Annotated in this window: 173 protein-coding genes, 1 tRNA gene, 5 pseudogenes and 1 riboswitch (1 of these 180 only partly in view); of the genes and pseudogenes, 136 read left to right on the top strand and 43 right to left on the bottom strand. The window is 46.7% G+C overall.

Annotation, left to right across the window (positions count from 1 at the left end):
- The 4 genes from C7E00_RS05230 to C7E00_RS05250 form a co-directional block, all read left to right on the top strand.
- Positions 1-1,127, top strand: partial view of a flavocytochrome c gene (locus C7E00_RS05230; protein ID WP_105303288.1) — the 3' portion only. The gene continues 1,087 nt to the left of window position 1, outside the view; the window shows 1,127 of its 2,214 coding nt (coding positions 1,088-2,214); its start codon lies beyond the left edge, outside the window; it ends in the stop codon at positions 1,125-1,127.
- A gap of 113 nt (positions 1,128-1,240) precedes the next feature.
- Complete coding sequence (locus C7E00_RS05235; RefSeq protein WP_105303289.1) at positions 1,241-1,942, top strand: L,D-transpeptidase family protein; 702 nt, start codon at positions 1,241-1,243, stop codon at positions 1,940-1,942.
- A gap of 348 nt (positions 1,943-2,290) precedes the next feature.
- Positions 2,291-3,970 (top strand): hypothetical protein, encoded by a 1,680-nt coding sequence (locus C7E00_RS05245; RefSeq protein WP_105303291.1) that lies wholly within the window; start codon positions 2,291-2,293, stop codon positions 3,968-3,970.
- A 236-nt stretch (positions 3,971-4,206) separates the two neighbouring features.
- Positions 4,207-4,297, top strand: a tRNA-Ser gene (locus tag C7E00_RS05250).
- Positions 4,298-4,542: 245 nt separating this feature from the next.
- Here C7E00_RS05250 and C7E00_RS05260 read toward each other — a convergent pair.
- Positions 4,543-5,896 (bottom strand): annotated as a pseudogene (locus C7E00_RS05260) (transposase zinc-binding domain-containing protein).
- 171 nt (positions 5,897-6,067) lie between these two features.
- Here C7E00_RS05260 and C7E00_RS05265 point away from each other — a divergent pair.
- The 5 genes from C7E00_RS05265 to C7E00_RS05285 all read left to right on the top strand — a co-directional run bounded on the left by C7E00_RS05265 (position 6,068) and on the right by C7E00_RS05285 (position 11,251).
- Positions 6,068-6,910, top strand: coding sequence for a MurR/RpiR family transcriptional regulator (locus tag C7E00_RS05265; RefSeq protein WP_167836474.1), 843 nt, complete (start codon positions 6,068-6,070; stop codon positions 6,908-6,910).
- A 241-nt stretch (positions 6,911-7,151) separates the two neighbouring features.
- A complete protein-coding gene (locus tag C7E00_RS05270) occupies positions 7,152-8,078 on the top strand; it encodes a hydroxyacid dehydrogenase (RefSeq protein ID WP_105303295.1) in 927 nt (308 codons plus the stop codon).
- Positions 8,079-8,098: 20 nt separating this feature from the next.
- Positions 8,099-9,091, top strand: a complete 993-nt coding sequence (locus C7E00_RS05275) for a beta/alpha barrel domain-containing protein (RefSeq protein ID WP_105303296.1) — start codon at positions 8,099-8,101, stop codon at positions 9,089-9,091.
- Positions 9,092-9,102: 11 nt separating this feature from the next.
- The gene (locus tag C7E00_RS05280) at positions 9,103-9,930 is read left to right on the top strand and encodes an MBL fold metallo-hydrolase (protein WP_105303297.1); all 828 of its coding nucleotides are present in this window, start codon (positions 9,103-9,105) and stop codon (positions 9,928-9,930) included.
- A 22-nt stretch (positions 9,931-9,952) separates the two neighbouring features.
- Positions 9,953-11,251: an SLC13 family permease gene (locus C7E00_RS05285; RefSeq protein ID WP_105303298.1), complete on the top strand. Its 1,299-nt coding sequence runs from the start codon at positions 9,953-9,955 to the stop codon at positions 11,249-11,251.
- Between the two features lie 135 nt (positions 11,252-11,386).
- Here the strand turns inward: C7E00_RS05285 and C7E00_RS05290 are convergent, their stop codons facing one another.
- Positions 11,387-12,010, bottom strand: coding sequence for a tetratricopeptide repeat protein (locus C7E00_RS05290; protein WP_105303299.1), 624 nt, complete (start codon positions 12,008-12,010; stop codon positions 11,387-11,389).
- A 144-nt stretch (positions 12,011-12,154) separates the two neighbouring features.
- On the opposite strand from C7E00_RS05290, the gene C7E00_RS05295 reads away from it, so the two are divergent.
- The 5 genes from C7E00_RS05295 (at position 12,155) to C7E00_RS05315 (ending at position 17,193) form a co-directional block, all read left to right on the top strand.
- Positions 12,155-12,721, top strand: a complete 567-nt coding sequence (locus tag C7E00_RS05295; protein ID WP_105303300.1) for a TetR/AcrR family transcriptional regulator — start codon at positions 12,155-12,157, stop codon at positions 12,719-12,721.
- Positions 12,718-14,013, top strand: a complete 1,296-nt coding sequence (locus C7E00_RS05300; RefSeq protein ID WP_105303301.1) for an SGNH/GDSL hydrolase family protein — start codon at positions 12,718-12,720, stop codon at positions 14,011-14,013. The genes C7E00_RS05295 and C7E00_RS05300 overlap by 4 nt, the downstream gene beginning before the upstream one ends.
- Positions 14,014-14,144: 131 nt before the next feature.
- A complete protein-coding gene (locus C7E00_RS05305; protein WP_105303302.1) occupies positions 14,145-15,569 on the top strand; it encodes an NAD(P)/FAD-dependent oxidoreductase in 1,425 nt (474 codons plus the stop codon).
- Positions 15,569-16,825, top strand: coding sequence for an NAD(P)/FAD-dependent oxidoreductase (locus tag C7E00_RS05310; protein WP_105303303.1), 1,257 nt, complete (start codon positions 15,569-15,571; stop codon positions 16,823-16,825). The genes C7E00_RS05305 and C7E00_RS05310 overlap by 1 nt, the downstream gene beginning before the upstream one ends.
- Positions 16,825-17,193, top strand: coding sequence for a DUF1667 domain-containing protein (locus C7E00_RS05315; protein ID WP_105303304.1), 369 nt, complete (start codon positions 16,825-16,827; stop codon positions 17,191-17,193). The genes C7E00_RS05310 and C7E00_RS05315 overlap by 1 nt, the downstream gene beginning before the upstream one ends.
- Positions 17,194-17,244: 51 nt before the next feature.
- Here the strand turns inward: C7E00_RS05315 and C7E00_RS05320 are convergent, their stop codons facing one another.
- Positions 17,245-18,555, bottom strand: coding sequence for a trypsin-like peptidase domain-containing protein (locus C7E00_RS05320; RefSeq protein WP_105303305.1), 1,311 nt, complete (start codon positions 18,553-18,555; stop codon positions 17,245-17,247).
- 148 nt (positions 18,556-18,703) lie between these two features.
- Between C7E00_RS05320 and C7E00_RS05325 the strand changes: the two genes are divergently transcribed.
- Positions 18,704-19,441, top strand: coding sequence for a TVP38/TMEM64 family protein (locus C7E00_RS05325; protein ID WP_105303306.1), 738 nt, complete (start codon positions 18,704-18,706; stop codon positions 19,439-19,441).
- A complete protein-coding gene (locus C7E00_RS05330; protein WP_105303307.1) occupies positions 19,438-20,292 on the top strand; it encodes a patatin-like phospholipase family protein in 855 nt (284 codons plus the stop codon). The genes C7E00_RS05325 and C7E00_RS05330 overlap by 4 nt, the downstream gene beginning before the upstream one ends.
- Positions 20,293-20,707: 415 nt before the next feature.
- Here C7E00_RS05330 and C7E00_RS05335 read toward each other — a convergent pair whose 3' ends face one another.
- From C7E00_RS05335 to C7E00_RS05345, 3 genes are read right to left on the bottom strand one after another with little or no spacing between them, the layout of a single operon-like run.
- Positions 20,708-21,751: a glycoside hydrolase family 5 protein gene (locus tag C7E00_RS05335; RefSeq protein ID WP_167836475.1), complete on the bottom strand. Its 1,044-nt coding sequence runs from the start codon at positions 21,749-21,751 to the stop codon at positions 20,708-20,710.
- A 43-nt stretch (positions 21,752-21,794) separates the two neighbouring features.
- Complete coding sequence (locus C7E00_RS05340) at positions 21,795-23,474, bottom strand: glycoside hydrolase family 13 protein (protein WP_105303309.1); 1,680 nt, start codon at positions 23,472-23,474, stop codon at positions 21,795-21,797.
- 2 nt (positions 23,475-23,476) lie between these two features.
- Entirely contained in the window at positions 23,477-24,043 is a 567-nt protein-coding gene (locus tag C7E00_RS05345; protein ID WP_105303310.1) for a rhomboid family intramembrane serine protease, read from the bottom strand.
- Positions 24,044-24,087: 44 nt separating this feature from the next.
- Here C7E00_RS05345 and C7E00_RS05350 point away from each other — a divergent pair, with 44 nt between their 5' ends.
- The 3 genes from C7E00_RS05350 to C7E00_RS05360 are packed head-to-tail and all read left to right on the top strand — an operon-like array spanning position 24,088 to position 26,430.
- Positions 24,088-24,807 (top strand): MBL fold metallo-hydrolase, encoded by a 720-nt coding sequence (locus C7E00_RS05350; RefSeq protein WP_105303311.1) that lies wholly within the window; start codon positions 24,088-24,090, stop codon positions 24,805-24,807.
- Positions 24,808-24,856: 49 nt separating this feature from the next.
- Positions 24,857-25,669, top strand: a complete 813-nt coding sequence (locus C7E00_RS05355) for an enhanced serine sensitivity protein SseB C-terminal domain-containing protein (protein ID WP_105303312.1) — start codon at positions 24,857-24,859, stop codon at positions 25,667-25,669.
- Positions 25,669-26,430 carry a GNAT family N-acetyltransferase gene (locus C7E00_RS05360; protein ID WP_105303313.1) on the top strand — a complete coding sequence of 254 codons (762 nt, stop codon included), beginning with the start codon at positions 25,669-25,671 and terminating at the stop codon, positions 26,428-26,430. Before C7E00_RS05355 ends, C7E00_RS05360 begins: the two co-directional genes overlap by 1 nt.
- Here the strand turns inward: C7E00_RS05360 and C7E00_RS05365 are convergent.
- The gene (locus tag C7E00_RS05365) at positions 26,366-28,054 is read right to left on the bottom strand and encodes a potassium/proton antiporter (protein ID WP_105303314.1); all 1,689 of its coding nucleotides are present in this window, start codon (positions 28,052-28,054) and stop codon (positions 26,366-26,368) included. The two genes, C7E00_RS05360 and C7E00_RS05365, sit on opposite strands and share 65 nt — an antisense overlap.
- 207 nt (positions 28,055-28,261) lie before the next feature.
- Here C7E00_RS05365 and C7E00_RS05370 point away from each other — a divergent pair, with 207 nt between their 5' ends.
- From C7E00_RS05370 to C7E00_RS05455, 18 genes and pseudogenes are all read left to right on the top strand, one after another.
- Complete coding sequence (locus C7E00_RS05370) at positions 28,262-29,041, top strand: polyphosphate polymerase domain-containing protein (protein WP_105303315.1); 780 nt, start codon at positions 28,262-28,264, stop codon at positions 29,039-29,041.
- The gene (locus C7E00_RS05375; protein ID WP_105303316.1) at positions 29,023-29,697 is read left to right on the top strand and encodes a DUF4956 domain-containing protein; all 675 of its coding nucleotides are present in this window, start codon (positions 29,023-29,025) and stop codon (positions 29,695-29,697) included. Before C7E00_RS05370 ends, C7E00_RS05375 begins: the two co-directional genes overlap by 19 nt.
- 14 nt (positions 29,698-29,711) lie before the next feature.
- The gene (locus tag C7E00_RS05380) at positions 29,712-31,661 is read left to right on the top strand and encodes a carbohydrate-binding domain-containing protein (protein ID WP_167836476.1); all 1,950 of its coding nucleotides are present in this window, start codon (positions 29,712-29,714) and stop codon (positions 31,659-31,661) included.
- Positions 31,662-31,709: 48 nt separating this feature from the next.
- A complete protein-coding gene (locus tag C7E00_RS05385; RefSeq protein ID WP_167836477.1) occupies positions 31,710-32,699 on the top strand; it encodes a Gfo/Idh/MocA family protein in 990 nt (329 codons plus the stop codon).
- Positions 32,696-34,264, top strand: coding sequence for an amidohydrolase (locus C7E00_RS05390; RefSeq protein ID WP_105303319.1), 1,569 nt, complete (start codon positions 32,696-32,698; stop codon positions 34,262-34,264). Before C7E00_RS05385 ends, C7E00_RS05390 begins: the two co-directional genes overlap by 4 nt.
- On the top strand, positions 34,245-34,775 hold the full coding sequence (locus C7E00_RS05395) for a GNAT family N-acetyltransferase (RefSeq protein WP_105303320.1): 531 nt from the start codon (positions 34,245-34,247) through the stop codon (positions 34,773-34,775). Before C7E00_RS05390 ends, C7E00_RS05395 begins: the two co-directional genes overlap by 20 nt.
- Positions 34,768-36,009 carry a GTPase HflX gene (hflX, locus tag C7E00_RS05400; protein WP_105303321.1) on the top strand — a complete coding sequence of 414 codons (1,242 nt, stop codon included), beginning with the start codon at positions 34,768-34,770 and terminating at the stop codon, positions 36,007-36,009. Before C7E00_RS05395 ends, hflX begins: the two co-directional genes overlap by 8 nt.
- A complete protein-coding gene (locus tag C7E00_RS05405) occupies positions 36,006-37,376 on the top strand; it encodes an aminopeptidase (protein WP_105303322.1) in 1,371 nt (456 codons plus the stop codon). Before hflX ends, C7E00_RS05405 begins: the two co-directional genes overlap by 4 nt.
- 6 nt (positions 37,377-37,382) lie before the next feature.
- Positions 37,383-37,862, top strand: coding sequence for an LURP-one-related/scramblase family protein (locus C7E00_RS05410; protein WP_105303323.1), 480 nt, complete (start codon positions 37,383-37,385; stop codon positions 37,860-37,862).
- Between the two features lie 6 nt (positions 37,863-37,868).
- Positions 37,869-38,978, top strand: coding sequence for a M20 metallopeptidase family protein (locus C7E00_RS05415; RefSeq protein WP_105303324.1), 1,110 nt, complete (start codon positions 37,869-37,871; stop codon positions 38,976-38,978).
- A 605-nt stretch (positions 38,979-39,583) separates the two neighbouring features.
- A complete protein-coding gene (locus C7E00_RS16615) occupies positions 39,584-39,715 on the top strand; it encodes a hypothetical protein (protein ID WP_275656052.1) in 132 nt (43 codons plus the stop codon).
- A pseudogene (locus tag C7E00_RS05420) lies at positions 39,705-40,508 on the top strand (VirD4-like conjugal transfer protein, CD1115 family); the annotation flags it as partial. The gene C7E00_RS16615 and the pseudogene C7E00_RS05420, both read left to right, overlap by 11 nt.
- Before the next feature lie 165 nt (positions 40,509-40,673).
- Complete coding sequence (locus tag C7E00_RS05425; RefSeq protein WP_021633195.1) at positions 40,674-40,889, top strand: Maff2 family mobile element protein; 216 nt, start codon at positions 40,674-40,676, stop codon at positions 40,887-40,889.
- Between the two features lie 128 nt (positions 40,890-41,017).
- Entirely contained in the window at positions 41,018-41,311 is a 294-nt protein-coding gene (locus tag C7E00_RS05430) for a hypothetical protein (RefSeq protein WP_105303326.1), read from the top strand.
- A gap of 638 nt (positions 41,312-41,949) precedes the next feature.
- Positions 41,950-43,224, top strand: coding sequence for a group II intron reverse transcriptase/maturase (ltrA, locus tag C7E00_RS05440; protein WP_167836478.1), 1,275 nt, complete (start codon positions 41,950-41,952; stop codon positions 43,222-43,224).
- Positions 43,225-43,425: 201 nt separating this feature from the next.
- Complete coding sequence (locus C7E00_RS05445; RefSeq protein WP_105303066.1) at positions 43,426-43,629, top strand: 2-C-methyl-D-erythritol 4-phosphate cytidylyltransferase; 204 nt, start codon at positions 43,426-43,428, stop codon at positions 43,627-43,629.
- A 14-nt stretch (positions 43,630-43,643) separates the two neighbouring features.
- On the top strand, positions 43,644-45,065 hold the full coding sequence (locus C7E00_RS05450) for an IS4 family transposase (RefSeq protein ID WP_105303065.1): 1,422 nt from the start codon (positions 43,644-43,646) through the stop codon (positions 45,063-45,065).
- Between the two features lie 230 nt (positions 45,066-45,295).
- Positions 45,296-46,645: a hypothetical protein gene (locus C7E00_RS05455; protein ID WP_105303329.1), complete on the top strand. Its 1,350-nt coding sequence runs from the start codon at positions 45,296-45,298 to the stop codon at positions 46,643-46,645.
- A gap of 83 nt (positions 46,646-46,728) precedes the next feature.
- On the opposite strand, the gene C7E00_RS05460 is transcribed toward C7E00_RS05455, so the two are convergent.
- From C7E00_RS05460 to C7E00_RS16760, 4 genes are read right to left on the bottom strand one after another with little or no spacing between them, the layout of a single operon-like run.
- Positions 46,729-47,127, bottom strand: coding sequence for a hypothetical protein (locus C7E00_RS05460; protein ID WP_105303330.1), 399 nt, complete (start codon positions 47,125-47,127; stop codon positions 46,729-46,731).
- Positions 47,120-47,944: an ExeA family protein gene (locus tag C7E00_RS05465; protein ID WP_105303331.1), complete on the bottom strand. Its 825-nt coding sequence runs from the start codon at positions 47,942-47,944 to the stop codon at positions 47,120-47,122. The genes C7E00_RS05460 and C7E00_RS05465 overlap by 8 nt, the downstream gene beginning before the upstream one ends.
- Positions 47,945-47,946: 2 nt before the next feature.
- On the bottom strand, positions 47,947-49,353 hold the full coding sequence (locus tag C7E00_RS05470; RefSeq protein ID WP_105303332.1) for a DDE-type integrase/transposase/recombinase: 1,407 nt from the start codon (positions 49,351-49,353) through the stop codon (positions 47,947-47,949).
- Positions 49,238-49,930 carry a DUF6431 domain-containing protein gene (locus C7E00_RS16760; RefSeq protein WP_420808593.1) on the bottom strand — a complete coding sequence of 231 codons (693 nt, stop codon included), beginning with the start codon at positions 49,928-49,930 and terminating at the stop codon, positions 49,238-49,240. The genes C7E00_RS05470 and C7E00_RS16760 overlap by 116 nt, the downstream gene beginning before the upstream one ends.
- 257 nt (positions 49,931-50,187) lie before the next feature.
- Between C7E00_RS16760 and C7E00_RS05475 the strand changes: the two genes are divergently transcribed.
- From C7E00_RS05475 to C7E00_RS05485, 4 genes and pseudogenes are all read left to right on the top strand, one after another.
- Entirely contained in the window at positions 50,188-52,527 is a 2,340-nt protein-coding gene (locus C7E00_RS05475) for a hypothetical protein (RefSeq protein ID WP_105303333.1), read from the top strand.
- Between the two features lie 12 nt (positions 52,528-52,539).
- Positions 52,540-52,659, top strand: a pseudogene (locus tag C7E00_RS16665) (integrase DNA-binding domain-containing protein); the annotation flags it as partial.
- Between the two features lie 63 nt (positions 52,660-52,722).
- A complete protein-coding gene (locus tag C7E00_RS05480) occupies positions 52,723-53,778 on the top strand; it encodes a site-specific integrase (protein WP_338022641.1) in 1,056 nt (351 codons plus the stop codon).
- A gap of 62 nt (positions 53,779-53,840) precedes the next feature.
- Complete coding sequence (locus C7E00_RS05485; RefSeq protein ID WP_105303335.1) at positions 53,841-54,311, top strand: low molecular weight protein-tyrosine-phosphatase; 471 nt, start codon at positions 53,841-53,843, stop codon at positions 54,309-54,311.
- Here the strand turns inward: C7E00_RS05485 and cls are convergent.
- The gene (gene cls / locus C7E00_RS05490) at positions 54,286-55,812 is read right to left on the bottom strand and encodes a cardiolipin synthase (RefSeq protein WP_105303336.1); all 1,527 of its coding nucleotides are present in this window, start codon (positions 55,810-55,812) and stop codon (positions 54,286-54,288) included. The two genes, C7E00_RS05485 and cls, sit on opposite strands and share 26 nt — an antisense overlap.
- Positions 55,813-55,920: 108 nt before the next feature.
- Here cls and C7E00_RS05495 point away from each other — a divergent pair, with 108 nt between their 5' ends.
- Complete coding sequence (locus tag C7E00_RS05495; RefSeq protein WP_105303337.1) at positions 55,921-57,180, top strand: RNA-guided endonuclease InsQ/TnpB family protein; 1,260 nt, start codon at positions 55,921-55,923, stop codon at positions 57,178-57,180.
- A 275-nt stretch (positions 57,181-57,455) separates the two neighbouring features.
- On the top strand, positions 57,456-57,872 hold the full coding sequence (locus C7E00_RS05505; RefSeq protein ID WP_105303339.1) for an SseB family protein: 417 nt from the start codon (positions 57,456-57,458) through the stop codon (positions 57,870-57,872).
- Between the two features lie 74 nt (positions 57,873-57,946).
- Here the strand turns inward: C7E00_RS05505 and C7E00_RS05510 are convergent, their stop codons facing one another.
- Genes C7E00_RS05510 through C7E00_RS05520 form a run of 3 tightly spaced genes read right to left on the bottom strand, consistent with a single transcriptional unit; the run spans position 57,947 to position 60,533 of the window.
- On the bottom strand, positions 57,947-58,726 hold the full coding sequence (locus C7E00_RS05510; protein WP_167836479.1) for an alpha/beta hydrolase: 780 nt from the start codon (positions 58,724-58,726) through the stop codon (positions 57,947-57,949).
- Positions 58,713-59,336: a glycerol-3-phosphate 1-O-acyltransferase PlsY gene (gene plsY, locus C7E00_RS05515; protein WP_105303341.1), complete on the bottom strand. Its 624-nt coding sequence runs from the start codon at positions 59,334-59,336 to the stop codon at positions 58,713-58,715. Before plsY ends, C7E00_RS05510 begins: the two co-directional genes overlap by 14 nt.
- Before the next feature lie 21 nt (positions 59,337-59,357).
- Positions 59,358-60,533: a HipA domain-containing protein gene (locus tag C7E00_RS05520; protein WP_135358170.1), complete on the bottom strand. Its 1,176-nt coding sequence runs from the start codon at positions 60,531-60,533 to the stop codon at positions 59,358-59,360.
- Positions 60,534-60,636: 103 nt separating this feature from the next.
- Here C7E00_RS05520 and C7E00_RS05525 point away from each other — a divergent pair, with 103 nt between their 5' ends.
- A complete protein-coding gene (locus C7E00_RS05525; protein WP_105303343.1) occupies positions 60,637-62,367 on the top strand; it encodes an ABC transporter ATP-binding protein in 1,731 nt (576 codons plus the stop codon).
- A 23-nt stretch (positions 62,368-62,390) separates the two neighbouring features.
- Entirely contained in the window at positions 62,391-63,731 is a 1,341-nt protein-coding gene (locus C7E00_RS05530; RefSeq protein WP_105303344.1) for a coiled-coil domain-containing protein, read from the top strand.
- 24 nt (positions 63,732-63,755) lie between these two features.
- Here C7E00_RS05530 and C7E00_RS05535 read toward each other — a convergent pair whose 3' ends face one another.
- The 4 genes from C7E00_RS05535 to tgt all read right to left on the bottom strand — a co-directional run bounded on the left by C7E00_RS05535 (position 63,756) and on the right by tgt (position 65,836).
- On the bottom strand, positions 63,756-63,959 hold the full coding sequence (locus tag C7E00_RS05535; protein ID WP_105303345.1) for a hypothetical protein: 204 nt from the start codon (positions 63,957-63,959) through the stop codon (positions 63,756-63,758).
- Between the two features lie 237 nt (positions 63,960-64,196).
- On the bottom strand, positions 64,197-64,346 hold the full coding sequence (locus C7E00_RS16170; protein WP_167836480.1) for a hypothetical protein: 150 nt from the start codon (positions 64,344-64,346) through the stop codon (positions 64,197-64,199).
- Between the two features lie 15 nt (positions 64,347-64,361).
- A complete protein-coding gene (locus tag C7E00_RS05540) occupies positions 64,362-64,607 on the bottom strand; it encodes a hypothetical protein (RefSeq protein WP_105303346.1) in 246 nt (81 codons plus the stop codon).
- Between the two features lie 95 nt (positions 64,608-64,702).
- On the bottom strand, positions 64,703-65,836 hold the full coding sequence (gene tgt / locus C7E00_RS05545; protein ID WP_105303347.1) for a tRNA guanosine(34) transglycosylase Tgt: 1,134 nt from the start codon (positions 65,834-65,836) through the stop codon (positions 64,703-64,705).
- Between the two features lie 52 nt (positions 65,837-65,888).
- On the opposite strand from tgt, the gene C7E00_RS05550 reads away from it, so the two are divergent.
- From C7E00_RS05550 to C7E00_RS05610, 15 genes and pseudogenes are all read left to right on the top strand, one after another.
- Positions 65,889-66,368 (top strand): hypothetical protein, encoded by a 480-nt coding sequence (locus tag C7E00_RS05550; protein ID WP_135358171.1) that lies wholly within the window; start codon positions 65,889-65,891, stop codon positions 66,366-66,368.
- A gap of 3 nt (positions 66,369-66,371) precedes the next feature.
- On the top strand, positions 66,372-66,710 hold the full coding sequence (locus tag C7E00_RS05555; protein WP_105303349.1) for an ArsR/SmtB family transcription factor: 339 nt from the start codon (positions 66,372-66,374) through the stop codon (positions 66,708-66,710).
- 2 nt (positions 66,711-66,712) lie between these two features.
- Positions 66,713-67,273 (top strand): 3'-5' exonuclease, encoded by a 561-nt coding sequence (locus C7E00_RS05560; protein ID WP_105303350.1) that lies wholly within the window; start codon positions 66,713-66,715, stop codon positions 67,271-67,273.
- 148 nt (positions 67,274-67,421) lie between these two features.
- Entirely contained in the window at positions 67,422-68,312 is an 891-nt protein-coding gene (locus C7E00_RS05565) for a phosphate ABC transporter substrate-binding protein (RefSeq protein ID WP_239928532.1), read from the top strand.
- A gap of 78 nt (positions 68,313-68,390) precedes the next feature.
- The gene (gene pstC / locus C7E00_RS05570) at positions 68,391-69,266 is read left to right on the top strand and encodes a phosphate ABC transporter permease subunit PstC (RefSeq protein WP_105304875.1); all 876 of its coding nucleotides are present in this window, start codon (positions 68,391-68,393) and stop codon (positions 69,264-69,266) included.
- 15 nt (positions 69,267-69,281) lie between these two features.
- On the top strand, positions 69,282-70,178 hold the full coding sequence (pstA, locus tag C7E00_RS05575; RefSeq protein ID WP_105303351.1) for a phosphate ABC transporter permease PstA: 897 nt from the start codon (positions 69,282-69,284) through the stop codon (positions 70,176-70,178).
- A 4-nt stretch (positions 70,179-70,182) separates the two neighbouring features.
- The gene (gene pstB, locus C7E00_RS05580) at positions 70,183-70,956 is read left to right on the top strand and encodes a phosphate ABC transporter ATP-binding protein PstB (RefSeq protein ID WP_105303352.1); all 774 of its coding nucleotides are present in this window, start codon (positions 70,183-70,185) and stop codon (positions 70,954-70,956) included.
- A gap of 7 nt (positions 70,957-70,963) precedes the next feature.
- Positions 70,964-71,614, top strand: a complete 651-nt coding sequence (phoU, locus tag C7E00_RS05585; RefSeq protein ID WP_105303353.1) for a phosphate signaling complex protein PhoU — start codon at positions 70,964-70,966, stop codon at positions 71,612-71,614.
- Between the two features lie 174 nt (positions 71,615-71,788).
- The gene (locus tag C7E00_RS05590) at positions 71,789-72,016 is read left to right on the top strand and encodes a helix-turn-helix domain-containing protein (RefSeq protein ID WP_105303354.1); all 228 of its coding nucleotides are present in this window, start codon (positions 71,789-71,791) and stop codon (positions 72,014-72,016) included.
- 20 nt (positions 72,017-72,036) lie between these two features.
- Positions 72,037-72,384, top strand: a pseudogene (locus tag C7E00_RS16765) (macro domain-containing protein); the annotation flags it as partial.
- Positions 72,385-72,444: 60 nt separating this feature from the next.
- The gene (locus C7E00_RS16455; RefSeq protein ID WP_239928533.1) at positions 72,445-72,921 is read left to right on the top strand and encodes a hypothetical protein; all 477 of its coding nucleotides are present in this window, start codon (positions 72,445-72,447) and stop codon (positions 72,919-72,921) included.
- On the top strand, positions 72,890-73,912 hold the full coding sequence (locus C7E00_RS05600) for a DUF4433 domain-containing protein (protein ID WP_105303356.1): 1,023 nt from the start codon (positions 72,890-72,892) through the stop codon (positions 73,910-73,912). The genes C7E00_RS16455 and C7E00_RS05600 overlap by 32 nt, the downstream gene beginning before the upstream one ends.
- 439 nt (positions 73,913-74,351) lie before the next feature.
- Complete coding sequence (locus C7E00_RS16770) at positions 74,352-74,558, top strand: AAA family ATPase (RefSeq protein WP_204378572.1); 207 nt, start codon at positions 74,352-74,354, stop codon at positions 74,556-74,558.
- A 264-nt stretch (positions 74,559-74,822) separates the two neighbouring features.
- Positions 74,823-75,806, top strand: coding sequence for an alpha-hydroxy-acid oxidizing protein (locus C7E00_RS05605; protein WP_167836481.1), 984 nt, complete (start codon positions 74,823-74,825; stop codon positions 75,804-75,806).
- 81 nt (positions 75,807-75,887) lie between these two features.
- Positions 75,888-76,277 carry an Inorganic pyrophosphatase gene (locus C7E00_RS05610; protein WP_105303358.1) on the top strand — a complete coding sequence of 130 codons (390 nt, stop codon included), beginning with the start codon at positions 75,888-75,890 and terminating at the stop codon, positions 76,275-76,277.
- A 67-nt stretch (positions 76,278-76,344) separates the two neighbouring features.
- Here the strand turns inward: C7E00_RS05610 and C7E00_RS05615 are convergent, their stop codons facing one another.
- Genes C7E00_RS05615 through C7E00_RS05630 form a run of 4 tightly spaced genes read right to left on the bottom strand, consistent with a single transcriptional unit; the run spans position 76,345 to position 79,768 of the window.
- Positions 76,345-77,523 carry a HipA domain-containing protein gene (locus C7E00_RS05615; protein WP_135358172.1) on the bottom strand — a complete coding sequence of 393 codons (1,179 nt, stop codon included), beginning with the start codon at positions 77,521-77,523 and terminating at the stop codon, positions 76,345-76,347.
- A gap of 53 nt (positions 77,524-77,576) precedes the next feature.
- Positions 77,577-78,440, bottom strand: a complete 864-nt coding sequence (locus C7E00_RS05620) for a zinc dependent phospholipase C family protein (protein WP_105303360.1) — start codon at positions 78,438-78,440, stop codon at positions 77,577-77,579.
- A 10-nt stretch (positions 78,441-78,450) separates the two neighbouring features.
- Positions 78,451-78,996 (bottom strand): HD domain-containing protein, encoded by a 546-nt coding sequence (locus C7E00_RS05625; RefSeq protein ID WP_239928534.1) that lies wholly within the window; start codon positions 78,994-78,996, stop codon positions 78,451-78,453.
- A 58-nt stretch (positions 78,997-79,054) separates the two neighbouring features.
- Positions 79,055-79,768: a FadR/GntR family transcriptional regulator gene (locus tag C7E00_RS05630; protein WP_105303362.1), complete on the bottom strand. Its 714-nt coding sequence runs from the start codon at positions 79,766-79,768 to the stop codon at positions 79,055-79,057.
- 103 nt (positions 79,769-79,871) lie between these two features.
- On the opposite strand from C7E00_RS05630, the gene C7E00_RS05635 reads away from it, so the two are divergent.
- Both C7E00_RS05635 and C7E00_RS05640 read left to right on the top strand, forming a co-directional pair.
- On the top strand, positions 79,872-81,425 hold the full coding sequence (locus tag C7E00_RS05635; protein ID WP_105303363.1) for a phytoene desaturase family protein: 1,554 nt from the start codon (positions 79,872-79,874) through the stop codon (positions 81,423-81,425).
- 1 nt (position 81,426) lies between these two features.
- Complete coding sequence (locus C7E00_RS05640; protein WP_105303364.1) at positions 81,427-82,620, top strand: iron-sulfur cluster-binding domain-containing protein; 1,194 nt, start codon at positions 81,427-81,429, stop codon at positions 82,618-82,620.
- Positions 82,621-82,985: 365 nt separating this feature from the next.
- On the opposite strand, the gene C7E00_RS05645 is transcribed toward C7E00_RS05640, so the two are convergent.
- On the bottom strand, positions 82,986-84,221 hold the full coding sequence (locus C7E00_RS05645; protein WP_105303365.1) for a pyridoxal phosphate-dependent aminotransferase: 1,236 nt from the start codon (positions 84,219-84,221) through the stop codon (positions 82,986-82,988).
- Between the two features lie 91 nt (positions 84,222-84,312).
- On the opposite strand from C7E00_RS05645, the gene C7E00_RS05650 reads away from it, so the two are divergent.
- Positions 84,313-85,419, top strand: a complete 1,107-nt coding sequence (locus C7E00_RS05650) for a CapA family protein (protein WP_167836482.1) — start codon at positions 84,313-84,315, stop codon at positions 85,417-85,419.
- On the opposite strand, the gene C7E00_RS05655 is transcribed toward C7E00_RS05650, so the two are convergent.
- Positions 85,416-85,964: a folate family ECF transporter S component gene (locus tag C7E00_RS05655; protein ID WP_105303366.1), complete on the bottom strand. Its 549-nt coding sequence runs from the start codon at positions 85,962-85,964 to the stop codon at positions 85,416-85,418. The genes C7E00_RS05650 and C7E00_RS05655 overlap by 4 nt on opposite strands.
- A 72-nt stretch (positions 85,965-86,036) precedes the next feature.
- Positions 86,037-86,114, bottom strand: a riboswitch (THF riboswitch).
- Positions 86,115-86,214: 100 nt separating this feature from the next.
- Between C7E00_RS05655 and C7E00_RS05660 the strand changes: the two genes are divergently transcribed.
- From C7E00_RS05660 to C7E00_RS05690, 7 genes are all read left to right on the top strand, one after another.
- Positions 86,215-87,069: a U32 family peptidase gene (locus tag C7E00_RS05660; RefSeq protein ID WP_105303367.1), complete on the top strand. Its 855-nt coding sequence runs from the start codon at positions 86,215-86,217 to the stop codon at positions 87,067-87,069.
- Positions 87,047-88,267 carry a peptidase U32 family protein gene (locus tag C7E00_RS05665; protein ID WP_105303368.1) on the top strand — a complete coding sequence of 407 codons (1,221 nt, stop codon included), beginning with the start codon at positions 87,047-87,049 and terminating at the stop codon, positions 88,265-88,267. Before C7E00_RS05660 ends, C7E00_RS05665 begins: the two co-directional genes overlap by 23 nt.
- Positions 88,267-88,992, top strand: coding sequence for a TrmH family RNA methyltransferase (locus C7E00_RS05670; protein WP_235897251.1), 726 nt, complete (start codon positions 88,267-88,269; stop codon positions 88,990-88,992). Before C7E00_RS05665 ends, C7E00_RS05670 begins: the two co-directional genes overlap by 1 nt.
- A 41-nt stretch (positions 88,993-89,033) precedes the next feature.
- Positions 89,034-90,767, top strand: coding sequence for a phosphoenolpyruvate carboxykinase (ATP) (locus C7E00_RS05675; protein WP_105303369.1), 1,734 nt, complete (start codon positions 89,034-89,036; stop codon positions 90,765-90,767).
- A gap of 317 nt (positions 90,768-91,084) precedes the next feature.
- A complete protein-coding gene (locus C7E00_RS05680) occupies positions 91,085-92,539 on the top strand; it encodes an ATP-binding protein (RefSeq protein WP_105303370.1) in 1,455 nt (484 codons plus the stop codon).
- A gap of 224 nt (positions 92,540-92,763) precedes the next feature.
- Positions 92,764-93,207, top strand: coding sequence for an IS200/IS605 family transposase (gene tnpA, locus C7E00_RS05685; RefSeq protein ID WP_105303371.1), 444 nt, complete (start codon positions 92,764-92,766; stop codon positions 93,205-93,207).
- Entirely contained in the window at positions 93,194-94,351 is a 1,158-nt protein-coding gene (locus tag C7E00_RS05690) for an RNA-guided endonuclease TnpB family protein (RefSeq protein ID WP_105303372.1), read from the top strand. Before tnpA (C7E00_RS05685) ends, C7E00_RS05690 begins: the two co-directional genes overlap by 14 nt.
- A gap of 114 nt (positions 94,352-94,465) precedes the next feature.
- Here C7E00_RS05690 and C7E00_RS05695 read toward each other — a convergent pair whose 3' ends face one another.
- From C7E00_RS05695 to phoU (C7E00_RS05710), 4 genes are all read right to left on the bottom strand, one after another.
- On the bottom strand, positions 94,466-95,416 hold the full coding sequence (locus C7E00_RS05695; protein ID WP_135358173.1) for a diacylglycerol/lipid kinase family protein: 951 nt from the start codon (positions 95,414-95,416) through the stop codon (positions 94,466-94,468).
- Between the two features lie 95 nt (positions 95,417-95,511).
- Entirely contained in the window at positions 95,512-97,179 is a 1,668-nt protein-coding gene (locus C7E00_RS05700; protein ID WP_105303374.1) for a sensor histidine kinase, read from the bottom strand.
- A complete protein-coding gene (locus C7E00_RS05705; protein ID WP_105303375.1) occupies positions 97,176-97,862 on the bottom strand; it encodes a winged helix-turn-helix domain-containing protein in 687 nt (228 codons plus the stop codon). Before C7E00_RS05705 ends, C7E00_RS05700 begins: the two co-directional genes overlap by 4 nt.
- The gene (gene phoU / locus C7E00_RS05710) at positions 97,859-98,503 is read right to left on the bottom strand and encodes a phosphate signaling complex protein PhoU (protein WP_105303376.1); all 645 of its coding nucleotides are present in this window, start codon (positions 98,501-98,503) and stop codon (positions 97,859-97,861) included. Before phoU (C7E00_RS05710) ends, C7E00_RS05705 begins: the two co-directional genes overlap by 4 nt.
- A 256-nt stretch (positions 98,504-98,759) precedes the next feature.
- Here phoU (C7E00_RS05710) and C7E00_RS05715 point away from each other — a divergent pair, with 256 nt between their 5' ends.
- Positions 98,760-99,491, top strand: coding sequence for a TrmH family RNA methyltransferase (locus C7E00_RS05715; RefSeq protein ID WP_105303377.1), 732 nt, complete (start codon positions 98,760-98,762; stop codon positions 99,489-99,491).
- Here the strand turns inward: C7E00_RS05715 and C7E00_RS05720 are convergent.
- Complete coding sequence (locus C7E00_RS05720) at positions 99,485-99,775, bottom strand: acylphosphatase (RefSeq protein ID WP_105304878.1); 291 nt, start codon at positions 99,773-99,775, stop codon at positions 99,485-99,487. The genes C7E00_RS05715 and C7E00_RS05720 overlap by 7 nt on opposite strands.
- A gap of 41 nt (positions 99,776-99,816) precedes the next feature.
- Between C7E00_RS05720 and C7E00_RS05725 the strand changes: the two genes are divergently transcribed.
- The 4 genes from C7E00_RS05725 (at position 99,817) to C7E00_RS05740 (ending at position 105,220) form a co-directional block, all read left to right on the top strand.
- A complete protein-coding gene (locus C7E00_RS05725; RefSeq protein WP_105303378.1) occupies positions 99,817-100,524 on the top strand; it encodes a hypothetical protein in 708 nt (235 codons plus the stop codon).
- Between the two features lie 293 nt (positions 100,525-100,817).
- Positions 100,818-101,855, top strand: a complete 1,038-nt coding sequence (pheS, locus tag C7E00_RS05730; RefSeq protein ID WP_105303379.1) for a phenylalanine--tRNA ligase subunit alpha — start codon at positions 100,818-100,820, stop codon at positions 101,853-101,855.
- Between the two features lie 13 nt (positions 101,856-101,868).
- Positions 101,869-104,268, top strand: coding sequence for a phenylalanine--tRNA ligase subunit beta (pheT, locus tag C7E00_RS05735; RefSeq protein ID WP_105303380.1), 2,400 nt, complete (start codon positions 101,869-101,871; stop codon positions 104,266-104,268).
- 94 nt (positions 104,269-104,362) lie between these two features.
- A complete protein-coding gene (locus tag C7E00_RS05740; protein WP_105303381.1) occupies positions 104,363-105,220 on the top strand; it encodes a DMT family transporter in 858 nt (285 codons plus the stop codon).
- Positions 105,221-105,256: 36 nt separating this feature from the next.
- Here C7E00_RS05740 and C7E00_RS05745 read toward each other — a convergent pair whose 3' ends face one another.
- A complete protein-coding gene (locus C7E00_RS05745; protein ID WP_105303382.1) occupies positions 105,257-106,945 on the bottom strand; it encodes a glycosyltransferase family protein in 1,689 nt (562 codons plus the stop codon).
- 1 nt (position 106,946) lies between these two features.
- Positions 106,947-108,929: a glycosyltransferase family 39 protein gene (locus C7E00_RS05750; protein ID WP_105303383.1), complete on the bottom strand. Its 1,983-nt coding sequence runs from the start codon at positions 108,927-108,929 to the stop codon at positions 106,947-106,949.
- Between the two features lie 219 nt (positions 108,930-109,148).
- Between C7E00_RS05750 and C7E00_RS05755 the strand changes: the two genes are divergently transcribed.
- A complete protein-coding gene (locus C7E00_RS05755; protein ID WP_105303384.1) occupies positions 109,149-110,633 on the top strand; it encodes a nucleotide sugar dehydrogenase in 1,485 nt (494 codons plus the stop codon).
- Between the two features lie 568 nt (positions 110,634-111,201).
- On the opposite strand, the gene C7E00_RS05760 is transcribed toward C7E00_RS05755, so the two are convergent.
- From C7E00_RS05760 to C7E00_RS05770, 3 genes are all read right to left on the bottom strand, one after another.
- Positions 111,202-111,531, bottom strand: a complete 330-nt coding sequence (locus C7E00_RS05760; protein WP_154504606.1) for a type II toxin-antitoxin system RelE/ParE family toxin — start codon at positions 111,529-111,531, stop codon at positions 111,202-111,204.
- A 2-nt stretch (positions 111,532-111,533) separates the two neighbouring features.
- Positions 111,534-111,809 (bottom strand): type II toxin-antitoxin system Phd/YefM family antitoxin, encoded by a 276-nt coding sequence (locus tag C7E00_RS05765; protein ID WP_105303386.1) that lies wholly within the window; start codon positions 111,807-111,809, stop codon positions 111,534-111,536.
- 77 nt (positions 111,810-111,886) lie between these two features.
- Positions 111,887-112,771, bottom strand: a complete 885-nt coding sequence (locus C7E00_RS05770) for an IS110 family RNA-guided transposase (RefSeq protein ID WP_105303387.1) — start codon at positions 112,769-112,771, stop codon at positions 111,887-111,889.
- Here C7E00_RS05770 and C7E00_RS05775 point away from each other — a divergent pair.
- Positions 112,767-113,309 (top strand): metal ABC transporter permease, encoded by a 543-nt coding sequence (locus tag C7E00_RS05775; RefSeq protein ID WP_105303388.1) that lies wholly within the window; start codon positions 112,767-112,769, stop codon positions 113,307-113,309. The two genes, C7E00_RS05770 and C7E00_RS05775, sit on opposite strands and share 5 nt — an antisense overlap.
- Entirely contained in the window at positions 113,306-113,824 is a 519-nt protein-coding gene (locus tag C7E00_RS05780; RefSeq protein ID WP_105303389.1) for a hypothetical protein, read from the top strand. Before C7E00_RS05775 ends, C7E00_RS05780 begins: the two co-directional genes overlap by 4 nt.
- Before the next feature lie 152 nt (positions 113,825-113,976).
- On the opposite strand, the gene C7E00_RS05785 is transcribed toward C7E00_RS05780, so the two are convergent.
- Positions 113,977-116,727 carry a TOTE conflict system archaeo-eukaryotic primase domain-containing protein gene (locus C7E00_RS05785; protein ID WP_105303390.1) on the bottom strand — a complete coding sequence of 917 codons (2,751 nt, stop codon included), beginning with the start codon at positions 116,725-116,727 and terminating at the stop codon, positions 113,977-113,979.
- A 276-nt stretch (positions 116,728-117,003) separates the two neighbouring features.
- Here C7E00_RS05785 and C7E00_RS05790 point away from each other — a divergent pair, with 276 nt between their 5' ends.
- The 12 genes from C7E00_RS05790 to rfbC all read left to right on the top strand — a co-directional run bounded on the left by C7E00_RS05790 (position 117,004) and on the right by rfbC (position 130,314).
- Complete coding sequence (locus C7E00_RS05790) at positions 117,004-117,582, top strand: DNA-directed RNA polymerase subunit alpha C-terminal domain-containing protein (RefSeq protein ID WP_105303391.1); 579 nt, start codon at positions 117,004-117,006, stop codon at positions 117,580-117,582.
- A complete protein-coding gene (locus C7E00_RS05795; RefSeq protein ID WP_204378574.1) occupies positions 117,579-118,775 on the top strand; it encodes a MerR family transcriptional regulator in 1,197 nt (398 codons plus the stop codon). The genes C7E00_RS05790 and C7E00_RS05795 overlap by 4 nt, the downstream gene beginning before the upstream one ends.
- A gap of 584 nt (positions 118,776-119,359) precedes the next feature.
- The gene (locus C7E00_RS05800; RefSeq protein WP_167836483.1) at positions 119,360-121,450 is read left to right on the top strand and encodes a sugar transferase; all 2,091 of its coding nucleotides are present in this window, start codon (positions 119,360-119,362) and stop codon (positions 121,448-121,450) included.
- Positions 121,451-121,456: 6 nt separating this feature from the next.
- Entirely contained in the window at positions 121,457-122,308 is an 852-nt protein-coding gene (locus C7E00_RS05805; protein ID WP_105303393.1) for a glycosyltransferase family 2 protein, read from the top strand.
- Positions 122,301-123,023: a glycosyltransferase family 2 protein gene (locus C7E00_RS05810; protein ID WP_204378575.1), complete on the top strand. Its 723-nt coding sequence runs from the start codon at positions 122,301-122,303 to the stop codon at positions 123,021-123,023. The genes C7E00_RS05805 and C7E00_RS05810 overlap by 8 nt, the downstream gene beginning before the upstream one ends.
- Complete coding sequence (locus C7E00_RS05815) at positions 123,020-123,892, top strand: glycosyltransferase family 2 protein (RefSeq protein WP_105303394.1); 873 nt, start codon at positions 123,020-123,022, stop codon at positions 123,890-123,892. The genes C7E00_RS05810 and C7E00_RS05815 overlap by 4 nt, the downstream gene beginning before the upstream one ends.
- Positions 123,882-125,306 carry a lipopolysaccharide biosynthesis protein gene (locus tag C7E00_RS05820; protein ID WP_105303395.1) on the top strand — a complete coding sequence of 475 codons (1,425 nt, stop codon included), beginning with the start codon at positions 123,882-123,884 and terminating at the stop codon, positions 125,304-125,306. Before C7E00_RS05815 ends, C7E00_RS05820 begins: the two co-directional genes overlap by 11 nt.
- A 52-nt stretch (positions 125,307-125,358) precedes the next feature.
- The gene (locus C7E00_RS05825; protein ID WP_105303396.1) at positions 125,359-126,768 is read left to right on the top strand and encodes an O-antigen polymerase; all 1,410 of its coding nucleotides are present in this window, start codon (positions 125,359-125,361) and stop codon (positions 126,766-126,768) included.
- Between the two features lie 80 nt (positions 126,769-126,848).
- Entirely contained in the window at positions 126,849-127,745 is an 897-nt protein-coding gene (gene rfbA / locus C7E00_RS05830) for a glucose-1-phosphate thymidylyltransferase RfbA (RefSeq protein WP_105304881.1), read from the top strand.
- Positions 127,742-128,668, top strand: coding sequence for a dTDP-4-dehydrorhamnose reductase (gene rfbD / locus C7E00_RS05835; RefSeq protein ID WP_105303397.1), 927 nt, complete (start codon positions 127,742-127,744; stop codon positions 128,666-128,668). The genes rfbA and rfbD overlap by 4 nt, the downstream gene beginning before the upstream one ends.
- Positions 128,669-129,748, top strand: a complete 1,080-nt coding sequence (gene rfbB / locus C7E00_RS05840) for a dTDP-glucose 4,6-dehydratase (RefSeq protein WP_105303398.1) — start codon at positions 128,669-128,671, stop codon at positions 129,746-129,748.
- Entirely contained in the window at positions 129,748-130,314 is a 567-nt protein-coding gene (gene rfbC, locus C7E00_RS05845; protein ID WP_105303399.1) for a dTDP-4-dehydrorhamnose 3,5-epimerase, read from the top strand. Before rfbB ends, rfbC begins: the two co-directional genes overlap by 1 nt.
- Here rfbC and C7E00_RS05850 read toward each other — a convergent pair whose 3' ends face one another.
- Positions 130,315-131,199, bottom strand: coding sequence for a helix-turn-helix domain-containing protein (locus C7E00_RS05850; protein WP_204378576.1), 885 nt, complete (start codon positions 131,197-131,199; stop codon positions 130,315-130,317). It lies immediately after the preceding gene.
- A gap of 77 nt (positions 131,200-131,276) precedes the next feature.
- On the opposite strand from C7E00_RS05850, the gene gmd reads away from it, so the two are divergent.
- From gmd to C7E00_RS05915, 13 genes are all read left to right on the top strand, one after another.
- Positions 131,277-132,329, top strand: coding sequence for a GDP-mannose 4,6-dehydratase (gmd, locus tag C7E00_RS05855; RefSeq protein WP_105303401.1), 1,053 nt, complete (start codon positions 131,277-131,279; stop codon positions 132,327-132,329).
- 15 nt (positions 132,330-132,344) lie between these two features.
- Positions 132,345-133,322: a GDP-L-fucose synthase family protein gene (locus C7E00_RS05860; RefSeq protein ID WP_275656053.1), complete on the top strand. Its 978-nt coding sequence runs from the start codon at positions 132,345-132,347 to the stop codon at positions 133,320-133,322.
- Between the two features lie 6 nt (positions 133,323-133,328).
- A complete protein-coding gene (locus C7E00_RS05865; protein ID WP_105303402.1) occupies positions 133,329-134,645 on the top strand; it encodes a sugar phosphate nucleotidyltransferase in 1,317 nt (438 codons plus the stop codon).
- Positions 134,614-135,615, top strand: a complete 1,002-nt coding sequence (locus tag C7E00_RS05870) for a type I phosphomannose isomerase catalytic subunit (protein ID WP_204378577.1) — start codon at positions 134,614-134,616, stop codon at positions 135,613-135,615. The genes C7E00_RS05865 and C7E00_RS05870 overlap by 32 nt, the downstream gene beginning before the upstream one ends.
- A 662-nt stretch (positions 135,616-136,277) precedes the next feature.
- Positions 136,278-136,763 (top strand): hypothetical protein, encoded by a 486-nt coding sequence (locus C7E00_RS05875; RefSeq protein WP_105303404.1) that lies wholly within the window; start codon positions 136,278-136,280, stop codon positions 136,761-136,763.
- A 19-nt stretch (positions 136,764-136,782) separates the two neighbouring features.
- Entirely contained in the window at positions 136,783-137,520 is a 738-nt protein-coding gene (locus C7E00_RS05880; RefSeq protein ID WP_105303405.1) for an amidohydrolase family protein, read from the top strand.
- Positions 137,521-137,535: 15 nt separating this feature from the next.
- On the top strand, positions 137,536-138,030 hold the full coding sequence (locus C7E00_RS05885; RefSeq protein WP_105303406.1) for a PTS sugar transporter subunit IIB: 495 nt from the start codon (positions 137,536-137,538) through the stop codon (positions 138,028-138,030).
- A 22-nt stretch (positions 138,031-138,052) separates the two neighbouring features.
- A complete protein-coding gene (locus tag C7E00_RS05890; RefSeq protein ID WP_105303407.1) occupies positions 138,053-139,642 on the top strand; it encodes a PTS system mannose/fructose/sorbose family transporter subunit IID in 1,590 nt (529 codons plus the stop codon).
- A 24-nt stretch (positions 139,643-139,666) separates the two neighbouring features.
- On the top strand, positions 139,667-140,407 hold the full coding sequence (locus tag C7E00_RS05895; RefSeq protein WP_105303408.1) for an amidohydrolase family protein: 741 nt from the start codon (positions 139,667-139,669) through the stop codon (positions 140,405-140,407).
- Positions 140,404-141,324, top strand: a complete 921-nt coding sequence (locus C7E00_RS05900) for an eIF2B alpha/beta/delta subunit family protein (protein ID WP_105303409.1) — start codon at positions 140,404-140,406, stop codon at positions 141,322-141,324. The genes C7E00_RS05895 and C7E00_RS05900 overlap by 4 nt, the downstream gene beginning before the upstream one ends.
- Positions 141,325-141,328: 4 nt before the next feature.
- A complete protein-coding gene (locus C7E00_RS05905; RefSeq protein WP_204378578.1) occupies positions 141,329-142,156 on the top strand; it encodes a BtpA/SgcQ family protein in 828 nt (275 codons plus the stop codon).
- The gene (locus C7E00_RS05910; protein WP_167836484.1) at positions 142,141-142,554 is read left to right on the top strand and encodes a PTS sugar transporter subunit IIA; all 414 of its coding nucleotides are present in this window, start codon (positions 142,141-142,143) and stop codon (positions 142,552-142,554) included. Before C7E00_RS05905 ends, C7E00_RS05910 begins: the two co-directional genes overlap by 16 nt.
- 6 nt (positions 142,555-142,560) lie before the next feature.
- A complete protein-coding gene (locus C7E00_RS05915; protein WP_105303412.1) occupies positions 142,561-143,286 on the top strand; it encodes a GntR family transcriptional regulator in 726 nt (241 codons plus the stop codon).
- A 78-nt stretch (positions 143,287-143,364) separates the two neighbouring features.
- On the opposite strand, the gene C7E00_RS05920 is transcribed toward C7E00_RS05915, so the two are convergent.
- The gene (locus C7E00_RS05920) at positions 143,365-144,714 is read right to left on the bottom strand and encodes an O-antigen ligase family protein (protein ID WP_167836485.1); all 1,350 of its coding nucleotides are present in this window, start codon (positions 144,712-144,714) and stop codon (positions 143,365-143,367) included.
- A 150-nt stretch (positions 144,715-144,864) separates the two neighbouring features.
- Between C7E00_RS05920 and C7E00_RS05925 the strand changes: the two genes are divergently transcribed.
- From C7E00_RS05925 to C7E00_RS06030, 23 genes and pseudogenes are all read left to right on the top strand, one after another.
- Positions 144,865-146,967 carry a hypothetical protein gene (locus C7E00_RS05925; RefSeq protein WP_105303414.1) on the top strand — a complete coding sequence of 701 codons (2,103 nt, stop codon included), beginning with the start codon at positions 144,865-144,867 and terminating at the stop codon, positions 146,965-146,967.
- A gap of 3 nt (positions 146,968-146,970) precedes the next feature.
- Positions 146,971-147,966 carry a phosphodiester glycosidase family protein gene (locus tag C7E00_RS05930; protein WP_105303415.1) on the top strand — a complete coding sequence of 332 codons (996 nt, stop codon included), beginning with the start codon at positions 146,971-146,973 and terminating at the stop codon, positions 147,964-147,966.
- A 1-nt stretch (position 147,967) separates the two neighbouring features.
- Positions 147,968-149,041 (top strand): NTF2-like N-terminal transpeptidase domain-containing protein, encoded by a 1,074-nt coding sequence (locus tag C7E00_RS05935; RefSeq protein WP_105303416.1) that lies wholly within the window; start codon positions 147,968-147,970, stop codon positions 149,039-149,041.
- A 182-nt stretch (positions 149,042-149,223) separates the two neighbouring features.
- On the top strand, positions 149,224-150,615 hold the full coding sequence (locus tag C7E00_RS05940) for a sugar transferase (protein WP_105303417.1): 1,392 nt from the start codon (positions 149,224-149,226) through the stop codon (positions 150,613-150,615).
- A 58-nt stretch (positions 150,616-150,673) separates the two neighbouring features.
- On the top strand, positions 150,674-151,423 hold the full coding sequence (locus tag C7E00_RS05945; protein WP_105303418.1) for a YveK family protein: 750 nt from the start codon (positions 150,674-150,676) through the stop codon (positions 151,421-151,423).
- Between the two features lie 3 nt (positions 151,424-151,426).
- Complete coding sequence (locus C7E00_RS05950) at positions 151,427-152,146, top strand: CpsD/CapB family tyrosine-protein kinase (RefSeq protein ID WP_105303419.1); 720 nt, start codon at positions 151,427-151,429, stop codon at positions 152,144-152,146.
- A gap of 35 nt (positions 152,147-152,181) precedes the next feature.
- The gene (locus tag C7E00_RS05955) at positions 152,182-152,595 is read left to right on the top strand and encodes a hypothetical protein (protein ID WP_105303420.1); all 414 of its coding nucleotides are present in this window, start codon (positions 152,182-152,184) and stop codon (positions 152,593-152,595) included.
- A gap of 4 nt (positions 152,596-152,599) precedes the next feature.
- The gene (locus C7E00_RS05960; RefSeq protein WP_105303421.1) at positions 152,600-153,043 is read left to right on the top strand and encodes a hypothetical protein; all 444 of its coding nucleotides are present in this window, start codon (positions 152,600-152,602) and stop codon (positions 153,041-153,043) included.
- Between the two features lie 393 nt (positions 153,044-153,436).
- A complete protein-coding gene (locus C7E00_RS05965; protein ID WP_239928536.1) occupies positions 153,437-154,588 on the top strand; it encodes a glycosyltransferase family 4 protein in 1,152 nt (383 codons plus the stop codon).
- Positions 154,585-155,187: an acyltransferase family protein gene (locus tag C7E00_RS05970; RefSeq protein WP_105303423.1), complete on the top strand. Its 603-nt coding sequence runs from the start codon at positions 154,585-154,587 to the stop codon at positions 155,185-155,187. Before C7E00_RS05965 ends, C7E00_RS05970 begins: the two co-directional genes overlap by 4 nt.
- A gap of 97 nt (positions 155,188-155,284) precedes the next feature.
- Positions 155,285-155,566 carry a hypothetical protein gene (locus tag C7E00_RS16005; RefSeq protein WP_135358175.1) on the top strand — a complete coding sequence of 94 codons (282 nt, stop codon included), beginning with the start codon at positions 155,285-155,287 and terminating at the stop codon, positions 155,564-155,566.
- Complete coding sequence (locus C7E00_RS05980; RefSeq protein ID WP_105303425.1) at positions 155,563-156,768, top strand: glycosyltransferase family 4 protein; 1,206 nt, start codon at positions 155,563-155,565, stop codon at positions 156,766-156,768. Before C7E00_RS16005 ends, C7E00_RS05980 begins: the two co-directional genes overlap by 4 nt.
- Before the next feature lie 20 nt (positions 156,769-156,788).
- Positions 156,789-157,286, top strand: coding sequence for a glycosyltransferase (locus C7E00_RS05985; RefSeq protein ID WP_105303426.1), 498 nt, complete (start codon positions 156,789-156,791; stop codon positions 157,284-157,286).
- A 517-nt stretch (positions 157,287-157,803) separates the two neighbouring features.
- Positions 157,804-158,691, top strand: a complete 888-nt coding sequence (locus tag C7E00_RS05990; protein ID WP_105303427.1) for a glycosyltransferase family 2 protein — start codon at positions 157,804-157,806, stop codon at positions 158,689-158,691.
- A 2-nt stretch (positions 158,692-158,693) separates the two neighbouring features.
- Positions 158,694-159,896: a radical SAM protein gene (locus C7E00_RS05995; protein WP_105303428.1), complete on the top strand. Its 1,203-nt coding sequence runs from the start codon at positions 158,694-158,696 to the stop codon at positions 159,894-159,896.
- A gap of 47 nt (positions 159,897-159,943) precedes the next feature.
- Positions 159,944-160,213: pseudogene (locus C7E00_RS16775) on the top strand (acyltransferase family protein); the annotation flags it as partial.
- Positions 160,214-160,363: 150 nt separating this feature from the next.
- Positions 160,364-160,924: a hypothetical protein gene (locus tag C7E00_RS16335; protein ID WP_204378580.1), complete on the top strand. Its 561-nt coding sequence runs from the start codon at positions 160,364-160,366 to the stop codon at positions 160,922-160,924.
- A gap of 366 nt (positions 160,925-161,290) precedes the next feature.
- Entirely contained in the window at positions 161,291-162,265 is a 975-nt protein-coding gene (locus C7E00_RS06005) for a glycosyltransferase family 2 protein (RefSeq protein WP_105303429.1), read from the top strand.
- Entirely contained in the window at positions 162,266-163,294 is a 1,029-nt protein-coding gene (locus tag C7E00_RS06010; protein WP_105303430.1) for a glycosyltransferase family 2 protein, read from the top strand. It begins immediately after the preceding gene.
- 15 nt (positions 163,295-163,309) lie between these two features.
- A complete protein-coding gene (locus C7E00_RS06015; protein ID WP_105303431.1) occupies positions 163,310-164,578 on the top strand; it encodes a hypothetical protein in 1,269 nt (422 codons plus the stop codon).
- 3 nt (positions 164,579-164,581) lie between these two features.
- Entirely contained in the window at positions 164,582-165,298 is a 717-nt protein-coding gene (locus C7E00_RS06020; RefSeq protein ID WP_105303432.1) for an acyltransferase, read from the top strand.
- Positions 165,298-166,440, top strand: a complete 1,143-nt coding sequence (locus C7E00_RS06025; protein ID WP_105303433.1) for a CDP-glycerol glycerophosphotransferase family protein — start codon at positions 165,298-165,300, stop codon at positions 166,438-166,440. The genes C7E00_RS06020 and C7E00_RS06025 overlap by 1 nt, the downstream gene beginning before the upstream one ends.
- A gap of 2 nt (positions 166,441-166,442) precedes the next feature.
- Complete coding sequence (locus C7E00_RS06030; RefSeq protein WP_167836486.1) at positions 166,443-167,882, top strand: flippase; 1,440 nt, start codon at positions 166,443-166,445, stop codon at positions 167,880-167,882.
- 250 nt (positions 167,883-168,132) lie between these two features.
- On the opposite strand, the gene C7E00_RS16175 is transcribed toward C7E00_RS06030, so the two are convergent.
- Complete coding sequence (locus tag C7E00_RS16175) at positions 168,133-168,279, bottom strand: hypothetical protein (protein ID WP_167836487.1); 147 nt, start codon at positions 168,277-168,279, stop codon at positions 168,133-168,135.
- Positions 168,280-168,746: 467 nt separating this feature from the next.
- Positions 168,747-169,787 (bottom strand): IS110 family RNA-guided transposase, encoded by a 1,041-nt coding sequence (locus C7E00_RS06035; RefSeq protein ID WP_105303435.1) that lies wholly within the window; start codon positions 169,785-169,787, stop codon positions 168,747-168,749.
- 297 nt (positions 169,788-170,084) lie between these two features.
- Here C7E00_RS06035 and tnpA (C7E00_RS06040) point away from each other — a divergent pair, with 297 nt between their 5' ends.
- Genes tnpA (C7E00_RS06040) through C7E00_RS16780 form a run of 4 tightly spaced genes read left to right on the top strand, consistent with a single transcriptional unit; the run spans position 170,085 to position 172,123 of the window.
- A complete protein-coding gene (gene tnpA / locus C7E00_RS06040; protein WP_105303436.1) occupies positions 170,085-170,378 on the top strand; it encodes an IS66 family insertion sequence element accessory protein TnpA in 294 nt (97 codons plus the stop codon).
- The gene (gene tnpB, locus C7E00_RS06045; RefSeq protein WP_105303437.1) at positions 170,375-170,710 is read left to right on the top strand and encodes an IS66 family insertion sequence element accessory protein TnpB; all 336 of its coding nucleotides are present in this window, start codon (positions 170,375-170,377) and stop codon (positions 170,708-170,710) included. Before tnpA (C7E00_RS06040) ends, tnpB begins: the two co-directional genes overlap by 4 nt.
- A gap of 55 nt (positions 170,711-170,765) precedes the next feature.
- Positions 170,766-171,776 carry an IS66 family transposase gene (tnpC, locus tag C7E00_RS06050; protein WP_105303438.1) on the top strand — a complete coding sequence of 337 codons (1,011 nt, stop codon included), beginning with the start codon at positions 170,766-170,768 and terminating at the stop codon, positions 171,774-171,776.
- A gap of 20 nt (positions 171,777-171,796) precedes the next feature.
- The gene (locus C7E00_RS16780; protein WP_167836488.1) at positions 171,797-172,123 is read left to right on the top strand and encodes an IS66 family transposase; all 327 of its coding nucleotides are present in this window, start codon (positions 171,797-171,799) and stop codon (positions 172,121-172,123) included.
- Between the two features lie 60 nt (positions 172,124-172,183).
- Here the strand turns inward: C7E00_RS16780 and C7E00_RS06060 are convergent, their stop codons facing one another.
- The 3 genes from C7E00_RS06060 to C7E00_RS06070 are packed head-to-tail and all read right to left on the bottom strand — an operon-like array spanning position 172,184 to position 176,070.
- Complete coding sequence (locus tag C7E00_RS06060; protein ID WP_105303440.1) at positions 172,184-173,218, bottom strand: tyrosine-type recombinase/integrase; 1,035 nt, start codon at positions 173,216-173,218, stop codon at positions 172,184-172,186.
- Positions 173,211-174,197: a tyrosine-type recombinase/integrase gene (locus C7E00_RS06065; protein ID WP_105303441.1), complete on the bottom strand. Its 987-nt coding sequence runs from the start codon at positions 174,195-174,197 to the stop codon at positions 173,211-173,213. The genes C7E00_RS06060 and C7E00_RS06065 overlap by 8 nt, the downstream gene beginning before the upstream one ends.
- Positions 174,190-176,070: a tyrosine-type recombinase/integrase gene (locus C7E00_RS06070; RefSeq protein ID WP_105303442.1), complete on the bottom strand. Its 1,881-nt coding sequence runs from the start codon at positions 176,068-176,070 to the stop codon at positions 174,190-174,192. The genes C7E00_RS06065 and C7E00_RS06070 overlap by 8 nt, the downstream gene beginning before the upstream one ends.
- Positions 176,071-176,276: 206 nt before the next feature.
- Here C7E00_RS06070 and C7E00_RS16340 point away from each other — a divergent pair, with 206 nt between their 5' ends.
- The 6 genes from C7E00_RS16340 (at position 176,277) to wecB (ending at position 183,613) form a co-directional block, all read left to right on the top strand.
- Positions 176,277-176,501: a transposase domain-containing protein gene (locus tag C7E00_RS16340; protein ID WP_420808595.1), complete on the top strand. Its 225-nt coding sequence runs from the start codon at positions 176,277-176,279 to the stop codon at positions 176,499-176,501.
- A gap of 726 nt (positions 176,502-177,227) precedes the next feature.
- Positions 177,228-178,178, top strand: a complete 951-nt coding sequence (locus C7E00_RS06080; protein ID WP_105303443.1) for a DNA-methyltransferase — start codon at positions 177,228-177,230, stop codon at positions 178,176-178,178.
- On the top strand, positions 178,153-179,856 hold the full coding sequence (locus C7E00_RS06085) for a DGQHR domain-containing protein (RefSeq protein ID WP_167836489.1): 1,704 nt from the start codon (positions 178,153-178,155) through the stop codon (positions 179,854-179,856). Before C7E00_RS06080 ends, C7E00_RS06085 begins: the two co-directional genes overlap by 26 nt.
- A 733-nt stretch (positions 179,857-180,589) precedes the next feature.
- Positions 180,590-181,276 (top strand): IspD/TarI family cytidylyltransferase, encoded by a 687-nt coding sequence (locus tag C7E00_RS06095; RefSeq protein ID WP_105303446.1) that lies wholly within the window; start codon positions 180,590-180,592, stop codon positions 181,274-181,276.
- A 1-nt stretch (position 181,277) separates the two neighbouring features.
- Entirely contained in the window at positions 181,278-182,489 is a 1,212-nt protein-coding gene (locus tag C7E00_RS06100; RefSeq protein ID WP_105303447.1) for an ATP-binding protein, read from the top strand.
- The gene (gene wecB, locus C7E00_RS06105) at positions 182,486-183,613 is read left to right on the top strand and encodes a non-hydrolyzing UDP-N-acetylglucosamine 2-epimerase (protein WP_105303448.1); all 1,128 of its coding nucleotides are present in this window, start codon (positions 182,486-182,488) and stop codon (positions 183,611-183,613) included. The genes C7E00_RS06100 and wecB overlap by 4 nt, the downstream gene beginning before the upstream one ends.
- Positions 183,614-184,772: the final 1,159 nt, after the last annotated feature.

The following is a 184,772-nucleotide window of genomic DNA, read 5'->3' on the forward strand; positions in this document are numbered from 1 at the left end:
GCATCAATGATCCGGAACTGGTGAAGACGCTCTGCGAGAACAGCGCAGATGCGATTGACTGGCTGGATACGATCGGTGCATCTCTGCACAACGTCGCACAGTTCGGCGGCGCAAGCGTCAAGCGGATTCACCGTCCGGTCAATGACGAGGGCAAGACCGTTGCAGTCGGAGCTTATCTGGTTCCGATTCTGACGCAGAATGTCGAGGACAGAGGCATCACGGTTCATTACAACACAACAGCGAATAAGATTCTGATGTCGGATGGCAAGGCAGCCGGGGTTCAGGCAGAGCAGAAGGATGGTTCCACGCTGACCGTCAATGCGAAGGCAGTGGTATTAGCTACCGGCGGGTTTGGAGCAAACAATGCGATGGTTGCAGAGCAGAATCCGGCACTGGACGGCTATATCACGACGAACGCACCGGGCGCACAGGGCCAGGGCATCGTGATGGCAACGGCAGAGGATGTCGGAGCAGCGACGGTAGATATGGATCAGATCCAGCTTCATCCGACAGTCCATGTCGCGGATGACGGCAGTGCAAACCTGATCACGGAAGGACTCCGCGGAGATGGTGCAATTCTCGTGAACAAGGAAGGATCCCGTTTCACGGATGAAGTCGGTACGAGAGACAAGGTCAGTGCAGACGAGAATGCGCAGACAGACGGACAGGCATGGCTGATTGTCGACCAGTCGATGTATGATGCTTCGACGGTCATCCAGGGCTATGTAACCAAGGGATGGACGGTTCAGGGCGATACGGTCGCAGATCTGGCTGCAGCGATGGGTGTTGACGCTGATACGCTGACAAAGACGATTGATGACTGGAATACATGCGTTGCCAATGAGAGCGATCCGGATTTCGGCAGAACCTCATTCAACCATCAGCTGGAAGGCACGATGTATGCGATCCTGGTACAGCCGGGTGTCCATCATACGATGGGCGGCCTGAAGATCGATTCTTCTGCAGAAGTAGAGAAAGCAGATTCGAGCGTGATTCCGGGACTGTTCGCAGCAGGCGAAGTGACGGGCGGCGTGCATGGTGCAAACCGTCTGGGCGGAAACGCAGTCGCAGACTTCGTCGTATTCGGCAGAATCGCTGGGCAGAGTGCTGCTGACTACGCTAAGTAATCATTATTTCTGATTTCATTGATCCGGAGGTCGCAGGACTTCCGGATCTTTTTTTCTTTTTCTGCTTTCTTTTTCCTGGTAGAATGAGGACGGCTTTCGCTGAGGATAACGATATGCACATTCGGACCATCTGCATCACCTGTCTATGCGCTGCTCTTCTGAGCGGCTGCTCCGCTCATCAACCTGAGGCTCCGGCTGCGGAGCCTTCTGCAACCCCGACAGCGACTCCTGCTGAAACTTCTGTCCCGGAAAATACTTCGCTTCCATCTGTCCTCGGTGACTGGGATCCTACGGATCCGCTTTACGGAAGCGATCCATCTGCAGATGGCACTGCCCTTGGCTGCGTCGGATCTGATGCGGTGGTAAATGTAATCGTTTATATGAATCAGGGCGTGACGGCTGTCTATGACCAGGATGGTACTCTCATCAGAGCTTTATTATGCTCGCCAGGAAAAGACCGGAGCTGCTACGGGAGCTGGTCCGGATATTCGGATGAAAAGACCGTAACCCTCGGAACAGAGCGCGGTGCAGGGTGGCACAGCCTGTATGGCGGAGTATATACGCCTGCGTATATCACGATCTATGATGCGATCCTGTTTCATTGTGTTCCGTATTATTCGATGAGCCGGGATACGCTGGAAGTTGAAGAATATAAAAAACTCGGAACGCCTGCTTCGCTTGGCTGCATCCGCCTGGCGCTCGGAGATCTGGTGTGGCTTTACAACCATGTCGGTCCGGGTTCGACCGTGACACTTTCGTATTCTCAGACCTATGAAGGAGATATTCCGGAAGCTGCTGAGCTGCCGGAATCCTGATCGTTCAGTCCTGTCTGCTCTGCAATCTGCTCAGACTTTTTCTGGTCCTCTGAAAGGTCCAGAAAAAGATGGACCCTGCTGCTGCCAATAAGATAATTGCCGGAAGATCTCCAGGCTGAGGGTGTTTCAGAAAGGAAAGGATGCCGATCACAGCAAAGAAGAAACTGAATCCGGCAGTAAGAAGGGAGAGAAACGCCCATATTTTCCAGAGAATGATTCTTGCGTCTTTGTCCATGGAAACTCCTCCCGATTCTGTCAAGACCATTTTATCCTTACAGGGATTTTACCATGAGTTCAGGATAATCTGATGTTTCCAGGTTAAAATGAAAGCAGGACAGGAGAATAGTTATGGGAATGGCAGTGGCTGCAGCTGCGTTAATCATCTATGGCCTCTATGCAGATCATCAGAATCGGATCCTCTCAGGAATTCTGCTTGCTCTTGACTGCATCGGCTGGTTTTATTTTCTTCATCCTCCGATCAATGTCCATTCGTTCCAGTTCTGGCTATTCTGCTGGCTGATGGTTTTCACCGGGATCATCCTGTTCCGGAAAGGACCGGTGATCAGAACAAAGAATCCAGGTCATCCTGGGAAAAAGAATCTGAAGAACGAATCCGATTATTCTGATCTGAAGCGTTTTTTCATTGCAATCCCTGGATTAATTGCAATGGCTGTATTTGCGGTCTGCTGGGCCTTCATTGATCTATTGTGTTCGCCGCTATTCCGGTCGCGTGATTATTCCCGGCGGATTTCTGCCGAAACCGTCAGCTTCTCAGAAATTCCGGCTTTCAATTTTTCTGAAACTGCGGTCATTGACCGCGAAAGCGCGCAGCTCGTCGGGGATAAGGTCATGGGGGAGATGACGGATCTTGTTTCGCAGTTTGATGTGAGCGGAGAATATAGCCAGATTTCCTATGAAGGCGGCACTTATCGAGTGACGCCGCTTGCCTACAGCGGGCTGATCAAGTATTTCCGGAATGCTTCCCAGGGTGTTCCGGGTTATATTCTGGTGAATACGACAACTGGCAATGCAAGGCTTCAGAGGCTAAGCCAGAAGATGAAATATGTTCCATCTGCCTATTTCAATGACAATCTTTACCGCCGGCTGAGGTTTGCCTATCCGACGGTGCTGTTCGGCAATCCGACGTTCGAGATTGACGATGAGGGCAATCCGTATTATGTCTGCACAACCTACACGTATACCGGCATTACCGCAATGAAGAAGGCTGCGGGAGTGATCCTGTACGATCCGACTGATGGGAGCTCAGAGCGCTATTCTCTTTCCGATGTTCCCTCCTGGGTAGACCGGGTATTCCCGGAATCGCTGGTCAATGAAGAACTGAATGATTATGGGAAATATCAGAAAGGATTCTGGAATTCTCTGTTCGGACAGGAAGGAGTCATTCAGACTTCAGAGGGCTATAACTACATCTCGAAAGACGGAGATATCTGGCTCTATACCGGCATGACCAGTGCAGCAAGCGATGAATCCAATCTCGGCTTCATGCTGGTAGACCTCAGGACGCATGAAGCTCAGTATACCTCCGTCAGCTGCGCGACGGAAACAGCGGTCATGGCCAGTGCAGAAGGAGAAGTTCTGAATTATGGATATACTGCAACATTCCCCACGCTGATCAATGCCGGCGGGAAACCAGTATATCTGCTTTCTCTGAAAGACAGCGCAGGTCTGATCAAGATGTATGCGATGGTAGATGCCCAGGATTATCAGCAGGTCTATACGGCAAAAGCTGAGAAAGAACCAGGCAGTGCCATTGCACAGCTTCTGAAGCAGGTCGGGGGAGCATCTTCAGAGGTGCTGAAAACAGTTTCTTTTGTCATCAGAGATCTGAACCAGGTTGAGCTCAGCGGCAATACCGTGCTGTTTCTCAGCGATGGATCTGCAGTCTACCGGCTGGATCTCTCAGAGGAGAATGCTGCGAAAGCCGCATTTCTGAAAACCGGCGACTCGATCTCCTGTTCCTACAGCGAAGAAGAATCCGGAGTCCGGAATATCATGAGCCTGGAATGATCCGGAGAGAAAGTGCAGAAGTGAAAGATGGGAAGCAGATTGTTTCTGTATTCTTCCAGGAAAAAGATGCGGAAGAACCGGCAGAAACCGGTGCGTCAGACTGAATGGTCTCTGGTCCTCTGAAGCCTTCCTTGTGCGTGGATAACAGCTTCCTGAAAGGCCTGAAATTTGCGGTTGTGCTTTGAGGGGGTTTGCGGTATACTAACTAAGCGCCTGATAAGGAGCATGAGACCATTGCAGGAATACCCAAGTGGTTGAAGGGGCAGGCTTGGAAAGCTTGTAGACCTGTAACAGGGTGCCAGGGTTCAAATCCCTGTTCCTGCGCCATAGTTAGAAAAAGCCTATCAAAATAGGCTTTTTTTGTCTTATAAGAATTTCAATTCGGTTTGATAAAACGAATAAGGTGATCACAAGGTCATCTAAAATGAGACGGTACGACAAAAACATGTCCAGGATTGATCTGTCTTTGTCAGCAGTGATTGTGATTTCTGAAATGATAAGAATCTTTGCGGTACATGTCGTTTAAGCAGAACGGGCATAGAAGATGGTCTTCACAATGCTCAGGGTCTTTATCAACTGAACGCAGCAGATCGAGATCTTTCTGCGGTACTTCTTCTTCGTAACCGCATCTCTCGCATTTCATCAATACAGTTTTCTCGGTATTGTCTGTCATTGGATATTCCTTCCAGCGGATTATAAGTTTCCGCATATAACATGATCTCGCCGCATCTGCAGCGGAGAACATCGCGATTATAAGAATCAAGGCACATCGTACGGAAACGAAGCTTATGAAGACGGGAAGTCAGCTGCTTCTTCCGCTGTTCCTTCGTCCTGGCATCATTTCGTTTCTGACTGATCAATGCATAGATTTTTTCCAGATGGTCCTTTAATCTGGGATTGTAAAAACCATAGTAGCGTACGGTCCTGAAGTTTTCATCCTGGATATGAATGATCATCTTCTTGAGAAGATCGAGACCGTTTCGTGAACGGTGATTCTCTTGCCGGCCGTGAGGCATAACGCATCATATAACTGACACAGCCCTGAACGTCTTTGGAATGATCGCGTTCTTTCTGTCCTTTGTCATCCGGATCGCGATCCTTGGCATATACGTAAAACCCATCTGTGTTCTTCCGATAGGCGAGGTTTTTCAGGGGCTTGAACTGAGTGCCGAAATGTTCTGACATCAGGCGGGTTACTTCGTACTGCCAGGTTTTCCGGAGACTTTCGAAATTGAAATAGTTGAAATTCTTATAGGTGTTTGAGACAGGATCATAAATGATTTCGGCGACAAGAAAATGGATATGAGGGTTCCACTTCAGGTCACGGCCGAACGTGTGAATTGCGGCAATCCCACCGAACTCCTGCAGGTGATCGAAGTTATGAAACAGGTAATAGGTATTCTTGTATCTGAGAGCTTTCCCGTATTTCTTTCGCTGAAGCTTACGAAAGAAGCTCTCATTGGTAACTTTGAGCAAGGTATTTCTGGCTGCCACGAAAAGCAGATTCAGAGCAGATCTGTCCTTGCGGAACCAGGCTCTGTATTCTTCAGGGATTGTAAAGACGATATGCCGATGTTTCTTGTCGACACACATCGCAGAGGCTTTCTCGGAGAGAATTTTCTGTTCTTTAACCCCGCAGGTATTGCAGAACTTTGAATGACATTTGTGATAGAGAAGAGTCCAGTTTCCACACTTAGGGCACTCAAAAGTGTCATAGCCAAGATAGATGGTGTTGCAGAGCAGGAGGCGTTCGCAGTTATCCAGAACCGCATCACGCAGCTTGCCATTCTTGTGCATATCTCTGATCCAGTCAATATGATTCCAGACGATGTCTTTGATTCTTGGTTTATTTGGATCGTAATTCAGATGGTCAGAATCAAAGGCGCCGTAGAAGGGATAATCAGAATAAAGCTTTTCGTCTAGCATAACTACATTATAAAACGTGCAGGAATTTCAGCTCCTGCACAATATGTTTCTAGTGGTCACCGAAGTTGACCTTTTTTATTTGAGGAACAAACAAAGATGGACTGATCTGAAAGTGTAGTAGACACAACATTTTCTGAAGTAATAAAATGAAACTATACATGAGGTATGCATATGGGAAATATACTAGCGGACCGGATCAAAAATGCCAGACTGACCAAATCGCAGACAAAGATCGCTGACTGGCTGCTGAAGAATCCGGATAAAATAGGGAACCTGTCTTCGCTGGAAGCGGCGAAGACGATCGGCGTCAGTGATGCCTCGATCATTCGTTTCTCCCGGGCGATCGGTTTTGAAGGCTTTGCGGACCTGAAAGACCATGTATACGGGATGTTAGTGGAGAATGCTTTCTCCGAGTTGTCTTTACCGGAACGTGTTTCCCAGACCAAGGAGAAATACGGGGAGACCGATACTTTTGCGGAATTCCAGCGGTTAATGAACCAGAATATCATGCTGAGCTTCCGCAATAACCATATGGAAGACTTTGACAAGGCGGCGGAGATGCTCGCAGGCGCAAACCGTAAATATGTGGTTGGAATGCGCGGCTGCAAGGGGACTGCGGTGGAATTCGGAAGGCTTATGACCTTTATGATGGATGGCGTGATCACCATTATCGATGGCGAATGCACCTCGATCAGCGCGATGCAGGATATTAAAAAGGGCGATGTCATGATCATGTTCGCCTTCGCGCGCTATTATAAGATCGACTTGAAATACCTGCGGATGGCGAAGGAGAGGGGAGCACAGGTGATCCTGGTGCTCAATGATCTGACGGCTTCCTTAACGCAATACGCGGATCTGATCCTGACCGTATCGACGGAGAATATGAGCTTTTTCAACTCCAAGATCGGGATGGAGGTCGTATCGGAATACCTGTTAGTATTAATGAGCAGGAAAATCGATTATGTGGACCGTCTGACGGAACGCGATCAGCTGACGGAGGACCAGAGGATCTGAAAAAATGATGATGGCCGGAAGGAGATTCCGGCAGTTACGGATAAGAATAACCTAGGACAGCTTTGACTTGTGCTTTGATGCATGAGGAGGGGTGTCTTTTTTGATGTTCTTACGAAGCTTGACTTCAGATAAAATGTAGTAATTATTACAAATATACATTTGACATGATGTATACGCTTACAATATAATGGGGTTGTAAATGAAGTGTACACTACAAAATGAGCAAGAAAGAGAAGGAAATATGTCAGTATATTTAAGCGAATATATCAATCCTGATTCCCGCCGGTATCTGGAAGAGCATGTAAAGGTCGTCGATACCTTTGATCATCCGGAAGAGGTCGAGGGGATCATCTTACGGAACATCCCGGTAACCGCGGAGTTAATGGACAAGCTGCCGAATCTGAAAGTGATCTCCAAGCACGGGGTAGGATGCAATACGATCGATCTGGACGCCGCGAAACAGAGAGGCATCACCGTGATCAATACGCCCGGCGCCAATGCCGGAAGCGTAGCAGAACTGATCGTCGGGCTGATCCTGGATATCTCCCGGAATATCACCGCTGCCAAGGAAAAGACGGAAGACGGGAATTTCAAGAAGATCGCTCCGGCGGAGATGACCGGTATGGAACTGACGGGGAAGACCCTGGGATTAGTCGGGGCAGGGAATATCGCCCGCAAAGTGGCGGACATCCTGCAGGGCGGATTCAGGATGAGCGTACTGGCATATGATCCGTATGTCAGCGAGGGGCGCATGGCCCAATACGGTTACGAGAAGATCGAGAGCGTAAAAGAACTGATCGAACGTTCGGATGTCGTCAATGTCAGCGTACCGCTGACGCCAGAGACAAAGGACCTGATCGCCGGAGAGATGTTTGACATCTTTAAAAAAGGCGCGGTACTGGTCAACGCAGCAAGAGGCGGGATCGTCAATGAAGATGACCTCTACGAAGCGCTGAAGACCGGAAAACTGAGGGCAGCTGCATGTGACGCGTTTGTGACCGAGCCGCCGACCCGCGCGAATACCAGGTTATTCGAACTCAGCAATTTCGTCGGAACACCTCATATCGGGGCATGCGCGGAAGAAGCATTGGTCCGCATGGGAGATGAATCGGTAAAAGAATGTCTTAAGGTACTTGCCGGAGGTCAGCCGGCACACAGAGTTGTATAGAAACAGGGGGATCATGATTTATGAAATTAATGGATTGCACATTACGGGACGGCGGCAACATCGTAGGCAAGGGATTCTCGGTCGAGTATACCAAGATGATGATCGAAGGGCTGATCAAAGCCAACATCAAAACGATCGAAATAGGAAACTGTGTCGGCATAGGCGCCTATAAGAGCCAGGGCGACGCGGCGCCGGCGACGGATCTGGAGTATCTGGAAGCGGTACAGCCATATGTTGACAAAGCCGAGATCGGTATGTTCTGCGGCTGGAAAAACGGTACGGAAGAGAACTGCCGGCTGGCGAAACAGTACGGCCTGAACTTCTTAAGGATCGGCGCCAACGCGGGAGATGGCAAATTCGCCTGCGAAGCGGTCAGAAATGTCAAAAAGGCCGGACTGGTATGCCGCTACTCGTTAATGAAGGCGTATGTCTTAACCGCTGAGGAGTTAGCGGAAGAAGCAGCGATGCTGGAAAAGTGCGGACTGGATGAGATCACTATCATGGATTCCGCCGGAACCATGACCCCGGATGAAGTAAAAGAGTATTGCGAAGCTTTGACTTCCAGGCTCTCCATTCCGGTAGCTTTCCACGGGCACAATAACCTGGGGCTTTCGGTAGCCAACGCGTTAGCGGCTTATGAAGGCGGCGCGACCGTGTTTGACTGCGGTTTATTAGGCATGGCGAGATCCGCCGGCAACTGCGCGACCGAACTGGCGGCAGCGGCGTTCCAAAGAAAAGGCTTATTACAGGATGTCGACCTGTTTGCCTTGCTGGATTTTGAAGACAAGGTCCTGATCCCGGCGATGGACAAATATAATTATCATGTAGCGGTCAAACCGCTGGATCTGATTCTGGGACTTGCCGGAGCGCACTCCAGCTTCACGGGAATGTTTAAAGAAGTAGCGGCAGAGAAAAATGTCAACCTGTACAAGCTGATCCTTGAGACTTCCAAAATCGACCGCAAGAATCCCAGCAGGGAATTAGTTGAGAAAACAGCCGAAACATTAAAATAAGGAAAAAAACAATGGCAGACGCGATTACCAAAAACGTAGGAAAAGTATGGTGGACAGCCGCCAACAGACCGTGGGAACTTCATTGCGAACCGTTTAAACTTGCGCCGCATATGTACTATATCGGAAACACCTGGGTAGGCTGTTTCCTGATCGATACCGGGGACGGGCTCTTGCTGATCGATACCGCGATCTTCGAGTGCACCTATGACGTATTACAGAATATCTACACCCTAGGTTATAACCCCAAAGATATCAAAAACATCCTGCTGACCCATTGCCACGTCGACCATATCGGCGGCGTGCCGCAGTTCAAATCGATCTCCGGCGCAAATGTATGGATCTCCAAAGAGGATATGGAATTCTACCACCATCCGGCCAACCAGAATGCTGCGGACGGAGGGATCTTCAAACTGATGCCGCTGGAAGCGGACTGCTTCTATGACGACAGTAAGGAAATGGTCTTCGGTAATGTGAAAATCCGTACCAGACTGAGTCCGGGACACACTCCGGGAACGACTTCCTTCTTCATCGATCTGACTGATGATGACGGCAAGGTCTATACCGTCGGTATCCATGGCGGTGTCGGCACCAATACCATGGCTGATAAATACTTCCAGGACTGGAATCTTGATCCCACCCTCCGCCAGCAGTTTATCGACGGATGTGAAGAGATGAAAAAGATCCATGTCGATATCACGGTTCCTTCCCATCCGGCCCATGGCGACTTAATGGCCCGCAGGGGAGAAGACCCGATGGATTTCCACCCGTTAGTCGATGAAAACGAGTGGCCACGTTTCTTACAGATCAGAAAAGAATTCGCTGAGCAACTTAATGTATAAAAAAGAATAAAGGTAAAATACTATGAGTCCGATTACCATATGCCTGATCGTCTGCGCGATCACCGTTGTCGGTTTCCTTCTGAATAAATACACCCTTGGAACAACCGCCATGTTAGGCCTGACGCTGTTCTTCATTACAGGGATCCTGGATGGCCCCACCGTGCTGGGACTCTTCAGTAATTCCACCGCGATCTTGATCGTCGCGATGTTCGTCATCTCCTCGGGCCTTACAAAGACCCAGTTTGTCAAGAATATCGCCGCTTTCATCAGTAAGGTTGCCAAGGGCAGCTTTACCAAGGTCATGGCCGGATATATCATCACCGCGATCGTGTTATGCCAGCTGATCGGTTCGAACCTGATCCCGTTCAGTATCCTCGCTCCGTTAATGACCGAGACCTTCAATGAGATGGGCTACAAGCCTTCTAAATACATCTACGCTTTAGGGATCGCCTGCATCATCACCTGCGTCACCATGCCGTTTGGCGGCGGCGCCGCGACTTTCGCCCAGATGAACGGATATCTGGAATCCAACGGCGCGATCCAGAGAATGACCGTCCTCGACCCGATGATCTCAAGACTTCCCTTATTGATCATCATGGGCATTTACTGCATCTTCTTCGCTCCGAAGTTCTGCCCGGATGAGCCGGTCGTCAAGACTGCAAACATGGATCTGGACAAGGTAGCCGGGCGCGCGTTAAACGTCAAGCCGCTCAACAAGTTCCAGGAAGTCGCCGGTTATATGATCTTCTTCGGCACGACACTCTGTTTGATCTTCAGCAAGTACATCCCGTTCCCGACCTGGTTTATCTGCTTCGTAGGCGCGTTATTGATGGTTCTGACCGGTGTATTAAGCGCCAAGGAAGCGGTCAGCGCGATGCCCTGGGGTGTTTACTTCCTTTATGTCGGATCCATCGGTATGGCGACGGCGCTGAATAATACCGGTGCCGGTGAAATGGTCGGCAGGATCTTAGCGAACCTGGCCGGCGGCACCCACAGTTCCTTATTCCTGTACTCGGTCTTCTTCATCGTTCCCTATATCGCGACCCAGTTCATGTACAACATGACCACCATGATGATCCTTTACCCGATCGTTATCCAGACCTGCATGGCGCTAGGTGCCAACCCGATCGGACCGGTCATCGTTACCCAGGCAGCGGCGTTCTCCGCGATCCTGACCCCGATCGCTACCGGAACCGTCCCGTACTTCATGGGCATCGGCGGATACGACCAGAAAGCATTGATCAAGATGGGCTTGCTGCCGACGATCATCTGCTTCTTAGTGACCGTCATCTGGAACTCGATCGCCTTCCCGCTGTTCTGATTTTAAAAACCATTATTCATTCTCTGTCCCGTTCCTTCTTTCAAAAGGGGAACGGTTTTTTTACCGTGGCATCATTCTGGAACCCCTTGTGAGTTGCAGAAAGAAAATGCCGTACCTTCTTGTACGGCATGCAGTTCAGGCCTGAATATTTCCAGGACCGTCCTCTTTCAGCCCCAGTTTCTTACGGCAGAGTTCTTCGCCTTTTTCTGCCCGGTCTAGGAGGTCTTCGCACTCCATGTCGCCGGCATCCATCCGATCCATGAATCCATCGGCGGCAGAACAGTAGAAATCATAAGCGTTCCGGTAATCCACATCTGTGCCGATGCCATGGTAGAGACAGTCTGCGATACGCAGATAGACATCCGGTGCGTTCCAGACATCATTGGCTTCCTGCAGAAGCTGGAAGGCTTCAATATAGTAGTCAGCAGCTTTCTGCACATCTTTCTGAAGAAGGTGCCGGACGCCATTCCAGTAGAAGTCGCCGACCTTGAATGTGGCAGTGACATCGCCCTTAGCACTGGCATCCTCATAGCAGGAGAGTGCTTCTGCCAGGTTCTTCTTCACGCCGCGGCCGAGCTCATAGCACGAACCCATCCGGCGAAGGGCAGGAATGTTTCCCATTTCTGCCGCTTTCTTATAGTAGCGGAACGCCTCATTGTAATTCACTTTCACCCCGAGACCGCGGTAATATGCTTCCCCGATTGTGGCAAGCGCTTCGTCGCTCCGGTTATTCTGTTCTTCTGTGTTTTCTGCTGCCATTGCTGTACCCCATCTGATTCCGGACGTCCGTCCTTGCTCAATATCATATTCATGTTGGTCAGGAAAGTAAACCGGATTACCCTCCTGCTTCGGTTTCCTAATCTTCCGGAAACCGGTAAAATAGGAATGCAAGAGGAAATCGGAATGTCTGATGTAACGAAGAAAGCATTAGCGCATACGCTGAAGGAACTGGCATCACGCATGCCGCTGGATCGGATCACGGTCAGCGAGCTCTGCCTCCGGTGCGGAGTCAATCGTCAGACATTCTATTATCACTTCCGGGATATCAATGATCTGGTGGAATATATCTTCGACAGTGAAGCTGCTTCTGTTCTTGGTGATCAGAAGACTTATACGACCTGGCAGAATGGACTGCAGGACATTTTCCATTATGTGATGGAGAATCAGGACTTTGTGATGAGTACCTATCACAGCCGCAACCGGGAACAGCTTACCAGCTATCTTCTGGCAAGGACGAAAGCGCTTCTGGCAGCAGTAGTCAGAGAAGTATCGGCAGGTCTGAAGATCTCGGAAGCAGATCAGGACTTTATTTCGGATTTCTATAAGTATGCGTTTGTCGGCCTGATGCTCGACTGGATCGGAAAAGGGATGAAAGAAGACCCTGCAGAACTCGGCGAGCGCATGGAACTTGTGATACAGGGAGCGTTCCGGGATGCGGCGGAACGGTTCTCCTCAATGGAAGGATTATGAAACCAATTGAATTCCGTGTTCATGGAAAGAAATATCAGCTGAAACCAGCCGGATTGATTCTGGCGATTCTGACTATCATCATAGTCATTTTTCTGATTCTCATTTCGGTGCGGAACCTCAGGCACAGAACTGTGCAGGAGTCTTTGCACGCTTCTGACTCGCCGGCATCTTCTTCACAACCATCCTCAGAGACGATCCGGGAGAGCGAGTTTGAAGGAACCGTTCTTCCGGAAACCGAAGATGCAGGAAAGAGCTATCTAGACAGCACGCTGTTTCTCGGGGATTCCAATACTGCAAGATTTCTGAAAGTTCCGGATTCTCATGGAAACACCTTCACGAATCTGAATAATACGATCGGAGTCGTCGGCATGGGGATCGACGCGATTTCCACATTGCCATGCATGGACTTTTCGACTGGCAGGTATACGATGCCGCAGGCAGTGAAGATTCTTCAGCCAGAGCGTGTGATCATCTCGTTCGGAACCAATAATCTCTCTGGAACCAGCACGGATGCTGCAGATTTCATCACCAGGTATACGGCTCAGATCAAGGCAATCGAGAGTGCCTATCCGAGTGCGGATCTTCTCATCAATTCCATTCCGCCGATCGGAAGAGTCAATCAGTATCCGAATGTATCGATGAAGCAGATCGATGCGTATAACAAAGCTATCGCAGAAATGTGTCAGAAAAACGGCTGGAAGTTCGTGAATTCTTCAGAAGCCCTGGTGGATTCTTCAACCGGATTTGCCAAAGACGGATATACCGTTTCCGATGGCCTGCACCTGTCCTCGAAAGGACTCGAGGCATTATTTTCCTATTTCCGTACGCATGCATGGATTACTGAAGATGATCGGCCGAAGCCGTTAGCTTCCATTCCGGCTGTGATCGGGGTCCCGGATGGTCTGATTCAGATCAATCCGCTGAATGAAGAAACCTTCTCAGAAGACCCGGCATCTGACTGGACTGCTCCGCCGGAACAAAGCGAACAGACAGTGCCAACTCCGGAAACTGCAGCGCCAGCCCCGACTCCGACCCCATCACCGACTCCATCACCTGCTTCATCTCCGACGGCGGCACCGACTACTCCGGATTGCAGCAATGCAGGCGTATATGACAGCAATACCGGGGCCTGTGTCTGCAATCCCGGCTTTCATGTGGAAAACCAGACTTCGTGCGTCATTGATCCCTCTCCGGCGCCTGCTGCCGAACCGACCGCAGTACCTGAGCTGACTCAGGACGTTCCAGAGGAAGGAACGGGTACGGATCAGGGTGCTGGAAATCCGGAAGGCTGATCTGAAATTCGGTCTTTCTGCCTCAGAAGTACTGAAACCAGAATTGCAGAATGAGTTTCCGAACCATGATCGCGTGATATACTGAATTCATAAGTAAGCGGTTTCATAAGAAGGGAGAAACTTCATAGTTTATGTATGATGCAGTAATTATCGGAGCAGGGATCACCGGCACGATGCTGGCAAAAGACCTGTCCCGCTATCAGCTGAAGACTGCGGTTCTGGACCGGGAGAATGACATTGCTGATGAAGCTACCATGGCCAACTCTGCAATTGTTCATACCGGATATGATCCGGCTGACGGAACCTTGAAAGCAGAGCTGAACGTGAGAGGCGCAAGAATGTATGAGCAGCTCTGCCGGGACCTTGGCTGCAAGTATCAGGTCAATGGTGCTTATATCGCTGCCACTTCTTCCGAGGAAGAAGCTCATCTCGAGATTCTGGCTGATCGGGCTGAGCGCAGAAATATTCCTTATGAATGGCTGAGCGGGGATGAGGCGAGAAAAGAAGAGCCGAATCTCAATGACAGCGTGACGAAAGTGCTGAGCTTTCCGACCACTGCGAATATCTATCCATGGGAGGTAGCGATTGCGTGCGCGCAGGTTGCCGTGAATAACGGCACAGAGCTGCATCTGAATTCCGAAGTGACTTCGATTGACCGGACGGATCAGGGATATGTGGTCCATACTGAGGATCATGACTATGAGACGAAAGTCGTGATCAATGCGGCTGGGGTCAGTGCAGATCAGATCTGTGCGATGGTCAGCAAGCCTTCGTTCAGAATGACGCCGAAGAAGGGCGAATACTTCGTGATTGATAATGATGTTCATTATGTGAAGCATACCGTGTTCCCGGTGCCTTCCAGCAAAGGCAAGGGCGTGCTGGCGGTCCCGACGGTCTATGGCAATACGCTGATCGGGCCAAACAGCACCTATGTGGAGAATACCGTTGATACCGGCAGCACCTTCCAGGGACTGGACTATGTGCGGGAACATATTCTCCGGGTGATGCGGACGGCTCCGCTCAATAAGAGCATCCGCAATTTTGCCGGACTGAGGCCTTCGAGTTCCAGCAGCGATTTCATCATTGAGGAACCGGAGGATGCGAAGCATTTCATCAATGTTGCATCGATTGAATCGCCAGGTCTGGCCAGCGCGCCTGCGATCTCAGAGTATGTGATTGAGCACTTTGTTTCGCATATGCTTGATCTGAAAGAGAATCCGGGTGCATGCATGACAAGGAAGAGACCGCTGGTCATGGCAGAACTCACCCCGGAAGAACGGGCGGAAAAGATCCGTGAGAATCCGATGTACGGAAGAATCATCTGCCGCTGCGAGCAGATCAGCGAAGGAGAGATTGTGGACTGCATCCATGCGGTATGCGGAGCCACAACCGTCAAAGGCGTCAAGAAACGGGTCCGCCCGGGTATGGGCAGATGCCAGGGCGGCTTCTGCGAACCGAGAGTCGTGGAGATTCTGGCAAGAGAACTGCATATTTCTCCACTGGAAGTTGTGCTGGATCAGAAGGATTCGAAGATCCTGGAAGAGGTGAACCGCTGATGAAACACTATCAGGCAGCAGTAATCGGCGGCGGCAGCGCAGGTCTGGCTGCAGCCGTTCGTCTGAAGCAGCTCGGCATCGAGGATGTCATCGTACTGGAGAAAGATGCGGAAGCAGGAGGAATTCTGAATCAGTGCATCCATAATGGCTTCGGGCTTCAGACCTTTCATGAGCAGCTCTCCGGACCTGCCTATGCAGAGCGCTTTGAAGATCAGGCAGAAGACCTGAACGTGGAGATCAGACTGAATACGATGGTCGTGCACCTGTATCCGGATCGCAGGATCGAATACGTGAATCCACAGGAAGGATATGTGACGATTTCTGCGGATGCGGTGATTCTTGCGGTCGGCTGCTATGAGCGCTCACGCGGTGCCGTCGTGATCCCTGGGGAACGTCCTTCGGGCATCTATACTGCCGGGCAGGCTCAGCGCTATCTGAACATCGACGGATATCTGGTCGGAAAGAAGGTGTTCATTCTCGGATCCGGCGATATCGGTCTGATCATGGCAAGACGGATGACGCTGGAAGGAGCGAAAGTATATGGAGTTGCGGAGCTGATGCCCTATTCCAACGGTCTGCCCCGCAATATGAAGCAGTGTCTTGAAGACTTCGGAATTCCGCTGTATCTGAGCCATACCGTCACGCATATCTATGGTCATGACCGGCTGGAGAAGATCGAGCTTTCAGAAGTCGGACCGGACCGGAAGCCGATTAAGGGCACGGAACAGTATTTCGATGTGGATACGCTGCTGCTCAGCGTCGGCCTGATTCCGGAGAATCATCTGGGCGATGAGGCAGGAATCGTCATGGATCCCCGTACCAGGGGACCTGTCGTGGATGAGAACTATATGACGAGCATTCCGGGAGTCTTTGCCTGCGGCAATGGCCTGCATGTGCATGATCTGGTCGACTTCGTGACCCATCAGGCCGCCAAGGCTGCAGAAGGAGCAGTCCGCTATCTGAAGCAGGAAACCTCTTCTGAAAATGGGATCGCTGCCGTGCCGGGTGAAAATGTCGGCTATGTGGTGCCGGGCATTCTGCATCCAGAAAAGCTTCCGCCTGCGATCGAATTCTATTTCCGCGTGCGCAAACCGATGAATTCCGGAACGATCACGGTGCGCTCTGGAGATCAGGTCATCCGTCAGGTTCACAAGGAAAAGCTTGTTCCATCGGAAATGGAACAGCTCATTCTGGCCGGAAAGCAGCTCAGCGGACTGAGCGGTGATCTGACCATTGAAGTGAAGGAGGAAAACTGATGGAACAGAAAGAACTCGTCTGTGTCAACTGCCCGAAAGGATGCCGCATCACAGTAGAGCTGGAAGATGGAAAAGTCCAGGCGATCAGAGGATACTCCTGTGATAAGGGCAAGCAGTATGCTGCGCAGGAGACTACCCGGCCCATGCGGATCCTGACCACGACTGTCCGCATCGAAGGTGCGCGTCTGAGGGTGCTGCCGGTGATTACGGACAAGGAGATTCCTCTGGACCAGATGTCAGAAGCGATGGACCAGATAAGAAAGATTACCGTTCAGGCTCCGATCAAAGTCAATGATGTCATCATAGCGGATTTTCTTGGAACAGATGCGAATCTCGTCGCTTCCCGTTCGATGGAGAAGCAATCCTGAGAAAAGAGAACAGAAAAAAGCTCCTGATGAAGGAGCTTTTTAAATAGAACCTCAGCCGTTGGAGGTTTCCGTATTGTGGATCGGTGCGGTCAGAGTGACAGTGAACTCCATCTCCTGACGATCACGTACCACCGTGAGCTTCAAGGTATCTCCGACTTTCTTCTTGCTGAGAATTGCGGAGAGCTCGGTATAGGAACTGACCTCCTGATCATCTGCCTTGATAATGCGGTCATATGCCTGAAGGCCGGCTGCTTCTGCGCCTCCGCCCGGCGTGACACTTGCAATATAGAGACCGGCCGGATAGTTTCCATAATCCTGGGTCAGAGTCTGCAGCGTGACACCGAGGGTGGCGCGATCAGTGACATAGCCATTCTCGATCAGCTGGGTCGCAACATCCATGGCTTCATTGATCGGAATTGCAAAGCCAAGTCCTTCGATGGTTGCACCGGAGCTCAGAACTCCGGAGTCCTTTGCATTGACGATTCCGATGAGGTTGCCATTGCCATCGAACAGACCGCCGCCGGAGTTGCCGTTATTGATTGCGGCATTGGTCTGGATCAGATTCATCGACTCGTTGTTGATCGTGATCTCGCGGTCAGTCGCCGAGATGATGCCATTGGTAACCGTTCCGCCAAGCGTGCCAAGCGGATTGCCGATGACGACAGCAGTATCGCCGACCTGAATCGTGCTGGAATCGCCGACGGTTGCAGCAGTCAGACCGGAGGCATCAATCTTGATGACCGCAATATCAGACTTGCTGTCGGTGCCGACCAGGGATGCGGTATAGGTATTGTCGTCATAGGTGCGGACCGTAATCGAATTTGCACCTTCAATGACGTGATTGTTCGTGATGATGTAGCCATCGTCTGAGATGATGACGCCGGAGCCTGCCGCTTCGCTTGTATAAGTTCCGCCGAACAGACCATAGGTCGTTGTTGTGGTTTCCGTCTGGATCTCAACCACGGAAGGGGCTGCTTTCGCAGCGACTGCCGCAATGGTTCCGGATGTGGAATCTGTCGACATGGCACTGGCATCGGAAGTCACTTCCTTCGTGACGACGGTCGTGCCGCCGGAACTGGTTCCGCCTGACTGCACTGCCAGGTATCCGCCTCCGAATCCTGCTGCCAGCCCTACGACCGCTGCAGCAAGGATGGTCGCAGCCGGATGATGAGATTTCTTCGGGGATTTCTTGGCCGGAGCCGTAAAGGTCGGCGGTACTTCCTTATGCACATATTCCGCGTTCACGGTCTTCGCTTCTGCTGTATGTTCTTCCGGACGCGCAGTTCCGCAGTTGGTGCAGAATCTGCCTTCATTGATGGTGCCGCATTCCGGGCATTTCCAGGTTGTATTTCTTTCGCTCATGCAGATCACTCCTTCTTTTTTCCTTTGATACAGGTATTACTATAAGCAGAGATTGTGATTTCTCTGTGAACATAAACAGAATATTCCGTTAACACCGGGATGCCAACGGGACAGATGATGGCATTTGTCTATCGGAACCTTGTCCCAGATGATTATAATCGCTACTGTGAACAAGCGTATTCCTGAAGAAAAAAAGCCGCAGATCAGAAAGATCGTGCGGAAGGGTCTGATCTTTCTGGCCATCCTGGCCGGTCTTTTCATACTGACCAGGACGCTGGGCATCACTCTGGACGATATTCTGCGCTATACGCCCGAGAATCCATTCCTGGCAGGTCTTCTGATGCTGGCGTTCTACGGGCTGAAATCTCTGACGGTTTTCTTCCCGGTGCCATTGCTGATGATTGCTTCCGGACATCTGTTTTCCACCAGCATTGCCCTCTTAGTGAATTTTCTCGGTGTGCTTGTTGCCACGACGATTCCGTATCTGCTTGGCCGTCTGCATGGAGAAAGCGAACTCTCGAAGTTCTTCTCTGATTCCGGAACGGTTCAGGAAATCAGGGAAATCCAGACAGATAATCAGACCTTTACTACCTATATGCTGCGGATGCTGCAGCTGCCGATGGACCTGGTTTCGATGTTTCTCGGCACCGAGCATCTGAATTATGCTCAATATCTGATCGGAACACTGACCGGCATGGCTCCGACCGTGATTGCCACCACGGTGATCGGTGAGAATATCAGCCAGCCGGGATCCCGGTATTTCTGGATCTCGCTTGCCGTCATGATTGTGATCATCGTGCTGTCGTTCTTATTCTTCTGGAAATATCTTCAGAAGCATTATCCGGAGAAACTGGATCTGATCATGAAGAGGATTCTGAAGAAATGAAAACAGGAATTGTCGTCGAAGGCGGAGGAATGAGGGGAATCTATTCGGCAGGGGTTCTTGACCGCTTTCTGGAACTCGGAATCCATTTTGATTACGGTGCCGGTGCAAGTGCCGGCGGAGCAAATCTCGTGACCTTTCAGGCTCATCAGCTGAAGCGGAACTACCGGTTCTATCATGACTACAGCCAGGATCCTGCTTTTCTGAGTCTCCGATCCTATCTGAAGTACCGGCAGTATTTCGGCCTGGATTATATCTATGATGATCTCGCTACGACCCATGGAAAGGATCCGATTGACTTTCCGAGGATGATGCAGGATCCGGCCGAGCTCGAAGTGGTTGCGACAAGATGCGATAATGGCGAAGCAGTATATTTCTCGAAATCGCAGATGTCTCTGAATCATTATGATGTGATCAAGGCAAGCTGTGCGATTCCGATTGCCTGCCGCCCCGTCTTCATTGACGGAGTTCCTTATGTCGACGGCGGGGTAAGCGATCCGCTTCCGATCGCAAGAGCGCTATCGAAAGGCTGTGATTTTCTGGTCATCGTGCTGGTTCATCACTGGCCCCATGAAGTAAAGCAGCGCAAGGAGAATTCCTTCTATCGGCATGCCTTGAAAGAGTATCCCGCCATTCTCAGCGGGATCATGAAGTGCGATATGATTCACGAAGAGGAGGTGCAGCTTGCCTTCCGGCTGAAAGAGCAGAACCGAGCGATGATCCTGATGCCGGACCATGATGAGGACTTAGGCTCCGCCACCAGAAATCAGAAGATCCTGCAGAAGTATTACGACCTCGGTGTCCAGGATGCAGAGCAGATCGCAGAAGAACTGCTTGCCCGGATGGCAGAATAATCGGACAGGCAGTTCTTCTTTTCGGAAATTCCAGTCGAAACTGTCTTGCAAAGAACGGAAAGAGAAGCAGCGTCTTCAGAATAGATGGTATTCATCATCGAGAAAGGATGGAAACCTCGGCTGGGATTCTGCTTCTGGCTTAAGAGAATTCATATTCGCTGATGCATAGAAAAAGATCCTGTCTGTGACAAGATCTGTATTCAGAAAGCGGCGGCAGATCTGAGAGAACAATTCTGGTTTGCTCTTTAGTTCAGATAACCAGGAAATTCATCTCTCCTGAAGCCGCTGTGTGCCGTTAATAACTTCTGCAGTCTCAGAAACCTGGTTAACGGGATTCATCGGATTCTAACTGCCGGACGCTGGAAATGATGCAGAGTTAATTTCTCAGTCACCTGCATTGATGCGGAGGATTCCGTCAATTGCTGAGAGTTGAGATGAATTCGTCCCGGATTTCGGAGAACCGCTCATCCTGCAGACCGAAGTCTTTCTCCTTGTAATTCCAGAGCGCATGACCGATTCCGAATTCCCGGAAAGCCTTGTGAATATCGCGCAGCCAGCGGATCTTATCATGGTTATCTGCCAGATCGATTACGCCATATTCACCGCAGTAGAGCGGAACATTGTCGTGTTCCGCCTTCTGGACTGCCGGAGCAAAGATATCCTCAAAAAAGCCTGTGCCGATGTCCCGGATTCCTTCTGCATATACTGCGCCGGCAAGATCCGCAGCCAGGCGGGAACCTGCTTCTTTGTATTCCTTTAACGTTTTCGGGTAGCCGATCCGGAAATCGGAAGGCATGCCATCCACCCAGTAGGCACCCTGATGGGTGAAAATCATCGGCTCATAGCAGTGGAAATTGTATACCAGTCGGTCATCCGCCGGCAGATCCAGCAGAGGGACGCTCAGAACATTGTTGTAGCGGACACCGCCCACCACAAGATAGCTTTCCGGAACGATGGTGCGCATCATGCGGATATACCGTCCGGCAAGGTCATTCCAGGCATCAGACACTTCCGGAAGAACTACTTCGTTCAGAGGCTCAAATGCGATCTGATTCTGCCAGGGAGCAAACCGAACCGCAATTTCCCTCCACAGATTCAGAAAACGCTGCTGAAGCGATTCATCGTAGAAGAACCGCCTGCGATCCATATCCTTCTTGAGCGGATCAAATGAATAGCCATAGCATTCATGCAGATCGATCAGCATATTCAGGCCATAGGTTTCACACCATCTCCGGCAGTCCGCCAGATGGCAGAATCCGCTTTCCAGGAAATTTCCTTCCTCGTCTTCCAGCACCGAATAGTCCACAGGAACACGCACATGATCAAAACCGAGCTCTGCGATGGTATGGATATCCTCTTCTGTGATAAACGTTTTGAAGTGCTCTTCATCGAAAACAGAATACTGAGAGATCCATCCGCCAAGATTGATGCCCTTCTGAAATCCTTCAAAAACCCGCATACTTTTCCCCCTCTGTATGATACTACCCCAGAATATGCCCGGATCATGAATGATGTTTTCTGTGCAGGAAGAGATGAGCTTCATAAGGCAGCAGCTTCATCTCTGCAGTCAGTGCCCTTGGTACTGTGCTGGTCAGCAGGTCTTCGGAAGGAACAATTTCGTTTTCCGGCAGTACTGCTTTCTGAGCATGTCTGCTGAGATTGAGAATCACAGTCAGACGTTCTTCTTCATTTTCCCGCACATAGGCAAGCACATGCGGGTGATCCGGAATCAGTTCCCGCCAGGAACCGGTGCACAGGGCTTCGTGTTCATGATGCAGGCGGATCAGTGCCTGATAGAAATTCAGCACGCTGTCCGGATCGGCCTGCTCGCTCTTTACATTCCAGGCCGGATAATCCGGATTGACTTGAATCCATGGAACTCCCTCGGTGAAGCCGGCATTCTTCTGGTCGGACCACTGCATGGGAGTGCGCGCATTATCGCGGTCTACGAATGACGTGATCTTCTCAGCAAGAAATGGAGGAATATGAAGGATCTCGGTCATCGCCTTGCTGGAATGAAATGCTTCATAGTCCCGCCAGTCTTGTTTCTTCAGTTTCGGGTTCGTCATTGCGATCTCTTCACCCTGATAGATGAAAGGTGTTCCATACAGAGTGAAATTGTACAGTGCAAGCATTTCGGCACTGCGGACCCGGTATTTTCCATCATTGCCGAAGCGATCCAGATGCCGTTTATGGTCATGGTTGGACAGATAGTTGCCAAGCCACGTATGATCCCTCTGCTGAGCAGTCATCCATTTCCTGGTCACCTGCTTGAACTGCTGATTCGTGATGAGATACAGCTTCCGCGGATCATATTTTCCAAGTTCTCCATAGCCTAAGCAGACCGTATCGAACTGAAACATCATCTGCAGGGGCTTGCCATTGCCGCAGTATTCTTTCACAGAGGCTTCTGTGGTCATGACGCCTTCGCCAAGCGCAAAGGCATCCCGTCTGCCCCAGGATTCTTCTTCCAGTTCTTTCAGCCACTGTTTTACCATCGGCCGGTCAAGCACCAGATTTCCCGGGAACTGAAGACCTTTCTTCTCCGGATTCTGACTCGGGAAATTCGGATCTTTGTCGATCGTATTGATCGTATCAAGACGGAACCCCTCCACGCCGAGATCCAGGTAGAAGTTCACGATCTTCGCGATTTCTTTCCGTACTTCCGGACAGCGCCAGTTGAGATCTGCCTGCTGCTCGGTATACAGCGTCAGATACCACATGTCGTCTTCTGCTTTCTGCCAGGCACTCACTCCGAAGAAGGAAAGCCAGTTGTTCGGCGGAGAGGAAACCGTTCCTTTCCGGAAGATATACCAGTCCCGGTAAGGACTGTCCGGGTTCTTCAGGGCTTCCTGGAACCAGGGATGCCGGGTGCTGGTGTGATTAGCAACCAAGTCCATCAGAATGGCAATATGGCGTTCTTTCGCTTCTCTGATCAGAAGCTTCAGGTCTTCCATCGTTCCGTATTCGGGATTCACGGCATAATAGTCGCTGATATCATAGCCGTAATCCGTATTCGGGCTGGCGTAGACCGGAGAGAGCCAGATCGCATCAATGCCGAGATCAGAAAGATAATCCAGTCTGGAGCGGATGCCGCTGAGATCGCCGATTCCGTTGCGGTCGGAATCCTGGAAGGATCTCGGCCAGATCTGATAGATGACCGCATGTTTGTAGTCGAACATGGCTACCTCCTGGAAGGCTTCACGGACATGCCGTAGACCGCACCGATCGCACCGCCGATGATATGAGTCAGCTGAGAAATGTTGTCGCTGGCAGTCACGCCGGCATAGATCTGCTGGGAAAGATAGATGATGGCGACAATCAGCAGCGTCAGAGGAATTTCATTGCCCGACCGGCTTCCGGTGACCGAAGCCAGCAGGATGAATGCGAAGTCCACGCCGCTGGCTCCTAACAGTCCGGTATTCGGAGACAGCAGGATATGGATCAGACCGGTGATCACGCTGACCAGAGCGATGATCTCGATCAGGCGCTTCGATCCGTATTTTTCTTCCAGAAGAGGACCGACGAGCAGAAAGATCATCATGTTGTTGGCATAGTGCTCAAGGCTGGCATGCCCCAGGACATGCGTGAACAGACGCAGATAGAACAGCGGATCTTTCCAGGACGTGAAATAGATCATGAAATATCTGCTGGTAAACGAAGAACCGGTGATCATGCCGAGAATCAGCACGATGCCGGAGACCAGCGCAAATGTCAGCACAACCGGGGAATTCCAGGTGATTCGTTTCATAAGGGTACCTCTCCGGATTATTATACTGGAGAAGAGGAATACATATGGAAACTTTCACGACACGGATTCACTATCTCATGCATGATGATCGTACTGATGAACCATATCTCTATGCAGTCAGCGGCGATCGTCTGACTCTGCAGATCGATGCCGGTAATGCCCCGGAAGCTACGATCTCCTTTCAGAAGGAACTGCAGCAGGCAGGCTTTCAGAAGCCGGACCTCGCGGTGCTGACGCACTGGCACTGGGATCATACCTTCGGGCTGGATGCGATGCAGTGCCCGGTCATCGCTTCTTCTCTGACAGATCGGAAGCTGAGGGAAGTCATGAAATGGAAATGGGATGAAGAATCCATGCAGAAGAGACTGAAGACCGGGGAAGACATCCCGTTCTGCGATGAGCATATCCGGGTTCAGTATCCGGATCTGTCGAAGATTCATGTCCGCCATGCGGACGTGACCTTTGCCGGAGATCTATCGATTGATCTTGGCGGGGTGACGGCAATTCTCGAACAGCGCGACAGTCCGCATACCCGCGACAGCGTCTTCATCCGGATTCCGGAAGAGGGCGTGCTGATCGGAGGAGATGCAGAGTATCCGGATTACTATGACTATGACAGCAAGTATGATCCGGAGCGGCTTGCATTCTTTATTCACTATCTGGAAGTCACGGAATTCGACACGTATCTCAGAGGACATGATGAAGCGGCTGTTTCCAAGGCAGATCTGCTGCGTCAGATGAAGGAAATCGCCGAACAGGGATAATGGAAAAAGCGCATGGGGTTGCGTATAATGATAGCCGGGAGCAGGAAATATGGCAGAAAATAAGAACAAGCAGGTAAGACTCCGCCAGGTGAGTGCGGATCAGATTCATAATGACGAACTGAAGAAAGCGCTGGAAATCCTGAAGGAAAACCGCAATCCTCAGAATGAAGCAGTGATGTTCAGTGAGCTTTCAAAAGCTCATCTTCTCGTTCCGGTGCAGTTCTCCGGAAACAATCCGAAGAATCTCCAGATCAAGTTCATCCTCGTGAACACGAATGACGGAAGATCCTTCTTCCCGGCCTTCACGGATGAAGAAGAAGCGAAGAAGCTGAAGATGCCGGATGGCAAGACAAACGGCCAGTATATCGTCCGTTCGCTGATGGAATACGAGCCGATCTTCCATGATCCTAAGACGGCAGCAGAGGGAATCGTTCTGAATCCGATGGGAGCGAATATCGTTCTGCCGAAAGCACTGGTATCCAGGCTCAACAGTGTCCAGGCCGCAAAGAAGAAAGAGACTGCAGCTCTGAAGAACGGAGAGATTCCGGCAGGAGTTCAGGTTACCTTCAGCGAGCCGCGCATCTATCCGACCGCATTGGTCAATGCAGTGCATGACCTCTGCCAGACGCTGCCGGAAATCAGCAGGGTTTATTTCAAGCAGATGACCGCAGGCATGGCAGTCAGCTTTGCGCTGATCGTCGAAGCAGATTCGTTTGATGAATCGCTGTCCGAGAAGATCCATGATGCGGCAGTTCCGCATGCCAAGGATGTTCCGGTTGTCGTGCTGAAGTATACGGACGACATGGGCCAGAAGTTCCTGAAAGGGGATATTCCGCTGTACGACCGGGAGCTCGGGCTCTGATGGAAGTAAGAACGCTGCAGAAGGAAGAAATCCCTTCTGCTCTTTCTCTTGCTGAAGAAGTCTTCATGAGGGCACATCCGGATAATCCCGCAGCCGGGGCACTGCTCAACGGCTATATTGCCGCAAGAGCACCATTGCTGGAATATCTCGGTGCGTTCGAGGATAAGCTCATAGGCATGCTGGCATACGATCCACAGAACTGGCATATCTGCCTGTTCTATACGGATTATGTTCATCGGGGCATCGGTACGCAGCTGTTTCAGAAACTTCTGCAGGCAGCTGAAAAGGCCCGCATTTCGAAAATCACGGTGAATGCCGATGTGCTGGCCCTTCCGGTTTACAAAGCACTCGGGTTTGAGAATTCCGGAGAGGTGGATGAATCAGGCGGCGTTCCGACGCAGCCGATGGAATATCTGCTGCAGAAGGAATGGCTGGGAAAAGAAATTGACGTCACGATCGACCATCCTTGCGGAAGCTTCCATCCCCATGTGCCGGATCTTCTGTACCCATGCAACTGCGGTTATGCAGAAGGCATCGGCACTCTGGATGGCGACTTCCAGGATGTCTATGTATACGGACCGGAAGAACCGCTTGAAACTTTCCATGGCATCGTGATTGCGATCATCTACCGCCGCAATGAGAGCGACTCGAAGTGGGTTGCTGCAGCATCCCGGGACTATGACCGGCAGGATGTCATCAACACGATCGGTCCCCTGGAACAGTATTCAGATACAAGAGTGATCTGGCTTGAGAAGAACTGAGAGGTTCTTCTTTTTTTTCCTCAGAAGAAGGCTTGCTGATGACATAAAGCAGATCTCCGGCCGAAAGAACTGTATCCCCGTAAGGAATCAGGGTATTGCCCTTGCGGCGGATGAAGATGATCAGCTCATCTTCCAGGGCAAGATCTGAGAGCTTCTTCCCGGTCCAGTCATGGAATGCCGTGAGGCAGATCTCATGCATGCCGCTGCTGTCGGCATCGCCTCCTTCTGCTCCGCACAGAATCAGGATGTCGCCTGCCTGCAGGCGGGTATCTCCTTTAGGCACGATCTGCTGGCTGCCGCGCTCGATGATGGGAAGAATGGACTGTGGAGGAAAGGTGATTTCGCTGACCATTCTGCCATCCCACGGATGTCCCTGCGGCAGCTGGAAACGCACGAACTGCACCGGCAGGTCTTCTGCCGTATCATTGAACGTTGCCATGACATCTTCCTGGTCATCAATCAGGTCGAGCTTTCTTGCGGCAGATGGAATCAGGGATCCTTGAACCAGGATGGAAAACAGGACGATGAAGAACACCATGTGGAAGAGATCATAGGAAAGCGAGATGCCGGAACTGACCGCCATGATCGCAAACGCGATGGAAGCCGCTCCGCGCATGCCTGCAAACGAAATGAACAGGCGCTGATTCCGCGGACAGTGCAGGGGTGCCAGAAGAAGGAAGACAGCTGCGGGACGTGCGGCAAAGGTCAGAAACAGTGCAGTCAGAAGGGCGCTGAAGGCAACCGAAGGAAGACGGGACGGGAAAGCAAGCAGGCCGAGCAGGAAAAACAGCAGCATCTGCATGAGACTGGTGAGGGAGTGAAAGAATCGGATACTTTCCGTTTTATCAGGAATCGTATGATTGCCGATCACAATGCCGGCAATATACACTGCTAAATATCCGTTGCCATCCAGCCCTGCTGCCAGAGCATAAGAAAGCAGACCGAACCCGAGAAGCAGTGCTTCCGTAAGAACCGCATCTTTCAGATGGAATAAGCGCAGAAGACGCAATGCAGCAAAGGAGAGAAGGAAGCCGACCAGAGCACCGACGAGAATCTGCAGACAGAGCAATTTCACAATATGCCCGGCGGAAAGCTGTTCTCCCTGCATCATGCTGAGTACTGCCATGGTCAGAAGATAAGAGACCGGATCATTCGATCCGCTTTCGACTTCCAGAAGCGAAGCGGTGCCATAGCGCAGGTCCATCTTGCGAGAGCGCAGAATCGAGAAGACGGAAGCCGCATCTGTTGAACAGATCACAGCCCCTAGCAGAAGCCCTTCTGCGGTTTTCATATGGAGAACGAGGATCGCAAAAGCGCTGACGAGAATTGCCGTGATCAGACTTCCCAGACCTGAAAGCAGGATTGCTTTTCCAAGAACCGGGCGCGCTGCCTTGAGATTCGTGCCAAGACCTCCGTAATAGATAATCAGAACAAGAGCGGCGGAACACAGCGTGCCAGCAATGTCATAGTTTTCGAAGGGAATCCGGAATAAACCGTCTGATCCGAAAATCATGCCAGCAGCTATGAAAAGGAAAAGACCCGGAACTCCGGTCCGGCGGAATATTTTCTGGAAAATGGCACAGAAGACCAGGATTACTCCAGTCAGAAAGAGAAGATGATTCATATGATGGATTCCTTTCGCTGCAGATCACAGACTGTACTTTCATGGTAACATGAACCGCCCGGAAAACCTGTTTTGATTCATGATCCGGTCTCTTTAAAAAAAGCTTCTGTGGCAAACCGCATTCAGATAAAGTTCACATGTTCCTCAGACCATTCACAGAATCATTATTTATCCTTCTGGTGTCACCGATGGAAAGGAGCAGAACTTATGGCAGAACCTGAGACATTTCTCAGATGCGAACATAAATATCCGATGAACCGGAGTCTCATGAAGCAGTTTCTGGAAGCAGCAGAAGATCATCTGGTTCCGGATCAGTATCCGGAGTATGACCTCCATAGCATCTATTACGATACCGAAGATTCCGGAATGATTATTCACTGTCTGGATCATCCGATCTACAAGGAAAAGCTGAGACTTCGCTCGTATGGCGAACCGGAAGCAGGACAGCCCGTTTATCTTGAGCTCAAGAAGAAGTTCCATGATACCGGGCAGAAGCGCAGGATTGCCCTGGAGGAATCAGAAGCATATGCTTACCTGAATCAGGGAATTGCACCTCATCTTTCTTCCGGAATGCAGATTTTTTCCGAGATTGATTATCTGGTACGAAGAAAGAAGGTAGTTCCGAAGATGTTCATCGCCTATCACCGGATTGCCTTCTGCGCAAAGGAAGAAGCAGATCTCAGAATTACCTTTGATTCTGCAATCCGTTTCCGAAACAGCCAGATCAGTCTGCATGAGTCCGGCAGGGAGAAGTATCTGACGAGTCCTGAAGAAATCCTGATGGAGGTCAAGCTGAGCGGGAGGTATCCATACTGGCTCAGCGATCTCTTATCAGAGATGAAGCTGTTTCGTTCCAGCTTCTCCAAATACGGTACGTTCTACACCATGCAGGAACAGAACCAGATCTCTGAAGATCGAGGTTCTGTTTCAAAATCTGTCCCATTGAATCATGAAAGCGAGGAATCCATATGTTCTCTTCCATACTGACAGAGACTGTATCCGGCATCACCTTCCAGCAGATTCTGATCTGCTTCTGCGGATCGATCTGTTCCGGTCTGATCATTTCTCTGTTCTATCGCTCCAGCATGCGTGCAAGCAGAGCTTTTCTGATCACGACTGCGATTCTTCCATCCATCGTCATGACCGTGATCATGATGGTGAATGGAAATCTCGGCGTCGGCATTGCGGTAGCGGGAAGCTTCTCGCTTGTCCGCTTCCGTTCCATGGAAGGCCGTTCCTCTGATATTGCAGTGATCTTTGCGGCAATGGCAGCAGGTCTTGCGTGCGGCATGGGATATGTCACCTTTGCCATGGTGATCAGTCTTATGATCTGCATGGCAGGATGGGTACTGTCTCATCTGAACCTGTTCGGCCAGAATCAGAACCTGAGATTTCTCTCGATCACGATTCCGGAGGATCTGAACTTTGCGGAAGCGTTTCAGGATCTCTTTGCCAGCTATACGAAAAAGAGCCGGCTTACCGAGATCCGTACCATCAATCTCGGTTCTCTCTACGAACTTCACTATGAAGTCACCTTGAACCATCCGGAAGAGGAGAAGGAATTCATGGATCAGATCAGAACCCGCAACGGGAATCTGACGGTCCGTTCCACCCTCATGGCACCGGTTTCTACCGAACTATGACAAGGAGAACTCTTATGGATCAGTTACGAACCGGCATGTCTGCTTCGCTTGCAGCAATTCTCTTAACCGGCTGCTATGCAAGCGCAGAAACTGCACCTTCTTCCTCGGCAGAAGCTTCTGCTTCCACAATTGCAGAAAACCTGGAAGAGGAAGATACGAAGGAAACTTATGACGAAAGCACTGCCGTGAAGATTGCACTGAATGGAACCTCTGCATCCGCAGAAGGATCCGGAGTATCGATCAGCGGCGGCGAGATTTCCATCACCTCCCCTGGCACGTATGTCCTTTCCGGAACGCTGGATGAGGGACATATCGTGATCGACTGTGCTTCTGAGGGCAGCGTCCATGTGGTCTTCAATAACGCTTCGATCACCAGCACTTCTGGCCCGGCAATCCAGGTAGTGCAGGCAGACAAGACGATCCTGACTGCTGCCACCGGAACTGCCAATGAGATCACGGCCAGCGGCAGCGATGAAGATGGAACCAGCCATGCGGTAGATGCAGCGGATGATCTGGTTCTGAATGGCTCCGGAACCCTGCGGATCAGCAGTGAAGACGGAGATGGGATCCATGCCAATGATACCCTGAAGATCCTGAATGCAGTTCTGGACATTGAGGCCGGATCAGATGGCATTGAGGTGCATGATGAACTCTATGAGCAGAACTCGATTCTTTCCATCACTGCCCAGGGAGATGGAATCAAGTGCGAAGACGATGATGAGACTTCTGATGCAAGTCATGAGATCCGTCTGAATGGCGGCATGATCACCATCACTGCTGCCGATGACGGCATTCAGGTGCAGGGCGATCTGTATGCGGAAGAGGGCACCTATGACATCACCGCCGGCGGCGGAAGTGCCAATGCCGTCAAGAAGATCTCTGCCGGAGAATTTCCGAGAGGACAGGGACCGGATCAGAGCGATGCCGTTACCTCGGCAACCCAGGATTCCGAAGGCAATATGCCGGTGGCACCTGGAAGTGACGGGAATGCTTCGGACGGATCCGATCAGAATATCGGCCAGAAGCCGCCGGAAATGGAAACAGGCTCCTCAGAGAGCACGGATGAAGAGGAAGCTTCGCGATCAAAGGGCATTTCTGCTGAAGGCTCGATCTGGTTCCTCTCTGGAACCTGGACGATCGATGCAGCAGATGATGCGATCAACTCTGCCTCCAGCATCACGGTCAGCGATGGCTCCTATGAGCTGAGTGCAGGAGATGACGGCACGCATGCGGATGATACGCTGACGATCGATGGCGGTACTTACACCATCGCTACCAGCAGCGAAGGCCTGGAAGCCTGCAATGTTGTCCTGAATGGCGGCGTGATTGAGATCACTGCATCTGATGACGGGATCAATTCCTCTGATCCTGACAGCACAGCAGAGGGAATGGATGCGGATGATGGATCCGCAATTGAGATCCATGGCGGAACCATTACAGTGACAGCAGATGGAGACGGAATTGATACGAATGGTTCCGGTACGATGTCAGGCGGCACGGTGACGATCTATGGACCGGAGAATTCGGGAAATGGCGCCCTGGATTACAACGGCACCTTCACGGTGACCGGCGGCACGCTGTATGCTGGCAGCAGCAGCGGCATGGTGCAGGCGCCGAGCTCGGATTCTTCCGTCTATACCATCATGATCGGGGTCACGGATTCCAGCGGACCGCTTGAAATCAGGGATTCTGATGGCAATACGGTCGCAGGCTATACTTCGGACCGTACCTATGAAATTCTGATTGCATCCAGCGAACAGTTCCAGGAAGGAAAGACGTATACCGTCTATCAGAATGGGACGGAACTAGGTTCTGTTACCATTTCCGAACCCATCAGCTATGTCAATACCAGTGCTTCCTCTGTCTCAGGCCTGAGAGGAGGGCGCGGGCAAAGGGAGGCTGCGCCAGGAGGACCTGGCAGCAGCACAGAACAAAGCAGGGAAGAAGCGGGACAGCCGGTATAAGGCTGTCTCTTTTGATATAATGCCATAGGAATGGGAGGTACCCGGCCAATGAGAATCGGAATCGTCGGAACGAACTTTGTTTCAGATATGTTCATGAATGGAGCACAGGCAGTTTCAGAGATCACTGTGTCTGCAGTGATCAGCGGACATCGGGAACATGCAGAAGCGTTTGCGGAAAAATACGGAATTTCCCATGTATACGGAAATCTGGAAGAACTGCTGGATTCCGGGGAGATTGACGCAGTCTATCTGGCAGTGCCCAACAGCCTGCATAAGGAAATGGCACTGCAGGTGCTGAAACATGGCATCCCGCTGATCTGCGAGAAGCCGCTGGTGCCGACCCTGGCTGATGCCAGGGAGCTCTATGCGTGTGCTGAGGAACACCATGCGTATCTTCATGATGCGATCGTTCCGCTGTATACCGATCATTTTCAGATTCTGAAGGAGAATCTGGCCAGGGTCGGAAAGATCCGCCATGTCTTCTTCAGCTTCTCGAAGTATTCCAGCCGCTATGATGCATACCTTGCCGGAAAGAATCCGACGACTTTCCGGAATGATCTCTGCAATGGAAGCTGGATGGATCTTGGCGTCTATACCATTGCAGATTTAGTCGGACTATTCGGAAAGCCGCAGTCCCTGCATGCAAGTTCCGTGATGCTGGAATCGGGAGTGGATGGCGCATCCTGCGGAATTCTGAATTACGGATCATTTGATGCGGTGACGATGGTCAGCAAGATTTCCACGTCTTATCAGAATTCCGAGATCCAGGGAGAAGAAGGAACGCTGATCATCGAGAAGCCTTCCCTGATCTCAAAGGTTTATTTCCGCGGGGTTCATTCGGAAGAAACGGAATTGCTGACGAAGGATGATGCAAATTCATTCGGGGATCAGCTGCGCGATTTCGTGACGAATGTCAAAGCAGGAAAGAGCGAGAGCTCGCGGGTTCCGCATGCGCTTTCGCTGGCGGTCATCGAGACGCTGGAACAGTGCAGGAAACAGGCTGGAGTCTATTATCCGAAAGAAGGAAGAACGGAATGAAGGGTTATATCAATGCAGATATCTGGAAGCGCAGGGAAACTGCCTTTCTGATTGAAGATGGCGTGTTTCAGCAGTTCGGAACCGATGAAGAAATCCGCGAGCAACTGTCCTGGCAGGATGAGCTGATTGATCTGAACGGGGCATTCGTGATCCCTGGGTTCACGGATTCGCATATGCATCTATTGGAATACGGGCATTACCTGAACCATGTGCAGCTGGCTGGCTGCAGATCGATCGATGACGTGCTGGCGAGAATCCGCGGCCGTCTTGAGAGTGAAGAGCCGGTCGACTGGATTCTGGCCAGAGGATTCAATGAAGAGGAATTCGATCATCCTGAGATGCCTGATAAGCAGATGCTCGACCATCTCTCACGCAACGTCCCGATCTGTTTGACCAGGGTATGCGGACATAAGATGGTATGCAATTCCAGAGCGCTGGAACTGGCAGGCATTGAAGCCGATTCCGAGATTGAAGGAGGCCGCATCGATTATGAACACGGGCTCCTGGAGGAGACGGCACTCAACGTCATGCATCAGGCATGGCCGAAAGAGACCGTGGATTCCCTGAAGCAGGCAATTCTGAAAGGTGCGTCTGCCGCAAACCGCTATGGCATCACGAGTGTCGGCAGCGATGATTTCCTCTCGGTGACGAAGGACTGGCGCAGCGTTCTCGATGCGTTTCTGCAGCTCAGCTATCAGGAGAAGCTGACGGTCCGCGTCAATGAACAATGCGAGTTTGACAGTCCGGAAGAGCTTGCCGGATTCCTGGATGAAGGCTATACGACGGATGTCGGCGATGATCTGTTCCGGATCGGACCGCTGAAGATGGTGACAGACGGATCGCTTGGCGCAAGGACGGCTGCTCTTTCTGAACCATACAGTGATGCAGAGGACAAGAGAGGATATCCGATCTATACAAAAGCTGAGCTGAGTACGTATCTGGAACTGGCGAACCGCTATAATATGCCTGCCATCTGCCATGCGATCGGAGACAAGGCACTGAATCAGGTGCTGGATCTCTATGAGGATCTGGTGCTGCCAGGCAATCCGCTGCATTACGGGATCGTGCACTGCCAGATCATGACGCCTGAGCAGATTCAGAAAGTTCTGGATCAGAAGCTGGTCTGCTATTTCCAGTCTCTGTTCATCGATTCCGATGCGAAGATTCTGAAGCAGCGGGTCGGAGAGAAGCGGGCTGCTTCTTCGTATCCGTTCCGCACGCTGTATGAAGGAACGATTGCCTGCAATGGCAGCGATGCCCCGGTGGAAACTCCGGATCCTCTGAAGGGAATTCAGCTCGCTGTCACGAGAACTTCCCTGGATGGCAGTGCTTCGATGAATCAGAGTGAATGCATGAGCGTGGAAGAAGCGCTTACCTCCTATACGGAAAAAGGACCGGAAGCGTTCTTCTCCGAACATACCGGGAAGCTGGAACCAGGCTATCATGCAGACTTTGCGGTCCTGGAAAAGAATATTCTGAACATTCCGGCAGAGACGATCAGCCAGGTCCGTGTTCTGAGGACAGTGCTCTCCGGAGAGGAAGTCTATGAAATTCCGCAGAATTGAAGAAAAAGACATTCCGGTATGCCTGGAATGGTACAACTGGTATATCCGCAATTCCAGGGCTACTTTTGAAACGAAGGAACTGACCCTGAAAGAGTTTGCGGACCGGGTTCATCGGGTGACTGCATCCTATCCATGGATTATCCTCGAAGATCCCCAACCGGTCGGCTATGCGTATCTTTCGGCATTCAATGACCGGGCAGCATATGACTGGACGGCAGATGTTTCGATCTATCTCCGGCATGATGCAGGGCATCAAGGCTATGGAACCGCGCTGATGAAGCAGCTGATCCAGATGGCAGAGCAGGATGGCTACAAGCATCTTGTCAGCATCGTCTCGGAGGGCAATACCGCAAGCGAGCATCTTCATGAAGACTGCGGGTTTGAGAAGGCAGCGTTCTTCAGGAACTTCGGCTATAAGCATCATCAGTGGATCGGCGTGACGTATTATGTTCTGACCCTCTCCGATCAGTTTGAAGAGGAACCATCCAAACCGGAGGACTGCGATGTCTGAAGTCATTCTTGCGGGAATCTGCCTGAAAGAAGAGGCCCATGAATTCGCAGGACTGATGGCCGAGTGCAGGGCATTGTGTGCGGCGTGCGGAAGAACGGTTGCGGCAGAAATCACGCAGCAGTCGGATAGCTTCGACCGGAAGACCGCCTTCCGTTCGGGCAAGCTGCAGGAGCTTGCAGCACTCGTGAAAGAGACGGAAGCAGAAGCAGTCGTCTTTGCCAATGATCTCAGCGTAGCCGCAGGCCAGCGGATTGAAGAAGCCTGCGGGGTGCGGGTCATTGATCGTACGGCTCTGATCCTGGATATCTTCTCTCTGCGTTCGCAAAGCCGGCAGGCAAAGCTTCAGGTGGAGATGGCAAGGTTGCAGTATGCGCTTCCGCGGCTCAGCGATCCATCGGAACAGGAATCCCATGAACGCGGCGGTTCCTATCGTTCCAGAGGTTCTGGCGAACAGCGCTCCGCCCAGGTGAAGATCACTTACCGCAAGCGGATCCGTCAGCTTCAGAAGCAGCTGGCGGAACTTGAGAAGCAGAATTGGATGACGGAGAATCGCAGGTCGAAGAGCGAGCTTTCCAGAGTAGCTCTGACAGGTTATACCAATGCTGGCAAGAGCAGTCTGCTCAATGCGATGCTGCGGGAAAATTCCCGAGAAGGCCTGCAGGTTCCGGAAAAAGACATGCTGTTTGCGACCCTTGATACGAGTGTCCGGCAGGTTTCCAGCCAGGGCAGGCAGTTTCTGCTGTATGATACCGTAGGCTTTGTGTCAAAGCTTCCGCATACGCTGATCGATGCCTTTCACAGCACGCTCGATGCGGCCAGGAATGCGGATCTTCTGCTGCATGTGATTGATGCATCGGATCCGCAGTGGGAAGAAAAAGCGCAGGTTACCGAAGAGACTCTGCAGGAAATCGGCGCAGGCGCAATTAAGAGAATCCGGGTGTTCACGAAGAGCGATCTTGGCATTCATCAGGATCTTCCGGAAGGAATCCGGGTTTCTGCAAAGACCATGCAGGGCATTCCGGAACTGATGAAACAGATTGCGGATACGCTGTATCCGGAAGAAGAAACGCTGATCTGCCATCTGCCGTATTCTGCCATGGCATTTCTGGAGGAGCAGCGCAGAATTGTACAGATTGAAATACTGGAAGAAGGGGAGCAGGGACTGAAAGTCCGGGTATCCGGTCCCAGGGTCCGCCTGATCCCGTTCCATGCATACAGGGAGGAAAAAAGATGAATAAGACAGTTTGGGAAAAGTATGACGAAAAAGGAAGGAATCTGATCAGTACCTTTGCAGAGGAATACCGCCAGTTTCTGAGCAAGGTCAAGACGGAACGGGAGTTCGTCTCGGAAGGAAAGAAGATGGCCGAGGAAGCAGGCTTCCGCGATCTGAAATTCGTGACGGGTCCATTGAAGCCAGGCGATCGGGTCTATGCGGTGAACCGGGGCAAGAATCTCTGTCTGTTTGTCATCGGGAATCAGCCGCTGACAGAGGGCATGAATATCCTTGGTGCGCATATCGACAGCCCGCGCATGGATCTCAAGCAGCATCCTCTTTATGAAAAAGACGGACTGGTTCTGCTGGATACGCATTACTACGGCGGCATCAAGAAGTATCAGTGGGTAGCCAGACCGATGGCTCTGCATGGGGTCGTCTGCCGCAAGGATGGCTCGAAGGTAATCGTGAACATCGGCGAGAAGGCAGATGACCCGGTGGTCGGGGTTTCGGATCTTCTGATTCATCTTGCCGCAAAGCAGATGGAGAAGAAAGGCAGCACTGTGGTGGAAGGGGAAGCCCTCAATGTGCTGGCAGGCTCGATTCCGATGGCAGGGGAAGAGAAAGACCCGGTCAGGAAATATCTGCTGGACCTTCTGAAACAGGAATATGACATCGAAGAAGACGACTTCCTCTCCGCAGAGATTGAAGTCGTTCCGGCCGGGGAAGCAAGAGATTACGGACTTGATCGTTCGATGATTCTCGGCTATGGGCATGATGACAGAGTGTGTGCTTATACCAGTCTCAGGGCAATTCTCGAGATGAAGAATCCGGAACGCACTTCCTGCTGCATTCTCACCGATAAGGAAGAAATCGGCAGTGTGGGCGCTACGGGCATGCATTCCAGATGGTTTGAAATGGTCATCACCACGATGCTTGCTCATGCAGGAAAAGCAGATCTTGTGCATCTGAATGAAACTCTGACAAATTCCATGATGCTGAGCAGCGACGTCAGTGCTGCCGTTGACCCGAATTATGAAGATGTCAACGATCTGAAGAATGCGGCTTATTTCGGAAAAGGAATCGTCTTCAATAAGTATACCGGTGCCCGCGGCAAGTCTGGTTCCAATGATGCGAACCCGGAATTCATCGCAAAGGTCCGCAAAGCCATGGAAGACAGTGATGTCATGTTCCAGACTGCAGAGCTCGGCGCAGTGGATGTCGGCGGAGGCGGAACGATCGCTTATATCCTTGCTCAGCTGAACATGGATGTGATGGATGCAGGCATTGCCGTGCAGAACATGCATGCCCCATGCGAGATCGTATCCAAGGCCGATGTCTATGAGGGATACCGTGCATACAAGGCATTCCTCACGAATGTGCATTGATTCCTTATGAATCTGCTTATTCGCCAGAGACTGTTCTCCTGGCTGGACAGCTATGAGGTATATGCGGAGGATGGAACCCCTGTCTACACGATCAAAGGAGAAATGTCTTTCGGCCATCAGCTCAGAATCTATGAACATTCCGGAAGGCCGATCGGATTGGTCAAGGAGGTGCTTCTCTCTTTTCTGCCATCATTCCGCTTCTATCAGAACGGCCGGCAGATCGGAACGCTTCATAGAAAGATGAGCCTGTTCCATCCGCGGTATGAGATTCCCGAACTTGGCTGGAGTGCAGAAGGTGACTTCGTTCAGTGGAATTACACCCTGCGGGATGAAACCGGTCGGGAAGCTGCGGTGATCTCAAAGCAGATTCTGAATCTCACGGATACTTATGTTCTGAGCATCTCTGATCCGAAGAATGCTCTTCTGGTTCTGATGATCGTGCTTGCCATCGATGCAGAGCTCTGCACAGCGGGGAAAGCATCCTGAAAACATATGAACAAGGAAGATCTTGCCAAGGTAATCGCTCTGCGGCATGACCTGCATGCACATCCGGAGCTGTCTCTAGAGGAAGTGCGCACCTGTCAGGTCCTGATGGACTTTGTCCGGCAGCACTCTGACTTTGAGATTGTTTCCTGTCAAGGCTGGTTTTATGCCTTTCGGCATGCAGAGCATCCGCAGACTGGGCCGATTGCGTTCAGGGCAGACATGGATGCCTTGCCAATGGAAGAGACGATCCCGCTTCCCTATGCATCAGAGGTTCCCGGCGTCAGCCATAAATGCGGCCATGACGGACACAGTGCTGCTCTGGCCGGCCTTGCAATGGAGCTTTCCGGAAGGCCGCTTCGCCGAGATGTATATCTGATCTTTCAGCCTGCTGAAGAAATCGGAAAAGGCGGAAAAGTCTGCTCTGCACTTCTGGAAGAGAAGCAGATCCGTGAGGTATATGCATTTCATAACCTCAGCGGCTATCCGGAAGGGGCGGTTGTATTCCGGCATGGCCTTACACAGCCTGCTTCCATGGGGCTTACCCTGTCGTTCGCCGGGAAAACGAGCCATGCGGCAGATCCGGAGCTGGGAATCAATCCTGCCGGAACGCTTGCCCGCCTGGTGCTGTTTCTGGAAGAAGCGTGTCATTCAGAGAACAAGGGTCTGCTGCTTGCAACGGTCGTTCAGATGGAAGCAGGCAGCAGGAACTTCGGAATCTCTGCGGGGAGCGGTTCGCTTTCTGTCACCCTGCGGGCGGAAGCAGAAGCTGAGATGGACCATCTGAAGGACCGTCTCTGCAGCCGGGCTGAGGAACTTGCAGAGGAAAACCATCTCAGACTATCGATTTCAGCCTCTGATCGCTTTCCGGAAACCAGGAATGAGGAGACTTGTCTGAACCGGGTCATTTCTGCTGCAGAACAGAATGGCTATCCGACGATCAATATGCCGGAACTATGGCGTGCCTCCGAAGATTTCGGATGGTATCTGCATCGATGCCCCGGGGCGATGTTTTATCTTGGCAATGGGGAAACCTGGCCACCCCTTCATTCAGCGGCATATGATTTCAACGATCATCTCTTGGAACGGGCAATCCGGATGTTTGAAGGCTTGATCTGAATAAAGGAGAGAACATTGATAAAAATACTATTCGTCTGCCATGGCAGCATGACCATCCGGCCTCGAAAAAACCAGTAAATAAGCCACTTTCAGAGTCCTCAGACCGGAGTTTGACGCCAATTCCGATTCATTTGAAAATTCGAATTTAACAGACTAACAAGTAGGACTTCAAATAACAAAATAACCATTACATAGCGCATCCCGGAAATGATTAGGCGGTCATGAGGGATGCGCTTTTTGTTGGCCGAAGATCCTCCCCGGCCCATTTACATAGCACCACTGAGAAGACTTTTCAAAAAGCCGGATCAGTGGTGCTTTGTCGTTTCCGGAAATTCTTCCGGAGCGAGACTTCTCATCGAATAAGGAGGATCACGATGAAAAAAGAATAGACCATATTAATCAACGGAGTTCGCTATTACGAGAGCAAGCCTGCATGCCGCAAATGCTTTTTCTGGAAGACCCGGAAGGTCGGATGCACTCTTGGAAAGAATAACTGCTATTACCTGGCAAAGGCACCGAAGAAGTCACCCTGCGACGGGCGCTGATATGGACCCTGCGTCACCTTCTGCATAAGAAAGGTCCTTGGACAGGGGAGGTGCCGGCGAATGCGTAAACCAGACGAGAACCTGAACCACTGTAAGAACCTCCGGAAGCTGGAGATCAAGGTGGATCGCAACAAGCAGCCGCCCAAATGCAGCAAATGTCCCTACTATCAGCCGCAGTTCCGCTACAGGTAAGACAGCCAAGTCGATCCTGATTTCTTGCGGTGTAAGACTTGCGGTCTTCGATATTCAGGAGTTCAGAGACCTGACAGCCTATGACGAACTGGAGCTGGATACGCTGGGAGATAAGAAGACAGCGCTGTTTCTGATCATGTTAGATACCGATGCGACGTTCAACTTCCTGATCTCTATGATCTACACCCAGCTCTTCAATCTGCTCTGTGAGAAGGCGGACGATGTATACGGCGGCAGACTTCCAGTCCATGTCCGGTGCCTGATCGATGAGGCAGCCAACATCGGCCAGATTCCTAACCTGGAGAAGCTGATTGCGACGATCCGAAGCAGAGAAATCTCAGCCTGTCTGGTCCTTCAGACCAGATTCCAGCTGAAGTCAATCTATAAGGACAATGCCGATACCATCATTGGTAACTGTGATTCCCAGGTATTCCTTGGTGGACCAGAGCCTACGACATTGAAAGAACTGTCAGAGGCACTAGGGAAGGAAACCATTGATACCTTCAACACCTCGGATACCAGAGGCAACAGCCCGAGCTACGGTATGAACTACCAGAAGCTGGGAAAGGAACTGATGAGCAGAGATGAGCTTGCTGTCATGAATGGCAGCAAGTGTATCCTGCAGCTCCGTGGTGTGAGACCGTTCCTTTCTGACAAGTACGATCTGACCCAGCATCCGAACTATAAGTATACCGGTGACTGTGAAAAGAAGTATCTGTTTGATATTGAGAAGTATCTGAATCACCGGATGAAACTGAAAAAGGACGAGGTCTTCGATGTGATTGAGGCCTGAGGCAGCTTCGGCTGCCTTTACATAGCGGATAACCGCATGTTGCCTGGATGAACGGATCATCAGCCCGGTGCCTGTAGAGGCAGAACAGAAGAGGGCCAGTCATCGACCGGAAACATCAGGTAAAACCTATCTCTCCCGCAAGGGATCTTCATAAGCAGGCCGTGTATGGCATTTTTCAACAGCGCAGTCGGTGTACTGCAGACTCTCGTTGTAGCACTTGGTGCAGGTCTTGGTATCTGGGGAGCAATCAACCTTCTGGAAGGCTACGGCAACGATAATCCCGGCGCGAAGTCCCAGGGTATGAAGCAGTTGATGGCAGGCGGCGGTGTCGCCCTCATCGGCATCACTCTGGTACCACTTCTGTCCGGTCTGTTCGGCTGATCTGCCGACAAAGGATGAAGGTATTTCCTGCATCTTTACATAGCAGGTGACATCCTTGCGGTGTGTATCCGCCTTGTTACAATGAAATCAAGATAGGGACAATCCCACTCCGGAAAGGAAGGTCAGATATGTTTATTCTCAAGCTTATTGCAAAGATCGCATTACTGCCGATGCTGCTTGTTCTCTTAACTCTGCATATTCTTGTGAAGATCAGCCTGAATCTGGCATCCATTGTTGCCGGAGGTCTGATCCTCGTTGTATTTGGCTGTCTCGTCTATGTGATTGTTAAAGCCAGATGGACTGATGTGCTTATTCTTGGACTGATGGAAGCTACAATCGTAGCGGTTACCTTTGGCGCATCGATGATCACTGGACTGTTGGACATGGCCAGTGACAGCCTGGGAAGTTTTTTTCTTTCATAAAAAGCATTTTGTGGATGATTCACTGAACAATGACACAATTGCTTAATGACTAAGTGCTACGATATTAAAAAACTGGCAATTGCGGGCAATGGCGTAAACCCAAAATAAGGGTCTACGCCTTTTCGTGTGCCGGGCATGGCACGTATCTTGGTGGTGAAAGTCCACTGTGGGGGCGATGTCTGCCAACGCCAACCACTAGCCGAACGCCAAGGGTGTCCATCGTGAGGTGGAATCTGAAAGAAGGCATAGGCAAACCTCCGGTCTGAGGAACACGAATCGCATGAGGCAGTCCGAAGTAGGGCGAGTGTGCGAAACAACATAAACCCAATAGCTTGGCGGGAAGAAACTGAAGGATGTAAATGCGGCAGATGTATGGAGGGAAGGATGCGGGTCTTACCCCGGGAGGTCTCATGAACGCATACGTGAGGCGGAGAATGCCGCGCAGCGAAAGCGTAGTAACAACGAATTATGAGAAGTCAGCAGAAGCCATAGTAGGTGGAAACGCCGAAGGGCTGAACAAAACGAGACTTACAAGTTTTCATTGTCGTAGTCGGAAATCTCATAACATCCCGTGTTGAGCTAAAAAGGCTCTTAAGGATGGAAATCCGATGCGCGAAAGGAAGGAGGAAAGTCACAACATGGCAACGAAGCTCATGGAGGAAATCCTAAGTGAAGAAAATCTTGATGCGGCCCGAAAAGCGGTCAAGAGAAACAGAGGATCCTGCGGAGTTGACGGAATGAAGGTGGAGGAACTGGACGAATTCATTCAGGAGTCCGGGAAGGAAATCTGTGACAAAATAAGAAACAGAAAGTACAAACCACTCCCGGTCCGAAGAGTCCAGATACCGAAACCGGACGGAAGTAAACGGGACCTTGGAATTCCAAGTGTGAAAGATCGCTGGATTCAACAGGCGGTCTATCAGGTGCTGAGCCCGATCTTCGAGAAAGAATTCTCGGAGACAAGTTACGGGTTCAGACCGGGAAGACGGTGTGAAAACGCAATCATCAAAGCGCTTGAGTACATGAACGATGGCTATGACTGGATCGTTGATATGGACCTTTCCAAGTTTTTCGATAACGTCAACCAGGACATACTGATGATTTTGGTACATCATGTAATCCACGATCCGGACACAGAATCGCTCATACGGAAAATACTGCAGAGTGGAGTAATGGTGGAGGGAGTCTTTCAGGCAACCGACAGGGGAACTCCGCAGGGAGGCAACCTTAGCCCACTGCTCGCAAACATCTACTTGAACCAGTTCGATAAGGAACTGGAAAGACGCGGACTGCGATACACGAGGTATGCGGACGATGTCATTATCTGCGTGCATAGTGAAGTGGCCGCTAACCGGGTGATGAAATCGGTTGTCAACTGGCTTGAGAAACACCTGAAGGTGCAGGTGAACGCAACAAAAACAAAGGTATGCCGGCCGAATGAGATGAAATATCTCGGCTATAGTTTCTACAACAAGAATGGCTGGAAACCGAAACCACACCTGAAGTCGATCGAAAAGCTGAAGCAGAAACTAAAAGCAGCAACAAGCAGAAGCGAGCCAATGTCGATGGAGGAGAGAATTAGAAAGATCAATCCGATCATACGTGGATGGGTCAATTACTTCCGGATAGCTGACATGAAGAACTGGATGGAGACTGTCGACGGATGGCTGCGGATGCGAATAAGAATCTGCATATGGAAACAATGGAAGACGCCACAGAGAAGACGCTGGGGTCTAAGGAAGCTGGGAGTGCCGGAAGAGAGGGCCTATATGTGGTCGAACAGCCGCAAGGGATACGCGCGCGTCGCGTCAAGCCCAATCATGGCACGCACAGTTACGAAGCCCATACTAGCCAAAAAGGGTCTGCTATCGCTAGCAGACCAGTATGCGTCAGTGCATATCGCATGTTGTTAAGTTTTGAACCGCCGTATGCCGAACGGCACGTACGGTGGTGTGAGAGGTCGGAATTCTCATCATCTGGATGGGATTCCTCCTACTCGATTTTTGCGCTGAGATCTGCTGCGAACAGGCGGAATGTAGTATAGATATATCTTGATAAATAATCTTCTTAATACGCATAATATAAGTATATGTAGTATAGGAAAGGAGGCTGTTATGTTTGTCAAAGTAGTACCTAATAATAAAGGCAGAAAGGGAACTTCCTTTATCTACCTTACTGAGTCTTATCGGGAAGATGGAAAGGTTAAACACCGTACAATCAGAGAACTGGGGCTGTTCGATAATGATCAGGTTCCTTATATTCGCGCAGCTTTCGCGAAAAAGAAACCGCGCCTCGTATACGACGATAATTCCGATTAGTAGTAAAGGATCTTATGGGCCTCAGTAATGTCCTTGAGGCTTTCGCTTCCATCATTCATGATCCATCCCTGTTTGAGGCTGCAAGAATTATCAAGTCCTCTTTTACCAGAGAAGATGGCAAGATGCCTTTGCGTTACCTGCTCAACTATCTCATTTTTCGTCATGGCAGGACTCTGAGCGAAGATATTAACTGTTTCTACAGCGATCTGCGTATTAACGACAGGCCGTCCAAGCAGGCTGTTCTGAAACGGATGTCAATTCTCAATCATGGCGTCTGGCAGAAGATCCAGGAATTATTTCTGGATCGGATTTACCTGACAATGGAAAAGAGAAATTACAAAGGATATCTTCTGATCGCCATAGATGGAACGTTTATAAATCTGCCTGATGATTCATCCCTGGGAGAAACCTTCGGAAGACGGAAGTGCGGATATAAAAATGGAGAAGCTCATTATGGGATACCGCAGGCAAAGGTTTCTATCGCATATGATGTTCTTAACCATATCATCCTTGATTTCAGAGTGGCGCATTGTGATACTTCAGAAATTCCGCTTCTTTTTCAGCATCTTGAAGCGTTGGAATCGGTTCTGAAGAATGATAAGGTCATTCTCCTGGCTGATCGTTACTATGGCAGTGCTGAACTTTTCAAATACTGTGAGATGAAAGGCTGGAAATACCTCGTTCGGGCAAAAAGCAATTTCTTCAGAAAGCAGAGAGCTGAGATCCCGGCAGAATGCAAAGATACATGGCTGACAATTCTGATTGACAGAATATGGCAGAAGCGGATCATACGGCCGGCAATACAGACCTTTATCTCTGAACATCCGGAGATGCGTATCAGACTGCTCAGAAATCATTATGAATACGAAGAAGAGCATACCACCAGCAGTGGAAACAAGATCCGGGTGCCGAAATCCGCAGATACGGAATACTTTACCAATCTGCCTCAGGAGGAATTCTCTCATGATGAAATCGTTAATCTGTATCACAATGACCGATGGGACATTGAGACAGGATATGATATTTTAAAGAATCTGATCGACATTGAAGAGTTCAACAGCGCCCGTGCAAATGTGATCTATAACGAGATAATGTCCCGATTTATTTTCAGCAATCTGAAAAGTCTGCTTTATAACGCTGCTTCTGAAAAAATCCAGAAAGACAAAGAGCATCTCATCAACAATAAAAACATCATTGAAAAGTGCCATTCATCGTCATTTGTGCGGGCATTCTTCAAGAAGAAGTTTTCGCTGAAATATGCCTGTTCATGTATAAAAGAGTGCAGCAGGTTTAAAGTAATGGTTCGCGGGGACCGGCATCTGAAACGCTGGGACAAATTCAAAGGGAAGATCAACAATACCAGGCACCGTCTTGATGGAAGACGAAATCCCCCTCTGAAAATAACAAAAGCTGGAATCATGACTTCCAACCATTGATTCCAGCCGTAGTATAGAGGCAGCTCCTCTGTATCTGATTCTAATCCCGATAAGGCTCTGAATACATATTAAAAATTTACGATTCTTTTCCTGACAGGGGCTTTTTTGCGCTTGCGAAAGCTGCAGCTTCCTCTCTTGCGACCAATAAGAAAATAAGGCGTGAACCTTGAATTGGGTTTACGCCATTGCTGGCAATTGCGGGATTGTCATTGAATATCTGGAGGGGTTAAATGCTTTTAGAAACAACATTAATTGAACTTGCTAAGGCAGGTGGTACTGATATTTTTCTATCTTCTGGAGCTAATTTACTTCGGAAGGTAAAGAAAACAAAAGATATCAAGAAACTCTTTATCGGTACTGGAGAGTTCTTTTTGGGGTATGAGAATAATGGGGCTGCTTTGTTTGATGACATGGCTAATGTGTTATCAAATGAAAATATGGTTAAGTTGGCAAACGAACTAAAGGAGGAGCCTGGATATAATTTAAGAGACAAGTTAACCAACTCTCTTCTGCATATTATGAGGCAATATGAGATTCCACATGACATTGCACTTTCATATGCAGATGCCATACTTTATGCGATCATTGAGCAACTTCCGGAAGTGGCACCTGAGAAATATGACAGAGTATATTTAGCAAGTTGGAAATCAGAACAGGAGAAAAGTTTCAGGGAACTAAATGATAGAATCAAAAGAATAACTGATGAACTTGCAATATACCAGAATCGTCAAATAGAAATATTGTCAGCTGATGCTGTTGACATGCAATTACGAAGAGAAACCAAGAATCCAAGTATTGGATTTGAATTCTTTGATGTTGACGACGATGTATTTAAGACTGCTCTGTTAGAGAAAAAACATAATGAGGTTATTTGCATTAAGTCAAGATGCATAGAAGAGGCCGTATACTCAACCATTAATGAGCTTTGGAAGCAGGGGGAGAAACGCCCGGTTTTCTTGGTAAAGAATGAAGATGATTGGAAACGGCTAGAACAGATTCATAGTACAGGAAATGTGTATGTAGCTTGGTTCTATGCTGACCAGATTGTTGCAATACCAAATAATACTAATGTCTTCTTTTTTACAGAAAGGAAGCCGAGTTTCTGTAAAGAAGAAATTATTCTACGACCTCGAACATATTCGACAATTGCAGCAGCTTTACAGCGGTTTGGAATGGGAATAAATGAAGCTCATGCTTTAGTGTCAGAAACTCATGGATTGTATATGCCAATGAAAAAGAAAATTTTCAATGGTGCATACTTAAAAGAACCAGGGTGGTTAAGTGCATTACCGGTTCGAGTTAAAGAAACTGCATTGCTTGTAGGGCAGTGGACTGAGTGTGAGGGTGATAAAGCAGTTATTGAATGCTTAAGCGGAATCTCGTATTCAGATTTTATCAGTACTATTAAAGAATTTTCAAAAGACGAGGATCCTTTTGTCCATATAGTTGATGTAAATTCTACCAAAGAGTACTATCTCGCGAGTGTTGAGAATTGTTGGGATTATATCGATGTTGAGATTGATAGTGAGATTTGGAAGCAATTGTTACCGCTAAATCAAAATGTCCAGAATCTGATCTGATCATATGTCCGGAAACTGCTCATCTTGGTGACTTTGAATGAATCTCAGAATTGATAAAACCCGGTTTTCCGGGCTTTACTGTTCTATCTGGATCTTTTCTTGATAGCTTCACGATAAATATTCGGATGATCACGTGTCATCTTTCCGGAAGCGTACTTCCTCATTTCTCGAATGTATCCGGCTTCATCAAATGGATCATTTCCACAGTAGAATTCTCGGACATAACTGTCATATGAGATCGGCACGATCTGTGGGTAAAGTGCTCTGAAAATATCATCCTTCAGCCCGTCTCTGTACTCCGGCTTGATATAACGCATTAATAATCTTCTCAGAGCTACAATTTCCAGATTCTGGTCTTTGATTGAATCAATCAGATCATCGATAAGCATCTGATACATAATGTTATCCCGGTTGTATTCTTTGCAGATTTTCGTATCCGGGCAATATTCGCATATGCCGTGGCATTCAATAGTTTCAGTCATGGTTTTCTCCGAAAGTTAGCATTTCATGCTGAATTACGTGCTGGACAATGTGCTCATCAATAAGACGCTGCCGCTGCTGACCTGCATAGGTAAGACACTTTTCACAGACTCGGTTAATGATCCTCGGGATTCCGGTTGAGGACTTGCAGATTTCTTCTACAGCTTTTTCTGTAAACAGCGGATTATTGACTCCTGCATAATGCAGATTGGAATCGATATACATCTGTGTCTGAGACAGATCCAGATGCGGAAGAATGCAGGTAATATCGATTCTCTGCCGTATTGCGGCATATCGCTTATATCGCAGCTTCTGATCCCATAGTTCATTCTGACCGACAAGAATCAATGCCATCTGGCTCTCAGAATCAAAGGAAGAGTTCAAGAGGAACCGAAATTCTTCCAGCGTCTCTTTCTCCAGCAGATGAGCTTCATCAAGAACGCAGACGACTTTCCTGTGCTCTTTTGTACGGATGATTTCAATCTGCTTCTGAAGCAGCCTCTTTGCGTCTCCTCTGTAAAAACCTGCTTCAAGCCCAAGCTGATCCAGAAGACTTTTGTACAGCCATTTCGGTGTCAGCTTGGAATCAGAAACATAAAGAAGAAGGTATTTGTCTTTTGGGAGATTGTCATTGAATCTGCGGATCAGAGTTGATTTCCCGCATCCTGCATCGGAAGTCAGTACTGCAAACAGCTGCCGATCTGCCGCATAGTTCAGCCTGGCGAACGCTTCAGCCATTGCCGGAGATTCATACAATTCTTCAGAAGGGATATTTCTGACAAACGGAGTCTGCTTCATTTCATAGAATGCTTCATACATGATCAGTCGCCATCCTTTCTGTAGCTGCTGTAGGAAATTGCGTCCGCAAGCTTAGTCTGAGACTCTTGATATTTCTTTTCGATTACATCCAGGAATCGTGACGTATCAGGCACGGAATCTGTCATGGATTCCGGAAGTGCAGGATCTTTGGAACAATATGGGCCAATGGTAACTGGTTTGGCAATAAAAGGTTCCAGATCCTTATAATGAACTGTGATATCAGTATCTTTCTTCGGATCATAGCTGATCTCAATCTTTGCGCCGATCAGAGATGCCCCGACTTCATACGATCTGCCTTTGACACTGATCAGTCCGCCCGGATTTACGGTTCGTTTATCATGAAACAGGAATGCTTCACCAACTTTATCTTTATCGATAAAGACAAGCTGACGGGAGTCACGATTCCATTCCTGAAGTGGCGTGATGCCTTCTGGTGGTACCGGACGATTCAGAGAAAGATAATATTCCCTGATGCCTTCATGCGGCCTTTTGTGATAGTATTCATCGACAAAAATCTTCCATAGCCGATTGATCTCAGCCAGGTTGTCTATTTTCTTCAGTTTGATCTCGGCAATGAATTGATCTACGGTCTGATGAAAGCGTTCGATTACGCCTTTGCTTTTCCCGCTATATGGCTTCGCACGAATCAGATGAATCCCAATTTTTGCGCAGCTGATCCTCAGCTGTTTTGAAACATATACACTGCCATTATCTGTGTAGCATTTGTCAAAAGTTCCATGGTTCAATACTGCTTTCCGGAAAACATCAACTACCGCATACTCATCTTCCTTCTCATACCACTCACTTGCGAGAATATATCTGGAATGATCATCTATGATTGATGACAGATATGCGGTCTTCTTTGATCCATCTGCAGTGAATATGATGCCGACTCCATATTTGATATCCGCCTGGGCAAGCATCATCCGATGCGGCTTGCAGAATCGTTTTACCGCAGTCTGGCTTTTCTGATCTTCACGGTATTTCTTCATCTGCTTCTCTCCGAATCCTGCCGCATATAGATATCGCTGCAGAGTGGATCTCTTCAGCACTCCTTCCGGAGCTTTTTCTTCTCCCTCTAGAATGGTAATGATCTGATTAACAGATCTAGTAGGCACCTCCTTCTTCAGGATGATTGCCTCCTGCACGAACTCGTGATAGTTTTCCGGAAGACGGCGATCTAATGATCCTTTTCGTGACTTTGGCTTCAGACCCGAAAAGCCTTTACTTCGAAAGGCTGATTCATATCGCCGGATTGTCTTTACGGATACGCCATTATCATCGGCAATCGTTCTACGGGTCGCTGTTTTCTTGGCAGAGTCCAGGGCCTGATCCATCAAAGGGGCAATCATCTGAAACCTTCTCAGTGCCTCTGCATCCTGCCAATCCTCGGTTTTCTGGCTGCTCATTGTGATCCTCCTTTTGAAAAGAGGATATCCCAGATCTCGAAAGACAGCTTGACAGAACAGGTGTGTCACCCCTAGGCAGAGAAGAACCGAAATTGATGATGGCACGATAGATTTCTGAAAGCCATCCTCCAATGCGTTTCCTGAAGTGTTCGAGTAATGAAACGGCTCCATTCCGGAGGCTCGATCCGGACGAGTCAAAGTGTGAAACGATGGAATTCAGGTTTCCATCAATCTGCTGTTTGTTTTCTTCTTCCCATGTTTTCCAGCGCTGGAAGGTTCGCTCACAGGGGTATTCTCCTATATCAGAATCTCCAAAGTGTATGGCTTCATCAATTGCCTCTTCAATGATGATGGATTCATATCTTCGAAAAGGAATACAGAAGTCCGGCAATTCTCTATGGATACGATTGCACGAAGAATTTGAACATTTAAGACGCCTGATGATATAGGTCGAAACACTTCCATTTGTGTCTTTCACTTTACGCCTTACTGAATCACGAACCAGAAGATCTGACTGACATACAGGACAAACGCAGGTTTCATTACTCCTGATTAAAAAGGCTTTCTTCTCCGGCAACGACTTCTATATCAAAATCTGTTATAATGACCATGGTTTTGATACCAGGTCCCAGAGTCTTTGTTGTCTAAGCAAATTGTGGCTCTGGGACTTTTCCTTTCTCAGTTAAGGCCATTATAAAGAGCAGCCCATGGACAAACAACCTGAGCTGCTAATAGACATAATATTAGAGGCGTAACAAGCAATTCCAAGGGATATTTATCGAAGTAATTAATGAGTCTGAAAAGCTTTTTAATTATTCAGCTCAAGAAAAGCTGATGGCTCAGTTTAAAGGTGAAAGGCTTTTCTGGTCATCGATCATCAGGAAAGGTATGATTCGTAGCCTTATAATGAAAGCCTTTTATAAAAATGATAGACAATGTCAAGAAAAACTAGACATTCTTATAGAAAAGGTACTGGACTATATTCAAACGGCAGACCAATGGCATTATCTATCTCATTTTTTTGTCGATTTGTGTGAAGTATCACCTAAGGCAGTGCTGGAAAAGTTATCCCTTGAAAAGAGTGCATCAACAGGCTTGTTTGAGCTGTTCGAAAATCAGTCGGCAGATTTCATTTTTGGGCGTAATGATTATATTGAGATACTGTGGGGAATTGAGGAACTTCTTGTTCAACGAGAATATGCAGCGTCTGCCTTGGAATGGTTATTATATCTTGATAGTCTGTCATATGATTACAAATCTAATAATCCCAAAGATATTTTGAATAAGGTTTTTTGCACTTGGTATAACTTTTCAGCATTTTCTACCAGTGGTGAAAAAATAAGAGTTGCCTCTAAAGCCATAAGTAGCGATAAGAATGCATGGAATATTATATTTGAAGCACTTCCAACGAATCATCCTAGTATCTGGGGGGCATTGAACCATCCTCAGTATAGAGAGCACATGGAAGAACGTTCTACAGATACAAGAGAAATGCAACAAACCAATAGGGGATACTTGAAGCTGTTGATTTCTCATACTGAATTTTCTCCAGACAGATGGAATAAAATGCTCAGTATATTCCATGAAGTTGATGATAACTTGAGAAAATCTATTATTGATAGACTTCAATTTGAGCTGTCTCAGATGGATGACTCTGAGAAAATATTGATTAAGGATTATATTAGAAAGCTCATATACAAGCATAGATATTTTGCATCCGCAGAATGGGCTATGGGTGAGGAAAGAATTGAGGAGCTCCTTGGTGTACTGGACATGATTTCCGTTTCGTGTCCTGAGTACGATTACGAATATTATTTTAGACCTGCTTATGATGGGGTGATTATGGATCCTGTTCCATATGACGAAGATGATAAAAGAGAGTCGAATGAACAGAAAACAAAGGAACTTTACAAGTCTAAGATTCAGGAGATTAAAGAAAAACACATTAATCTGAAATTGCTTTCAGAGTTATGTGCTCATGGTGACAGATCGACTCTTGGCAGCGTTATGTCAGAATACTGGGATGGTATTAATTTTGACAAGAATGTGTTTATTGCATTATTTGAATCCGAAGAAAAGCACATTATGGCTACTGATTATGTCGAGGGTTTGGCGAGAAAAGGAGTTGATGTATTTCATTCAGTTACAGCGTTGTCAGATCAGATAAAGATTCCAGATAGCTACCTGACTACATTGTATAGAATAGAGTCTGTATATACCGAAGGAACACCTCTTATCGACAAGGAAACAACAGAAATGAAACGCAGTTTCTGGAAAGATTTTCGGTGGTGTTCAATCAGAAATATGGATTGGGCAATTCATGAGTGCAGTAAATATGGAACGGTGAATACTTACGTAAACCTGCTATACAGTTATAGCAGGGAACTGAAGCCTACACTGGAACAGCTTTATGACAGATTCATTTATATCGATACAATGGAGCGAGGAAACATAGATTCCATGACGGACTATTACTTGAAAGAACTGCTAAAACCATTGCAGGCAGCGTTTATAAATGATGAAACAAGAAGTGCAAAACTAGCCCATGTTGAAATGAACTTCTTTTATGTTTTGGATTGGGAAGACATGAGATGTTTCCAACAAGAGATAAAACATGAACCAGAGTTGTACGCAGAGATGGCATCGATAATCTTTCGTCGGGAAGGAGAGACTTCACAAGATAATTTAAGCCAGGAAAATCAACAATTGGTCCAAGTTATTTATAGATTATATGATAAAGCCAAGTTTTGTCCGGGCGAGGAAGATGGGCATGTTCACTATTCAGATCTTGAAAAATGGGTTGAGAGATTTCTAATTCTACTTACCTCTAATAATCAAAAGGATTTATTCGGCATGCTATTGGGAAGACTATTTGCCTATGCTCCCGTAGGAGAAGATGGTTATTATCCATGCGAAGAAGTTAGGGAAATAATCGAGAAAGTAGCAGATAAGTCGCTTCTGGAAGAGTATGAGTGTGAGCTATTCAATAAACGTGGATTATTCACGCCAACCGCCGGAAGAGAAGAGAGAGACATGGCGAATGATTATTTGAAAACAGCAGATTACCTTTGCACACTTTATCCTAAAACAGCAGAAATTTTCTATGCCATGTATCGTAGATACACTCATGATTCGGAGTGGGAAAGAAAAAGAGCTGAAAACGGACTTTTTTAAGACAATAAAGGCCGGGTGCTTCGAGCAGGCGAAAGCTACCGCAATGACGGCCGTGACGATTACCGTTACACCGATGCCTTAGGAAAGCGCAGATGTGTTTACGCAGAAACGCTGGTTGAACTGCGAAAAAAGGAAGACAAAATCAATGCCGCAAAGGCCGCGAATATTAACTATGCAGAGGATGCGACAACCGTTATGGAACTCGTTGAAAGATATACTTCCCTAAAGCAGGGTGTACGGTATAAAACAAAGGTAGGATATAACTTCGTGAAGAACATCCTTGCCAAGGACAAGTTCAGAGCCAGACAGATTCGTGATATCCGCGTGTCGGATGCGCAGCTATGGTTTGTCCGCCTCCAGAAAGAGGGGAAGGGATACAGCACGATCACATCAATTCGTGGAGTCATAAAGCCTGCATTTCAGATGGCCTGCAATGAGGACATCATTCTGAAGAATCCAATTCTATTTAATCTAAGCGATGTCGTGAGCAATGACTCCAAGCAGAGAGATGCCATGACCGAAGAGGAGTACGACGTCTGGATGACCTTTATTCATGATGATTCCAAATATCATAAGTATTATGATGAATTTGTCGTGCTGCTTGGCACCGGGATGCGAGTCAGCGAGTTCTGTGGGCTGACGCTCAGTGATCTGGATTTCAAGAAGCACAGGATCCATGTGGATCACCAGATGGTCCGGGAACGTGACGGAAAGTACTACGTTGAGAAGACCAAGACGAAGAGAGGCGTCCGTTACATTCCGATGACAGAACAGGTTGAGGAGAGCCTGCTCAACATTGTGAACAACAGGCCGAAGCTGGAGAAGGAACATGTCATCAATGGATACACCGGCTTTCTTCTGATCGATAAGGATTTGAAGCCGAAGGTGGCATTGCATATCGAGAACGAAATGCGCTGGGCCATGAAGAAGTTCAAGAAGCTCTCCCCGGAGACAGATCTTCCTCATATCACACCGCATGTGTTCCGGCACACCTTCTGTACGAACCTGGCATCCGCCGGAATGGATATTAAGAACCTGCAGTATCTGATGGGACATTCTGATGTCGGTGTAACGATGAATGTGTACACGCACACCAATTACGATAAGGCTTCCGAACAGCTCCGCCGCGTGATCGACTTTTGTCCCATTTCACAGCTCCCTGACGCCAGAAAAAAGAGCGAAAATGGGGCTGACGCCAAATCTGACGCCATTGGCGTCAAAATTGGCGTCAAGAAGCGTAGAGTTATGTAGTTTTGAAAAAATTGAGTCCTCAGAAATGGCTTAAAATAAGAACTTTTTAAGGGGATGAAGAGATGATTAAGATCTTATTTGTATGTCACGGCAATATCTGCCGTTCTGTTTCTGCACAGTATATCATGCAGGATCTGGTCAGCCATGCAGGATTGTCAGAGGATTTCTTCATTGATTCTGCGGCTGTTTCTGCAGAAGAGCTGGGGAATCCGATTTATCCTCCGATGAGAAGAACACTGGCCGCACATCGTGTTCTGATCGGAACACATGCAGCCAGGAAACTGAACGATACGGACTATGATGACTTTGATCTGCTGATCGGAATGGATTCAGAAAACAGGTTCGGCATGCGCAGGATTGTGAAAGACGACCCGATGCACAAGATTCATTTTCTGATGGAGTACACGGATAGCCCGGATCGTGAAATCGAAGACCCATGGTATTCCAGAAACTTTGAGAAGGCTTATCAGGACATTCTGAGAGGCTGCAAAGGCTTATTGCACAGCCTCACATCATCGGAGCGAAAATTCTGAGAACAAGATAGAAGAATGTCCGGAAGATACCCATCCGGCAATCCTCCATGGAAACTTCATGACTGACTTTCTGGGCTTCCAGGAAGTCATCCCGGATTGCATTGATTTCAGCGGAACGGAATAAAGCCGTTCCGTTTTCAAAATGGAGATAAAGCGAGCGGTAATCCAGGTTGATGGTTCCGACCGTTGCAACTTCATCATCACTGACAAACACCTTGGCATGATCAAAACCAGGAGTATATTCATAGATTTTCACCCCTCCCTGGATCAGATTCGGATAATAGCTGCGGGTGATACGCCAGATGATCTTCTTGTCAGGGATGCCGGGGGTGATCATGCGCACATCCACACCGCGCTTTGCGGCCAGAATCAGGGAGTTCATCAGATCCGTATCGATGATCAGATAGGGAGTGAAGATGTAGCAGTAGTGCTTTGCATGATTCAGAATGTTCAGATAGACATCCTGACCGGTAAGCTGAGAATCAAGCGGAGTATCTCCATATGGCGCAATGAAGCCATCGGCGACTCCCTCCAGTGCTTTCCGTTTCCATATCGTATAGTCAGAGTCTTCATGCGTATATGCATTCCAGTTCGTGAGGAACAGCACGGTATAGCTCCATACTGCATCTCCGGTGATCCGGATCGCATTGTCTTTCCAGTGGCCATGGAGATGCTTCAAATTGATATATTCATCCGCGAGATTGATGCCCCCGGAATAGGCGACAGTTCCGTCGATGACCATGATCTTGCGATGGTCCCGATGATTCATGATGCCATTGAGCAGCGGGTGGATGCGGTTGAACGCAACCGATTCAATTCCTTCCTTTCTGAGCGTTTTCCAGTAGTTTCCAGGCAGCGTATTCAGCGATCCCATGTCGTCATACATGACACGGACCGTTACGCCGGAGGCTGCTTTCTGCTTCAGAATATCATGAATGGAATCCCACATGACGCCTGGCTCGATGATGAAGTATTCCAGGAAGATGAATTCCTCTGCATTCCGAAGATCTTCCAGCATGTGCTTCCATCCGAGCTCGCCAAGCCCGAAATATCTGAACCCTGTATTTTCATAAATCGGAAAAGCGGCACTGCTGCTGATGAAGCGATACTGACCGGCCAGATCTTCATCCTGGAAGGCTTTCTTCTGAATTACAGGGTTCTGCAGGTAGTATTTTTCAGCGGAAGAGGTTTCCTGCTGCAGTTCCTTGTAGATCCGAGAGCTGAATCGATCAAGAACTTCCAGAAACAGCCATACCAGGATTCCTCCGGCAGGTGCAATCAGGATCAGAACAATCCACATCAGATCCGAGGAGAGATGCCTGGAATAGCTGACAATCAGCAGAACAACCAGCAGGCTGAACAGTCTCAGACCGATTTCCAGCGCATTCATCAGCTCTGAGGGAATATAAGCCAGAGAAGAATAGATGAAAGCTCCTTCAAGAATAATCAGCAGAATCAGGATCGCAGTCCGGCTGAACAGTATATGAACAATCTTTTTCATTCCCGCCTCCTCGGAATTATACGACGCGGCCGAGAAAACCCATGAGCTTCAGCCATGGGATGACAGGCCGCCTCCACTATATCATTTAAGTAGTGAGGAGGTTAATACATGTATCTGACGCAGACAAACTACATTCGGCATCTGCCGAAGAATCAGTATGAAGCAATTCTGGAGATGTGTGCATACGCCAACAATCTGTATAACGTCGGGCTGTATCAGATCCGCCAGCATTTCTTTGCGACGCATCAGTATCTGAGGTATGAAGAGAACTACCATCTCTGCAAAGGCAATGAGAATTACAAGCTGCTGCAGGCTGGCATTTCCCAGCAGATTCTGCGGATCTGTGATCGCAGCTTCAAGTCTTTCTTTGCACTGATCTCTAAAAAGAAGTCTGGCGTATACGACAAACAAGTGCATATTCCGCACTATCGTGCCAAAGGCGGAAAATATCTGCTTGTGCTGTCAACAAATGCAATCAATATCAGGAACGGATATCTGATCATTCCGATGAGCCGGGCGTTTGCAAAGCAGCACGCTGATCTTGACGCAATTCGTATTCCTGTTCCGGAACGTATTGCAGACAAAAAGATCTGTGAGATTAAAATACTCCCTGTACTCAACGGCAAGGTACTGAAAATTCAGTATTGCTACGAACAGGAAGCAGAGCCGCAGAATCTGAATACCGACAATGCATTAGCAATTGATGTTGGTCTGGATAATCTTGCGTCGTGTGTAACAACGACTGGGACGCCGTTCATTGTGGACGGGCGTAAACTCAAATCAATCAACCAGTGGTACAACAAGCAGCTTGCACACTACGCCTCAATCAAAGACCATCAGCGCATTAAAGGCTTTACAGCATGCATGAGCCGTATCACAGACAAGCGGAACCGGCAGGTGACGGATTACATGCATAAGGCGGCACGCTATATCGTTGACTTCTGCATTGAAAATGATATCGGAACACTCATCGTAGGACACAACGTTGACCAGAAGCAGTCTGTCAATATGGGAAAATCGAGCAATCAGAAGTTCGTTCAGATCCCGTTTGATCAGCTTCGTACGTATCTGAAGTGTCTTTGCGAGCGATATGGCATTGCATACATTGAAACGGAAGAATCGTATACATCAAAGGCATCGTTCCTGGATGGCGACGATATTCCTGTATTCGATGCAAAGAATCCGTATGCCGGCGCATTCTCAGGCAAGCGTGTCAGGCGAGGACTGTATCGCACAAAAGAAAACACGCTCATCAATGCGGATATCAACGGAGCGTGCAACATTGCGAAGAAAGGTAAGCAGAACCTCAGCATTGAGGGACTGTGTAGAGGGCTATTGGCAAGCCCATTGAGAATAAGGATCGCATAAGCGATCAAACTTCTCAGGAATCCCACGTGCTTTAACCGTGGGAGTGTCAATCTAGCAGGAATCTGATCTGCAGAAAGAGCTGATCGTTCGCATGCATGCAGAGAAGAAGATCGGATAGGACCTGGCTTTTTCAGAATCGGGGAAAGACTTCCGGAAGAACCTGGAGCGGGAAAGTTCTGGCTCGTATCGCAGCTTCCTTGCTGCAGCAGGCACGATCGGAAGACAAATGGCGTAATTTCGGGTAAGATGGAAGCAGAAATCAGGAGTACACAACGATGAGTGAAGCGGGAGAGAATATCCGTCTGCAGAAGGCGGTAGAACAATACCGGGAAAAAGAAACCGATGAAGCCTACTATGCAATTCTCGATGCAGTTGAGGATTGCGTGCGACATGATGCAGAAGTCTGGATCAATGGGAATCCGATTCCAGGCGATCCGGATCATGTGGATCCCTCTGGCATGGAAGGCGACGACGGGCAGTTCTATATGATGATTTTTTCTTCCCGTGAGGCTTCCAATCATGGGGAGAACCAGCATCCGATGCTGGTGGGAATCCGGGATATGATCGCAACGGTTTATGGAACTGAGCATTGTGCTGGATTAGCTATCGATTACGGCTTCGGCCTGGAAGTGCCGATGGTGACCAGAGAAGTACTGGAACAGATCCTGCCGGCAGAGGCAGCGGAATTCTGAATCGATGCGGATGCAGTCTGGCAGATGCCGGACTGTTTTTTCATCAATGAAAAAGAGCAGCGAAATCGCCGCTCTTACCGGTATAGCTCCGGATACAGGAATTCCAGAAACAGGGGAACGATGGTTTCCCAGGAAGCTTCGCTGTGCGTGCCGCCCACAACGACATTCGGAAAGGTATGGCAGCCCTGCTCCGTGTAGGCATGATTGATCTCCAGGAGATAATCCATGCAGCGGGCAAACGTTTTCTTGGCTTTCACTTCATTAGAACCGAAGTCCAGATAGATCCTCGTATCATGAGAAAAGCTGGAATGGTCGATCAGATCCGTGATCTGATCAGCATAGATATCCATCGTCGAGCTCACGCAGGCAGCTTTTGAATAGAGATCGTTGTACTTCGCGATCATATACATCGACATCAGGCCGCCCATCGACGATCCGGCAATACCAACCTGTTTCCGGTTTTTTGAAATCCGGTAACGCTTCTCACAGGCTGGTTTCAGGGTATGCGCAAACCACTCTCCGGTGATCTCTCCTTTGGCATTGAGCTTGCCGATCCAGGTATGAGAATCTGGCTGAAACGGGCTGTACTCTTCGAGCCTTGCATTTCCGGTATGATTGCAGTCCTGTCCGATCACGACCAGCGGCAGGTGCGCGCCATCGAGATAATCCCGGATGCCCCAGCTTTTTCCATAGGTAGCCAGGGAATCATCAAACAGATTATGCCCGTCAAACATATACAGCACCGGATAACGCTTCCGGCTTTCATCATAATCATCCGGAAGATAAACCCAGATCTTTCTCGGACTTTGCGCAAGGGGTTCAATCGGAAGCTCAAACTCCTCAATTCTTCCCATGGCGTTCTCCCATCCACTTGATATGCGATTCACTGCCATCGCGGATCCGCTGAATATTTGCCTTATGCCGGTAGGTAACAAAGCACCAGAGGGCAAGCAGGCAGATCGAGAGATTCACCGGATTCTTCAGAATGAAGCTGATGATCACCGCAATCAGCAGTGAAAGAATCGAGGAAAGCGAAACCATCCGGCAGATCCACAGGATCGCGAAGAAGCAGATAATCGGGAAAAAGAACTGCCAGAAATACTGATGCGTCAGAAATACGCAGATTCCGAGCAGATATCCGTAGCTCGTGGCAACTGCCTTGCCGCCCCGGAACTGTGCGAAGATCGGGAAACAATGACCCACACAGCAAGCAAGACCTGCATAAGGAATCGCTTCCGGAGCCACGTAATATGCCAGCATCATCGAGAAGAATGCCTTGAAGGCATCCAGCAGCGTGACGCTGATCGCAGCCGGCTTGCCGAGAATTCTTCCAGCATTGGTCGCACCGAGATTTCCGGAACCGTAATTCCGGATATCCTTATGATAAAAGACTTTTCCGATGACAAGACCCCATGGAACTGAACCGAAGAGATAACTGACAATCAGGACAAGCAGAGTTTTCATATGTTCCTCCGATTGCATTCATTATAACTCAAAAGGGAACCGGTTCTGAAGCATCCGGATTGCTTCGATCTGATGCGTGATCAGCCTCTTCAGCTCGCTGATCCGGAAATCGCTGATTCCGGACACTGCCTGGCAGGAAGAAAGCTTTCTCGCATAAAGATCCGGAACATCTTCCAGTACTGAGAAATCATACGCCAGAAGATTCCGGCATCTGCTGATCAGCGCGTCATGATTCATACGGGTCGTCTCGAAGAACTTCGCATTGCTCGAAAGACCTTCTTCATAAACTTCTTCGTCTATAGAAAAGCATGCCAGACCGCTTCCGGTATCGAAAATCGGTATGCAGGATTCCAGCTGAAGCGTGTCCGGGTTTCTCAGAACCCCGAAATTATTCAGATGCCGATCGCTGTTCAGCATCAGATAGTCCAGGACAATCATGTCATCGACGCACTTTGACGCATTCGGGATTCCTGCTTTCTCCAGCATGCATACATAGCCCCGATGCCATGACATGCCGGCAGGAATCGGCTTCGACTTCAGAATATCCCAGGCTCCGATCATTTCATGTTTCTCATCGGTCATAGAACGGCAGGAAGAAACGATCTGATTCTCGAAGACTTCTACATCATAGCTGCAGACCTCCATGCCTAACCGCTTTCCGATCAGGCTGGCCAGCCATTCATTCACCGGTTCTTCCTGATAGGACGCAGATCCTCCCTTGATCAGCACGAGATCCTGATTCCGCTGTACCCAGGCCTTGCGGTGATAGCCATTCAGCGTATTGCCAGGACATCTTTCATATTCTTTCTTCCAGACAATCTTCTTGCGGGAAAACGAAACCGTCCGGAATCCTTCTTCTTCAAACGGATGGCGGAAATATGAAACCTCCTTCCAGCGCAGGGAAGAATCTTCCGGCTTCACCCAGTAGACATCAGATACCGATAACGCATGGTCTGCATTCAGAAGATCCCTCGGATGCGAAAAGCCGATCACCGTCTTCATATGATCCAGGCCAACCCGATATGTCGGAATGCCTCTGCGCAGATACCAGATATTCAGCTGTTTCAGGGAAAGGACAGATACTATCGTCCCGGCACCAGGCGGAATATGAGCAGGATTCAGAACCTCGGTCACGTTCAGGAACAGGTGGGAATCCGGATCATAATCCGCTTTCAGAACCGGGATGTCTTTGTGCATCAGGAGTACATTCATCGCAGAACTATTGTACCCGAGCAGACAGTTCATGCAAGCAGTGAGATTTCAGCGTATAATTTTCAGCAATACTAGGGGGCAGAAAGCTATGCTGAAACGATTTGCTGCGTATTTCCGGCCGCACCGCAGGCTGTTTTTCCTTGATCTGGCATGTGCATTTCTGGTGGGACTCGCGGATGAGTTCATGCCGCTGATCGTCCGCAACATGATCAATCAGTATGTTCCTGACAGAAACTGGAATATGATGGTCCGCTGGAGCTTTGCCTTGCTTGGGATCTATCTGCTCAAGCTTCTATTGAATCTCATCATCAACTACTGGGGCCACATCATGGGCGTCCGCCTGCAGGCAGATATGCGCCGCGATCTCTTTCAGCACATCGAATCACTTCCCGTCTCGTTTTTCGATGAAAACAAGACGGGCTCGATCATGTCCCGCATTACCAATGATCTGCAGGAAATCTCCGAGATGGCTCATCATGGACCGGAAAATATCTTCACTTCGGCGGTCATGTTAACGGTGTCTGCAGTCATGCTCGGAAGAATCAACCTGAAGCTCACGATCATCGTGTATGCATTCCTTCCCGTTGCTGTGCTGTTTGTGATCCTGATCCGGAAAGGGCAGATGGCTGCCTTCCGGCAGAATCGAGTAGAAATCGGAGAGATCAACGGCGAAACCGAGACTTCGATTGCCGGCATCCGGGTCACGAAAGCCTATGGCGGAACCGAAGGGGAGATGGAGAAATTCGACCGGACAAATCTCAGATATGTGGAAGCCAGAAAGCGTTCCTATAAGTATCTGGCTTTATTCAATTCCGGCATGACCTTTTTCACCGACATGATGTATGTGGTTGTCGTGATCTTCGGCGGCCGCATGTTCTTTGCAGGTTCGATCAATTCCGGCGACTTTGTTGCTTACCTTCTTTATATCTCGATGTTCCTGACACCGATCAAGAAGCTCGTTGAGACGTATGAGCAGATTGCTGACGGCATCTCCGGCTATGAACGGTTCGAAGAGATCATGAATATCCCGTCAGAAAAGGATGATCCTGGTGCAGTCGAAGTCGGAAGACTGAAAGGAGACATCTCCTTTGAAGATGTCTCGTTCCATTACCAGACCCAGGAAGCTTCCGGCCGGAAAGTCATCAGCCATATGAACCTGCATATTCCGGCGGGCCATACCGTCGGTCTTGCCGGTCCTTCCGGAGGCGGAAAGACCACCATCTGCAACCTTATCCCTCGTTTCTATGAGATTGATTCCGGCACGATCCGGATCGACGGCATCGATATCCGTCATATGACCAGAGCTTCTCTGCGCCGCAATATCGGCATCGTTGCCCAGGATGTATTCCTGTTCAACGGCACGATCCGGGAGAATATTGCCTATGGCAATCCGGACGCCACCGACGAAGAAATCATCGAAGCAGCAAAGAAAGCAGAGATTCATGAAGATATCATGGCCATGCCGGATGGCTATGATACGAATGTCGGCGAACGCGGCGTCCACCTTTCCGGAGGCCAGCGTCAGCGGATCTCCATCGCCAGAGTATTCCTGAAGAACCCGCAGATCCTGATTCTCGATGAAGCTACGTCTGCTCTGGACAACGCGACCGAGATGCAGATCCAGAAGTCTCTGGATGAACTCGCCAAGGGCAGAACCGTTCTGGTCGTTGCCCATCGTCTGTCCACGATCCGCAAAGCAGACGAGATCATCATGGTTTCTTCTGAAGGAATCAAGGAACGCGGCACCAGCGAGGAACTGCTTGCGAAGCATGGCCTGTACTGGCAGCTGTATGAGTATCAGTTTGCGGATCTCTCCTGAAGCACGTATAATCAGAAATACGCATGAAAAAAACGAATACACATATTCTGATCGCAGCACTGGCCATGGGGATGTGCATCACGCTGGTGCCGGTGATAGCAGAAGATGAGAATCCTCCTTATACGGATACGACCTACTGGAATAATCTCTGTTCCGGAACCAGTCTCACCTCAGACCAGCAGACTGCATGCTCTGCTTATCTGCAGTATATCCAGGGACAGAATTCTTCTCTCCAGCAGCAGATTTCAGACGCCCAGTCCAGGAAAGATGCAGCATCTGAACAGCTTTCTTCCGTTCAGTCTCAGATCAGCGATCTGAACTATCAGATCTCGGAAATCAATTCGAGCATTGAAGACCTGAACAACCAGATTGCCGAAGCAGAACAGCAGTCGGCTCTCATTGCGCAGCAGATCAGCGATACCAAAGTGCAGATCCAGCAGAAGACGGATGACATTGCGGCCCTGAAGGAGAAAGTCAAGAAACGCATGGAGAAGCAGCAGGAAACCATGCGCACCAATCAGATTCTCGATGTGCTGCTCGGCGCCAAGTCATTCAGCGAGATGATCACGATTGCCAACGGTCTCTCTGATATCAGCCAGTATGACAGCCATACGCTCCAGCAGCTTCAGGACGAGACGGATCAGCTGAATCAGATGGAAGCAGATCTGCAGAGCCAGGAATCCGAGCTCGAACAGCTGCAGTCAGACCTGGAATCCGGCAAGGCGGTGCTTGGTCAGCAGCAGGCGGAACTGGTCACTGCATCGAGTTCTCTCTATGCCGCCCAGGCTTCCTATCAGGCTCAGCTTTCTTCTGCCCAGTCAGATCTCAACAGTGCTTCTGCTGCTCTGAGTGCCAATCAAGCTGCCCAGAGTTCGGTGCAGAATGGCATCAGCTCCTCGAAAGCCAACAGTGCTTCCAGCTCTTCCTCTTCTGATTCCGGAAGCAGTTCTTCGGATTCCGGATCAAGTTCTTCTTCGGATTCGAGTTCGAGCTCCTCCTCCAGCAGCAGTTCTTCTTCGAATACGACTCCTTCTTCCGGAAATTCCGGCGGAAATCCGTATTACGGCGGCTGGAGCAACTGCACGTGGAGTGCGTGGCAGCTGGTTCATGATGCGATCGGCATCTCTCTGCCTAGGTGGGGGAATGCAGGGGAATGGCTTGCTAATGCGGCAGCCAGCGGTTATTCCACCGGTTCTTCGCCCAGAGCGAATTCCCTCATTGTATGGGGATGGCATGTCGGCTACGTGACTGCTGTAGATGGAGACAATATCTACGTCAAGGAAGGAAACTACCTCGGAAGCTACCGCGAAGGATGGCTTGCCTCCTGGCGGAAAGGATCGATCATCGGATATATCTATCTGTAACGAAACGTCAGGCAATCTGGCGTTTTATTGTTCTGCCAGCGCTGCAGAGATCATTTTCTCACCGTCTTCGGACAGGTTCAGCACAAGCTGATAGGAAGAATCTTTCAGTTTCATCACAGCAGAGGAACCATCAGATTCCGCATCTGTTCCGTAAAGCACACTGAGGTCATAGACTCTTTTCCCGGAAAACAAGCCCTGATCGGCTAGCTGTTTCGTTGCCGGTATCACGACGGATCTTCCTTGAACCCGCATTTCTCCAGGACCTGAAGATCCGGGTTTTTCTGTTTCAGGGCCTCTTTCAGGATGAGATGTTCCGAGTTCAGAAGCGAGAGGAAAGTGAACGCACTCATTCCGATCAGGACCAGGAAACGGGTGAGAGGGAATACGCGATGGTGCCGATGCGCTCTGCCAGTTCTACTGTTCCGATTCCTTCTTCTGCCATTCTGACATTCATGTTCAGACGGATCATGTCAGTTCTCCTAGATCGTCCTTCATCAGGACGGCTTTCGCAAAGGCATCGCGGATCACCCGGACAATCAGGCACATGAAGCCGGCTGCTGCCGAAACAAGGAAGAGCTTCGGGGGATAAAGAAGGCCGATCGCAGCGGTCAGCATCCGGACATTGCTTTCTTATAAGACATGTCCTGCCTCCATCTTCGTCAGAAAAACCCGCATCACCCACAGTGGTCTCAGCAATGCGGCTGCACAGCCGCAGCCAAGCACGAGAAGGAGAGCGAATGAAATCTCTTGTAAGACATGGACTCCAGCCGGGTTCAGATGTGCAAGAAAGGATCTTGCGATCGATATGCCGAAGACCGCCACCACGATGCAGAGAACTGTCACGGCTGCTTTCGCTGCGATGATATGCTGTTGCATGAATCTTCCTAAGAAAAAGACTGAATTCCTCTTACAGAACTCGGTCTAGCTGAATATGATCGAATATCAATTAATACTGATCCAAAAGCAATCAATCAGAAACCTCTGGAATCGAACTTCATGTTCTTCAGCTTTTCTTCCTTGAAGTCATTGAAGCGATCTTCTTTGATGGCAGTTCTCGCATCTTCCATCAGCCTCAGCAGGAAACGGATATTATGAATGCTCATGAGCCTCGTTCCGAAGCCTTCCTGACAGCGGAAGAGATGATTCAGATAAGCCTTGGTATAGTTCCTGCAGCAATAGCAGTCGCATTCCGGATCCAGCGGCGTGAAGTCTTCCGCATACATCGCTTTCTTGATATTGATGCGTCCCTGGCTCGTCATCAGCGTGCCATGCCGGGCAATTCTGGTCGGCAGCACGCAGTCGCACATATCAATATTCAGGGAGATGGCTTCCAGCAGGTCATTGACGGCACCGACGCCCATCAGATAGCGGGGCTTATCTTCCGGCAGCTTCTCAACGGACCAGCGCACCATGCGGTACATGGTTTCCTTGTCTTCGCCGACCGAAGTCCCGCCGACTGCATAGCCCGGGAAATCCATCTCGACCAGCTTCTCGGCACAGTAATCACGGAGGTCTTCATTGTCACCGCCCTGCACGATGCCGAAGATCGCCTGTTCGTCCGGTCTCGTATTGGCATTCTTGCCGCGCTCTGCCCATCTCAGGGTTCTCAGCATTGAACGCTCTGCATATTCTCGCGTGGCCGGGTAGGGGATGCACTCATCAAAGGACATCATGATATCTGCCCCGATCTTGTTCTGGATCTGAATGGACTTCTCCGGACTCAGAAACAGCTTGTCGCCATTCAGCGTATTGCGGAACATGACGCCTTCTTCACTGATCTTTCTCGTATCAGAAAGCGAGAATACCTGGAATCCTCCGGAATCTGTCAGCATCGGTCCTTTATAGTTCATGAACTTCTGGACCCCGCCTGCTTTGGCAACAATTTCTTCTCCCGGTCTCAGCCACAGGTGATACGTATTTGCCAGGACTACGCCTGCTCCCATCTGATACAGTTCCTCCGGCGAGACGAACTTCACGGTTGCCTGGGTTCCGACTGGCATGAACATCGGCGTTTCCACATCGCCATGCGGCGTATGCAGAATGCCGGTGCGGGCACCGGACTGCTTGCACACATGGGTGATTTCAAATGTTACTGGACTGTTCATTGCAAACCTCACTTCTACGGGAAATCAGTATACCAGGAAAGCCGGGATTCCGGTGTATAATCATATAGATATGAAGTCTCAGACGATCAGGATCCGCAATCTTCCGCCAGTTCAGGGAAAACGGCATTTCATCCGTGTCAAGCCTGCCGGCTTTCTGCTTGGCTGCGCCATTGCCGGAATATTGATGACATTTGACAATACTTCGGCAGCCGGAGTCGGCATCTGCATCACCCTGCTCTGCCTGTTTGCCGAACTGATGCTGCCGGATCGGCTTCTGGCAGAATTCACGGATGACTATCTGGTCCTGTTCAATACGAGAGAACGGGATTCGTGTTCTCTGATCTACTGGGATGAGATCGTGAACTGGCAGTATGAATATCGTTCTTATGCAGATACGCTCGTAATCCTTCTGGTCGATGGATCCGAGCAGACTGCGGATATGTATTCGAAGAAAAGCGCTGCCCGGTGGCTCAATCAGTATATTCCCGGCAAGGAAACAAAGAATATCCGCGTGAGCAGGGAAGGAGAATAGCATATGACTGATAAGAATCTGGTAGATCCTGAGAAAGTAGCTGAATGCAGAGCAAACATGGGCTGCGAACGGGATTATGACGATATGTCCATGATCTTCAACATGTTTGCCGACAGCACCCGTCTCAAGATCATGAATGCCCTGTTCACAAATGAACTCTGCGTCAGCGATCTCGCAAGTCTTCTCGAAATGTCCCAGTCTGCCATCAGCCATCAGCTGTCTTCCCTGAAAAAGACCAAGCTCGTACGCACCCGCAAGATCGGCAAGCTCGTCTATTATTCCATGGCCGATGAGCATATCAAGAATATCTATAAGATGGCTTATGAGCACATACGGGAGTGATCATGCGCATCACAGCAATTGACTTTGAAACAGCCAACTATTCGCCGGCATCTGTCTGTGCCGTCGGTGTTTCCTGCATGGAAGATGGCGAACTGACCGACGAATACTATACGCTGATCCGGCCTGCTGATAATGTGAGCCGCTTTGACCCAGGCAACATCCGGATTCATGGCATTCATCCGGAAGACGTCGAAGACGCTCCTGGTTTTCATGAAACGTATGATAAGCTGCTGCCGCTCTTAAGCGATTCGCTGGTCTGCGCGCATAATGTCCGCTTTGATATGGGCTGCCTGAAAGCCGCATGCAGGAATGTGGGCCTGCCGCTGCCGCGTTTCTCCTGGTTTGATACGGTTGCCCTCAGCAGAAAACTCTATCCATCGCTTCCGCATCATCGTCTCAATGATATGTGCGACTACCTGGATGTTGATCTGAATCACCATAACGCTGCCAGCGATGCGTATGGCTGTCTGATGATCGTCGTCCATGCGATGGAAGATACCGGTATCTATGACATTGAGGAACTGCTTCATCAGACCGGCATTCCGATCTATCCGCTGCGATAGCGTTTACAATTTCTGTAAAATCTGATGCCTGCAGACAGAATCTGCGGGCTTTTTGCGATTTTACATAAATTTAGCATTCACTGTCCTTTTCACTTTACATAGCCTCATTATCTTTACTTGTGTTCAATAGGGAGGCGTAAAGCAATTTATGGTATCTATGAAAACATTGACAGCAGGTGTCCTGGCAGCAGTAATGCTCGCAGGATGCGGATCTTCTTCCAGCAGCGCAGCAGCTACTTCTGCAGCAGCCGCAGCAGAAAGCACCGCAGCAGCAGAGACAAGCGCAGCTGCAGCAGATGCTGATCTCAGCGGAACAGTTTCCACCGATGGATCTACTTCCATGGAGAAGGTCATCGGTGCTCTGTCCGAAGCATTCCAGGAAAAGTATCCGAACGTTACCGTAACTTATAACCCGACTGGTTCCGGTTCAGGCATCACAGCAGTCACCGAAGGAAACTGCGATATCGGTCTTGCTTCAAGAAATCTGAAGGATGAAGAAAAGAACGGTCTGACATCCACCACCGTCGCAATCGACGGCATCGCAATGATCGTCAACACTGCAAATGAAGTAAGCGATCTGTCTCTCGATCAGATTGCTAAGATCTACACTGGCGAAATCACGAACTGGAAAGATGTAGGCGGCGCTGATCAGGAAATCGTCGTCATCGGCCGTGAAGCAGGATCCGGAACTCGTGATGGTTTCGAATCCATCACCGGAACTTCTGACAAGTGCCAGATGGATCAGGAGCTGACTTCCACTGGTGCAGTCATCCAGGCTGTCGGTGCAAATGAAGCAGCAATCGGCTATGCATCATTGGCAGCAGTAGACGATACGATCAAGACTCTGACTGTTGAAGGCGCTGCACCGTCTGAAGAGACTGTCCTCGATGGCACTTACAAGATTCAGCGTAACTTCAACATGATCACCAACGACAGCAAGGAACTGAGCCCGGCTGCACAGGCATTCCTAGACTTCGCTACCAGTTTGGAAGCAGCATCTCTGATTGAAGCTGCAGGCGCTGTACCGGTTTCGAAGTAATGAACAGAAATTCATCAGACTGCAGTGCCGTCAGTGTGCAGAACGCATGCTGACGGTATTGCATGTTATGGAAAAACTATGGAGAAAACTAAGAAATCAAACAACCCCGTTGAAATATTCATGCATGGCCTGATGTTCATCTTCGGCATGATGAGCGTCGCCTTCGTTCTGTTTATTTCGATCTTCCTGATTGTTTCCGGTGTTCCGGCAATCGGAACGATCGGCATCAAGGATTTCCTGTTCGGAACGGTATGGGCTTCAACGGCGGCTGACCCGAAATTCGGCATCCTGCCGTTTATTCTGACCTCGTTCTGGGGCATGGCCGGTGCCATCATCCTGGCAGTTCCGATCGGCCTTCTCTGTTCGGTCTACCTGTCCAAAATTGCAAAACCGAAGGTTGCTGCAGTCATTCGTTCTGCAGTCGAACTGCTTGCTGGCATTCCTTCTGTCGTCTATGGTCTTGTCGGCATGATCGTGCTGGTCCCGTTTGTCATCAAGGTATTCCATGTCGCAAATGGCTCCTGCATGCTGACCGCAATCCTGGTGCTTGCCGTCATGATTCTTCCTTCCATCATCAGTGTTTCGGAAACTGCACTGAATGCAGTCCCGAAGGAATATGAAGAAGCCAGCCTGGCACTAGGCGCTACGTATACGGAGACCGTATTCAAGGTTTCATTCCCTGCCGCCAGAAGCGGTATCGCTGCTGCGATCGTGCAGGGCGTCGGCAGAGCCATCGGCGAAGCAATGGCTGTCATGATGGTTTCCGGCAACGTTGCCAATATGCCGTCTTTGTTCCAGAGTGTCCGTTTCCTGACCACGGCAGTTGCATCGGAAATGAGCTATGCAAGCGGCCTTCAGAAACAGGCTCTGTTTTCCATCGCACTGGTTCTGTTTATCTTCGTCATGCTGATCATGTTCATTCTGAACTTCATGATCAAGCGGGACAAGAAATGAGGAGGATGATGATCTATGTCTGAAAGGAAATCGCAGACAGAGGAACGCATTGATACGATTTCCTCTGCCCGCAAAAACAAGATCAGGGCGCTGAACTTTCTGATGGTTGCTTCCTTCGTGATCATTCTGGTCATCCTGATTCTGATCATCGGGTATATCCTCTGCCGGGGCATTCCGTATGTCACCTGGGAGATGCTGAGCACGGAGCCGAGTGTTCTGAAGAATACGTACGGCATTCTTCCGAATATTCTGAATACGCTCTACATTGTCATCATCACGCTGATCATCGTGCTTCCGATCGGCGTCGGCGCAGCCATCTACCTGAATGAATACGCCAGAAACAAGAAGATCGTCAGAATGATCGAATTCGCTACCGAGACGCTGTCGGGTATTCCTTCGATCATCTACGGTCTTGCCGGAATGCTGATCTTCTGTCAGTTCTTCGGACTGGGAACGGGCATGCTTGCAGGATCTCTGACCCTGGTCATCATGACTCTTCCTACCATCATCCGCACCACCCAGGAAAGTCTCAAGACCGTTCCGAACAGCTATCGCGAAGGCTCCCTTGCGATGGGAGCTGGCAAATGGCACATGATCCGCACTGTCGTCCTCCCTTCGGCAATTGACGGAATCGTGACTGGCTGCATTCTTGCAGTAGGACGTGTTGTCGGTGAATCTGCAGCACTGCTCTTCACGGCCGGCATGGCAAATAAGATCGTCTCCTTCGGAAGAGCTATTACGCCAGGTACTTCCGGAGCCAGCCTCACGGTGGCATTGTATATGTATGCAATGGAACGCAACCAGGTCAATGTTGCCTTCGCAATCGCTGTCATCCTGCTGCTATTGACGTTCCTGATCAATTTTGCAGCAAAGCTGGTAGCCTATAAACTCAAGAAGAAAGTAGAACAGTAAAGCAATGGAAGAAAACAGCAAAACAAATGAGCCGATCATCACGGTCAGGAATCTGAATCTCTGGTATGGTGATCACCAGGCACTGAAGGATATCAATCTTGATATCGAAGAACATAAGATAACCGCACTGATCGGTCCATCGGGCTGCGGGAAATCTACTTTTATGAGATGTCTCAACCGGATGAATGATCTGATTGAAGGATGCAAGGTCGAAGGAGATGTTCGTCTCAGAGGAATTGATATCTACAATGACATGGATGTGAACGTGCTCCGCAAGCGGGTCGGCATGGTATTCCAGAAAGCAAATCCGTTCCCGATGAGCATCTATGACAACATCGCATATGGTCCGCGTGTCCACGGCATCAAGGATAAGAAGACGCTCGATGAGATCGTTGAGCGTTCGCTGACCGGCGCAGCTATCTGGGACGAAGTCAAAGATCGTCTCAGAAAGAATGCATTAGGTCTATCCGGCGGCCAGCAGCAGCGTCTCTGCATTGCAAGAGCCCTGGCAGTGGAACCGGAAGTTCTCCTGATGGATGAGTCTACCTCTGCACTCGATCCGATCAGCACAGGCCGTATTGAAGACCTCTGCATTGAACTCAAGAAGAAATATACGATCGTCATCGTCACTCATAACATGCAGCAGGCAGTCCGCATCAGCGACAACACCGCGTTCTTCTTGCTCGGCGATCTGATCGAGTATGGCAAGACGGACGACATCTTCTCCAACCCGAAGAACAAGAAGACAGAAAACTATATCACCGGAAGGTTCGGATAAAAACAATATGCGTACCAGATTTGATCATGAACTGAAAGAACTTGAGAACTCCATGACCGAGATGGGAAACATGTGCGAGGAGAGCATCTCGCTCTGCCTTGATGCATTGTTTACCGGCAACCGCAAGACCGCAGGCGAAGTGATTGTCAATGTCTCGGCAATCTCCAGGGAAGAGCGTGATATCGAAGCACTCTGCCTGAAGCTGCTCATGCAGCAGCAGCCAGTCGCTACGGACCTCAGAGTGATCTCTTCTGCATTGAAAATGGTCTCTGATATGGAACGGGTCGGCGATCAGGCTGGGGAAATCTCAGAGATCGTGATCACCGAAAATCTCTCTGCAGCAAATGATATCCTGAATCTGAAGAAGATGGGTACCGCTGCGAGCAAGATGGTGAGCAATGCCATCAGTGCCTTCACGAAACGCGATGCGGATCTTGCCAGAAGCGTGATCGCAGATGATGATATCGTGGATGAATGCTTCTCAAAGGCAAAGAAGAAGCTCGTGGAAATCTATGATAACCGTGAAGCAAACATGGAGTATGCACTGAATCTTCTGATGATTGCCAAGTACTTCGAAAGAATCGGCGACCATGCAGTGAACATTGCTCAGTGGGCAATCTTCGCAATCACCGGTGTGAGAGAAGGCAATACCAACTGAATTGAAATGAAGAAAGCAGGATTTTCCCTGCTGATGGCGTAAACCTACTTGAAATAGGCTTACGCTTTTTTTACCTCAAGTCATATTTTTTGAATTAGAAACATTTTGAAATAAACATATTTGTTGAACAAATAAATAATTTCATTTACTCTTGTGATATCAGAGGAAGTGAAAATGCGGATTGATGATGAATTGAAAATCCTCGCTGTAAAAACCGGAATGACTTTGACAGAGATGGGGAGAAGAATGGACAAATCCCCGCAGGCATTCAGCCAGAAAATCAAGAGAGGCAGTTTCACGCTGGATGACATGCAGGATATTGCGCTGGCAACTGGATGCAGTTTTGAGTGTGCTTTCGTACTTCCTGATGGAGAGCGCATTGAGATCGGAGGAAGAAAATGATCCGATATATAGAAGGCGATATGTTTAAAAGCCCGGCTCAGGTTCTTGTAAATACTGTGAATACTGTTGGCGTTATGGGCAAAGGCGTTGCACTCGAATTCAAGAAGCGTTATCCGGATATGTTTCAGGCATATAGGGAGGTGTGCGATAAGCGGAAACTGAAAATAGGAACATTGATGCTTTTTTATGAACCTGATCATTGGGTCCTTCTCTTTCCTACCAAGGAAAACTGGAGAAACCCTTCTCGTATTGAATATATTGAAGCCGGTCTAGCAAAATTCCGCAGAACTTATGCAGAAAAGGGAATCACTTCTGTTGCATTTCCAAGACTTGGATGCGGAAACGGTGAACTGAACTGGTCTGATGTCCAGCCAGTCATGGAGAAATTTCTGCAGGACTTGCCGATTGATGTCTATGTCTACCTCGGAATGGGAACGGATCCATTTCCAGAGCATAAGAATCAGGAAAAAACGGTTGACTGGCTGAGACATAACGCGAAAGATATGTCTTTTCAAGGATTAGAAGATGATATCCGATATAACTGTTCCATCGTTCCATATCATTTTTCCTCTGATCGATCAGATTGGTGTGTGCTCTGGAAAGAAGGTTTGGCATTCGAAAAAAATGGCAAAGACAAAGAGCAGGTGCTCGTAGACGAAGATTCATTTTTTGAAATCTGGTCGGACCTTCGCAGCAATGGGATTGCTGCTAGAAGAACAGCAGGGTCTCCTGAGCGCCTTGTAATGGATCTGCTGCTTTCGCTGGGCTACCTCTCAGAAATCAGAATCTCGGATGGAAAAACAGGAGAAAAGACAGAAGGGTACCAGATAAACTCAGGAGAAGGAAGAGTTTATGACCTGAAAGGACGAAGTGATGAGCTATCAGAAAATCATTCTGAAAAATGAAGAATTTGCTCTGGTAAAGTGGTGGCCCCATTATGCGTATCATTACACTGATATACGGAATGCAATCAGCATTTTGGAGAGCGGGATGCTTTACAGCCGGATGCAGGCAGTAGAACTGCAAGTCATGCAGAACGATAATGCCAGCCGTCAGGTGATTGATATGACGGAACAGAGAACAACTTCCTATGTGAGGTTCTATTTCCGCCCCTTAACGCCAACTCAATATCACAATGAAGGATTCAAGCATCGTGATCTTCGCTATGATGGAGATCCGAATGCAAATGTTCCGGTTCCCATTTTCTTCTTTTTCTATCTGGACAAATTGCTATCTGATCCGAATACATCCTTTTCAGAGGGATCTGAAGCAGGAAGAGGATGTCCATTGCTGCAGGGAGAAGAAGAGTTTTCACAGCTGGATTTCCGGATGATCTACAGAAATGGACCTTTTCTGTCCGAGGATGTGGACAGAAAAAGAGAAAGATCTCTGAGACAGTCTGAAATTGTTTATCCTGACAGATATCAGATTGAGCATTCTCTTGCTGGAATCGTCTGCCGCAATGCAGAAGAGAAAACTACATTTCTGAATCTGCTCAAAGATAGAAGCAACAAGCTGTTTTGCTACTGGGCGCCTAGAGTCAGAGTGATCAATCCAGGACTTTTTTACAATAATGGATTGTTTATTGAAAAATGTTCTCTTCATGACCGGGATTTCAGCATCTCTTTTTCTGACGCATATCCAAGAAAGAAATTTGCTGCCGGAAAGTTGAAAGACTATCGGGTAAATGCCTGCGTGCAGTTTGAATGGTTGCGCGGAAATGAAATAGTGAATCGGAAGGAATTTGAACTCGGCGTTGACTATCTGAATGCCAGACCTATTGTTTTTCATGGAGTACCAGAGGTCAGAAAAGCTCGCGAATTATCAGTAAAGGTATTCCTGGATAATCAGCTGATGAGCTATCAGAAATTTTTTCTGGGACATGTAGAATATTGATTGGCATCAGAAGACATTAGATAGCTTCTGACTTTGAGATCTGACGATTTCTTCCAAATCCTGAATTATTTCTGAAAATAGGGATCTGCATGATTCATCAGGTTAGAAGAGCGTCGAATAATGCATGAAGCGTTCATTTGGAAAAAATGAGGCAACACATTTCAGAGAAGAACAGAAATTCTGGGGAGTAAATCAAAACGGTTATCAGTTATCAGTTTCATGTCACACGGCTGATCCAGATGGATCATTACCTGAGCGTAGAGCCCTTTTCTTCACCAGGAGAAAATCACATGCTGTTAGAGTTCAGAAATAAAATTACAAATCATTTGCGGATGAAACAATCTTTTCCATGATTCCTGCCCCAAGGTAGACTGGACTTGATTACAGTGTACTGACAGCGCATGCCGGCTCTTCAAAATACAAGAGACTCTGCTCTGCAGTGATTTACGGTCCGAACGCTTCCGGTAAAACAAATCTGATCGGGGCAATGGATACCTTTAAGTCCATTGTGCTGCGCAGAAATATCCTTGAGGCAGAGCAGACAGGTATGAACGCAGCTGAGGCTGTGCTTGAGATGATCCCGAATTGCAGAGAACCTCAGACTCCGACTGAGTTTTCAATTTGGCTCAGTCTAAATTCTTGTTGATGAGGAGGAGATAAGTTTAAGGTAGAGAACAAAAAAGGATCTCTTGTACAAGAACCAATGTTTGATTTCCGAGCAGAAACATCGCCGATCTTGTAATTCATGATTGCATGCCACCTCTTCCTGCAGAACCCTCCTAATCAATATACCATTCCCATGGAATCCCTCTGCAGTCATATTTCCGGATCCGAAAGTCCTCTGTGCAAGAGCCGATCCTCTCCGTTCAGTGCTAAACTGAATGCAGGAAAACAGGAGGAGAATCAGGAGATGGCATTGAAGTGCAGAGCCTGCAGGGAATGCAATGGCATTGCCTGCCGAGGAGAAATACCAGGAGTCGGCGGAAAGGGAACCGGCAGCAGTTTTATCCATAATGTGGAAGCACTGGCGCGTATCCGGATCAATATGGATGTATGTGCGGAACCATCTGAAATATCCACTGAAGCAGAATTACTAGGCATGAAGCTTTCGATGCCGGTCTTTGCGGCACCATGTGCGGGCATTCAGAATAACTACGGATATGACATCAGCGAATATGACTATTCCTGCCAGCTTCTTGATGCCTGCGAGAGCCTTGGCATCAGAGGCTTCACCGGTGATGGAATTGACCCGGTCAATCTGTTTCAGAAGCCTGCCCAGGCCGTCAATGACCATCATGGCCATGGCATCGTCACGATCAAGCCATGGGTTCAGAAAGGCATTGAAGAACGGATTCATCTGCTGGAAGGATTATCCTTTGAAGCAGCTGCCATGGATATCGACGCGGCCGGACTGCCTTTATTGAGAGCCGGGAAGACCCCGGTGGAAACCAAGACTGCTGCATCCCTCAGGAAGGTGAAGCAGGCATTAGGAGGAAAGCCATTCATCGTGAAGGGGGTCATGACGGTGCATGCGGCAGAAACTGCCATCGAAGCGGGGGCTGATGCGATCGTCGTGTCCAACCATGGCGGCCGAGTGCTCGATGGTACGCCAGGTACGGCAGAAGTGCTGCCGGAGATTGCGGATGCAGTGAAAGGAAAGATCACGATTCTGGTTGATGGCGGCATCCGTACGGGCAATGATATCTTCCGCTGTCTTGCACTTGGCGCTGATGGTGTTCTGATCGGCAGACCGTTCGCATTATCGATTGTGCAGGGCGGAAGCGCGCAGATGATTGCGCTTGGAAAGAGGCTTCAGGATGAGCTTGCTGAAACAATGCGCATGACCGGATGCAGTACCCTTGCACGGATTGACAGAACAAAGATCAGGTATTGAAATAAATTTCATCACAAGTGTAATTTGTTTACATTGTGAGGGCGAAAGGATATAATGTATCTGTGTGTTGAGAGGTAATGCATGGCAGAATATGAAAATAACGCGTACTTCTGGCAGAAACTGGATACTCTGTACCTTTCGAGCCAGCTGAAGATCACGCGCAGAAAAGGGGAATCGCATCCGGAATTCCCGAACCTTGTCTATCCGGTTGAATATGGTCATCTGGAAGACACAAACGGGGAGCCCGAGGGAGTTTCCGTGTATCTCGGCAGCGGCAATCATTATGCAATCACTGCATTGATCGTGGCTGCAGATATCCTGAAGAAGACTCTGGATGTCAAGATCCTGACCGGCTGCACGCCGGAAGAAGAGCAGCTGGTGCTGCGATTCCTGAATCAGACGGAATACCAGAAGACCGTTCTGATCCGCAGGGGTACTGAAATCCCGAACTGGGGCGAAAGCGATAGCTGAGCAGAAAGAGACTTGAAAGACAGTCTCTTTTATTATGAAAAGATGTTTCCGGAGGGAAACACCTTGTTTACTGAAGATCCTTGAGTTTGGAGATGCGGCGGCGAAGCAGGTTGCTGAGCGCTTCAATGCGATGATCGCTGATCCTTGTGACTTCCTGGAACGATGCCAGTTTCCTCTCATAGGCTTCCGGCAGATCATCAAGAACCGAGAAATCAAATCTGCCCGGATTCATGATCAGTTCGCCTAATTCATCATGGCGGAAATGCTTGCGGCTGAAGAGCTTGCAGTCTTCATGCGTTTCTTCATAAGGAAGCTCATCCGTGCCGGTGAAGCATCCCATCGCACTGCCGGTATCAAAGATCGGGGCAAGATCTATCCACTGATTCGTATCTGCATTGACGAGAATTCCGAAGTTCTGATTATGCCGGTCGCTGTTCAATAGCAGGAAGTCCAGGATGAGCATCTCATCAAACTTGTCATCCACATCGGTGATGCCATGCTGCTCCAGAAGTTCCAGGAAACAGTCAATCTCCGATTCTCCGGAAGGAATCTTCAGCGTCTTCATCGCATCTCTGGCCGGAACAAGATCTGTATGCAGATTCAGCATCTCAGGACATACGCTCACGATCTGATTCTCATACGTTTCAACTCGGTATGGTACTGCGTAGATGCCAAGCCGCTTAGCTGCCTGCCAGGCCAGCCATTCATTGAACGGTTCTTCCTGGTATCTCGTGACGCTTCCCTTGAGCAGGAACAGCTTATTATCTCTTCTGATCCAGGCTTTTCGATGAAACCCGCAGAGCGTATTGCCTGGCGTACGGAGGGCAGTTTCCTGGGGCTGAAAGTCCATCTGCCGGAACATGGATCTGGCAAATCCCTCCTGATCAAACGGACGATGAAAATAATTCAGCTCTTCATATGAAGCATTCACCCGTTCCTGTCTGAGCCAGTAGTGATCACTTAATGACAGCCCGAATTCTTCTTCCAGAAGATCCAGTCGGTCTGCAACGCCAAGCCGCTTCAGCAGCCGCTTGAGATCTACCCGGTAATCCGGAATGCCTCTCCATACCCACCAGTCATTCAGAAGATCAAGGGAAATGGAGCCCTTCACGAAAGTACCTACAGGATAGTGCGACGCATCATGAACTTCCGTGATCTTCCGGAACGTATGCGTCTGAGGAGAGTATTCCGCCGAGAGAACGGCTTTGTCTTTGTGCATCAGCACGTATTTTCTGTTCCCGAACACGCCTATATCCTAACGGATAAAACGGGTTCATACAATCAGAAAAACCTGCAGATTCAATCTGCAGGCTCACCGATGAAATCATAATTCAGGTCTTCCGGGTCAAACTTCGTGATCAGTTTCAATGCAAACTGCTTTGCGTCTTCCAGCTGTTCCGGAAGATCTCTGGAATCCGTGACACCAGGCTGACCTGGTACTTCTCTTGCCTCATGGTTCGGGTTCAGCAGCGGAAGAACAGATGGATCTTTTTCATCCAGCATCATCGCACTGATCATATGCGGCTGCTTTGCCAGGGTTTCCAGACGGATGACCGTATGGTATTTCGCACTGCTTCCAGGTGCAATCATCTTCGTGAAGGTTGAGACATCATGGCAGGAATCTTCAAACCGCTTGGCTGGAATCTCCATGCCATAGACGGTATGGAACAGACCTTCATAGAGCGTTCCGATCGCTTCTGCAGCAGAATCAGATACCTTCACATCTTTGAATACCCGGTAGCTCTTCTTCTCTTTCTGAAGCACCCAGGCATCGAGTTCTGCTTCAATGCGGAAGTGGGCTTCTCCTTCAAAGGTACCGACTGTATCATGGATCTTCTTCGCTTCCCGGTTGATGTGCGGGTGCATCTTCGAGTCCAGGGCATAATGGGTCATAAACCCATAGAAATAGCTCTTCAGCACACCGCTTGAAGCACAGTGTGTGTGCAGATAGAGGATTGCTTCTCTGACCTTTGTGTGATGCATCATATTTCCGTACTTCGACAGGGAACCAGGCAGGACATAAGCCCTGGAAAAGAACATATAGTCCGGTCCCTGGGAGCCAAGAAAATAAGCATGGGGATCAGTGATCTCCTGCTGAATCGAAAATGGAAGGGAATTATAGACCTTCCGGGCAAATTCTGTATGGGTTGTTGCGGCTGGCATGCGCTCCTCCTCAGTAAGTAAAGCGGGCAAGCCTCATGTGCATGAACGCAAGTCCCTGGGGAATGCGGCGCACCTGGCGGCTGCTCCATTCAATGGACGCACAGTACTTGTCTGCTGCTTCCACGATCATGCCTTCCTTCGTTTTCGGCATGCCTGGGCAGCTCGGCCACATATGGTGCAGAATGCAGTCCTCTATGATCGGGTCTACCTCGAAATGCTGCTTCGCATTCTGAAGGGCAATCACCGGATGCACGGCACAATGACGTCCGCGGATCGGCTGTTCTCCTTTATGCTGGTCATACAGATAGAAATCATGGAGCATCGCTCCTCTGGTGGCCGAACGATAGTTCAGACCCTGTTTCTTTGTCCAGAGGTAAGTATACCATGCCACATTCACGCAATGCTGGAAGCGCGTTGTGGAGTAGTGGTGCGTATAATGGCGCAGGCGCTGGTAATCCGGATCTGCATAGATATCGGAAGTGATTCTCAGAAACTCCATTGCGGCTTCATCATCCGCATCCAGAAATGTCCTTCTGGAACCTATTACTTTTGTCATCGTTTCCAGTTTAATCAGAAATCGTGAAGGTGCAATACAGCTTAAGTAAAATTCAGGTTCAGGATTCCTGCTCGATCTGATCCCGGAAAAGTTCGAATTCCTGTCTCAGGAACGCAATCGATTTTTCGGAATTTCTTCCTGATAAGGTGTCCAGAAACTGTGCTTCCAGGTCAATGCACTTCTTCGCTCCGAGTGCGCGGATCGCATCCTGCCAGTAGCTCAATGTCACATTCCGGAACGAATTGAACATCATCGACAGAATGAAGTTTCCGGAAAGCACGCAGATCTCATGATGAAACTCAAAGAACGAACCAGCCAGCTGAACATCCTCTGGCTGTTCTGCTTCCGCAATTGCTCCGGCACAGGAGAGGTATTCCTTCAGGGTTTCCTCGAAGGGATCATTCTGTTCCAGCAGCAGTTCAATCGCTCTTCCTTCAATGGCAAGCCGCATATCAAGCAGTTCCTGCATATGATCTTTTGCAAAGCGATCTCTGCTGAAGGTAATCAGGTAATTCAGAGTCTCGATATTCCCGTTTTTCAGATAGTCTTCGACATACGTTGCGTGGCGGGCATTCGTCCGGATGAAGCCCATCCGTTCCAGTTCTTCCATTGCTAGGTGCACTTCAGAACGGGAAATCTTTGCCTCACCAGCGAGTTCCCGTTCGGTCGGAAGACGATCGCCTGGCTTCAGCTTTCCATCCAGAATCTCTGAAGCAATCTGATTCAGGAACTGATCTTTCAGGTGCTTTTTTCCAGTTTCTTTCTGATCCATGGCTTCCTCCGAGGCTTGTTAACCGGAAGAAGCTTATCACATGTTTGACAGTTTGTGCATCTGATCACTATACTGACTGTGGTTAAACCACAAGGAGGAACAGATGGCATTCTATAGAGATCATTATGATGTCATCGTCATCGGCGGAGCACTTGCAGGAATGAGCTGCGCCATGAAGCTGGCATCAGAAGGAAAGTCCGTTCTGATTCTCGAACGGCATAATCTTCCCGGAGGCGTCGCAACCTCCTTTGTCAGAAGCGGCGTAGAGATGGAAGCCACTCTGCATGAGATGATGTCGATCGGATCGGCAGATCATCCATTATTCATGCGGAAGTATCTTGAAGAGATGGGCGTCGTGATTGACTGGCTGCGGGTACCGGAAGCCTATACGCTCGTCTCTGAAGAAGATCAGATCAATATTGAACTTCATGCCGGAAAGAACCCGGATGGATCCTGGATTGCGGCAGATGAGATTGACCAGCAGTATCCAGGCACCAGAAAAGAAGTCAATGCACTGCTGGATCTCTGCGAGAAGGTGTATCAGTCTGTAGTCTATCTGAATGAACACTCCCTCAGCAAGCTGCAGATGCTGAGGCAGCATGAGGAACTTGTGAAGACTGCAGGCTATTCCGCAAAAGAAGTCATTGATCAGACCACGCATCTGCCTGAAGAGGTGAAGAAGATTCTCAGTGCCTACTGGATCTATGTCGGTCAGCCGATGAATTCTCTTCCATTCACGATCTATGCATTCCTGATGGGCGATTATATGAGCGGCGGCAGCTATGTGGCAAGGGGCTTCTCGCATGAGATGGCATGTGCGATGGCAGATGCCTGCATGAAGAAGGGTGTTCAGATCGAATACGGCCAGGAGGTGGAGAAGATCCTCGTGAAGGATCATCAAGCCTATGGCGTAAAAACGAGAAGAGGGGATGAGATCCATGCGGATTACATCGCCTCAGGACCATATCCGGATGTCGTATTCGGAAAGATGGTCGAACCGCAGAGCGAAGTTCCTGTCGAGGCAAGAAAGTATGCCAATGCGATGCCGTTAAGCGTCAGCTGCTTCTCCGTGGTACTGATGCTGGACCAGAAGCCAGAAGACCTGAATATTCACAGCTATTCTGTTTTCTCTTCCGAAAAGGCTATGGATACCGCGGAGTTCTGGAAAGAAGGAAAGCATCTTGGAAACTGGAGCTATCTCACGACGATCTGTCTGAACTATGCAAATCCGGAAGCAGTCCCTGAAGGTAAAACTTCTCTTTCGATCACGAATCTCCCGCTGGCGGAATGCTTTGCACATGTCACTGCAGACAATTACTTTGAGATCAAGCGGACAATCGCATCACAGATGATCGATCAGGTATCAAGGAGACTCGGAGTCAATCTGAAGGATCACATCATCGATATCGAAATTGAAACTCCGGTCACGATCTCGCATTATACCGGTGCCTACCGCGGCAGCATCTACGGCTATCAGCATCATATGTCCAATAGCATCGTGGCACGCCTGGAAGATGCAGGAAAAGACAACAATCTGATCTCTCATCTTGTCTGGTGTTCTTCTGCTCAGCTGGCGGGCGATGGCATGGCCGTCAATATCAATAACGGAAAGATCGCTGCCCAGATCATTCTCACGGAAATGAAGGAGGCTGCCTGAAATGAAAGTCAGAGGATTGATTCGTGATGTCACAGGTGCTTCCCGGGTAACCAGGGCAAGAAGGAACCTGATTGCCAGCGGCAGCAGCGAGAATCATTATTCCGATCCGATCCGGGAGCTTGCAGAAGAAGTGCATCCGGAAGTCACCAGAGTCCGGGTGGTGAAGATTGAAGATGTTTCTTTGACCGCCAGGATGTTCACTTTTGAAGCATGCGAAGGCGATAAGCTTCCGCCGTTTCAGGCAGGCCAGTACTGCTCCCTTGATCTGAAGATCAATGGGACCATCACGACAAGACCATATTCCATCTGCTCTGCACCATATCAGGCAAGACAGAACGATCATCCGTTCTTTGCCTTGACGATCCGCAATGGAAAACCGAACGAAGGATTTGCGTCAAGCTGGCTGTATGAACACGTGAAACCAGGAGATGAATTCAATGCCCATCTGCCATTCGGACAGTTCTATTACGAACCATTGAGGGATGCGAAGCATCTCATCGCTTTAGCAGGAGGCAGCGGCATCACGCCATTCTTCGCCATGGCTCAGGAAATCGCACATGGCACCATGGATGCAGATCTGACCATTCTCTATGGCTCCAGAAACACCAAGAATATCATCCTGGAACAGCAGCTTGCTGCAGTGGCAGAACAGTGTTCCCGGGTCAGGTTCATCAACGTGATCTCCGACGAACCGGATTACGAAGGAGAAAAGGGCTTTCTGAATGCAGATCTGATCCGGAAATACAGCGGATCAGAAGACTGCACGTACTTTGTCTGCGGCCCGCTGCCGATGTATCAGTTTGTTTCCGGGGAGCTGAAGAAGCTGGAAATTCCGGAACGGAGAATCCGCTTTGAAGTATTCGGGGCTCCGCGCGATATCACAAAAGCAGAAGGATACCATGGCGATTCTTCCAGAGTCTGGAAATGCACCGTATGCAGAGGACTGGAAGAACAGGTCATTGAGGCAAAGGCTTCGGAACCGCTGGCAGCAGCCCTGGAGCGGGCAGGAATCCCGAATCATACGAGATGCCGCAGCGGTGCATGCGGTTACTGCCGCTGCCAGCTGCTGGAAGGAGACGTATTCATTCCGTCTGAAGGCGATGGCAGAAGATACGCCGACCGCAAGTTCGGCTATGTGCATGCATGTTCAACCTGGCCGCTGTCCGATGTGAAGATCCGTATCATCATTCAGTGAGTCAGAAAACTGCATGCGGCAGCTTGGGGCTCATAAGGCAGCAATGCTCAGACACTGAAGCTGATAAACTATCTGTCAGTTTTCAGCGTACTGAACACATTGCAAGTGCCAGGGCTCCGGGACGCAGTGTCATGATGGAGTTTATAGTACGATTTCCGATTTAGAGGAAAGCGGCGTAAACCCCAGGTGCTTCAGCCCTGGGATATAATCCGCTCGCCTTCCTTGTTCCTGCTAAAGTGGTCCATGCAGAAAGGACAGCACTCTGACATGCTGTCCTTTCTGGCGGGATCATGATGCAAAGGCTGCGCCGTTTCCAGGAACCTGATCTGCATTCTTATGATATCCCGGGAATTGCAGGCAGTCTCTTAATGGACAGAATCAGCAATTTTCTTCATTCTTGCCGCAAGGCCATGAGCTTTCTTCACAGGCAATGAGCAGCAGGCAACCCGGATGCCTTTATTGACGAGGACTGTGTAGATATGATTCTTCATCAGTTCCGCGTGGATACGTTCTGCCCGGTCATTATCTTCGACTTTGATCGTGACGAAGAAGCCTTCCTTGTACGGATAGGTCTCCAGACCGCATTCTTCTGCTTCCTTCAGGAATACAGAGCTGCGCTCTTTCATGAGATCGATGTATTTCTGCTTTTCCTTCAGGAAGGTATCGCGTTTCTCCGTGACAACCCAGACGAAGTTCTTCATGGCCGCATTCGGAATGTTGGACCAGGTTGCTCTGGCGTTCTTCTCAAAGACGATCTCCGCATCGCGGACATCTGATTTCTGCTTTGCGACGATGACTGCGGCACCGCAGCGCAGTCCGTAGGAAGTCAGAGTCTTTGAGCAGGAGAAGCAGATGACACCCATGACCTGATCGCTGAACTGATTGAAGCAGTCCATGTAAGCTCTCGAATGTGCAAGGTTGTAGGAATAGTCAATATAGGCAATATCATTCACGAGAATGACCGGACCGGTCTTTCCGGCTTCATTGAGCAGATCCGTTAATTCTTTCCATTCTTCGTCGGAAAGACTGTAGCCGGTCGGGTTATGACACGGGCTGTTGACGACCAGGACAATCCGATCCTGCGTCTTGTGCACTTCTTCAATCGCGTTCTTCACGGATGCGAGATTGAAATGGTCTCCCTCAAACATCTGATACTTCACGGTCTTCAGATTGTCCTGTGCGGCCATCAGGCTGTAGGAGCCCCAGGCAATATCCGGCAGGATCACGGTCTGACCTGCATCGAGAAATGTGACCATCGATGTGGAGACTGCACCGGTTCCGCCAGGCGTAGCGATGACGGAGTGGGGCAGATTCAGACTGCTTCCCTGGGTGACCCAGTCCCAGACTTCCTTGCGGTAATCCGGGTTTCCGGTGAAGCTGGAAGCGTATGCTGCTTTGGTGCGGTGATCGATCACATCGTAATGATCAAATACGGTATCAAAAGCAACTAGCTTTCCATCTTCTCCATACAGAGATCCGATGGTCGCATCGGTTACTGCATCTTCGCCATGTTCTGCTTTATCTTTTTTCGCCATGTCTGCAACCGCAAATACCGTATCCTTGATCGGTACGAGACTGGCTGTTTTCCGAGTGAATGCCATGGATGTGTTCTCCTTCTGTCCTGCTGTTCAGCGGGTGTTTTTCACATCTGCTGTTGCGATAATGATACACCCGATATGCTACAATGGAGCCATGGACGACGAGAAGAATTTCTGGAATGATACCGGCAGAATTCTGATCATCCTGGCCCTTGTCATCGCAAGCACCAGTCTGATCATGACCCTGCTGACCAAATCAATGGAAAAGAAGGAAGAAGCGGCAGCCATCTCTGCCTCTGCTTCGGCATACTGGCTGCCGGAAGAGACAACCAATGTCGTGAATGTCTTTGCGGCAGGAACCGTGAATACGACGATGCAGAGCTCTGATTATTCGGCTTGTGTGTCTTCGCTTTCAGAGATCATCAGCACTTCCGGCTTTTCTTCCTATCAGCAGGAATCGCTGATCGGCACAGATCTGCCTTCGCAATTCGGAGATGCGATGGTTTCTCCCGGCTTCAATCTGGTCGGACTTGCAAATCCGGCAAGTCTTGCCCATGGCAAGGATGGTATTGATTCCTCGATGGCATACTGGACCGATTCTTTGGCAATGACCAGCGGAACCAATACAAGCACGGATTCTCAGAATCAGCTGCGGATTGCAGAAGTGGATGGGGTAAGTGCAGCCTTCCTTTCTTTCACAGATCTTCTGGATGACCCGATTCCGGAGAATGAGAACTACCTCGTCAATGTGTATGATGATGAAAAATCGCCGCTGTTAGTAAACAAAGCGGCGCAGAATGCGGATATCGTGATTGTCTCGATCTTCTGGAATGGCGGCCAGGGCGCACTGCCGAATGACCGTCAGAAACAGATTGCGGAAGCCCTTGCCGGAGCGGGGGCTTCGGTGATTATCGGGAATGCCGAGAATGCAGTCCAGCCGGTGTGCTGGATTGATGATACGCTGGTGTTCTATTCGTTAGGCAATCTCTTGACAGATGAAATAGACAGCACGGACCGGATCGGAGCAATCGGCGCCGTGACGGTGACCGAGATCACTGCCGGGACGACGCATCGCATTGAACTGACGAACCCGAAAGTCGATCTGGTCGTCAGCTGCCCGCAGAGCGATGGCAGCGTTGTCGTCAAGCCGATCAGCGATGTGACCGAAGCAGAACTTCCGGATCGGGAAGGGCTGTATGACGGATACAGCCAGACCCTGAAGCGCATGGATGACAGCATCCGCATCGGCGGTCTCTATTAAGACTGCTTCGTGATCCATCCGCGCTTCTGAAGCACCGGCAGCAGCAGTTTGAATAATGCGGCTAAAGCAAGCACCTCAAACGGCAGCAGGATCGTATTCTTTACGGCACTGCGTGCCAGATACCAGTAATAGCCCTTCGAATACAGGATTGCAGACCATAACGACCCGAGCAGCACATTGATCAGATAATTGTTCAATAGCTTGCTGAGGAATAAGCGCTGCCAGGTGATCTTCTTCTGATAGAGGAACAGCGCATAGATCAGTTCCCCCAGCATGGCAGTGATCGTATATCCGAAGAAGAACGCACCATCCGGAAACAGCACGAAGCTGACGAGATCCGTGACGGCACCGCTCACGATGCCGGCCGCCGGTCCCACGATGCTTGCCTCCAGGGCAACGATCAGAAACGAGATCGAGACTCTGAGGTTTTCCGAGACCGGAATGTAATACATGCTGAGCACGGTCTTCAGTGCGATCATGGCTGCCATCAGGGCCAGATACTTTGTCTGATGGAGCTTTTCTGCAGATAATTTCCAGAGATTCATAAAAGAGGACCCTCCTTTCCCGCATCGAACAAACGGAAAGAAGGTTCCTCTCTGTTTTTTCTGTCCGGGTTGGAACTGCCATCGCAAGAATGCTCTTTTCGTCCGCAAGATTATCCCTTGAACTCCTTGCGGCACTTTACGCGGCAGCTCTCGGTATCTTCTGATACCTTGTCACAAAGGGTACCACAACATGTCCGAAAATCAAGAAAAAACAGTCAGAACATGAAAAATACGATACAATTCGTATGCTATGAAAAAACTGATTGCTATTGCCCGGAACCAGGAAGAAGGCGAACGCCTTCTGAAAGCCGGCGCTGATGAAATTGCATATTCCCTGAAAGGCCACAGCTTCACCGGTCTTTGTTCGATCACGATTGATGAACTGCACGCATGCAGATCTTATTCTGTTTTTCTGAACCGGTTCTATTTCGAAGAAGATCTGGACAGTCTGAAAACAGTCCTGAACGAGCTTGATTCCATGAATCCGGAACATATCTACTTCAGCGATCCGGCAGTCTTTCAGATCTCTTCGGATCATCTCCGCAAGAAGCTGATCTACCGGCCGATGACGCTTGCTGTGAGTAAGGAAGATGTTTCCTTCTGGAACGATACCGGCATCGCCGGCGTTTCGATCTCACCGCTTCTGACCAGAAAAGAAGTTCTCGAGATCGTTTCTTCCTGCCCGCATACGGAACTGACCATCCATGGGAATCTATTGATGTCTGTTTCCAGAAGACTTCTGCTGACGCAATGGAAGAAGTTCTCGGGCTATCAGAATCGTCTTCAGAATACTGAAGGATTATCCATTCAGGAATCCAAGCGGAACGAGAAGATGCCGATCATCGAAACAGAAGCAGGAACATTGATCTATTCGGACTTCGTGCAGGAATCCTTCCTGCATCTGAATGACTTTGCGGATGCCGGAGCAGAACGCTTCTTCCTGAATCCGGTGTTTCCGGAGCCGGAGGCATTGATTGATGCAGATTCTGCATACCGGAAGATTCTCAATGGAGAAGATGCTGCAGCCATTGCAGAAACCTACAGGAAGAACCATCCGGAATTATCATTGAGCGAGGGATACTATGAACAGCCGACCATTCTCTGAACCGGAACTGCTGGCTCCGGCAGGAGACTTAAGAAGAGCAGAGACAGCGATACGCTATGGAGCAGATGCGGTATATCTCGGCGGACAGAAATTCAGCCTGCGCAGCCGGGCATCCAACTTCTCCATCGATGAAATAGCAGAAGCAGTCCGCTATGCGAACCAGTACCATGCCCGCATCCATGTGACGGTGAATGAGATTCCCCATGACAGCGACTTTGATGGTCTGGAAGAATACCTGAAGACCCTGGAAGACATCGGGGTAACTGCGATCATCGCTGCAAGTCCGGCCATCATGAAGCTGGCCAAGCAGACTGCACCGAAACTCGAAGTGCATTGCAGCACGCAGATGTCGGTCACCAATGCCAGCACTGCTCAGTTTCTGAAGGATCAGCTGGATATCGATAGGGTTGTTCTGGCAAGAGAATGCACGTTAGAGGAAGTGCGGGCAATCGTCTCGCATTGTCCGGTGGATACGGAAGCATTCATCCATGGCGGCATGTGCGTGAACTATAGCGGCCGCTGCACCCTCAGCAACCGCATGACCTTAAGAGATGCCAATCGCGGTGGCTGTGCGCAGTCCTGCCGCTGGTCGTATCATCTCTTTCAGAATGGCAAGGAACTGTCTGATCCGGACCATCTCTATACGATGGGATCGAAGGATCTCTGCGCAGTCAATGAAATTGCAGAACTGATGAAGGCAGGCGTGTGTTCCTTTAAGATCGAAGGACGCATGAAGACGGAATTCTATGTGGCAGGTATTGTCAGTGCCTACCGGCATCTCATGGATGAGCTGATAGCACATGACTATGTATTGTCTGAGGAACGCATGGCATACCATGCCGATGAGATTCTGAAGGCAGAAAACCGGGAGACGTGTCCGGGCTTCTATGAAGGAATTGATTCTGCCGCAGTGATCATGCATGAAAACTCCGACAAGGATGTCAATCACGGCTTTCTTGGCAGAGTCGTTTCCTATGATGAAAACGCAGGGGTATTAGTGCTGGAAACCAGGAATCCGATTGATCTCGAAGATCGGATTGAAGTGATGGAACCGGGAATGGAGAATCGGACGTTCACGGTGAAGTCCATGCAGAATGAGAATGGCGAATATCTCGAAAAGAGCCGGGTTCCGATGCGTTTGCTGAAGATTCCGGTGCCGTTTGCAGTGAAGATCGATGATCTTCTGAGAAAGGCTTAATGATGATTCTGGAAGGAAAAGTTTCGGTCAAGGCTGCAATGCTTGGCGGACACAGAAAAGTGAACCGGATTCTGATTGATTCCCGCAAGCATGATAAGGACACGCACTTCATCGAGCAGAAGGCAGAAGAGCTTGGTATTGAAACGCTTCGCAAGCCAAGAGAAGAACTCGATGCCATGGCGGAAGGATTCACGCATGGCGGCATCCTGGCAGAAGCAGAAGAGCGGAAGTATCAAAGTCTTTCCGACTGCCTGCACAAAGAGAATCCATTTCTGGTGCTATTAGAAGGCGTGGAAGATCCGTATAATCTCGGCTACGTGATGCGCTCATTATACAGTGCAGGCTGCGATGGGCTGCTGTTAGAGAAGCGTGACTGGTCGAGAAGCGAACAGGTGATCGTGAAAGCAAGTGCCGGAGCTTCGGAATATCTGAATCTTGTCTGCAGCGATGACCCTGCGGGCATGGTTCATGCATGCAGGGAAAATGGTCTGAAGATCTATGCAGCAATGCGGAAAGATGCGGTGTCGTATTTTGAGGCAGACTTCACGATTCCGCTGCTGCTGTGCATCGGCGGGGAGATGAGAGGTCTTTCTTCTTCCGTGCTGAAGGAGGCTGATCAGAACATCTTCATTCCTTATGCGAATGATTTCCGCAATGCGCTGAATGCGGCAGGGGCTTCGGCAGCGCTTTCATTTGAAATCCTGCGCCAGAGACAGTACCGCTGAAACATTCCTGTGCTAGAATGTTCGCGAGAAAGAGGACAGCTATGAGAGAAGCGTATTATTTCCACGAAGATACCGTGATTCTGAATTATTCCAAACAGTATTTCCGCACGCCGCACGAACTGCTCAGTTCGGAGGGTTTCCGCAGTTTTCTCAGTTCTTTCCTTCCGGTTCTGAAGAAGGAGCACTATGATCTGTACTGCTGGCTTGTGGCAAGCAAGCTGACCGAGAAGGATCTTGAAGATGAAATTGTTCTGGTCATGAAGTACCTGATGGTTGTGGACATCAATGAGATTCATGACTACCTGATCACGAACCGCGAGAAGTTCCTTCAGGTCATTGAAGAAGCATATAACTACTGGCGCAAGCTGCAGCGTGTTTCCGTGCTTTACACGCATAACGAAGAAGGCTATCAGATCCAGAACTTCCTGGAAGCAGATTCCCGGATCAATGATCTGTGCCTGAATGTCTACCGTACTGCCGAAGAAAAAGTCCAGGGCGGGAAGAACAAGGTATACCGTCAGCTTCATGCCGGCACCAATGCCTCGCTTCTGCTTCAGTACTACCCGGATCATCTGCCGGAAGAGTATGACAAGCTCAGAAGCATTGCCTTCGTCAATGAGACGATGATCCGCACTCCGCTGATCCTGCATCCGCGTTCCAACAAGCGCACGAATACGTTTACTGAGGTTTCCTACAATCCGATTGAAGACTTCAGGGATCCGGATGCCAAGGATGACTGGATCTGCTATCCGGCAAAGATCGGCGAACTGCTCGTATTTGCGTATTTCCATCGCAATTACATCAGTTCTGCAGTTGCCATGGCAAACCTGTTCGAACTGGCTGCTCCGGAAGAAGCAGCTGTCCGCAAGCCGGACTGCATTGAGCTGTTCGGCGTCGAAGACGGCACGAAAGATACTGTGTTCTATCACGATCAGAAGAATGATATCTGGGTCGGAAAGGTCAGCGCTGCTAAGGAGATCGACTACTTCGGATATACGAAGAAGTCTCTCCTGACGCTGCATAACCTCGCCATGATTCAGAGAGGCTGGCTGCCGATCCATGGGGCAATGGTCAATATCTACCTCAAAGACGGAACGAAGAAGGGACTGCTGTTCATGGGCGATTCCGGAGCCGGCAAGTCCGAGACTCTCGAAGCGCTGTCTGCTCTGGCAGATGATCTGATTGATCATCAGGAAACCGTCTTCGATGATATGGGCACCGTGCATATCGATGAGAATGGCGAGATCCGGGCTCAGGGAACCGAGATCGGTGCCTTTGTGAGACTCGATGACCTGGATAAGGGAACTGCCTACAAGGACATGGACCGGTCGATTTTCTTCAATCCGGAGAAACCGAACGCGAGAGTCGTGCTCCCGGCGGCTCCGTATTATGTCGTGACCACGAACCAGAAAGTAGACTGCTTCCTGTATGCCAATAACTATACGGACAAGAGAGGCATGCACCTGTTCTCTTCCGCAGAAGAAGCAGAGCCGGTCTTCCTCGAAGGCAAGCGGTTTGCCTTAGGCACGACTCAGGAGAAGGGACTTTCCACAACCTTCTTTGCCAACCCGTTCGGCCCGATGCAGAAGCAGGAAGAAACGAAGAAGCTGATCGATAAGATCTTCGCGAAACTGTTTGAAAAAGGCATTCCGGTCGGTGAGGTCTATACCTGCCTCGGACTTCCGAATAAAGGTGACCATGGCATTACCAAAGCAGCTCAGGCCCTGATGGACTTTGCGATTCTCGGCAAAACCGGCAGCAAGACTGAGGACTGAATCAATACCTGAATGAATCTCTGTGAGTACAGCTTGCAGAGATTTTTTATATTGTCAGAAAAGCAGCTTCATAAAGGGAAGATATGGAGGAAAAACGAGAAGTGCGGGTCTAGTTCAGATTCAGCAGAAAACCTGTATTGATTTGCAGATTTCTTAGCTGATTTGTGAAATAACCTAAATCAGTTTGCCAATACGTTTGCTAAAATACGTAATAATCTAAAAAAACCACTAGTTTGTTTGCTAAATTGTTGATTTATCAAAATTTATTTGCTAAAATCCAAATAAACTAAGAGATTATTGACTGATTGGTAAGCAAAATGTTAGCAAATGAATTAAGAGAATTAGTCAGACAAATTCAGAAACAGAAATCTGAAGAGCAGACTATCGAAATGAAAGCAGCTAATAAAGGTACTCCGCAGAGGCTTTATGATACTTTATCCTCGTTCTCTAATCAGGATCAGGGCGGTATTATCATTTTCGGGATCGATGAAGAACATGATTATTCTCTTGTCGGTGTCTATGACCCGCAGGATCTTCAGAAGAAAGTAACAGAGCAATGCAATCAGATGGAGCCTCCTGTGAGAGCACTGTTCTCGATGGCTGAAATCAGCGGAGTATGGGTCTGCTCTGCAGAAATACCTGCAATTGATCTATCGGAAAGGCCTTGCTATTACAAAGGAGCTGGACGAGTCAGGGGATCCTTTATCCGGGTTGGCGATGCAGATCTTCCGATGACGGAATACGAATTGTATAGTTTTGAAGCCTTCCGGAAACATCTTCATGATGATGTCCGTCCTGTTCCTGATGCCACAATCGAGAGCCTGGATCGTGAAACTCTTGGAAAGTATATTCAGCTCAGAAAGCAGGAAAGACCTGGGTTTTCAAAGCTTCCGGAATCACAGGTGCTTGAAATGCTGAATGTTCTGAAGGGAAAAGAGCCGACCCTGGCAGCGGTCATGAATTTCGGTATTTTTCCTCAAGGATTTTTTCCTCAGCTGGGAATTACTGCAATTGTTGTCCCTGGAACTGAAATCGGACAGACTGATGCCCAGAATGCCCGCTTCTTGGATAATCGCCGCATCGAAGGAACAATACCTGAAATGGTGGAAGAGGCACTTCTTTTCTGCCGCAGAAATATGAAGATCCGGACCGTTATCGATGAAAAAACAGGTCTTCGGGCAGATCGCACGGAGTATCCGGTGGATGCGATCAGAGAAGCAATTCTGAATGCACTCATACACCGAGACTACAGCATCTATACGGAGGGAACTCCGGTTCAGATCGACTTCTTTGCAGACCGGCTTGAGATTCATAGCCCTGGTACTTTGTATGGAAGGATGAGTATAGAACAGCTAGGCTATGGAAGGCCAGATCAGAGAAACCCCGCTCTGGCTGTCATGACAGAAAATCTGACCAGCGCAGAAAATCGCTATTCCGGAATTCCGACCATGAGAAGGGCGATGAAGGAATATCATCTGCCTGAACCGAAATTCGAGAACCGAAGAGACGAGTTCGTTGTGACGTTCTTCAATCGGGAAGAGCCTTCTCTGATCAGATCTGCCAATTCAGACAATACAGAAGAAATCAGGAACAGAATCCTGTCGTTCTGCATAACTCCGAGAAGCAGAAAAGAGATTGCAGAATATCTGAAAATCAAAACTGAATTCTATGTGATGTCCAGATATGTGCAGCCTCTTGTGAACTCAGGAGAATTGCAGATGACAATTCCGGATAAGCCGCGGAGCAGATATCAGAAATTTGTTGCGAAATGAAAACATCATTCGCGCTGATCACGTTTTCTGACATTCCTTCCTTCAGAAGGATCCATGCATGCAATCGGAACAGAAGGCAGCCGGATCATGGCTGCCTTCTTCATCGTTCAGGAGATTTTTGTAAGATCGCCAAGGAAACTCGGTTCTTCAGAGCCGAGATGAATTGGCTTAATACATCCTTTCAACCCCTACATATGGTAGTGCGGATATGATATAATTAATGCATGGAAAGAAACAATGAACGGCTTACACATGGTAGAACATCTGTGTATAATCTGAACTACCATATTGTGTGGGGGACAAAATGCAGAAACAGAGTTCTTAACGGTGACATAGAAGCTGACCTCAAGCAGCTGATGCATGACATTGCGAAAGAGAAAGGATTTACTATTACGCACCTGGAGATCGGAACGGATGATCATGTACATCTAATGGTTTCTGCTCCGCCGAAGCTTTCTGTTTCAACAATTGTCAAATGTCTCAAAGGCACTTCTGCATTCCGTCTTTTCCGCATGCATCCTGAATTGAAAAAATATTACTGGAAAGCAGAAGACCGTCACCTATGGGAACCTTCCTATTTTGTCGAAAGCATCGGGGCACCGAATGAGCAGGCTGTCGCCAAATACATTGACGATCAGAGAAAGAAGGAATCGTATGACGATCATTAAGAAGGGATTCAATCTTCAGCTGTATCCGAATGAAGAGCAGACGAAAATGCTTTCCAGAACGTTCGGCTGCGTACGATTTGTTTATAACCAGATGCTCAATATGCAGAAAGAACGGCATGACAACGGCGGGAAATACGTCAGCACATACGGCATGAATTATGTGCTGACGCAGCTGAAACGTGAGAACGCATGGCTGAAAGAAGCTGACGCAACTGCCCTGACTTCTGCGAACGATCATCTGAATGCGGCATTTCAGAAGCTGTTCTCCGGACAGGGAGGATACCCGAAATTCAAGTCAAAAAAGACATGCACGGACAGCTATACGTCCAAGTGTGTGAACGGCAATATTTACGTTATTGATGCGCACCATATCCAGATCCCGAAGATCGGAGCTGTTTACTTTCGCTCCGGAAAACTTCCTCATGGGAAGATAAAAAGCATTACCGTTCATCAGAATCCGGATGGACGCATCTGCGCCTCCGTGTTATGCGAATACAATGAGGCCGATTTTCCTAAAACAGGCAGGTCCGTTGGAGTCGATGTCGGGCTGAAAGATCTTGCCATCCTGTCTGACGGGACAAAGATCCCCCTGCCCAGGTGGGACAAATCAGAAGATGATCATCTGCATTACTGGCAGAAGATCGCTGCCCGTCGTCTTCGGAAAGCAAAAGAGGCTATGAAGGCCGATCCGTCTTTAAAACTGACAGGCTTTAAGAACTATCAGAAAGCAAGAAAAATGTGTGCAAAGATTCATGCACATATTGCAAACCAGAGAAAAGACTATCTGGACAAGGTCACTACCGCCCTTGTCCGCAAGTATGATGTGATTGTCATCGAAGATCTGAAAACCAAAGACATGATGCACAATCATCACCTTGCCAGAGCAATTGCCAATGCCGGATGGTCTGAATTCGCAGGAATGCTCGAATACAAGTGTGCCTTCTATGGCAAAACGTTAATTAAAACAGATCCTGCATATACAAGCCAGACGTGTTCTGCATGCGGTGAAGTAAACAACCGGCTGGGATATAACCATTATGGATGGCTGAAAGTCCGTGAGTGGACATGCCCTGCCTGCGGAGCCCATCATGACAGAGATATCAATGCGGCAAAGAATATTCTGATGGCTGCCTCCGCAGCCTGATGTGCATCACAACGGCCCGGAACGGTGCCGTGGTTAATAGCCTGTCCTCTGGATGCCGATTCTGACAGTAAGACGGGCGTTCCCAGAAGCTCTGTCACGTCAGTGACGAGTAGTTCACCAGGATTCCTGAGTTTCTTCCGGAATGAGAATCTTCATTCCCTGAGGCACTACCGAGATGGTAACTTCTTGATGGGATCCGCCATCTTCGCCATCCAGGGTCCAGGCAATTGGGTTTGCTGGCCTGAAGGTCACGCTTCTGGTCTGGAATACTGTTGCAAACGGATTCTTGGAAAATGAAGTTCTGCCGTTGAAATCAGCCATGATGCTGTTGTAGTCAATCAGATTATTCGGAGCCTTGATCAGAAGGCATTCAAAGAGACCATCATCCAGCTTCGTATCTTTCAATAGAGGCGTCTCCATGCCGCCGATGCTTGTGGTATTGCATACAGCCCCGAAGATGTAATCGCCTGTCTCAATGATCCCGTCATGCTCAATCTGCATCGTTTCGCGATAGCTCAAGCCGCTCTGCAGGTTGGCAATCGTTTCCAGCACATACGCATTGTAGCCGAAGCGGTTCTTCGACTTCTGGGATGTTTCATAGCTTACATTCGTGAACGCACCGAACGCGGCGATGTAATTGAAGTAGGAATCCCCGAACTTGCCGATGTCATATGCATAGACATGACTTCCGGCAGTGCTTTCGGCAATTTCCTGCACAGACAATGCTTTTCCGCCGGTCAGGGTCTTCGAGAAATCATTGGCACTTCCGGCTGGCAGATAGGAAATCGGCACATGAATATCCAGGTGCATCATCGCGTTGATCACATGATTCAGCGTTCCGTCTCCGCCTGCTACCAGGATGCAGTCATAGTGACGTTCTGCTTCCGAGAGAATTTTCTCGGAAGTAAGTCCGGCTGCAGGATCAATGGGATATACCAAAGTCTCGCATCCATGCGAAGCGAGAATCGTCAGTACTTCCGGGAACTGCTGCCGGACAGATCCGGTGCCGGAAGTCAGATTTGCCAGAAAGAGTACACGTTTCTTCACCATATCTGTCTCTATCATAAACGAAGCGATCCCGGTTCGTAATGGACAGACACGGATTTCTGTATCGGCAGTAAAAAACCTGCCGCAGTCACGGCAGGTGCTGAAAGAATCAGTCACTTCTGTTCGGCAGCCGGGAAGGTCACCAGGAACTCACTGCCTTCATTGATGCGGCTGGAAACCTGGATCGTGCCATGCGAGATCGATACCGCATGCTTGACGATCGAAAGACCGAGTCCGGTTCCGCCGGTTGCTCTGGAATGGCTCTTGTCAACCCGGTAGAACCGTTCGAAGATGCGATTCAGGCTGTCGGCAGGGATGCCGATGCCGGTATCTCTGACTTTCAGATAGCAGCGATCTCCGTCGCAATACGTGGACACGGTTACCGTGCCGTTCTCTTTGTTGTAGCGGATGGCATTGTCCAAGAGGTTGTATGCAATCTCATAGATCAGTCTTGCATTTGCCTTGATCCTGGTCTCCTTGAGATCAGTCCGGATCGTGACATGATGCTCTTCTGCAGACTTCTGCAGAGATTCCTGAGCTTCTCTGACCAGATCGCTGACATTCACGATTTCTTCTTCTGCCACGGAATTCTCATCCAGCTGAGACAGGCGGATGATGTCATCAATCAATGTTAGAAGTCTTGCACTCTCAGTGCGGATGCGATGGACGAACTGAGCTTCATCTTCCGGCTTCACGAGATGATTTTCCAGAAGTTCTGCGCTGCCCATGATGGACTGCAGAGGCGTCTTGAGCTCATGCGATACATTTGCGGTGAACTCTCGGCGCTGCTGCTCCGCAGCGTATTCTTCTGAGATATCCGAAGCCAGGAAGCTGGCCCCGGTATAAGTACCTTTGCTTGTGATCGGTGCAGCCGCAATGCGGATCGTGCGGTCTTTGACGGTCAGAATGTCTTCTGCCTGTCTGCCTGCATGGACTTCTTCAAGGATTCTGCTGATCTTCTCATCCCGGCAGAGGGTCAGGATATGTTTGCCGTTCACGCTGCTGTCTGCTTCAAACAGACGCAGGGCAGCCGGATTGACCGAGAGAATTTCATCCTGATGATTCAGGACGATCAGTCCTTCGTGAATCGAAGAAGTGACGGTTTCGAATTCTTTCTGCTTCTGATGAAGCTGATTGAGCTGATCGCTGATCTGATCGTTCTGGCGATCAATCCTCGTCAGAAGGGGAGCGATCTCTTCATAGCCCTGATTCTCGAGCGGATGATCAAGATCGAGATGATTGAGCGGTTCAACAATTCTCCTGGACAGCCACTTTGACATGAACCAGGAAAGCACGATTGCACCGATCAGAATCCATAACAGGGTCGTCGTCAGACGCAGGACCATGAGACCGACGGTATCCGTGGTAACAGAAACTCTCAGGATTGTATGATCCGCTAAGAGCACCGCATGATACATCGTCCTCTTGGCCATCGTGGAAGAATAGCGGACGGCTTTGCCTTCGCCATTGATTAATGCCTGCTGGACTTCTTCACGGTTCAGATGATTTTCCAGCGTGGAAACATCTGCCTGATTATCAAACTGCACCGTTCCATCTGCAGCGATCCAAGTGATGCGGTATTCGTCGCTGGAAGGCAGAGAATTGAGATAGTCCATGCCGGAAGTTTCCACTCCGGCTGCCGCGAGCTGTGCCTGCGAGGTGAGCTGAGTTTCTTCCAGGCTCATGAAATAGCGATTCAGTGCTCCCAGGATCAGAGCCAGGGAAGCTGCCAGAATCACCAGTGTGGAGAAGAAGACTGACTTGAATATCTTTTTCGTCATGAAGAAGATTCCTCCTCCCGGTAGCGGTAGCCCACTCCTCTTACGGTATCAATGCACGAACCGGCATCCTTCAGCTTCTGACGAAGCGTGCGGATGTGGACATCGACGGTTCTCGTCTCGCCATCATATTCCAGACCCCAGATCAGATTCAGCAGCTGATCTCTGGTATAGACGATGCCAGGATGCGAAAGCAGCAGCTTCAGCAGCTCATATTCCTTCAGGGTCAGCGAGATTTCCTCATCGTTGACATAGACTTCATGTTTCTGAGGATCGATGCGGATCGGACCATGCGTGACGACCGTGCTCGGCGTTTCCTGCGTGCTGCAGCGGCGCAGCACTGCTCTTGCCCGGGAAACCATTTCCATCATGCCGAATGGCTTTGCCAGGTAATCATCAGCCCCGAGATCCAGTCCCCGGATCTTGTCGTATTCCGTGCCTTTGGCACTTGCCATGATCACCGGAATCGAGGCAGTATCCGGATCTGCTTTCAGCTTCTTCAGAATCTGAACCCCATCCTCATCCGGCAGCATCACATCGAGAATCACAAGCTCCGGCTTTTCCTGTTTCAGCGATTCGAAGAACGACTTTCCGTCTTCAAATCCTTCTGCCGCAAAGCCGGTCGATTTCAATGTATAGATTTCAATCTCACGGATACTGCTGTCATCTTCAACAACGGCAATCATTCCTCTCCCTCCTCTGTGGAACCGGTAATGGAATAGATGACCCACTTGGCAATATTCACCGCATGATCGCCGATCTTCTCATAGTATTTGGCAATCATGACCAGATCCACGGCATATGCGCTGTCCTGCGGCATCTGCACGATCATGCGGATGATTTCCTGCTTGGTCTGATTGAACAGATCATCCACGACATCATCGCTGCGGATGACTTTTCTGGCAATGGAAAGATCCTGCTTGACGAAAGCATCAATTGCCTCAGATACCATGGTTCTCGTGGCTTCTGCCATCTTCTGGGTACCCGGAATGCCGATTCTTCCGCCCATGTTCAGAATCTCTTCCGACATATCTCCGGCAATCTCGCAGATGCGGCTCATGTCAGTGATCATCTTCAAGGCAGCACTGACTGTTCTTAAGTCCTGGGCCATCGGTGCCTGCAGCAGCAGATACTTCATGCATAGCTGCTCAATGGCCTTTTCCTTGGAACGGATCTCTCCCTGCAGGGCCATCGCTTCTTTCGCAGATTTGCTGTCACCCTCCATGAGGGCAGTATCCGCCAGGCGGATGGCTTTCTCTGCAAGTCCTCCCATGGAGATCATTTCGGTATTCAGGTCTCTCAGACCCGAGTCTAATCTTGAACGCATGATGCAGTCCTCCCTTTTCTGACGGTCTGCCAGAATATCACGTGCTGAGGAAGCGTCATCACCATTGCTACATTACCATAAATCAGCACTCGCAATCAGCCGAAAAGGCAGTTCTTCCTCTACCTGAATCAGTATGAAAAATGAATGTAAAGTGAATGCGGAGTGAAACGTTAAATCTATGTAAAAAGTGAAGCAGATCGGCAAAGGACAGGCAGAAATCGGAATGTGATCAGGTCTTTGTGCTACACTGATCCATATGGAAAAAATCGAATCTCTGCAGAACGCCAGAATCAAGGAATGGGCAGCCCTGCACGAAAAAAAAGAACGAGACCGGAGCGGAAAATTTCTCGTCGAAGGAGAGCACCTCATTGAAGAAGCCATCTCTGCAGGCATTGCTGAGTGTGTGATCAGCGACCTCGAAGAGACGCCATTTCTAGATATCCGGAACCTCTTCGTTACCGATAAAATCATGAAGAAGCTTTCGGCGAATGTGTCCAAAGCTCATCTGATTGCGGTATGCAGAAAGCCTGAACCATCAATCGCTTCGTATCATCGGCTGCTGCTGTTAGATGGAATCCAGGATCCGGGCAATCTCGGCACATTGATCCGCACGGCTGTATCGTTTTCTTTTGACGGCATCTGCTGCTCGGAAGAGACGTGTGATTTCTATAATGAGAAGACAATCCGCAGCACCCAGGGGGCACTGTTTCATATTTCTCTGATCCGCACGGATCTGAACGAACTGGTTCCTGAACTTCAGAAACAGGGAGTCAAGGTCATTGCGACTGCTCTCGATGCCAGCATTCCGTTCTCTTCGTTAGAAGAGAGTGAGCAGATGGCCTTTATCCTGGGCAATGAAGGACAGGGCGTTTCAAAGAACCTTCAGCAGACTGCAGACGAACGGATCCGCATAGAGATGCATGGCTTTGAATCTCTCAATGTCGCCGTTGCCGGCGGCATCGTGATGTACCGGTTCCGGGCTCAGTAGTATCCGTATCCGCCGAACTCATAGCGGAATTTCTTCTCGGAAGGATCTGCCCGAAGTTCCGTCTCGGTTTCATGATCGATGCGCATCCAGTGATTCTCCGCAGGCAGTCTCATGCGGAAACGATTGATCGCTGCTTCGTCTCCCTGCAGAACCAGTTCGACATCACCGTCTTCCAGGTTTTTCACATATCCGGTCAGACCTAATTCCTGGGCAAGGGCCATGCACGTATAGCGGAAGCCTACTCCCTGGACTCTTCCCTCATAGAGAATCTTCACTCGTTTCATAGCTTCAGAATAGCACGAAAACACGTTTCAGGAGGTATTCCATGACAGCGATTCTGCTGAATCAGACAAACTTCGATCAGGCATGGGCTGCAGAAACCCTGTATGAGCTGATCCGTCCCGGCATGAAGGTCTGCATATTGCCATTAGCCTATGAAGAAGGCTGGGCCAGCGATGCAGAGATCTTCCAGGATCGCTTCTCCGAAGGAAGCGAATATTATGAAGACCTCAGAAGACCATTTCTTTCCTACGGCATCAAGCAGAAAGATATCTATTTTGCGGACTACCACCGCGAAGAACCGGAAGAGCTGGAACATGACATCCGACGGTCGGATATCCTGTGCGTGGTCGGCAATGACCCGGAAGAGTGCATGCTGCGCATGGAAGATCTGGGGCTGATCCGGACTATCCGGAATTATCCGGGACTTCTGATCACAATCTCGGAAGCATCCAAGATTCTCTTAGAAGAGTATTACCGGACGCCGGATGAGGATCATGAGTTCGAATACCGGGATGGACTGGGGCTTTTGTCCGGATTTGATCTTGATACGCATTACTTTGAAGACGTATTTCATCTCGGCGGAATCATCCGGGCTCTCGAAGAAAAGGGAAGATCAATCGCGATTCTTCCGGACAAGGGAGGCATTCTGCTGGATCATGGCAACATGGAATTATTAGGCAATGCGTTTATTGCCGGACCGGATGATCTCGATGAGATCTATCAGCTTTACCATGAAGTGGAAGAACGATAGGAATTGATTTTCGGTTCGTTTCTGAATATGATTATTTCTGTTCAAAGCGCAGAAGAAGAGACAAGTACTCGCATCGCATCTGTCCAAGAGAGGAATCGGAAAGGCTGAGACGATTCTGACAGGAGTGCAGAGGAATTCACTCTTCCAGTGAGATTAATCGTCTCCGGGACTCTCCGTTACAGAGCAATCAAGGTGCACTTTCTCTTGAGAAAGTGAATCAGGATGGTACCGCGTTCATGACGTTCCTGGATGTTTCAGGAACGTTTTTTATCTGATCAGGAGGAAAGAGATTCATGAGTGAACACATTGAACAGGTTCAGAACGAAGCCCTGGCAGCCGTGCAGTCTGCCGGAACGATGGAAGAACTGAACCAGGTACGGATCGCGTATCTTGGCAAGAAAGGCTCCATTCAGGCATTGATGGCAGAGATGAAGAATCTCCCGAAGGAAGAAAAGCCTGCCTTCGGCCAGAAGGTCAATGCCTGCAAACAGGCAGTCACGGAAGCCCTGGAGAAACGCCAGGAAGCGCTGAAGGAAGCCGCGTTAGGCACACAGCTTGAAAAAGAGAAGATTGATATCACGCTGGCCGGCGATCGGCTGGAGACGGGAACGATTCATCCGCTGATCATGATTCAGCAGGAGATTGAAGACCTCTTCATCGGCATGGGCTACAAGATTGCCGAAGGACCGGAAGTTGAGCAGGACTACTACAACTTCGAGCTTGCCAACATTCCGAAGGACCACCCGGCAAGAGATATGCAGGATACGTTCTACATCGATCCGAATACGCTGCTCCGTACCCATACCACGGCCATGCAGATGAGAGAACTCGAGAAGGCACATGGCCAGCTTCCGATCAAGCTCATCTGCCCGGGCAAGGTATACCGCAGAGACGATGACGATGCGACGCATTCCCATCAGTTCATGCAGTGCGAAGGTCTGGTCGTCGGCGAGCATATCACGCTGGCCGACCTGAAGGGAACTCTGGAGTTCATGGCAAATCGCATGTTCGGCGAAGGCCGTCAGATCCGTTTCCGTCCTTCCTATTTCCCATTCACGGAGCCTTCCGTGGAAGTCGATGTCTCCTGCCCGTTCTGCAATGGCAAAGGCTGCAGCGTCTGCAAAGGCAGCGGCTGGATTGAGATTCTCGGGGCCGGCATGGTGCATCCGCATGTGCTGGAGATGAATGGCTTTGATCCGAAGAAGTGCAGCGGCTTTGCCTTCGGAGTCGGCCTGGAGCGGGTTGCGATGCTGAAGTACGGCATTGATGATATCCGCAGCTTCTACACGAATGATCTGAGATTCCTGAAGACATTCGACCGGTTTGACTGAGGAGGAAAAGACGATGAGATTAAGTTATAAATGGCTCAGTGAATATGTGGACCTTGCCGGCATCAGCCCCGAAGAGCTTGCTCAGAAGATGACGACGGCAGGCTTGGAAGTCGAAGGCATCGAACCGATGGCTTCCGGGACGAACCTGGTCATCGGCGAAGTCCTTTCATGCAACGACATTCCCGATACGCATCTTCATGATACGGTTGTCCGCATTCACGAGAACCCGGAAGAAACCGTTAAGATTGTCTGCGGAGCACCGAACTGCAGAGCAGGCCTCAAAGTCATCACTGCATTGCCGGGGGCAAAGCTTCCGGGCGGAACAATTCTTGCAAAGCCGGTTCATGGCCATGAAAGCAATGGCATGCTGTGTGCACTGTTTGAACTTGGCGTCGATAAGAAATTTCTGAGTGAAGCACAGATCGCCGGCATTGAAGAACTGCCGGCAGATGCACCGGTCGGTGAAACCGAGGTGCTCAAGTATCTTGGCTATGATGATACGATCCTCGATGTGTCGCTGACCCCGAACCGGGCCGATTGCGCGGCCATGTGGAATATGGCAAAGGAAGTCGGTGCGATTCTCCATCGTCCGGTCACCTGGCCGGATTACAGCGGCAAGGACGAAGCCGGAGAAAAGGGAACCTTCTCTGTCACGCTGAAGACGCCGAAGTGCACGAGCTACTGGGGCAAGGTAGTGAATCATGTCAAAGTCGGTCCTTCTCCGAAGTGGATGGTGAACTATCTCCATGCGGCTGGCATGAACAGCATCAACAATGTCGTCGATATCTCGAACTTCGTCATGCTGGAGACCGGTCAGCCTCTGCATTACTATGATCTTTCCAAGCTTCCGCACCATGAGATCACAGTTGTCGATGATGTGGAAACCAAGCTCACTGCTCTTGATGGGGCTGAGTTTGAAATTCAGAAAGGCGATATCCTGATCACGACCGGAGGCGAGCCAACTGGCGTTGCCGGCATCATGGGCGGCGAAGAATCCATGATCGATGAGAATACCAAAGCAATTCTCATGGAAGCAGCCCATTTCGATCATGCGCAGATCCGCCGTACTTCGATCCGTCTGAATCTGATCACGGAAGCAGCTTCACGATTCACGAAGGGACTGGAACCTTGTTCCATTGAGAAGGGCATTGCCCGGTCCGTGGAACTGCTGCAGAAATATGCGGATGCGTCCGGCTTTGAAGAAACCGTCAAAGCAGGAAATGAAGTCTATCAGCCGCTGGCGGTTTCAGAAACCCTCAGCCACTGCAATGGCCTGCTTGGAACCGACTTCACGATGGAGCAGGTAGCAGATGTTCTGAAGAGCCTTGATTTCAGACCGGAAATCGATGGCGATACCATCCTCTCGCATATTCCTTCTTATCGTACCGATATTGAAGGACAGGCAGACATCGATGAAGAGGTGATTCGTCTCATCGGTTTTGACAGCCTCGGATCTACACTTCCGCAGATGCAGGCAACTGTAGGAAGACTCTCTCCGGTCCAGGCTCTGCGCAGAGATACGAGAGAAATTCTCACGGCACTGAATCTTCATGAAGTCGTGACCTATACGCTGGTCGGCGAAGACTATATTCAGAATGCCTACCAGCCGGCCGGAGAAGCAATTGCCTTATCCATGCCGATGTCTGAGGCAAGAAAATATATCCGTACTTCTCTGATCAACTCCATGCTGGAATGCGGGCAGTACAATGAAGCACATTCCAATACGGATCTTGCATTCTTCGAGCTTTCCAAAGTTTATGGAAAAGGCGGCAAGGAAGAAGAACGTCTGGCAATTTTCCTTGATGGCAATCTCCATTCTGATCCGCTCCATCAGCATACGGTTTCCGGCGACTTCTATGCCATGAAGGGAATCCTGACTGAATGGCTGAAGAAGTGCGGTTTCCAGGTACCAAGAGTATCCATCCGGGAGAACAAGACCGATCTTGTTCACTTCCATCCGTACCGTTCGGCAGAACTCTGGCTGGATCATTCGTTCCTCGGCGTATTCGGAGAAGTGCATCCGACCTACGCTGCAAAGTATGATCTGAAGCGGGTGGTCTATGCAGAACTCAACCTCGGACCGGTTCTGAATGGCAAAGCCGGAAGAATCCGCTATACGGCTCCGGATCGCTATCCGTCTGTATCCAGAGATATCGCTCTGGTTGTCGACCGCAGTGTACCAGCAGAAGAACTTCTGGAAGTCGTAAGAAAAGCCGGCAAGAAGATCGTACGTTCAGCAGAGATCTTCGATGTCTATGAAGGCGAACATGTGGAAGCAGGCAAGAAGTCTGTCGCTCTGCATATCGTCTATCAGGCATCGGATCATACATTGAAAGAAGAAGAGATCACTGCAGCTCACCAGGCAATCCTGGATAGCCTCAGCAGCAAGCTTTCAGCACAGTTAAGAGCCTGAGCTCAGAAAGGAACAGGGAAAGGACCTGTTCCTTTCTTTGGTGTGCTTTCTTTACAATTCCCGGATATGATTCTCTCTGGAGGATGAGAAACCGATGAGATACTATCTTTCTGCAATTCTTGCTATTCTGTTCTGGAGTTCTTCTTTCATTGCTACCAAGATTGCCTATCAGTCGGTTTCTCCGCTTTTGCTCTGTCTGATCCGCTTTGCAATCGCATCCATTCTGATGGGGACAATCAGCCTTCTGAAAGGAAACCGTCAGAAAATTGAAAAACAGGATCTGAAACCCGTGCTTCTCTCTGCAATTCTCGGCATCAGCGTCTATTATGCTTTGGAGAATATTGCACTTCAGAAGACATCTGCTTCCGATACTTCTCTGATTGAAGCGGCTTTTCCGGCTCTTACTGCCTTGGTCGGTCTGACGGTATATCGGGAAAGACCCTCAAAAAGGATGCTGGCAGGAATTCTCATTTCCATTGCCGGAATTGCTGTGCTCACGGAATATGATCCATCCGAATCTTCTTCTCTCTTCGGAAACCTGCTTCTTCTGGCTGATGGCTTTCTCTGGGGCTTTTACAACTACGAAACCAAGTCGATCTCCGGAAAGTATGATTCTTTTACCATGACGTTTTATCAGACCGTGATCGGAACGATCTTCTTCCTGCCGATGATGGTATTAGAAAAACCGATGCTTACCAGTATTACGCCATCCGTGTGCCTTGCTATTCTGTATCTCAGTGCTGCTTGTTCGGTGGCAGCATTGCTTCTGTATAATTATGGTCTGAAGGGAATCCCGGCTGCTAATGCTGCAATTATCATGAATCTGATGCCGATCTTCGGCGTTTTCTTCTCCTGGCTGATTCTGCAGGAAACTATCAGCCTTCGCCAGGTGTTCGGGGGCATCATCATTCTGATCGGGGTATCAGTATCGACGACGAGACAGCCAGCATAAAAAAAGCACCAGAGAGACTGGTGCTTCGCTTCTCGGCTATCTGATTTTCTTCCGGAACACTGCCAGCACGGCAATGGATGCCAGTGACAGGATTCTGCTGAAGGTCTGTACGCCAGTATGTTCATAGACACAGATATAATTACCAGCTTCTTCAGCATAGAAGGAGACGATGGATTGACTGCTGGGGAATGTCGTGACTTTCTGTTTCGTTCCTTCTGAACTGATGTGATAAACCTGGTAGCCTTTATACCAGGTAAGCGGAAGCAGATAAGTTTTTCCGGTTTGCGATTCCTCAATGGAGAAAGAAAGAGCAGTTCCGTCCTTGGTATAAGCAATATCCGTATCCGTTCCATCATTGTTCTTGATAGCAGTGGAATAGCCTCGGAAGTCCGGGCTGTTCAGAGGAAGATAATCTCCTCCGGCAAGTTCTACCCGCATATAGGTTGCAGAATAATAGGGGTCTGTCAGTCTGCCTTCAGTGATATCCGAATAGGTGCTGGAGCTGGTGATTCCGAAGGTCCGGTTCATGGCTGGTGTCAGGTGCCAGACTCCTTCTGCGGTCACTGCAGCACAGAGCAGAACTGGCAGCCATGATTTCTTTGCCAGGTGAGAAATTCCTGCAGCTGCGGGGACAGTCAGCAGAACCATTGCCAGTCCCTCTAAGCGCCATGGAAACTGCAGGATCCTGAGGGCTGCTAAGCTGCCCCATGGGATACAGTCTCCTGGCAGCAGCATCATCACATAGCCCAGAATCAGGCAGCTCTTGATAAAGCGCTGCTGTTTTTGTTCCTCGCTTGGAACAAGGAACCAGGTCAGCGGTGCAAAGGTCAGGAAGCAACCGATATTCAGCAGCATCTGCCGGTCTTTTTCCAGATTATTTGAGCCATATCCGAAAATGGTTTGATTGGCAAAGAATTTCCATAACGGCATTGCCCCGGAAGAAAGATCCGAAGAAGCCCCGTAATAGTTCAGGATAAAGGTATTGCTGGAGAGCTGTTCGATCATCGGCAGTGTGAACCAGGCTGTGACAAGAAATGCGATCAATACTGCCTTGCAGAGAGAGATGAACTGGTCTTTGCTGATCCGGTTCAGATCGATGCAGAAGAAGACAAGGAACAGGACAACGCCGAATAGAAAGGACAGATTATGACAGCACAGAAGCCCTGCCAGACCAATCGTGACCAGGGGCCAGTGATCTGCCTTCTTCTGGTCCAGAACTTCATAGAGACCTGACAGAAGCACCGGATAGAACACAAATGCCATCGTCTCTCCGACTGCACTGCGCACATAGACATCCGTGATGCGGTAGTTTGCAAAGAGATATGCTGCAGAGATCAGAATTGCGATCCCCGCTTTTCCAGAGGTGCGGTCAATGAGACAGCACATGGCATAAGCAGAAAAGAAGGTAGCTGAGAAGATCACGAACTTATAGCAGAAGGCAAGAGAACAGCCGGCGCTGTAGAGCAATGCCGGAATGATCATGAAGAGATCGTTGTAGAACATCGGGCTGGCATAGCCGAAGCCATGATTCTTGTACGGGTAGATACAAGGAAACCAGTCGCCGGCCGCGATGCGTTCTGCCATCCCGGTGATCCGGGAAAGATGGAAGAATGTATCATGCTCGATGCCTACGAAGTCTTTCAGAAGATACGGATAGCAGAATACAAGGCTCAGAATCAGGGCGGCGAGAAGGTATCTGCCGTAATGCGAGAAATAGCGTTTCATATTATCCGAAATACCAGCTCGGGAACCACTCCAGGAACTTGATATAAGCAGTCGTGGTGCCGAATCCTGCTGTAGCCGGAAGGAACATCACAAAGAGCACTGCCACTGCAATCAAGAAGATGCAAACCCAGAGGTTCAGAGACGAATTGTTCTTCTTCCAGATCCGTTCAATGCAGTAGGCAATTGCAAGGATCATGAAGAAACTGGTCGGATAGAAGTGGTAGGCAAAGACACAGCGCTTCACCAGGGTAACCCATGGCAGGAATGCCGAGAGATATCCAGCGGCGATGATCCATGCATTCCGGTCTCTGTCTTTGAGAGCTCGCTTGATGACATAGAGGATAGCAGGGAAGCCAGCCCACGTCAGCAATGGATTCGAGAAGCAGGAAATAGAGTGATACATGCCTTCGGCATCCATTCTTCCGAAATACCAGATCGGCCGGATATCAAACAGCCACTGGTACCAGGTGCTCTGGTATGGATGTGTTGCCTTGAGATTGATGTGGTAGTGATACATATACTCGCACTGGCTCCAGACATTGGAAATGGACCAGCCATCTCTCCATACCTTGCACGGAAGATAGGAAACCCAGTAGATCACGATCGGAATGCCGATGAAGAATAAGAAGCACCAGGCAATCGTCTTCCAGAAATATGCCTTGCCATTGCCAGCCATCTTCTGAAGCAGCTCAAGTTCTTCAGCACTGTATTTCGAGGCGTCTCCAGCCAGAGCTTTCACAGCACAATGAGATTCATGAACTCTGACTCCCAGAGTCATAAACAGCAGCACTGCAAGACCGATGGCACTGTAGCAGGCAGTCCATTTCGTGGCGATGCCGATGCCCATTGCGATCCCGCACTTCAGCAGCGTTTTCAGAGAATCTTTCAGGGACGAATCATAGTAATTGGTATAGCAGTAATCGATCATGAACCGGTACATGAGCAGAATCCAGAACACGCTGAACGGTTCCAGCGTTGCAATTCTGGACGTCGCCAGGTGCATGAAGTCGCACGCCAGCATCAATGCTCCCGCACCAGCCACCTTCTCCTTCTGAAACAGCCGCTTCAGAATGCCGTAGAATAACGGAATCAGGAAGATTCCGAACAGGACACCCGGAATTCTCCAGGCTAATGGATTCATACCGAAGAGCTTGATGCTCAAGGCGATGAGACACGTACCGAGCAATGGATGAACGGTCGCATACATGTATTCGCCATTTGCGATCTCCCAGGCATTGCGCGGATGGTAGACCTCATCAAAATAGCTTTCATTCAGATAGATCGGATCGAGAGCAAGCTTATCCTGTTCATCAATGAGCAGGGTAGCAGGATATTCCATCGTGCCGCCCTCATCTTCCTTCACAGCCACCGGAAGAAACTTCTTCTCTCCAGCTGCCTTGAAACCGATCTCGGTCAGCGTATCGTTCTTATTGACGGAAGTGATCCGGATATAGCGGTAATTCCAGTCTCCGGTGACCAGCTTGTACTGATAGATGCTGCCATCACTCAGCACCGTGATGTCTTCCCAGTGATTACCATCTTCGGAACCGGAGATCTGCAGATCATGGAACCCTAGCTGATACGTATCGAGGTTGCTGTTATTATCGCCTTCGCCATAGATTGCATAGATCGTATCGAAATGCGTGTCTTCGGTCAGCTCCAGCACCACGCTCTGCGGTGTTGTGCTCGGCTGCCAGGTCGTACTAGGAAACTTCGTGCTGCCAAGCTGCCAGAATGAGACAATTGCATAGCAGACGGTCAGGACACTGACGTACCACCAGTCCTTCTTCGTCCACTTTGAAGCTTTTCTCGTGCCATGAAACCAGGGAAGGTGTTCCTGCTTCTTTTCCGGCTTCTGATCTTCTTTCCATCTGATCGGTGCATACCGGAACACCAGCCATAAAACGAGCACTGCACATAGACAGCACAGCGCCATCGGAAGCAGTTCCGCATCCTGAAATAATCTGAGACTTAAACTGCGCATAAAAACCTCTTTTCAACCAGAAAATTATACTATTTCCATCTGAAAACATTATGCCCAAAAAGACTTCCCTGTTTTCAATAGTGAATGTTATTAATCATAACAAAAATAAGATTTTAGGTTCCGGTATTCCTGCCTGTTCTGAAATATGATACGTTATATTGGCGAAGATTAAAGCGACATATACAGTTATTGTTACAAAAAATAACATTCAGGAGGACTATGAAGAAATTATCACAGAAAAGACTTGCTGATACGATTCTGAACGGCAGAAAGCAGAAGGGGCTGACGCAGCAGAAGCTTGCCGAACTGACCGGCATCAACCGCACGATGCTCAGCCATATGGAAACCGAAGAATATATGCCTTCCATTCCTCAGCTGGAAGCCCTGGCTTCCGTCCTGGAATTCGATCCGGGTGATCTATTTGAAGAAGCTTCTTCTGCTCAGAGCACAAGGCCGGATCCATCTCTCAGGATTGCAGTAGCCGGTACCGGCTATGTCGGTCTTTCCATTGCCGTATTGCTCAGTCAGCATCATAAAGTTACCGCAGTGGATATCGTGCAAAAAAAAGTAGATCAGATCAATCAGAGAATTTCCCCGATCCAGGATGAATACATCGAGAAGTATCTGAAAGAGAAGACGCTGTTTCTGACTGCAACCATGGATGGAAAAAGCGCCTATGCAGATGCCGACTTCGTGGTAGTTGCTGCACCGACAAACTATGACTCCAGCAAGAACTACTTTGATACCTCTGCAGTGGAACAGGTGATTGATCTGGTCCTTTCGGTAAACAGAAAAGCGATCATCGTCATCAAGAGCACGATTCCGGTCGGATATACGAAGTCTCTGCAGCAGAAATATCCTGGAGCGCATATCCTCTTCAGCCCGGAATTCCTGAGAGAATCCAAGGCATTGTTTGATAACCTCTATCCATCCAGAATTATTGTCGGAACCGACATGGATCATCCAGAACTGGTAAAGGCTGCTCATACCTTTGCAGAACTGCTTCAGGAAGGGGCGATCAGGGAGAATATTCCGACTCTGTTCATGGGTACGACCGAAGCAGAGGCAGTCAAGCTATTTGCCAATACGTATCTTGCATTGAGAGTCAGCTACTTCAATGAACTGGATACGTACGCCGAGACCAAAGGCCTTGATACGAAATCGATCATTGACGGGGTCTGCCTGGATCCCCGCATCGGAACACATTATAACAATCCATCATTCGGCTATGGCGGCTACTGCCTGCCGAAGGATACGAAGCAGTTATTGGCAAATTACAATGACGTTCCGGAAAATCTGATCCAGGCAATCGTGGAATCCAACCGGACCAGAAAAGACTTTATTGCCGACCGGGTTCTTCAGAAGGCTGGGTATTATTCCTACGGGGAAGATAACAGCTATTGCAAAGACCAGGAAAAGCAGGTGACCATCGGTGTCTATCGGCTGACTATGAAATCCAACAGCGATAATTTCCGCCAGTCTTCAATCCAGGGAGTCATGAAGCGCATCAAAGCCAAAGGCGCCTCTGTGATCATCTATGAGCCGACGCTGGAAGATGGAACCACCTTCTTCGGCAGCAAGGTTGTCAACGATCTGAAGGCTTTCAAGGAGCAGTCTGCCTGCATTCTGGCGAACCGCTATGACAGCTGCCTGGATGACGTGAAAGACAAGGTCTATACCAGGGATCTCTTCCGAAGAGACTGAATGATTCTCGTCTGATCCGGAACTATGCATTCTGCATGTTCCGGTTTTTCTGATGCAAAGAGAATTTCTGGAAACCTTGGAACATCGAGAAGCAGATATATCTGTTTCTCGATGCCTCTTAATAGTTTCTTCATGAAGTCAGCCATATCCGTGCCAGGGTTATGATCCGGACTTGGCCAGCTATGGTGCTTACTGCATTTTCTTTGTTTCTTCTCCTCATTGCGAATGGCAGTATCAAATTCCTATGGATTCCGTGTCAGAAGGTACAGCAGTTTTCAGGAATTCCTCAGCTCATACGGAGCAGTTTTAGTTGGAAATTTATGGTACGTAATCACATTGGATGCAGATGATTTTAATGACTTAATCATCTGAATGCATGTGGAAAACTCGCCTGAAATGGTGTGAAACTCACTATTTTATTAAGAAGATGAGAAAGAAGCTGGTTTGATACAGGAAAAAATCTCATGCTTTACGATAAGATCAGATATCAGCTTATGACACGAAAAAAATCCTGGCCACGCCATAGAAAAAAAGCCATCGGAATCATCCGAAAGCTTGCAGTGAACATTTAATTCTTATAGCCGTTTGTCCCAAGAACAATGCGGACATAATCACGGCATGAATCGACAATTGCATCGATGATCACAGTTTGCTCTTCATCATTCACCTTATAAAACACAAGATTCTTTTTCAGAACAAGAACTTTATATCCCTGCCGTTTTAATACTGGATACTTTGGATCAGCACCCATGCGGGGAAAAGCTGAAAGATTGTTGAGGGATTCTTCAATCGAGTCCAATATTTCCAAAGCGTTTGCCGTTCCGAAATTGTCAGCAATCCTAAGGATGATTTCTCTCAGCTGCTCATCAAATGTATCAGTTCTTGTCAGCTGATACATGATTATTCACCTTTTAGTTCCTTCCGAAGAGAATCAAAGGATTCTTTCAAAGGTGCAGTTCTTCCTTCACGAACATCTTCTTCGGCTTCACCAAGCATTTCCAGAAGCTCAAGCCTGGCTTTCATAAGCTGATAATCTTCATAGCCAAGACTGACTGTATCGCCTCTTCCGTTTACTGTAATAATGACGGCTTTGCCATCCTCCCGGCATTCCTTTGACACTTCACTGTAATGATTTCTCAAGTCCGCAGATGGCCTGATAGATTCAGAAAAAATCATAGGCAGCCTCCTTATAGTCAAATTCTATCGTTTTATGACTATTCTTACAAGTCTTCCTGATAGAAAAAGGGTAGAAATCAGGGCATTCTTAACGTAGCAGGATAAGGAGTTTTGCAATACAAAATCCGGTGCTTCGGAATTGCCCAATGGGCAATTCGATGATAACAAAAGGGGTTTCTGCGTATTACAACTGTGTTATATCCTTCACTTTTTCCAGATGATGCCCTTGAGAAAGATTGTGCGCATTCCACAAGGAGTTTTCTCAAAAAAGTGTTTCCCTGCTTTGTTATTCCCGTTTGGTTCTGATCCCCGCTGCTGCTGAGTTCTCCTGCAACCAGGCCCAAAAACGCTGCAAAGTTCTTTGCTTTAACGAATCTGGTGAAATCTCCGATTTCTACAATCACAGCCAGTGCAGTCAGCACTTTCACTGACTTAAAGCAGATAAGCTTGTGAACTGCTTCCCGGTATTTATCCGATTCAGCGATTTCTTCAAAGCGCTTGTTCATCTGTTCAATGCGATCAGAAACTGTTTCATATGACAGCAGGTAAGAATTCAGCGTTTCCTTGTTAATTCCCTCCAGAGGAAGCTCCTTAAGCCATTTCATGTGCTTCTTTGTCCAGTAATTCTTACCATCCGTAAATTTATATCCGTGCCTGGTAGTAAAGGCACAGATCTGCTGTTTGATCACTTTGAGCTGCTTCTTGTGATCCTGCTGCATACGGATGAAATCACGTACTGATTCATCTTCTTCATCAGGGGTATAGACTTCACTGTATTCATGATTCTTCAGTGACCTGGCAATCGCTTCGGCATCCCGCTTGTCAGTCTTCTTCCTGCAGCGCATGTTGATTTCTGTTCCGGTAATAGAAGCAGGGGCAAGGATCTTTGTGGTCAGACCATTACTTTCAAGATCGCGCTTCAGTTTAAACCTAAGGCAGCCAGCTTCATATCCGACAATGATCTCTGTTCCTTCGCTGGCGCTTGGCTATCTGATCATGAATCTTTTCCTGGTATCGGGCAATCTCAGCGGAGATGTGTGTTCGACCTTGTTCGGATCCACTTCAATTCTTACACTGACTTCCGGGGAGGTGATGATCTGTGCTCTATTTTCGGCTGTCGTGATGGTGATTTATCTGGTGTATTACCGGGAGATTTTCCGGATTTCCTTTGATGAAGAATTTGCTGAAGCAACTGGCACTAGGATTTCTGCTCTGAATACTTTTCTAGCCGGGATCATTGCAGTGACGGTTGTTCTGGCAATGGAGCTGGTCGGTTCTCTCTTGATCTCAGCATTAGTGATTTTCCCGGCTGTCACTGCTATGCAGATATTTTCTGATTTCAGAGGGGTTTCGATCTTCTCGGCAGTCATCGGTGCATTTGGTACTGCTGCCGGAATTCTGATTGCAATTCTGGCCGGGACGCCGGTAGGGTCGATGATTGTTGCGACAGATCTCATGATCTTTCTGATGGTCCTGATCGGCGGAAGAATGAGACCATGATCCGGAAGCTTCTGACTGCTCTGATCGCTGGTCTCTTATTTGAATGCATGCATGGATGCACTCCTTTGAAAACGCAGATTTCTCAGGAGGTGGAACCCATCTCTGAATCAGAAGAACCTGATGATGGCATTGATCTCGATCTGGTTGGGCAGAGCAGTACAATTGTTTATTCTGAAGTTTACAGCATGATGCTGAGCCCGGAGGATTACCGGCATAAGACCATCAGAATCTGCGGATATCTTACAGAAGGAAGAAATTCCAGAGGAGAGCAAGCACCGGTATGTCTGATTCCGGACGCAGCCCAGTGCTGTGTTCAGGGTATCCTGTTTGAATGGGAGGGAACACATGTCTATCCGGATGATTATCCGGCCGAAGGAGAACAGATTGTTATCCAGGGAGAATTTGATTATTCTACGGATGGAAACTATATCTATCCGGTACTTCTGAAGGCAGATATGGTCCCGCTGTTCGGGTGGGATGCGAGTCCTGCAATCGGATCTGCAGGAACAGAATGAGCGGAACAGATCATAGCTTCGACAGCAGAAAGAACGTGGCTGGGAAACCAGGCATTTCTGCTTCTCATTAGAAATATATGCTTAACGGACGGCAAGAGGAAGTCAATCTTTTCTCTGAGTTCAGGATGAAAAGATGCTGCCCGAAGGATTCTTCAGAAAAGAATCATAGGCTCTTTCTGCTTCAGCTCCGGAATATGCCGCAGTTCTTCTGCATGTTCCGGATTATTCTCTCTGGTGCAGTATCTGGTACTTTGATCGGGGCTTAAGAAATCATGGCTTGAATTCCAGACAATAGATCGGTCCACCAGAACGAAGTTCTGCTGGTGGGGTGCTTTCAGCACCTCGCCAAGATTGGATAAGTATTCTGAGACAGAAGAATTCTGAATTTCTGTATTCAGCACAAAATACAGGTTTATTCCCCTATGAACGAGTTTATTCAGATTCTGATATTCGTTCTGAATGGTATTGAGATCAGGATCGGTAAGGAAGAAGAGAACTTCTTTTCGGGCGTGGGTGAGGTCCTGATTCCACGGCTCATGCCAGGAACTTCCTGCATAGTAGTAGCGATCAACGGATATCTCTTCCTGTGCTTCCTGTTCCTGAACTCCATATCCTTCTTTCTGGTACTGCTTCAATCGTTTTCCATACATGGCCATTGCCATCGGAATACGGGAATCCACATAGTCATACACCTTGACCAGGTCTTTTCCTTCATAGTTCCGATGAATGCGGCCGGTATACTGAATGATTCTGCTTTCTCCGGAGATCGGCAGAGTAAGAAACAGACAGGAAAGAATCGGAAGATCGAAACCTTCGCCAAGCAGGGAACTTGTGCTCAGCAGTACGAAGCCTTGTTCGGGATCATGTTTTTTCAATCGTTCGATTGCTGCATTCCGCTCGGTCTTGTTCATAGCCCCAGTCACCAGCTCTGTATAGATATCTGCGTCTTCCAGCATTCTGAACAGGACGTTCAGATGTTCAATTCGTTCTGAGAATACGAGAATTTTCTGGTTCTCATTGTATTCCTTATGGATATCCTGGAAGATCAGGAAGTTTCTTGCCTGGTCTTCTGAGAGCTCCTTCAGAAGGCTGCTGGGGGTAATCTTCGAACCGAGAATTTCAGCGGCAGTATACCGCGGGATCAGTACTTGCCTGAAGGTATAAGACCGCCTTGCTTCAGCAATGGATTCCTGGAACCGGATCGGTCCACAGAACATGAAAATGGCTTTCTCGAGTCCGTCTTCCCGCTTCGGGGTAGCAGTAAACCCATAGATGTATCTGCAAGGGGTATTGCGCAGAATTTTCAGACATGTTTCAGACCCGGCACGATGAACTTCATCTATGATCAGAAGACCGTAATGACTCATGAATTCTTCCAGGTGGTCAAAACCGGAAACCGTATCCATGCTGGCAACATCGATATGGAATCCCGGGTTCTTGGAGCCGCCTTTCAGCTTCCTGACATACGGATTTTGCTTCTTTTCTTTGTCGGGGTAGTCCAGAAAGGTGTGGATCTGATTGATCCATTGATTCAGAATTGAAATTCTCGGAACGAGGATCAGCGTTGAGACTTTCAACTGCGCAATAATCCAGATTCCAAGCACTGTTTTGCCGAAGCCGGTAGTGGCATTCAGAATGCCTAGCTCATGTTTCAGGAGCATTGGAGCAGCTTGTTCCTGGTTCTTTCTCAGCTTGCCGAGGAAAGAAACCTCAATGGGTTCTCCGGTCGTTGTCTGATCGCTGATGGTGATCCGGCTTTCAGGGAAGATGGAAACCAGTTTTTCTTCTGCTCCTCGTGGCAGTGAGATGTACTTTTCGTCTTCGTCGCAGAAAGAACGAACTCGGACAATTCCGTAGACAGAGCGGTGGTTTTTCTGCGCTTCAAAGAACTTCGAATTCCACATGCTTGATAAGCTCCTCAGCTGAAGCAAGGTTGCTGCATTCAGAAATCGTTTTTCAAATCGAAGCATGGCTCCTCTTGTTCCCTTGATTTCAGAACTGAACTTCATCCCGGTTTCCAGACGCATCGCTAACTGGTCCTGGTCAAAGAAGTAGGTTTCAGAATTCTGTGTATTCAGAAAGGCAGCAAGCTCTTCGGCAGTGATTTTCTTCCGCGTGCGAAGGTAATCGAACGGGTGCGGAATCTGAGTGCCTTCTTCAGACAGAAAGAATGTTTTCCCATCGGATAAGTGAGAACCATTCAGGGGCAGGGCAATCAGATTGCCGACACCGTTTTCCGGCAGGTAATCCTGATTCGGGAACAGGCGATCAAAGGAACTGAAGGAAAGATTCCGGTTATGTTTCATGGATTCTCTGAGCAGTCCTTCTCCCATTCTCCGGGCAAGAAGAGCGCGGACAGGAACCGCAAAGAAGAACCAGAGATGTCCGCCTGCTCCGGAATTTGATCGCTCCATGACGGGATAGAAACCATAGGATAAGGCGGTCTCATAGACACCGCGCATGGCATGGAACCAGTCGTCCTCGTCAAAATCGATTGCCAGGATCTGGCAGAGAGAATGATCCATCAGCGGATATAAACCGATCCCCTTTGGAAACGCCTTTCCGGTGAAGTAGTTTTCAAGGTCTTCTTTCTGCAGACCGCGGAAGGAGCGATGAGGGCACTTCAGACAGGTCTGTCCGCTGCCGGACGCATGAGGACAGACAGCTGTCATATTGTTGCGGCATACCGGATTCCAGCCATACTGATCACGTTTTCTGCTGTAGTAGCGATATGCAAAAATATCAGTTCTTCCGGCAAAGTAATCCAGGTAGATTCTGATCTTATCTTCTTTCTTCAGAACCGGGAGGTATTTCTGCGGAAGAAGACCGTGCTCTGAAAGAATCTCTTTCAGCTCTTTGTTTTCGTTCCGCAATTGTTCCAGTTCCTGGTTCTGATCATCCATAAGCAGCCTCAAAGTCGATCTGAACTCATTATAGCGTGTGAACTATCCGATGGCGGAAGACTGCAGGCAGCATGAACCTGCATCATGGAAGAACATGAAAATCCAGGGTTCCATCTTTGTACGGATGAGCAGAAACAAGGAGAATCGTTGGCGCAAAGGCCTATCTGATCCGCAGATAATAGGCAGAGGTCTAAGGAGGCTCAGCCGTCTGCACTGCAGGAGGACACAGTCTCATCAGAAGAATCTGGTATCATAGTTTCGAAAGAGAATGATGAAATGACTTCAGAAAATACTTATCTGAATGAATATCCTCTGAATCTTCTGATTGATGTCTATGAGCAGGCAGGAATACCGTTTGACCCGGCATGCTATGCAATGACAGAAGATCAGAGAAATGGTCTGGAACAGGCAGTCTTTTCTCTGAGTGCCAGACTGCAGAGGTTTCTCAGAAAAAGATATCTCGAGGGGCAGTCCTGCAGAGCAATTGCAGTGTCCGAAGATATTTCGGAAGCCAGAGTCAGGACGGCGCTCCATCGCCTGCTCAAGAATCTTTCCAGACCTGAAAACATGGATCTGATTCAGAGCGGGCTGCAGATTGTTCTGGAAAAGCAGAAGGCGGCAATTGCCGGAATCGTTGATGATCCTCGAGCAGAAAAGATCACTCTGGAACAGCTGAACTTGACGGTCAGATCCTATAATCTTCTGAAAGCTGCAGAACTTTTTACGGTAAAAGACATTCTGAAATCAGAACAGGAAGGAAGACTGTCCGCAATCAGGCTCTTAGGAGAACAAGGAAGAAAAGAGGTTCTTGCCAAAGCAGAAGCCGCAATGGTGAAGGATGGTGACGCATCGTGAACAGAAAAGGAATGTATTCTTCCGGTGAGTTTGCAGAGAAAGCCCATGTGACGCTGAGGACGATCCGCTACTATGACAAGATGAATCTTCTGAAGCCTTCCATGCATACGGAAGCAGGGGCAAGATTATATTCTGATCAGGACTTTGCAAAGCTTCAGCAGATTCTGCTGTTCAAGTATCTTGGATTTTCTCTGGAAGAGATCCGTGAAATGACCTTGGCTTCGGCAGATCCTCATTTTCTGAATGAATCGCTGAAGATTCAGAAACGTCTGCTTCAGGAGCGGCAGGAAGAGCTGCAGTCCATGATTCTTGCGGTAGATCAGACCTCAGCAGCATTGGAACAGAAACATGAAATCGACTGGGAACAGATGCTGAATCTGATTCATCTGACCGATATGGAGACAGAACTTCGGACCCAGTATCAGAATGCAACAAATATCAATGCCAGAATTGCTCTTCATCGTGATTTCTCTGTGAACCCGGAAGGGTGGTTTCCATGGCTTTTCCGTCAGATGCCCCTGAAACCTGGAATGCATGTACTGGAACTGGGCTGCGGAAACGGAGCATTATGGCTGGAAAACCTCAGTCAAATTCCTTCAGAGATTTCGATTCTGCTTTCTGATTCTTCAGAAGGCATGGTCAGGGAAGGTCAGCACAAACTGTCAGAGGATCGGCGTTTCTCGTTTCAGACGATTGAGATGGACCATATCCCGTATCCTGATCAGTCATTTGATCTCGTGATTGCAAATCACGTATTGTTCTACAGCAATGAACTTGATCAGACACTGAAAGAGATCAGAAGAGTCCTGAAGCCGGAGGGAACCCTTGCAGCAAGCACGTATGGGGCTAAGCATATGAAGGAAATCACGGAACTGGTTCAGGAATTCAACCCGGAGATCCGTCTTGCGGCTGAAAATCTCTATGATCAGTTCGGGCTTGAGAATGGAGGAATAATTCTTAAGCCATACTTCGATTCTGTAATTTCCAGAAGATATGAAGATTCCATTGAGATATCTGAAGCAGATCCTCTGATTTCCTATATTCTCAGCTGTCATGGCAATCAGAACAGACTGCTTCTGGACCACTATAAGGAATTCCATGAGTATGTTGAGAAGAAAGTCACAGATGGATTCCACATCACCAAGGATGCAGGAGTATTCCTGGCAGGGGATCAGCAGGCAATTCATGGGTGATTCTGAACCTTTTCTCCAATTATCCCTTCTTATTGAAGATCAGAATAATGAATCCTTTGCTTTCCGCCGGGAACGGGTTTTTTCCGGATGCAATGCTGAAAGCAATACCACGCTCCTTTGTTCTCGATCAAGGCTGCTGCTGATCTCCTGCGGGTAATTGCGTGCGGTTCCTGGCGAGCTATGGTATATTCTTGAATGCAAGCTCATGAACAGAGGGCAGAATGATCCTTGCTTGCGGAATTCATGATTGTTCCTGGAGAGTAGTTCAGATGTCTAACTTACCTGGCAGGGGATCAGCAGGCAATTCATGGGTGATTCTGAACCTTTTCTCCAATTATCCCTTCTTATTGAAGATCAGAATAATGAATCCTTTGCTTTCCGCCGGGAACGGGTTTTTTCCGGATGCAATTCTGAAAGCAATACCACGCTCCTTTGTTTTCGATCAAGGCTGCTGCTGATCTCCTGCGGGTAATTGCGTGCGGTTCCTGGCGAGCTATGGTATATTCTTGAATGCAAGCTCATGAACAGAGGGCAGAATGATCCTTGCTTGCGGAATTCATGATTGTTCTTGGAGAGTAGTTCAGATGTCTAACTTAAAACGATATACGTTATATATCCTGAATATCATTGATGCGGTTTCTATTTTCCTCAGCTTCTTTTTCTCTTTTTGGATCCGGTTCAGGATGTTTGATCCTGGAATTCATCCCCGGATGTTCCAGGGAGAATATGCAGTATTCCTGATTACGGCTTTTCTTTCCTATATTCTGTACAATATTTTTTTTCTTTATAATGAAAAATCCTTTCTGAGCCGGTCAATTGCAGAAGAGGCTTTTCAGACTTTCAAGATGTCAGCAGCAGTATTCCTCTTTGTGCTCATCTACATCAACTTTGCAAAAGTCGGAGAATACTATTCCAGATTCTTTGAATTGCTATTCGGGACTTTGCTGTTCGTGATTGCCTTTTTTCTTCGCAGCACTGCGAAGAAATACCTGGTCCCTGCAATGAAGAAAACAAGGGAGATGGAACAGCTTCTGGTCATATCCAGCTATTCTGATGCCGAAGAAACAATCCGGGAACTGAACGATTCCAATGATTGGCGATATTCGATCTTCGGCATCGTAATTACTGACCGAGACATTAAGGAGAAAGAAATCTTCGGAGTCAAGGTTGCTTCTTCGGGCACAGACTTCATGAAGAAACTCCCGGAAGATTTTTCCTCAGTTCTGCTTGTTCAGAAACCGGAGAATTATTTTCAGATTCAGAAGATGATGTCAGCTTTCCATAAACAAGGGAAAGCGGTATATGTCAAGATTGCAGAATATGGATTCAGTTCTAATTTTCGTCAGCTGGATGTTCTGGGAGAATGTCCTGTTGTGGCTTACCGCGTGTTTGTGCCGATGCCGAAGAGAAAAGCTGTGTTCAGAAGGATTCTAAATCTGATTGCTTCGATCCTCCTGCTTCCTTTTTTTCTGATTGTGACCTTGATCGTCTGGGTTTTTACTGAAATTGAGTCTCCGGGAAGATTATTTGTGACACGGGCAAGAGTTGGGAAAAACAATCGGAGATTTTATCAGCTGAGGTATCGGCTTTATCGGATTGATGCGGAACAGCGGATGGAAGAAGGTCTTTCACCCTTTACATTAATCGGAAAGTTTCTGGAACGCACTCACCTGGATGGGCTTCCGATGCTTCTGAATGTAGTTTCAGGCGAAATGGCGTTTGTCGGACCGGAATGTCAGAGCCTGCCAGCTTTCCTCAATCTGAGTCCGGAAGAAAAGAATCTGATGACGATCACTCCGGGGGTTACAGGATACTGGAGCTATGAGAAATCACATGCAGTAATAATTGGAAATGAGAAAGAATATCTGGAACACTGGAATCTTGGAAAAGAGATTTCAGTCCTGCTCAATACCAGTTTTCGGTATCTTATATTTCAGTCTCAGCGAAAGCAGAATCGCTATTTCTGGGCAGAAGAATCAGCTTTTGCCAAAGAAGAATTTAATTCCAGAAAGCCTCTGGAATATGAGCATTCTGCCTATGCTCCTGTTCGAGGGGCACGATACATTGCTTATCAGATTGTCAAAAGAGTGTTTGATATTGTCCTGTCTTCTGCTGGAATCATCATTCTTTCTCCGCTGCTTCTTTTCCTTGCGGCTGCCGTCATCCTGAATGATGGGGGAATGCCGATTTATTCTCATCGGAGAATCGGGAAGAATGGAAAGAGAATACGGATCTACAAGTTCAGGTCGATGCGTACCGATGCTGGAGATCTGGAAAAGCTTCTGACCCCTGAGCAGCTTGAGCAGTACCGCACGGAATTCAAGATTGACAATGATCCGAGAGTTACAAAAATAGGAAATTTCATTCGCAAGACGAGTCTGGATGAACTTCCTCAGCTCTTCAACATTCTGGGTGGGTCTCTTTCTATTGTTGGGCCGAGGCCGATCGTGGAAGAAGAAACGAAAATTTACGGCAAAGAGATCGCAAAGCTTCTAAGCGCAAAGCCCGGATTAACTGGTTACTGGCAAGCATATGCAAGAAATGAGGCTGGTTATGAAACAGGGGAAAGGCAAGCCATGGAGATGTATTATATTGATCATCAGAGCCTCTGGCTTGATATCAGGATCTTATTCAAGACATTCAGTTCCGTCTTGCAGAGGAAGGGGGCAAAATGAGGTTCTATGAATATTGATATTATCTGCCCGCTCTTCAATGGGGCTAAGTATCTGGATGGTCTGCATGACGCTTTGCTGAGACAGGAAAAGGCAGACCTTCATGAGGTGCACTATGTCGTGACTGAAACCGGCGACGGGATTCAGGAAAAACTGAATACCAAAGAGAAGTGCGTATATCGCACCATTTCGAAAGAAGAGTTTTCTCATAGTCTGACCAGGGAGAAGGAGGCTTTTTTGTGTACGGCAGATATTATCGTATTCATTACACAGGATATCCGGATTCAGAGATCTGACTGGCTGCATGAACTTGTAAAACCAATTATCGAGAACAAATGCAGTGCCTCATTCAGTCGGCAGATATCCACCAATCATTCTATTGAACGGTACACACGAGAGTTCAATTATCCGGATCATTCGATGATCAAGAGCAGAAGCGATCTGGAAAAAATGGGAACCTATACCTATTTTTTTTCAGACGCAAGCTCTGCAGTTGACCGAAGAGTATTCGTGAAACTGAATGGATATGATCAGAAGAATTTTCCCTCGAATGAAGATACCTACTTTGCCTATAAGCTGATTGCAGAAGGGTACAGGATCGGCTACTGTGCAGATTCGGTGGTGGAGCATTCCCATTCTTTCACATTGAAACAGCTCTATGATCGCTATTATCTGACCGGGAAATTTTTTGCAATGGAACCTGATCTGCAGAAATCAAAAACCACCAGAGCAGGTGCAAGCCTGGCTGAATATATTCTGAAAAGGTCATTGGAAGAAAGAAACATGAAAGCGATTCTGAATTTTGTGCCGAACATGGCTGCACGATATCTTGGCATGAAAGCTGGGCAGAGACATGGGTGAAAAGATTTCTGTCTGCATGGCTTCTTATAACGGAAAGGAATATATCCAGGAGCAGATTGAAACGATTCTGGCAAATCTGTTAGAAGAGGATGAACTGATTATTTCGGATGACGGCTCTACGGATGGGACTTTGGATGTTCTTGATCGTTATTCAGCAAAGTATCCGCAGATCAAAGTTGCAAGAGGGCCGCGGCAAGGAGTGGTCAGAAATTTTGAAAATGCCATCCGGATGTCTTCGGGAGATCTGATCTTTCTCTCTGACCAGGACGATCTCTGGACTAAGGACAAAGCAGAGACTGTAAAGGAATGCTTTGCAGAAAGCAGATGTACCTGTGTGGTTCACAATGCGGATGTGATTGACAGCTGCGGAAAGGTTCTGATTCCTTCTTACTTCACTTATCGCAATTCCGGACCCGGAATTGCAAGGAATATCCTAAAGAACAGCTATATCGGCTGCTGCATGGCATTCCGGAAGGAATTACTTCCTTATGTTCTTCCATTTCCAGATGATATTCATATGCATGATCAATGGATCGGGATTCTCAGTGATTACTATGGTCATAGCTGCTTCTGTGATAGAATTCTGCTGCATTACCGCAGACACGAAGGCAATGTGACCGGACTCAGGCACTCTTCTTGTTCTGAAATGATTAGAAATCGGACTGTTTTTATCAAGGAGTACCATAAACGAATCCTTGAAAAGAAAAAGATATGAAGATCTTAGCAGGTATCACTTTATTCAATCCAGACCTGGTGCGTCTGAAAGAAAATCTCCGAGCAATAGCACCTCAGGTGGACGCAGTAATCTGCTTCGATAACGGCAGCAGGAATTCTGCAGAAGTCAGAGAAATGATCCGTTCAGAAGAAAAAGCTGTTCTGATCGAAGGGTCGCAGAATTTCGGAGTTGCTTATGCATTGAACAGGATCTTCGAATCTGCAGAAGCATATCATGCAGAATGGGTTATTACATTGGACCAGGACAGTGTGTGTCCCTCTGACCTGGTTTCCCGTTATCTTAAGGCTCTTGAAGATCTGAACGATGATCGGATTGCTGTGCTATGTCCTGTGACCAGAGATCGGAACTTTGAGCGCGAGCAGGAGATCCATGGAGAATATGAGCAAGTAAAAGACTGCATTACTTCTGCTTCCTTCAATCGTGTTTCAGCATGGAAAGCAGTCGGAGGTTTTTATGAACCTCTGTTCATTGACTTTGTAGATTATGATTTCTGTGCAAAGCTTGTGGAGCATGGATTCACTCTGTACCGTGTGAATCGTGCATTCATTCTGCATGAAATCGGACATGGTGAAAATCATCGCCTGTTCGGCAGAGAAGTCACTGCATTGAATCACTCTGCAGAGAGAAAGTATTATATGGTCAGAAATCATATCTACTATATGAATCTTCACAGGGACGTGGTGAATTACACTTATGAACGGAATAAATGCATCTTTCTGTTTATAAAGACGATTCTGTTCGAACAGGATAGAAGAATAAAACTGAGCGCCATGTTCCGGGGGCTACATGATGGAAAAGAAATGGTTCGCCAGAGAAAACGAAATTTAAAGGATCACTATGGAAACTAATCTGAAGAAAGGTATTTTTTCAGTATTCAGTGCCAATGTCATCAATATGATTTTCAAGGTACTGACGAGCTTGCTTCTTCCAAAATATCTGAGCATAGATGCATATGCTCAGATCAAGACCTATGAGCTGTATCTGAACTATGTAGGATTTCTGCATCTCGGATATGCTGATGGTATGTACCTCCGCTATGGAGGAAAAAAGCTTGAAGATCTGGATCAGAGAGAAATTGAGCTTTCCAGGATTACCATGATTGTTTTCCAGACAGCTGTGGCTGCGGCTTTCGTGATTGTACCTCTGATTCAGAAAGATCTGATTCTGACTGCATTTTCTCTTACGATTCTGCCCTGGAATATGATGGAGTATTATAAGTCGTTTTATCAGGCAATCGGTAGGTTCAAAGACTATTCCCGGATCCTGAATGTTTCTGTAGCGGCAATTTTCATTGTCAACTGTGTTCTTCTCCTTTCAGGAGTAACCGACAGCGGAATATGCTATATTGCCCTTTATACCTCTGCTTATATTCTGATCTGGCTTGCATTGAACAGGGGCTACCGCAAAGTCATTGAACGAAAAGAGAATCAGATCGGAAAACCTGGGTATTTTGATTGGAAATTATTCGGATCGAATATCGCTTCAGGATTCTATCTGATGCTTGGTAATTTTGCTTTTATTTTCATGACTGGAATGGATCGCTGGTTTGTGAAAGCCCTGATGGATAATTCCGCATTTGCCCAGTATAGTTTTGCAGTTACGCTTGAAGGCATGGTTACAGTTGCAGTCACTCCTCTGTCCACGACTCTTTATAATTATTTCTGCAATCACCAGACAGATGACGAGATTCGGGAGAGCGCAAGGAAAATCATTGTGTTCTCAGCAATGATCCTCGCAGTTGTTTTCCCGATCAGATTTATCCTGGACTATTATCTTCCGGCTTATCGGGCATCAGAACAGGTTCTGGTGATCCTGATCGGCGCTCAGCTGTTTACGATTCCGGTCAGGTGTGTTTATGTGAATGTCTATAAAGCTCAGAAGAAGCAATCACGTTATTTCAGCAGATTGATTGCAGTTCTGATCTTCGGTTTTTTGGCAAATGTGCTGTTCTGGTTTCTGACCAGGTCTAAAGAGGGATTTGCCTGGGGAACGTTCCTGTCTGGAATTTTCTGGCTGCTGCTTTCCCTGAAAGATTACCGAGAGATCCCGCTTGGCAGAAACACTTATATTTTTCTGACTCTGTCTTGTCTCCTGTATTTTCTCTGCGGTCTGAGACAGACCTCTGCGGCAACATTTGCCGGATATGCAGCAGGCATTCTGATCCTGATTGTCTGGCTGGAAAAGAAAGAATTCTATGATATGAAAGCTTATCTGAGTCGGCTGGTTAGCAGAATCAGGGAAAAAACAGATCAATCATCGTGATGATGATTCAAAAGATATTATCCTAAAGGAAAGGGTGCTGCAGGTAAGAATCATGAAACGCATGAATGAAGGAAAAACAGAGGAATCAAGATTCCTTGGAAGACAGCTGATCATCTCGGCAGCTGCATATGCTGGAATCATCATCTTGTACTATATCAATCACATGATCGGCAGTGCTGGCCTTTTTGTACTCTCCGGTTTTCTGTTTCTGTCTTTTTACCAGTATTATGATTTTTTTCTCAATATTTATGGATTATTCGGTTTTGTCTGGAATTTCACGCTGGGGCTCTCGGCGCTCCAGCTCCATGCCAATCAGACTGACTGGAAACTGGAGACATGGGTGCTTTTTTCCATGGCTTATCTCTGTTTTCTGGCTGGTGCAGAAGCAGAGGCAGTCTTCACTTTGAAACATGGAAGATCAGATCCTGATCCTCAGAAACAGATTCCTGATCGAAAAAGGTTTTTCTGCTTAATCGCAGCTGCTTTCGTGTTATCCTCAGGAGCGTTAGTCTTTACTACATTCGTACGCGGCGGACTTCCTCTTTTTTCAGAGTATATGAGTGCATACCATGACTTTGGAATTTCAGGAATTCAATATCTGGTGAAAGGATCAAGTCTGCTAATTCCATTGATTCTGATCTATCACCATTATTATGGAAAGTTTTCATCAGAAGAAATCGTTCTTTTTTCGATTTCTTCGCTCTACTCCCTGCTTGTCCCTCTTCTTACCGTTTCCAGGCAGCTTGCATTCAGTGTGTTAGTATTCAGCGGATCCACATATCTGATTCTGGCTTTTTCGGGAAATCATCCTCGCGGAAAAAAGAAGCACCTTATGATCGAGCTGCTGACTGCCGCAATTGTTCTTTCGGGTTCTGCGGCTGGCTGGGTGGTGATTGGAAATTACAGAAATCAATCACAGGACTATCTGAATTCCGTACTGAACATCGATGAAATGCCGCGCCTGCAGCAGAAGGCAATGGTTGCATACATGTATGTCGCCTGTGACTATGACAACTTCAATCTGAACGTAGGGGAAATCACGCAGCACACGTATGGAGAAAAAGTCTTCTTTCCGCTGTTTGCTCTAACCGGCTTGAAGTTCGTGATTCCTTCAGTCAATCATGATCCTGCCGAAGAACTGCACCTGATCACTCCGACTTATACCACATTTTCTCTGCTCATGGAGCCGTATCAGGATTTCGGATTTGTCGGAGTGCTGATTTATCTGTTTGCGATTGGCTATTTCTGCTCCGCTTGTGAGCGAAAACGACGCATGAATCCAAGCACTCTGATCTTGCGGACTTTGATCCGGTATTGTCTGATTTTTTCATTTTTCTACAATGGATTCAGTTCAGTTGACATATGGTTTTATATGATTTCCTTAATGATTGCAGAGAGACTCATTCTGAAAATCCCGAATCAATCAGCAGAGAGAGCTGAAGAAAAAATGAACAAAGGCTAATTCTTTGCTCAGAAATCGAAATTGTGCTTGAAGATGACGTAACGTCATCTTTTAATATGCTTGCGGAGGAAAATCAGTATATGAAAGGTATCGTTCTTGCCGGCGGTGCTGGCACAAGGCTTTATCCATTGACGAGAGTTACTTCCAAGCAGCTGCTACCGGTTTATGACAAGCCGATGATCTATTATCCATTGAGCACGCTGATGCTGGCGGGGATCAGAGATATTCTGATTATTTCGACGCCAAGTGATACGCCGAGGTTTGAGGAACTGCTGGGGGATGGCTCTTCTTATGGAATTCATCTGACTTATGCGGTTCAGCCGAAACCAGAGGGACTGGCTCAGGCGTTTCTGATCGGCAGAGAGTTCATCGGTGAGGATGCCTGTGCGATGGTGCTCGGTGACAATATCTTCTATGGCAGAGGGTTTGCGGCAACCCTGAGAGAAGCGGTCAGAGATGCAGAAGAGAATCACAGAGCAACTGTTTTCGGCTATTATGTGGCCGATCCGGAACGATTCGGAGTTGTAGAGTTTGATGAAGACGGGCATGCGCTGAGCATTGAGGAAAAGCCTGCAGAACCGAAATCGAATTATGCGGTGACAGGATTGTATTTCTATCCGAAAGGAGTCTCTGCAATGGCAGAGAAGGTGGTTCCTTCGGCGCGTGGAGAGCTTGAGATTACAGCCCTGAACTCGATGTATCTGGAAGAGAAGAAGCTGGATGTGCAGATTCTCGGCAGAGGGTTTGCGTGGCTTGATACCGGAACAATGGAGTCATTGTTAGAGGCTGCTGAGTTCATTCATATGGTTGAGGCAAGGCAGGGGATCGTGATTTCCGCTCCGGAAGAAATTGCCTATAAGTTTGACTGGATTACGAAGGAAGAACTTCTGCAGGCTGCAGAAGCCTATGGAAAGTCTCCATATGGGCAGCATTTACGCAATGTGGCAGAAGATAGGATGGTTTATAAGCAGAAATGACACGAGTACTGATTACCGGCTGCAGAGGGCAGCTTGGAACGGAAATCCAGAAGCAGTTAAGACTTGGATACAGCGAGATCGGATCAATTCCGGAGTCTCTGAAACATGCGGAGATAGTTCCGATTGACCTGGACACACTGGATCTCAGCAAGCTTTCGGAAGTAAAAGAGTATGTCCGGAATGTGAATCCGGATATCATCATCAATTGTGCAGCATTTACGAATGTGGATGGCTGTGAGACCAATCATGATACTGCCTTTCAGGCAAATGCATTAGGCCCAAGAAACCTGGCTCTTGCTGCAGAAGAATGCGGCGCGAAGCTGGTTCATGTTTCAACCGACTATGTCTTTGATGGAAAAGACAATGGACAGGTCCCCAGAGATGAATCAGATCGCCCGAATCCGATTTCTGCCTATGGCTCTACGAAGCTTGCCGGCGAAGAGCTTGTCAGAGACTTCTCTAGCAGATACTTCATTGTCCGTACTGCCTGGCTGTATTCCTACTATGGGAAGAACTTTGTGAAGACGATCGTAACTGCAGCAAAGAAGACAGGTGCACTTGAAGTGGTGAATGATCAGTGCGGTAATCCTACCAATGCGGCTGATCTGGCCCATGAGCTGCTGCAGCTTGCAGACACCGAAGAATATGGACTGTATCACTGCACCGGAGAAGGAATCTGTTCCTGGTATGATTTTGCCTCAGAGATTGTGAAAGATGCGGGAATTGAAGCAACTGTTGCTCCGATTTCTACCGAGGGTTACAAGCAGAAACACCCGCAGTCGGCAGATCGGCCTGCCTGGTCTGCATTAGATAATCGGATGTTAAGATGCACGATCGGCAATGAGATGCGCGACTGGAGAACAGCACTCGAGGAATATTTCAGAAACTGGAATGGCGAGAACGGAATGAAGGAGGAACACTGAATGACTGCAACCTATCTGGTAACCGGATGCGCCGGATTCATCGGCACGAACTTTGTCTATTACATGCTCCAGAAGTATCAGGACATCAGGATCATCAACCTGGATAAGCTGACTTATGCAGGGAACCTGGAGAATCTGAAGGAGATTGAGAATGATTCTCGTCATATCTTCGTGCAGGGAGATATCTGCGATAAGGAACTGGTTGCAGATCTTCTGAAGAAATATGATCCGGACTATGTCATCAATTTCGCTGCAGAGTCCCATGTAGACCGTTCCATTGCGAACCCGGAAATCTTTGTGCAGACAAATGTCATGGGTACCGTCAATCTTCTTCAGCGGTGCAAGGATGCCTGGTATGATGCAGAAAGCAGAACCTGGAAAGAAGGAAAGAAGTATCTGCAGGTATCTACCGATGAAGTATATGGAGCATTAGGCGCAGAAGGATACTTCATGGAGACGACTCCATTGAACCCGCATTCTCCGTATTCTGCTTCCAAGGCAAGTGCTGATCTGTTTGTCAAAGCATTCCATGATACGTACGGAATGCCGGTCAATATCACCAGATGTTCCAATAACTATGGCCCGTATCAGTTCCCTGAGAAGCTGATTCCGTTGATGATCAACAATGTGAAGCATCATAAGGAACTGCCGGTTTACGGAGATGGAATGCAGATCAGAGACTGGCTGTATGTTGCTGATCACTGCAAGGCCATTGATATGGTTGCCTCCAATGGAAAGATCGGCGAAGTATATAATGTCGGCGGCCATAATGAAAGACCGAATATCTTTATCGTGAAGACGATTATTGCCCAGCTCCATGACCGTCTGCAGGATGATGGAATCAATGAAAGCCTCATTCATCATGTGACTGATCGCTTAGGCCATGATCGCCGCTACGGCATCGATCCGACCAAGATCAGGAATGATCTTGGCTGGTATCCGGAGACCCCGTTTGAGAAGGGAATCGTATTAACGATTGACTGGTATCTGAATCATGAAGAATGGATGGATCATATCACTTCCGGAAACTATCAGAAGTACTATGAGACCATGTACAGTGCTAAGAAGGAGTTAGACTGATGGAACAGTTCCGGTTTGAAGAGACAAAGATTCCCGGAGTCGTTGTCATCTACCCGAATGTGCATGGCGACGAGCGCGGTTATTTCATGGAAACCTACCAGCAGGATCTCTTCGAAGAAGCAGGCATCACCAGGCCATTCGTTCAGGATAATGAAAGCTCTTCTTCCAAAGGCGTGCTGAGAGGCCTTCACTTCCAGAAGAATCATACTCAGGGAAAGCTGGTCCGTGTTACTCGAGGACAGGTGTTTGATGTAGCTGTAGACTGCCGTCCGAACAGTGCAACGTTTGGTCAGTGGACCGGGGTCACCCTGGATGAGCGTCTCAAGAATATGTTTTACATCCCGGAGGGCTTTGCGCATGGCTTCCTGGTATTAAGCGACATGGCTGAATTTGTTTACAAGTGCACGGATATCTATGACCCGAGCAGTGAGGGCGGCATTCCATGGGATGACCCGACCATCCATGTAGAGTGGCCGAAGCTTGATGTTCCTTACAAGACCAGTGCAAAAGACAAGCTGCATGAATCCTTCAGGGACCAGAAGTTTGAATACTTTGGAAAATACTGATTATCTCCAGGTGCTTCGATAAGCGCCTGGATTTATTTTTTCAAATTTCCGGAATACTCTGGAAAGATAAGCTGCATCATTCAGCCCGCATTCTCCGGCTATTACCTCAAGCGTTTTGTCTGTGAATCGCAATTGTTCTTTTACATAGGTGATCCGCTTCTGCATCAGGTACTGATCTATGGAAACTCCGTATTGTGCCTTGAATACCCGGGTCAGATAGTATTTGTTGATGAAGAAGATCTGAGCAAGGTCTTCCAGACGGACCTTTTCTGCATAATGAATATCCAGGTATTCCCGGATCTGTTCCAGGCGATTGTCGGTGTTCTTCCTTCTGCTTTTTTCCGGATCCCAGCTTTCTTTCATCAATACGGTCAGAAGCTTTGCAATCAGTTCATTCAGATACATGTCTCTGATATAATCTCTTCTTTCCGCAGTCTCATAGATCTGTTCCAGAAGGGAAAGAATCATCTGATCTTCATGAATATGGAACGCAGGTTTCCCGCCGCGTTCCTGATATTTCCGATAAATGGCAGGCATGCTGGATCCATTGAAATGAACCCAGGAAAGAGACCAGAGATCTTTGCTGGTCTTCTGCCAGTATCCATTTCTGCAGTCGATGAAGACTGCATCTCCTTCGGAAAGAGGATAATCCGTTCCTTCATAGTGCAGGATACCGGAACCGTGACGGACATAGAAAAACAGATAAGAGTTCAGATGGTCTCTTTTTGAAATGTGTTCTTTTGTTGCAGTCAGGGTTCCGGTTTCCTGAAGATAGAGGAGGCTGTCACTGGCAAAAGAGGATGCAGTATAAATGCATCTTCTGCTCGAAACCAGATCGCCATGGAACAGAGAGTCCTGCTTGTTCATAAAGTCAATATAATACAAAAAATAGTCTGCAAATACATTATTCAGATGATCAGATAATGGTTACTATTAATAACGAATTATACAAAGGAGTCCATATGACACAGAAAAAGGCATTGATTACTGGGATTACCGGGCAGGATGGTTCTTATCTTGCGGAATTTCTGCTGGAAAAAGGATATGAGGTCCATGGAATTCACAGAAGATCTTCTATTTCCAATACCGGAAGAATTGATGGTCTTCTGGAAAAGAATCTGATCAAGCTTCATGATGGAGATCTGACGGATTCTTCTTCTCTGATCCGGATCATCGGGGAAGTGAAACCGGATGAGATCTATAATCTGGCTGCGCAGTCTCATGTGCAGGTCAGCTTTGATGTGCCGGAGTATTCGGGAGATGTCGATGCATTAGGGGTGCTGAGAATTCTGGAAGCAGTGAGGATCTGCAATCTGGCAGAACATACCAGAATCTATCAGGCTTCTACTTCGGAATTATTCGGCAAGGTAGAAGAAGTGCCTCAGAAAGAGACGACTCCGTTCCATCCTTACAGCCCTTATGCAGTTGCGAAGCAGTATGGATACTGGATCGTGAAGGAATACCGGGATGCCTATCATATGTTTGCGTGCAATGGCATTCTCTTCAATCATGAGTCTGAGAGAAGAGGAGAGAACTTCGTGACCAGAAAGATCACTTTAGCTGCGGGCAGAATTGCGGAAGGACTGCAGGATCATCTGGAACTCGGAAATATGGATTCTCTGCGTGACTGGGGCTATGCAAAAGATTATGTCGAGTGCATGTGGCTCATTCTGCAGCAGGAGAATCCGGATGACTTTGTCATTGCGACTGGCCAGCAGCATACCGTGCGCGACTTTACCGAAAAGGCGTTTGCGGCAAACGGGATTAAACTGAGATGGGAAGGAAAAGGCCTTGAAGAGAAGGGGTATGACACGAAAACCGGAAAGATGCTGGTCTGTGTGAACCCGCAGTGGTTCAGGCCGACGGATGTTGATAATCTCTGGGGAGACCCGACCAAGGCGAAGACCGTACTGGGCTGGAACCCTCAGAAAACGAGCTATGAGGAGCTGATCAGGATCATGGCAGAGCATGATCGGAAGCTTGCTCAGAAAGAGAAAGCAATGCGCAATGCGTAAGGAGGAATCAGAGAGATGATACCGGAAGAATACCGTTCGAAGCAGCCGCCGATGCCGAAAGATGCGAAAATCTATGTTGCAGGCCATCGCGGCATGGTCGGATCTGCCATTGTACGTGAACTGAATCGGCAGGGATATACGAATATCATTACGAGAACCCATCGGGAACTGGATCTCTGCAGGCAGGATGCTGTAGAAGAATTCTTTGCGATGGAAAAACCGGAATATGTCTTTGTGGCTGCTGCCAAGGTCGGCGGCATTGTCGCAAACCAGGAGGCACTGGCAGATTTCATGTATGACAACATGATTCTGGAGATGAATGTGATTCACAGTGCCTGGAAGAATGGATGCAGAAAACTGGAGTTTCTGGGCAGTTCCTGCATCTACCCGCGCATGGCACCGCAGCCGATGAAGGAAGACTGCCTGCTTACCTCCTCACTGGAAAAGACGAATGAAGCATATGCGCTGGCAAAGATCTCCGGTCTCAAGTACTGTGAATATCTGAATCGCCAGTACGGAACAGATTATATTTCCGTGATGCCGACCAATCTGTATGGACCGAATGACAATTATCATCCGACGCACAGTCATGTGCTGCCTGCTCTGATCAGAAGGTTTCATGAGGCAAAGGAACAGAATCTTCCGTATGTGACCTGCTGGGGAGATGGGTCGCCATTAAGAGAATTCCTGTATGTAGATGATCTTGCCAATCTCTGCGTATTCTTAATGAACAATTACAGCGGCAATGAGACGGTCAATGCAGGTACTGGCAAGGAACTGACCATCAAGGAGCTGACCGAGAAGGTGGCTGCCATTATCGGCTATTCGGGTGAAATCCGCTGGGATCCTTCCAGGCCGAATGGAACGCCGAGAAAGCTGCTTGATGTCTCCAAGTCCAAAGCCATGGGCTGGGAACCGAAAACGAGTCTCGAAGAAGGAATTCGTCTGACTTATGAAGATTTCCTGCATAACCCGATGCGGGCGGAGCGGTAATTCTATATGAATATCATTCTGCTTTCAGGAGGATCAGGAAAACGGCTCTGGCCGCTTTCCAATGATGTGAGATCCAAGCAGTTCATCAGGCTGTTCGGAAATGAGCAGGGAGAATATGAATCCATGCTGCAGAGAATGTACCGAGAGATCCGGAACATTGACTCTGAAGCACAGGTCACGATTGCGACAGCAAAGTCTCAGATCAGCGCCATTCATAATCAGATCGGGGAAGACGTGAATATCTCTCTGGAACCATGCCGGAGAGATACTTTTCCTGCGATTGCATTAGCATGTGCTTATCTGCATGATGTAAAGCACATTTCTGAGAAGGAGCCGATTGTGGTGTGTCCGGTGGATCCGTATGTTCAGAAAGACTATTTCGAAGCTCTGAAGAAGCTTTCTGAACTGGCAGAAGATCCTTCTTTCCATCTGACTCTGATGGGTATTGAACCGACTTATCCGAGTGAGAAGTACGGATATATCATTCCTGAGACTTCAGATCTGGTATCCCCGGTGAAGACGTTCAAAGAGAAACCAGATGCTATTACCGCAGAGTCCTACATCAGCCAGGGGGCTCTCTGGAATGGCGGCATCTTTGCATTCCAGCTTGGCTATCTCTGGAACAAGGCACATGAACTGATTGCATTCACGGATTACTATGATCTGTTTTCCAGATATGAGACCGTGGACAAGATCAGCTTTGACTATGCCGTTGCTGAAAAAGAGCCGAAGATTCAGGTGATGCGGTTTTCAGGGGAATGGAAAGACCTCGGTACCTGGAATACGCTGACCGAAGCGATGGAAGAACCGGTCATTGGCAAGGCAGTACTTGATGAAACCTGTGAGAATACGCATGTGATCAATGACCTTGATATGCCCATTCTCTGCATGGGACTGAAAGATACCGTTGTAGCCGCAAGCCCGGAAGGAATACTGGTTTCTGACAAGCATCAGTCTTCTTATATCAAGCCTTATGTGGATTCTTTTGAGTCTAAAGTGATGTTTGCCGAGAAGTCCTGGGGAAGCTATCTGGTTCTGGACGTGGAAGAGACTTCTATGACGATCCGCATTACGCTGAATAAAGGCCACCGAATGAACTATCATTCGCATGAACATCGCAATGAAGTCTGGACGATTCTTTCCGGAACAGGAAGAACGATTGTAGATGGAATGGAACAGCAGGTAAGACCAGGAGATGTCATCACGATTCAGGCTGGCTGCAGACATACGATCATCGCTGATACAGATCTGAAAGTGATCGAAGTGCAGCTTGGCAGAAATATCGATGTGCATGACAAGATCAAGTATGACCTGGAAGACTGATGAGCCTTTTCTGCTGAAACCTGCTTATAAGGACTATCTCTGGGGCGGAGACAGACTGAAAACGGAATACCATAAAGAAACCGATCTTTCTTCGCTTGCTGAGTCCTGGGAGTGCAGTACGCATCCGGATGGAACCAGTCTTGCCCTGATTGATCAGAACGAGATCCCGCTGACGGAAGTTCTGAAAAGACATCCGGAGATTCTCGGAACTCATCCGAGAACCAGAGATACTCTTCCAATTCTGATCAAGCTGATTGATGCAAAACAGGATCTGTCTGTTCAGGTGCATCCGGATGATGCATATGCAAAGACCCATGAAAACGGATCTCTTGGCAAATCAGAGTTCTGGTATGTGCTGGAAGCAGAACCAGGCGCAAGCCTTGTTTATGGCTTTTCTCAGAACGTGACGAAAGACCAGATCAGACAGGGAATTGCCGATGGCACGATCCAGAAATATCTCCAGAAAGTTCCAGTCGGGCGGAATGATGTTTTCTTCGTCCAGGCAGGAACGGTTCATGCGATTGGGAAGGGAATCGTCATTGCTGAGATTCAGGAAAGTTCCAATCTGACTTATCGCCTCTATGACTATAACCGAAGAGACAGGAATGGGAACCTTCGTGAACTTCATGTGGAGAAAGCATTGGACGTTCTGAATCTGCATTCCAGTGCAGAGCCAGCACAGCCAATGAGACTGCTGCGATATCAGCCTGGCTATGCGTCAGAACTGCTGACTAGATGCAGGTATTTCGAGGTGGAGCGGATACTGCTTAATACAGTTCTTTCTGCTTCCGTTCCGTATCAGACGGCATCTTCTTCCTTCGAAGTGCTGATGTGCATCCAGGGAGAAGGCGCTCTGGAAGGAGAAAACGAAAGAATTACTTTTCAGAAAGGAAGTACTATTTTCTTGCCTGCTGACTCAGAGTCTATGTTCTTATACGGGAAAGCAGAACTACTGAGAACAAGGTGCTGATCATGCACCTTGTTTTTAAGCAGATGTAATCCGGATAATACAAGCATAGCCAGAGACTTTGACGTGCAGTTGATCTGCTTTCAGAAAAGTGATCTCCGAGGTACTGCACCTGCTGAATGGGATCTTCATCATTGATCATGTTTTCCTGTTATTCGGATTGCGTATAAAGAGAATGAACGAGATCAACGAAAGCTGCAATAATCGGAGTTTTTTGATGGAGATTGCAGTAAAAGATAATGCAGATCGCCTGCTACCGTGGATTTCATTGCACGGATCTGATTGAACATTCTTTTGTGAAACAGATCAGAATATCTCAGACAAGGCAGATTAAACAGAGAATGAATCTGTCTCCTACATTCCGGTGAAGTGAAGAGTACATGCATCATTGCAGCAATATGTTGCAAATTATTCAGTTATGTCTGCACTCAGCAACTTTTTCGGCAGCTGTTTTTGGAAAATGTCTCTCTCAGTAACAAGTATCAGGTATTTTCTGCTTATTTTTCTTGGCAGGTCGAAAAGTTATCGCGAGCCATTGCCTCTTTGATCATATTTTCTCCTGTATTATTCTTCTCATCATAAAAGTTATAATATTTTGCTTAAAAATTATAACAAACTGTTGACAAAAGATATAACAATATGTATTTTTAAAACAGGTGGATATCATGCATAATACAATCGGAATGAATGAATACTACGCAGCTATGCGTGATGAAATGAAAAATGCATTTCGTTCAGAAAATATTGTCCAAGCTGAATATTGTGCAATGCATTTGATTATGACTGTTGAGGCTTCCGCCTGCAGAGAAAATGTAAATGGAATCCGGTTCGAGAATTTGATAGTAGACAGAACTGATTATGAGCTTGCCGAAAAGCTTCTGAAAGATGAACTGGATACATTCCGCAAATCAGACAAGAAATCATTATTCATTGTCATTCTCTTAGAAGGTATGATCTTTTCAGTTACGTTTGCTGGATTAGGGGTATCACAGATCATTTCAATCGCTTTCATTGCTGCCATAGTTGCGGCTGAAGTCTTTTTTAACCATCTCACTTTTTCCGTAAGGCTGAATAAATGGAAAGAAAAACGATATGCAAAGAACGTCAATCCAGATCTGCTTGTATATAACAATCGTTGGTTGAAAGCATAGCGAGGAGGGATAAATTGCAATGCTGAAATATGACATTCATGGGCACATGGGGAAAACCAGTTCTGGGGACCCGGTTGATGCAGACCAATTAATCAAAGACATGGACTTTTTCGGAATAACAAAAATCGGGATCAGCTCTTTATCGGGAATAGACAATCGAGCACAGAATGATCTTGTATATGAAGCTCATAAAAAATTTCCGGAGAGGATTCTTCCATATGCATTTATCAATCCGAAATCCTCAAATGCAGACCAGGAAATTGCTCTATGTCTGGGTGAAAGAAATTACGCGGGTGTCAAATTTCATCCTTGGAAACATGGCTATTTTGCAGATAATACTCCGCAGATTGAAGGGGTTCTTGAACATATCGAACAATATGGGGCTCATATTCAGGTATATGCAGGAACGAGTCCGCTATGTACGCCATACGTCTGGATACGTTATGCAAAGAGGCATCCTGCCCTGAGATTTCTATTCACTCATACGGGATGCAGAGAATTCGGATACAGCATTCTGAAAGCAGTAAAAGATGTAGACAATATCTGGCTGGAAACCTCAGTACTTTATGAGAGAGATGTTCTTGAATCAATGAAAAATGATGTTGGTGCTGATCGGATTGTATTCGGAACAGATTGGCCATATAAACCGGTTCAGTGTGAAATCGAGAAAATTTATCATATGGGATTTGACAATAACGAACTCGAGAAAGTGTTTCACAGTAATGCAGAATATCTCTGGTCGCCGCACAGGAAATAACGGGAGGGGGTTCTTATGAAAATAAACGTGTGCAGGATTGATGACAGATTAGTTCATGGTCAGATTGTAACTAAGTGGATTAAAGAGGCAGATGCAAATCTGATTCTCGTTGCTGATGATAAGGCGGCAGGAGATAAAACTTTGCAGATGATACTGAAATTGGCAGTACCTTCTGGAGTGAGAATTGAAATCTTAAATTTGGAAGATTCGATCTCCAGGATTCAGAACGATCATACTAATCAGAATGTATTATTGCTTATCCGCAATCCTGCTGAAGCAGAAAAGCTTGTTGAAATGGGACTTCAGGTAGAGAAGATCATTGTCGGAAATATTTCGAATTCTAAGTCTTCTGTCGGCCGGACCAAGCTTCTGGATTATATCTGGGTAGAGCCTGCTGATGTCAAAGCATTGCAGAATCTTTCTGAAAAGGGAATCAAGCTCGAAGTGAAAGCAATTCCGGAAGAAAGGGCAAAAGATCCGATGGAATTGATTGCTAAGAGCAGAAAGTAAAAACGGGAAAGGGGATCATTTTATGTTTATCAAGGCTTTACTCACCGCACTGATTGTAGCACTCGCATTTAACGACAGAGTATTCTGCCACTTCTTCTTATACAGACCGATCGTGATCGGGCCTCTTGTCGGTCTTGTTTTCGGAAACCTGAGCATGGGACTTCAGGTTGGTGTCTCGGTGGAAATCATGTTTCTCGCGGTTGTCTGGGTTGGAACCGCTGTTCCGCCGGATGAGACGCTTTCAGCAGCATTTGCAACTGCTATCGCCTGCGCTACCGGATCGGCAGAAGCAGGAATTGCGACAGCACTACCGATTTCATTTGTCGGACAGATTTTCCGTCAGACAAAATTTTCAACCGTTTATGAATGGACAATGCGGAAAGTTGAGAAGGCTGCTGCCAAAGCTGATGCAAAAGGAGTAATTCGCTGGACTACCTGGATTCCTGCTGTGATTGAAAGTCTTCTGTTCGGCATTCCGGCTTTTGCAGGGGTATATTATGGCGCTACAGCGGTTCAATCATTTATTAACGCAGTTCCAACATGGCTGATTTCCGGAATCTCAGCTGGTGCAGGATTACTTGGCGCAGTCGGAGTGGCCCTGCTTCTTGGAACAGTTAAGGATAAGAGTCTCTGGCCTTATTTTCTGGTAGGATTTGTTTTCGCTTCATACCTTGGAGTTAATATGATAGGCGTCGCTTTAATTGCAGTCACTTGCGTGGCACTGAACTATCTTGGAGATAAGCAACAAGCGGGAACTTCTGAAGCCGAAGGCCATGCAGAAGCAGATGAGAAAGATTACCGTGTTATTACAAAGCACGATCTTTGGAAGACATTCTGGTATGGCATGGCTATTGAGTCCGGAAATAGTGCTACGAAACAGGAAGCAAATGGCTTCCTGCAAGCAATGATTCCTGTCCTTGATAAAGTCTATTCCGATCCTGAAGAGCGTGCTGAGGCTTATCAGCGCCATTGCGAACTATTTCTAACGGAAGGACGAATGGCTGAACTGTGCGTCGGAATTGCTGCAGCTATGGAAGAGCGTTATGCAATCAAGAAGGATATTGATCCTGATTCCATCAATTCCGTTAAAGTTGCTTTGATGGGACCTCTTGCTGGAATCGGAGATTCTCTGATTCACGGAACGCTACGCCCGATCTTTGCGGGATTAGCATGCTCAATGGTTACCGCCAGCAACTATACAAGTGCTGTCGGTCCTGTCTTCTTTGTAGTTATTATGACAATTATTACCTTTGGAATCCGTTACTTCGGAATCTTCAAGGGATATGAAGGCGGACTGAATCTGGTAGCAAAGATGCAGGCTGGCGGATATCTTGACAGATTGACAAGATATGCCGGAATTGCTGCCTTCGTAGTTTGCGGCGGGTTCATTTCAGCACTCGTATATGTGACGCTTAATGTTTCCTATACGCAGGGTGAAACAGTAATTTCACTTCAGGAAACCCTTGATGGACTGATGCCGAACTTGATTCCACTTCTCTATACTCTTCTGATGTATTGGCTAATTGACAAAAAGAAGGTTAATGTTGTCCTGCTGATGTACATTACCATGGCTGTCGGAATCATTGGCGTGCTGACTGGATTATTTGCTTGATTGATCTAGAAAGGCATATTTCAAATGATTATTGACTTTCATGCGCATCTCGATAGAAATCCTATCAGCAAAGAATATCTCGTTGAAGAACAATTTGCTGACATGGAGAAAAATCATATTGATAAAAGAGTGATTTCAACATTCTATGGATCAGATATCTCAGCCGCGAATGATGAGATTGCCAAGCTTGTAAAAAGCTATCCGGATCAGTTCATTGGCTGCGCTGTGATTAACCCGAAGCTTGATGATTCTGTAGAGGAAGCAGAGAGAATATCTGGTTTTTCTGAGTTCAAGGTAGTCGAATTTGATTCCCTTGAGCATGGATATCGTCCGGAGAAATTTCAATATAATATCGATCCGATTCTCAGAATCTGCAGCAGAAAACATCTGATTGTAAAAGTCTTTACCGGCGCAGGCTTCTACACAATGCCAGACCAGTGGGCATATTATTCAAGACGCTTTCCGGATATCACTTTTGTCATCGAGCATCTTGGCGGTGAGGATTTCCGTTATGGGACTGTGGAATTAGTTAATGAAGAGCCGAATTTGATGATGGAGACTTCATATGAGACAGAACTTCCTGCTCTTCATAAGATATTCAGCAATATTTCAGCAGACCGATTTCTGTATGGATCCAATTTCCCATCAAACTACACCGAGATCTCACTTCTGAAATTTCAGTATCTCGGTCTGGACCAGGAGACGGAAGACAAATTGTTTTTCGAAAATGCGGAGCGACTTCTAGCTCTTCAGGAGAATTTATGAATCAAATTCGAGATAGACTTCCAGAAAAAGCAAAAACGCTTTTTGATGATATTGAGGAAGGAAGAATTCTTGGAGCTAGTAATCATATCCGGATGATTGCTGAAATGTTCGTCACGATCAGCTCGACCATCACGAATGAACCAGAGGCTTCTGAACTGGTGGATCAGGTCAGCAACTATTTCAAGAAAACACGCGGGGAATCCAGCTATGCTATTGTAAATGCGCTGAACCTGATAGGACAGTATATTGAAGATGCTCATGATTCTTCCTTTGCAGGAAAAGTCCGATTCGGTGTTTCAGAATATTTTGAGCAAGAAGCTAGTAATATAAGTTTAGTAGTCGAGTACAGCAAAGCTTTGCTTGATCAATATCAGACACTTATGGTCTTTGATTATTCAAGCACTGTGGATAAAGTGCTGAAGGCAATGGATAAATGCAGAAATGTTATAATTCCCGAATCAAGAGTAATCAATGGAGGATATCCATTTGTCAGATCCTGTGCAGAAAAAGGATATCATATACACTTTATTCCGGACTCAGACATGTTGACTGTTCTGAAAGAAGTGGATGCTGCAGTGATAGGAGCAGAAACCTTTTATCCAGACGGGACGGCATTCAATACTGCTGGATCCGATATCCTTGCTGAGCTGTGTCAGAGCAGGAAAATTCCATATTATGTTCTGACTCCTCTTCTGAAAGCAGATCCGCGTTCCATGCAAGGTATATTCAAGAAGAAAATAACAAGAAATGAGGAAGACTCACTTGCTGCTTCCTGGCCTGAAGAATTACGGAATCGTGTTGACTTCAATGCAGTTGAATTGGTGGCAATACCACCAGAACAGATAACTGCATATGTGACGGAAAAAGGAATACTGACTCCTTCACAGCTCTTTACAGTTCTTTATGAAAGGAAATAATTATATGCAGAAACCTGTAGTCCCATTTGCTTTAGTAATGATCCAGCCTCCTGCAATGCCAGGAAGCTATCTGAATCATGGGCAGAGCCTGGAAAAAATCGAAAAATATGTTCTCAGAGAAGCTGAAATGATTGCTGCAGAAGGATTCGACGGCTTTATTCTGCAGAACATGCATGATGGTCCTGCAACCCAGGAGGCAAGGCCCGAATCGATTGCATTCATGACCAGGCTCGGACTTGCCCTTAAGGACCATTTTTCTGATAAAAAGCTGGGGATTCTGATGAATTGGGATGGAATGGCAGCTCTTGCAGTTGCCGAAGCAGTTCACGCTGATTTTGTGAGGGTAGAGCACCTTTATACAGGAGTGTCTGTAGATCTGAATGGTTTTCATTTCGGGCAATGCGCTGACATTCTGATGATGAAAAAGCGGCTTGGAAGCAGTATGCCGATCCTTGCCGATGTTATGGAAGTAAACGCAGATTATTTGGGTACCGGAAACAAGCCTGCAGCAGCGAAAAGGATTATGACACAAGCATATGCAGATGGCTTGTTTATGAGCGGAACGAATACAGAGGAAAGCCTGGAGATCATTAAGGAAACACGCAAATTTCTTCCTGATACACCGATCATGCTTGGAGGAGGCGCAACCGGAGACAACATTTTTGAATTGCTGAAATATTATGACGGTGTATCAGTAGCAACCTGGGTGAAGAACGGTGATATGAGAAATCCTATTGATCCGAAACGTGCAGAATTATTTCTGAAAGAATGCAGGAAAGCAGGAGATTGGAGAAAAAGCCACTGGGAGGATCATACATGTTCGGAATTGTAATAGCAACGCATTCTGACTTTGCAGAAGGACTCAGGCATTCTGCAGAGATGATTGCAGGTCCGCAGGAAAACCTGGAGACAGTATGTTTTTATAATGGAGAATCCATAGAGGATCTGACAGCCAGGATCGTGAAGATTGCAGGAACATTTGCAGAGAAAAAACTTCCTGTTATATATGTAGCTGATATGAGCGGAGCGTCTCCCTTTAATGCATGCCTTCTTTCGGCGGCAGTTTATCCTGGCCCTGTGATTGCAGGAGCTTGTCTCCCTTTAATTCTTGAACTTGTTCTGACACGTGATAATGCTGAAGAAGGAAATTTGATCAATTATGCCAATGATGTTATAAAAACTGTAAAAGATAATCTGACCGTGGCAGATATCAAGGAAATGATGGGGTGATAGTAGATGTCAGAACAGTCACAACCGCTCTACATGGTAGTGTATCGTGATCTTCAGAAAAAGATGGATCAATCTGAATATCGAGCTGGGAGTACTCTCCCTTCTGAAAATGAACTTCAGAAAGCCTATCATGTGTCGAGAATAACTGTTCGAAGGGCACTCTCAGATCTTGAACGCGATGGGAGAATAGAAAGAGTTAGGGGTAAAGGAACAATAGTCCTTCCCCAAAAAAGCAAGAAGAGTCTGCATGAGCTTGAGTCTTTCAGCGAGGAAGCAAAAGCTAATGGGGATGAACCAACTTCCATCATATTGAAGTTCTGCGAACAGGAATGTTCTCCTGAAATTGCAAAAAATCTTGAGATAGAGCCATGGGAGAAGATTTTCTATTTAAAGAGGTTAAGATTGATCAACGGGAGAATATCAGGAATATTCGAAACCTTTATTTCTCAGAGATTCGGGTTGAAACTCACAGATGAAGATTTCGGGCCATCCACTTCTCTTTACAATATTTACGAACAGAATGGAATTGCGCTGAATTATGCAACGGAAACGATTGAGGCAATCATGGCAACCCCGGAGCTGAAACGGGATATGTTTATGGAAGATGATGAGCCTATTTTCTATCGCGCACGCACAACCTATGCGGCTAGCGGACAGCCAATTGAGTTTTCAAAGAATTATTACAAGGCAAACGGATATAAGTATTCGGTAAAGCTTGTCAGGTCAAAATAGATCACATATCTTTGCTTAATTCTGAGTTTCTGATTAACAATTCTTCCGGGAAAAACATTCTGAGTATAGAATTTGAATTCAAGACTCAGAATGTTTTCTGATTCTTCCAGGATATATTAGGCAGCCAAGAGAGATCCAGAAAAATGGATCTTCAATATGGCTATCCTGTCCGAGTACGCCAGGATTCAGCGAAGCTGAAATCAGGAAGCAGATACAGAGTATGAACATCCACCAGTTTTTCTGGCGGGTGATGGATTTTACATTATTGATGGTAAAGACATAACATGAAAAGAGCATGATCAGGAATAAAGCAAGACCAGGATATCCCGTGAAGACAAGTACATTGATAAAAATATTATGATAGTCTACCAGCATTGAGGGGTGGTTCAGATAATTCAGTCCTGTCATCGGGAATGATCCCCACCCCCACCCGAAAATCGGGCTATCATCTGCAACTTTGAGTGCGGCTTTCCATATTTCCCATCTGCCTGTGGAAAGAGACGAAAACTGATTATCAAACGAATGTGGTTCAACTGAACGAAGAACTGAAAACTGTTTGAAGGCAATAATTCCGAAAATGATGATTCCAATAAAAAGAAGTCCAAGCATGATTTTTTTTGCCTTGTAATTCGGCTTGAAACTGAAGAAATGAGAAAGAAGGTTTTTCATGAAGTACCAGATAAGATAGACCGAAGCAACGCAAAGACCAATCAGGGAGCTTCGGCAATCCTGGAGAACTAACATTACGGAACAGAGTGCCGCATTTATTCCAGCAAACCACCAAGGCATTTTTTTCTTATCGGCAAAGATAAAGCTAACCAGGAGACTCAGCAGGCAGCGATAGCTGCCATCAGTCATCCATTCATAAATGCCTTTGAACTGTTCGCCATGCAGTCCGTTATCCATAACAAACAGATTTGAACTTGCCAGTATTCCTGAAAGTTCTGTACCCCCGGTTTTATAGTGAACGTAGCAAAATAGATTAACCAGATTAATGATAAGAAAAACGATTACGACCTGGTAGCCGATAAAAGTGAAATAACGATCTGTCAGTTTCTGGCCAATGCGTTTTTTCAAAGTTACGAGCAGATAAGAATTCATCAGAAATAATGCCAGCTGCCTTGCACTTTCGTGAGAAAGTCCATTCGGATTGAAAAATGTGCAGATAAATGCCCAACCGAAGAATATCCAGAAAGGAATCTGCTGTTTTTTGAAAATCAGCTTTCCGCTGAATAGCTCTACCAGCATGTCAAAGGCGACATAAAAAGCCAGGAACCAGCCGAACCAATAGAAGAATGAGAGGGCTTGGTCGGAAGAAAAAATATCGATCAAAACATCACGGATATACAGAAGATGGAAGATATACAGAGAGATCAGGAGTCTTCTGTCAGTAACGATTTTCCAGAACTTTGATAAGAAACCAAGCATATTTTCCCGATTTGCTAGATTACTATACCTGTGCGCTGAAACAGATGTCAATTGCATAGAATAATGAAATCTGAAAATAGATTGCACTGATATGAGTATAATAGTTCCATTACCAGCGATGACTGCTGATTCAATTCTGGGGGAAATGAAATGGTACCAAGCATGCTGATGTTCCTGATTTCTATACTGACAGTTCTGGTTCTGATGGGATCAGGCTATTGTTATGGAAGAATATACCAGAAGTTTTGTTCAGGGCTGAAGCGGTTCAGCTGTACGTTCCTTGGAACGTTTACCATCATTGCACTCTTTCAGATCTGGGTTTTTTTTGCAGTTCCTTCCGGGATCAATACCAGGTATTCTCTGCTGTTAACAGGAATATTGATTCTGGCGGGACCGGTGCTTGCAATCGTGATGCATGCGGATCTGAAAGTCAGAAATACCGATCTTCGGGCGTGGATGACTGGATTGATCTTTTCTGTGATCATCTGCATTGCGAGTGCCCGGCTGAATCTGAACAGTGTATATTTTGATACGATCACCTATCTTTCTGAGACTCTGGAATCCAGTACGGCAGACCGATTTGCATACATGCTGTTTGATCGGGGCGTGAAGATTACCTGGATTGATAATCTGCATGATTATACGGGCTACTATTATTTCTGGGGCATGCTGTTACGAGCAGTGCGCGGAATTACAGGGATCCGTACTTCCTTGACACCGGTCTATATCTGGGGCGGCACGATCTTCTATGCAATGAGCCTCGGAGAACTTACATGGAATGCAATCATGCAGTTCTACCGGAAGAATCCATGGAGAAGCTTTCTTGTGGTCTTATTGGTGCTTGCCCCGTACTATACGAATTATTTCAATACGACGCTTGGGTTCTTCGGCAATACGATCCGAACCGTGATCTGCGGGTGGAGTGTGTTTCTTTCTTATCAGATTCTGATCAAGCATGATGCGAGATTGTTCCTGCCGCTGTCAATGTCGTATTTTGCCGCAGTATGTGCTACTTCGTCGGGCTTCTTTCTGAGTGCTTTTGTACAGGCGGCACTGGTTTTTGCAATGGCTCTTACCGGAGAAAGTGATGATAAGGTATGGAAGGGATTTGCACTTTCCTGCATTCCGCTCATCCACTATGCAGAGATTATCCTGATCAGTTCAAGGATTTCTCAGCCGCTGATTCTGGCTGCAGGGGCAGTTCTGGCTGGCTCTGTTTTATGGCTGGTGGTATCAGTTCTGAAAAATCACCTGGAGGGCTTTGATCGCTTTCTTTCTTATCTTCTGCCTCTTGTGATTGCGGGGCTTGTGCTGGTTTCTTTCTTATTCTGCCGGCAGGATTACCCGTATTCTGACTTTTTCAAGGCAACGGGTCTTACTTCGATGGGGATGAATTTCTTTGCCTATGATAACTGGGCAGAGAAGCTTCGGAATCTTATTTTCTATGTTCTCTTGATCAGCTTGTTCTTCCATTTCAGCCGGAATCATAAGATGAAGACACTGATATTTCTGTTTCTGGCGTTATTCCTGAACCCTCTGGTCATGCCTGCAGTAGAGAAATACATGACTGCTTATGTCTATGTGCGGGCGTTTGATCTTCTGATCAATCCGTTTGTTCTGACTTTTCTGGTCTATCACTTCGATCAGCTGATCACTGGCAGAATTCTGAATGTGGAGCTGAAATCGATCATGGCTTTTTCAAGTGTGATCGTGCTGCTGTTCAATATTCTGGATACAAATTCCGGTTCTTTGCGTTACAAGGGAACGGGATGGGACTGGAAACTGAAGGTTACTGATGATTCCTATGAGATGTATCAGTATATTCAGGACAATCTTTCAAGTTCAGAAGATAGCCCTTCCGTCATGTCTCAGGATATTAACCTGAAGGGATATGTGACCGGGGTGGAGATTTCTTTCTGCAGCACCGAGTTCCGGGAAGTGCTTGGCAATCCGGAAGCGTATCCGGACAAGCTGGACCTGGTGAGGCTGCTGTACCCGACTTCGCATTACCCGGGACAGAAACTGCTTGGTCAGGAAATTGACTATACCAAGCTTCCGGATCTCATCATGAGCTATAATCCGGATTATCTTCTCATCAGCAATCAGACGGCTGTCTGGAACGATAGGGGATGGTATGACAAGGTATATCTGAAGCTGGAAGCAGATGGACTTGCTGAGATGCAGTATCAGAATGATACCTGGGCATTGCTGAAAATCAATCATGATTACCAGGCAGCAGGACAGGAGGGCTGAGCAATGACACAGAAAAAGAAATCCGGATCTATTACGCTGGAAGTGCTGTTAGCTGGCTGCATCGGCATTGTTTTTGTCATTGCACTCTCTACCTGGGTTCTCAGCCTGAAAGAGCAGTATGCAGGGGGAACTGCCTACAGCCGGGAACAGATGAAGAACCTTCTGGGAGACTCTCTGGAGTATCAGATTGTCAAGCATTTCTATTCCAAAGAAGCACTTCTGAGCTTTCAGGATTCTGCGGTTCATGAGGAACAGCAGGAAGAAACCAATTCCTCCTCTGAAACAGCATCTGCTGATTCTGATATTGAGATTCAGAAAATCTACGGGCCTACTTATGAGGGCTATATGATGCTGGTTCATAACCCGGAAGACTTGTCTGTGGCCATCAATCCGTATTTTGCAGAAGGGGGAGCGGGTCCTTCCCTGGATGAGTATGTGTCTTATTACAATGCCATCGGCGGCTTGAATGCAGGCGGCTTTGAAGATGTGAACGGAAAGGGAGACGGAAGCCTGGCTTCTGGAATTGTCATTCATGATGGAAAGCTGATTTCCGGGGAACTGGATGCCTACTGGCCGATGATCTGCATCACTTATACGAATCGGCTTACGGTGATGTATGCAACGGGGCAGCAGATGCTAGACTGGGGAGTGAGAGATGCAGTCACGTTTCAGCCGTTTCTGATCAGTGAGGGGCAGGTAGTATACCAGAGCGGAGATGGAAATTATCCGAATCTTTCTCCGCGCTCTGCGATTGGTCAGACGGATGATGGTACGTTTCTTCTTCTTGCCATTGACGGAAGAGGACCGAGTTCCTTCGGGGCTACCTATGAAGATCTGATTTCGATCTTCCAGAGCTATGGAGCGGTAACCGCAGCAACTCTGGATGGAGGCAACAGTACGGCTATGATGTACAACGGTTCTTATGTGAATACGCCGGTTTCGATGTATGGGTCCAGAAATCTTCCTACCGTATTCCTGATTCGTGCGGAGGGCAACTGATATGGAACTGAACAAGCAGATCAGAAAACCGACTGCAGTGATTGCTCTTGTCATGACTGCTGTCATCAGTATCGCGATTTCTTATCTTTATCTTCATTCCCTCAGAAAGCAGTATGCATCGATGGAACAGGATTCTCCAGAATCTGCTATCACCGAATACTTCCGCAAGATCGATCAGAAATCCTATGAAGAGCTCTATCAGGAAGCAGAAGAGATTTCACCGGACTCGAATTCTGAGGAAGCTTATATTCAGAAGCTGCAGAGTGTCTATGATGGGGTCAATACAGATGCGATTGATTATTCTCTGGAGTCTTCTGATGAAACGTCATATACCTATGCGCTGAGGTATCACAATGCCGATTTCGGCAAGCTTCTGATCAGACAGAACGAGGAAGGAACCTGGATTGCTTCAACACTGTTTGAAGGAAATGAAACCTGGAAGATTGAAGTTCCTTCCGGGCTGACCTTATTGGTCAATGGGAGTCCGGTTTCTGACGATCAGATGATTTCTTCTGCAGTGGTGCCGGATAATTTCAGCGGCATGTATGATCAGAGTTCTGTCCCCCTGGTCGATATCTATGAACTGACCAATCTGCTCGATCAGCCGGAAGTCTCGATTGAAGGCGATAATAGCTATGCGGTACTGAAAGACGTCAGCTCCAATACGTTGTATGCTGGCAAAACATCAGAAGATCAGAATCTGATCCAGGCCATGATCGATGACACGCAGACTGCTGCTGCTTACCCAGCAAAGGATTCTTCTCTTTCAGATGTTGCTGCAGTCTCTGTTACCGATTCTGACTGGTACAGCAGAATCTCTACCCTGGAAAATTACTGGTTCACGGATCATACGGAATCAAATTTCTCGAATCAAACCGTAACGAACCTGATTCAGCAGAGTGATCACACTGCCTTAGCTTATGTCACCATGGACTATTATGCGACGAATGGAGAAGTGGAGCGTACCTGGCATTGCGGGTATCAGGTATCTCTGATCAATCTCGATGGCAGCTGGAAGATTGCACAGATGACTGTAGATCAGGAACTGAATCCGGCTCTGAGTTCTGAAGGATAGGACAGTTTTCTGATATAATGAATCGGACAGAGAGGAAATCTCTGAGAAGTTATGGTTACTAGTCAGAAAGGTATTGAAAACAACTACCAGCATCAATCGAAAGATGGTAAAATGACCTGGCGTCAGTTTGTAAAGTGCTCTGGACAGAATTAGCCTTTGCAAACCGGGGGGGGGGTACATAAATGCATTCTGAGCATCAGCTGATCAAGAAAACTGCTTTATTTATTGTGGACTGCTTTTCCATCAGCATTTCTTATCTGCTGGCATCATACCTGCGATTTGGGCAGATGGCGCCGATATCGAATCGCAGTATTTTCGTTTTCGGCTTGCTGTTTTCGGTCCTTTTTGACTTCTTTACCGAATGGAATGATGGGTTTCTGACTAGAAATAATACGGGTGAAGTAGGAAATGTCTTCTTCAGCAACCTCTATCTCTTTCTGGCAATCCTTGCCTATAATTTCGCAATTCAGAATTCCGGTAGCCTTTCCCGCACGTTTGTAGCTGCGTTCTTCGGCTTGAACTTTCTGGTGCGGCTTGGCACAAGAACGATTCTGAAACGAGTCGCACCAAAATATTCTGCGCTGGGCCAGGGACCTGTCCGGGTTCTGATGATCGTGGAAGAAAAGAATCGGGAACGGGTAGAAAAGCAGTTTGTTTCCGGAACCGGACATCAGGTAATCGGGCATATTGTCATCAATGATCATTCCGCTTGCGGCGAGGTAGAGAATGAACGGATTGAGACTTCATTGAATCAGCTTGCCTTGGCTCTGGTTCAGTATTCGTTTGATGAAGTGTTTATCGTTACACCAGACTATTCTACCGATGAGCTGAGAAATCTGATTCTGGACTTTGAGAATATGGGCGTGACCTGCAGATACGGGCTGGATCTTCCTGATCTTTCCAGTCAGAAAAAGCTGACCATCTATGGCAATTATCCGGTCGTAACGTATGCCATCAACCGGATCGATCCGGTTGAATTGATCTTCAAACGCATCGGCGATATTTTAGGAGCTATCATTGGACTGGTTCTCTGCGGTATCATCTGGCTGTTTGTAGCACCGGCGATCAAGCTTGATTCTCCTGGCCCGGTGATCTTTTCTCAGATCCGGATCGGAAAGAACGGAAGGCGATTCAAGTTCTATAAGTTCCGTTCCATGTATATCGATGCAGAAGAGCGTAAGAAAGAACTGATGGAAAAGAACGAAGTCAATGGGCTGATGTTCAAGATCAATGATGATCCGAGAATTACAAAAGTAGGAAAATTCATCCGCAAGACTTCTCTGGATGAGTTTCCTCAGTTCTGGAATGTGCTGATCGGAGATATGTCTCTGGTAGGTACCAGGCCTCCGACAGAAGAAGAATTCGAGCATTATAACGAACATTACCGCAGAAGACTTTCCATGACTCCTGGAATCACCGGCTTATGGCAGGTCAGCGGAAGAAGTGATATCAAAGACTTTGACGAAGTCGTGAAACTTGACCTGGAATATATTGATAACTGGAGCATCGGCTTAGATATCAAGATTCTGTTAGAAACGATTGGCGCAATCTTCCGCCGCAAAGGAGCAGAGTAAAGACTATTCTCAATGTGTGAAAAATGACTATGATAGTTATCGTGATGCGGAGGGGAAAATGACTGAAAGCAATAGGTTCGCCGATCCGAAATCAGGGATCGTGCAGGAAAATGATGATGAGATTACGATCGATCTTTCAGAGGTCTGGAATCTCGCCAGGAAGAATATCGGAAAAATGATCGGAATGATCGCTTTATTTGGAGTTGCGGCAGCATTGATCACTTTATTCCTGATACCTAAGACTTATGACAGCACTGCAGTTCTTTATCTGACCCCGATGGTTTCTAATGAAGGAACCGTAGACTATTCTTCTCTGCAGACAAACACGAAGTTAGTCAATAATGTCATGGCACTGCTGCAGCAGGACAATATCATGGACTATGTTGCAGAAGAGAATGGCTTTGAAGATGCAGATGCGGTGCGAAAGGTTCTGGAAATTACGAACGAATCAAACACTGAGCTGATTGATATCAAAGCAACTACCAAGGATCCCAAGCTTTCGCAGGCAGTGGCAGAGGATACGGCAGACTATTTTATTGAAACAATGTCAGAAAGTCTCAATGTTCGGAATATTGAGGTTGTGACACATGCTAAAGTTGCTGAAAAACAATCTGGGCCTTCACTGGGAAAGAACATTATTATCGGCCTCGTAATTGGATTTGCAATTGATTTTGCCTGGGTCTTTATCAAGACACTTACTGATAAACGGATCAAGTCAAAGCAGGAAGCTGAGGAGTTCTTCGGTGTCCCGGTGCTCTGCCAGCTGCCGGTGCTTGATGGAAACGCAAAGAAGAACAGGAGGAAATGAGTCATGGCTTCAAACAAGAAAACTGAGAAGCAGAATAAAGCATTTGCCTTGAATGAAGCATTTCTCCGCCTTCGCTCTAATATCGAGTTTTCAGGGGTTGATACTACGATGCAGGTAGTCAATGTGGTCTCCACCAATGCAAATGAAGGAAAGAGCACGGTTTCCACAAATCTGGCGATCGCATATGCTAAGAAATACGATAAGGTGCTGATGATTGACACCGATCTCAGGAATCCTTGTGTCCATAAGATGCTGAATACGAATAATGCCAGAGGGCTCACGAACCTGCTGAAGCATTTCAGCACAGATAATCCTTTAGAGCAGTTTCCTGAAATTCAGGTATTCCAGATGGAAAATGATCGGAGATTATCGTTTCTTTCGGCTGGGACAAGAGTACCGAATCCGCTGGAACTTCTAGGCTCCAACAAGTTTCATCAGCTGATTGACGCGGCCAGAGAAAGCTACGATATCATCATCGTTGATTGTCCGCCGTATGGAGTTGTTTCCGACTGCATTCCGGTTTCGATGTTAGCTGACGGCACAGTTTATGTCGTATCTGCGAAAGAAACAGATAAGTATGCAGCAAGATCTGCAATGGAAGATTTAAAGAGAAATGGCGGCAGAATTATTGGAACAGTTCTTACTAAGGTAGAAGAAGTAGAATCCAGTAAGTATGGCTATGGAAACTATTATGGCAGCTACTATGGAGATTCTGCAAACTAATTAAGCGAAGGGAGTGAAAAGGAGGTTGAGGTATTATGATGAACTCTGTGCAAAAGAGACGCTTAGCGGTTTTCAAGAACTCCTGCAGAGTTTATCAGAAAGAACAAGAACGTTCCTTGAAGCTTTCATTTCTTTATCCTGACCTGAAAGAAATGGTTCAAATAGATGAACATGGGGAGATTCATGAAACGTCTCCTGTTTTTTTAGGTAGTTATTCTGTTGACCCTTTGATGATCAAAGAATATGAATTTATTCTGTATGATATCTGGTTTGTAGAAGACCAGATGAACACCATAGAAAAGTCCTGCGGAACGGAAGCAAAACAAATTTGCACCGAATTATTCGTAAAGCAGCAGACACAGGAAATCTGTGCTCAGGATCATGGAATGACTCGTGATCAGCTGCAGCATCATCTGAATCAATGGATTCAGCAGTCTTTCGGAGCGTAGCCTGATGAGTAATTCGTTGCTGCGAGAGTTCCGTCAGGAATGCAAGAACTATCGGCGATATCTTGAAGAGAGAGATGAGGTGCTGAAAAAGCTATATTTAACCCAGGTTAAGATAGATGGAGTTCATTCGATCGATACTGCTGAACCACATACTCAGTGCAATGCAGAGAGCTCTGTTCTGATTAAGTTTGAGACAAAAGACAAGCTTCTGGAGAAGCTAGATGAAGTGAATAACAAGATAAGAGTGATTGAAGATACCATTCGGAAGATTGATTATCCTTTTTATCGGGTTGTTGCTTGGGAGAAATTTGTGATGAATCAATCTTATAAAACCATAGCTAAGATGTATGACGTTGATTCCGAGAATTTACGGAAACGAGTAAATAATGCTTTGCTGGAGGTGATTTATTCAAATGCGTCTCAATCCGCAGAAACACTGAAAAAATGACTGATTGTATGGCAAAATAGTAAGGAATAAATGATCTTCAATCTGATCATCAGGTGCTTTTTCTTCACTGAGATTAACAATTGCTTGCTTATGAACGCTTGTATTCCATACTCCGGTATTCATTCACGGCATGGTCAGCGATTGGACGGCGATGGAATGATTAGACCCGCGGGTGAATGGAAGAGTAGGAACTAGGATTCTTATGGCATTCATTCAGAGAAAAGTCAGAAAGAATGTTCGGACTTGTGAGAGGGAGGAAGAGCATCCATATCTTGTTTGAGAAGATTTTTTCTATTTCAATACAAAGGTAATTGACTTACTTGCTTTATCAGTTGCGGTGATAGAAGAAGACACCTAGTAAGATGTGAAATGGTTTGCGGGGAGGGGATAAGCGTGAAATTACCCAAGAAGAAATTAAAAATAGCAGTATTTGGCCAGAAACGTATCCCGTCCAGAGAGGGTGGAGTGGAAATCGTAGTGGAAGAATTAGCTACGCGAGTTGCGTCCCTTGGAAATCAGGTCACAGTATATAATCGTTCAGGCCATCATGTAAGTGGCTCTGAATTTGATGAAAAGCGATTAAAAAGTTATAAAGGGATTCGTATAAAGACGGTACCGGCTATTCAGAAAAGGGGTCTGGCTGCGGTTTCGTCTTCTTTTTTTGCGTCTTTATGTGCTGCATGGGGAAACTATGATGTTGTTCATATCCACGCAGAGGGACCTGCATTCTGGTGTGCTATACCTAAATTTTTTGGCAAAAGAGTCATTGTCACTATCCATGGCATTGATTGGGCGAGAGCAAAGTGGAGTAATAGCTTTGGTAGTAAATACATAAAAAAAGCAGAGCAGAAGGCTGTAAAGCATGCGGATGCCATCATCGTCCTATCAAAAAACGTGCAGGATTACTTTCGAGAACAGTATAATCGTGAAACGTTTTTTATTCCTAATGGTGTGAATCGTCCCAACTTGGAAGAAGCAAATGAGATTACAGAGCGCTGGGGACTTAAGAAAGACGGATATGTTCTCTTCTTGGGAAGAATCGTTCCGGAGAAGGGACTGAAGTATCTCGTTGATGCCTGGAAAGATATCAAGACAGATAAGAAGCTGGTCATCGCCGGAGGAACATCGGATACCGATGACTTCGCGATCGACTTGAAGAAGAACTGCGGAGACAACGTGATCTTCACAAATTTTGTGCAGGGACAGGTTCTTCGGGAACTGTATTCGAACGCCTATGTCTACACTCTTCCATCCGATCTTGAGGGAATGCCGCTTTCGCTACTTGAGGCGATGAGTTATGGAAACTGCTGCCTGACATCTGATATTCCGGAGTGTGCAGAAGTTGTCGAAGATAAAGCTGTTTTATTTAAGAAGAGTGATGTGGCAGATCTGCGGGAGAAACTACAGAATTTACTTGATCATCCGGAGATTGTACAGAAGTATAAGGACGAGGCAACCGAGTTTATCTGCAGGAAGTACAACTGGGATGATGTGACAAGAAAAACATTGGCACTGTTTAGAACTGGAAAAGTGAGTACGGAATGAAAGAACGATATGACAACCTGGACGGATTGAGATCCTATGCAGCTATTGGGATTGTGATGATGCATGTGCTTGCAAATTCAAAATATGTGGTTCATGGTTTTTTATTTAGTAGAATGATTCCATCCTTTACTGATTTTACATTCTTATTCATGGTTATCAGTGCTTTCTCTATGTGCTGTGGGTACTATGAAAAATTCAAAGATGGCAAAATTGATATTGAACATTTCTATAAGCGTCGTTATCAAAGACTCTGGCCGTTCTTTGCAATCTTATGTATTATCGCTTTAGTAGTGTCCATCAGTGTGAAATCTTTTTTTGACTGGTTTGCTGATCTGACATTAATGTTTGGATTGATTCCAAATAACAATATCGAGATCATCGGCGTTGGCTGGTTTATAGGTCTGGTATTTGTCTTCTACATGATGTTTCCATTCTTTGTCTTTGCGATTGGAAACAAAAAGAGAGCGTGGTTCTCCTTCACAGTAGGAGTTTTATTGACAATATCCTGCATCCTTCATTTTACTGAAACAGCATCGAGAATCTACCTAGTTTATTCGTCTTCCTTCTTTTTGCTGGGAGGAATCACATCTATATCGTGATGTCATTAAAAAATATACGGCTCTTTGGATTGCGCTTTTAGTTGCATCCATTATTGCTTACTATACTTTTTCTGGAAATGCACTTGTCGGAGTGTTCATGGAACTGGCTGTTTCGTATTGCCTTCTGGCAACAGCAATTTCACTTAGGGGGGGACTGCTACACAACAGATTTGCAGTCTTCTTCAGAGGGATCAGCATGGAAGTCTACCTCAGCCACATGGTTGCCTTCCGTGTAGTCCAGAAATTGCATATGACAAATTTATTGGTAAATGGCGTAGCATCATATTTTGTAACAGTGTTCTGCACACTGGTGGGAGCGGTTGCCATTTCTCTGATATTAAAGAAACTTGTTGAAGTTATAGAAGCGAGATTAGCATGAAGATTTTGATGGTTAATAAGTTTTTGTATCCCAATGGTGGGTCTGAGACTTATATCTTTAAACTTGGTGAAGAATTAGGAAAACACGGACATGAAGTCCAGTACTTTGGTATGGAACATCCTGGACGCTGTGTTGGCAACCGGGTCAATGCTTATACATCAGATATGGACTTTCACGGCGGCAGCAAACTGAGCAAACTGACCTACCCGATCAAGACCATCTACAGCAAGGAAGCAAGAGAAAAATTAAGACTAGTACTAGATGACTTCAAGCCAGATGTCTGTCACCTGAACAATTTTAACTACCAGCTGACTCCTTCCATCATCTTGGAAATCGTGAAGTGGCGCAAGGAGACCGGAAGGGATTGCAAGATCATCTTCACGGCACATGACTACCAGCTGGTTTGCCCGAACCATCAATTAAAGAACCCTATCACACATGAGAACTGTGAGAAGTGCCTCGGCGGTCATTTCGTGAATTGTGTAAAGGGAAAATGTGTTCACGGTTCTACTACAAAATCTATCGTTGGCATGATGGAGGCGGAGTTCTGGAAATGGAACGGAGCATACAAGTACATTGACAAAATTATTTGCTGTTCAGAGTTTTTGAAAACCAAGATGGACACCAATCCGTTGTTTGCAACTAAGACAATCGCAATGCACAACTTCATCGATAAGGTGGAGTGGAAAGAGACTCCGAAGAAGGATTACGTCCTCTACTTTGGCCGCTTCTCTGAAGAAAAGGGAATCAACACACTTGTTGAGACCTGCAATCTGTTGCCAGATATTCAGTTTATTTTTGCTGGTTCTGGCCCATTGGAAGACAAGGTCAATCAGCTGAAAAATGTTAAGAATGTTGGTTTCCAGACTGGTGATGCATTGGACATACTGATTCGGGAAGCAAAGTTCTCTATTTGCCCTTCGGAAGTCTATGAAAACTGCCCGTTCTCTGTTATGGAGAGTCAGCAGCGCGGAACTCCTGTCATCGGCGCAAATATCGGTGGTATTCCTGAGCTGATTACAAATGGTGTGGATGGGCGACTGTTCAGAAGCCGAGATTCCAAGCAACTGGCATCTATTATCAAGGAACTTTGGAATGATCCGGTAGAGACCGATAAGTATGCAAAGGCGTGCCTTAACCTTGAGCGAGATGATCTTGAAGCTTACTATAACAAGCTCATCCCGATTTATCTGGGGGGGTAACCCTCTGTAAATATCAGCGGATGGACTATGTCCTCTACTTTGGACGCTTCTCTGAGGAAAAGGGAATTGGCACACTGCTGAAAGTTGCTCGCATGCTGCCGAATGTGAAATTCATTTTTGCAGGCAAGGGACCTTTGGAAGAAGAGGTCAACAGAGTTTCAAACATCGAGAACGTAGGATTCCAGAGCGGTGAGCCGCTGGAAAAACTGATCCGTGAAGCACTGGTCAGTGTTTATCCGTCAGAGTGGTATGAGAACTGTCCATTCTCTGTGATGGAAAGCCAGATGTATGGAACACCGGTAATCGGCGCAGATATCGGTGGCATTCCGGAACTGATCCAGACAGGAAAGACCGGTGAAGTATTCCAAAGTAGTAATGCCGAGAAATTGAAAGCAAAGATCGAGCAGTTCTGGAATGATAGAATTATGTGTCAAAGATACAGCGAGAACTGTAAAGAAGTTCAGTTCGAAGCGCCAGAAAGCTACTATAAAAAGGTAATGAGGATTTACAAAGGGTAACAAAGATACAGAAAACGCCGAGCTCAGCCAGTAATGGAAGGTGTAACGACTGGACACGGAGCATCTGAGGATTTCAGATGAAGGCACAGTCTGAACTTGCTGGCAACAGCAAGAATCATACAGAAATGATATGATCATCACAGAGATGTTAGGGTTACAAAATTGATCGATTATGATAAGAGTTATAATTTGGTTTGCCTCAGCAGTGCTTCGTTGGGGCGCTTAGTTAATAAGTGATATAGCACAATCTCTGCAGGCAGATAGATTACTGTAGAGATATAAACGAGAAACTAACCTTCGAAAAGAAAAGAAACCACACTAGAGAAACAATATATTTCCATGTGGCAGCGTTTCGTAGAAATGCATTATTGGTACTATTCTTGTAATAGCATCGCTTTTAACAAATGTTCTCGTATTCCCAAAGGAGGTGAAATGATCGCCTCCCTGCATAGCGATGTGCAGAAAAAACTCCGTAAATTCGGCGAATGTCTGTATCTTACATTGAAATGAGGGTTAAATGATTACAGTAATTACACCTACATACAACCGGGCTAGCAAGTTGCCTGCATTATATCTTTCCTTAGTTCAGCAAACATCCGATAACTTCGAGTGGGTGATTGTTGATGATGGCAGTATCGACAATACGGAGGCAGTGATCAGCAGTTTTATTAATGAAAATAAAATTAAGATTAGGTATTTGAAAAAGGAAAATGGTGGTAAACACACTGCGTTAAATGCTGGTATAAAAACGATTGATTCGGTTCTTACTTTTATTGTTGATTCGGATGATACGCTTACATCAGATGCGATTCAAACGATAGAGGAGTATTCTCATAAGTATAAAGATCGATTTGATCTTTGTGGGTTCTCTTTCCTAAGAGAATATCCAGACGGAACAATTAATGGTAGAAAATATATTAGAGATGAATTAGTTTCTAACTATATTGATATCAGGGTTAATGGAAACGACATGAATTCAGACAAAGCGGAGGTTTTTTATACACGTTGCTTGAAAGAATTCCCATTTCCAGAAATCAGGGGAGAACGCTTCTTGGGAGAAGATATTATTTGGGTAAAAATGGGACGAAAATATAAAATGGTTTATATTAATAAACCTATTTATATAGGAAATTATTTGGAGGACGGTCTTACAAAGAACAGAAGGCTCAATAATATCAATTCCCCTGTGGGGTGTATGCTGCGTGCTGAGGGCTATCTGCATAATGACATAAATTTAAAGTTCAGAGAGAAGTGTGCATTACAATACTTGATTTATGGATGGTTCGCAAATCGATCAACAAAAAAGTTGATTGTTGGCACTAATGAAAAAGCGTTGGTAATCGCAAATTATCTTCCAGCAAAAATGATATTTGAAAAATGGAAAAAGGAGTATAAGGAGAATTAATTATGCCACAAACAAAGGCTGCAACAGGCGATAAGAAGTTAAATGGAACAGTTATTGTTACTTATAGATGTAACGCAAGATGTACGATGTGCAACCGCTATAAGGCACCGTCAAAACCGGAAGAGGAGATTTCACTTGAAACAATTAAAAAACTTCCGAAGATGTACTTCACAAACATCACCGGTGGTGAGCCATTTATTCGTACGGATCTGAAAGATATCGTAAGGGAATTATATAAGAAATCGGATCGTATTGTGATTTCCACAAATGGATTCTTCACTGATCGAATTATCGATCTTGCTAAAGAATTTCCGCAGATTGGAATCCGTATTTCGATTGAGGGCCTTGAGCAGACGAATAACGAAATTAGGGGTCTGCAAGACGGTTATAATCGTGGGTATTCAACACTGAAAAAGCTCAGAGAAATGGGTATGAAAGATGTAGGTTTTGGCATGACTGTTCAGGATAAGAATGCCAAGGATCTTGTTCCGCTCTATGAACTTTCTAATAAGATGGGCATGGAGTTTGCAACAGCTTCTCTTCATAATTCATTCTACTTTGTCGAAGCAAAGAACATTATTCACGACCGTCCGATGGTTGCACAGAATTTTGAAAACCTTATCAATGAACTGTTGAAGAGCAATAGCCCGAAGAAATGGTTCAGGGCATATTTCAATCACGGCCTCATCAATTACATCTATGCACAGCCGAGACTCCTTCCGTGTGATATGTCCTTCGATACATTCTTCATTGATCCATATGGTGACGTGATGCCATGTAACGGGACTAAGGACAAAGAGGTTATGGGTAATCTGAATGAGCAGAGCTGGGATGAATTATGGAGCAGCCCACAGGCGGATGAAGTTAGAGCAAAAGTAAGACATTGTGATCGTAACTGCTGGATGATCGGATCTGTCTCTCCTGCTATGCATAAGTATATCTGGAAGCCTGCTGCCTGGGTTCTTGAACATAAAGCAAAGGCACTTTTCTCCAAGCATCCATACAGCATGTATGAAAATAAAATTGTTTGCGATTATCGCGACGGCAAAGTTACGAAAGAGGAATTAGATCGTCTGACAACCTGCGATATGAATGCGGTTGTGAATAATGGACTTTCTGTGGCATCAAAAGAGCAGTTGAAGAATAAAACCGGTGAGGAAATCGTTGATGCTGATATCGCAGCACAGCAGATGGAGACGAAGTAATGAGTGAAAAGACAGCGGTAAAAACAAGAGAATAATGGGTCGATGATGTAAAAGTTATTGCCTGTATATTGGTTGTACTGGGCCACCTTTTCCAAAGCATGACGAAGGCGAATATTCTGTCTGAAAATGATTTATATGAGTGGTTCAACACAACAATTAATCACTTCCACGTGCTGCTGTTCTTCATTTGTAGTGGATATCTGTATCAGAAGAACAGCAAGGTAAACAGTGTAGGCAGTTGGTATAGAAATGTAGCGAAAAAGTGCTGGCACTCGGCGTACCATATGCGACTTTTACGACTGCTACATGGGTACTGAAAAAAGTGTTCTCAAGCAGTGTCAACAACCAAATCGGCGGTCTAGGAGAAACATTGTTCCTACATCCAACAGCACCACACTGGTTACGCATTGTTCTTCATCTTTCTTGTTACGCTGACTTTTAACAGTGTGAAAGCAGCTGCAGTTGGATTGGTAGTTGCACTGGCTGCAAAAAGTCTAATTCTGACGGGGGGGTACAGCATTTACGCAGTATCGACAATTCTCTCAAATGAAATCTGGTTTGTACTCGGTATGAGCATTTGTGCATTTAACGTGCAACTGAAGGGCAGAAAAGTACAAGGAATGATATGCGGAGTGCTGTTTATAATTTTGAGCATTATGGTATATACGGCGGAAATCAGCAGTAGTGCAGTCCCTTTCGTAATGGGATTATTGGCTTGTGTGGCTGTTATCATGATGGTGGTGAGTTTTGAGGAAAAGTTCGGTAGAGGCATGAAATTCATTGCAGTACATAATGCCGATTTTTTTGATGCATACGTTGTTTGCGGCACCGATGAGATCTATCCTGATGAAGATCGGCATCGAAAATGCTGTGATTCATGTAGTACTGGGACTTGGAATAAGCTTTGCAGGTCCGATTATGGTTGCTTGGATTATGAAGAAAACAAAGTGGCTGGAATTTTTCTTGTTCTCAAACAAATTTTTGAGGAAGGAACGACAAGCATGAATAAAAGAATTTCCGTTTCCTGAGTTTCCTGATGAAAAGTTCCTGGGTGAAGATATAATCCGGTTTAAAATGGCAGAAAAATATGAAATACGTTTCTTTGATAAAGCATTTATACTTCTAATTATTCGGATGATGATTTGACAAGGAATAGAAGGAAACACAATATTCTTTCCCCAAAAGGATGCATGGTCAGAGCGGAGGTTTTCCTTGATTCTAAAGCAAATAGTAGAGTTATATGCTTCAGTACATTATTTATGGGAAGTTTGCTAATAATAGATGTGCACAACTATTCGACAAAAGTAAGCAAAAATTGTTTTTGTTTTCCTGTATCCTGCTGCATATTTCTTGTACAGAAAATGGAAGAAAACATATATAGATAAGGTGCAAAAGTGAAGGAATGTAAGGTTACAATTGCTGTCCCTGTATATAATGGGCAAAATGTTATTGAAAGATGCGTAAATAGTATATTTGAACAATCGTATCAGAATATAGAGATTATAGTAGTAAATGATGGATCAGTTGATGATACTAAAAGAATTTTGGATGGCCTGAGGAAAAAGGATGCAAGATTATATGTTATTGATATAAATAATGGCGGAGTGTCTAATGCGCGTAATCAAGCAATAAAACAAGCTAGCGGTGACTTAATATGTTTTGTTGATGCTGATGATTATATATTGCCGTCTTATGTTCAGGGGTTTGTAGATAATTTTGAAGATAATGCACTTCTAGTAACTACATATCAAACAGTTACAGATATTTCCGCTGTGAGACAAAATGTATGTAAAGTGAGTAGAGAGATTTATTCACCAGAAGATGCCGAGGTGGAAATGTTTTATGGGTATAAGCTTGGCAATTATTGTTGGGACAAGTGTTATGATTTACGTTTCATTCGAGATAATAAAATTATGTTTGACACTTCACTGAAAATTGGAGAGGATACTGCCTTTGTTAATGAGTATGTTCGGAAGAGCAAAAAGGTCATATGGTTGGATCAAAAAAACTATGTTCACATCGTTAATGATCAGAGTGTGATGGAGAATTTATATCGTGACAATGCATGGAAGTCACTGTATGAATCAATCTGCGTTTCCAAAAGCATTCTGGAAACATCAAAATCCTCAAAAGCGAAAAAAGCGATTCTTGCAGCTGTAGTGCAAGCTGAAGAACACTTACTTAGAATAATGTGCGTGAAAAATGTTACGGGCGAAATCTATGATGGAGAGCTGAAGTCGTTTAAAAAGAACTACCTTAGTGTTGTTCTTGATCCTCGAATTGATGTAAGACAAAGAATTAAAGTTTTAATGATGGGGATAAATCCCTTTAGAAGGAAATTTTATGAAAGAATATATAGGGTTAAGTAAATGAATTATAAAGTTAGTGTTGTCGTTCCAGTTTACAATGTAGAAGAGTATTTACATAGTTGCATAGAGTCACTCTTTGGACAGTCTTATAAAAATATAGAAATAATACTAGTTGATGACGAGTCACCAGATAATTGTCCCCGCTTGTGCGACGAATATGCTGTTGCGCACGAGAATATAAAGGTTTTACATAAAAAGAATGGTGGTTTAGGATATGCAAGAAATTCTGGATTAGAAATCGCAACAGGTGATTTCGTGGAATTTCTTGACTCCGATGATTATATAGAAAACGATACCATAGAAAGAGCACTGCACAAAATAGTGAATGATAATGCAGATGTATGTTGTTTTTCCTGTAAGAAATTGGATGTTAACGGCAACATAACAGTTGAATCTGTTAGCTTTCCACCAATGCTTCGTGGAGAGAAGGTAAAAGACATTTTATTTCCTATCTATTTTGGAGGGTCACAGAGAAATGGAGGAAAGGAAAAATACCGGTTGGGATCGTCATGTATGGCTATTTATAGGCGATCGTTCTTAATTGATAATAATATTCGATTTGAATCTGAAAGAGATGTTCTAAGCGAGGATGTGCTTTTTAACATTAGCGTATGTCAGAAAGCATCTTGTATAACCTTCTTGAATGAAAACTTTTATGTGTATCGTGAAAATTTATCATCTTTAACGCACTCGTATCGTCCAGATCGTTTTGATAAAGCCTGTAACCTGTTTGAAAGAGAAAAACAAATTATTGCAGATCAAGGTGAAAGAAATGTAGAAGCCTTGCACAGAGCACAAGATTCATTAATTTCTAATTTGATCGTAAGCATTAAGCAGTGTGTGGGTTTTGCAAACATGAGTAGGAAAGAAAAACTAAAGGAAATAAGAAGAATGAGTAAGGGGGAACTTGCAAGAAATTTACAAGATTATCCATTCGATGAGCTTCCTTTAATGAAAAGAATATATATTAGACAGGTGCTTAAAGGAAGAACTACTTTGGTTTATTTTATGACAAAGATGAAATGTTAGGAATGTGGTGATTTTATGCGATTGAAAATTGACAAAAACAGCTTCTGGCTGTTTATTTTGATATTTTTATCATATTCCAATATAGAGTTGTTTTCTTATTTTGCAGGTGACGGTTTTATTGGAAAACTCAATTATTATGGTCCAATACTATCCTATGTATTAATAATTCTTTATTGTATGTCTCAACCACGAAAGCTGGGCGAAAATGTATTAAACTGTGGATTTAAATTAAGTATTATACCATATATTGCTGCGATATTATATACAGTGATCATTTTTTTGCTAAATGGCAATGGAATGGATTACTTTTCTAGACTGGTATCGACTGCTCTATATTACATGCTCGCAGTTGGAGCCATGTATGAAATGTTGCAACTCATGGGATGTCGAGTACTCGATTGTTATATCGATGTCACAATTTTTACTTATCTTCTCTCTGCCTTTACTGGAACAATAATTAGTCGTGGAAGAGGCCTATCGTTATATGTTAGGGAGACATTTTTAGGATATTATGTAGGAACTAATCCTTATAAAGGTTTTTTTGAAGTACATGAACTCCTATTCATTATGGGATTATTTATTATATTTCTCTTGTTTTTTAGGAAACAAAAAAATAAAAAGGACTATCGACGTTTGATCTGGTGTATTTTGTGCTTTATATTCGGATTTAAACGCATAGGATTTGCTGGAATTGTGGTTGTATTATTATTGCTTTTAATCATAAACAAACCATTAAAGGGAATTGCGGCTCCGCTTATACGAATTGAGACAATCTGTGCGATTGTAATCTGCTTCATATTTGTCTATATGATACTAGATGATAGCTTTATTGCACTTCTTCTGCAAAGGGGAATTGCAGATAATGGACGAAGTATTATTTATAGACATTTTCGCACAATTTGTAACTTTAGTGTTGGCTATCTAGGAAAAGGATACACTTTTGTGTCACGCTACATAGAGGGACTCGGATCGTCGGTATTAAATAACATGGCAAGTATACGAGGGCTGCATAGTGGAGTGTTTGAAAAATATGTAGAGTTGGGTTTTATTGGATCGCTATTGTGGCATTGGTGGTTTTTATATCATATTTCTTCTACCTACATAAAAAAATTTGGGAATAAGATGGCACTTTGCTATTTGATGTTAACTTCTTATTCTTACATCACATATTTGACCGACAATACGCATGGATATAGAAACTTTCAGATAGTCTTACTTATGATCCCAATAGCATACTTTATGCAGATTAATAGCAGATTAATAAAGGAAAAAACGGAGTGCTAATTGATGATTAAGGATAAAATAAAAAAACTTTTTTATGGGAGAAAATATAATTCAAAAACATATGTGAATAATTTGAAGGAACTGGGAATGCGAATAGGTGAGAGGGTCACAATCTACGTTCCATCAAAGACTACCATAGATGAAACTCGTCCCTGGATGATTGAAATTGGTGATGATGTTCAGATTACCGAAGGTGTGACAATTTTAACACACGGATATGATTGGAGTGTCCTTAAGGGCTTATACGGTGATGTTCTTGGCAGCTGTGGAAAAGTAAAAATTGGAAACAATGTTTTCATCGGTATGCATGCCACTATTTTAAAAGGTACCACCATTGGTAACAATTGTATCATAGGTGCATCGAGTTTCCTGAAGGGGGGGTGCTTTCCGGATAATTCAGTTATAGTGGGAAATCCTGCCAAAGTAGTTGGAACAGTGGAAGATTACTATGCGAAACGTAAAGCAGCTCAGCTTAAGGAAGCTAAAGAATGCGCGATTGAATATTATAAGACTTATAAAAAGCTTCCGCCCAAGGAAATCTTTTATGAGTTCTTTTGGCTATTTGAAAAGCGTAATGATGAGATAATCGAAAGATTTGATGAAATGATGGGATTAGTAGGTAATAAAAAATTATCATATCAGAAATTTAAAGAAGAGGCACCTATCTTTGATGGATATGATCAGTTCTTGGAATATTGTTTTGACGGGGAAGAAATATAGTGCGATTAATAACAGATATATTAAAAGCTGTGTTTTGTTATATAGTTAGCTTCTTTTACAGAAAGAAAAACCTCTGGTTAGTAATGGAAAGAGGCACAGACGCACGGGATAATGGCTATTGGTTTTTTAAATATCTTATAGATAACCATTCGGATCAGACAGCTATTTATGTTATTTCTAAAGATAGCCCTGATTTGGAAAAAGTAAAAAAATGTGGACCAGTTGTAGAATACAACAGCATCAAGCATGGAATATATTATTATGCAGCTAAATACCGAGTTGGAACACACCAGTCATTAGCTCGCCCAGAGTGGAGAGCAATTGTGGCATTACAAAAGAAAACTTTTGTTCGGGCGAGAGGTTACACAGCATTTTTACAGCATGGTATAACAAAAGACAATATCCCTGGATTGAAGTATCCGAACTTCATTACGGATCTGTTCATATGTGGTGCAAAACCTGAGTATGAATTTATTAACAGATCGTATGGATTTGAGGATGGAGTTGTTAGGTATACTGGACTGGCTAGATTTGATAATTTGACACGTAATGCGGATTTAAAGAAGAAACAAGTGTTGCTCATGCCAACTTGGAGAACATTTTTGCTTGGAAAGGAAAAATCTGAGTTTGAATCATCTCAGTATTTTAATAAATTACAAAGCTTATTAGATTCTGAAGAGTTACATAGACTTTTAGAATTAAATGATTATGATTTGATTTTTTATCCACATTATGAGATCCAGCGGTGGATTTCCTCTTTTACGTCAAAATCAAATAGGGTTAAGATTGCTAGCTTTAAAGATTATGATGTTCAAAAATTATTAATAGAGTCAGAAATATTAATTACCGATTATTCAAGTGTATTCTTTGATATGGCGTACATGAACCGAGAGACCATATTTTTCCAGTTTGATAAAGAAAAATATAGAGCAAGCCAGTATCAAGAAGGATATTTTAAGTATGAAGATAGCTTCGGGCCAGTCGTCGAATCAGTGGAAGAGGTTATAATTTGTTTAGGAGACTACTTTAAAAATGGAGTGGCTGAAAAGTATCAATCGAACATGAGCAAGTATTTTGTCTTTCATGATGAGAACAACAGCTATAGAATATTTCAGGCAATTACTGAGATAAAGAAGAGATGAGGATGAAGAAATCATTAAGGAAAAATGCTGTCTTAAGTGCGGGGCAAAAACTTCTATCAATTGTTTTTCCGCTAATCACATTTCCGTACATTTCTCGTGTGTTACGTGTTGAAGACATAGGAAAAATAAATTTTACGAATTCTATTGTTTCATATTTTGTATTGTTATCGAGTCTCGGTATTCTGAACTATGCAACAAGGGAAGGAGCTAGGATACGAGACAACAAAGAGAAATTCAACCAATTTTGCAAAGAAATTTTTACAATAAACATATTATCAACTTGCATAGCATATGCTGCTCTGATTGTAGCTTGTCTTGTGTCAAGCAAGATCAGAAGCTATGAGATTCTTATATTAATTCAATCATTTTCAATAATTGGCGGTACAATCGGAGTCAATTGGATCTATACGATCGAAGAAGACTACTTGTACATAACGATACGCACATTGATAGTTCAAGCAATTTCGGTAGTATTGATGCTGACAATGGTCAAAATTGAAGGTGATTATCTAATTTATGCGGCAATCTCAACGTTTGCTACAGTTGGTGCTAATATTTTTAATTTTTTTCACGCTAGAAAATACGTTAAGATCGGACTTACGACTAGATTAAATCTAAAAAAGCATTTGAAACCTATATTAATTATATTTGCATCTACAATTGCTGTGACAATTTATGTTGATTCCGATACTACATTGCTTGGCTTCTTGAATAGTGAATATTGTGTTGGTTTATATAGCCGCTCAAGTAAAATATATACTTTAATAAAGCAGATGGTTGCGTCCATGGTCGTTGTTGCATTGCCTAATTTATCAAATATTAGCGAATCAATACAAATTGAGGAATACATCAACAAAGCAAGGAAAATATTATATGATGTTTTGTTTTTAGCTATTCCTGTTGCGATTGGTTTGTGCTTAACATCTGAGGATGTTCTGCTTATCTTGGCAGGACAGAAGTATATTGAGGCAACTAGATCGTTACAAATTCTTGCAATTAGCTCTTTTTTTGCGGTAATGAGTTCCTTTGTAACATATTGCTGTCTACTTCCTTTAAGGTTTGAAAAATTGCAACTTATTGCAACGGTTACAGGTGCTGTGGTAAACGTATCATTGAATTTCTTGATTCTACCATCCTTAGCTCATACAGGGGCTGCAATAACGACATTATTCTCAGAAGCACTTGTATTTGTAATAGAAGTTGTTTATTTTTGCCGAAAGAGTCTATATAAGCCTATTTTTAAACTTGAAATGAAAAACATAGCGGCCCTTGTTAGCGGAGGCCTATGGATCGTGGCTGTATGTATGACAATTAAAAAAATAAATTTGCCTTTTCTTCCTTGTTTTGTAGTCAAAGTCGTAGTCAGTGCCATTGGATATGGCGTTGTTCTTTTGATGTTCAAATATCCTTCTGTGAAAATGTTATTAAAGCGAAAACGATAGTTGTATGAATTGTACCCTTGTCAAGGACACAAGAGATTTTAGTTGCCCCGTTTTTTAGACAGCTATGATCCTTGCTCCCTGTCCAATAGAAACAGGCATTTTCAGTACCCGTGTTATTGGACATTTGGTGGCTGAGAGTTCAGTACTCTGTTGAAGTTACTCCCGGGCTCTGCTCGGACCCGCCCTCGTCGGGGAGGCAGGAAAACAGCATTGGCTGCTTTCGCCACATAGGGTAATCCATGTCATTCCGTCAAGGGTAGTCCGGACGCTGACGCGTCCAGCGTGCTGTCCCTTGACTCCGTTCCCACTCGCAGTATTCATCAACAGTAAGTTTCAGCTCTTCACGTTCCTTGAATCTCTTCATCCAGATGGCGAGCTTCATCGCATTTTTATTCATATGCCCCCAAACATCCCATTTTCGTTTTAGGATCTTTGGTACATATTCACATAGATTTGGGATAATGTATCCGTACTGTTATGTAAAAGCCAATGTCAAGTGCTGGTTTCGTATAAGTCTCAATTTCTCCTTTGCTGTTAAAGGCATGAGGAAAGAGTCTCGGATTTTTAACAGTTCGCGGTATTTAGCCATTCTGTTATACGTGTATCAGGGACAAATGCTCTCCCACCCCACAGGCCAATGGTTTCGCCGCCAGCTCTGCTTTCTATAGTCGTGGATCACCAAGGAACAGTGCCATCATAAACGGGTCGCAGATAGCTGAACCGTCCAGTTCAAATCCGAGCTGCTCCTTCCTGATGCCTTCAAGCTAATTCTGATCTTCCTCTTTGTTTTTAGGTCATTCAATGATTTCTTGATCTGCAGTGCTCAGCGCAGATCTTGCCTGCCTGACAATCGATAGAATCATTTTAAGCAAGAACAGTATGAATATTGCCTGTCATCATTCCCCATATAAAGCATGCCAGCTCGCGTGCTGCGGCTACCGTTGCTTTGTTGTGGTTCTTTCGATTGTGCAGTACAAGGCACATGTATCTCTTCCGGAGTCGTTCATTTGCTTTATCCGCATATGCAATGACTTCAGGCGTAGTGCCTTCCTGCCGCTTTTTCAGTGCTTCACTTTTGCCAGATGATGCCCTTGAGAAAGATTGTGCACATTCGACAAGTAGTTTTCTCAAAAAGGTGTTTCCCTGCTTTGTTATTCCCGTTTGGTTCTGATCGCCGCTGCTGAGTTCTCCTGCAACCAGGCCCAGGAATGCCGCAAAGTTCTTTGCTTTAACGAATCTGGTGAAATCTCCGATTTCTACAATCACAGCCAGTGCAGTCAGCACTTTCACTGACTTGAGGCAGATGAGCTTGTGTACTGCTTCCCGGTATTTATCAGTCTCAGCAATTTCTTCAATGCGTTTGTTCATCTGATCAATGCGATCAGAAACTGTTTCATATGACAGCAGGTAAGAATCCAGCGTTTCCTTGTTAACTCCCTCCAGAGGAAGTTCCTTAAGCCATTTCAGGTGCTTCTTTGTCCAGTAATTCTTACCATCCGTAAATTTATATCCGTGCCTGGTAGTAAAGGCACAGATCTGCTGTTTGATCACTTTGAGCTGCTTCTTGTGATCCTGCTGCATACGGATGAAATCACGTACTGATTCATCTTCTTCATCAGGGGTATAGACTTCACTGTATTCATGATTCTTCAGTGACCTGGCAATCGCTTCGGCATCCCGCTTGTCAGTCTTCTTCCTGCGGCGTCTGTTGATTTCTGTTCCGGTAATAGAAGCAGGGGCAAGGATCTTTGCGGTAAGACCATTCTTCTCAAGATCACGTTTCAGCTTAAATCCAAGGCAGCCAGCTTCATATCCGACAATGATCTCTGTATCATTTCCAATCTTTTTCCTGATTCCCTTGCAGTAGTTTACGATGTTGGAAACAGAAGGAGAATAGGTAGGTATTCGGGTTCACTGGTGCTGCTGATCCTTCCAAATAAGTCGAGAGCATGTAGTTTGCAGTGTGCGCATCAATTCCCACGTATGCTATCATGTAAAGCTTCCTTTCTTGGATGAGGCAACTTCCCCATCTCTTTATTGAGCCAATAACAAGTATGCGGGATGATCCTCGAACACACAAGTTAATGGAGGGCTTTTACATCTTTTACATATTGTCTATTTATTAGTAAGTGTCAATAGGTCTGCAACTTGTTAGGAGAAGCTGAAGACCCTATCCTAAGGAAAGGCATAAGGAGATGGGTCATGTCAAAAGAAGTTCATACTCACGAATGGTGGCTGCCGTATCTGGATGAATATCATCGCAGCGGAAAAACAATCTCAGATTTCTGCAGGGAGAATGGATTGAATTATGATGCATTCTACTGGCAGCTTCGGCGGGAGAAGACGGTCAGCTGTGACAGCAGCTTAGCAGATATCGATATTCTTCCTGTCACCGTAATTGATCATTCTCAGAAATCCATCAGGATTGAGATCAATGGGATTCAAGTCTGCGGAAGTGCAGCTGATATTCGTCAGCTGCTGGGTATCGGTCAATGAAGCTGGTGAGAGATGGCGCAAAGCTTTATTTCATTACAGGAACTGTGGATATGCGGATGGGAATTGATGGGTATATTGCCGTCGTGCAGAACAGACTGCATATGGACGTATTTGATAATACTGTATTCCTGTTCTGCAACAGAGATCATAGTAAGCTGAAGATGCTGTACTGGGATTCCACCGGGTTCTGGCTATTCTATAAACGTCTTGAAAAAGGAAACCATTTCAAATGGATCCGGGATGAAGAAAATCATACTGCCCTGATCAATGAAGAGCAGTATGGGTGGCTGATGCAGGGGTTGAAAATAGATCAGAAAAGAGGCTCTTCATGATCCGGGGTGGGTAAACTATCCCGGATCATGAAGAGCCAAAGAAGATCTGGTTCAGATGGTGATCGGATTACTGAACAATCAGAAAGAAATGGCTAAGAATCTTGAGATTCTGACGCAGCAGATAGCCATCATGAATCAGCGCACTTACGGCAGAAAAACAGAATCAGTCTCTGCTCTTCAGATGTCTTTTGACTTTGGATTTAACGAACCGGAAGCCATTGCGGACCCGGCTCAGAGTGATCCTTCTCTCGAAGAAGCAGCACCTGCCAGAAGAAAGAAGAAGACACAGCCGAAAGACAACATCACAAAGGTCACGAACTACGAAACTGTAAATCTTGAACTGCCCAAAGAAGAACTTGATCGAATTTTCGGCGTAGATAACTATAAGCGTCTTCCCGATAAAATCATTCAGAAGCTGGAACATCATCCTGCTTCTTTTAAAGCAATCGTTTACCATCAGGCAGTCTATGCCATCAAAGATCAGACCAAAACAGAAGGCCGGGATCCGGAAAGCACAGCTTCTATTGTCTGTGCTCCCAGACCTCTGGAACTATGGCCGAATAGTATTGCGACTCCATCTTTGGTCGCATCGATCATGATGGGCAAGTATGTAAATGCAGTTCCGCTTTATCGTCAGGAACAGGTTTATGAGGAGAACGAAGTCTTCATTTCACGTACGACAATGGCGAACTGGATGATAAAGTCCGCAGATCTGTATCTGAAGCCATACTTCAATGTTCTGCATGATACTCTGATCAAACAGCACCTGCTTCACGCAGATGAAACTCCCTGCCAGGTAATCAAAGACGGCAGACCGGCAGGATCCAAGAGCTATATGTGGTGCTATCGCTCCTCACCGGAGAGCCTGGATCCTCAGATCGTCCTCTATGACTATCAGAAGACCAGAAAAGCTGATCATCCGGAAAACTTCCTGAATGGCTTCAGCGGAATATGCGTTACGGATGGCTACCAGGCATATCATATGCTGGCTCGGAAATATCCGGACCACTTTAAAGTTGCCGGCTGCTGGGTTCATTATTCCAGTTCTCGAATAAGGTTCATCTGAAACGAAAATTCTCAGAACCGGTGAAAGCAGCAGGATCCGGATCACCTCCGCCGCTCGCTGAAGAAGCTGTGAAGCGGATCTCTCAAATCTTCCATGAGGATAAGAAACTGAAGGATCTTCCTCTAGAGGAACAACTGACAAAGAGAAAGGAACTCATTGAACCGCTGGTGAATTCCTTCTTTGAGTGGGTTCGTGAAAAACAGAGGTTTGTTGCGCCGGAGTCCGCAACAGGCAAAGGATTCACTTATGCATTGAATCAGGAAGAATTCCTGAGAACTTTTCTGACGGATCCGAGCGTACCGCTCAATAACTCAGCTGCCTTATGCCCAGCTTCTATTTATCATTAGTTTCCTTGCAGAAGCCCAGTTTTACTGATTTTTATAAGAAAAATGTAGGCATAATCTTTCTTAGCGCAGTCCGAAATTCCTGGCAATTTCCTCTTCATCTTTCAAGTCCCAGATTGGCTCCTGCTCCATTTCGTAACCACAGAAGCTATGATCCATTGCCTTCTTCATCATCTCTACAGAGGGCTTTGCGTAGATTTTCGTGGTTTCTAAGGCTGAATGGCCAAGCAATCGTGAAATCAATTCAAGATCGACACCGTTTTGATACAGTTCTGTTGCACGGGTTCTGCGAAACATATGAGGATGGACTCTTTGAGGAAGATCAGGATGCTCCGGTCTGATCTTCTCTGCATACTTTTTGATGAATCGCTGTACATTCTGAGGAGACATCCGGTTGACTCTCCGGTGAATGACAGTATAGAACAGCAGGTCTGTAGGTGGTGAACCCTCATTATGGTAATGCTGGTAATACCGATTTAGGTGATTAACCGTCTTATCTGTAATAGGAACAATGCGTTCTTTATCTCCCTTGCCGTGAATCCGGATATATGGATCTTTTCGGGATAGGTTCACATCGCTTTTTCTCAGATCGAGAAGTTCACTCAGACGAATTGCGCTGTCATACAGAATTACCATGATCGTGGTATCCCGGATCAGAATTTTCCTGGAATTCCCTGGAGCAGCGAGTAAAGCGGCCATGCATTCGCTGCTGATCACGTCGCGGACGACTTCACTTTCCCGAAGAAACGGGAGATGCGATACTGCCAGCGCAACAGGCAGGACCTTGACGTCACAGTCTGAGGCATACCATAGATATGCATGCAATGCTGACAGCCTATGGTTGCAGGTTGTTTTGGCATAGCCGCGGTTCTGCAGATATTCCATGTAGTCCAGAACAAGCTCGTTAGTACAGTCGCTGAATGTAAAAGTAAGCATAGATTTCTTTTTCTCATTAGTGATAAAGCGCCGGAAAGAAGTGAGACCGTCGCGATAGGATTCAATCGTATTTTCACTTCGCCTTAGCTGCTGTGCCTCATACTTATCCAGGAAGTCACGCGTTTTCGAGAAGAATAGTGTACTGAAATCTTTCTTATTCATCAGTAATTACCTCCGGAATTACAGCAGAAGAAACCTTGTCCTTGCTACGGATTATCTTGATTGAGTCTTCAACAGCGTGATAGTAATAGTGCGTGTTTAGAACGCCGGCATGTCCCAGGTAATTGCTGAGAAATGGCATCATTGCATTTAAATCGACGCCCTGTTCCATCCACAGATTCATGCGCTTAGTCACGAAATAATGCCGAAAACTATGAACGGTAGGCTTTTTATCGCAGAGCTTGGAAGCTGCAGTCTGAGTCCAGATCTCATTGAACTTGCGGCATACTGAATGTTTTATGATGTGTTTGCTGGTATCTTTACTAGGATAGAACCAATCCGACTGAATCCCTTGTTCTGATGTCATCCAGAGCCAGTAGGATTGACAGAGCTCGGTCAGGTCATCCGCCATGTAGACAAGACGGTCTTTGTCTCCCTTTGAATGAATGATCGTGATAATTCCTTTTTCAAGATCTATGTTGCTGCGGCGCAATTCACATGCTTCGGAATTGCGAAGACCACAGCAGCAGATCATCCTGAACATGACGCGATACTCAGAATACATGCGGATGTGATCAGGATCATTATTTCTGCATCTTCCACCATCAAGAACACTGAAGAATTCCTGAATATCGCTGTCACTCATCAGGTATTGCATTACCTTAGGAAGATGGCAGATGTGATGAGGGATATAACATTCCGTTTCAAGGATGTTCATATAGATCGAAAAGGCCCGGAATATTGTCTCGCGTTTGTGCCTGCCGGATTTGCCTTCAGCAGAAGATGCTCCTTTTTCAATCCATGCTTCAAAGAGCTGCCTCGTGATGACTGGCTCGCTGATGTGATGTTCAACACAGAATCCATCGAAGCGTTTCAGGTAATAATCACAATCGTCATATGAATAGCCCTGTGCTCTTTTCTGTGTAATAAATTCATTGATATACGGCGCAAAGACACTGGCGCATTGATAGTGCTTATCCATAAAATGCACCTTCTTTTGGCCAGAAAATTCCAAGCTGGTTCAGCGAAATGGCACATTGTCTGGTACGCTGCTCATCGAGGTGCAGGTATTTGAATACAGTATCTTCTGAACGATGTCCCAGAGAATCTGAAATAACTGCAGCTTTTGTTTGGCCTCTCAGAAGAGCAGTCGCAAATGTCCTTCGTGTGATATGAAAACCTTTGTTTTCACCAATGAATCGTTCCAGTGCTTTCTGACAAACGCAGCGGCCGACCTTATCGTAAGGACTTCTGAAAGGAATAAAGAGATTCTCACTGCTGCTTTGTGGTCTTATCTGCAGATATCTGTAGATTGCATTGCCTACATGTACCGGCATGGGGAGCACTGCAGAGACTCCAGTCTTCATCTGAGTAAAACTGATTTGCTGTTTTTTCCAATCGATATCTGCTATCTTCAGCGACACGATGTCCGAAGACCGTATACCCATTCCAAGTCCAAGACATGAAATCGCATAATCCCGGCGTTCCATAGGAGTGAAGGCTTCCTGATCGACTTTCCAGAAATTCTCAACTGCTTCTTCTGGGAGAGTATCAATAATTCTGGTTTTCGGGGCATGAATGGAAGAAATCGCAGTATGCAGCCACTGGTTGCTGATGATGCCTTTATCTTCGAGATAGCAGATGAAGTTTCTGATTCGGCTGTTATAAGCAGCTTTCCCTTCTGCGGTTTCATGTTTATCCTGTGCATTGAAGCCAATTAGGATCTCTGGCGTAAGCTGATCAAACCCGGTTATTCCAACTTTATCGAAATATAGACAAAATCTGCTGATTGAACTCCGATACATCTCAATGGTAGATTGGGCACGGTTTTCTCTCTGTAGAACGGCTAGAAAGTCTTCCCATTCGACTCTGCACCATGCAGGTATGGTATCAATCATCTTTACTGGCTTAGGTGAAGTAGTCTGGCACGGAATGATCTCGCCGGTATCCGCAAAATGAAGAAATTGATACAATGCACGCCGCATTGATTTCCAGGATTTTCCAGACAATGGTTTTGCGTGTTCAAACCAGAGTTCCGCAATTTCTTTAGTGAGGGCAAGATCGTTTTTCTCTAGAAAAATCAACAGCAGAACTACGCTGCGATAATAATAATTGTATACAGATTTTGAGTACCGATTCTTCTTGAGCGCACTTTGAAAAGAAGAGGCAGTTTCCCAGAGAGAATGGTCCGCAGGTCGCATGGAATCCGCTGGACTGAAATATGTGTCCAATACAATCTGATTACGCGTGAGACTAGTCATTGCTTCTGCGTGCCCGTGCAGGCATTTACCGCGCTCAGCGAAGCACTCCAGCATCATACGTGCGGCACTTTCCTTTGACGCACGTGTGCACCTGGATTTGGAATTATTCTGACTCTGGTATAGGAGAATTAAATCAAATGTAACCTGGCGGATAGTCGTCACACCATGATTCTGCAGGAAAAGAATAAAATCCGAACATTTTCCCTGAAGAGATTTTACGTATGACGCACGTTTTCCTTCAGAAAGACAATGCGAAACAAACTCGTCTACTTCCTGTTTCAATACAGAAGTAAGCTGATCATACGGGCAGATCTGGAAACCGACATGCTGATCACGGATGCTGCCAGTTTCATAGACATCTATCAGCTGAACAAGGGCATGCTTAAGCTGCCGCTGTTTTGATGGTATTAATTCCCCGCTGTGTTCTTCAAAGCAAGCATTCAGTGCCTCTGGTGTGCATGAGGCACCAGAGGATATCAGCCATTCCTTAATCCTCTTATAGCTGTTCTGATGCTCATAGATTGCAGTGCTGCCATAGTGATTCGATGTAAGGAACTGCATCACTGTGTTTACGCACTCGTCGTACTTCTTCATAATGGTGTACCTCCTTCTATTGGTACTTTCATTATGCAGAACTGTATTATGTTATCCACATCATTGGAGCTACAGCGCAGCCATCTATGCGGAAATTAATAAATCATGGGCATAAGAAAAAGCTGGGCATAAGGAAAATTATGTTAATGTAGGTATAAGCTGCCGAACGCGCAATCCGCCCGTTTACAACCGGAAGAAAGAACTGGATGTTCTTTGATACGATCAAAGGTGCGGAAGCCAGTGCAGCTGTTTACAGTATCGTAGAAACAGGAAAGGCTAACCATCTGAATCTTTATGCCTATCTGGATTACCTCCTTACAGAGCTTCCGAAGTATATTCACGAAGATAAAGTAGATGATCTCCCTGAAGAGTTCTTTCCGTGGTCAGATAAATTTCCTGTGCAGTTACGAAAAGACGGTCTGAAAGCTTAGAGTCAAGACCCTGCTGTTACCGTACCGTTTATTTATCGTTTACCTGCAGACCAACGACGAGGAACTAGCTTCGCAGGTATATGTAGATTACAAAAGACCGCTGGTCAATTGAGACATATAATAACTACATCAAGAACGATGCAGACTTCAATGCGCTGAAGATACAGGATTATGATGCGCAGAAAGGTTTCGACTTCATTATCCTGGTAACTGGCCTGATTCATTCCAGCTTGAATGGAGCGGTGTTGTGTCTTTGAATAAAACCAGCATTTCAGCATTTGATATTCTGCTGAAAGCAAGGCACATGCGGATGGTAAAAGACAAGAAGGAGTGGAAGCTTCATAACACAAGAACCAAGGATATTGAACTATTCCAGGCAGTGGGGTTCACACCGTCCGAAACCTATGTCCCGCTAATGAGAAAAGCGGGATAAAATCATTGCCATATGTACAGAAAAGGCAATCATTGTGGTTAAGAGTAGTAATGTGCCCTATGAAATAGAAGTTTATGGTCATAGCATGGAGGTCAGTAGATATGCCGTATAAGAATGAAATTGATCATCAATAAAAAATGTGAAATGGTATTTCTAATATTATGATGAAGACGATCATTGAGATAAAAAGGATACTGATTGGTCATTTAAGAATAGAGTTAAATTGCTTAAGTGGTAATATAAGATCATAACTTGCTGGATCTGACCATGTGTAGTTATTTAGAGTAAATAATATGACAAAAATTTATAAGAATTATAAATCGACTAATATAATAACTTTGTATCTCGGAGATTGTCAGAGGCTACTCAAACATATTGATGATGACAGTATTGATTTAATTATTACTTCACCGCCTTATTGTATGGGAAAAGCATATGAAAATCCTCATGACGATTTAAAAACATTTAGAGAGCAGCATCAGAAAATATTCGATGATATTTATAGAATAGTAAAACCTGGTGGAAGTATTTGCTGGCAAGTAGGTTATCATGTATCAGGATCATGTGTAGTTCCACTGGATTTTATAATATATGAACTTTTTACTGAGTTGAGCAAGGACAAAGAATACCCTCTTGTTTTAAGAAACCGAATTATTTGGACGTTTGGACATGGTCTGAATAGTACTAAGCGTTTTAGTGGTAGACATGAAACAATATTATGGTTTACAAAGGGGAAAGAAGAAAAATTTAATTTAGACGCGGTACGTGTACCTCAAAAATACCCTGGGAAAAAATCATACTCAGGTCCCAATAAAGGCAAGCTTAGTGGAAATCCGTTAGGAAAAAATCCATCTGATGTATGGGACATTCCTAACGTTAATGCTCATCATGTAGAAAAGACAATTCACCCTTGCCAATTTCCTATAGCAATTCCTGAACGTTTAATTAAAGCGTTAACAAACGAGGGTGATACGGTGTTAGATCCTTTTATGGGGGTTGGCTCCACCGGTGTTGCGGCAATATTAAATCATAGACGATTCATTGGTGCTGAAATACAAAAGGATTATTATGAAATAGCAAACAACCGTGTCAATGATGCTCTGAAGGGGAAAGCAAAGGTTAGAGATGATAAGCCACCGGCTAAACCTAACAAAAATGCTGCCGTTGCGCGACTCCCAGAAGAATTCAAACAGGCAAGAACAAAAGTGGATAATTATTATGGCAACACGGAAGACGAAGAATAAAAAGGAAATAGAACAAGAATCAAAGCATAGAGCTCATAACAAGCGGATTTATAAAGTATTCCATGGGATGGACTTTTCTTATATCTCTACCGGCCATCATGAAATGCATATCGGTTCTAGGCGAATCGAAATCGATTCTATGTATGTGTATGAAAATTTGTGGTTGCTCATTGAAGATGATGTAAAAGAAAAAAGTGATAAGGATCATGTTCGCGTCAAAGAAGAGGCTTATCAAGAAATTAAAAATAATAAAAGTGAATTTAGAAAAAAACTAATAGAACTGTTTCCTGATAAGGTTTGCCTAAGAAATTATTCTTTAGAAAGATTGAAGTTATTTTACATTTATATACCATTAAATGGAATTGAACTTAGTGAAGAAGAGAAGTCAAGATATTCGGATATAGTATTCATGCAGCCCGATGATCTTGAATACTTTAAGTGTATGGTGGATTGCATACATTTTTCTGCAATTACAGAAATGTTCCGTTATCTTAACGTTAAAAAATCTGATATAGGAAATTTGAGTTCATCAAATGAAAGTTCGATAATAAATGCCCCGATCATAATACCGAAAGAAATGACAGGATTAGATAATGAAGTTCGTGTGGTTTCTTTTATGATGTGTGCTGAGGATTTGTTGGATACATGTTATGTGCTTCGAAAAGATAATTGGCAGGAATCAATGTGGCTTTACCAAAGATTATTGATCAAAAGTAAGTTACAAAATATTCGTAGTTTTTTGCGTGATAATGGCTCGGCCTTTTATAATAATGTGATTGTCGCATTGCCTAACAGCGTTAGGTTTATTGATGAAAGTGGAGATTATCACAAGGTAAACGAAATTAACACTATAGATGGGCACTATCGTTTATCGATGCCAAAAGAATACAACAGTATTTGCATTATAGATGGTCAGCATAGAATTTTTGCACATTATAAAAGTGGAGAAAGAAACAAAGAAGAAGAGGATATTGAAAAACTTAGAAGGCAACTTCACATTTTAGTTACAGGGCTTATCTTTCCAGAAGGAATGAGTGAATCAGAAAAAGCTAAAATAGAATCTAAAATTTTTCTTGATATCAATTCAAATGCAAAGCTTGTATCACAAAATGTGTTATTGCAGATAAAGCGTATTAATAATCCTCTTGCAGATGAAAGTCTCGCACAGTATGTTATTGAAAAAATGAATGACAACGGCCCATTTAAAGGCTTATTACAGATTTCTTCATTACATGAAAGCAAGATAAAAACGGCTTCTATAGTCAGATTTGCTTTAAAATATATTGTTAAAATAGATGATAATTCTGATGGAACTTTATATCATTATTGGGGCGGCAGTAGGGAGGAGCTACTTCATGGTAGAAATTCTGTAATAAATGAATATATTTCTTATTGTGTCGGTGTTCTAAATCAATATTTTTCAGCAATTAAAAGCAGATTTCGTGATGAATGGAATGACGAGAATTCAAAACTTCTTTCTGTGATTTCAATAAATGGATTTTTGCTTGCTTTTCAATCACAATTACATCAAAATGGTGTAAAATCGTTTGAGTTCTATAAGGATAAATTCAAAGATTGGAATTGTGATTTTAGCAAAGAGGATTTTCCTTATACTTCTAGCCAATATAGAAAATTTTCTAAAAAAATTCTCCAAGAAGTATTTGAAGTTGAAGATTAATAGAGGCATTACTAAAAGTGTTATTATATATAATTTAAGAGCCTTCGGGACCCGGCTAGGTAATTTGAGAAAATCTCCTTTTTCACAGTGTTGGTAAATCTGAGCCTAGAACCGCTTAGTCATGCGGTTCTCTGGAATAGTAATCTCGATATCTGAGCGTTTCTGGGATATTATAGTGAGCTCACCAGCAGCATTTTGACCTTTTCCAGCGGCTCTGCGGGCTGATTCATCAGAAATGCAAACAGATCCAGATATCCCTGCAGTTCATCGTGTTCAAACCCGGAATGTGATCTCAGGAAAGCTTTCAGCAGAGCACATGCATGGTTCACTTCTCTGAGAGGATTGCCCTTATCGTCAAGTCTGATCAGATCTCGTTAATAATATTTCTGTTCTTTAAGGTTCAGATCTGATGCCAGAATTGAATGTGAACGCTCACTGTCATGGATCAGTACGGAACCTTCCTGAATATGCTGGCTGAAGGCATTCCAGGTACTCTCTTTTTTAGGCTTTTCTTGATGGTTTTCGTAGATTGCAATTGTCTGTGTGCCATCAGTTCCAATTGCGATACACATCTTGTTTCTGGATATGCCTCTGTATTGTTTGTGGATCAAGCCTTCATGGAGGATTATTAATTTAATGAGTCTCTAAAATTGCTTTGAGACTGTAGTCTCAATTGTTGATATATCAGTCTCAAAGTCGTGAGGGGATGACTTTCTAAGCAGGAGCCTATGAAATGAATATTGCATTGATACTGGCTGGTGGACAGGGCACTCGGGCAAAGGCAGCTGTTCCGAAGCAATTTGTGGAGATCAAAGGAAAGCCTATGATCGTCTATACTTTGGAGAAATTCCAGAATTGCAGGTCAATTGATTGGATATGTATCGTCTGTTCTTCAGAGTGGAATGCTTTTCTTCTGAAAGCAAAAGAATCTTATTCGCTTGATAAGCTGGACCTTTTCGCAGAAGCCGGATCTAATGGACTGGAATCTGCCTGGAAGGGGATCTGTTCTCTGAAGAATTATCCGGATAGTGATCTGGTCATGATCCATGATGCAGTCCGACCATTTGTCGATGAAGAGACTATTCTGGATTCCATCCGGGTTGCAGAGGAACATGGATGTGCACTCTCTGCTATCCCCTGTGTAGAGACTCTGGTCAGGGCCGGAGAAGACCTTTCCTGTTCTGAAGAAATGGTTCCACGAGATAAGCTGTTCCGGATTCTGACTCCTCAGACATTCCAGCTAGGAATTCTTAGGAATCTGTTCCATGACTTCAATCCTGAACTCGGAAATACATATCCTTCTGTTTTTGCGTATTATATGGCTGGAGGAAATCCTGTTTATCTTTCTAAGGGATGCGAACGCAATATCAAGATTACTTATCCAGAGGACATTGAATATTTCAGAAAGCTGTTTGAATAAGATGACAAAGAAAATTATGATGCTGGGAGGAAATATCTTCCAGGAAACTGCGGTACTTGCCGCAAAGAAGCTCGGATACCATGTGATCGATGTGGACTATCTTCCGGATAACCCAGCCCATCAGTATGCGGACGAATACTATAACATCAGCACGATTGATAAAGAGAAGGTGCTGGAAAAGGCGAGAGAGCTCAAGATTGATGGAATCGTCAGCTATGCTTCTGATGTTTCTGCACCAACGGCTGCTTATGTAGCAGAGGCGCTGGGATTGCCGACAAATCCATATCACAGCGTGATGATCATGACTCATAAAGACCAGTTTCGTTCATTTATGCGGAAACAAGGTCTGCCGATGCCGGCAGGAAGCAGTTTCTATGATTATTCAGAAGCCGAAGCCTTTGCCAGAACGCTGAAACTGCCGATCATGGTAAAACCGGTAGATTCTTCCGGTTCCAAAGGAGTCACGAAGGTGACAGACCTGGATCAGCTGAAGGCAGCCTGGAATGAAGCACTTTCTTATTCGATCTCTCATCATGTGATTATTGAAGAATTCATTGAAAAGAAAGGCTATCAGATTGATGGCGATATCTTTGTAAGAGACGGAAAGATTATTTTCTGGGGCATCTGTGACCAGCACAATGATCTTGCGGTCTCTCGTTATGCTCCTGTCGGTTCTTCTTTTCCTTCAATTCAAAGCAGAAAAGTGCAGAAACGGGCAGAGGAGATTGTTCAGTCTATCCTTTCCGGCCTTCATATGACCATGGGAGCGTATAACGTGGAATACATCATCGGCAAGAATGATGAAGTATATATTCTTGAGATCGGACCGAGAAATGGAGGCAATCTGATTCCGGATACCGTATGTGCGGCAACCGGGGTTGATATGGCAATGTATACGGTCAGACAGGCAGTAGGAGATGATATCTCTGATCTGAAGCAGGTTCCTGCTTCTGCCTGCTGTTCGTCCTATATTCTGCACAGCAGGGAAGAGGGAATTTTCCAGTCAATAGATTTTGATGAGGAAGTGCAGAAGCGGATCGTAAAGTGCTTTGTCACTGCTAAACCTGGGGACCAGGTATATTCATTCCGGAATGGGAAATTCGGAATCGGGGCTATGGTTCTCTGCTTCAGCAATACGGATGAGATGTGTGAGATGATTGATCACATGGATCAGCATATTCATGTGAATCTGGAAAAGGAAACACGAAGATGAAGACAGTCCTTCTGGTATTCGGAACCAGACCAGAGGCCATCAAAATGTGCCCGGTCGTCAATGAGCTCAGAAAACGCAGTTCGATTCGTACGGTAGTCTGCGTCAGCGGCCAGCATCGTGAAATGCTGAAGCAGGTTCTTGAGGTCTTTCATGTGAAGCCGGATTATGATCTTTCCATCATGAAAGAGAATCAGACCCTGTTTGATATCACCGATGCGATTCTTCTGAATATCCGGAAGGTTCTGGAAGAAGTAAAACCGGATGTTGTTCTGGTACATGGAGATACGACTACCACATTCACGACTGCCCTTGCCTGCTATTATCTCCAGATTCCGGTCGGGCATGTGGAAGCTGGACTCAGAACCTATAACATCTATTCTCCTTTCCCGGAAGAGTTCAACCGCCAGGCAGTATCGATTATCAGCCGGTATAACTTTGCCCCGACCGAACTATCAAGACAGAATCTCATCAAGGAGGGGAGAGATCCTTCTCATATCTGGGTTACCGGAAATACGGCAATCGATGCCCTGAAAACAACTATCCGGAAAGATTATGAGCACCCGGAACTGAAATGGGCGAAAGGAAGCAGGCTGATTCTGATTACTGCACATCGCAGGGAAAATCTCGGCGAACCGATGCATCATATGTTCCGGGCGATCAGAAGAGTCATGGATGAACATCCGGATATCAAAGCAATCTATCCCATTCACCTAAATCCCAAAGTAAGGCAGGCGGCTGCAGACATCTTCGGAGACCAGGCAGAAGGCGGCAGAGAAGAACGTATTCATCTGATTGAACCGCTTGATGTCCTGGACTTTCATAATTTCATGGAACACGCGTATCTGATTCTCACAGACTCCGGGGGTATTCAGGAAGAAGCACCAAGCCTTGGCAAACCAGTACTGGTCATGCGCGATACCACGGAGAGACCGGAGGGAATCAAAGCTGGAACCTTAAAACTTGTAGGAACAGAAGAAGAAACTATTTACCAGGAATTCAGCAGGCTTCTGAATGATTCATCAGAATATGAGAAGATGAGCAAGGCTGCAAATCCGTATGGAGACGGTCATGCCTCCGAGCGGATTGCGGACATTCTGGAATCCTCTTTCCTGCAGAAGGAGTAGCGTACGTGCTATTCCTTTTTCTTCAGCTTAAAAATTGAATTGTCACGGATAATATTTTATAGATGGGCGAATTTTGCTATATTGAACCTGGAGGTCAGAATATGGCAGAGCGAGGACGAAAGAAGGTTAACCCGGATTACAACCCTGTTAAGGCAAGAAATGAGATGGCAGAAGCTGCAGCACAGATTTATCTGCACCCGGAAGCTGATATGGAAACAGATCGAAACGGGAAGGCTTCCATGAAAGCCATGAAGGAATACTTCGGGCTTACCATGACGAAAATCCGCAAACTGCTGGTGACTGCCGGTGTTTACTCCTTTGAAAAAGACGGGAAAGACATGGTTCAGGAAGTACAGAAACTGAAGGCAGAAGGATTACCTGCAAAAGAGATCGGCAAGAAGCTTTCCTGCAGCATCGGTACCATCAATTCCTTTCTTCCATATGAATCCGGGATTTACCATGCAGATTTCACAGCAGATGGATACGACTTTGCCAATGTTTCAGCAGAAGCACGGAGAAAGCGGAATCAGCGGAAGCGGGAAAAGATGAATCATACTGCTCTGATCAAGAAAAAGGAGAAAGAGGTAAACCAGATGATTTATCGCAGAACCTACATGGATCGCTGCAATGATGCGAGAAGAGAAGAAATCAGAAAACACCAGGCGCAATCTGATCAGTGGCTAAGGGAACATGGTTTTTCCAGAAAGATGAGCTTCATGGAAATTGAAGCAAAACTAGAGAAAGAGATGAAAGCAGGAACGGTCAGCATTGATACTTTTCCCTGGTTTGCAGACTCTTACCGAGAAGAACTGAAGAAGAATGGTGGGCTTCCGCTCGGCTCTATGAGTATGATCATTTTTGAAGCAGCCCATGGATATTACAATGATGAACCGGAAGAAAGATCTGATCAGAATATCAGCACCTTAGGAATAAAGTTCAGCTCTTTCCGTTATCTGCATGGCAAGCCGATCGGCGATTATCTGTTTCTTCCTGAAAAAGGAACCATGTATGTGAGACAAGACGATCACACGATAATGCCAGCTGACGAGAACATGTGCGGAGTCATGGATGAGTATCATATTCCTCATATGTTTCTCGTGTCTTGCTCTGATTTCGGCAGTTTCAGACATTATGAGATGGAAGAAATCTATCGCTGCCT

This window comes from Anaerolactibacter massiliensis (genome assembly GCF_900290205.1).
Taxonomy (GTDB): Bacteria; Bacillota_I; Bacilli_A; order Erysipelotrichales; family Erysipelotrichaceae; genus Bulleidia; species Bulleidia intestinalis.

Excerpts from the sequence above, each read along its gene's own strand:
- C7E00_RS05235 (WP_105303289.1), top strand. The coding sequence starts at position 1,241 with ATGCACATTCGGACCATCTGCATCACCTGTCTATGCGCTGCTCTTCTG.
- C7E00_RS05245 (WP_105303291.1), top strand. The coding sequence starts at position 2,291 with ATGGGAATGGCAGTGGCTGCAGCTGCGTTAATCATCTATGGCCTCTAT.
- C7E00_RS05265 (WP_167836474.1), top strand. The coding sequence starts at position 6,068 with ATGGGAAATATACTAGCGGACCGGATCAAAAATGCCAGACTGACCAAA.
- C7E00_RS05270 (WP_105303295.1), top strand. The coding sequence starts at position 7,152 with ATGTCAGTATATTTAAGCGAATATATCAATCCTGATTCCCGCCGGTAT.
- C7E00_RS05275 (WP_105303296.1), top strand. The coding sequence starts at position 8,099 with ATGAAATTAATGGATTGCACATTACGGGACGGCGGCAACATCGTAGGC.
- C7E00_RS05280 (WP_105303297.1), top strand. The coding sequence starts at position 9,103 with ATGGCAGACGCGATTACCAAAAACGTAGGAAAAGTATGGTGGACAGCC.
- C7E00_RS05285 (WP_105303298.1), top strand. The coding sequence starts at position 9,953 with ATGAGTCCGATTACCATATGCCTGATCGTCTGCGCGATCACCGTTGTC.
- C7E00_RS05290 (WP_105303299.1), bottom strand. The coding sequence starts at position 12,010 with ATGGCAGCAGAAAACACAGAAGAACAGAATAACCGGAGCGACGAAGCG.
- C7E00_RS05295 (WP_105303300.1), top strand. The coding sequence starts at position 12,155 with ATGTCTGATGTAACGAAGAAAGCATTAGCGCATACGCTGAAGGAACTG.
- C7E00_RS05300 (WP_105303301.1), top strand. The coding sequence starts at position 12,718 with ATGAAACCAATTGAATTCCGTGTTCATGGAAAGAAATATCAGCTGAAA.
- C7E00_RS05305 (WP_105303302.1), top strand. The coding sequence starts at position 14,145 with ATGTATGATGCAGTAATTATCGGAGCAGGGATCACCGGCACGATGCTG.
- C7E00_RS05310 (WP_105303303.1), top strand. The coding sequence starts at position 15,569 with ATGAAACACTATCAGGCAGCAGTAATCGGCGGCGGCAGCGCAGGTCTG.
- C7E00_RS05315 (WP_105303304.1), top strand. The coding sequence starts at position 16,825 with ATGGAACAGAAAGAACTCGTCTGTGTCAACTGCCCGAAAGGATGCCGC.
- C7E00_RS05320 (WP_105303305.1), bottom strand. The coding sequence starts at position 18,555 with ATGAGCGAAAGAAATACAACCTGGAAATGCCCGGAATGCGGCACCATC.
- C7E00_RS05325 (WP_105303306.1), top strand. The coding sequence starts at position 18,704 with ATGATTATAATCGCTACTGTGAACAAGCGTATTCCTGAAGAAAAAAAG.
- C7E00_RS05330 (WP_105303307.1), top strand. The coding sequence starts at position 19,438 with ATGAAAACAGGAATTGTCGTCGAAGGCGGAGGAATGAGGGGAATCTAT.
- C7E00_RS05335 (WP_167836475.1), bottom strand. The coding sequence starts at position 21,751 with ATGCGGGTTTTTGAAGGATTTCAGAAGGGCATCAATCTTGGCGGATGG.
- C7E00_RS05340 (WP_105303309.1), bottom strand. The coding sequence starts at position 23,474 with ATGTTCGACTACAAACATGCGGTCATCTATCAGATCTGGCCGAGATCC.
- C7E00_RS05345 (WP_105303310.1), bottom strand. The coding sequence starts at position 24,043 with ATGAAACGAATCACCTGGAATTCCCCGGTTGTGCTGACATTTGCGCTG.
- C7E00_RS05350 (WP_105303311.1), top strand. The coding sequence starts at position 24,088 with ATGGAAACTTTCACGACACGGATTCACTATCTCATGCATGATGATCGT.
- C7E00_RS05355 (WP_105303312.1), top strand. The coding sequence starts at position 24,857 with ATGGCAGAAAATAAGAACAAGCAGGTAAGACTCCGCCAGGTGAGTGCG.
- C7E00_RS05360 (WP_105303313.1), top strand. The coding sequence starts at position 25,669 with ATGGAAGTAAGAACGCTGCAGAAGGAAGAAATCCCTTCTGCTCTTTCT.
- C7E00_RS05365 (WP_105303314.1), bottom strand. The coding sequence starts at position 28,054 with ATGAATCATCTTCTCTTTCTGACTGGAGTAATCCTGGTCTTCTGTGCC.
- C7E00_RS05370 (WP_105303315.1), top strand. The coding sequence starts at position 28,262 with ATGGCAGAACCTGAGACATTTCTCAGATGCGAACATAAATATCCGATG.
- C7E00_RS05375 (WP_105303316.1), top strand. The coding sequence starts at position 29,023 with ATGTTCTCTTCCATACTGACAGAGACTGTATCCGGCATCACCTTCCAG.
- C7E00_RS05380 (WP_167836476.1), top strand. The coding sequence starts at position 29,712 with ATGGATCAGTTACGAACCGGCATGTCTGCTTCGCTTGCAGCAATTCTC.
- C7E00_RS05385 (WP_167836477.1), top strand. The coding sequence starts at position 31,710 with ATGAGAATCGGAATCGTCGGAACGAACTTTGTTTCAGATATGTTCATG.
- C7E00_RS05390 (WP_105303319.1), top strand. The coding sequence starts at position 32,696 with ATGAAGGGTTATATCAATGCAGATATCTGGAAGCGCAGGGAAACTGCC.
- C7E00_RS05395 (WP_105303320.1), top strand. The coding sequence starts at position 34,245 with ATGAAATTCCGCAGAATTGAAGAAAAAGACATTCCGGTATGCCTGGAA.
- hflX (WP_105303321.1), top strand. The coding sequence starts at position 34,768 with ATGTCTGAAGTCATTCTTGCGGGAATCTGCCTGAAAGAAGAGGCCCAT.
- C7E00_RS05405 (WP_105303322.1), top strand. The coding sequence starts at position 36,006 with ATGAATAAGACAGTTTGGGAAAAGTATGACGAAAAAGGAAGGAATCTG.
- C7E00_RS05410 (WP_105303323.1), top strand. The coding sequence starts at position 37,383 with ATGAATCTGCTTATTCGCCAGAGACTGTTCTCCTGGCTGGACAGCTAT.
- C7E00_RS05415 (WP_105303324.1), top strand. The coding sequence starts at position 37,869 with ATGAACAAGGAAGATCTTGCCAAGGTAATCGCTCTGCGGCATGACCTG.
- C7E00_RS16615 (WP_275656052.1), top strand. The coding sequence starts at position 39,584 with ATGCGTAAACCAGACGAGAACCTGAACCACTGTAAGAACCTCCGGAAG.
- C7E00_RS05425 (WP_021633195.1), top strand. The coding sequence starts at position 40,674 with ATGGCATTTTTCAACAGCGCAGTCGGTGTACTGCAGACTCTCGTTGTA.
- C7E00_RS05430 (WP_105303326.1), top strand. The coding sequence starts at position 41,018 with ATGTTTATTCTCAAGCTTATTGCAAAGATCGCATTACTGCCGATGCTG.
- ltrA (WP_167836478.1), top strand. The coding sequence starts at position 41,950 with ATGGCAACGAAGCTCATGGAGGAAATCCTAAGTGAAGAAAATCTTGAT.
- C7E00_RS05445 (WP_105303066.1), top strand. The coding sequence starts at position 43,426 with ATGTTTGTCAAAGTAGTACCTAATAATAAAGGCAGAAAGGGAACTTCC.
- C7E00_RS05450 (WP_105303065.1), top strand. The coding sequence starts at position 43,644 with ATGGGCCTCAGTAATGTCCTTGAGGCTTTCGCTTCCATCATTCATGAT.
- C7E00_RS05455 (WP_105303329.1), top strand. The coding sequence starts at position 45,296 with ATGCTTTTAGAAACAACATTAATTGAACTTGCTAAGGCAGGTGGTACT.
- C7E00_RS05460 (WP_105303330.1), bottom strand. The coding sequence starts at position 47,127 with ATGACTGAAACTATTGAATGCCACGGCATATGCGAATATTGCCCGGAT.
- C7E00_RS05465 (WP_105303331.1), bottom strand. The coding sequence starts at position 47,944 with ATGTATGAAGCATTCTATGAAATGAAGCAGACTCCGTTTGTCAGAAAT.
- C7E00_RS05470 (WP_105303332.1), bottom strand. The coding sequence starts at position 49,353 with ATGAGCAGCCAGAAAACCGAGGATTGGCAGGATGCAGAGGCACTGAGA.
- C7E00_RS05475 (WP_105303333.1), top strand. The coding sequence starts at position 50,188 with ATGGCTCAGTTTAAAGGTGAAAGGCTTTTCTGGTCATCGATCATCAGG.
- C7E00_RS05480 (WP_338022641.1), top strand. The coding sequence starts at position 52,723 with ATGGAACTCGTTGAAAGATATACTTCCCTAAAGCAGGGTGTACGGTAT.
- C7E00_RS05485 (WP_105303335.1), top strand. The coding sequence starts at position 53,841 with ATGATTAAGATCTTATTTGTATGTCACGGCAATATCTGCCGTTCTGTT.
- cls (WP_105303336.1), bottom strand. The coding sequence starts at position 55,812 with ATGAAAAAGATTGTTCATATACTGTTCAGCCGGACTGCGATCCTGATT.
- C7E00_RS05495 (WP_105303337.1), top strand. The coding sequence starts at position 55,921 with ATGTATCTGACGCAGACAAACTACATTCGGCATCTGCCGAAGAATCAG.
- C7E00_RS05505 (WP_105303339.1), top strand. The coding sequence starts at position 57,456 with ATGAGTGAAGCGGGAGAGAATATCCGTCTGCAGAAGGCGGTAGAACAA.
- C7E00_RS05510 (WP_167836479.1), bottom strand. The coding sequence starts at position 58,726 with ATGGGAAGAATTGAGGAGTTTGAGCTTCCGATTGAACCCCTTGCGCAA.
- plsY (WP_105303341.1), bottom strand. The coding sequence starts at position 59,336 with ATGAAAACTCTGCTTGTCCTGATTGTCAGTTATCTCTTCGGTTCAGTT.
- C7E00_RS05520 (WP_135358170.1), bottom strand. The coding sequence starts at position 60,533 with ATGCACAAAGACATCCCGGTTCTGAAAGCGGATTATGATCCGGATTCC.
- C7E00_RS05525 (WP_105303343.1), top strand. The coding sequence starts at position 60,637 with ATGCTGAAACGATTTGCTGCGTATTTCCGGCCGCACCGCAGGCTGTTT.
- C7E00_RS05530 (WP_105303344.1), top strand. The coding sequence starts at position 62,391 with ATGAAAAAAACGAATACACATATTCTGATCGCAGCACTGGCCATGGGG.
- C7E00_RS16170 (WP_167836480.1), bottom strand. The coding sequence starts at position 64,346 with ATGCTGACCGCTGCGATCGGCCTTCTTTATCCCCCGAAGCTCTTCCTT.
- C7E00_RS05540 (WP_105303346.1), bottom strand. The coding sequence starts at position 64,607 with ATGCAACAGCATATCATCGCAGCGAAAGCAGCCGTGACAGTTCTCTGC.
- tgt (WP_105303347.1), bottom strand. The coding sequence starts at position 65,836 with ATGAACAGTCCAGTAACATTTGAAATCACCCATGTGTGCAAGCAGTCC.
- C7E00_RS05555 (WP_105303349.1), top strand. The coding sequence starts at position 66,372 with ATGACTGATAAGAATCTGGTAGATCCTGAGAAAGTAGCTGAATGCAGA.
- C7E00_RS05560 (WP_105303350.1), top strand. The coding sequence starts at position 66,713 with ATGCGCATCACAGCAATTGACTTTGAAACAGCCAACTATTCGCCGGCA.
- C7E00_RS05565 (WP_239928532.1), top strand. The coding sequence starts at position 67,422 with ATGGTATCTATGAAAACATTGACAGCAGGTGTCCTGGCAGCAGTAATG.
- pstC (WP_105304875.1), top strand. The coding sequence starts at position 68,391 with ATGGAGAAAACTAAGAAATCAAACAACCCCGTTGAAATATTCATGCAT.
- pstA (WP_105303351.1), top strand. The coding sequence starts at position 69,282 with ATGTCTGAAAGGAAATCGCAGACAGAGGAACGCATTGATACGATTTCC.
- pstB (WP_105303352.1), top strand. The coding sequence starts at position 70,183 with ATGGAAGAAAACAGCAAAACAAATGAGCCGATCATCACGGTCAGGAAT.
- phoU (WP_105303353.1), top strand. The coding sequence starts at position 70,964 with ATGCGTACCAGATTTGATCATGAACTGAAAGAACTTGAGAACTCCATG.
- C7E00_RS05590 (WP_105303354.1), top strand. The coding sequence starts at position 71,789 with ATGCGGATTGATGATGAATTGAAAATCCTCGCTGTAAAAACCGGAATG.
- C7E00_RS16455 (WP_239928533.1), top strand. The coding sequence starts at position 72,445 with ATGGGAACGGATCCATTTCCAGAGCATAAGAATCAGGAAAAAACGGTT.
- C7E00_RS05600 (WP_105303356.1), top strand. The coding sequence starts at position 72,890 with ATGAGCTATCAGAAAATCATTCTGAAAAATGAAGAATTTGCTCTGGTA.
- C7E00_RS05605 (WP_167836481.1), top strand. The coding sequence starts at position 74,823 with ATGGCATTGAAGTGCAGAGCCTGCAGGGAATGCAATGGCATTGCCTGC.
- C7E00_RS05610 (WP_105303358.1), top strand. The coding sequence starts at position 75,888 with ATGGCAGAATATGAAAATAACGCGTACTTCTGGCAGAAACTGGATACT.
- C7E00_RS05620 (WP_105303360.1), bottom strand. The coding sequence starts at position 78,440 with ATGCCAGCCGCAACAACCCATACAGAATTTGCCCGGAAGGTCTATAAT.
- C7E00_RS05625 (WP_239928534.1), bottom strand. The coding sequence starts at position 78,996 with ATGACAAAAGTAATAGGTTCCAGAAGGACATTTCTGGATGCGGATGAT.
- C7E00_RS05630 (WP_105303362.1), bottom strand. The coding sequence starts at position 79,768 with ATGGATCAGAAAGAAACTGGAAAAAAGCACCTGAAAGATCAGTTCCTG.
- C7E00_RS05635 (WP_105303363.1), top strand. The coding sequence starts at position 79,872 with ATGGCATTCTATAGAGATCATTATGATGTCATCGTCATCGGCGGAGCA.
- C7E00_RS05640 (WP_105303364.1), top strand. The coding sequence starts at position 81,427 with ATGAAAGTCAGAGGATTGATTCGTGATGTCACAGGTGCTTCCCGGGTA.
- C7E00_RS05645 (WP_105303365.1), bottom strand. The coding sequence starts at position 84,221 with ATGGCATTCACTCGGAAAACAGCCAGTCTCGTACCGATCAAGGATACG.
- C7E00_RS05650 (WP_167836482.1), top strand. The coding sequence starts at position 84,313 with ATGGACGACGAGAAGAATTTCTGGAATGATACCGGCAGAATTCTGATC.
- C7E00_RS05655 (WP_105303366.1), bottom strand. The coding sequence starts at position 85,964 with ATGAATCTCTGGAAATTATCTGCAGAAAAGCTCCATCAGACAAAGTAT.
- C7E00_RS05660 (WP_105303367.1), top strand. The coding sequence starts at position 86,215 with ATGAAAAAACTGATTGCTATTGCCCGGAACCAGGAAGAAGGCGAACGC.
- C7E00_RS05665 (WP_105303368.1), top strand. The coding sequence starts at position 87,047 with ATGAACAGCCGACCATTCTCTGAACCGGAACTGCTGGCTCCGGCAGGA.
- C7E00_RS05670 (WP_235897251.1), top strand. The coding sequence starts at position 88,267 with ATGATGATTCTGGAAGGAAAAGTTTCGGTCAAGGCTGCAATGCTTGGC.
- C7E00_RS05675 (WP_105303369.1), top strand. The coding sequence starts at position 89,034 with ATGAGAGAAGCGTATTATTTCCACGAAGATACCGTGATTCTGAATTAT.
- C7E00_RS05680 (WP_105303370.1), top strand. The coding sequence starts at position 91,085 with ATGTTAGCAAATGAATTAAGAGAATTAGTCAGACAAATTCAGAAACAG.
- tnpA (WP_105303371.1), top strand. The coding sequence starts at position 92,764 with ATGGAAAGAAACAATGAACGGCTTACACATGGTAGAACATCTGTGTAT.
- C7E00_RS05690 (WP_105303372.1), top strand. The coding sequence starts at position 93,194 with ATGACGATCATTAAGAAGGGATTCAATCTTCAGCTGTATCCGAATGAA.
- C7E00_RS05695 (WP_135358173.1), bottom strand. The coding sequence starts at position 95,416 with ATGATAGAGACAGATATGGTGAAGAAACGTGTACTCTTTCTGGCAAAT.
- C7E00_RS05700 (WP_105303374.1), bottom strand. The coding sequence starts at position 97,179 with ATGACGAAAAAGATATTCAAGTCAGTCTTCTTCTCCACACTGGTGATT.
- C7E00_RS05705 (WP_105303375.1), bottom strand. The coding sequence starts at position 97,862 with ATGATTGCCGTTGTTGAAGATGACAGCAGTATCCGTGAGATTGAAATC.
- phoU (WP_105303376.1), bottom strand. The coding sequence starts at position 98,503 with ATGCGTTCAAGATTAGACTCGGGTCTGAGAGACCTGAATACCGAAATG.
- C7E00_RS05715 (WP_105303377.1), top strand. The coding sequence starts at position 98,760 with ATGGAAAAAATCGAATCTCTGCAGAACGCCAGAATCAAGGAATGGGCA.
- C7E00_RS05720 (WP_105304878.1), bottom strand. The coding sequence starts at position 99,775 with ATGAAACGAGTGAAGATTCTCTATGAGGGAAGAGTCCAGGGAGTAGGC.
- C7E00_RS05725 (WP_105303378.1), top strand. The coding sequence starts at position 99,817 with ATGACAGCGATTCTGCTGAATCAGACAAACTTCGATCAGGCATGGGCT.
- pheS (WP_105303379.1), top strand. The coding sequence starts at position 100,818 with ATGAGTGAACACATTGAACAGGTTCAGAACGAAGCCCTGGCAGCCGTG.
- pheT (WP_105303380.1), top strand. The coding sequence starts at position 101,869 with ATGAGATTAAGTTATAAATGGCTCAGTGAATATGTGGACCTTGCCGGC.
- C7E00_RS05740 (WP_105303381.1), top strand. The coding sequence starts at position 104,363 with ATGAGATACTATCTTTCTGCAATTCTTGCTATTCTGTTCTGGAGTTCT.
- C7E00_RS05745 (WP_105303382.1), bottom strand. The coding sequence starts at position 106,945 with ATGAAACGCTATTTCTCGCATTACGGCAGATACCTTCTCGCCGCCCTG.
- C7E00_RS05750 (WP_105303383.1), bottom strand. The coding sequence starts at position 108,929 with ATGCGCAGTTTAAGTCTCAGATTATTTCAGGATGCGGAACTGCTTCCG.
- C7E00_RS05755 (WP_105303384.1), top strand. The coding sequence starts at position 109,149 with ATGAAGAAATTATCACAGAAAAGACTTGCTGATACGATTCTGAACGGC.
- C7E00_RS05760 (WP_154504606.1), bottom strand. The coding sequence starts at position 111,531 with ATGTATCAGCTGACAAGAACTGATACATTTGATGAGCAGCTGAGAGAA.
- C7E00_RS05765 (WP_105303386.1), bottom strand. The coding sequence starts at position 111,809 with ATGATTTTTTCTGAATCTATCAGGCCATCTGCGGACTTGAGAAATCAT.
- C7E00_RS05775 (WP_105303388.1), top strand. The coding sequence starts at position 112,767 with ATGATCTCTGTTCCTTCGCTGGCGCTTGGCTATCTGATCATGAATCTT.
- C7E00_RS05780 (WP_105303389.1), top strand. The coding sequence starts at position 113,306 with ATGATCCGGAAGCTTCTGACTGCTCTGATCGCTGGTCTCTTATTTGAA.
- C7E00_RS05785 (WP_105303390.1), bottom strand. The coding sequence starts at position 116,727 with ATGGATGATCAGAACCAGGAACTGGAACAATTGCGGAACGAAAACAAA.
- C7E00_RS05790 (WP_105303391.1), top strand. The coding sequence starts at position 117,004 with ATGACTTCAGAAAATACTTATCTGAATGAATATCCTCTGAATCTTCTG.
- C7E00_RS05800 (WP_167836483.1), top strand. The coding sequence starts at position 119,360 with ATGTCTAACTTAAAACGATATACGTTATATATCCTGAATATCATTGAT.
- C7E00_RS05805 (WP_105303393.1), top strand. The coding sequence starts at position 121,457 with ATGAATATTGATATTATCTGCCCGCTCTTCAATGGGGCTAAGTATCTG.
- C7E00_RS05810 (WP_204378575.1), top strand. The coding sequence starts at position 122,301 with ATGGGTGAAAAGATTTCTGTCTGCATGGCTTCTTATAACGGAAAGGAA.
- C7E00_RS05815 (WP_105303394.1), top strand. The coding sequence starts at position 123,020 with ATGAAGATCTTAGCAGGTATCACTTTATTCAATCCAGACCTGGTGCGT.
- C7E00_RS05820 (WP_105303395.1), top strand. The coding sequence starts at position 123,882 with ATGGAAACTAATCTGAAGAAAGGTATTTTTTCAGTATTCAGTGCCAAT.
- C7E00_RS05825 (WP_105303396.1), top strand. The coding sequence starts at position 125,359 with ATGAAACGCATGAATGAAGGAAAAACAGAGGAATCAAGATTCCTTGGA.
- rfbA (WP_105304881.1), top strand. The coding sequence starts at position 126,849 with ATGAAAGGTATCGTTCTTGCCGGCGGTGCTGGCACAAGGCTTTATCCA.
- rfbD (WP_105303397.1), top strand. The coding sequence starts at position 127,742 with ATGACACGAGTACTGATTACCGGCTGCAGAGGGCAGCTTGGAACGGAA.
- rfbB (WP_105303398.1), top strand. The coding sequence starts at position 128,669 with ATGACTGCAACCTATCTGGTAACCGGATGCGCCGGATTCATCGGCACG.
- rfbC (WP_105303399.1), top strand. The coding sequence starts at position 129,748 with ATGGAACAGTTCCGGTTTGAAGAGACAAAGATTCCCGGAGTCGTTGTC.
- gmd (WP_105303401.1), top strand. The coding sequence starts at position 131,277 with ATGACACAGAAAAAGGCATTGATTACTGGGATTACCGGGCAGGATGGT.
- C7E00_RS05860 (WP_275656053.1), top strand. The coding sequence starts at position 132,345 with ATGATACCGGAAGAATACCGTTCGAAGCAGCCGCCGATGCCGAAAGAT.
- C7E00_RS05865 (WP_105303402.1), top strand. The coding sequence starts at position 133,329 with ATGAATATCATTCTGCTTTCAGGAGGATCAGGAAAACGGCTCTGGCCG.
- C7E00_RS05870 (WP_204378577.1), top strand. The coding sequence starts at position 134,614 with ATGACAAGATCAAGTATGACCTGGAAGACTGATGAGCCTTTTCTGCTG.
- C7E00_RS05875 (WP_105303404.1), top strand. The coding sequence starts at position 136,278 with ATGCATAATACAATCGGAATGAATGAATACTACGCAGCTATGCGTGAT.
- C7E00_RS05880 (WP_105303405.1), top strand. The coding sequence starts at position 136,783 with ATGCTGAAATATGACATTCATGGGCACATGGGGAAAACCAGTTCTGGG.
- C7E00_RS05885 (WP_105303406.1), top strand. The coding sequence starts at position 137,536 with ATGAAAATAAACGTGTGCAGGATTGATGACAGATTAGTTCATGGTCAG.
- C7E00_RS05890 (WP_105303407.1), top strand. The coding sequence starts at position 138,053 with ATGTTTATCAAGGCTTTACTCACCGCACTGATTGTAGCACTCGCATTT.
- C7E00_RS05895 (WP_105303408.1), top strand. The coding sequence starts at position 139,667 with ATGATTATTGACTTTCATGCGCATCTCGATAGAAATCCTATCAGCAAA.
- C7E00_RS05900 (WP_105303409.1), top strand. The coding sequence starts at position 140,404 with ATGAATCAAATTCGAGATAGACTTCCAGAAAAAGCAAAAACGCTTTTT.
- C7E00_RS05905 (WP_204378578.1), top strand. The coding sequence starts at position 141,329 with ATGCAGAAACCTGTAGTCCCATTTGCTTTAGTAATGATCCAGCCTCCT.
- C7E00_RS05910 (WP_167836484.1), top strand. The coding sequence starts at position 142,141 with ATGTTCGGAATTGTAATAGCAACGCATTCTGACTTTGCAGAAGGACTC.
- C7E00_RS05915 (WP_105303412.1), top strand. The coding sequence starts at position 142,561 with ATGTCAGAACAGTCACAACCGCTCTACATGGTAGTGTATCGTGATCTT.
- C7E00_RS05920 (WP_167836485.1), bottom strand. The coding sequence starts at position 144,714 with ATGCTTGGTTTCTTATCAAAGTTCTGGAAAATCGTTACTGACAGAAGA.
- C7E00_RS05925 (WP_105303414.1), top strand. The coding sequence starts at position 144,865 with ATGGTACCAAGCATGCTGATGTTCCTGATTTCTATACTGACAGTTCTG.
- C7E00_RS05930 (WP_105303415.1), top strand. The coding sequence starts at position 146,971 with ATGACACAGAAAAAGAAATCCGGATCTATTACGCTGGAAGTGCTGTTA.
- C7E00_RS05935 (WP_105303416.1), top strand. The coding sequence starts at position 147,968 with ATGGAACTGAACAAGCAGATCAGAAAACCGACTGCAGTGATTGCTCTT.
- C7E00_RS05940 (WP_105303417.1), top strand. The coding sequence starts at position 149,224 with ATGCATTCTGAGCATCAGCTGATCAAGAAAACTGCTTTATTTATTGTG.
- C7E00_RS05945 (WP_105303418.1), top strand. The coding sequence starts at position 150,674 with ATGACTGAAAGCAATAGGTTCGCCGATCCGAAATCAGGGATCGTGCAG.
- C7E00_RS05950 (WP_105303419.1), top strand. The coding sequence starts at position 151,427 with ATGGCTTCAAACAAGAAAACTGAGAAGCAGAATAAAGCATTTGCCTTG.
- C7E00_RS05955 (WP_105303420.1), top strand. The coding sequence starts at position 152,182 with ATGATGAACTCTGTGCAAAAGAGACGCTTAGCGGTTTTCAAGAACTCC.
- C7E00_RS05960 (WP_105303421.1), top strand. The coding sequence starts at position 152,600 with ATGAGTAATTCGTTGCTGCGAGAGTTCCGTCAGGAATGCAAGAACTAT.
- C7E00_RS05970 (WP_105303423.1), top strand. The coding sequence starts at position 154,585 with ATGAAAGAACGATATGACAACCTGGACGGATTGAGATCCTATGCAGCT.
- C7E00_RS16005 (WP_135358175.1), top strand. The coding sequence starts at position 155,285 with ATGGAACTGGCTGTTTCGTATTGCCTTCTGGCAACAGCAATTTCACTT.
- C7E00_RS05980 (WP_105303425.1), top strand. The coding sequence starts at position 155,563 with ATGAAGATTTTGATGGTTAATAAGTTTTTGTATCCCAATGGTGGGTCT.
- C7E00_RS05985 (WP_105303426.1), top strand. The coding sequence starts at position 156,789 with ATGGACTATGTCCTCTACTTTGGACGCTTCTCTGAGGAAAAGGGAATT.
- C7E00_RS05990 (WP_105303427.1), top strand. The coding sequence starts at position 157,804 with ATGATTACAGTAATTACACCTACATACAACCGGGCTAGCAAGTTGCCT.
- C7E00_RS05995 (WP_105303428.1), top strand. The coding sequence starts at position 158,694 with ATGCCACAAACAAAGGCTGCAACAGGCGATAAGAAGTTAAATGGAACA.
- C7E00_RS06010 (WP_105303430.1), top strand. The coding sequence starts at position 162,266 with ATGAATTATAAAGTTAGTGTTGTCGTTCCAGTTTACAATGTAGAAGAG.
- C7E00_RS06015 (WP_105303431.1), top strand. The coding sequence starts at position 163,310 with ATGCGATTGAAAATTGACAAAAACAGCTTCTGGCTGTTTATTTTGATA.
- C7E00_RS06020 (WP_105303432.1), top strand. The coding sequence starts at position 164,582 with ATGATTAAGGATAAAATAAAAAAACTTTTTTATGGGAGAAAATATAAT.
- C7E00_RS06030 (WP_167836486.1), top strand. The coding sequence starts at position 166,443 with ATGAAGAAATCATTAAGGAAAAATGCTGTCTTAAGTGCGGGGCAAAAA.
- C7E00_RS16175 (WP_167836487.1), bottom strand. The coding sequence starts at position 168,279 with ATGAATAAAAATGCGATGAAGCTCGCCATCTGGATGAAGAGATTCAAG.
- tnpA (WP_105303436.1), top strand. The coding sequence starts at position 170,085 with ATGTCAAAAGAAGTTCATACTCACGAATGGTGGCTGCCGTATCTGGAT.
- tnpB (WP_105303437.1), top strand. The coding sequence starts at position 170,375 with ATGAAGCTGGTGAGAGATGGCGCAAAGCTTTATTTCATTACAGGAACT.
- tnpC (WP_105303438.1), top strand. The coding sequence starts at position 170,766 with ATGGTGATCGGATTACTGAACAATCAGAAAGAAATGGCTAAGAATCTT.
- C7E00_RS06060 (WP_105303440.1), bottom strand. The coding sequence starts at position 173,218 with ATGAATAAGAAAGATTTCAGTACACTATTCTTCTCGAAAACGCGTGAC.
- C7E00_RS06065 (WP_105303441.1), bottom strand. The coding sequence starts at position 174,197 with ATGGATAAGCACTATCAATGCGCCAGTGTCTTTGCGCCGTATATCAAT.
- C7E00_RS06070 (WP_105303442.1), bottom strand. The coding sequence starts at position 176,070 with ATGAAGAAGTACGACGAGTGCGTAAACACAGTGATGCAGTTCCTTACA.
- C7E00_RS16340 (WP_420808595.1), top strand. The coding sequence starts at position 176,277 with ATGTTCTTTGATACGATCAAAGGTGCGGAAGCCAGTGCAGCTGTTTAC.
- C7E00_RS06080 (WP_105303443.1), top strand. The coding sequence starts at position 177,228 with ATGACAAAAATTTATAAGAATTATAAATCGACTAATATAATAACTTTG.
- C7E00_RS06085 (WP_167836489.1), top strand. The coding sequence starts at position 178,153 with ATGGCAACACGGAAGACGAAGAATAAAAAGGAAATAGAACAAGAATCA.
- C7E00_RS06095 (WP_105303446.1), top strand. The coding sequence starts at position 180,590 with ATGAATATTGCATTGATACTGGCTGGTGGACAGGGCACTCGGGCAAAG.
- C7E00_RS06100 (WP_105303447.1), top strand. The coding sequence starts at position 181,278 with ATGACAAAGAAAATTATGATGCTGGGAGGAAATATCTTCCAGGAAACT.
- wecB (WP_105303448.1), top strand. The coding sequence starts at position 182,486 with ATGAAGACAGTCCTTCTGGTATTCGGAACCAGACCAGAGGCCATCAAA.